Origin of the sequence: Rhodococcus sp. 06-462-5, from assembly GCF_002258315.1 — a bacterium.
GTDB lineage: Bacteria > Actinomycetota > Actinomycetes > Mycobacteriales > Mycobacteriaceae > Rhodococcoides.
The window spans coordinates 173015-403700 of sequence record NZ_NOYD01000050.1 but is presented as its reverse complement, the minus strand read 5'-3'; the positions used below and the strand labels follow the sequence as shown (position 1 = coordinate 403700).

Sequence of the window (230686 nt, the reverse complement as noted above, 5' to 3'; positions counted from 1 at the left end):
GCCGCCGTCACCGGGGGCATCGCGCAACCGCGTCTCGACGCACTGAGCGCGGCGAGCTGGATCGGTCTGCCCGAATTTCGCGGTCCCTCCTTCGAGCTGTCCGTGATCCTCGTGGCGCTGCCGGTGGTGATCGTCCTCGTCGCCGAGAACGTGGGGCACGTCAAAGCCGTCGCCGCGATGACCGGCAAGAACCTCGACGACGTGGCCGGTGACGCATTGATCGCCGACGGGCTGGCGACCACACTCGCCGGAGCCGGCGGCGGTTCGGGAACCACCACCTACGCAGAGAACATCGGTGTCATGGCCGCCACCCGCGTGTACTCGACCGCGGCGTACTGGGTCGCATCGATCACGGCGATGGTGCTCGCATTCTCGCCCAAGTTCGGTGCCCTGATCTTCACCGTGCCCGACGGGGTCATCGGCGGCGCAACCCTGGTTCTCTACGGCCTCATCGGGCTGCTCGGCGTACGCATCTGGACCGACGCGAAGGTCGACTTCACCGATCCGGTCAATCTCATGGTCGTTGCTGCGGCGCTGGTCGCCGGAATCGGTGACCTGACTCTGTCCGTCGGGTCGGTCGAGCTCGGCGGTATCGCCTGGGGTTCGGTGGGCATCCTTCTCGGTTACCCGATCGTCTCGGCGCTCGCGAGAAGCACAGGCAGACGAGGTCGTTAGCGGGGTCGGTCACGGATCGCGCGCGTTTTGGTCATCGACCGCTTCGCCACCGCGGACGTAGTGTTTCCCTGTGACGTCAGTCGTACCGGCGACCGAGATCCGTAGAGATTTCGCGTGGTCGCTGCCGGTATGCACCGAACAAGGAGACATTCGTGGAACGCACACTTTTCGAGCCCGAGCACGAGCTGTTCCGGGAGTCGTACCGGAAATTTCTCGATCAGCACGTAGCGCCGAACCACGCGAAGTGGGAAGAGCAGAACATCGTCGATCGCGACGTCTGGGTCGAGGCCGGTAAGCAGGGCTTCCTCGGAACGGCAGCGCCCGAGGAATTCGGCGGCGGCGGAGTCAAGGACTTCCGCTACAACGCCATCGTCACCGAGGAAACCACCCGCGGCGGATACAGCGGTATCGGTTTCACCCTGCACAACGACGTCGTCGCGCCATACCTGATCGATCTTGCGAACGACGAGCAGAAGGCGCGCTGGCTTCCCGGATTCTGCTCCGGCGAACTGATCACCGCGATCGCGATGACCGAGCCGGGAACCGGAAGCGACCTGCAGGGCATCAAGACCAAGGCCGTCCGTGACGGTGACGACTGGGTACTCAACGGCTCGAAGACGTTCATCACCAACGGAATCAACGCCGACCTGATCATCGTCGTGGCCTGCACCGACCCCGAGAAGGGCGCGCAGGGCTTCAGCCTGCTGGTCGTCGAACGCGACATGCCCGGATTCGAGCGAGGCCGCAACCTCGACAAGATCGGCATGAAGGCTCAGGACACCGCCGAGCTCAGCTTCACCGACGTTCGCGTGCCCGCCGCCAACCTGCTGGGCGAGGAAGGCATGGGCTTCATCTACCTCATGCAGAATCTGCCGCAGGAACGCCTGTCGATCGCCGTCGTCGCGGCCGCCGCGATGGAATCCGCGCTCGAGATGACGATTCAGTACTGCCGCGACCGCAAGGCCTTCGGAAAGTCGATCGGCAAGTTCCAGAACACCCGATTCGTGTTGGCGGAATTGGCCACCGAAACCACCGCCACCCGCATCATGGTGGACAAGTTCATCGAACTGCTCAACGCAGACAAGTTGACCGTGCAAGAAGCCGCCATGGCGAAGTGGTGGACCACCGAGAATCAGGTCAAGCTGATCGACCGGTGCCTGCAGCTGCACGGCGGCTACGGCTACATGAAGGAATACCCGATCGCCAAGGCGTACATGGACTCTCGTGTGCAGACCATCTACGGCGGCACCACCGAAATCATGAAGGAGATCATCGGCCGCGGATTGAATCTGTGATCCGCTGATCCGAGGAACGCGAAGGGCCGCAGCACTCCTGTGCTGCGGCCCTTCGCGTGTCACTACGGTGAAGATTCCTACAGCTTGCGCATCACGGTGACGACCTTGCCGAGGATCGCGGCGTTGTTGCCCGGGATCGGCTCGAACAGCGGGTTGTGCGGCAGCAGCCACACCTCGCCCTTGGACCGCTTGAAGGTCTTGACGGTGGCCTCGCCGTCGATCATCGCAGCGACGATGTCGCCGTTGTCGGCCACGGACTGCTGACGAACCACCACCCAGTCGCCGTCGCAGATGGCCGCGTCGATCATCGACTCGCCGACCACCTTGAGCAGGAACAGCGAACCCTGACCCACCAGCTCGCGGGGGAGCGGGAAGACGTCCTCGACGGCCTCCTCGGCCAGAATCGGACCGCCTGCGGCGATCCGGCCCAGCACCGGCACGAACGTCGGGGTCGGCAACCGATCCTGATCCTCGGACGCCTGCGATCCGTCGACCGCAGCAGCAGCCTGATCGGCCTGCACCTCGTCGAGACCGCGGACGTCGACGGCGCGGGGGCGGTTGGCGTCGCGCCGGAGGAAGCCCTTGCGCTCGAGGGTGCGGAGTTGGTGAGCAACGGACGACGTCGACGTCAGGCCGACCGCGTCACCGATCTCCCGAATGCTCGGTGGGTAACCGCGCTCGGTGACCGAAGCGCGAATGACCTCGAGTACCTTCCGCTGCCGCTCGGTCAGACCAGCACTGATGTCGGTGCCGACTTCCATGGCCTTGGATGTCGGTTCCGCGGCCGGCTTGCCCGCTGCGGCCTTCGGTGCGGTGGCCCTGGCTCCGGTCGTCTTGGAACCGGTCGTCGTGGAACGCGTGGTCGACCTCGTCGAGGTCTCGTCCTTCATGCTGTCGGCCTCCTGCTGGTGTCCTGGATCCGGTCTGCGGGGTAGATCTGCGCGGACTGGAGTTGATGGTGTCGACTCGTGTGGCGTGTGGTTTCTGACACGAATCTAGCGTGTATCAGCTGTTGAATCAAACATCTGTTCGACTCGTGTCGCGTTTTCTACAGACTTTGTCGGAGGCTCGTGATAGAACTTCGAACAAGCGTCCATCGAACGCCTGATCGAACAATCGATCCAACGAGCAAAGACGAGGTTCCGATGACCATCATCACCGATCGCCCCACCGCCACCGGTGTCCGTGCCCGATCCACTGTCGTCGAGCGTCGTCGCCGGGCGCGTCCGGTATTGCACGGCCTCGCCACACAACCGGGCCCGTGCCTGCCCGTCCTCGACCCGTCGTGGACCGACGTCACCGATCGCGAGGAGGCCGATCGGGAGTTCGACGCGACCTCGGCGCACTTCGCGAGCCAGCCGGTTCGGATGCGCTCTATCGTGCTGACGGTGTTGGCGGTCCTGGTAATGGCAGGCGGGCTGATCGGCATCGCGAACCTGCGGGCCGTTGCCCCCGATGCCGGCGGACAACCGGCGGGTGTGGTCGAGGTGCACGACGGAGCTGTCGTCGAGTACATGCCCGGCAGATGACCACCGGCCCCATCGGGTTCGAGAAGACTGAGTATCCTCGACGGACTGCCCCGATGTGCGTGCTCGTCGTCGGAGCATCGGCTACGACGGAGGATCCCTCATGCATTGCCCGTTCTGCAGGCATCCCGACTCGCGCGTGGTCGACTCGCGTGAGATGGACGAGGGGCAGGCAATCCGGCGGCGTCGCTCCTGCCCGGAGTGCGGTCGCCGATTCACCACCGTCGAGGCCGCAGTGCTGGCCGTCGTGAAACGCAGTGGCGTCACCGAACCGTTCAGCCGAGAGAAGGTCGTCAAGGGAGTCCGACGCGCCTGCCAGGGCAGAGACGTCGACAACGACGCGTTGAATCTCTTGGCTCAGCAGGTCGAGGACGCCATCCGCGCGGCAGGATCCGCGGAGATCCCCAGCAACGAAGTGGGGTTGGCCATTCTCGGTCCACTCCGCGATCTGGACGAGGTGGCGTACTTGCGCTTCGCTTCCGTCTACCGCTCGTTCAGCTCCGCCGAGGACTTCGAGAAAGAAATCCACGAACTGCGCAAGCACCGCGAGTCCGCGGACATCGACTGACAGTCGCGCCCGTCAGCGACTCTGGTCCGAGATCGCCTTCTCGATGCGCTTCTCCGACACCGGGTACGCCGTGCGAATGCCCTGCGCGAACAGTCCGACGCGCAACTCCTCGATCATCCAGAACAGTTCCTGAACCCCGGAACTGTTCTTTCTGCTCTCCGGCAGCGAATCCAACAGTCGCCCGTACGACGCGTACACCCGATCGAGTACGTCCATCGCCGCCGCGTCCCGGCCCGCACTGCTCGGCAGCGTCGCCAAGCGCTTGGTCGCCGCGGCGAGGTAGCGCGGCAGGTCTGCGAGTCTCCGAGAACCGAATTCGGTGACGAACCCTCGAAAGATCAAGCCGTCGAGCTGTTCCCGAACATCCTCGGCCGGCTCCCCGGAGGACGATTGCAGTTGGGCCGACACGGCCATCGCAGCGGTCAGCACAGGGCGAACCAGGGCCAGCACCGCGGCGGTGCGCTGCGGAACCTCCGCGTTGACGAGTGCCCTCAGCTTCTCGAACGCATCCGGATCCCGGACCGGTCCTCCGTGCGCATCCATGGCCTCTTCCACCGCAAGTACTCGGCATTCCTCGAGTAGTGCATCGACTCCACCGTACGGATTCTGGCCCAGTGCAAGACGTTCCGCGGTCGGTAGGCCGGCCAACAAGGCCTTGGTGCCCTTCGGGGCCGTCGACAGAAGCAGAGTTCTGGTTCCCGAGCGCATTGCTGCGCGGGCCTCGGCGGGGGTGCTGAGGACCCGCACCGCGACGCCGGGTCCCTCGGGAACCAGTGCCGGGTAGCCGGTGACCTTCTGCCCACCCACATCACGGGTGACGGTCGATTCCAACCGTCCCAGCGTGCCGGAGGTCCAGGCCAGAGACGGCGCGCGCTCCGCGTCGCCGGCCGCGCTGGCCACCTGACGGCCGACCTCTCGTGACAGGCTCGTCCGAAGAGCGGTCAGATCCTTGTTGCTGCCCAACACCTTTCCGGACGGGTCGACGGCCGCGAACGTCATCCTCAGGTGTTCCGGCAGTGCTGCAACATCGAAGTCCTTCGCCGTGATGTGGCACTGTGCAGCTCGAGACAGCTCACGTGCCAAGGCCGTCACCAGAGTTTCCGCGCGCGGCTTCATGACCGCCAACGCCGCGGCCGCGAAGTCGGGAGCCGGAACGACGTTGCGGCGGAGTGCCTTCGGCAGTGTCTTGATCAACGCGGTCACCAGCTCACCGCGCATCCCCGGAACCAGCCAGTCGAAGCCCACCGGTTGTACCTGAGCGAGCAGCGCGATCGGAATACGAGCGGTGACTCCGTCGGCGGCGGTGCCCGGCTCGAACTGATAGGTCAGTGGGAACTGGATCTCGCCCTGTCGCCATGCGTCGGGATACGCCCCGGTCAGTACCGAGGCCGCGTCGGAGTTGACGACGGTGTCGGTGGTGAAGTCGAGTAGGTGCGGGTCCTGTCTGCGGGCCTTCTTCCACCAGGTGTCGAAGTGCCTCGCCGACACCGCGTCCGGGGCGATGCGCGCGTCGTAGAAGTCGAAGAGAGCGTCGTCGTCGACCACGATGTCTCGTCGCCGAGCGCGATGTTCGAGTTCACCCACGTCGTCGAGCAGAGCCCGGTTCTTGTGGAAGAACGCGTGCTGGGTCTTCCATTCACCCTCCACCAGCGCATGTCTGATGAACAGCTCTCGGGATGCCTCGGCGTCGATGCGGTGATAGTTCACCGGACGTTGCGTCACCAACGGAATGCCGTACAGCGTCACCCGTTCGTAGGCCATCGCCGATTCCCGCTTGATGGACCAGTGCGGTTCCGAATACGTCCGCTTGACCAAATGTGGTGCCAACCGCTCGGCCCACTCCGGCTCGATGCGAGCAGCCATCCGGCCCCACAGGCGTCCGGTCTCGACCAGTTCGGCGGCCATGACCCAACGCGGGGGCTTCTTGAACAGACCCGAGCCGGGGAAGATCGCGAAGTGAGCCCCGCGCGCGCCGAGGAACTCGCGCTTGTCGCCCTCCCTGAGCCCGACGTGCGAGAGCAGTCCGGACAGCAGCGACTGATGCAGGGCGGTCTCGGTGGAGTCGGCGTCGGGCACCGTCCACCCGAGTCCACGGGTGATCTGACGCAGCTGACCGTGCAGATCCTGCCATTCGCGAATACGTAGGTAGTGCAGGAACTCGGTTCGGCACATGCGTCGGAACTGGTTGGAGGACAACTCGTTCCGCTGTTCTCGCAGATAGGTCCACAGCTTGACGTACGCGAGGAAGTCGGAGTTCTCCACCGCGAAACGCGCGTGCTTCTCGTCCGCCGCCTGCTGATGCTCGGCGGGACGCTCCCGAACGTCCTGGATCGACAGGGCGGCCACGACCACCAAGGCGTCACGAAGAGAGCCGTTGCCGTTGGCCTCGACGAGCATTCGCGCCATCCGAGGATCGACCGGAAGCGCCGAGAGTTCCCGGCCGATGGGGGTCAGCTCCGCAGTGCCGTCCTTGGTGGCAGGCTTCAGTGCCCCGAGCTCCTCTAGCAGTCCGATTCCGTCTCGGATGCTGCGAGGGTCGGGCGGTTCGACGAACGGGAACGCGTCGATCTTGCCCAGCCCCAGTGCGGTCATCTGCAGGATCACCGACGCCAGGTTGGTACGCAGAATCTCCGGCTCGGTGAACTGCGGACGCGACTCGAAATCCTCCTCCGAGTACAGCCGGATGCAGATGCCGTCGGCGACGCGACCACAGCGGCCGGCCCGCTGCCGCGCCGATGCCTGGGAGATCGGCTCGATGGGAAGGCGTTGAACCTTGGTACGCAACGAGTATCGCGAGATTCGGGCCGTGCCCGGGTCCACCACGTAGCGGATTCCGGGGACCGTCAGTGATGTTTCCGCAACGTTCGTCGAGAGCACCACACGCCTGCCCGAGTGCGGGGAGAACACTCGATGTTGTTCGGCTGCAGAGAGTCTCGCATAGAGTGGAACGATCTCGGTGTTGCGCAGATTTCGATCGTTCAAGGCGTCGGCGGTGTCGCGAATCTCACGTTCGCCGGACAGGAACACCAGAATGTCACCGTCGCCCTCGGCCATCAGCTCGTCGACGGCCTGGCAGGTCGCGTCGACGGGGTCGAGATCGATCGTGGTCTCCCCGGCGTCGACGGTCAGTGGCCGATAACGCATTTCGACCGGGAACGTGCGGCCGGAGACCTCGATGATCGGCGCGGCCACGCCGTCCCGCGCGAAGTGCTGCGCGAACCGCTCGGGATCGATCGTCGCCGAGGTGATGACGATCTTCAGGTCGGGTCTGCGGGGGAGGAGCTGCGCGAGATAGCCCAGGATGAAATCGATGTTGAGGCTGCGCTCGTGGGCCTCGTCGATGATGAGGGTGTCGTACTGGCGGAGCAGTCTGTCTCGCTGGATCTCCGCCAGCAGGATGCCGTCGGTCATCAGCTTGACGAGGGTCGAATCCGAGGACTGATCGGTGAATCTCACCTTGTAGCCGATGGATTCACCCAGTGGTTCGCCCACCTCCTCGGCGATGCGTTCGGCCACGGTGCGCGCGGCGAGCCGACGGGGCTGCGTGTGGCCGATCGAGCCCCGGATCCCGCGTCCCAGTTCGAGGCAGATCTTGGGGATCTGAGTGGTCTTGCCGGAGCCGGTCTCGCCTGCGACGATCACCACCTGGTGCTCGGCGATCGCCGCGGCGATGTCGTCCTTGCGAAGACTGACCGGAAGTGACTCGGGAAATTCGAGGGTGGGGACCGCAGCCCGGCGGTTGGCGACCACGACTTCGGCGCGGGTGATGTCGCGGTCGAGAGCGGCGAATGCGTCGTCGGTGCGGGCCTTGTCCAGGCGCCGCCGCAGCCGGTACTCGTCGCGGATGGTGACCTGGGCCAGACGTGTGGCGAGAGCGCGACGCTGAACGGACGGATTCGAGGTAGACATACTCCAACCAGGATATCGGTTTCGGCAGTGCCACCGAATGCAGGCCGTGACTGTGCCAGGATCGCCACATGAGCATCTCGCAGGATGTGATTGTCCCTGCGCGAACTCCCGTGCCGACCAGGGTGTTGCGCGTGCTGTTCGCGGCGCTCACCGCCTCGGCCCTGATCTCGATCGTCGTGGACGGTCTCGCCTCCCCGACGTTCTCGTTGGCCAACTACTTCAGCTACTTCACCGTCATGAGCAACGTGCTGACGGTGCTGGTGCTGCTGGTCGGGGGTGTGATCGATTTGCGGGCAGCGCACTGGCAGCTCATCCGCGGCGCCGTCACCCTGTACATGGTCATCACCGGAATCATCTACGCGGTGCTGCTCGCCGACATCGATGTGGGCGTGGCGGATCCGTGGACGAACAACGTGGTGCACCGCATCATGCCCGTCGTACTGCTGATCGACTGGATCCTCACACCACCGCGACGGCAGATCTCGGAATCGCGCAGCCTGACACGGCTGCTGTTTCCGCTTCTCTACGGGATCTACACCCTCGTGCGTGGGCCCGTTGTCGACTGGTACCCCTACCCGTTCCTCGACCCACGCGTCCAGGGCTACCTCGCGCTCGCCATCGGCCTGCTCGTTCTCACCGTCGCCTTCGCGTTGATGGCTCTCGCGGTGGGTGCACTCGGGCGGATCGCCGGACGGTGGAGGTACGGATCGGGCTCGGCCGAATCCACGTGACTACTGTGTACCGCATGTCTTCTGCCACCGGAACCACACACTCTTCCGCGCTCTGGCACGGGTTCGCCGACATGGGTGCCGTCACGGCCAGCGGCCCGTTCGTCGTCTCTCGCGGTGAAGGTGCCTACATCTACGACCACGCGGGTACCGAGTACCTCGACGCCACCGCGGGCCTGTGGTTCACCAACGTCGGCCACGGCCGTCGAGAGATCGCCGACGCCGTTGCGACGCAGTTGAGCTCGATCGCCCACTACTCGAACTTCGGTGACTTCGTACCCGAGACCACACTCGCGCTCGCCGATCGTCTCGCCGCGATCGCCCCGGTACCGGGCAGCAAGATCTTCTTCACCTCGGGCGGCTCGGACTCCATCGACACCGCCGCGAAACTCGCCCGGCGCTACTGGGTCGAAATGGGTCGACCGAGCAAGAAACTGATCGTCGGCCGGCAGAAGGCCTACCACGGCATGCACGTCGCGGGGACAGCACTCGCCGGCATTCCGGTCAACAAGGAGCACTACGGCGAGCTCATGTCCGACGCCCGAACGGTGGCGTGGGACGACGCGAAGTCGCTGCTGGCCCTGATCGAGGAAGTCGGTGCCGAGAACGTGGCCGCATTCTTCTGCGAGCCCGTCATCGGTGCAGGCGGAATCTACCTCCCGCCGGAGGGATACCTGCGCGAGGTGCGCCAGATCTGCCGCGACAACGACGTGCTGTTCGTCGCCGACGAGGTCGTCACCGGATTCGGCCGTATCGGGGGCAGTTGGTTCGCCTCCACTCGATTCGAGCTCGAACCCGACCTGATGACGACCGCCAAGGGCCTGACATCCGGATACGTACCGATGGGTGCTGTGTTCATCGCCCCGACGATCGCCGAGCCGTTCTTCGCGGGCGGCGTGTGGTGGCGGCACGGATACACCTACGGTGGCCATGCCGGAGCGGCCGCGGCAGCAATGGCCAACCTCGACATCATCGAGCGCGAGGAACTGCTGTCACACTCGAAGCGCATCGAGGCGGCGTTGCATACCCACCTCGCGCCACTGGCCGCACACGAGCGGGTCTCGGAGATCCGCAGCGGAATCGGTGCGGTCGCCGCCGTGCAGCTCGCCGACCCCGCCGAGGCACTGCCCTTCGTCAAAACGCTTCGAGCGCACGGCGTATCGAGCCGAGCGGCCGGTCAGGGTGCGATGCAGATCTCGCCTGCATTCGTCATGACGAACGCCGAGATCGAAGAGCTGGCCGCGCGAATCCTCAGCGCGCTCGGCTGAACCGGAGCCGGCTCCGCAGCTGCTGTCCGCGCGAGAGCGGGGCAGCAGCTGCCGGCTGCGGCTCGTCGGAGACGGCGGCGAAACGCCGGTGCAGCTGATCACGAACTTCCTCGGGCGCATACGCACGACGCTTGCGTTCGGATCGGACCACCAACGCCCCGGTCGCCGCGACACCGACCATCCCGGCGAGACCGAGGGCCTTCCACACGTTCATCCGGCCACCGTACGTCACGAGATCTAGGGTGTGGACCATGAATCCGTCGCGAATCAGCCTCGACACCGCAGTCGAGGCCACCAGAACGGGCGACATCTGGATCTTCCGCGGACAGTCGAACGCCGATCGCGCTATCCAGGCACTGACCAACAGTCCCGTCAATCACGTCGGAATGGCCGTCGTGATCGACGACCTGCCGCCGCTGATGTGGCACGCCGAACTGGGAAAGTCGTTGCAGGACATGTGGAGCGGAAACTTCCAGCGCGGTGTGCAGCTGCACGATCTGCGTGCGGCCGTCACCCAATGGGCCACGAAGTACGAACAGCGTTGTTGGCTGCGGCAATTGGACGGATACCCGGGTCGTTCCGCAGGCTCCACTCCGTCCGTGACGACAGCGCAGGAGGACGCTCTGCTACGCACGATCGCCCGCATGGACGGAACAGCGTTTCCGACCACTGCTGCGCTCGCCGGTCGGTGGTTCCGGGGCCGAGTCCCCGCACTGCGTCGCAACCGGCGCGAGGGAGCGGCCCTCGAAACCGCCTACTGCGCCGAGGTGGTCGCCACGACCTACGACGCGATGGGTCTGCTCACCGGCAACAGGAAGGCCAACTGGTTCGACCCCGGAAAGTTCTGGAGCGGCGATCGACTGCCACTCGCCGACGGTGTTCGTCTCGGCGAGGAAATCGAAGTGGACGTGCCTGTCACACCCTGATGGACGCGTCCGCCGCGGTGCGTCCGCCCAGTTCCACCCAGCCGTCGTCGATGGTGGTGTGCAACCGAGATCCGGCTCCCTGCACGATGTTCAGGCTCCGGCCGAGTTCGCCGGTCAGCCGGACGGCGGCAGCACCGGTCGCCTCGTCCTCGGCGATACCCATCATCGGTGCGAACATGCGCGAGCGCAGTGCGCCGTGCTCCTCGTCGGTCCAGGCCCAGACGTAGTGGTGCCCACTGTCGTACGCACTCGGATCGGCTGCCGCCACCTCGGCGGCGTCGTCGACCCGATGGAAGGTGAACTGCGGAGTCCAGTCGGCGCGGGCGCGAACCCAGGTGTGCTCCCCGTCGTAGCGGATGTTCAACGGTGCGGCAGGGACGGTGAGCACATCGACGGGGTGTCCCTGCTCGCGGAGCCACCACGAAAGTCCGACCGTGGGATGTCCGGCGAAAGGTAGCTCCACGGCGGGGGTGTAGATGGTGGCCGAGGCCGTACCGGACTCGGTGCGATCGACGAACACCGTCTCGCTGAAGCCGAGCTCGGTGGCGAACTGCTGCCTGTCCGCCTCGTCGACGTCGTCCGCGGCCACGATGCCGAGGGGGTTGCCGAACCTGCCCTCGGCATCGGTGAACACTCGGACGACGGAGACGTCGGTAGCCATGCCCGGACGCTACCAAAAGCCGAACGAGGGACCCGCTACTGCGGATCCCTCGTTGGGTGAACAGTTCGAAACGAAGCTCAGACGGCGGCACCGTCGAGGATTCGGCCTGCTTCGATCGCCTGTGCGACACCCGCGACGATCGACGCGGCGCGGATGGCCTCGAAGATCTTCTCGCGGTCGACGCCCTCGGCGCGCAGGGTCTTCTCGTGTGCTTCCAGGCAATGGTTGCACCCGTTGACGGCCGACACCGCGAGCGACCACAGCTCGAAGTCGGCCTTGTCCACCCCGGGGTTGCCGATGATGTTCATGCGCAGGCCGGCGCGCAGATCGTCGTACTTGCCGTCCAGGTATCCCTTGGTTCGGTAGAAGACGTTGTTCATGCCCATGATCGACGCGGCACCGAGCGCCGCGTTGTACGCCTCTGCCGACAGCGAATCGGCGGCGTCCTCGGCGATCTCCTTCAACGTCGTCGCGGACTTCGATGCTGCGGCCACCGACAACAGGGTGCCCCACAACTGCTGCTCGCTGAGCACCGTGGAACGGGCGATGGAACCGAGGTTGAGCTTGAGGTCCTTGGCGTACTCGGGGACTGCGTTCTTGAGGTTGTCGATCGTCATGTCAGACGCTCGCCGTCAGCAGTTCGCCTGCGTCGATGGTGGGATCACCCTTCTTCCAGTTGCAGGCGCACAGCTCGTCGGACTGCAGTGCATCGAGGACTCGCAGGACCTCGTCCACGTTGCGGCCGACCGAGCCTGCCGTGACCGACACGAACTGGATCTCGTTGTTGGGGTCGACGATGAACGTGGCGCGGTCGGCAACGCCGTCGGCGTTGAGAACGCCGGTGGCAGCGGCCAATTCGCGCTTGAGGTCCGACAGCATGGGGAAGGGAAGCGTCTTGAGCTCGTCGTGCTGTGCCCGCCACTGGAAGTGGACGAACTCGTTGTCGACCGACGCACCGAGGACCTGTGCGTCGCGGTCCTCGAACTCCTCGTTCAACTTGCCGAACGCGGCGATCTCGGTGGGGCACACGAACGTGAAGTCCTTGGGCCAGAAGAAGACGATGCGCCACTTGCCTGCGTGGTCGTCACTGGTGACGGTGGTGAAGTAGTCGTCGGGCTGCTGAGCGTTCACCTTGGACAGGTCTCCGCCGATGACGGCGGTCAGGTTGTATGACGGGAACTGGTCGCCAATTGTCAACAGTGCCATGTGGTCTCCTCGTGTCGAATGATCGCGTCGGTTCCGTGTGTGGGCGGTTCGGGTCGATGGCGTGAATGCAGCCGTACGAGCCCGGCCGACCGGTACGAGTGTGCCAAAAATGATGTCGAAGGTAAACGTGATGAGTGGCACTACACTCATAGGCGTGACCGATCGAAGCTATCAGCCGACCCTGTCGCATCTGCGAGCCTTCGTAGCGATCGCGCGACATCGCCACTTCGGTTCTGCCGCAGCGCAACTGAGTATCACCCAGCCTTCGCTGTCGCAGGCTCTGGCTGCGCTCGAGCAGGGGCTGGGAGTGCAGCTGATCGAGCGCAGCACCCGCAGGGTGTTGCTGACGTCGGCCGGCAGTCAGTTGCTCGGTCGGGCAACCGCGGCACTGGACGCCGTGGACGGATTAGTCGCTACCGCAGCAGGATTGGACGGCCGGATGACCGGCAGCCTGCGGCTCGGGATCATTCCCACGGTGGCGCCGTACGTGTTGCCGACGGTGCTTCCCGCCATGCGTGCCGAGTTTCCGGAGCTCGTGCCCCGAATCGTCGAGGATCACACCGCGCGACTGCTCGACGCACTCCGGTCCGGTGCACTCGACGTCGCCGTGCTCGCGCTGCCCCTCGCCGATCCGGGTTTGATCGAAATATTCATGTACACCGAGGATTTCGTGCTCGCGCTCCCGCCCGAGCACTCCCTCGCGGGGCGTCGGGACCTGACGGTCGCCGAGCTTCGGGGCCTGCCTCTGCTCCTGCTCGACGAGGGGCACTGCCTGCGCGAGCAGACCCTCGACCTGTGCCGCTCGGTCGACATCGCGCCCGATGCGAGCGATACCAGGGCGACGTCGTTGACCACGGTGGTGCAGTGCGTCGCCGGCGGGCTGGGCCTGACGTTGCTGCCGCGTAGCGCCGTCGATGTCGAGGTCGCTCGTGCGGGCTTGTCCACCGCAGAGTTCGCGCACCCTGCTCCCGGCCGCACCATCGGTCTCGTACACCGATCCACGAGCGCGCGCTCGGCCGAATACAGTGCGCTGGCAGGTCTTCTCGCCACCGAGGTTCGCGCCGGCCACGAAGGTGGCCTCAGCCGGGAGTGATCACGATCTCGTCGAACACGATCTCGCCTGCCGCGTCGGACTCCGGCACATCGACGACGGCGTCGAGCGACCAGCCGTGGTCCCCGTCGGGGTCCTCCAACACCTGACGGACCGTCGTGGAGTCCGCACCGACGTTCAGGGTGAACAACGCGGGGCCGCGGGCCGACGGGCCGGTTCCGATCGAGCCGTACTCGGCGAAGAACGGTTCGAGTTCGGCCTCCCAGTCCGGACCGTCGTCGAGGTCGTCGAGGGTATTCCACTGTCGGCGCGCCGCCAGGTCGACGCGGCGGAAGATCGCGTTGCGCGCGAGGATGCGGAAGGCCCGCGGGTTGGCCGAGATCGGACGTGGCACGTCGGATCCGTACGCCTCCACGAGTGCTTCCGGCTCGGCACCGGGGTCGGTCAGGTTCTCCCACTCGTCGAGCAGGCTCGAATCCACCTGCCGGACGAGCTCGCCCAGCCACTCGGTGATGTCCTGTACCTCTTCGGTTCGAGACTCCGGCGGAACCGTCTGGCGCAGTGTGCGATAGGCGTCGGCGAGATACCGCAGGACGAGTCCCTCGGACCGCATCAGACCGTAGTGGCTGATCAATTCTGCGAACGTCATCGCGCGCTCGACCATGTCGCGGACCACGGACTTGGGGGAGAGGCCGACCTCGGAGAGCCACGGATGGGTGCCCCGATAGATCTCGAATGCCGGAACGAGCAGTTCTGCAAGAGGTTTCGGCCACGTGACCTCTTCGAGCAGCTCCATTCTCTCGTCGTACTCGATGCCGTCGGCCTTCATCTGCGATACCGCTTCGCCGCGCGCGGCGTGTTGCTGGGCCATCAGGATCTGACGCGGATCGTCGAGGGTCGATTCGATGATCGAGACCACATCGAGGGCATGGGTAGGCGATTCGGCGTCGAGCAGATCGAAGGACGCGACCGCGAACGTCGACAGCGGCTGATTGAGCGCGAAGTCCGGTTGCAGGTCCACCGTCAGTCGAGCGTGTCGACCGTCGGCGTCCGGTTCGTCGAGTTGCTCGACGATGCCTGCATCGACGAGACCGCGGTAGAGCGAGAGTGCCCGCAGGATGTGCTTGCGCTGAGCGGGCCGGGTCTCGTGATTGTCCTCGAGGAGGTGGCGCATGGCATGGAAGCAATTGCCCGGCCGGGCAATGACATTGAGCAGCATGGCGTTGCTCACCGAGAACCGGGACGTGAGCGGCTCCGGACTTGCGGCAATGATTCGCTCGAACGTCGGCTCGCCCCACGAGACGAAACCGTCGGGTGCCTTCTTGCGCTGCACGCGCTTGAGCTTCTTCGGATCGTCGCCTGCCTTGGCCACCAGACGCGCGTTCTCGATGTCGTGTTCGGGGGCCTCGACCACGACGGTGCCGAGGGTGTCGTAGCCGGCCCGACCCGCGCGGCCCGCGATCTGATGGAACTCGCGGGCCCGAAGCTTGCGGGTGCGAACACCGTCGTACTTGGTCAGTCCGGTGAACAACACCGTACGAATGGGGACGTTGATGCCCACCCCCAACGTGTCCGTTCCACAGATCACCTTGAGCAGGCCGTCCTGCGCCAACTTCTCGACCAACCGTCGATACTTGGGAAGCATGCCGGCGTGGTGCACCCCGATGCCGTGCCGGACCAGCCTCGACAGGGTCTTCCCGAAACCGGTGGTGAAGCGGAAGGCGCCGATGGCCTCGGCTATCTCGGCCTTCTCCTGTTTGGACGCGACATTGACGCTCGTCAGCGCCTGGGCTCGTTCGAGCGCCGCGGCCTGCGTGAAATGCACGACGTACACCGGCGCGAGATGCGTTTCCACCAGCTCTTCGATGGTCTCGCTGATCGGCGTGGTGACGTACGAGAACATCAACGGAACCGGACGTTCGGTGCCCGAGACGACGGTGGTCGTGCGTCCGGTGCGTCGGGTCAGATCGTCCCGGAAGAACGAGACGTCGCCCAGGGTCGCGGACATCAACAGGAACTGCGCGTGCGGCAGCTCGATCAACGGCACCTGCCAGGCCCACCCTCGATCGGGCTCGGAGTAGTAGTGGAACTCGTCCATGATCACCTGGCCGATGTCGGAGCCGCCGCCCTGACGCAGGGCGAGGTTCGCGACGATCTCGGCAGTGGCGCAGATGATCGGGGCACCGGAATTGACCGACGCGTCGCCGGTCATCATGCCGACGTTCTGGGCGCCGAAGATCTCGCACAGGGCGAAGAACTTCTCGCTGACGAGTGCCTTGATCGGCGCGGTGTAGAAGCTGCGAATGCCTGCGGCCATCGCGGCGTAATGGGCTCCGATGGCCACCATCGACTTACCCGATCCGGTCGGCGTCGCAAGGATGACGTTGGAGCCGGAGACCAGCTCGATGAGAGCTTCCTCCTGCGCGGGATACAGGGTAAGACCGCGATCGGCAGTCCAGGTGGTGAACGTGTCGAACAGGACGTCCGGGTCCACGCCGTCGGACCGATCGGCGGCGGTATCGGGAATCAGTTCGGTGAGAAGCACTTCTACAGGCTATGTGGGATCGTCGGCCGGACCCGCATCGACACCGCGCCCGGTAGAGGTGAGTCGAATCGTCAGGTGGCGCTGCGTTCGTCCGAACCCATGGCTCCGAGCACCGCGAGGCGGGTGCTCGCGCTACCGGTGATCATGTCCTCGCCGACACCGGTGATGAGCAGATTCCGCCACCGCACCTCGTCGAACGTCAACGACGGTGTGGAATCGATGAAATCCTCCACGACCTGCAGGAAGCGCATCGGATCGTCCCGGAACGGGAAGTGTCCGGAATTCTCGAACACCTCGAGCGTCGAACCGGGCATGGCCGAGTGAGCGAGGCGCGCATGACTGACCGGAATCACCGAGTCCTGATCACCCCAGACGAGCAGCACCGGCAGATTCTCGGTGAGGTAACACCGGTCCAGCATCGTGACCACCTGGCCGCGCCAGTCCACGACGGCGCGAAGAGTCCGCAGATACGCCTCGTACGTCGTCGGGGCCGGGAGCTCGCTCAGCACTCGGATCAGATCCGGAGTGTCGTGCAGAAGCGACCCGGGTCGCAGGGGAGAGCTGTGCAGTTTGCTCAGCAGACCGCCCGCCAACTTCACCGCGGGGATCGCGCCGGGCAGGCGGAGCAGTTTGACCGCCTCGCTGAGAAACGGCATGGACGCCAGACGAAGAATGGGATGCACGTCCTTGGTGACGCCACCGGAGGAGACCAGAGCCAATCTGTCGACCATGCCCGGGAACTGGTAGGCGAACTGCATGGCGACGCCGCCGCCCAACGAGTGCCCGACGACGGTCACGTGTTCGATGCCCAGCACCGAGAGCAGGTCACGCATGCCGTTGGCGTACGCGGCGACGGAGTAGTCGGCACGCGGTTTGTCCGAGCGACCGTGCCCGAGCAGATCCGGAGCGATGACGGTGTAGTTCTTCGCGAGGTGCGGGATGACCTCGTTCCACGTCTCGGAGTTGTCGCCGATCCCGTGGATCAACAGCAACACGGGGCCTTCACCGGCCATGCGGAACGCCCGCCGGTATCCGTGAATGGTCCGGAAGATCAGCCGTGGTTCTTCGTCGGGAACCGGGCGGAGCTTGCGACTGCGCGGATTGGTGCTCATCTGCGCCTCCTGAAATTCCCTGGTGCACCGCGCGCGGCGGTACAGAACGGCGACGCCGTGCACGAGTGTGTAGACGTACGTACCGGAGTACGTGTTGCTACGACTCTTGCACGAGATGACGCTCGGGGCAGAACATCGAGCGTATTTGCGGTTACAGGTATGTTTCGATCGGCCCGGGCTGTCCGATATGCCCGCCCGAGCGATCATCTTCTGTGACCGTTCACACTCTTACTGCTCGGTGGTGTCCTCACCCTCGTCGAGACCGGCCTGCTCGGCGAGGAAGCGCTCGAACTCGGCACCGAGCTCGTCACCGCTCGGCAGTGGCTCGTCACTGGCCAGCAGCGTCGACTGCTGTTCCTGCGCAGCAACGTAGGTGTCGTACTGACGCTCGAGTGCCTGCACCACCGACTGGACTTCTTCGTTTCCGGTGATGTGCTCGTTCACCTGCTCCCGAACCCGCGCCGCAGCTTCACCCAGTGCGGCCAGCGGTAGATCCAGCTCGGCGGCCTCGCTGACGTTCTCGAGCAGCGTTTCCGCTGCGCCGGGGTAGTCCGTCTGGGCGAGGTAGTGCGGGACGTGCACCGAGAAGCCCATCGACTCGTGACCGTGCTGCGCCATCCGAAGCTCGAGCAGGGACGAGGCGCTGCCGGGCACCTGCAGGTCACCCGCCCAGCTGTTGCCCTCCTTGACCAGCTCCTTGTCGCTGGCGTGGGCCGTCACACCGAGTGGCCGAGTGTGCGGAATGGCCATCGGGATCGAGCCGAGACCGATGGTCCGGCGGACGCCGAGCTGTTCGGCGAGCAGGCGCACAGCGGTGGTGAACTTCTCCCACCGCAGATCCGGTTCCATACCGGCCAGCAACAGGAACGGTGTGCCGGTTCGATCCTTGACGGCATAGAGGTTCAGTTCGGGAGCGTCGTAATCCGAGAAATGATCGGACTTGAACGTCATCGTCGGCCGACGCGACCGGTAGTCGATCAACTCGTCGACGTCGAACGACGCGACCAGCTCCGATTCCAGGCTCTCGCGCAGATGAGTCGTCGCCAACTTCACCGCATGACCTGCGTCGGAGAACCCCTCGAGGCCGTGCACGAGGACGGGTCCGACGCCGTCGTCGGAGAAGATCTGCGGTGCCGGAAACTCCAGCTCGTACATCTTCGACTGTTCGGTCATGGCCGGGCCCCTTTCGGATCGACTCGTCGGTACCTCGACGCGAGCATCGGGTCAGAATACGCCGACCCCAGACTCGAACCCCGTACCCGCCGACGTCGATCGTGGCGATTCACTATCCGAAAGAACAACCGGTGGACCGCTGTTCATTCCCGGCCCGGTTCTGTCCTCGCGCAGGGGGCGGCATCAACGGTCGAAATTGGCCAGAGCGCGGATCTTGTTGGTCACGTCCAGTGCGGCGACCTTGTACGCCTCGGACAGCGTGGGGTAGTTGAACACCGCATCGACGAGGTAGTCGACGGTGCCGCCGCACCCCATCACGGCCTGCCCGATGTGCACCAGATCCGTCGCACCCGACCCGAAGATGTGCACGCCCAGTATCGACCGATCCTCGGTGGAGACGAGCAACTTGAGCATGCCGTACGAGTCGCCCGCGATCTGACCCCGGGCGAGTTCGCGGTATCTCGACACCCCCACCTCGTAGGGGATCGATCCCTTCGTCAGGTCGACCTCGGTGGCTCCGACGTACGAGACCTCGGGAATGGAGTAGATGCCGATGGGCTGTACGTCGGTCAGCTTGGCGCTGGACTCGCCGAACGCGTGGTACGCCGCCAGCCTGCCCTGATCCATCGACGTCGCGGCCAACGCCGGAAATCCGATGACATCGCCGACCGCATAGATGTGATCGACCTTGGTCTGGAAATGCTCGTCGACGAAGATGCGACCACGCGCGTCGGCCTCGAGACCGGCGTTCTCGAGGTCGAGTGCCGTCGTCAGGCCCTGGCGTCCGGCCGAATACATCACCGTCTCCGCCGGAATCCGCTTGCCGCTGGCAAGGGTCGTCACCGTTCCGTTCGGGCCGACGTCCACAGCGGTCACCGCCTCCCCGAATCGGAACGTCACTGCGAGATCGCGGAGGTGGAACTGCAGCGACTCGATGATCTCGCGATCGCAGAAGTCGAGCATCGAATCGCGCTTCTCGACGACGGTGACCTTCGTTCCCAGGGCAGCGAACATCGATGCGTACTCGATTCCGATGACCCCGGCCCCGACCACGACCATGGACGCCGGAATGAACTCGAGATTGAGAATTCCGTCCGAGTCGAGGACGCGGTAGTCGTCGAACGCGATGTCGGCGGGACGCGCGGGAGCGGTGCCGGTGGCGATCACCACATTGGCGGCCTTGACCGTGATGCGTTCACCTCGCGACTCGTCCTCGATCACGATGGTGTGCGCGTCGAGAAACTTTCCGACGCCGGTGATGAGTTCGATGCGGTTGCGCAGCAGTTGCGAGCGCACCACCTCGATCTCCTTGCCGATCACGTGCTGGGTTCGCGCCAACAGATCGGCCGGAGTGATGTCGGCCTTCACCCGATAGCTCGCCCCGTACAGCTCACGTTGATTCATGCCCGTGAGATACAGAACGGCCTCGCGCAGGGTCTTCGACGGAATGGTGCCGGTATTGACGCAGACCCCGCCGAGCATGTGGCCCTTCTCCACGATCGCCACCCGCTTGCCGAGCTTCGCAGCCGCAATGGCCGCCTTCTGGCCACCGGGGCCGGAGCCGATGACCACCAGGTCGTACTCCATGGGTTCAGACATTCGTCATAGGTACCGCTCGCACGCAAAGACTGCGTGCCCACCCGGTCACAACCTTGTGAACTCCACGATTCGGGGTGCCGAACCCATGCAGATGTCGCCACGTGCTGATGCGTTGTGCGAGGCTGAGCAGAGCACGAAACACCCGATTTTCAGTGGAGGAACACATGCCGCAGCAGGTCCGCGCCGTCGTCGCCAAGAGCAAGGGCGAGCCCGTCTCCATCGAGACGATCACCATCCCCGATCCCGGGCCGAACGAGGTCGTGGTGAAGATCCAGGCCTGCGGGGTGTGCCACACCGACCTGCACTACCGCGAAGGCGGCATCAACGACGAGTTCCCGTTCCTGCTCGGACACGAGGCAGCCGGAATCGTCGAGACCATCGGCGACCGCGTCGAGCACGTCGAGGTCGGAGACTTCGTCGTCCTGAACTGGCGCGCGGTGTGCGGCGAATGTCGAGCCTGCAAGCGCGGCACCCCGTGGTACTGCTTCGACACCCACAACGCGGCCCAGAAGATGACCCTCGAGGACGGCACCGAACTGACCCCTGCACTGGGCATCGGTGCATTCGCCGAGAAGACCCTGGTGCACGAGGGCCAGTGCACCAAGGTCGCCGCAGACGCCGATCCGGCGGTCGTCGGACTGCTCGGCTGTGGGGTGATGGCCGGGCTGGGCGCGGCGATGAACACCGGCAACGTCTCGCGCGGAGATTCGGTGGCCGTGATCGGCTGCGGCGGCGTCGGCGATGCCGCGATCGCCGGAGCGCGCCTGGCCGGCGCGTCGACGATCATCGCGGTCGACCGTGACCCGGGCAAGCTCGAATGGGCCCTCGAACTCGGAGCCACCCATACCGTCGACTCCTCGGTGGTGGACGCGGTGGAGGCCGTGCAGGAGCTCACCGGAGGATTCGGTGCCGACGTGGTCATCGACGCCGTCGGTCGCCCGGAGACCTGGAAGCAGGCGTTCTACGCACGCGATCTCGCCGGAACCGTGGTGCTCGTGGGCGTGCCCACTCCCGAGATGACCCTCGAGATGCCACTGATCGACTTCTTCTCCCACGGCGGATCGCTGAAGTCGTCCTGGTACGGAGACTGCCTGCCCGAGCGTGACTTCCCGCAGTTGGTGGATCTGTACCAGCAGGGCCGTCTGCCGCTCGAGAAGTTCGTCACCGAACGCATCACCATCGAGGACGTCGAAGGCGCGTTCGACAAGATGCACAAGGGCACCGTGCTGCGATCGGTCGTGATCCTGTGAGTGGGCAATTCCGCGTCCAGAATGTCGTCACCTCGGGCACGTTCAGTCTCGACGGTGGCACCTGGGACGTCGACAACAACATCTGGATCATCGGCGACGACGACGAGGTGGTGATCGTCGACGCAGCACACACTGCGGCCCCGATCGTCGACGCGGTAGCCGGTCGCACGGTCAAGGCCGTCGTCTGCACGCACGGTCACAACGACCACGTGACCGTCGCCCCCGAACTCTCGGACACCCTCGACGCGCCGATTCTGCTGCATCCAGCCGACGAGATGCTGTGGGAACAGACGCACCCGGGCGTCGGGCACTCGACCCTCGAAGACGGTCAGCGCATCACCGTGGCCGGAACCGACATCCTGGCGTTGCACACACCCGGGCATTCTCCGGGATCGACCTGCCTGTATCTGCCGGAGGCAGGGGAGTTGTTCAGCGGCGACACCCTCTTCTCCGGCGGTCCGGGTGCCACCGGACGGTCGTACTCGGACTTCCCGACCATCATCGGGTCCATCCGCGATCGGCTCTTCGCGCTTCCCGTCGAGACCCGCGTCAACACCGGGCACGGCGACGGCACGCGCATCGGCGACGAAGCACCGCACCTAGAGGAGTGGATCGCCCGCGGAAGCTGAGATCGCGACACTGCGGTAGGTCGCCTGCCGCGTTCGAGGTGGTCGGAGTGAGACAGTGGTGGGACGCCGGAGCGTGTGCTGCGGCGTCCCACCGACTCGAAGAGGACGTCTTGTGAGCCCCGCCGCACGCAGAACCCGCCTGTCCATCGCCGTGACCTCGGCGGCGATCGCAGCTCTCGTGCTGGTCGGCTGCAGCTCCACGGTCACCGGCACTGCCGAGCCCAGCGCGGGTGCCGCCACCTCGTCGTCGCAGTCCGATGTGGATCTGAACACGCTGCTGATCGACCCGGCCAGCTTCCCGGCACCGTACGACGCCCTGGTTCTGCCCCAGCAGGCGATCTCGCAAGCCGCACCCGATCTCAGCGGAATACCTGCCGGTGCAGAGGTCAGCCCGGCAGGATGCAAGCCTGCCGACCAGGATTTCGGCCCGACGGGCACGGCCATGATCGTCGGCACCGACAACGACAGCCGATCCACCATCTCGATCGAGTTGACCGCGGTGGACGAACCGCTCTCGGCGCGCAAGGAGCAGCTCGAACAGTGCGGGGAGGTGACCGCAACCAAGTCCGGCGCGACCTCGACGGTGACCTCCACTCTGACCCCGGCACCGCCCATCGACGCGGACGACACCTTGGCCGTCCGGCAGACCGTTGCATCGGGAGCAGGCGGCGACGCCGTCACGCAATCGATGCTGACGTTGATGGCCCAGATCGACGGAGTCCGAGTGTCGGCCACGTTCATGTCGTTCGGCTCGGGCACGCCCGATGCGATGACCCTCGACGAGCTGTTCACCGCGGCAGTCCAGAAGGTCGGCCAGAGCTGACCGAGCTCTAGCAGAGGGCACCGACACGAATCGGTCGTCCCCAGCTCCGGCGATGCGATTCATCCACAACACGGCAGTTGTCCACAGGGCAGTACGAAAGCCCAGGTCGAGACTCGTTCGGTCGTCGGGATCCCGGCCAGGATTCTCCGGTATGTACATACCGACGAACTCACACGACAACTTCGACTCCCGCCATCGCGTTCGCCTCGGCCACCCGAGCGACCTGATGGCAGCCGTACCGGCCATGCTCGGGTTCCACCCGCATCGATCGATGGTGCTCATCGCGGTGAAGGATGGCGGTGCCTGCGTCGGACCCACGATGCGTCACGACCTCGTCCTGGCAGGCGAGCACATCGATCGGCGCGCAGGCAGTCACACCCGTGCGACCCCGGAGATGCTCGACGTCATCGGCTACCTGGCCGGCTACTGCGCGATGGAGAACATCCCCGCGGTCATGGCAGTGTTCGTCGACGACAGGCTCGATCGAGCCGTCAGAACACCGCATCTGCTCGACGTCGAAGCGCTGGTGATCGAACTCGACGCCACACTCGCATCGTTCGGAGTGCAGCTCGGCGAGGCCCTCGCGGCGTCGGAGATCGCCGATTCCGCCGAATGGTGGACGTTGCGCGGACCGCAGCGGCACGGCGTGATATCCGATCCGTCGGCGTCGCCGATGACCGTTGCCCGCGTGCTCGACGGCTACTCCGTCCGACGGTCCAGGCGCGAGCTCGCCGAGACCATCGCGCCGGGCCCCGACGCAACCGTGCGGTCAGTGGCCGCCGAGATGTCGCGACAGCGACGCGACGGCAACCGGTCTCGTACCGACGACTTGACTTCGGTGCTGTCGTACGTCGCACGAGGACCGTACGACACGGAGTTGGACCCGACCGACATCGCTCGCATCGCACTCGCGATCGGCCACATTCAGGTGCGTGACGCACTGCTGGCGTTGACCCTCGGCGACGACGCGGGATTCGTCGAAGAGTTCTGGGCGAGGATGTCCCGCGTCCTGCCGAAGGGCGAACGCGCCATCGCCGCAACACTTCTGGCCTTCAGCGCGTACGTGCGCGGAGACGGACCGATGGCCCGCATCGCGATCGACGCTGCACTGGAAGCCGATGAGACCTACTCACTGGCGCGACTGCTGGACAGATCGCTCAGCGCAGGCGCAGGTCCCGACATCGTTCGCGAAGTGGCCGAAAGCGGCTTCGCGTGTGCACGCGCCTGCGGAGTTCGGTTGCCCGGCGACCCGTTCGGTCGATGGTGACGGCAGTCGGGCACATCGACGATCGACCGGCGACGCGGGTCAGCGCGCTGCGTGCGACCGATCGCCGAGCTGCTGCAGGAAGGTCCACGCATCGGCCACGATCCGATCGAGATCGGTCAGCTCCGGCGTCCATTTCAGCTCCTCGACCGCACGTGCGCTCGAGGCGATCAGGACCGCAGGATCACCGGCTCGACGGGGAGCATGTTCGACGGCGATGGGCAGGCCGGTGACGCGCTCGCAGGACGAGATGACCTCGTGCACGGAGAATCCGGTGCCGCTGCCGAGGTTGTAGATGGTGTGCTCGCCCGGTTGTGCGGCATCGACGGCGAGAATGTGCGCCTCGGCGAGGTCGGCGACGTGGATGTAGTCGCGAACAGCCGTACCGTCCGGAGTGGGCCAGTCGGTGCCGAACACCGAGATCTTCTCGCGCTGTCCCAGAGCGACCTGGAGCACGAGCGGAATCAGGTGGGTCTCGACGACGCGATTCTCGCCGAAGCCGTTGTAGGCACCGGCGACGTTGAAGTACCGGAGGCTGGTGGCGGCGAGGCCGTAGGCCGCGGCGTACGACGTGATCGCATGATCGATCGCGAGTTTGGTGGCGCCATACGGATTGGTGGGGCGGGTGGGTGCGTCCTCGGTGATGGGAGTCTTCTCGGGCTCGCCGTACGTGGCGGCTGTCGAGGAGAACACCAGCTTCGCGGTGCCGGATGCTCGGATGGCATCGAGCAACGCCAGCGAGGTGACGACGTTTCCGCTCCAGTACTTGGCGGGCGAGACCACCGACTCGCCCACCAGAGATTGCGCGGCGAAGTGCAGTACGGCGTCGAAACCGCCGCCGATCAGCACGTCTGCGGCCACGTCCTTGATGTCACCCTCGACGAACGTGGCACCACTGGGCACGGCGTCCCGGTTACCGGTGGACAGGTTGTCCACGACCACGACCTCGTGTCCGCGCTCGACGAGCACGGCCGCGCAGACGCTGCCGACGTAGCCCGCACCACCGGTAACCAGAAGCTTCACTGTTCGTTCTCCCTCACACGCGTCGAACGCCGTCGTCGGTGGGAGGTCAGACCTTCTTCACCTGGACGGCGTGCGCCATTTCCTCGGATATGTCGACACCGCTGTGTCCTGGCACCGTGATCGTGATCGATCCGGGCTTGGCCTCGACTGTAACGCGAGCATCGGGGACCACGCCCGCTTCGCGGAGCTGAGCGATCACCTCGGGGTCGGACTGAACGTGCTCGGCGAGACGACGCACCACGACGGCGGTCGGTTGGCCCACCGGAACATCGGTGAGGCGGATGAGAGCCTCCGGTGCCAGAGTCGACTGGCCGAGGCCGAGCTCGGCCAACCCTGGGATCGGGTTGCCGTACGGCGAGGTCGTCGGGTTGTTCAGCACGGTCACCAGACGACGTTCGACCTCCTCGCTCATCACGTGCTCCCAGCGGCACGCCTCGGCGTGAACGTCTTCCCACCGCAGACCGATGATGTCCACGAGCAGACGCTCCGCCAAACGGTGCTTGCGCATCACCGCAACCGCCAGGCTTCGACCCTTCTCGGTCAGCTCCAGGTGCCGATCGCCTGCAACGGACAACAGCCCGTCGCGCTCCATCCGAGCAACGGTTTGGCTGACGGTGGGACCACTTTGTTCGAGCCGCTCGGCGATTCGCGCGCGGAGCGGAATCACGCCCTCTTCTTCCAAATCGTAGATCGTCCGGAGGTACATCTCCGTGGTGTCGACCAGATCCTTCACACTCAACCCCTTCGTCGGGCTCGATCCTACCGTCAGCGCCCCGAAATAGGCGCTGCACCCAGTCGCAGCGGGCGCGGCGCACCACAACGGTGGTCGTCGTTTCCCATGGCTTCTCACAAGGGGACTCTGGGGACAACACCGGAACCCGGCAACACCATCCCGCCCGACAACGTAGTTTTGTCCATATGTCTGATCAGGCGACACGCGCCGCCGCGTCCATCCCGAACCGCCCCGAGGACATCGTCGTGTGGAGTGCGGACTACCTCGGCTACCGGTGGAGCGACGACCACCCGATGAACCCGACTCGACTCGATCTGACGATGGCACTGGCCACCGACATCGGCCTGCTCGAGGGCGTCGAACTGGTCGAGCCTGCCGCTGCACCGGATTCGGAGCTGCTCCGGTTTCACACCAGCGCCTACATCGAGGCCGTCAAACAGGCACCGTCGCAGGGCCCGGCCCTGCGCGATCCCGACGACGTCGTCCACGGACTCGGTTCCGACGACAACCCGGTGTTTCCGCAGATGCACGAGGCGAGCGCCATGCTCGCAGGCGGCTCGCTGGCCGCCGCCCGCGAAATCGCGTCGGGTCGTGCTCGACGCGCGGTGAGCATCGGTGGCGGCATGCACCATGCCATGGCCGACTGGGCCTCGGGCTTCTGCGTCTACAACGACGCCGCGATCGCCATTTCGTGGTTGCTGGACAACGGTTTCGACCGAATCGCCTACATCGACGTCGACGCGCACCACGGGGACGGCGTCCAAGCGGCTTTTCTCGGTGACCCGAGAGTGCTCACCGTCTCGCTGCACCAACATCCGGCGACGCTGTGGCCGAACACCGGATGGTCCACCGAGGTGGGAACCGAACGTGGTGAGGGGACCTCGATCAACGTTCCGTTGCTGCCCGGCACCGCGGATCGGTTGTGGTTGCGCGCGTTCCACGCAATCGTGCCGGGCGCGATCGGCGCGTTCGAGCCTCAGATCATCGTCAGCCAGTGCGGTGTCGACAGCCACCGCGAAGATCCCCTAGCTGACCTCGCCCTGACCGTCGACGGCCAGAATGCTGCGTTCCTGGCCATGCGCGATCTGGCGGACAAGCATTCCGAAGGTCGGTGGTTGGCCGTCGGCGGTGGCGGGTACGGCTTGGTGCGCGTCGTTCCACGGTCCTGGACGCACCTCATCGCTGCCGCGCTCGGCCGCGACATCGACCCGATGTCGGCGCTGCCGGACACCTGGCGCGAGCGGGTACGGACCATGGCGCCGAGTGTCGACCTGCCGCAGACCATGGGTGACGGGGGAGACGTCGACTATCCCGCCTGGGACGGACCCGGTGGATCTCTCGCCGGTACCGACGGCACCGACAGGGCGCTCGAACGCGTCGACTCGGCGATCATCGCCACCCGTCGAGCAGTGTTTCCACTGCTCGGACTCGATCCGGAGGACCCGCGTGACTGATCCGACCGACAGCCCCTCGGCCGAGGAGCCTGCCGTTGCGGCGTCGGAGCCGAGCGACAAGGACCTGGCCCGAGAGAGGGCGGAGACATCGTTTCCGCGGCACTGGGTTGCCGATGTCCTGACCTCCGACGGCGGTGTGGTGCACCTACGACCCATCGTCCCGTCGGACTCCGAGCGCATCGTCGCGTTCCACGGCCGGCTGTCCGAGCGGACGAGATACCTGCGATATTTCGGTCCCTACCCCACGATGCCCCAGCGTGACGTGCTCAACTTCACCACGGTCGATCACCACGACCGAGTGGCGTTCGTCGCAGTGCTCGGTGACGACATCATCGCGGTCGGCCGATACGAACGACTGCCCGAGGGAGACGGCAATTCCGCCGAGGTGGCCTTCGTCGTCGCCGACGCGCATCAGGGCCGCGGGTTGGGGCCGATCCTGCTCGAACACCTCGCGGGAGCGGCCGCCGAGAACGGGGTGAACATGTTCGTCGCCGAGGTGCTCGCCGAGAACCGGAACATGGTCACCGTCTTCCGCGAAGCGGGCTATCAGGTCAGCAGGTCCTTCGAGGGGGGAGTGCTGCGACTGGAGTTCGCCATCGACCCGAGCGAAGCTCTGCTCTCGGTGCGTAATTCGCGTGAACGTGCCGCCGAGGCCCGCAGTGTGCGAAACGTGCTCAGTCCACGATCGGTGGCCGTGATCGGAGCATCGACGGACAGCTCGAAGGTGGGCAACGCCGTTCTCGCTAATCTGCTGGCGGGCAACTTCACCGGCCCGGTCTATCCCGTCAACGCCGACCATCGTTCGGTCCGCGGGGTTCGCGCCTACGCCACGGTGCACGACATACCGGATCCGGTCGATCTGGCGATCGCAGCGGTACCGGCCGATGCGATCGACGCCGTGCTCGACGACTGCCTCGACAAGGGCGTCAAAGCTTTGTTGGTGGTCTCGGGTGGATTCGGCGAGACCGGACCCGCGGGGCAGGAGAGCGAGCGCAGGCTGGTGCTCGCCGCGAGGGCACACGGAATGCGGTTGATCGGGCCCAACGCGCTCGGTGTGGCGAACACCGATCCCGAGTTCGGTCTGAACGCCACTCTGGCTCCGCATCTGCCCACTCCGGGCAACGTCGGGTTCTTCTGTCAGTCCGGAGCCCTCGGCATTGCGATTCTGGACGAGGCCGCGAACCGCAGGCTGGGACTGTCGACGTTCGTCTCGGCCGGAAACCGCGCCGATGTGTCCGGAAACGACCTGCTGCAGTACTGGGATTCGGATCCGGCCACCGAGGTGATCCTGCTGTACCTCGAGAGCTTCGGTAATCCCAGGAAGTTCACCAGGATCGCCCGACGGGTCGCACGCACCAAACCGATCATCGCGGTCAAGAGCGGCCGCGGGGCCGTGCCGCCCGCACATGCGATCGGTGCCGACATCGACGACTCGATCGTGCGCGCACTGTTCGCGCAGGCCGGAGTCATCCAGGTCGACACCATCTCCGAACTGTTCGACTGCGCCGTCCTGTTCGGAAATCAGCCTCTTCCGGTCGGCCCGCGAGTTGCCGTGGTGGGAAATTCGACCGCTCTGGGTGTACTGGCAGTGGACGCTGCGCGAGCCAAGGGCCTGCACGCGAGCAATCCGACCGATGTCGGTCCGCAGGCGGGCCCCGAGGAGTTCGCTGCGGCCGTGTCGTCGGCCTTGGCCGCATCCGACATCGACGCCGTCATCGTCGTGTTCGTGCCACCGGTCGCGGTGGAGGTCGAACCGTTCGCGGCCGCGCTCGGCAACGCCGTCCGTGGATCCGACAAGCCCGTGCTGTCGACGTTCCTCGCCACCGAGGGCATTCCCGACGTCCTCGCCGTCCGCGGACCGGGTGGACACCCCGTCCGTGGTTCGGTGCCGTCGTACTCGAGTCCGGAGCGGGCCGTTGCGGCGTTGGCTGCTGCCTGGCGCTACTCGGCGTGGCGTTCACGGCCGGTGTCGAATCTCGTCCGTCCCAAGAGCATCGACTCCGACCGTGCCAAGCAGTTGGTCGATCGATGGCGTTCCGCGGGCAGTCACGGACGCTGGCTCTCGGACTTCGAGACCGCCGAACTGCTGGGCTGCTACGGCGTCGACGTCGTGGCCTTTCGGACCGTGACCGACGAGGAAGAGGCCGTCACCGCGGCAGACGAACTGGGATATCCGGTGGCGGTCAAGGCAACCGGGGAGCGGTGGCGACACCGGCCTGATCTCGGTGGAGTTCGCCTGGACATGGCCGACGCCTCCGCAGTGCGGGTGGCGTATCGGAATCTGGCGGCGGAATCCGGCGAGCCGTTGCTGCACGTTCAGCGTATGGCGGTCAAGGGCATCGGTTGCGTCGTGCGCGTTCAGGACGACCCGTCGTTCGGATCGCTCATCTCGTTCGGCCTGGCCGGGGTGATCTCGGATCTGTTGGGCGATCGTGCCTATCGGGTGCTGCCGCTGACCGAGGACGAGGCAGCGCAACTGATCGACGCGCCGAAGGCGGCTCCGCTGTTGTCCGGATATCGAAACGCGGTGCCCGTCAACAAGAATGCGCTGATCGACCTCGTTCAGCGGATTTCCGCACTGGCAGAGGACATCGCCGACATTCGCGAGATCTCGTGTGAGCCGGTTCTGGCGTCCGCCGACGGGGCCCAGATCACCGACGCCCGAGTGCGCATCGGGCCCGAGCCCACCAAAGCCGATCTGGGTCCGCGTCGCCTGCGCTGACCGGACCGGCCACGAAAAAGCGGCAGCCGAGTCGACGTCCCGAGGGGGAGAGAACGTCGACTCGGCTACCGCGTGAGGCGGCGCGAACGGGGATGGTCACCGCCGCTCCACCGGTCGGTGGCTGTACTCAGCTGGCGTAGGACCGCAGCTTCTCGGCGCGGTCGCCCTGCCGAAGCTTGACCATGACCTCGCGCTCGATCTGACGGACGCGCTCGCGGGAGAGCCCGAAGAGCTTGCCGATCTGATCGAGGGTGCGGGGCTGTCCGTCGTCCAGGCCGTAGCGCAGACGAATGACCTGCTGCTCCCGCTCGTCGAGCGTGCCGAGAACGACACGGACGTCGCTGTGCAGCAGTCCGGCGATGACGGCGTTCTCTGCGGAAGTGGCTTCGGAATCCTCGATGAAGTCGCCGAGAGGTGCTTCCTCGTCGCTGCCGACCGGCATGTCCAGGCTGACCGGGTCGCGGCTGTGGTCGAGCAGATCCGCGATCTTCTCCACCGCGATACCCGACTCGCTCGACAGCTCTTCGTCCGTTGCCTCGCGGCCGAGCTGCTGATGCAGCTCGCGCTTGATCCTGGCCAATTTGTTGACCTGTTCGACCAAGTGGACGGGCAGCCGGATCGTGCGGCTCTGATCTGCCATACCGCGGGTGATGGCCTGACGAATCCACCACGTCGCGTAGGTCGAGAACTTGAAGCCCTTGGCGTAGTCGAACTTCTCCATCGCGCGGATGAGTCCGAGGTTGCCCTCCTGGATCAGGTCGAGCAGGGGCATACCGCGACCGGTGTAGCGCTTGGCGAGAGACACGACCAGGCGAAGGTTCGCTTCGAGCAGGTGGCTGCGTGCAGCACTGCCGTCGCGAACGATGATGGCGAGGTTGCGCTTCTTGACTGCGCTCAGTCGCTTCGTGTTCTCGAGGACCTGCTTGGCGTAGAGACCAGCCTCGATCCTCTTGGCCAGATCGACTTCTTCGGCAGCCGTCAGCAACGCGGTGCGGCCGATGCCGTTGAGGTACACGCGAACGAGATCGGCTGCTGGGCTCTGGGCGTCCAGATCGGCATCGGTGGGCCGCGGACGAATCGTGGTGCTGGGGCTGGTCATGACTTGCCTCCTGGTCGGTGGTGTCTCACAGGGTTCAACGCTCGGGAGACTCCGATAAGTTCCCACGCCGATCCTGTGGATACCCGTGTGACCAGGGATTACGTCATGGTCGTCCTGAGAAGTTGCTGAGAAGTGACGCCGCCGGGAACGGTCGCTCTCCCGGGGCGATGTCGGGGACTCATCGAGCCGGCAGAACCAGGCCGTGCCGGACGAGACCCTGCATCATCGTCACCGCGTGCACTGCCAGTTCCTCGGCGTCCTCGTCGTGCGCAGCGGCGAGCAATTCCACCAGTTCACCGACCGGTAGACCGTCGGGGCGTAGCCCGGCGAGCAGAGCCGCACCGAGTTCGTCGACGTCGTGCTGCCACTGCGGGCCGTTGCCGCGATGGACCCGCACCGCCACCGGAGCCCAGCCCTCCTCGCCGGGAAGGTAGATGCGTTCGAGTGCGGTGTTCGGGTCGAGAGTGAGAACCGAGTCGAGGATGTCGTGCTCGCGCAGCCAGTCCAGCCGCGCGAAGTACTCGATCGATTCGTTGCCCAGCGGGTCGGAGAAGCCGTGCGTGAGCTCCTCGGCGAGCAGGTCGGTCGGCGTATCCGTTGCGCGGAGATAGACGAACCCGAAGCCGATTCCCTCGACATCGGCGGCGGCGAAGTGATCGAGCCAGGACTGTGCCACCGCGGCCGCGTCGGGATCGCGGGGATCGAGTCCGCCGTCACGCATCCATGTGCCCACGTAGAGCGCAGGGTCCGCGACGTCACGCTCGACGACCCAGGCGTCGATTCCGTGCGCGGGCAGCCACGACGCCACCCGCGCACGCCAGTCCTCACCGCGGACGTGCACCCATGACGCCAGGATGGCCGCGGTACCGCCGAGCGTCAGGTGGTCCGGGGCTCGGCCGATCATCAGAGCGCTCGCTCCGTCGAGGTCGAGGCCGGAATCGCGGTACGAGTGCTGCACTTCGGCCCGGCCGACGACGAACGGCGGGTTGGCGACGATGCGATCGAAGCGACGCCCGGCGACGGGCTCGAACCACGAACCGTGCAACAGCTCGACGTCGAGGCCGTTGAGCGCCATCGTCGCCGCGGCGAGGTCCATCGATCGGGGACTGATGTCGGTCGCGGTCACCTGCTCCGCGTAGCCGCAGGCGTGTACGGCCTGGACGCCGCAGCCGGTGCCGACGTCGAGAACGGTGGTCGCCGGGGACGTGGGCGTTCCGCGCAACAGTGACAACGAGGCCTGCCCGACGCCGAGCACGTGGTCGGGAGCGGTCTCGGCTGCGCGCATGCTGCCGTCCGGATCCGAGACGATCCACCGAGTTCCGTGCCCGGCGTCGAGCGGGCGAATGTCGAGCAGCGTGCGCACCGTCGATCCGGATCGAGCAAGAATCCCGGCTGCGACCGCGTCGGCAACCGTGAGTGGCGCGATGGCGTCGGCGACGTCGGACTCGGGGCAGTCGTCGACGAGCAGGAACAGACGCACCAGAACTCCCAGCGCACCGCCGTCCCGGCTGGCGTTGCGTACCGGTACCGGCTCGCTGCGACCGAGGGCGGCGTGGGCGTCGTGGCCGAGCAGCGTCAGAACGCCGTCGGCGTCGTATCCCGCCCGCTCGAAGGCCTCACGAAGATCGGAGCAGGCGACGACGAGCGGGGACGTGGAATTCGGTGCAGTCACGACGCAAGTGTCGCATCGGCGATGGCCGCTGCGTCAGTCGTCGCCCGGTTCGATCACCCGGTGGTTGCTCGATTCCAGTTGCGGCCTGTCCACGGTCCGGTAGTCGTATCGGCTCATCTCGTCCTTGGTGCGGGGCGGCCGATCGTTGGCGATCAGCACCGCCATCCACGGCAGGGGAATGGACGCTCCGACTATCGCCATGGAGATCCACGGGTTCATCCACATCCCGTACGCGATGGCAGCCAACACCAACGCCGGGATGCGGAACGACATGATGAACATGTATTTGCGGACGCGAGCTTTGTGCTGCTCTTCGACCGATTTCTGCGCCTCGGTGATCAGGACGGGCCCATCCGGCGAGTCGCTGTACGCGCTTCCGTCGAACCCTGGGGTTCTCGTCATACCTCCACTGTGGCACTACTGCTCACAGAATGCATACGACGAGCTGTGGAACCGGTTACCCCTTGCTGTGGATGCACGGCCCAAACGGATTAATCTGTGTTCATGAGCACTCAGACGAAGGACCGTCCCGATATCGCACCGGACGAAACCACCGAGGACGACCGGCCGAAGTTCTTCCACTACGTGAAGAAGAACAAGATCGCCGAGAGCGCGGTGATGGGTACGCACGTCGTCGCGCTGTGCGGTGAGGTGTTTCCCGTCACCAAGTCCGCGAAGCCCGGATCACCGGTGTGCCCGGACTGCAAGAAGGTCTACGAAGGCTTGAAGAAGGGCGACTGACCGCCGTCTCCCGGGTGTCGGTCCGGGGTCGGCTCCGGACGATCCGAACGTGCTCGGTCGCCGGACAGTTTGATCGGCCCCGTGGCCAGCCGTCGGGCGACAGCGGTCACCGGTCCCGACGGCTTGTCGTCGGCAGCGGCCTGCGCCGCGATCCACTCCCGCATCTGGTCCATTCGCGTCGCCCGTGCGGGCGAGAATTCCTGGATCGTCGCGTTGAACTCGGCACCGAGAACGATGGCGAAACCGAGGAAGAACGTGAACAGCAGAAATGCGATGGGCGTCGCGAGCGCGCCGTAGGTGTACCCGGTGCTCGTCACCCAGCCGAGGTACCGGCGCAGTACCGCACTCGCGATCATGAAGAACACCCCGGCCAGCAGTGCTCCTCCGAGGAGACGATGCCACGGCAGAGAGGTGTGCAGAGCAACCTTGTACAGCGTGGTCAGACCGATGATCAGCAACAGCCCGACGGCCGGGTAGTAGAAGAAGTCGATCACCTCGCTGCCCACGGTTATCCAGGAATCGGGCAGGACCTGCTGCACGTACACCGGTCCGAGGGCGACGAGCGGAAGCACGAAGACCGCGATCACCAGGAAACCCACGTAGAGAAGCAGCGCGAAGAACCTCTGCCAGACGGGATGTCGCGCGTCGGCCTGCCCGTGCGCTTCGACGATGGAGTCGACGAACGTCGAGATCGCAGACGACCCGGCCCACAACGACAGTAGAAAGCCCACGGACACGATCTCGCCGCTGCCCTGGGCGAGGACGTCCTTGACCGTCGGAGCGATGATCTGGTCCACGACGCTGCCGCTGAAGAGGGTGTTGCTGAACGTGATGATCTTGGACTCGATGATCTCGACGGTGTTGGGTCCGAACCATCCGCCGACGAGTCCCAGGCTGCCCAGCACGCCGAGCAACAGCGGTGGCAGGGACAACGTCTGCCAGAACGCGGCCGTTGCGGCCTTGCTGAAGATCGAGTCGTCCCACGCTTTGCTCAGAGTGCGCAGAGTCACTTTCCACACCGCGTGTATCGGCCTTCTCGCCGACAACCGTTCCGGTGGTGGAGTTCCGCCTGCAGACTCGCTCATGGTTCCTCCAGCATTCCTGACGAAAGGCGACTTCGCCTAACAGCCGACTCGCCGTGTCGCATCCGACTCACCCCAGCGATGCGGGATCGGTCGGTGCGGAGCGATAGGCTCCTCGGCGGACACTGCAGGGCTACCGAGAGCGCGAGGAATTTACATCGATGCCAGGAACCGGCGGCCAGTGAGCGCTGACATGTTCGATCCCACACCACCGTCCACCGAGCAGACCGCCGCTCCCGTGAGCGGGGGAGCACCGCTGCGCGCGTGGCAGCGACGGGCGCTGACGAAGTATCTCGTCGCTTCGCCCAAGGACTTCCTCGCGGTCGCGACGCCCGGCGCAGGCAAGACGACCTTCGCCCTTCGGGTGGCCGCAGAGCTGCTCGCGCATCGGACCGTCGATCAGGTCACCGTCGTTGCCCCCACCGAACACCTCAAGCACCAGTGGGCGGAGTCGGCGGCCAGGGTCGGCATCGCCTTGGACTCGCGCTTCTCGAACTCGACCGGTCAGACCTCGAGCGACTACCACGGCGTGGTCGTGACGTACGCGCAGATCGCCTCGCACCCGTTCAAGCATCGAGTGCGCACCGAATCACGCAAGACCCTCGTCATTCTCGACGAGATTCACCACGGCGGCGACGCGAAGAGCTGGGGTGAGGGAATTCGCGAAGCGTTCGGAGACGCCACCCGACGTCTCGCACTGACCGGTACGCCGTTCCGCAGCGACGACAGTCCCATTCCGTTCGTCAACTACGAACCGGATCAGGACGGGTTGATGCGGTCCAAGGCCGATCATGCGTACGGCTACTCCGATGCTCTTGCGGACGGCGTCGTGCGTCCGGTCGTGTTCCTCGCGTACTCCGGTGAAGCACGCTGGCGGGACAGTGCCGGCGAGGAATACACCGCGCGCTTGGGTGAGCCGCTCAACGCCGAACAGACCGCGAGGGCATGGCGCACCGCACTGGATCCGCAGGGCGACTGGATGCCTGCCGTGCTGTTGGCGGCCAACACGCGGCTCGCGCAACTGCGCGCAGGCGGCATGCCCGATGCCGGCGGTCTGGTCATCGCAACCGATCAGACGGTGGCGCGGGCCTACGCGAAGCTGATCGAGGTGATCACGGGAGAGACGCCTGCGATCGTGCTCTCGGACGACCCCACGTCCTCGGCCCGCATCGCCGAGTTCGGTAAGAGCGACCAGCGGTGGATGGTCGCCGTCCGCATGGTGTCCGAGGGCGTCGACGTTCCGCGTCTGGCCGTCGGCGTCTACGCCACGAGCGCGTCGACCCCGCTGTACTTCGCGCAGGCCATCGGCCGCTTCGTGCGCTCTCGGCGCAAGGGTGAGACGGCGAGCGTCTTTCTGCCGTCGGTACCGGTGTTGCTGGATCTCGCGTCGCAGCTCGAGGCGCAACGCGATCACATCCTCGGCAAGCCGCACCGGGAGAAGGACGGCTTCGACGACGAGTTGCTGGCCGACGCCAACAAGCAGAAGGACGAACTGGGCGAGGAAGAGAAGGCGTACACCTCGCTGGGCGCGGATGCGGAACTGGACCAGGTGATCTACGACGGTTCCTCGTTCGGTACCGCGACGTTCTCGGGCAGCGACGAGGAAGCCGACTATCTCGGTCTGCCCGGTCTGCTCGACGCGACGCAGATGCGCGACTTGCTGCGTCAGCGCCAGCAGGAACAGATCGACAAGCCGGCTGCCGGGCCCGCGGTTCCGGCACCTGCCGTCGTCAACGACAGGGCCACCAGTGCGGGCCAGTTGGCCGGCCTGCGGCGTGAACTGAACAGTTTGGTTGCGGTGTACCACCACCGCACCGGGAAGCCGCACGGGGTGATTCACGGCGATCTGCGAAGAATCTGCGGTGGCCCGCCTACGGCGATGGCGTCGGCCGATCAGTTGGGCGAGCGAATCGCGCAGTTGCGGAAGATGTAGGGATCTCCGGGCACGAAAAAGACGGACGGTCTGGTGACCGTCCGTCTTCGTCGTTGTGTTCGTCGATCGTGGCGAACCTGTTTTCCCCCGACACAAAAGGTGGGCTACACCGTGGAGTCCGATTCGGTCATCACCGTTGCGTTCACTTCACGCAAACGGGCTTCGTGCTCGGTGGCGTGGTGACCGCAGAAGAGAAGTTCTCCACCGGTCGAGAGCACGACACGCGCGCGAGCCCCTGCACCGCACCGGTCGCACCGGTCCGCTGCTGTCAATTGTGGGCTGGTCAATGTTCCGGGCATGACTCCTCCGTACTGGCTTGCGGGTTGTCCCGTTCGCCTGGGGCCGGTCCGCCGCGTCGGTATGGCGCGGTCCGTTCACTCTGTCAGACGTATGGCGGTCATGCGTTGTTCCCGAGCGCGTTTCTTTGTGTTGTCACTAACACGAAACATGGCTCACGAGCAGGAACGTCGTCGACAGTGTTCGCTGAGAGCTGATCGTGTTCGCTGCGAGTCGCGGCAGTAGGGTCGCCTGTGTGGCTTCGACTTCTACTTCGCTTTCCGGCGCATCGAAGCTGGGTATTCCGTCGCTGTTCGTGATCGGCGCGGTGTGCATGTACGTCGGTGCGGCGATCGGTGTGTTCCTGTTCGACACCGTCGATCCGGCCGCGGTGGCGTGGCTGCGCGGGTTCGGTGCGGCGCTGGTGCTGTTGCTCTGGCGACGGCCGTGGCGGCGCCGGGCCGGAGCCGGCGGCGCATGGACCGTGCGTCGAGCGATCACGGCCGCCGCGTTCGGCGGTGCGACGATCGGTATGAACGCGATGTTCTACGAGGCGATCGCCCGGCTGCCGCTCGGCGCGGCGGTGGCCATCGAGTTTCTCGGGCCGATCGCGGTCGCTGCTGCCGGGTCCAGAAAGCCTGCCGACGTGTGTGCGCTGCTCCTGGTGGTCGCCGGCGTCGGAGCAATCGCGTCCGCGCAGTTCGAGGGCGGCGAGGTGGGGTTGGTCGGTATCGCGTTCGCGCTGGGCTCGGCGGCCCTGTGGGCTGCCTACATCGTGCTGGGCAAGTCGGTCGCCGACGCAGGCCAAGGGCTCGACGACATGGCCGCCGGTTTCGGTATCGCCTCCCTGATCCTGGCCGTTCCACTGTTCGGACCGTTCGCGGTCGCGCACTCGAATGCGCTGGGAGACTGGCGGATCTGGGTTCTCGGATTGGGCGTCGGGTTGTTGTCGAGTGTGGTTCCCTACGTTCTCGATCAGTACGTCCTGGTACGCGTGGGCCGGGCCCGCTTCGCGTTGTTGCTGGCTCTGCTTCCGGCGACGGCGACGGTGGTCGGTGCCGTGGTGCTGACCCAGATTCCGACGACCCTCGAGGCTCTCGGAATCGTGGCCGTCATCGTGGCGGTCGTGGTCGGTGGGCTGCCGACCCGAAAAGATCGGGGCGTTGCCGACATTCCGCCGCCCTGACCCGCGCTCGACACTGCAGAATGAAGCTGTGACCAGCAAGCAGGACGACCTCGTTCACATCTGTACGGCAGGGGAGTGGCTCGCGATGCGTGGCCGTGCCGACTACACCCCGGACTCGTACGAATCCGTGGGTTTCGTGCACCTGTCCACACCCGAGCAAGTGCACCTGCCCGCGAATCGGCTCTTCTCCGGCCGCACGGATCTGGTTCTGCTGCGCGTCGATCCGGCTCGTTTGACTGCACCGGTTCGATGGGAACCGGGGGTGCCGTCGGATCCGGAGTCCATGCGCTTTCCGCACCTGTACGGACCGCTACCGATCGCGGCCGTCACGGCGGTGCTCGACTATCGGCCGGGGCCGGACGGAACTTTCGGGGTGCCGCAGGTGTGACGGCATCCACGCAGAGAACGACGACCGCCGATCACACGTGATCGGCGGTCGTCGTTCGAGGTGCAGCGAACGAATCAGTCCAGGTAGTCGCGCAGCACCTGAGAACGCGACGGGTGACGCAGCTTGGACATGGTCTTGGACTCGATCTGACGGATCCGCTCGCGTGTGACGCCGTAGACCTGACCGATCTCGTCGAGGGTGCGGGGCTGACCGTCGGTGAGGCCGAATCGCAGACGAACCACGCCCGCCTCGCGCTCGGACAGCGTCTCGAGAACCGACTGCAGCTGATCCTGGAGCAGGGTGAACGACACGGCGTCCACGGCGACGACTGCCTCGGAGTCCTCGATGAAGTCGCCGAGCTGGCTGTCGCCCTCGTCACCGATGGTCTGGTCGAGGGAGATCGGCTCACGCGCGTACTGCTGGATCTCCAGCACCTTCTCCGGCGTGATGTCCATTTCCTTCGCGAGCTCTTCGGGAGTGGGTTCGCGGCCCAGATCCTGGAGCAGCTCGCGTTGGATGCGGCCGAGCTTGTTGATGACCTCGACCATGTGCACCGGAATACGGATGGTGCGGGCCTGGTCGGCCATGGCCCGGGTGATTGCCTGCCGGATCCACCACGTGGCGTACGTCGAGAACTTGTAGCCCTTCGTGTAGTCGAACTTCTCGACCGCGCGAATCAGACCGAGGTTGCCCTCCTGAATGAGGTCCAGGAAAGCCATGCCACGGCCGGTGTAGCGCTTGGCGAGGGAGACGACGAGTCGAAGGTTCGCCTCGAGGAGGTGATTCTTGGCGCGGTTGCCGTCACGGCAGATCCACGTCATGTCGCGGCGCTGCGCTACGGGGAGCTTCTCGCCCTTCTCCGCGGACTCGCGCATCTTCTCGACCGCGAACAGGCCTGCCTCGATGCGCTTGGCCAGTTCGACTTCCTCCTCTGCGTTGAGGAGGGCGACCTTGCCGATCTGCTTGAGGTAGGCACGGACGGAGTCGGCGGACGCGGTGAGCTCGGCGTCCTTGCGGGCCTGGCGCAGCGCCTCGGATTCCTCTTCGTCCCAGACGAAGTCACCGGACGCCTTGTCCTCCGCAGTCGGCTCGGCGGTGGCGTCTTCCTCGGTGTCGTCACCGGCAGCGACGACCTCGACGACATCGTTGGCGGCTGCCGCGAGGTCACCCTCGGAGATGTCGATGTCTTCGATCCCGGGAGTGCTCTCGTCGGCATCGTCCCCTGGAGCCGGTGCTGCTGCTGTCTTCTTTGCTGCGGCCTTCTTCGCCGGTGCCTTCTTGGCTGCGGCGCGCTTGGCGGGTGCCTTCTTTGCCGGTGCCTTCGCAGCGGGTGCCTTGACAGCAGGTGCAGGTGTCGCAGACTCGGTTTCGGAATCTACGGTCTGACGGATATCGGTGGCTGCCACGTACGCCCTTTCGTGACGAAGTCGTGCGGCGTCACGCCAGAGTTGTTTCCGGCGGAGAGGTCTTCGGATTCGGCCGGCTGCGTACCGGCACACACCATTGTAACGACCTCTCAGGAGTTTGTTACCGACCCTCGCCCTACGCAGGTGGCAACCCGCGTGTCAGTCCACCGATCCCGCGGACGTACCGGTCTCTGCTGACGGTACGGCGGAGTCCGCTGCGAGTGCGGCACCGACGATCCCGGCAGTGTTCAGCAGGGTTGCCGGAACCACAGGGGTGCGATTGGTCAGGTGCGGAATCCACTTCTCGCTCTTGCGGCTGATGCCGCCGCCTGCGATGAAAAGATCCGGCCACAGCAGTGCCTCGAACGTCTCGAGAACCTTCGAGACCTCCTTGGCCCACTCCTTGTAGGACAGTCCCTGATTCTCCTTCACCGACGACGCAGCGCGATGCTCGGCTTCCTTGCCGTCGATCTCCATGTGGCCGAATTCGGTATTGGGAAGCAGAACTCCGTTGTGCAGGACGGCCGATCCGATCCCCGTGCCGAACGTCAACAGCACGACGACTCCGTCCTTGCCCTTGCCGCCGCCGTACTTGTCCTCGGCCACTCCGGCCGCATCCGCGTCGTTGAGCACGGTGACGTTCTCGGTGCCGATGGCCTTCGCGAACAGTGCTCGGGCGTCGGTGTCGATCCAGGACTTGTCGATGTTGGCGGCCGAGCGAGCGACACCGTTGGTCACCACGGCAGGCAGTGTCACGCCCACCGGGCCGGTCCACTCGAAGTGCGCGACGATCTCGGCGACGGTTCGCGCGATGGCATCGGGGGTCGACGGTTGCGGCGTCTCGATCTTGTGGCGGTCACCGACGAGCTCTCCGGTGCTCAGGTCGACGATTCCGCCCTTGATGCCGCTGCCGCCCACATCGACGCCGAATCCGTGGCGCGCTGCCGCAGCGGTGGTGTTGTCCGAACCTGCCTGTGTCATGTGGATGCCGCTCCTGGCGTGATCGAATCCGTGTGATGCCGTCGCCTCCGAACAATAGTGCGTTTCGCCGTTCGCGGGACGGTGACGTCACCGGCGGTCGCTGCGGTGGTGCTCGGACGTCGGTGTGTGTTGCGATGTACGCGTGCCGAAACCAGACCCATCGCAGACCGACACCGCCAGTACACAATTGCCGGAAGAGCAGGTGGCAGCAGAGGGATCGAACACGCGCGAGGTGGACGTGCTGCGCGAGGTCGCCGTACGGGTCGCGAGGAAAGCCGCCGAGCATGTCGGACGGCGTCGCCCCGAGGTGTTCGGCGGCGATTCGAGCGAGGGTGACGGCGCGGTGCACTCCAAGAGCACGCCGACCGATCCGGTGACCGTCGTGGACACCGAAACCGAACGCGTCCTACGCGAGATGCTGGCGCAGCTGCGGCCGGATGATGCGATTCTCGGAGAAGAGGAAGGCAGCGAGGACGACTCGCTCGACGGCGTCCGATGGGTGCTGGACCCGATCGACGGAACCGTGAACTTCATGTACGGCATTCCGGCGTACGCGGTTTCGGTCGCGGTCCAGATCGACGGTGTCAGTGTTGCCGGGGCCGTGATCGATGTTGCCCGCGAGCTCGTCTACTCGGCCGCTCTGGGGCGCGGGGCGACGGTGGAGCGGGCCGACGGTACCCGGGAGCAGCTGCATTGTTCCGGCGTGACCGATGTGTCGATGACGTTGTTGGCCACCGGATTCGGCTACGGATCCTCTCGTCGCGCCGTGCAGGGCGCGATCATCTCCCAACTGCTGCCTCAGGTGCGCGACATCCGCCGAATCGGTTCGGCCGCGCTCGATCTGTGCATGGTCGCGTCCGGAGTGGTGGACGCTCACTTCGAACACGGACTCAGTCCGTGGGATTGGGCGGCGGGTGCGTTGATCGCCGCCGAGGCAGGTGCGATCGTCACGCTGCCCGCTGCCAACAGCACCAGTGCACAGGGTGCGGTGACGGTGGCAACGGCCCCGGGGATCGCGGACGCCTTCGTGGCCGTACTGCGCAGTGCGGGTGCCCTCGATCCGATTCCCGGCTGACGCGGCCCTACTGCATCAGCAACGCGATTCGCGTGCTGCCGAGAGCAAGTCGGCATCGAGTGGTGCAGGCGGGGCACCGGGTGCGGCCCCGGCAAGGGTGCGCAGCACTTCCTCGGCATCGTCGTTGGGCCGGATCTCGCTGAAGTAGGTACCGAGTGCCAGATCGACCGAGTCGTCGGCGCGGGCGTCCTGGATCAGTTCGGCGCATGGCGCGACCAGTGACACCGCACTCGCTGCCGCAAGGCCGGCCGGGCCGAACCGAATCTGGCCCTGGCACTGCATGTTCTGATCGACGTAGACCGGATCGTTGCCGACCTGGACGTCCGGTGCGCTGGCGAAACCGTAGTCGCTGAGCTGGGCGGCCACCAGAGCGGCCTGTCCGCGCTCACCGTTGGCGTTGAAGACACGCACTTTCGATGCGGACAGGGCGGCAGGCTCGACGTCGAGCAAGGTCGTGGGGTCCACTTCCTCGCCGAGTGGCGCGGGCAGCGTTCCGTCCGACGCGGCGGCGGTGGTGGGCACATTGCATTCGGCGGTTGCCGAGGTGGCCTCGGCGGTGGTGAACACCCTGACCCACACCAGCACTCCGAGCAGAGCCAGCACCGCGAAGACCGCGATGATAGGAAACGCGCGGCGTCGACGGAACGGACGACCTCGACCGTCGACCGAATGGCCTTCGGTGATCAGAGAAACCACAGTGATCTTCGCCTTTCCGTCGGCAGTCGCCGAGACCGGTTCGCACAGCCGGTTCACACCGACGCGGTGCCTACTGTAGATGCCCGGGGTGCGCGAGGGCGGCACACTCGGCCGGGCCGTCCTGCGATCCCGTGCGCACCGCCCGATTCGGAGCCCGAAACCGGCACCGAGAAGTGTTCTGTGCAGCGCGGAATGAAGCTGCCCATCCCGGTGTTGATGCGGCGTGCACCCAGGTGACGGGCTCGTCGGCGGTTCGGTTTCTGCTTTGCGACCGGCTTCGGCTATTGTCTGGCGGCCGCGGTGCTTCAAGAATCGGACGCCGGTGCACCATCGATCAGGTGAGCGAGGTCTCGATCGGGTTTCAACCGGCGAGTTCTGGGAACTACCCGGTGTAGTTTCGGGCACCGCGCGACGACGAACGATTTGAACAGATACGAACATCGGTGGGAGCGAGCAAGCGCCCTCTTCACAGCCGACGGCCACAAGCCGACCACATCGGCAGCTTCCACCACACACACGCACGACGATGAGGGGTACGAAGACAATGGCAACCGACTACGACGCACCGAGAAGAACAGAATCCGACGATGTGTCGGAGGACTCCCTCGAAGAATTGAAGGCCCGACGCAACGAGGCCCAGTCCGCCGTGGTGGACGTGGACGAATCCGACACCGCGGAGTCCTTCGAGCTCCCGGGTGCAGATCTGTCCGGCGAGGAGCTCTCGGTTCGGGTCGTTCCCAAGCAGGCCGACGAGTTCACCTGCTCGAGCTGCTTCCTGGTCCATCACCGCAGCCGACTGGCCAGCGACGCCAACGGTGTACTGATGTGTCGCGACTGCGCGGCGTGACCATTTCTGCACAGACCTGATCGGTCGGATCAGGTCTGTGTCGACTGTTCCGATCGTGAGATCGAGCGGTCGGTCAGCGCGCCTCGACGCCGTGCGCGGTCAGGACCGCCAACAGCTCCTCGGGGCGTTTGGTGCTGATCAGCCAGTAGGGCGTCGGATCGTCAGGATCGTCGAGGACCACGATCACCATCTGCTTCACCCAGGTGCGGTGCTGCACGAAGGCCAGCGGATCGAGCTGCCTTCCCAGCGCCGCACTTTTTGCTGTCGCGGGAACGACGGCGGCCTTGGACGCCACATCGAGTGGCAGATGAGCAGACCCGACGCGTAACTCGGTGCCGGTCGCACCGGCGACCACCTCGACGCGCAGCCTGCTGAAGGCGAACAACGCCCACGCGATCAGCGGGAGCAACACCACGTAGGGCAGCCAGGCGCGGATGCCAGGCGCACCCATGTGGATCTCCGCAGCAAGCAACACCGCCACGGCCGCGCCCGCTGCCCACCACCAGATCGGCACCCAGAGGCGCTCGGAGTACAGCACCGAGTTGTCGGGCACCGTGGAGCCCGTGTGGGGTGTGGAGTCGCCGGACTCCGACGCGTGTTCGGCCTGTCGATCTGCAGTCACGAGCCCCAGGGTAGTCGCCACAGCGAGACCGAAGCCGGCCAGCGTAGTCTCGTTCCACGTGAGCGACGAAGTCACCGAGTCCGGCAACGAACCGTCCGTCGACCGAACACCCGCCCCGCACCGGCCCTCCGATCCGCTGTCCGAGGTCCGGGTGCGCCGACTCGATCCCGAACTTCCGGTGCCGACGCGGGCGCACGAGGGTGACGCGGGCGTGGATCTGCGCATCACGGCCCCGGTGACGATCGCGCCGGGCGAACGCGTCCTGGTGGGAACCGGAATCGCGATCGCTCTCCCGTTGGGAACCGTCGGGCTGGTGCATCCGCGATCGGGGCTGGCGGCGAAATCCGGTCTGTCCGTGGTCAACACCCCGGGCACCATCGATGCCGGATATCGCGGCGAGATCAAGGTCTGTCTGATCAACCACGACCTGCACACCCCGATCGAGCTCGAACGAGGCGACCGCGTCGCCCAACTGATCGTGCAGCGAGTCGAACTGGTGACGTTCGTGGAGGTCGACGAGCTGGACGACACCGTTCGAGGGGCCGGTGGTCACGGTTCGACCGGTGGCCATGCGAGTCTGAAGCAGTGAGTTCCGCCACGACGTTCGCCGGTGGCAGGCACAGTGGAAGCAACCGAGAAGAAGAGAGCTGAACATGTTCGGACGGCGTAAGAAGAACGACGCCGGCAGTGCCTCCGCGCCCGGTGCGGAGCCATTCGTCGACAGCGTCGAAGACGAGGACGACGATATCGAGGCCGCGGACACCACCGCCGCCGACGGGCCCCACGATCTCGAGGACCTCGACGACGATCGCGAGACCGTCGCCAAGACGCGACTCGACCTCGGTTCGGTGCTGATCCCGTTGCCGGAGGGCGGTCAACTCCAGGTCGAGATGTCCCAGGCAGGGAGCCCGCAGGCCGTGCACATCGTCACCCAGTTCGGGCGCATCACCATCGCTGCCTACGCGGCACCGAAATCTCCCGGTCAGTGGCGCGAGGTGGCGGCCGATCTGGTGACGTCGCTGCGCAACGACAAGGCCGAGACGACGGTCGAGACGGGTCCGTGGGGACGCGAGCTCGTCGGTGTCACGGCCAACGCCGACCTGCGCTTCATCGGAGTCGACGGCTATCGCTGGATGGTTCGCTGCGTGTTGGCGGGTCCGTCGGGTGCAGTGGGCGAGGGCCAACCTCTCGTCCGGTTGGCGCACACGATTCTTCGGCAGACCGTGGTGGATCGGGGTACCGACCCGCACCCCGTTCGGACACCGCTACCGGTGGTGTTGCCGCAGGTGCTGGCCGAGCAACTCGCTGCGGCGGCACAGCAGCAGGCGGCAGCTCAGCAGAGCGCAGCGCAACAGGCGGCGCAGCCTCAGGCTGCGGTGCCTGCTGAACCTGTTGCGCCGCAACAAGATACGCCCCCACAGCCGACCGCTGCCGAGCGTGATCGAGCGCCGCGTCGGGGCGCGTCGGGATCGGCGATTCAGCAGCTGGGCGGCTGAGCCGACCACCTGTCGAGACCGCCGACGGCCGCTCGGCCGAGGCATCCGGGGTCGCGACCGACGTCGTCCAGGGTCACGGTGCGCAACTCGCAGTTCGGTAGCGCTCGCGCCCACTGTCGAGCTACCTCGATCGGATGGACTGCGTCGTCCACCGCACCCACGACGACGGCAGGTAGCTCTATCCGAGCGAGCTCGTCGAGTTCGAGGCTGCGATGGCGAGCGGCCTCGTCCAACGCGTCGGGAAGTGCGGGCCACTGGGCGGCCCAGGACCTCCGCAGAGTGCGCGCGAGCCACGGCGGGCTCGATGCGGCCATCGCCGCGGTGACGGCGTCGAGCCCCTTCTCACGCAGGGACCGGGCGGTGAATTCCGCGCTCAGGGCCGCGGGGGACCCGGCCGGGTCTCCGGTCCACGCCGGCAGCGCGAGTGCGAGAGCCGCGGTGTTCGATGCGTGGTCGGCAGCCCATCGAACCGCGACGGCTGCCCCGAGGGAAATCCCCGCGACGACGACGCGTCCGTGTCGATCGGCCGCGTCGTCGAGGGCGGACAGGTAGCTCTCGACCACGGCGGCCGGGTCGGGTTCGACCGCAACGGTGGTCAATCCCACAGTGTCGAATGCTGCCGAGAACGCGTCGGCGGCGAACCGAGCATCGGACCCCGTCCCCGGTAGAACGACTGCGATACGGGTGTCGAATCGGCGGTGCACGACACGATTGTGCACGCCTGCCGACACCGCCGTGACGACGGTTGGTCAGCGTGACGCTTCGGGTCTACAGTGGCGAAGTACACCCTGACGAGGGAACGACCCCCACCGCTGGAGCGCACAATGGCACCCGCTGCCGCAGGATACTTTCGCCGTCTGACGCGGAAGTTGACAGAGGACATCGATCAACTCGATGCCGAGGAGATGGCCGAAACGTCCGAAGCCTCCGGGGCTCGGCGGGCGTGCGACTGCTCGCGAGGCGAGGAAGTCACGATGCTCGGTCGGTTGCGCAGCGTCGAAGCCTGCTCGAAGGCGGCCAACGCCAACATCGAGGCCGAGTTCTTCGACGGCACCGACACGGTGACGCTGCTGTGGATCGGCCGACGCAAGATCGCTGGAATCGAGCCAGGGAAGACTTTGCTCGTTCGGGGCCGCGTCGGCGAACGTGACGGACGCAAGATCGTCTACAACCCCTATTACGAACTGCGCGACGACAGCTGATCGTCGCCGATATGGCACTCTCGTTGTCGTGACCAACAGCGACGATTCCGTGCCGCCCCCGTCGACGACGCCGGAACCCGCGCCCGACGCGTCGACCACCGCCGAGAAGGTGGCTCCCACCGTCCTCGAGCAGCTCGGCGGGTTGAGCGGGCTCATCTACTCGACCTTGCCCGTCGTCGTCTTCGTTCCGGTGAACAGCTACCTCAACCTCGCCGTCGCTCTGTGGTCCGCTCTGGGAGTCGCCGCTGCGGTGTTGGTGTGGCGGTTGGTTCGTCGTAGCCCGATCCAGCCCGCCATCTCGGGATTCTTCGGGGTCGGGATCTGCGCATTCATCGCATACCGGACGGGAGATGCCAAGGGCTACTTCCTGTTCGGCATCTACACCTCGCTCGCCTACGGCGCGGCGTTCGTACTGTCGGTGCTCGCACGCTGGCCGTTGGTCGGCATCATCTGGGGATACCTCAACGGCAAGGGAACGTCGTGGCGTGGCAACCGATCTGCCGTGCGCTACTACGACGTGGCCACGATCGCCTGGGCGTCGGTGTTCGGTGCCCGATACATCGTTCAGTCGCAGCTCTACGACTCCGACCAGACGGGCTGGCTCGCCGTTGCCCGCATCGGCATGGGCTGGCCGCTCACGGGAGTGGCACTGTTGGTCACGCTCTGGGCCGTGCGATCGGCCGATCGCGCGCTCGACGCGGCGTCGAGCGCGGACCGCAAGCGGGAGCAGCTGCCGTCAGATCAGGCCGACAGCGGCGCGTAGTTCGTTCTCCACCTCTTTGGCCGCGACGAACAGTAGCTCGTCGCCGCCCTCGAGCGGATCGTCGTGCTGTGGCACGATCACGCGACCGCCGCGCAGGATCGTCACCAACGCTGCGTCCCTGGGCAATTGGAGCTTGCGCACCGGCTTGCCCGCCAGGGGCGTGTTCTCCGGCAGCGTGATCTCGACGAGGTTGGCCTGCCCCTTGCGGAACGTCATCAAGTGAACCAGGTCGCCCACCGACACGGCTTCCTCGACCAGGGACGCGAGCATGCGCGGCGTCGACACTGCGACATCGACACCCCAGGCGGCATCGAACAGCCATTCGTTTCGGGGATCGTTGACCCGGGCCACCACGCGATTCACGCCGAACTCGGTCTTGGCCAGCAGGCTGAGCACCAGGTTGGCTTTGTCGTCGCCGGTGGCAGCGATCACCACGTCGTAGTTCTCTAGGTGGGCGGCTTCGAGCAGACTCAACTCGCACGCGTCGGCCAGCACCCATTCCGCTTCCGGGATGGCGGCCTGATCGACGTGGTCGAGCTTGCGTTCGAGGAGCATCACATCGTGTTCACTGCGAATCAACTCGCGTGCGATGGATCTGCCGACTGCGCCGGCTCCGGCGATGGCGACTTTCATGGCTTCCCGTTCGGGTCGATGGGGGAGGTGGGGAACGTGCGCGCGTGCATCAGTCGTCCGAGGGCGGCGGGTTGCCCGCCAGCGCAATGGCTTCGGCGACGGTGCCCGAGACCGCGGCGACGTACACCTCGTCGCCGGCTTGGATCACGGTTCGCTTGTCCGGTAGCAGTCCGCTGCCGAATCGGATGACGAACGCGGCCCGCGAGTTGGTGGCGTCCTCGAGTACCGAGAGCTTCTTGCCGATCCAGGCGTCGTGGAAGTCGAGAAGGACGACTGCGACGCTGCCCGACGGATCGCGCCACTTGGTGGTGGGGTCGTCGCGCAGCAGGTTGTGCAGAAAACGGTCGGTGGCCCAGGGGACGGTGGCGACCGTCGGGATGCCGAGGCGTTCGTAGACGGCGGCGCGCTTGGCGTCGTAGATCCTCGCGACCACTTTGTCGACGCCGAACGTCTCTCGTGCGACGCGGGCGGAGATGATGTTGGAGTTGTCGCCGGACGAGACGGCCGCGAAGGCCTCGGCTTTCTCGATTCCCGCGCTCACCAACACATCTCGGTCGAAGCCCATGCCGACGACGCGGTGTCCGGCGAAGTCGGGATCGAGGCGCAGAAAGGCTGTTTCGTCGCGGTCGATGATCGCTACCTCGTGTCCGATGCGCTCGAGCGCACCGGCCAACGATGCGCCGACGCGGCCACATCCCATCACAACTACGTACAACGCCCTGCTCCGTCCCGATCTCGATTGCCGACCACACTGCCGATCGACACTGCCACGATGGGCATGCGTGCACCAACGTATCGGGGATTCGTCGCCGGATCGACCGAGGGTGCGCTCCGACACCGTTTCCGGCGCGTGGTTGAGACGTCCACAGGCGGACGGCCTACGCTTCTCAGCGTGTCCAAGGTCTCGACTGCCGCCAAGCGGCTAGTGCTCGGTAAGCCGTTCCGCAGCGACAAGCTCGGTCATACGTTGCTTCCCAAGCGAATCGCGTTGCCGGTGTTCGCCTCGGACGCCATGTCGTCGGTTGCGTATGCACCCGAAGAGATCTTTCTGGTGCTCTCGGTCGCAGGCATCTCGGCACTCGCCTTCACCCCGTGGATCGGTCTCGCCGTCTGTGTGGTGATGGCGGTGGTGGTGGCCAGCTATCGCCAGAACGTGCACGCCTATCCCTCCGGCGGCGGCGACTACGAGGTCGCCACCACCAACCTCGGCCCCGCGGCCGGGTTGACGGTCGGCAGCGCGTTGCTGGTCGACTACGTGCTGACCGTCGCGGTGTCGATCTCGGCGGCCGCATCGAACATCGGGTCGGCGGTCCCGTTCGTGGCCGAGCACAAAGTGTTGTTCGCCGTGGTGGCGATCGCCTTCATCACGTCGATCAATCTGCGTGGCATTCGAGAGTCCGGGGCCGCGTTCGCCATCCCGACGTACGCCTTCATGGGCGGCATGGTCCTGATGCTGGGCTGGGGGCTGTTCAGGGTCTACGTTCTCGGCGACGACATTCATGCCGAGTCGGCGGGCTTCGATCTGAAGGCCGAGGACTCGCACCTGTACGGCATCGCGTTCGCATTCCTCATCGCGCGGGCCTTCTCCTCCGGTTGCGCGGCATTGACCGGAGTCGAGGCCATCAGCAACGGGGTGCCTGCGTTCGAGAAGCCGAAGTCCCGCAACGCTGCGACCACACTGCTGCTGCTCGGCGCGATCGGGATCACGCTGCTGATGGGCATCATCGTCCTGGCGCAGAAGATCGGCATCAAGTACGCCCTCGACCCCGACATCCAGCTGGTCGGAGCGCCGGAGGGCTACCAGCAGAAGACGCTGATCGCGCAGCTGGCCGAGGCCGTCTTCAGTGGGTTTCCCGCAGGCTTCTTCTTCATCACCACCGTGACCGCGCTGATCCTCGTACTCGCGGCCAACACCGCGTTCAACGGTTTCCCGGTGCTCGGCTCGGTGCTGGCACAGGACCGTTACCTGCCCCGCCAGCTGCACACGCGCGGCGACCGGCTGGCTTTCAGCAACGGCATCCTCTTCCTGTCCGGAGCTGCGATCGCTTTCGTCGTCGTGTTCGGGGCGGAGGTCACCAAGCTCATCCAGCTCTACATCGTGGGCGTGTTCGTCTCGTTCACCCTCAGCCAGACCGGCATGGTTCGGCACTGGACGCGGCTGCTGGTCACCGAGACCGATCCCGAGCAACGGCGCCGCATGCAGCGCTCGCGCGTGATCAACGGTGTCGGTCTCGCCATGACCGGAACGGTGCTGGTGATCGTGTTGATCACCAAGTTCGCCGCGGGTGCGTGGATTGCGATCGTCGCCATGGTGGCCATCTTCGTGCTGATGCGCATGATCAGGAAGCACTACGACACCGTGGCCCGCGAGCTCGAGAACGAGGAATGGGACGGAGTTCTGCCCAGTCGCACGCACTCGATCGTGTTGGTGTCCAAGCTGCACATGCCGACCCTGCGTGCCTTGGCCTACGCGAGGGCGACCAGGCCGGACACTCTGGAAGCGGTGACCGTCAACGTCGACGAGGCCGATACCCGCGCGCTGGTTCGACAGTGGGAGGCCAGCGACGTGTCGGTGCCGCTCAAGGTCGTCGAGTCGCCCTACCGAGAGGTCACCAAACCGGTCCTGGACTACGTCAAACGGGTGCGCCGCGACTCGCCTCGTGACGTCGTCACGGTCTTCATTCCCGAGTACGTCGTCGGTCACTGGTGGGAGCAGGTTCTGCACAACCAGAGTGCGTTGCGACTGAAGTCTCGACTGCTGTTCCAGCCGGGTGTGATGGTCACCAGCGTGCCGTGGCAGCTTCGGTCGTCGGAAAAAGCCAAGCGCGAGGTGCTCGGCAATGCGCCCGGTGCGTCGCGTCGCGGCTACGAGCCTCCGGCGGGCAAGTGAGCGAGAGCTGGTTCGGGCTGCTGCTCGAGGTCGAACTGGTCGCGCCCGGGCACGGCGGATTCTGCGTGGCCCGCCACGAAGGCCGGGTCGTGTTCGTTCGTCACGGACTACCCGGTGAACGGGTCGTGGCCAAGGTGACCGAGGATCGAGGCGGGTCGTTCTGTCGCGCCGATGCCGTCGAGATCCTGTCGGCATCCCCGGATCGGGTGGACGCGCGCTGTCCCATCTCCGGGCCAGGCGGCTCGGGCTGCTGCGATTACTCCCACGCCAGTGCCGATGCAGGGCGGCGACTGAAGTCCTTCGTCGTTGCCGAACAACTTCGCCGCGTCGCCGGAATCGAGCGTGAGGTGCGCGTGGAGGAACTACCGGGGTCCGGCGACGGCACCGGGTGGCGAACCCGAGTGCGACTCGCCGTCGATTCCGGCGGACGGCCCGGCTACCACCGCTATCGCAGTAGCTCGATCGTCACCGAACTCACCTGTCCGCAAATGGATTCCGCGGCATTCGAGGGTCTGTCGGATCAGCAGTGGCGGCCGGGTGCCGAGCTGCAGGTGGTACTCGACGGGGAAGGCGAGCGGCACGTGGTGGAGATCGCGCCGGCGCAACTCTCGCCCACCGGACGTCGATCACCGGGTCGTCGTGGGGCGTCGGCCCGCCGGGCAGCGTCGTCTCGGTCCCGGCCCGAGAAGGCCGTGATCGGATCCGGTCGGGTGACCGAATACGTCTCGAACAGGGCGTGGACCCTCGACGCCACCGGGTTCTGGCAGGCCCACCGCGGCGCGCCGCAGGTGTACACCGACGTGGTGGGGGACTGGGCGGACGCCACGGCGGGTGACGGTGCGTGGGACCTGTACGGCGGTGTCGGGGTGTTCGCCGCCGCGCTGGCCGACCAGGTGGGTCCGAGCGGCCGAGTCACCAGCGTCGAATTCTCCCGTCGTGCAGCCGAGGACGGCCGCTCGGCGCTGCGGGATCTGCCGCAGGTCTCGTTCGTGCCGGGTCGGGTCGAGCGCTCGATCGATGCGTTGGCCGAACCGGTGTCGGTAGCGGTACTCGATCCACCTCGCGCGGGTGCCGGACGGGACGTGATCGACGCCCTTGCCGTCAGGTCTCCGCGTTCGGTGGTGCACATCGGATGCGATCCGGCCTCGTTCGCGCGGGATGTGAGTTTGTACCGAGCTGCGGGATACGAACTCGACGACATGCGCGCCTTCGATGCCTTTCCTTCGACCAGCCACGTCGAGTGCATCGGCCGTTTCGTTCGGCGGTGAGGGCTGCGGCAGCCGGTCAGGCCCGGTGTGCAACTTCGGCGACCGGGGCGAAGGTGTGCGTGGGAACGGTCACGATGCGCTGGGCACCGCACCTGCAGCCCTGATATCCGACGAGTCCCTCGCTCGTGTCGTGGGTGGAGTGGGTGGTCCAGGTGTGGGTGGTGTGTTCGGTGTGCATGCGTCCATCGTGATGTAATGGTCTTGTGCACATCAACCCTTACGGCGAATATGCCGTGAAACTCGGTATAGACCTGCTCAATTCACCGCCCACGTCGGCGACCGAGCTGGGCGAACGCTGCGTGGATGCCGGCCTCGTACCGGACTGGATCGCAACAGATGCCGATCTGGTCGACACCCTCCAGTTCCTGCGGGACTGGGCGCGGGTGGTGGACGCAACCACCGAGAACGATCGGGCCGACGAACTCAATGCTCTGCTGGCACAGGCGTCGGCCTACCCGCGGTTGACCAACCACGCCGACGACGGTTGGCACATGCACTACCGCGATCCCAACATCGCACTGGGCGGCGTCATCAGGGCCCTGGTGAGCGTCGGCACGGCGTTGCATCTGACCGGACGCGGAATGTCTCGCCTCGATCGCTGCGCCGCCGCCGACTGCACACTCGCCTTCGCCGACACCTCGAGAACCGGCAGGCAGCGATACTGCGGAACGGTGTGTTCCAATCGCGACGCGGTGCGCAGGCATCGAGCACGCGCGGCCTCGTGATCGACGCGCTGCGCAGCGAGTTCGCTAGGACTTTCGGTTGTACAGGCGCATCGTGATCGGCCCGAACACCGCCAGCAACACTGCGCACAGCATCAGTGTCACCCCCAGCCCGCCGGTGTCGACATCGCCCTGCATCAGGCCACGCAGCGACGTGACCAGGAAGCTGACCGGGTTGACGTCGACGAACGCGCGTAGCCAACCGGGCATCGTGCTGGGGTCGACGAAGATGTTGCTCGCGAACGTGAGCGGAAACAGGATGAACATCGACACGCCCATCACCGCAGCCTCGGTGCGCACGATCATCGCGATCATGGTCCAGATCCAGGACAGACAGAACGAGAACAGCAGCAGTAGAGCGATCGACGCCACCACGCCGACAACGCCACCCTGCGGCCGGAAACCGAGGATCAACCCGAGGAGCAGCACGATCACCGAAGCCAGCGTGTAGCGCACGACGTCACCGAGCAGAGCGCCGACCAACGGCGACGGCCGCCAGATGGGCAGCGAACGGAATCGATCGAACACGCCCTTCTCGATGTCCTTGTTCATGGTCACGCCGGTGTACATCGTGATCATCACCACGGTCTGCACGAGAATGCCGGGGAGCAGGAACTGGATGTACGCGTCGGTCGAGCCGGCCAGTGCGCCACCGAACAGGTAGGTGAAGAGCAACGTGAACATGATGGGAAAGGCCGTCACGTCGAACAGTTGCTCGGGCACGTGCTTGATCTTGAGCAGCGCTCGCCACCCGAAGCTCAACGACGTCGACAACGACGACGGACGCGGTGGACGAGGCCCGGCGGCGCCGAGCACATCGATGATGGTCGACGCCTGTGGCGTCGACTGCTGGGTCTCGGCGGTCACGACGCCACCTCTCGGTCGGATTCGATCGTTGCACCGGCATCGTGTCCGGTGAGGGCGAGGAACACCTCGTCCAAGCTCGGTTGGCCGAGTGTGAAGGACGCGATGGAGATGCCTGCGGATTCGAGCGCAGGCAGCACGGGCGCGGCCTGTGCCGGGTTGTCCAACCGTGCGGTGACCGTCGACGGATCCGGGTCCTCGGTCACGTTGCCGCCGAGTAGATCTCGCAGGATCTGCGCGGCGGTCGTTCGCTGGGCCGCTTCGAGAACTCGCAGGTGCAGTGAATTCGATCCCACCGATGCCTTCAGCTCACCCGTCGTTCCCTCGGCGATGACCTTGCCGCGATCGATGACTGCGACACGCCCGGCCAATTGATCGGCCTCGTCCAGATACTGTGTGGTCAGCAACACAGTCGTCCCGCCTGCGACCAACGCACGGACGATCTCCCACACGTGGTTTCGGCTGCGAGGGTCGAGTCCGGTGGTGGGCTCGTCGAGGAAGATCAGTTCGGGAGTGACGATGATGCTGGCGGCGATGTCGATGCGACGGCGCATGCCGCCGGAGTAGGTCTTGACCTGTCGAGGTCCGGCATCGGCGATGTCGAATGCCGTCAGCAGCTGATCGGCTCGCGATCGGGCGGCGGGCCGGGAGTAGCCGAGCAGCCGAGCGAGCAGCACCAGATTCTCCGTTCCGGTGAGGTCCTCGTCCAGAGAGGCGAATTGTCCTGTCAGAGCGACCTTCTGCCGTACGGCCTCCGGTTCGCTCGCCACGTCGTGACCCAGGACTCGGGCGCTGCCTCCGTCGATCGGAAGCAGCGTGGCCAGCATCCGGATGGTCGTCGTCTTCCCTGCGCCGTTGGGCCCGAGCACGCCGTAGACACCACCGGACGGAATGGACAGGTCGACTCCGTCGACCGCGATGTTCGTTCCGAAACGTTTGACCAGACCGTGTGTCTCGATCGCCGCCATGTCTCTCGATTCCTCCGGTGGGCCGGTCGCCCGATTCCCCACGATTGTCCGATTCTCCATCAAGGATGAAACGCGGTCCACATCTGTCGCAAACGAATTTTCGCCCCGAACCATCCTCCGGTCGGTTTGTTCCGAACATGTACTGCGGCGGGAAAACGCGGAGGTTTCGATATGAGAGCGATATGACCACTAGTGTCGTGATCGATGAACTCGATCATGAACCCGTCTGTTGGGACGACCTTCCGATGAGCGCGCCGATGTCGGGCGCGTCCGGATCGTCGAATGCCGGCCGTGACCGGACGACGTCCGCTGCCTCGGAGAACTACTCGGCGCAGGACGCGGTATGTGCTGTTCCCAGTCCACAGCTCAAGAACTTGCGCGCCGACGAGACGGATCGTCTACGTCGGTTGATGGCGTCGGTTGCCCAGGGCGACCGGGCGGCGTTCGCCGAGTTGTACGACGCAACGTCGTCGCGGGTCTACGGAATGGTGCTGCGGGTGCTTCGAGACCCGGGATACAGCGAGGAGACCGCGCAGGAGGTGTTCCTCCAGATCTGGCGTGCGGCACCGAACTACGATCCGAACCAGGGCAGTCCGCTGGCCTGGATCATGACGCTGGCGCACCGTCGTGCGGTCGATCGAGTTCGAAGCGAGCAGTCGGGTACCGACCGTGAGGCCGCGTACGGCGCAGTCAGTCACACTCCCGAGCACGACGAGGTGCTCGAGACGGTGACACAGCGCCTCGAGTCCGAGGCCGTGATCGCCTGTCTCGAAACTCTGACCGATACGCAGAGCGAGTCGGTACGAATGGCTTACTACAGCGGTTACACCTATCGCGAAGTTGCGGAGCGGCTCGGGGTCGCGGTTCCCACCATCAAATCGCGCATACGAGACGGATTGATCAAATTGAAAACATGTCTGGGGGTGATCCCGCAATGAGTGAATCGTCACGGCAACGGCTTCTCGACGACGCGGAGGTCTACGCCCTCCACGCGACGACCGAGGCCGAACGACACGACATCGAAGCCGAGCGAACTCGTGTCGACGACACCGCGCGAGCCCAGTTCGACATTCTCGTGAGCGAGATCCACGAGACGCTGGCCTTGGCGGCGGCGTCCGACGCGACTCCTGCGCCCGAGCCCCTCCGGCAACGGGTGCTCGATCAGGTCGCGCTCAGCGACCAGGAGCCCACGGTCCACAAGCTGCCACCGAACGTCACACCACTGCACCGGCATCGGCGGGAACGCTCGAAGGCCTGGCGGTACTCGATGGTCTCGGCTGCGGCCGCGGTCGTCGTCGCCGTCGGCGGCGTGGTGGTCGTCAGCCAGACCATGGGCAACGATGCGCAGCCGTCTCAGGCGGACCAGATCGTGGCCGCGCCCGACTCACGTCAGGTGACGGCGGACTTCCCCGGTGGCGGCTCGGCAACCGTGTCGTACTCGCTGTCCCAGAACGCGGTCGTCGTCGATCTCGATGGGGTCCCGCAGCCACCGCCCGGCCGCGTTTACCAGATGTGGTTCGTGGACGGCTCACCTCGCTCTGCCGGCGTGGTGACCGAGGATCAGCTGACCTCCGAGTCCGGCACGGTGGTCGACGGTCTCGGGGCGTCGACGAACTTCGCGTTCTCACTCGAACCCGCAGGCGGGTCGGCCCAGCCCACCGAGGTGCTCACGATGCTCACGTTGGGTGCCTGAGCACAGCACGAACTCAGTCGCCTCGGGCGGTTCGATATTCGGTCAGATGCCGATGTCGAACCGCCCGAGCGTTCTGATCACCGCTGCCATCTGGCCGTAGGCCCCGGTGGCGAGATTCTCCAGCAGCGCCAGCTTGATCTCCGGTGCGTCGCGCGTGAGCGCCTGGAAGTGCTCTACCGACACCACCACGAGATCGACCGGTGTCTCGGCGACCATGTCGAGCAGGAACGGCACCGACATCAGCAGGGGCATCTCACCGAAGCTCATGCCGGGGGAGAGAGTCGTGATGCGGTGCTTGCCACCGTCGGCGGCGACGGCCGTGGAGGTCACCTCGCCGCGCAGCATCAGGAACAGGCCTGCCGCCGGGGCACCGTGGCGAACGATCACGTCTCCGCGCGCGTAGTGCCGCTTCTCCAGATACGGAGTCACCGCCTCGAACTGTGCGGCGGACAGCCCCGCCAGCAGCGGATGCTCGGCCGTGGAGACGACGGTCGGCTGTCGCGCGCCTGCGCAGTGCCGATCCAGAAGCAGGTTCTCTGCCCACTGAACTGCCGAACCGAGGCTCGAGTACACCCGACCCGCCGGATCGGCCGGGTCGAGACTCGACGTCGTGTGACCCATGATCGCCTTGGGATCCACCAGACCCACCACACAGCCGTGCTCCGCGAGATCCCGACGTAGATCCTCGAACATGGTGCGGGCGATGTCACTGACCTCGTCGACGCCGCGCACATCGATGACGAGGGCATCGAGTTCCCGATCGAGGTCGCCGATCTCACGAACGGCGGTCTCGGCACCGGAGAACAGGAGATCCCCGTGCAGTTCGTACACGCGGGCGCGTTCGCCCACGGCGGCCAGAGTGGCCTGTTCCACTTCCGATCGCCGCTTGCGCGACGGTGCCTCGGTCACCACGTAGCGACGCCGAATGGAGGACTTCGCCGCGCGAGTGACGTGCAGAAAGTGCAGTTCGAGTCGGTTCGACAGTTCCCGGCAGGCGGCAACTCCGCGCACGCTGTTGCCGTGGGAATCGAGTCGCGGTGAGTAGACGGCGATGCCCATCTGTCCCGGGAGAACTGCGAGGATCCCGCCTCCGACCCCACTCTTGGCCGGCAGGCCGACCCGCGCGACCCAGTCGCCTGCGCCGTCGTACATCCCACACGTCGTCATGACCGACAGCACGCGTTCGACCAGAGCCGGTGCCAGTGCGCGTTCACGCGTGCGCGGGTTGACGCCGTTGTTGGCCATGGTGGCCGCCATCATGGCGAGGTCCGCTGCGGTGACGTCGATCGAGCACTGGCGGAAGTACAGATCGACGGCGGCGTCGGGATCGTGGTCGATGATGTCGAACGAACGGAGCATGTACCCGATGGCGCGGTTGCGATTGCCGGTGCGCGCCTCCGACCGATAGACGGCGTCGTTGAATGTCAGAGACCTCCCCGCATATCGCGAGTACGAGGCTCGAATCCGCTCGAATCGATCCTCGGCACTTCGGCCTGCGATCAGCGACGCCGACGTGATGGCACCGGCGTTGATCATCGGGTTGCGTGGTCGCTCGGTGACGGGATCGAGACTGATCTCGTTGAACGGCTCACCGGACGGCTCGACGTCGACCTTGCTCGCGACGACGTCCAGGCCCCGGTCGGCCAACGCCAATGCGTAGGTGAACGGCTTGGAGATCGATTGGATCGTGAAGGGCAGTCGCGTGTCGCCGACCTCGTAGACGTAACCGTCCGTGGTCGTCAGCGCGATACCGAACCCGTCCGGCGTGACGGCAGCGAGCTCGGGGATGTAGTCCGCCACCTGCCCGGACGTGTCGTCGCGGCACAGTTCGTGAACTCGGCGCAGGATGGCATCGACCACGTTGCTCATGGGCCACACTGTATGTGTGATGTCCGATTCGACATCGTCCGAGGTTAGGGGCGGCTGACCCAGGGCACCTCCACGTTCGACGGTACTGTCGGCGTCACGACGCTGGGCGGAGCAGCAGGGCACGGTAACTCCGTAGACTGAAATTTCCATTGTGTTTTCCGGCCGGAGGGAGCGATCTCGTTGGGTGTCCTAGCTCGAATTCAGACGCCCGAGGACTTGCGCGACCTCGGCAGTGCGGAGCTGGCCGAATTGGCTCGCGAGATCCGTGCGTTCCTCGTCGAGAAGGTGTCCGCCACCGGCGGCCACCTCGGTCCCAATCTCGGTGTCGTGGAACTGACGTTGGCGATTCATCGCATCTTCGACTCCCCGCGTGATCCGGTCATCTTCGACACCGGTCATCAGGCGTACGTGCACAAGATGTTGACCGGCCGCACCGGTCTGTTCGACACGCTCCGTAAGCAGGGTGGCCTGTCGGGCTACCCGTCACGGGTCGAGAGCGAACACGACTGGGTGGAGTCCTCGCACGCGTCGGCCTCCCTCTCCTACGCCGACGGCCTGGCCAAAGCGTTCGCCCTCAAGGGCGAAACCGACCGTCACGTCGTCGCTGTCGTCGGTGACGGTGCGCTCACCGGCGGAATGTGTTGGGAAGCGCTCAACAACATCGCCGCAGGCCGCGACCGATCCCTGGTGATCGTCGTCAACGACAACGGTCGCTCGTACGCCCCCACCATCGGGGGCTTGGCCGATCATCTGGCGGCCCTTCGACTGCAGCCCGGGTACGAGAAGGTGCTGGACAACGGTCGCCGCATCGTTCGTCGCATTCCCATCGTCGGCCCCACTGCCTACGCGATGTTGCACGGCATGAAAGCCGGGGTGAAGGACGCCATCAGCCCGCAGGTGATGTTCACCGATCTCGGTATCAAGTACCTCGGTCCGGTCGACGGCCACGACCAGCACGCGATGGAATCGGCTCTGCGCCGAGCCAAGGCGTACGGCGGTCCGGTCATCGTGCACGCGGTGACGCGCAAAGGCATGGGCTACGTGCACGCCGAGAACGACGTCGCAGATCAGATGCACGCCACCGGGATCATCGATCCGTTGACGGGACTGGCGCGGTCCAAGTCGGCTCCGGACTGGACCTCGGTGTTCTCTGCGGCACTGATCGAGCAGGGCGAACAGAACGAGGACGTCGTGGCGATCACCGCAGCGATGGCCGCGCCCACCGGTCTCGCCGCGTTCGGAGTTCGCTTCCCCGATCGGTTGTTCGACGTCGGAATCGCCGAGCAGCACGCGATGACGTCGGCTGCCGGGCTCGCACTGGGCGGCATGCATCCCGTGGTCGCCATCTACTCCACCTTTCTCAATCGCGCGTTCGATCAGCTGCTGATGGACGTGGCGCTGCTCGGACTACCGGTCACGGTGGTGCTGGACCGTGCCGGTGTCACCGGGGCCGACGGTGCCAGCCACAACGGCATGTGGGACATGTCTCTGCTCGGCATAGTTCCCGGCATGAAGGTGGCGGCACCGCGAGATGCCGAGACACTGCGAGAAGAACTGGCCGAGGCGATCGCAACGTCCGACGGACCCACCGCACTGCGTTTTCCGAAGGGCGCAGTGACCGAAACCGTGCCCGCAGTGCGCAGACTGGACGGAATCGTCGACGTACTGACCGAGCCGTCCGACGCGACGGGCGATGTGCTGATCGTTGCCGTCGGCGTGTTCGGTCCGCTGGCCGTGCACGCGGCGGAGAAACTCCGGCAGGACGGCATCTCGGTGGCCGTGGTCGATCCCAGATGGGTGCTGCCCATCCCGCAGGCGTTGCTGAAATTGGCGGAGGACTACCGGATGGTGGTCACCCTCGAAGACAGTGGCCTGCACGGCGGCATCGGCTCGACCCTGTCTGCGGCTCTGCGCGGGGCAGGCGTCGATACCCCGTGCCGCGATCTCGGTGTGCCACAACGATTCCTGGACCACGCTTCGCGCGAACAGCTACACCATGAACTCGGTCTCACCTGCGAGGACGTCGTGCAGCGGGTCTCGCACTGGGTCAAGAGCCTCTGACGCCGGTCTCCAGCCGAACGTCGACGCCGTAGAACGCGCGTCGTCCGGCCACCGCGCCCGCGACTGCCATCGGAACCGTCATCACGAGAAGGAACAGAACCGACGGTTCCCACCGTTGCGTCGCCCGGTGCACGACGCAGCACACCGAAGGCCGCGGGATGCCGGCACTGTAGCCGACAGTCCGAGCAATCGAACTCTGCAATGCACCGTCGCGTGCCGTTGCGGCCCGCAGGTTCGTCAGCGTCGTCTCCGGGCGTCGATGTTTTTCTTTGCGAATATGTGACCTGTGTGACTGGTGTGTCGTAGATGCCGAAACCGGGACGACTGGCATGTTTCGTTCATGACCCTCGTCTTCGACGGTAGGACCGACGTGTCGGACAGCCGAATCGATCCGGCTCTCGGCGACCGTGACTCCGACTGGATGGCCGTCGAATCCGCCGATGGCACACCGGCGCCGGATTCCCGGAGCGACGGGACCGAGCGACGGCATTCGCGGTGGTTCGTGGCGATGTCGGCAGTGATCGGTGTGGTGGCATTCGCCGCACACGATCGGCTGCTGTCGTTCGACTCGTTGTACGGATTGTTCGGCAACGGTGTCGACGCTCTCGTCTACCGACACGGCGGCGGAACCGTGCTCAGCAGCGAAGAGCTGTACTCGTTCTCGTTGTTCGGCACGCTGCCGTTCACGTATCCGCCGTTCGCTGCGGTGCTGTTCGCGCCTCTGGGTCTGCTGTCCGAAACCGCGACCGGATTGCTGGTGAACATATCCAATGTCGTGCTGCTCTACGTCGTCGTCCAGCTGAGTTGGCGACGCCTCGGGTACGAGAACTGCACGCGGACCAGGGTGGTGAGTGTGGCTCTGGCACTGGGCTGCTCGTGGCTCGAGCCGGTGCGCATGTCGCTGTGGTTGGGCCAGATCAACCTGCTGTTGCTCGTATTGGTGCTGTGGGATCTCGGCCGGCCCGAGGGCAGTCGGCTTCGCGGGGTCGGCGTCGGAATCGCGGCCGGTCTGAAGCTGACGCCCGGTCTGTTCGTCGTCATGTCGATCGTGCACAGGCAATGGCGAGCGGCATGGACTGCGGCCGTCACCGGTCTGGTCACCGTGGTGATCGGGTTCGTGGTCGTGTCCTCCGACGCATGGCGCTACTGGACCTCGGCGATCCTCGCCTCGGACCGCGTTGGGTCGACCACGTCTCCCGCGAATCAGTCGGTTCGGGGGATGGTGGCGCGGGCGTGGGGAACCGAGCATCCGCCTGCGATCGTGTGGTTGCCGGCCGCGGTGGTCGTCCTCGCTGCGGGGATGTGGGTGTCGTATCGAGCTCACCGTGCGGGTAGAACACTGCTGGCGATGACGGTGTGCGGTCTCACGGCCCCGATGGTCTCGCCGTTCTCCTGGGGCCACCATTGGGTGTGGTGCGTTCCGCTGCTGGTGATCGGACTCGACGCATGTGCACGCCCGCGAACGAGCGTGCGGGGCCGCACGCTACGTGTCCTCGGAGTGCTCGCCGCCACTGCACCTTTCGTGGCCTGGTACCGCACACAGGCCGATGTGGTGGTGATCGGCACGTTCATGCAGTCCGTGTCGCCGATCGTCGACGGCGGACTACGCAACGCGTATTGCATTGTCTACGTGATTGTTCTGGCGGTAGCGGCCACAGGACTTCGCAAGGACTCGACGACCTGCTACGTCCCGGCCACCCGCTCCTCGATCTGAACGCGATCGATCAGATGGGCCAGGGCGAAGGGATCGTGTGCGAACATCCGCTCCACGCTTGCCTTGTCGGTGCCTTCGACGATCATCGTGGCACCACTGTGATCGGCGAGTGGACTCGACGATCGGAGAATCTTGCGGCGCTCGAGTTCGCGCAGCCACGCGCGGTGATCGGTTCGGTGATCGTCACGGCCCGAGGACGTTTCGGGGGTGTAGGTGTATTCGACGACGAACATCGGCATGTCAGATCTCCATGTCCTCGAGCTCCATTCCCTTGGTCTCCTTGATCTTGTACTTGACGAAGAAGAAAGACAGGATCGCGAAGAACGCGAAGAACGAATAGATGAATCCGAGTCCGATGGTGTCGGACAACGGCGGAAATGCGAGTGTGATGGCGAAGTTGGCAATCCAATTCGCGGCGGTACTGCATCCGAGTGCGACGGCGCGCATTCGGTTGGGAAACATCTCGCCGAGCATCACCCACATGATCGGTCCCCAGGTCGCGGCGAAGAAGACCACGAAGAGGTTGGCACCGACGAGAGCGACCGGACCCCAGGGCGACGGTAATTCGAGTTGGTCGCCGCTGCCCACCGCCTGAGTGAACGAGATGGCCGCGAGTACGAGGCCGACGAACATTCCGATGGAGCCGATCATGAGCAGATTTCGTCGGCCGAATCGGTCGACGAACAAGATGGCGACGAATGTCATCGACACGTTGATGACAGAGGTGATCACCGAGGTGACGAAAGACTGGTTTTCGCTGAACCCGACGGACTTCCACAGAGTCGTCGAGTAGTAGAAGATCGCGTTGATTCCGACGAACTGCTGCAGAATCGCCATCGTGATGCCGACCCACACGATCGGTTGCAGACCGAACTTCGGTCCACGGATATCGGCGAACGACGACTTGGATTCCCGGCGCAGGGTCAACCGGATTTCCTTGACCCTCTCGTTCGGGTTCACTTCTCCGGTGATGTCTCCCAGAATTCGCGCGGCTTCTTCGTCGAGGTGTTTTCCGACGAGATATCGGGGCGACTCGGGAATCAGAGTGGCGAGGAAGCCGTAGACGAGCGCCGGTGCGACACCGACGAGGAACATCCACCGCCAGGCTTCGAGTCCGAACCACAGGTCGTTCGACGGTCCGCCCGCGGCGTTCTGCAGCACCGCGTCCGACAGTAGAGCGGCGAAAATTCCGACGGTGATCGCCAGCTGTTGCAGCGAGGCCAATCCACCTCGGTAGCGGGCCGGGGCAATCTCCGAGATGTACGCGGGCGCGATCACCGATGCGATACCGATGCCCAGGCCGCCGAGTACACGCCAGAGCATGAGATCCGGGACGCTGAACGCGAATCCGGATCCCAACGACGAAATGGTGAACAGCGCGGAACCGAGCAGCATCACCTTCTTCCGGCCCCAGCTGTCCGCGAGGCGGCCGGCGAACCAGGCACCGACCGCACAACCGAGTAGCGCGATGGCGACGGCGAAGCCGGTGACGAACGACGACAGGGCGAAGTTCTCTTGAATGGAGTCCACCGCGCCGTTGACGACGGACGAATCGAACCCGAACAGGAAACCGCCGACAGCGGCGGCAATCGTGACTCCGATGACTTTGGCGGTGTGCCGATCGGTGGTTTGCGTCATCACGGGACCCAGCTTTCGAGGTGAACCAGCATCCTTGGTGGTCGATCGCCATCATCGTCCTCGCACCGACGGAATGGGAGCGAAATCGAGACGATATCCGCGGCGCGTGGAGAACAGCTCACCGAAAAAGGTGAATTGTCCGATATTGCACCGGTCGAACTCGAAGTTGTGGACGAAAAACGCCGGAATATCGTCCACAACTTCGAGTTCGGCGAGATGCGACTCAGCGTGCCTGGGCAGCGGACCACTGATCGAAGGTCTGTAGACCGTGATCCGAATCGTTCGTGGTGACCAGCGTTCCGTCTCGCATCGCGCGACCGTACGCGCCGGGAATCGGGACCTCGAGCACCAGGCCGCGGGCACCGATTGCTCGTGCGTAGCGCCGCACCATCTCGACCATGCGCTCTTGACGTGGTCCACCGAGATCGGCGACTCGGCCTGCCGGCGGACGCTCCGCCAGGTCGATCAGTCGCTCGGCGACCTCGCGGGCGGCGATCGGCTGCGAGACCATCCTGGGGATGACGGTCAGCGGACCGAACGAGGTCTGCGCGCGGATCTGCGCGGCGAACTCGTGGAACTGAGTGGCTCGCAGGATCGTCCACGGCACAGCTCCCGAGCGAACGATGTTCTCCTGCTCCACCTTTCCGGCGTAGTACGCGTACGGGGCCTTGTCTATCCCCACGATCGACAATGCCAGGTGATGACCGATTCCGGCTGCGCTCTCCGCAGTCAGCAAATTGCGGGTGACGGCAGCGAAGAACGCTGTCGACTCTTTCGCCGAGATCGTCTGCGTCGACGCGACGTCGACCACCGCGTCGACGCCGGACAGGGCGTCCGACAGTCCCGACCCGGTGACGAGATCCACACCGGCAGAGCGCGACAGAACGACCACCTCGTGTCCGCGTTCCCGCGCAACCTCGACGACGTGCGTTCCCACGGTTCCGGTTCCACCGGCTACGGCTAGCTTCATCGCGTATCCACCTGATTCTCGAGTGATGATGTGGACCGCACTGCGCGGCCCTCCACTCTCTGACGACGCAGCCGAGGCGAATGTATGGCGGTGTCAGACCCAGTGCCGGAGTTTGTCCGGATTGAGCACGATCCACACGCTGGCGACCACGCCGTCGGCGGTTTCGAACCCGATGACTCCGAACCCGATGACTCCGAACACCGCGCCGTCGCGCCGGATGACGATGCCCGACAAGCCGTTGACAGGTTCGATCGACCACTCGAGGTCGGTGGACTTGGCAGTGATGCCGCGGACGAAGCGAGCGACTCGATCGGATCCGAGAACGGCGTTGCGGGCCGCCGATACGTGGCCGCCGCCGTCGCTGACCAAGGTGACGTCGGGCGCGAGCACCGAGACGAGGGATGCGATGTCCCCGCCTGCGGAGGCCGAGGCGAAGGCCCGCACGACGCGGTCGTGCTCGATGGGGTCGGCGATGGAACGGTGACGGGAATGGACGTGAATTCGTGCGGCAGAAGCGAGTTGGCGGCACGCAGCCGGGGAGCGATCGAGAACGGTCGCGATCTCGTCGAACGGCACGGCGAACGCGTCGTGCAGCACGAATGCGACTCGCTGCGCCGGACCGAGCGATTCGAGTACGACGAGCAGTGCCAACGTCACCGATTCCTGCTGCGCAACTCGGTCGGCGGGGTCGGCGGCGACCGAATTTTCGGAGTCCAGGCCGCGGACGGGTTCCGGCAGCCACTGCCCGACGTAGTTCTCGCGGCGTACGCGGGCCGATCCGAGCATGTCGAGGCAGATCCGGCTCACGACGCGGGTGAGCCACGCACCGGGGACGTCGATGTCGTCGCGTTCGGCGTCGGTGAGTCGGTACCAGCGCACGAGCGCTTCGGATGCGGCGTCTTCGGCGTCGCTGTACGAACCCAACATTCGATAGCCGATGCCGATCAGCCGACCGCGCTCGTTGTTCATGGCGTCAGACCATATCTCGACACGAAAAAGCCGAGTTCGAGGTCATGGAAGGAAATCAGGAGAAATCCGTCCATGACCTCGAACTCGGCGGGCAACGCTAGACGCTGGCTACGCCCGGGGCGAGAAAGCGCTGACCGGTTGCGGCCTCGGAGGCACCGCTGCGGTCCAGGTACGGCGTGATGCCGCCGTTCCAGAAGCCGAATCCGCCGCCGAGGAGCAGGCAGAGGTCGATGTCCTCGGCTGCTGCCACGACGCCCTCGTCGAGCATGATCTTGATCTCGTCGGCGATGGCGTTGCGGGTGCGTTCGAGTACCTGCTCGGCGGTGGACGGCGAATCTCCCTGCGGCCACAGTGCGGCGACCTCGGGATCGACCACCTGGCCCTCGGGGCCGTAGGTCCACACGCCCGGCTTCTTCGCCTCCACGAGTGCACGGAATCCGGGGGAGTCCTTGAACCGCTCCGGGTACGCCTCACCGAGAGTTTCCGCGGTGTGCAGTGCGACCGCCGGGCCGACGAGAGCCAGCAGGGTCAGCGGGCTCATCGGCATGCCGAGTTCGCCCACTGCGCCGTCGGCGACATCGAACGGGGTGCCCTCGTCGATCGCGCTGATGATCTCGTTCGACGCGCGCGTGACGAGACGGTTGAAGACGAATCCGGGGAGATCCGCCGACAACACGGCCGACTTCTTGAGGGTTTTGGCCGTCGCGAATGCCGTTGCGAGGGTGGCATCGTCGGTCTTCTCACCCTTGACGACCTCGAGCAGTGGAAGCACCGCGACGGGGTTGAAGAAGTGGAAGCCCACGACGCGCTCGGGGTGCTCGAGGTCTGCAGCCATCTTGGTGATCGACAGCGAGGACGTGTTGGTCGCGAGAATCGTTTCGGCAGAGACGAATTCCTCGACCTCGGCGAACACCTTCTTCTTGACGTCGAGGTTCTCGAACACGGCCTCGATCACGAAGTCGGTGTTCGCGAACGCGGACTTGTCGATCGAGCCGGACACCAACGCCTTCAACCGATTTGCGGCGTCGGGGGACAAGCGCTTCTTGCCGAGTAGCTTGTCGATCTCCCCGTGGACGTAGCCGACGCCCTTGTCGATGCGCTCCTGATCGATGTCGGTGAGGATCACCGGCACCTTCAGCTGGCGCACGAACAGCAGGGCGAGCTGGCTGGCCATCAAACCGGCACCGACGATGCCGACGCCGGAGATCTTGCGTGCCAACGACTTATCGGGTGCACCGGCGGGACGCTTCGCGCGCTTCTGCACCAGATCGAAGGCGTAGAGGCCCGCACGGAGTTCGTCCTTGACCAGTAACGTGGACAGGGCCTCGTCCTCGGCCGCGAAGGCCTTGTCGAGCGAGGCCGAGTCGGTGATGTCGGTGTTCTTGGCGAGCTCGAGCAGTTCGACAGCGGCGACGGGGCCGGGGGCGAAGTTGTTGGTCTTGCCCGCGACGATGCCCTTGGCGCGGGCGATGGCGTCGTCCCAGGCCTGTCCGCGGTCGATCTCGGGACGGTTGGGAACGATCTCGCCCTTGATCACCTGCGCAGCCCACGCGAGGGACTGCTCGAGGAAATCGGCTCCGCCGAAGAGGGCGTCGGCGATGCCGAGGTCGAGTGCCTGCTGCGGCTTGAGGACGCGGTTCTGGTTCAGTGCGTTCTCGATGACGACGGTGACGGCGTTCGAGGCTCCGATGATGTTGGGCAGCAACTGAGTTCCGCCCCATCCCGGGACCAGACCGAGGAAGGCCTCGGGCAGGCCGAGCGCAGCAGCGTTCTCGGCGACGGTGCGATAGTGCGAGTGCAGTCCCACTTCGAGGCCGCCGCCGAGCGCGGCACCGTTGATGAAGGCGAACGTCGGAATCGTCGACTCGCGCAGGCGACGGAACACCTTGTGGCCGAGCTGCCCGATCTGCAGCGCCTCGTCCTTGGTCTTGATGTTCGGCACACCGTTGAGGTCGGCACCGACGGCGAAGATGAACGGCTTACCGGTGACGGCGATGGCCACTGGGTTCGCTGCGAATGCCTCGTCGAGTGCGGCGTCGAACTTGGCCAGTCCGCCGGGACCGAAGGTCGACGGCTTGGTGTGATCGAAACCGTTGTCGAGCGTCACGAGGGCGATGGAACCGTCGAGCCCCGGTACGGAGACGATCTTGGTGAACGCGTTCGTGACTACCTCGTCGGTGAACGCTGTGGTGATATCACTCATTTGGCTGCTCCCGAGTAATCAGCGTGGTTGGGGTTCTCCCAGATGACGGTGCCGCCCATGCCGAGACCGATGCACATGGTCGTCAGGCCGTAGCGCACGTCGGGCTGTTGGGCGAACTGGCGGCTCAATTGCGTCATCAGGCGAACGCCCGAGGATGCGAGGGGGTGGCCGCACGCGATGGCCCCGCCCCACTGGTTGACGCGGGGGTCGTCGTCGGCGATGCCGTAGTGCTCGAGGAAGGCGAGAACCTGGATGGCGAAGGCCTCGTTGATCTCGAACAGACCGATGTCGTCGATACTCAATCCGGTTCGGCCGAGGAGTTTCTCGGTCGCGGGGACCGGGCCGATGCCCATGACGGCCGGGTCGACGCCTGCGAAGCTGAAGCCGACCATTCGCATGCCGATGTTCAGGCCGAGCTCGTGCGCGGTGTCCTCGCCGGCCAGGATCGCGGCGGTGGCTCCGTCGTTGAGTCCTGCGGCGTTGCCTGCGGTGACGCGACCGGCGGGCCGGAACGGCGTCTTGAGCTTGGCGAGGTCTTCGACGGTGGTGCCGGGACGGGGCGGCTCGTCCTCGGTGGCCAGGCCCCACCCTGCGGCGGACTTGGTGGCGACGGGCACGAGAGTGTCGGCGATGAGGCCGGCCTTCTTGGCGGCGTCGTACTTGTTCTGGCTGGCGACGGCGTACGCGTCGGTGCGGTCCTTGGTGATGCTCGGGAACCGGTCGTGCAGGTTCTCGGCGGTGTTGCCCATCACCAGCGCGCTGGGATCGACGAGCTTGTCGGCGAGGAAGCGCGGGTTGGGGTCGACGCCCTCACCCATCGGGTGGCGGCCCATGTGCTCGACGCCACCGGCGATGACGACGTCGTACTGGCCGAAGCCGATGCCCGATCCGGTGGTGGTGACCGAGGTCATCGCGCCTGCGCACATGCGGTCGATGGCGAAGCCGGGGACGCTGCGGGGGAGTCCGGCGAGCAGTGCGGACGTACGGCCGATGGTCAGGCCCTGGTCACCGGTCTGCGTGGTCGCGGCGATCGCGACCTCGTCGATGCGCTCGGGAGGGAGATTGGGGTTCTTGCGAAGAAGTTCGCGGATTGCTTTGACGACGAGGTCGTCTGCGCGAGTGTCGGCGTACATGCCCTTGGGGCCTGCTTTGCCGAACGGGGTACGGATGCCGTCGACGAAGACAACATTCCTCTGTGAGCTGGTGGACGCGGGTACAGACACGCTTTTCGATCCTCCCGACAGATGCGGACGACTCGCCCGGGTGCCCGGACGCGTGTCCTACTGTAGCCGGTATTACTCGTCGGTAACTTGGGAAGGGTGTAGCGCCTTCGCCAGTACCGGTACCACCAGCGTCCGCTGCCAGGGTCGGGCCCCGCCGTCGGCCAGTCGGGCCTCGATCAGCTCGGCCGGGTCCACGTCGGAATCGACCGGATTCTGCCAATCCCACACCAGGCGGCGTAGCAGATCCGGCATCAACAAATTCTCGACCGGCACTGCAACCGATTCGCTGAGCTCGGTCATCGCGGCTCGTACGTCGGCGAGTCGCGCCGCTGCGTCGGGATCGCGGCGAGCCCAGCGATTGACCGGAGGCGGCCCGTCGAAAGACGCTGCCATCGAGGGCAATTCGGAGGTCGGGAGCGCCCGCGCACGGGTCAGGGCCGAGGCCCACAATCGGGACGATCTGCGCTGACGGGGGCCGCCGAAGACCGGCAGTTGCTCGAGCTCGCGCGAGGATTTCGGGTCCGCTGTTGCCGCCGCCACGATCGCCGAGTCGGGCAGCACTCGGCTCGGTGCCACATCACGCTTGGCTGCCAGTTCGTCTCGCGTGGTCCACAATTCGCGAACGGCAGCGAGGGTGCGGGGAGACTTGATCGCATGGATCCCCGATGTCCGACGCCATCTGTCGGTCTTGGGTTTGGGTGGCCCGAGCGTGAGGATGTGGGCGAATTCCTGTGCTGCCCACTCCGTCTTGCCCTGCTTTTCGAGCTCCTCGGCCATCGCGTCGCGCAGTTCGAGAAGAACCTCGACGTCGAGCGCGGCGTAGTTCAGCCAGGTGTCGGGCAGCGGCCGGGTGGACCAGTCGGCTGCCCCGTGGCCTTTCTGCAGGGCCAATCCGAGGGTGCGTTCGACGATGGCACCGAGCCCCACGCGATCGAATCCGGCGAGGCGTCCTGCCAGTTCGGTGTCGTACAGCGTGGCAGGCACCAGGCCGAGTTCGGCGAGCCCCGGTAGGTCCTGATCGGCGGAGTGCAGTACCCATTCGAGCGGGTTGATCACCTCGGCGAGCGGAGCGAGGTCGCCGGTCACCGGGATCGGATCGAGCAGAACCGTGCCTGCCCCGCGACGACGGAACTGCAGCAGGTAGGCGCGCTGGGAGTAGCGGAAGCCCGAGGCGCGTTCGGCGTCGACGGCGAGGGGGCCGTGACCTGCTGCGAGCAGAGCGGCGGCCGCGCGCACGGCGTCCGGCGTGTCGACCACGTCGGGTACGCCGTCAGCCGGGGCCAGTAGCGGAACGGCGACAGGCTCGGTCGCCTCGTCGTCCGGCGTGGTCTCGGGAGAACTCTCGGCTGACATGAGATGTGACTCTAGGCCCTGCGGGTGGGAGGACGGCCCACTATGTGCGGCTGGAACTGCGTTGACCGAGGGTGGTGATGCCCGCGGGCGGCAAGCCTGCCGCGTAGGCGAGTACCTCGCAGAACGCTTCGACGTGCGTCGAGAGGTCCTCGGACGTGGCCGTCCACGAGGCGCGCAGTTCGAGTTGGTGGGCCTTGGGTGGCCCGGCGATGTCGCCGTAGCGCACCGAGCTGGTCGAGGTGACCGTGCCGCCGAGCGCGTTCAGCGGCTCCGACCGTGACTCCAGCGCATCCACCAGCCAACTCCACCCGACCTCGGGGAGCAGGGGATCGTCGGCGAGGGACTCGTCGACGTCCGCCTGGATGTACGCGACCAGTCGAAGGGTGCCGTTCCACGCCTCGGCACCGTCGGGGTCGTACAGCAGGATGAGGCGGCCGAAGGCGTCGCCGTCACTCTGTTCGTCGACCTGGTCGGAGTCGGGATGCTTGACCTCGGCACCGATCGCGTAGCTGTACGGGGCGAGACGCTGCGGCGGCCGGATCGGACCGATTTCGATCGCCGGGTGTACCTGAGCCCGATGCATCGCGTCGATGGCGGCGCGGAACGGCGCAGGTTCGGCGGTGGAATGGGGTTCGGTCACGTCACCGGACGTTAGACGCGTCACGTTGCGCTCAGGCGGAGGCGCGCCGAGCCGTGATGCAACCGAAGTGGGTGTGTCGCCCTTGGTGGCGGGAGCATTCCCGACGCGTGGCAGCATGGAACCCGATGAACGCCGAACCGCACGCCACAGCCCCCGCCCGCCGAGAACTCCCGGACGCACCGTTCCTGGCCGCGATCGCGGGTCGAGCTCCCTCACGTCGGCCGGTGTGGTTCATGCGCCAGGCCGGTAGGTCGCTGCCCGAGTACCGCAAGATTCGTGCAGGCATCGGCATGTTGGATTCGTGCTTCCGGCCCGACCTCGTGGCCGAGATCACCCTGCAACCCGTTCGTCGCCACGACGTGGACGCGGCAATCCTGTTCTCGGACATCGTCGTTCCGCTCAAGGCCGCCGGTATCGATCTCGACATCGTGGCAGGCACCGGACCGGTCGTCGCGCAGCCGGTGCGGTCGGCCGCCGACGTCGCCGCACTGCCGGTCCTGACCGCCGATCAGGTGGAGCCGGTGGCCGACGCGGTGCGGATCCTCACCCGCGAACTCGCCGGTACGCCGCTCATCGGTTTCGCGGGCGCACCGTTCACCCTCGCGTCGTATCTGGTCGAGGGCGGCCCGAGTCGCAATCACGAGAAGACCAAGGCACTGATGCGGTCCGATCCGGCGACCTGGCACGCCCTGCTCGACGCACTGGCCACCACGACGATCACGTTCTTGCAGGCTCAGTTGGCTGCGGGCGTCGACGCAGTGCAGGTGTTCGACTCCTGGGCGGGTGCGCTGTCCCTCGCCGACTACCGCGAGTACGTCCTGCCGCACTCGCAGCGAGTGTTCGAGGCAGTGTCCTCGGCCGGTGTACCGAAGATCCACTTCGGCGTCGGAACCGGAGAGTTGCTCGGGGCGATGGGTGAGGCCGGCGCCGATGTGGTCGGCGTCGACTGGCGGATCCCACTCGACGACGCCGTGCATCGTGTCGGCAACGGCAAAGCCCTGCAGGGCAATCTCGATCCAGCGGTGCTGTTCGCCGGTTGGGACGCCGTCGAGACGGAAGTTCGACGCATCGCCGCCGAGGCAGACCGCGCTGTCGCGGCCGGTGCGCGCGGACATGTGTTCAACCTCGGACACGGAGTGCTTCCCGATACCGATCCCGACATTCTGACGCGCGTGGTGTCGCTGGTGCATTCGTTGTGACGGTGCGGCGCTACGCCGTGGTCGGCGGCGGAATCTCCGGCCTCGTCGCGGCGTATCGCCTTCGGCAGTCCTGCGGGCCGGATGCCGAGATCACTCTCGTCGAGGCCTCGTCTCGCATCGGCGGCACGCTGCGCACCACCGCGGTCGGCACGGACTCGCTCGACGTCGGTGCGGAGGCCTTCATCGGTCGACGTCCCGAGGTGCCTGCTCTGCTCGCCGAGCTCGGTCTGTCGGATCAGCTGGTGTACCCGGCGCAGGTGCGGCCGCTCGTCTTCTCCGGCGGTCGAACACACGCGCTTCCTCTCGGCACTCTGATGGGCATCCCGTCGTCCGCCGATTCCGTACGGGATCTGGTGGACCCCGAAGACCTGCACCTCATCGAGACCGAGACCGCGCGGCCCTTCGCCTGGACCGCGGGCTCGGACGTCAGTGTGGCCGATCTCGTGGGCAGCCGGTTCGGCTCCCAGGTCGTGAGCCGTTCGGTCGATCCGCTGCTCGGCGGCGTGTACTCCGGCTCGGCGAGCTCCATCGGTGTCCGTGCTGCCCTTCCGACGTTGGCTGCCGCGTTGGACGGCGGAGCGGCGAACCTGACCGAGGCCGTGCTGGCTGCACTGCCCACCCCGTCGCCGGGACCGGTGTTCGGCGGGCTGCGCGACGGTTATGCGGTGCTGCTCGATGCTCTGGTCGCTGCGAGCGATGCCAGGACGGTCGTCGGAGCAGGCGTCGAGGAGATCCGCCGCGAGTCGAGCGGATGGTTCGTCGATGGACTCGGACTCGTCGACGGAGTGGTGCTGGCGGTCCCTGCGCCGATTCTCGGTCGGCTCATCGCCGAGGTGGCACCCACGGCGTCGCAGGCCGCGCGGGAGATCGAACTCGCATCCTCGGTCGTCGTCGCGCTCGCGTTCCCCAAGACGACGGAGCTGCCGCAGAATTCGGGAATTCTGGTGGCCACGGACGCGGGCTTGGACGTCAAGGCGTTCACTCTGTCGAGCCGCAAGTGGCCACACCTGGGTGAGCGTGACGCGGTACTGCTGCGGGCCTCGCTCGGCCGATTCGGTGACACCACGGCGTCGGACCGATCCGACGCGGAGTCGATCGAGACGGCGCTCGCCGACCTCGCGGCGGTGGCGAACATCGACGCGCGGCCGCTCGCCGCAACCGTGCAGCGCTGGCCGGGAGGCCTGCCGCAGTACGCGCCGGGCCACCTCGATCGCGTCGCCGCCATCGAGGCCGGAGTCGCCGACCTACCCGGCCTCGAGGTCACCGGAGCCTGGCAGCGCGGTGTCGGGGTGCCCGCGTGTATTGCGTCCGCCACCACCGCTGCCGCCCGTCTGATCGAAGTGGCACGATAGGGCCATGGCACGCCTCGATTACTCAGCGCTCAACTCGACTCTTCGCTACTTGATGTTCTCGGTCTACAAGGTCACGCCCGGTGTTCTGGGCGAGGATCGGGCCGCGGCCGCCAAGGAAGCGAAGGTGTTCTTCGAAGGTCGTGAAGACAAGGGTGTCGCTGTGCGCGGGGTCTACGACATCGCCGGCATGCGCGCCGACGCCGACTTCATGGTGTGGACACACGCCGAGCGCATCGAGGACCTGCAGGCCACCTATTCCGATTTCCGTCGCACCACCGCGCTGGGCAAGGCGAGCACTCCGGTGTGGAGCAACACCGCGCTGCACCGCCCGGCCGAATTCAACAAGAGCCACGTCCCGGCCTTCATCGCCGGTGAGGACCCGGGCGCATACATCTGCGTCTACCCGTTCGTCCGCTCTATCGATTGGTACCTGCTGCCCGACGACGAGCGCCGCACGATGCTCGCCGACCATGGCAAGGCAGCACGCGACTACAAGGACGTGCGGGCCAACACCGTGCCGTCGTTCGCACTCGGCGACTACGAGTGGATCCTGGCCTTCGAGGCTCCCGAACTCGATCGCATCGTCGACCTGATGCGTGACCTGCGGGCCACCGAGGCGAGGCGTCACGTGCGCGAGGAGACTCCGTTCTTCACCGGCCCTCGGGTCGAGGTGGACGCGCTCGTCGAATCCCTGCCGTGACGAGCACGGGCACACCCGCGATCGAGGCCGTCCTGTTCGACTTCTCGGGCACGTTGTTCAGGCTCGAGGAACACCCCTCCTGGTTCGACGGCGTCCACGATGCCGACGGCACCCCCGTCGACGGTGCGGGAGCCGCGGAACTCATGCGCCGTATGACGGCACCGGTGGGGGAGACGGTCGAGTTCGACGACGCGACGCGTCATGCGTGGCGGAACCGCGATCTCGACCCGGCGCTGCACCGACAGGCGTATCTGCACGTGCTCGCGCAGTCCGGCGTCACCGACCCGGCGCACGCAGAATCCGTCTACGGTCGCGTGATCGATGCGGATTCCTGGACGCCGTACCCGGACACCGAGGCGGTCCTGAAAAAGCTTGCTGCCGAGTCGGTTCGGGTCGGTGTACTGAGCAACATAGCCTTCGACATCCGTCCGGCGTTCGTCGATCGGGGTCTCGATCGGTACGTCGACGAGTTCGTGCTCTCGTTCGAGGTAGGTCACGTCAAGCCGCAGCCCGAGATTTTCCGGCACGCAGTGGCGGCGTTGGGCGTCGACCCAGCGGTGACGCTGATGGTGGGCGATAGCGACGAGGCCGACGGCGCCGCGCAGGAGATCGGATGCAGCTTCGCTCTCGTCGATCCGGTGCCGACGGCGCAGCGGCCCGATGCACTGCTGAAGGCGTTGAGCGCGTTCGGAATTCGATGACCGGGGTAGTTCGATGACCGGAGCGGCCGGCGTTCAGCACATGGGCCACTGGGGCATGTTCAGGGCCGAGTCGGACGGACGCGATGTCACTGCCGTCCATCCTCAGGTGACGGACAGCAATCCCTCCCCGGTACTGGGCAACCTCGTCGGTTCGGTGACCCATCGGTCGCGCATCACGTCACCGGCGGTGCGCAGGGGTTGGCTCGAGGACGGGCCGGGCCCGACCGACAAGCGTGGCAGCGACGAGTTCGTCGACGTCTCGTGGGACGAGCTCACCGATCTGCTGGCGGCCGAATTGCGCAGAGTCGTCAGCACATTCGGTAACAACGCCATCTACGGCGGGTCGTACGGTTGGGCGAGTGCCGGACGCTTCCATCACGCGCAGAGTCAGGTGCACCGCTTCCTCAACTGCCTCGGCGGCTACACGCGGTCGGTGCACAGTTACTCCCTGGGTGCGACCGGCGTCATCATGCCGCACGTTCTCGGTGCGCATTGGAAGATGTTCTCGCGCTCCACATCCTGGAATGTCATTGCGGCACATACCGAACTGCTGGTGGCGTTCGGTGGGGTTCCGGTGAAGAACACCGGCATCAATCACGGCGGCACGTCCGATCATCCGACCGTCGGCTCACTCGACGCGATGCGTGCTCGCGGCGGACAGATCGTCTCCGTCAGTCCACTGCGCAACGACATGAGCGGCGACGCTCGATGGATCGCGCCGCGGCCCGGTACCGACGTGGCGATGATGCTGGCTCTCGCATTCGTTCTCGCCGACGAGAAGCTGCACGACACAGCGTTTCTGGAGAAGTACTGCGAGGGATACCCCGAGTTCGAGCGCTACCTGCTCGGCAGCACGGACGGCACACCGAAGACCCCGCAATGGGCGTCTGCGATCTGCGGCATCGAGGCCGAGGTGATCGCGGATCTCGCTCGGGAGATGGCGTCGAAACGCACGATGGTGACGGTCACCTGGTCGCTGCAGCGGACGCGGCACGGCGAACAGGCACCGTGGATGGGCGTCACCTTGGCGTCGATGCTCGGTGGGATAGGCGTTCCGGGTGGAGGATTCGGGCACGGGTACGGGTCGATGAACGAGCCCGGTCTGGCCCCGGTGCCGTATCCGTTGCCGACCCTGCCGCAGGGCATCAATCCCGTTCCCGATTTGATTCCGGTCGCCGCGGTCTCGGACATGCTGCTGAATCCGGGTTCTGAATTCGATTACGACGGTAAGCGATTGACCTACCCCGATATCAAGGTCGTTTACTGGGCCGGCGGAAACCCGTTCCACCATCACCAGGATCTGGGACGGCTGCGTCGCGCTCTCGGCAGAACCGACACCGTCGTGGTGCACGACCCGTACTGGACACCGATGGCCAAGCACGCGGACATCGTCGTCCCGTCGACCACGTCGTTGGAGCGGTCGGATCTGAGCTGCACGCGCAACGATCCCTTGCTCGTCGCCATGTCGCCCGCCGCCGAGCGCTTTGCCGATTCCCGCGACGATTACGACACGTTCGCCGAGCTGGCGACGAAACTCGGTGTGGGCGAGCAGTTCACCGAGGGGCGTAGCTCGCAGCAGTGGCTCGAGCATCTGTACGAGCAGTGGCGCGGATATCTACGTGCCGGGGGCGTCGACACTCCGGAATACGAAAACTTCAGGCGCGAAGGTTCGTTTCGGATGAAGACCGAGGACGATCTGACGTTCTTCGAGGATTTCCGACGCGATCCGGTGGGCAACGCGTTGCGCACCCCGAGCGGGAAGATCGAAATTTTCTCGGCGACGGTGGCGGGGTTCGACTACGAGGACTGCCGTGGGCATCCGATGTGGTTCGAGCCGACCGAGTGGCTCGGCGGACCGCGGGCCGAGCAGTTTCCGTTGCACCTGATCGCCAACCAGCCGCGCACGCGGCTGCACAGTCAGCTCGATCACGGTGCGGTGAGCCGCAACTCGAAGGTTCAGGGCCGCGAGCCCATACGAATGCACTCGTCGGCGGCCGCAGCCAGGGGAGTGTCCGACGGGGACGTCGTGCGGGTGTTCAACGATCGCGGCTCCTGCCTGGCCGGTGTGGTGGTCGACGACGCGATGCTGGAGTCGGTCGTGCAGCTGTCCACCGGGGCCTGGTACGACCCCGAGGATCCGGCCGATCCCGGGTCGATGTGCAAGCACGGCAGCGTGAATGTGCTGACCGCAGACGAGGGCTCGTCGGCGCTCGCGCGCGGGTGCACCGGCCAGCACGTGTTGGTGGAGATCGAACGCTACGACGAGCCGTTGCCGCCGATCACCGCGTTCGATCCACCTGTTCGGTCCGGGGTCAGAACACGACGCGAGAGATGATCTCGGCGACGAGGGCGGGCTTGTCCTCGCCCTCGATCTGCAACGTTCCCGCCGTCACCATCTGCAGTGCTCCGCCGGACACGTCCTCGACGGAGACGAGGGTGGTCTGCAGACGCACGTGGGCTCCGACCTTCACCGGGTTGATGAAGCGAACCTTGTTGGAGCCGTAGTTGATTCCGAGCTTGGTGTTCTCGATGGTGTAGATCTGCCAGTTGAGCATCGACACCAGCGACAGGCTCAGAAATCCGTGGGCGATGGGCGCGCCGAACGGGCTTTCCTTCTTCGCCCGCTCGACGTCGACGTGAATCCACTGATGATCGCCGGTGGCGTCGGCGAAGGTGTTCACCCGCTCCTGGGTGATCTGCAACCAATCGCTGGTGCCCAGGTCTTCGCCGACGGCCGCTTTGATCTGCTCTGGTGAAGTGAAAGTGCGCATGCTCACAGTATGCACCGTCGGAGCAGGCGAACGAGTGGTGCTAACGATGTTCAGCTCTGTTCTCGGCCTGCTGAATTCAGGCCGTGTAGCGCGGAGCGAACGGAAATGCGGCGATCAGATCGTCTTGGATTTCCGTCAGATTCGGGATCGGTCGATAGTCCTTCCGAAGCTGCGCGATTTTCTCGTTATCCCGCGCAAGGTCCGACGGATGTTGGAGCGCTTGCCGGTCGAAAGCGGAGTAGTAGTCGTCGAATTTGTATCCGTTGCCGCCTATGTCCTGTGGCAGTTTTATCCACGCGTTGGGGATGCCGTACGAGTCAGCGACGATCAAGCCGTGCAGACTCGTGGACATCACGAAGTCGCATGCGGTGATGTCGGCGATGACCTTGGCCGGCTTTCGGGACGGGTCGATCAACGTGACGTTCTTTTCTCGCGCAAGCGCGAGCACTACAGGATCCTTCTTGTGCACCCAGTGGTAAACGAGACCGATTCGACCAGGTACCGGCTGGGAGCGTGAATAGACCCTGTTCGCCAGAAGCCCGGGGTCCCCGACCGCGACCTTGCGCTCGGACTCGATGCGACTCAACGACAGATGCCCGCGCACAGCGTAGAAGTCGAAGTCTGGGTAGCTGAAGTCTTTTTCGTGGGCAGTCTCGCTGAGCATGAATCCCGAACCCCAGACCTTGAGACCCTTCCGCGCCTGCATGAGCTGGACCATTTCGAGAGTGGAACCTGCCCCGATCATGTCGCTTCGCTTCGCACGACGCCAGGAGCATTTCTGTCCGAACAGTGATCTCACCAGTCCGGGCGTCAGTTCGTCGCCGAAGTTGGGTTTGACGCCGGTCAGTTTCACCTGGCGCCACCAGAAAGTCTTGATCGACGTAGCCATGACAGTAAAATTTACTCTATGTATTAAGCAAAACAAAAGTAAATTCAGGAAGTCTCGGACTGCGTTTCGACGCATCCGCAGTTCATGGCTCGCAGTTCGGCAGGGCGATCTCCGGCTTTGGGGGGACGATCAGGATGCAGGCTTGAGGGTCAACGAAATCGAGTTGATGCAGTACCGCTGGTCGGTCGGCGTGGGGTAGCCCTCGCCCTCGAAGACGTGGCCGAGGTGGCTGTGGCAGGTGCGGCAGACGACCTCGACTCGGCGCATTCCGAGCGTGGTGTCCTCTTTGAGGATGACGGCGTCGCTGTCGGCCGGGTCGAAGAAGGACGGCCAGCCGCAGTGCGATTCGAACTTCTCGGTGCTACGGAACAGTTCGGCACCGCAGGCACGGCATTCGTAGATGCCCTCGGTGGTCGTATCGGTGTATTCGCCGACGCCGGGGCGTTCGGTGCCCGCCTGCCGCAGCACCGCGTACTCCTCGGGGGTGAGCTTCTCGCGCCACTGCGCATCGGTGAGCTGGACGGCCGGGGCGGAATTGTTGTCGGTAGCTGAACTCATGCTCACACGCTAATACGATTTGTCGGGCTATGCCGTTTTCGCTGGTGGAGCGCTCGGCAACAGGTAGCTGGGTTCGATTCCGTCCTCCAACCGCCCTTCGCTCCGTGCGGCGAACCAGCGCCCGACGAGGACCCCGAAGATGACGACGATCAGCAGTGCCCAGCCGAATGTGGTGCGCAGGTAGTCCAAGGCGCGACCGGTTTCGATCCAGCGCCCCGAGAGCCATCGGTCGTAGTTCATGAATCCGTAGATCGCGAGCCAGGCGGGCCAGTTGCGCAGTACCGAGTTCTTCAGCACGACGGTCATCAGCAGCGGGAACAGCATCATCGAGTAGTACATCTGGCCGAGCGAGCCCAGCAGCCAGTGCGCGGTGAGGATCAACCCCGAGGTGGTCGCGAAGAAGAACAGTCGATCCTCGCGGCAGTACCGGTAGAGCAGCCACAGCGAAATCAGAACCATGATTCCCAGGACCGCTCGGATTCCGAGGGTGAGGAGTTCGGGAACACCGTAGTAGCGGCCGTTTCCGACGACAGCGCTGTTGAAGTAGTCGCGAGTCTGCAGCAGGTACGGCAGCGTCCGGTCGATGAAGTTCATCGGATCCACCGACAGCGGCCAGGCGATGGCCATCATCACCACGGGGATCGCGATCGAGGTGATGAAGACCTTCCACTGACGCGTCATCAGTGGAAGCAACAGCAGCGGCGCGAGCATCGGTTTGATCGCCAGAGTCAGACCCATGGCGACGCCCGCCGACAGGTCCTTGCGTTGGAGGAGAAAACCGAGGAAGGCCACCTCGCCGAGAAGCACGAAGCCGTTGAAGTTGGTGAACACCAACGTGTTGGTGACGGTTTCGCTGACGAAGGCGGCCAGCAGGAGAGCGGGGGCGGCTACCGAATCGAGCCGGAATCCGAAGATGCGCAACAGGATGTACAGCGCCAGCAGAATCGCGACGGTGCTGGCGATGATGAACAGCCAGCGGGACCGCTCGGGGTCGATGACGGCAATGGGGGAGAGCAGCATCGTTGCGCTCGGTTGGTACAGGTAGTGCGGATCGACCGAGTCGAAGTTCGCCGTGTACACCGGCTGGCGGTTGAGGAATGCCAGGGCGGCGCTGTACACCGGGTTGAAGTCGTTGGTGATGTCTCCGTTGACCGCTTTGATCACCACGCGCTGGATGACGGTCATGATGGCGATCGGCCACAGGGCGTACTTGATTACCTCGGCGGTCGTCCGCCCTGACCGCGGCTCCAGAAAGCTAAGTGACACCCGGGAACGGTACCCGAGGCGGTGACCGTACCGGCGACGGACACCCCGCGATGGGTACCCGGTTCAGGCGGGGCAGACGGTGCCGTCCACCGGAAGTGCGGTGTCGCGTGCGTAGTTCACCGCAGCGCTCTGCAGACACTGCGATCCACCGAGGCTCGGATGCCCGCTGCCCTGCCACGCGGCCGAGGCGACGCCTGCACCGGTCGCCCCGACCAACCCGGTGACCGAGGACAGTCCGCCGTTGCCGACGATCGGGTCGCCTGGGTTGGACAGGACCAACACCGGAACGTCCAGGGAGGTGGGTAGCGGAGTGGACGGAGCCGTCGGCCAGGACGAGCACAGCAGCGCCGTCAGAGCAGCGTCGGTGCCGTAGATGGGATAGCGGTCGGTCCACTGTGCCGTCAGGTCGCGAACGCCCTGCGGCGACGGCCACTGCTGCCCGTCCGTGCACCGAGACACGAACTGCCCGTCGGTGCCGTAGGCGTTGCGACCCTGTTCGGCGAGGGCCGACAGCGCGGTGGTGTCGGACCCGGCGGCCGAGGACAGGGCGGTGGCGAGCCCGGTGGCCCGAGACGACGCGTCGCCTGCTGTCGATGCCAGGGCGAAGGTGATGCCGTCGAGAATCTCGTGGGTGGACAGCGGTGAGAATTCGCCACCGGCAGCGCGTCGGAGCAGCTGGTCGACGGCGGCCGTCGGATCGCTACCGAGAGTGCAGTTCAGCGCGACGCATCGCTGCGCGAACGCTCTGAAGGCTGCTTCCTTGCCCTGCGTCCGCTGCTCGGCCAACGTGATCTGATCTCCCCCCACGCCGGTCGGCGAATCGAGGATCAGGCGCGAGATGTTGGCCGGAAACTTCGCCGCGTAGGCCAATGCGGTGAGCGCGCCGTTGCCCGAGCCGATCAGGCCTATCTGTTCCACACCCCAGAGTTGTCGTAGGCGCTCCAGATCGTCGGCGGCGTAGGTGGTTCCGAACGCGAGCTCCTGCGGTTGCAACGTGTCGGTGCACTCGATCGTGGCGTCACGACCGGCGTCGACAGCGCGGTCGACTGCGTCGGCATCGGATCTGGTGAACTGCCCCAGCGCGTCGACGTCCGTTTTGGTCGTCGCGTCGATGCAGACGACGGCGGTGGATCGGCCGATGCCGCGTCGATCCACCGCGACGATGGGATGCGCCTCGAGCAGCGTCGCGAGCGGGCCTGCGGCCATCGTGGCCAACGTGGCGATCGAGGACCGATCCGAACCGGACGTGAACACCAGCGGTCCCGCATCGGTGGGTGTTCTGTCGAGTCGGGCTCGCAGTGCGCCGACGGCGAAGGTGCCGAACATCTGGCCGCTGGCATCGACGTCGGCTTCGTACTCTGCGCATTCGAGTATCAGGCCGGGAGTGGTGGAGGTGAGTCCGAACGTGCCGAGTGTGGCTGCGGTGCAGTCGGCCCAGGGGAGATCGGTGGTCGGCACGGCCAGTGCGACCGGTTCCGGTGGCGTGTCCGGCGAGGGCTCGGCCGGCTGACCGGGGGAGCGTTGTTCGACCGCGACGTCGGGTCGGATCGACGGGCCGGCGCCACAGGCAGCGCACATCGTGGCGAGGACGAGGACCGCGGCGAGCAACGTTCGTTTCTGCGTCACCGTGCGAGGCTATCGACTTTTCGATCGATGCCGGACGGCGCGCTGCTCATGGGCGACGCACCCAGCGCGTGAGCAGCGTTCCGTCCTCATCACCCAGAACGTGTGCCCGGTGCATCGGCGTGTCGGACGCGTCGCCTGCGTGGGCGATACGGCCCGCTTCTCCGGCGACGAGCATCGGCGAGATCGTCAGACACAGATCGTCCGCCGCCCCGTCGGAGACCAGTTGCCCGAACAGTCCCGGTCCGCCCTCGCACAGGATGCGGCGGAACCCGAGGTCGGTGAGCGTCGCAACGATGTCGCCGGTCGACACCGATTCGCCGGACACCTCGATCACCGTCGCACCCGCCGAACGAAGCGCGGCCACTTTCGAGCCGTCCGCCGCGGCCGAGGTCAGCACCACCGGCTGCACCTCGGTGTCGGTGATCAATCGAGAATCTGCGTCGATCGAACCGGACGCGGTGACCACTACGATCGTCGGAACCGGTTCGAGTCCGCCGGCCACCCGCCGTGCCTTCGCCTCGGCGGACAGCGAGACGCCGCCGTAGTTCTCGGCGCGAGCGGTTCCGGCACCGACCAGGACCGCGTCGCACAGTTCTCGCAGAATGCCGAACAGGCGACTGTCCGCGGGGGTTCCCAGGCCCGCCGACTTACCGTTCGCGGTGACCGATCCGTCGATGCTGGCGACGAAGTTGGTACGGATCCACGGCCGGTCCAGCTCGGTCGGATACGCGTGCAGGGCGCGGAGGGCGTCGTCGTCGAGTGTCGATCCGACGGTGGGCGCGGACTCGGTTGCCTGCTCCGATGTGAAGTAGGTCCCAATATGGAGAAGCTGCATGAGAGAGATCAGACCACGTCGTTACGCTCGACAAATGCCCGCACGCCTTGTCGACCGAAATCCCGTGGTCCCCTCCGATCAGTTGATCGCGCAGATGGTCCCGCCGGCGATGTTCGACGACGTCAGTTTCTCCTCGTACATTCCCGACCCCAAGGAGCCGACGCAGGCTGCTGCGGTCGCGAAGGCCGAGGAGTTCGCGAACAAGGTGCAGAAGATCCGCGGCAAGGGCAAGCGCGGTCTCTTCGGCAAGAAGACTCCGGCCATCGGTGCAGGTCTGTACCTCGACGGCGGCTTCGGCGTCGGCAAGACCCACCTGCTCGCCTCGATCTACCACAGCGTTCCCGAGCCCAAGGCGTTCGGCACGTTCGTCGAACTCACCCACGTGGTCGGCGCTCTGGGCTTCAACAAGGCCCTCGAAGAACTCTCGAACCACAGCGTGCTGTGCATCGACGAGTTCGAGCTCGACGATCCCGGCGACACGATGTTGGTCTCTCGGTTGCTCTCCGAGCTCTCGCAGCGCGGAGTGTCCATCGTCGCGACGTCGAACACCTTGCCCGGGCAGCTCGGTGAGGGCCGCTTCGCTGCCGAGGACTTCATGCGGGAGATCAAGAAACTCGGCTCGATCTTCGAGTCCATCCGGGTCGACGGACCCGACTACCGCCACCGCGATCTGCCCCCGGCTCCCGAGCCCACGTCCGAGTCCGAGCTGATCGACCGCGCCGACACCGTCGAGGGCGCAACGTTGGACGACTTCGACGAGCTGCTGGCGCATCTGAGCACGCTGCACCCTTCGCGCTACGGCAAGTTGCTCGACGGCATTCCTGCGGTGTTCCTGAAGAACGTGCACCCGGCGTCGGATCAGGCCATCGCTCTGCGCCTGGTCGTCCTCGCCGACCGCCTGTACGACGCGGGCATCCCGGTGACGGCCTCGGGCGGCAAGCTCGACGAGATCTTCACCGAGGAGATGTTGGCAGGCGGCTACCGCAAGAAGTACCTGCGCGCCACCTCGCGTCTGCTCGCGTTGTCTCGTTTCGCTGCAGTCGGCTGAGCGGTCGTCACAGCGTCACCTGCATCACGTAGTCGTCGTGCGTCTGGACTCCGACGACGAACGTCTTGGTGCCCACGATCTCGAATCCGTGCTTGGTGTAGAACTTCTGCGCCCGCACGTTCTGCTGATTGACGCCCAACCATGCTGCGGCACAACCGGAGTCGCGGGCGTGAGACAGCGACGACGACATCAATCGGCCCGCGGCTCCGCTGCCGTGCTGGGTCGGTTGCACATAGAGTTTGCTGATCTCCATGGTCGGCTGGTGCGAGAGGGCCGCGCGAATGTCCGGGTCCGTGGGAGTCCCGGACACGAGCATCGCGTAGCCCACCACGTCTGCGCCTGCCGTCTCGTCGACGAGGACCGTTCTGGTCGCGTCGGCGATGTAGTTCTCGAAGTGCTCGGCCGACAGCACATTCGAGATGAACTGCTCGATGTCCTCGGGCCGGGTTCCCGGCGGGCAGGCGAGCGGAAAGGTCGACGCGGCCACCTCGGCGACGCGATGTGCATCGGCGAGTGCTGCCACGCGCACGGTCACAGCAGATCCACTGCGTTCTTGGCATCGCGCAACGACAGACCGGTTCGGTCGCGCAGCAGTTTGATGGCCGAGATCGCCTTGCCCTCCGATTTCAGCGACTGCAACCGCGGGATCAGATCGTCCCAGGGTGTCGGAGCGGATTGCGCGGCGTCGGTGATGGTGGCCGAGGACGGAAACGGCTCGCCGCGCTGCACGCTGTCGATCGCGTTCTTCGCGTCGAGGAGCCCGGCACCTGTTCGTTCACGGAAGACCTTGATGGCCTGGACCTTCTTGTTGGCAGCGAGCAGTTGATGAATGTCTGCGCGGGCGCTCTCGTCGAGACCGACGAGCATGATGTTGCGTGATGTCTCCGGGGACGAGCCGGGCTTCTTGCGGGCCAACAGCCACGCCGCGAGCACCGCGGCGTCGACGAGGACCAACGCCACGATGAACCATCCCCAGGTCGGCATGCCTTAGTAGACCACTTCAGCTCGACGGGTCGAAGAGCGGGACGACAACCGACGAATCGGACGTCGGGGCACCGAACAACGAGGCGGCACCGGCAAGGGTTTTCGTCGCTGCGTCGTACTTGATCGGAGCAAGGTCGTGGCCTGCACCCGCGAGGTCGACGAGCAGTGTCGGTGCCGGGACGAGCGCGAGCGCAGCGCTCAATTCGGCAGTGGTGCCGAACGGGTCCTTCGTACCGTGCACCACCACCGCCGGTGTTCGCAGTTCGGGAAGGTGCTGGGTACGAGCTTTCTCCGGCTTGCCCGGCGGGTGCAGGGGATAGGACGTCAGGACGAGACCGTCGACGAGGCCCGGTCGTTCGGCCGCGATCATCGACCCTTGCCTGCCACCGTAGGAATGCCCGCCGAATGCGATGAATCCGTCGGTCTCGGCGCGAAGGCGCTCGACGGCCGCAGCGATGCCCAGCCGGTCCTCGGCCGACCGGGACGGGTGCGGCGGTCCTTTGGGCTTACGTACTCGAAAGGGAAGGTCGAACCGCAGCACCGTGAACCCGGCTGCCGTCCACACTGCGGCGATGCGCTGCAACAGAATCGATTCGCAGTTGCCGCCCGCACCGTGTGTCAGAACGAGGCCGCCCCGGGACGGTATCGAGGGTGTGTGCAGAAAGGCGACGCCCCCGCCGAGATCGATGTCGGCGGGGGCGTCGGGTCCATCGAGTTCAGGCATCGTTCGAGGACGTTACCTTTTCCTGGGTGTCGGCGTGATCCGTGTCGGCGTCGCCGGCAGAGCCGTCGGAGTCGGTGGAGTTCTGCTGATCGGCGTCCACCATCTCACCGTTGTCGTCGACCATGTCCGCGAATGCGGTCCCGGCGACGGTGCCGTTGGTCCCCGGAAGGGCCACCGTTGGCCGGGCACCGGGTCGATACCTGTCGTCGAGGCCCTCGACGGACTTCTTCGCTTCTTCCAGGGTGGCGTCGTCGACTGTGGGTTCGCTCTGAGCATCGTCCGACACGTGAGTGTCCTTCCGTCGAAGTGTGTGCGTCATCTCCACTGTGCACTTCTATGGCGTGAATCACCACAATTGATTTCGGGATGCGCGCCGATGCCCCGTCGTAAACGGTCGAATCGACCGCGCAATCCGAACAAGTCATTTCCATTCTCTCCATCGAACCCTCGCCAGAAACGGACGAATGCCGCACACTCATCTCACGTTTCCCGCACCAGAAGGAATCCATGGACGACTCGGTATTGATCTCGACGTTTCTGCCCATCGCACTCGCGATCATCATGTTCGGACTCGGACTGTCGCTGACCGTCGAGGATTTCCGACGCACCGCGCGTACACCCCGGGCCGTTGTGATGGCCCTGGCTCTCCAAATCTTGATTCTTCCTGTTCTCGCATTCGGACTGATTCTGCTGTTCGACCTGCCGCCATTGCTGGCTGTCGGAGTGATGCTGCTGGCCGCATCACCGGGCGGGACCACCGCGAACCTGTTCTCGCACCTGTTCCGTGGGGACGTCGCACTCAACATCACATTGACTGCGGTCAATTCGGTTCTGGCAGCCGTGACCATTCCCGTCATCACCAACTTCGCCATCGCTTACTTCGATGCAGACGGTGAATTGGGCCTGCAGTTCGGCAAAATAGTGCAGGTAATAGCTATCGTGCTGATTCCGGTGGCACTCGGCATGCTGGTGCGCAGTCGCTCCCTGGCGTTCGCCGAACGCGCGGATCGACCGGTGCGGATCTTCTCGATCATCATCTTGGTGTTGGTGGCGGTCGGCGCTCTTGTCGGCGAGCGATCCAACGTTGTCGGTTACCTCGAACAGGTCGGACTGGTGACGGGGCTGTTCTGCATCGCAAGCCTTGCCATCGGCTACGGTGCTGCGCGAGTGCTGAAGATGGGTGAGCCGCAGTCCATCGCGGTCTCGATGGAAATCGGAATCCACAACACAACCGTTGCCCTCACGGTCGCGTTGAGCGTGCTCGAAAGCACCGAGGTGGCGATACCGGCCGCTGTCTACTCGTTCCTCATGTACGTATTGGCCACAGCATTCGGCTATCTGGTTAGCGGACGGACTCGCACACAGGTCTCGTCATGACGTCGGGCATCACGGATCGAAGGCGACCCCGGCACAAACAAATCAGGCCCCCTCGAAAGGGGGCCTGACCTGGTCGAACTGTGGTGCGCGATACTGGGATTGAACCAGTGACCTCTTCCGTGTCAGGGAAGCGCTCTCCCGCTGAGCTAATCGCGCGTGTCCTCGCATCGGTCTTGCGACCGATGCACTAGCGAGGTGGAGACGGGAATCGAACCCGTGTGCACGGCTTTGCAGGCCGTTGCCTCACCACTCGGCCACTCCACCATGGGTCGAGACCCTCGAGCGGATGACGGGATTCGAACCCGCGACCCTCACCTTGGCAAGGTGATGCGCTACCACTGCGCCACATCCGCATACCCCGGAGGCGTTCACTGCTGGGCAGTTGCTGTCTCCGTGGTGCGGGGAAAACATTAACCCAACGGGAGTGAAACTCACAAATCTCGTGGTCAGCCGCGGAATTCGACCGATCGGCGCATGTGAAAGATGTGAAAGCAGAGGCGGAACGAGTCCAGTGGAGGCGTCGCAGGGCGAATTCGGTGATCGGGCAGGCGATTCGGTTCGCCGCGGCACCTCGTGTTAATGTTTTGCCTCGTTCGGTCCCGTGGCTCAGTGGGAGAGCGTCCGCTTCACACGCGGAAGGTCGCTGGTTCGATCCCAGCCGGGACCACAGAAAAGAAGGCCCACACCGCCCGTCGGTGTGGGCCTTCTTGCGTTCGAGGCCGGTAACCTGAGCCGGTGAGCACCGAAGAGACGAAGCCCGAGGCCGTCGCCGACGAGGGTCCGATGGACACAGCCAAGGTGACGCACCGACGCTTCCGAGCGCGCATCGCCGAGAACAAGTCTCTCGATCTCGCGTACCGAATCACGGTCGGAGTCGTCGGAACAGTCGTGTTGGTGCTGGGTGTACTCGCCATTCCGTACCCGGGGCCCGGCTGGTTGATCGTCTTCGCGGGCCTGGGCATCCTGGCTTCGGAATTCGCATGGGCCAAGAGTGCGCTGCGATTCGTCCGCAAGAGATACGACGCATTCATGGCGTGGTTCTCGAAGCAGTCGACGTTCGTCAAGGGCCTCGGCGTGCTGTTCACCACGGTCGTCGTGCTGGCAACGCTGTGGCTGCTGGGCACGTTCGCGTTGGTCGGAGGCTGGATCGGGCTCGACTGGACGTGGCTCGAAAGCCCGATCTGACGTCACGCGTCGCGCTGAGGCCAATCGAGTGGACCGATGCCGATAGGCTGTCGGAGGCCTTCCTGGCCAGAAGAACCGATCGAGGAGTACATCGCTGTGAGCATGCCCGTTGTCGCCGCCGTTTCGCCCGCCCGCATCATGGTGCCGGCCGGAACGACGGCAGGTACGGCGCTCCGCGACACCGGCCTGCCGAACAAGGGACCCGACGCCGTCGTCGTGGTGCGCGATCCCGACGGCAAGCTTCGTGACCTCTCGTGGGCACCGGAGGGCGACACCGAGGTCGAGCCGGTTCCAGCGAACACCGAGGACGGACGAAGCGTCATCAGGCACTCGGCTGCGCACGTGTTGGCGCAGGCCGTTCAGGAGCTCTTCCCCGACGCCAAGCTGGGCATCGGCCCGTTCATCAAGGACGGCTTCTACTACGACTTCGACGTGCAGCAGCCGTTCACTCCCGAGGATCTGACGGCACTCGAGAAGAAGATGAAGCAGATCGTCAAAGCCGGACAGCGGTTCTCGCGTCGGGTGTACGAGTCGGTGGAGCAGGCCCGCGAGGAGTTGGCGAACGAGCCGTACAAGCTCGAACTGATCGACGACAAGTCCGGCATCGACGATCCCGAGGTCATGGAGGTCGGTGGGGGAGAGCTGACCGCATACGACAACCTCAATCCCCGGACCGGCGAGCGCATCTGGGGCGATCTGTGCCGCGGACCGCACATCCCCACCACCAAGTACGTGCCCGCGTTCAAGCTCACCCGCAGTTCGGCTGCCTACTGGCGCGGTAATCAGGACAATGCAGGCCTGCAGCGCATCTACGGAACGGCATGGGAGTCCACCGAAGCGCTCGATGCGCATCTCGAGCTGCTGGCCGAGGCGGAGCGCCGCGATCACCGCAAGCTCGGATCCGAGCTGGACCTGTTCAGCTTCCCCGACGAACTCGGCTCAGGTCTTCCGGTGTTCCATCCGAAGGGTGGGGTCATCCGCAACGAGCTGGAGAACTACTCGCGCCAGCGGCACATCGAAGAGGGCTACGAGTTCGTCAACACCCCGCACATCACCAAGGGTCATCTGTACGAGGTCTCGGGTCACCTCGATTGGTACCGGGACGGCATGTTCCCGGCGATGCACCTGGACGCCGAACTCGACGAGAACGGCGACGTCCGCAAGCCCGGCCAGGACTACTACCTCAAGCCGATGAACTGCCCGATGCACAACCTGATCTTCCGTTCCCGCGGCCGCTCGTACCGCGAACTGCCGTTGCGCCTGTTCGAGTTCGGCTCGGTCTACCGCTACGAGAAGTCCGGTGTCATCCACGGTCTGACCCGCGTGCGCGGAATGACCCAGGACGACGCGCACATCTTCTGCACCCGCGAGCAGATGCGCGGCGAGCTCACCAGCACCCTCGAATTCGTTCTCGGGCTGCTCAAGGACTACGGCCTCGACGACTTCTACCTCGAGCTCTCCACTCGCAACCCGGAGAAGTCGGTCGGCAGCGACGAGGTCTGGGAAGAAGCCACCAACACCCTCGCCGAGGTGGCGGCGGCGTCGGGCCTGAACCTGGTGCCCGATCCGGGCGGGGCCGCGTTCTACGGACCGAAGATTTCGGTGCAGGCCAAGGATGCGCTGGGGCGGACCTGGCAGATGTCGACCATTCAGCTCGACTTCAACCTGCCCGAACGCTTCGAGCTCGAATACACCGGCTCGGGCGGAACCAAGGAACGCCCGGTGATGATTCACCGCGCGCTGTTCGGTTCCATCGAGCGCTTCTTCGGAGTACTCACCGAGCACTATGCCGGCGCGTTCCCGGCCTGGCTCGCACCGGTCCAGGTCGTCGGAATCCCGGTTGCCGAGGTGTACCAGGACCACCTGTTCGCGGTGGTGAACGAGCTGAAGAAGCGTGGTGTGCGCGCCGAGGTCGATGCCAGTGACGACCGGATGCAGAAGAAGATCTTCAATCAGACGGCGCAGAAGGTTCCCTTCATGCTCCTCGCCGGCGAACGCGACGTCGAAGCCGGTGCCGTGAGCTTCCGATTCCGGGACGGCACTCAGGTCAACGGCGTTCCCGTGGCTCAGGCCATCACCGTCGTCACCGACTGGATCTCCCAGCGCAACAACGCATCACCGACCGCCGAGCTCGTGCAGACCGAACCCGCAGGAGTGAGCTGATCATGTCGGAACAGGACGAGTCGATCGTCGTCACCGGGGCCGGTGAGCCCGATCGGCTGCAGCGACTGTGGACGCCGCACCGGATGTCCTACATCGCCGAGGCTCCCCAGGGCTCGGCGAAGTCGAACGAACCGTTCTCCGACATTCCCAAGATGAGCGACGAGGACGGTCTCGTCGTCGCACGAGGCGAATCGGTGTATGCGGTGCTCAACCTGTATCCGTACAACCCGGGCCACGCGATGATCGTGCCGTACCGTCGCGTCGCGGCTCTCGAAGACCTCACGCCGGCGGAGAGCGCGGAGTTGATGGCGTTCACGCAGCAGATGATTCGCGTCATCAAGCGCGTGTCGCGTCCGCACGGGTTCAACGTCGGGCTCAACCTCGGTGCTGCCGCGGGTGGGTCGCTGGCCGAGCACCTGCATCAGCACATCGTGCCCCGGTGGGGCGGCGACGCGAACTTCATCACCGTGATCAGCGGCGCAAAAGTCATGCCGCAGTTGCTCCGCGACACTCGGGCCCTGCTCGCGTCGGCCTGGAACGAATGAACCACAGGCGAGAGGAGCACGCGCCGTGCTGAGCATTTTCGGCCGTGCGCCGGTCTCGAAGGTGACCGCCCCGCTCGGGCGCGCCCTCAACAGCACCGGATTGACGCCCAACTCGGTGACGATCATCGGCACCGTCGTCACCGTCACGGCCGCGGTCACGATGTACCCCGCCGGTTACCTGTGGTGGGGTTCGGTCGTCATCACCCTGTTCGTGTTGTTCGACATGCTCGACGGTGCCATGGCACGGGCTCGGGGTGGTGGGACCAAATACGGTGCCGTGCTCGACGCCACGTGCGATCGAGTGGCCGACGGCGCGATCTTCGGTGGATTGGCCTGGTGGGCGGTGTACTCCGAGCAGGACAAGCCGCTGCTGGTGGCCACCCTGATCTGCCTGGTCACCTCGCAGGTGATCTCCTACGCCAAGGCGCGCGCCGAGGCCAGCGGACTCTCGGCCGACGGTGGCTGGATCGAACGCCCCGACCGCCTCGTCATCGTTCTGGTCGGAGCCGGCTTCACCGGTGTCGGACGGCACTTCGACATTCCGTGGCTGGACAGCGTGATCTACCCGGCCATGTGGATTCTCGCCGCCCTGAGCATCGTGACGGTGTTCCAACGCGTTCTCGCAGTTCGTGGATCCGAGGGTGCCCGCGACATCATCGTGCCTCCGGTTGCACCGGCATCCGACGACGGCGACGTGGCCGCGTCGTGAATTTCTTCGAGCGAGCGAGCGACGCCGGCTACGCGGCCGGTTGGCGTCTGGTCCGGTCTCTGCCCGAGCCTGTGGCACGGCGACTGTTCGATCGCGGGGCCGACTTCGCGTCCACACGTGGCGGTGGCCCGGATCAGCTGCGTCGCAATCTCGCTCGCGTCCTGGGGACCACCCCCGCCGAGGTACCCGACGAGCTGATTCGCGACAGCGTTCGCTCCTACGCTCGCTACTGGCGCGAGGCGTTTCGGTTGCCGTCGATGGATCTGGCTGCGCAGGCCGCCGTCATCGATCGGTGCGTCAACGGCAAGGAGCATCTCGAGGGTGCACTCGCGGCAGGCAAGGGAGTGGTGTTGGCGCTGCCGCACAGCGGCAATTGGGACATGGCCGGAATGTGGCTCGTGCGCACGCACGGTGGGCTCTCGACCGTTGCCGAACGGCTGAAGCCGGAATCTCTGTACCAGCGATTCGTCGCTTATCGGGAGAGCCTGGGGTTCGAGATCTTCCCGCTCAGCGGCGGTGAGCAACCGCCCCTGCTCGCGTTGTCCGAAAGGCTGCGCCAGAACAAGGTCGTCTGCCTGCTCGGTGAGCGGGACCTCGCCAAGCACGGTGTGCCGGTCACCTTCTTCGGTGAACCGACCCGGATGCCCGCGGGCGCCGCGAAACTCGCGATCGACACCGGTGCGACGCTGCTGCCGGTGCACGGTTATTTCGACGGCGACGGCTGGGGATTCGACATCTCGCCCGCGGTGGATGTCTCGGCCGGAGTCGGGCCCGCCACCCAGACGTTGGCCGATCATTTCGCCGCCGGAATCCGAGCCCATCCGGCGGACTGGCACATGCTGCAACCGCTGTGGATGAGCGACTGGTCGGCCGAGCGACGCGCCCGAATCGAGGGCGCGTGAAGATCGGCATGGTGTGCCCGTACTCGTTCGACGTTCCCGGTGGAGTGCAGGCACACGTTCAGCAGTTGGCCGAGGTGTTCATCGAACGCGGACACCGAGTCAGCGTTCTGGCTCCCGCGTCCGAGGACGTCGAGCTACCGGATTTCGTGGTGTCGGCGGGCGAGGCACTCGCCATTCCCTACAACGGATCCGTCGCACGGCTGCGATTCGGACCGATCACGTATTCTCGAATCCGTAAGTGGATCTCCGACAACGATTTCGACGTGCTGCACATCCACGAACCGAACGCGCCGAGCCTGTCGATGTTGGCGCTCAAGGCCGCGGACGGCCCGATCGTGGCGACCTTCCACACCTCGACGACGAAGTCCTTGGTGCTCAGCACCTTTCAGGGTGTGCTGCGTCCGTACCACGAGAAGATCAGCGGCCGAATCGCCGTGTCGGAGCTCGCCCGACGATGGCAGGTCGAGGCCCTCGGCTCCGACGCCGTCGAGATCCCCAACGGAGTCGACGTACCCGCATTCGCCGATGCCCCTGTGCTGGAAGGCTATCCACGTGCCGGTCGCACGGTGCTCTTCCTCGGCCGTTTCGACGAACCGCGCAAGGGAATGGCCGTCCTGCTCGGCGCTCTACCCGCCCTCGTCGAATCGCACCCGGACATCGAGATCCTCATCGTCGGCCGCGGCGACGAGGACAAGCTCCGTAAGGACGCAGGCGCACTCGCATCGCACCTGACGTTCCTGGGGCAGGTGGACGACGCGACCAAGGCGTCCGCAATGCGTAGCGCCGACGTCTACTGCGCACCCAACCTCGGCGGTGAGAGCTTCGGCATCGTTCTCGTCGAGGCCATGGCCGCCGGAACGCCCGTGGTGGCAAGCGAACTCGATGCATTCCGGCGAGTGCTGCGGGACGGCACCTGCGGGCTGCTGGTCCCGATCGACGATTCCGCTGCTCTCGCCGCCGCAGTGACCTCGATCCTCTCCGACGACGCCGTTCGTGCGCGTCTGGTCGACGCCGCCTCGGTGGCCGTGGCCACCTACGACTGGCCGGTCGTCGCCGAGCAGATTCTGCGCGTCTACGAAACCGTCACCCTCGGGGGCCAGAAAGTACGGGCGGCGAACTGATGACCCTCTCGGCACTGACGATCCTGGTACTCGGGCTGATCGCCGTACTGATCCTCGTCGTCGGCCTGTGGGCCTACGGAACGGCGAACCGACTCGACCGCCTGCACGTACGTACCGACCTCGCCTGGCAGGCGCTCGACGCAGCACTCGCCCGCCGAGCCGTCGTCGCGCGTGCGGTATCCGCTGCCACCCGCAACTCGGCCCCGTCGAGCAGAGAACTTGCGGCACTGGCCGATCGGGCCGAACGCGTCGACCGCTCTCAGCGCGAAGAGGCCGAAAATGCTGTGTCCATGGCTCTGGCCGTCGTCGAACCGAACGCCTTGCCTCCGCAACTGGTCGCCGAACTGGCCGACGCCGAGGCCCGCGTGTTGATCGCACGACGGTTTCACAACGATGCCGTTCGCGACACCCTGGCACTGCGCGTCAGACGTCCGGTTCGCTGGTTGCACCTCGGCGGAACCGCCGCCCTGCCGTCGTACTTCGAGATCGCCGAGCGGTCTGCTGCCGCGACGTTCGGCAGCGAGAACCGCGCCACCCCGAGAACGTCAGCGCGGGTGGTGCTGCTCGACGAGCGCGGCCGCGTACTGCTGCTGCGCGGACACGATCCGACGGTTCCCGACACCTTCTTCTGGTTCACCATCGGGGGAGCAGTGGAGAAGGGCGAGTCGCTCCGCGAGGCGGCGGTGCGCGAGGTACACGAGGAGACCGGCCTGACGATCGCTCCGGCCGATCTGCGCGGTCCGCTGTGGCGTCGGGTTGCGACGTTCCCGTTCAACGGAACCCTGATCCGCTCGGAGGAACTGTTCTTCGCGATCCGAACGCAGGAGTTCGAGCCGCACAGCGCCGGCTTCACCGACTTCGAGCGCCGTACCGTGACCGGCCACCAGTGGTGCACCGAGGCCGACATCCGTGCGCTCAGCGCTGTCGGCGAGAACGTCTATCCCCAGGACCTGGCGGAACTGCTCGACGAGGTCAACGTGGCTCTCGCCCGACGCGGCGACCCGGACGTGCGCGCCATCCGCTGACCATCTGGACCCTTTTCGAGCAGTCCAGCAATCGTCAAGTGGTTATGGGAAACCGTCGCGTCGAGGCCTACAGTTCTGGGCGCGACTTCGCGCCGCGCGCGATCGTCCACGCGTGCGCGGCCGAACGTGGTCGCACGTATCGATCCGGAGCGCCACGAACGGTGCCCAGAACACAGGAGTTTCGCTTGAGTACCCCACACGCATCCACCACACCCTCCGGATCTGCCGAAGGCGGATCGAGCGAGAACGGAATCGGCACCGCGCGCGTCAAGCGAGGCATGGCCGAGATGCTCAAGGGCGGCGTCATCATGGACGTGGTCACCGCCGATCAGGCCAAGATCGCCGAAGACGCAGGCGCAGTGGCCGTCATGGCACTCGAGCGCGTCCCCGCCGACATTCGCGCCCAGGGTGGGGTGTCGCGCATGAGCGATCCCGACATGATCGACAGCATCATCTCCTCGGTCAGCATCCCGGTGATGGCGAAGGCCCGCATCGGCCACTTCGTCGAAGCGCAGATTCTGCAGAGCCTCGGCGTCGACTACATCGACGAGTCCGAGGTGCTCACCCCGGCCGACTACGCCAACCACATCGACAAGTGGAACTTCACCGTTCCCTTCGTCTGTGGCGCCACCAACCTGGGTGAGGCAATGCGCCGAATCACCGAGGGCGCGGCCATGATTCGCTCCAAGGGCGAGGCCGGCACCGGCGACGTGTCGAACGCGACGACGCACATGCGCAAGATTCGCGACGAGATCCGTCGCCTCACCTCGCTACCCGAGGACGAGTTGTACGTGGCGGCGAAAGAGCTGCAGGCCCCGTACGACCTCGTCGTCGAGGTCGCCCGGGCGGGCAAGCTGCCCGTCACACTGTTCACCGCGGGCGGCATCGCCACTCCCGCAGACGCAGCGATGATGATGCAGCTCGGTGCCGAGGGCGTGTTCGTCGGATCGGGAATCTTCAAGTCCGGCAACCCCAAGGAGCGCGCCGAGGCCATCGTCAAGGCCACCACGTTCTTCGACGACCCCGATGTGCTCGCCAAGGTCTCGCGCGGTCTCGGCGAGGCGATGGTCGGAATCAACGTCGACGATCTTCCCGTCGGACACCGTCTCGCCGAGCGCGGTTGGTGACGGACCTCCGTCAGTTGCGTTCCAGTGCCGGGCGGTCCGGATGGTCCCAACGGACCAGAAAATCCGGCCGCTCGGCCGAGTGGTCGAGGCCGTTGTAGTACTCGAACAGTGGCGCGCAGGTCCACTGATCGTCGGCGCTGGTTCTGCGGCGCAATGCGCTCGGGGACAGGCGTAGTTGCACCGACAGATCGACGTTCAGTCCCCGTCCGAGCAGCATGGGTCCCGCGATCAGAACGATCTGATTCGGTGCCGCCGAGGTACTGCGGGCCCGAGCCGATCGATCGGTCGCCTCATCCCACAGTCGCGGCAGAAAGTGACCTCCGCCACCGGGCCGCAGCGGGGCAATGACCTCTCGAACAAGTGCTTCGTAGTCGAACCACAGTGTGCGATAACTCAATTCGTCGGTGCGCGAGTACTCGAATCGAATGGACGCAGGTCGGACGTAGTCGTGCAGGTCGACGACGGCAGCCGGACGGCCCATAGAGCGGGCGTGTTCGGCTGTGCGCGTGGCGAAGTCGACCGGACGCGCGGCATCCGCGCCGTCGATCACGACGATCGATCGGGCCTCGTTCGGGCACGAATCGACGATCGACTCCACGAGAAGATCGGGAAATATCGGCACCGGTTGACCCACACCGACCATCTTGCCTGGTCCGTCCATTGTTAGCCTGAGCCGTTGTCACAGAAAGGTGGACACCAGCCATGGCCAGCATCGAGGACATTCTCGAATTGGAACGTATCGAGAACGACATCTATCGGGGACGGACGTTCCCTTCTCGGCTGCCCCGTACGTTCGGCGGTCAGGTGGCGGGCCAGGCTCTCGTCGCGGCGGTGCGCACAGTGGCCCCCGAGTTTCGTGTGCACTCGCTGCACGGCTACTTCCTGCGTCCGGGCAATCCGAACGAACCGGCCGTGTTCATGGTCGACCGGATTCGCGACGGACGGTCTTTCTGCACGCGCCGCGTCACCGGAATTCAGCACGGCAAGGCGATCTTCACGATGTCTGCCTCGTTCCACGGCGACGACGACGGCATTTCGCATCAGGACGTCATGCCCGAGGTCGTGGGGCCGGACAGTCTGCCCGATCCCACCACCCTCGCCGAGTACGACCACTCGTACTACAAGGAGTGGTCGGAGTGGGACATCCGTCTCATTCCCGATGACCAGACCGTCAAGCATCCCAGTTTCGCTGCGCAGCAACGGGTGTGGTTCCGCTACCGGGACACGTTGCCCGACGATCAGGTGTTCCATGTCTGCGCACTCGCCTACATGAGCGACATGACGCTGCTCGGATCGGCCAAGGTGCCACACCCGGACGCCGTCACGCAGACGGCCTCGCTCGATCATGCGCTGTGGTTCCTGCGGCCCTTTCGGGCAGACGAATGGTTGCTCTACGACCAGACGTCTCCCTCGGCAGATTTCGGGCGGGCACTGACGCAGGGGCGAATCTTCGACACCTCCGGCCGACTGGTCGCCGCGGTGGTGCAGGAAGGGCTCATGCGCTACGAGCGTGACCCCGACGCGCCCCATGTCGATCCCTTCGGACGCAAGTGAGCGTTCCGACCATCGGGGTTCTCGCACTGCAGGGCGACGTTCGCGAACACCTGGCCGCGCTCGACTCGAGCGGTGCGCGCGGTGTCACGGTGCGTCGGCCCGCCGAGCTCGCGCAGATCGACGGACTGATCATCCCCGGCGGGGAATCGACGACCATGAGCACTCTGCTCGGCGTGTTCGACCTTCTCGATCCACTGCGCGCTCGGTTGGCCGAGGGGCTGCCCGCCTACGGTTCGTGCGCGGGCATGATTCTGCTGGCGTCCGAGATTCTCGACACCCGGCCCGACGCTCGGCACCTCGATTCTCTGGACATCACTGTGCGGCGCAACGCCTTCGGACGTCAGGTCGATTCCTTCGAGACCGATCTCGACGTCACCGGAATCGACGGTGGACCGGTGCGAGCGGTGTTCATCCGTGCGCCGTGGGTCGAGCGGGTGGGCGAGGACGTCGAGGTGCTCGCCACCGTGCCGCACGGACCGGCCGCCGGACGCGTGGTGGCCGTTCGCCAGAACTCCGTTCTCGCGACGAGCTTTCATCCCGAGGTCACCGGCGACGATCGAGTGCACGCACTCTTCGTCGACATGGTGCGAGGCCGCTAGAACCTTCGATGGTCGGTCGGTGCCGAGCGCGGTACCGGGCGAGTAAAGTCGACAACACTGATTTCGAGCAGGAAGGGGCCCTATCGCATGAGCGGCCACTCAAAATGGGCCACCACCAAGCACAAGAAGGCGGTGATCGACGCCCGACGCGGCAAGTCTTTCGCCAAGCTCATCAAGAATATCGAGGTGGCGGCCCGCACGGGTGGCGGTGACCCCACCGGCAACCCGACGCTCTTCGACGCCATCCAGAAGGCGAAGAAGACCTCGGTGCCCATCGACAACATCGAGCGGGCGCGCAAGCGAGGTGCAGGCGAAGAAACCGGTGGTGCCGATTGGCAGACCATCATGTACGAGGGCTACGGACCCAACGGTGTCGCGATCCTCATCGAGTGCCTCACCGACAACCGCAACCGCGCCGCAGGCGAGGTTCGCGTCGCGATGACGCGCAACGGCGGAAACATGGCCGATCCGGGTTCGGTGTCCTACCTGTTCTCGCGCAAGGGCGTGGTGACCCTCGAGAAGAACGGTCAGAGCGAGGACGACGTTCTGATGGCCGTCCTCGAAGCCGGTGCCGAGGAAGTCAACGACAACGGCGACACGTTCGAGGTCGTCAGCGAGCCGACCGACTTGGTCGCCGTACGCACCGCCTTGCAGGAGGCCGGAATCGACTACGACTCGGCCGAGGCCAGTTTCCAGGCATCGGTCAACGTCCCGGTCGACGCGGACGGTGCACGCAAGGTGTTCAAGCTCATCGATGCCCTCGAAGACAGTGACGACGTCCAGAACGTGTGGTCCAACGTCGACCTCTCCGACGAGGTCATGGCGGAGCTCGACGAGGAGGACTGACGCCCCTCGCATCCGACGAGGTGATCGACCGGGTGTCGTATCCCTGATCCGACGGTGGACTCCGCTACGCTATCGAACAACAGTTCGTAAGCGGAAGGTGTGGTGGCGTGCGGGTGATGGGTGTCGACCCCGGTCTCACCAGGTGTGGGCTCAGTCTGATCGAGGGTGGCGTGGGCCGAACGGTGGTCGCGCTCGATGTCGATGTGGTGCGAACGCCCGCGGACATGGATCTGGCGCAGCGTCTGCTGCGGATTTCCGAGGCCGCGGAATACTGGCTCGATACCCACAAGCCCTCGGTGGTGGCGATCGAGCGAGTCTTCGCTCAACACAACGTGCGTACGGCCATGGGCACCGCCCAGGCCGGTGGCGTCATCGCCCTCGCCGCGGCCAGGCGCGGAGTCGACGTCTGCTTCCACACTCCCAGTGAGGTCAAGGCCGCCGTCACGGGCAACGGCTCGGCCGACAAGGCTCAGGTGACCGCGATGGTCATGCGCATTCTGGGTCTGCAGACTGCGCCGACTCCCGCCGACGCGGCCGATGCTCTGGCCCTCGGGATCTGTCATTGCTGGCGGGCGCCCATGATCGCCCGGATGGCGAAGGCCGAAGCCATGGCCGCCGAACAGAAGCGCAAGTACGACGCGCGTCTGGCCGAGGAGCGCAAGGCTCGCGCCGTCGTGGCACGCAGGATCGAGAAGTTGGCCAAGAAGGAGGCGGGAGCACGATGATCGCGTCGATCAGGGGTTCGGTGGTCGACATCGCGCTCGATCACACCGTGCTCGAGGCTGCCGGCGTCGGGTATCGCGTCAATGCCACTCCGGCGACGTTGGCCACGCTGCACCGGGGGAGCGAAGCGACCCTGCTGACGACCATGATCGTGCGCGAGGACTCACAGACGCTGTACGGATTCCCCGACAAGGAGTCGCGTGAGCTGTTCGAGTTGCTCCTCACCGTGACCGGCGTCGGCCCGCGAATCGCCATGGCAACTCTTGCCGTGCACGAGCCCGACGCGCTGCGAACGGCGTTGGCGGACAGCGATATCGGAGCTCTGACCCGAGTTCCCGGTATCGGCAAGCGCGGCGCGGAGAGGATGGTCGTCGAGTTGCGCGACAAGGTCGACGCTGTGGTCGGACGCGCCGGAAGCTCGGCCGTGCCGGGATCCGGTGCGGGCAATTCGATGCGAGACCAGATCGTCGAAGCGCTGATCGGTCTCGGATTCCCCACCAAACAGGCCGAGGAAGCCACCGACGCGGTTCTTGCCCAGCAGCCCGAGGCCACGACGTCGACGGCGTTGAGGTCGGCGCTGGCATACCTCGGAAAGTCCAGGTAGGCCCGGGTGACCGAGGAAGACCAGTTCGCCGAATCCCAGGTCGGTGCGGACGCGATGTCCGACGACCTGGATGTCGAGACGAGTCTGCGTCCGAAGAACCTCACCGATTTCATCGGTCAACCTCGCGTACGGGAGCAGCTCCAGCTCGTGTTGTCGGGGGCGAAGATGCGCGGCGGCACCCCGGATCACATTCTCATGTCCGGGCCGCCGGGCCTCGGCAAGACCAGTATGGCGATGATCATCGCCGCCGAGCTGGGGACCTCGCTTCGGCTCACGTCGGGTCCGGCGCTCGAGCGGGCAGGCGACCTCGCGGCGATGCTCAGCAACCTGGTCGAAGGCGACGTGCTGTTCATCGACGAGATCCATCGCATCGCCCGTCCGGCCGAGGAGATGCTGTACCTGGCGATGGAGGACTTCCGCGTCGACGTCATCGTCGGCAAGGGGCCGGGAGCGACATCGATTCCACTCGAGGTCGCACCGTTCACCCTCGTCGGTGCCACCACCAGGTCGGGTGCGCTCACCGGCCCACTGCGAGACCGGTTCGGATTCGTCGCGCACATGGATTTCTACGAGCCGAGCGAACTCGAGCGCATCCTCATGAGGTCAGCGGGAATCCTGGGCGTGCCGATCGACCGGGACGGCTGCGCGGAGATCGCCGGACGCTCGCGTGGCACCCCCCGAATCGCGAACCGACTGCTACGGCGGGTCCGCGACTACGCGGACGTGCGCGGCGACGGCACCGTCACCCAGGAGACCGCGAAGGCCGCCCTGGTGGTTTACGACGTCGACAAACTCGGTCTCGACCGACTCGACCGCGCAGTACTGAGCGCGCTCATCCGCAGCTTCGGCGGCGGGCCGGTGGGTGTGTCGACACTTGCCGTCGCCGTCGGCGAAGAACCGTCGACGGTCGAGGAAGTGTGCGAGCCGTTCCTGGTACGTGCCGGAATGGTCGCCCGTACCCCCCGCGGGCGCGTCGCGACCGCTGCTGCGTGGCAACACCTCGGTCTGACGCCGCCACCGGACCTCGCGGTGGGTGGAATCTCGGTCCGATCCTCGGAGGTTCAGCAGGGATTATTCGAATGAATCGGGCACAACAGGACACGAACGGACCGGACCGGTTCCAGGTAATGGCACACTGGGTAGCTGCGAGGCCCGCACCGGCGACGTTCTCGCACGAGACAATGACGTATTTCGAACCCGACTTCGAGGACTGACCTTCCGATGGATTTGCTGTTTCCGCTGCTGATCGTGGCCCTTCTGGTACCGCTGTTTCTCAATGCGCGTCGACAGAAGAAGGTGTTGGCCAAGACAACGGAAATGCAGGACTCGCTGAAGATCGGTGACGAGGTCGTCACGACCGCCGGCCTGTACGCCCGTGTCGTCCTGGTCGAGGACGACACGATCGACCTGGAGATCGCCGACGGCGTCGTCACCACCTGGTCGCGTGCAGTCGTACGTGAGGTGCTCCCCGACGACTCCGAGTTCGACGACACCGACCTCGACGCCACCACCGATGCGGACGCCGCGGCCCTCGCTTCGAACGACACCGCAGGACCGTCCCTGAGCAAGGCGGACGTGAGTCGGCCGGACGAGACCATCGAGCAGACGTCGAAGAGGCTCGAAAAAGAGTGAGCACGATGTGATCGAAACCGCTGTCGGAGACAGTATCCGGCAGCGGTTTTCTCTGCGGTGACCGATGTGGTGCACAATCGCACCGCTCACCGCCGACACATCGGGCCGTCAGGCCCTGCAGGAACCGACACTTCCATCGCCCAGAGGAGAAACACACACCGTGGCACCTTCCAGCGGACCGGTGCAACCCGCTCGCTATCTCGCCGTCTTCGCGGTGCTGATGGCAGCGGTGTACGCCATGGTCTTCTTCACCGGAGACAAAGATCCCTCGCCGAAGTTGGGTATCGACCTGCAGGGCGGCACGCGCGTGACACTGACCGCGCGGACCCCCGACGGTAATGCGCCGACACAGGACAGCCTGAAGCAGGCGCAGCAGATCATCGAGACTCGCGTCAACGGTCTCGGTGTCTCCGGCTCCGAGGTGGTCATCGATGGAGACAACCTCGTCATCACGGTGCCCGGTGACGACAGCTCTCAGGCACGCACTCTTGGGCAGACCGCACGACTGTTCATCCGACCGGTGTTGGGCTCCGTCGCTCCCTCGGCGGGCGAGAATGCAGGTTCGCAGCAGACCCCGGTCGACCCGGGCGCGCCGACCGATCCGGCCGCACCCGCAGACCCCGCTGCGTCCGTGGACCCCGCGGCACCGGCCGCGCCTCAGAGCCGGGTGTTCCCGGCGCAGGATCCGACGACGGTCGATCCGAGTCCCGCCCCGGCCACGGATGCGCCTGCTACGGACGCACCGGCAGCCGACGATCCCGCCACCGATGCGACACTCTCCGACGCAGAGCGGGCAGCGCAGGAGATCGCCGACGCCAAGACTCTCCGACAGAGCGAGGATCCGCAGATCCAGCAGCTGGCCATGCAGTCCCTCGATTGCAACGCCGCCGACCCGCTCGCAGGCAACGACGATCCGGCGCTGCCCCTCGTGGCGTGCTCGACCGACGGAACAGCCGTCTATCTGCTGGGTCCCACCATCATCGACGGCCAGCAGATATCCGACGCGACTTCCGGCTTCGACAGTCAGCAGGCCCAGTTCCAGGTCAGTCTGACGTTCGACACGGAGGGCTCGAACACCTGGGCTCAGTTCACCGCGGCCAATCTGCAGAAGCAGGCTGCGTTCGTACTGGACTCGAAGGTGATCAGCGCGCCGGTCATCCAGGGGGCCACCCCCGCGGGCAGCGCCACCTCGATCACCGGCAACTTCAACAACCAGACCGCGTCGGAGCTCGCCAACACCCTCAAGTACGGCTCCCTGCCGCTGTCCTTCGTGTCCTCCGAGGCCGAGACGGTGTCGGCAACACTGGGCTTGGCCTCCCTCGAAGCCGGACTGCTCGCCGGTGCCATCGGACTGGCGCTGGTATTGGTCTACTGCCTGCTCTACTACCGTGCCCTCGGGCTGCTCACTGCACTGTCGTTGGCGCTGGCCGGTCTCGTCGTCTACGGAATCATCGTTCTGTTGGGTCGATGGATCAGCTTCACGCTCGACCTCGCAGGCATCGCAGGCCTGATCATCGGTATCGGCATGACCGCCGACTCGTTCGTGGTGTTCTTCGAGCGCATCAAGGACGAAATCCGGGAGGGCCGCAGCTTCCGATCGGCGGTTCCTCGCGGTTGGGCACGCGCACGCAAGACGATCCTGTCCGGCAACGCGGTCAGCTTCATCGCCGCCGCAGTGCTCTACGTGTTGGCCGTCGGTCAGGTCCGCGGCTTCGCGTTCACCCTCGGACTGACGACGATCCTGGACATCATCGTCGTGGTGCTGGTGACCTGGCCGCTGGTGTACCTGGCGTCCAAATCGACGTTCTGGTCCAAGCCGTCCGTGAACGGTCTCGGTGCCGTCCAGCAGATCGCGCTCGAACGCAAGCGCGCCGCCAACAAGGCTCTCGCCGTCAAGACCGGCGCTGCGCCGTCGAAGGAGGCATGACATGTCGGACACGACAACGTCGACCCCATCGCCCCTCGACGATTCGGGTGTCGATCAATCCGCCCAGCCCAAACACAGCTGGCTGTCGAGGTTGTACACCGGTACCGGTGCCTTCGACATCGTCGGTCGGCGACGGTTCTACTACATCCTCACCGGCGTCATCGTGCTGGTGTGCCTGCTGAGCTTCCTCGTCCGCGGCTTCACCCTCGGTATCGACTTCGAGGGCGGAACCCGGATCGCGCTGCCCGCGGCCGACAACATCACCACCGAGCAGGTCGAGACCGTGTACGACGACTCGCTCGGCATGCCGCCGGTATCGGTGCAGACCGTCGGCGCGGGCGCCGCAGCAACGGTGCAGATTCGCTCCGAGGCACTCGACCCCGCCGAAGTGGACACACTTCGCCAGGCGTTGTTCGAGGCATTCCAGCCGCAGGACAACTCGGGCACCGCCACACCCAATGCCATCAGTGTGTCCGACGTAAGTGAGACGTGGGGTAGCCAGATCACCCAGAAAGCCCTGATCGCACTCGTGGTCTTCCTGGTCATCGTCAGCATCTACATCGGTGTCCGATACGAGCGAGACATGGCGTTGGCGGCGCTGGCTGCCCTGGCCTTCGACCTCCTGGTGACCGCAGGCGTGTACTCGCTCGTCGGATTCGAGGTGACGCCTGCGACCGTGATCGGCCTGTTGACGATCCTCGGTTTCTCTCTGTACGACTCGGTGGTGGTGTTCGACAAGGTCGAGGAGAACACCCGCGGCATCCTCAATCTGCATCGCAAGACGTACGCCGAACAGGCCAACCTGGCGGTCAACCAGACCCTGATGCGTTCGATCAACACCACGGTGATCGGTGTTCTCCCGGTGATCGCATTGATGATCATCGCGGTATGGCTGCTCGGAGTGGGCACGCTGAAGGATCTGGCGCTCGTACAGCTGGTCGGCATGATCGTCGGTGCCTACTCGTCGATCTTCTTCGCCACGCCGTTGCTGGTGACGCTCAAGGAGAAGTGGGGCCCCGTCGCAGTTCACACGCGCAAGGTCCACTCCAAGCGCGCCGAAGCGGCGGCTCGCGCAGCCGGCCTCGCTCCGGAGCCGGTGGCTGTCGGCGTGGCCGCCCCGAAGGCGTCGGCTCCGCAGCCGGGTAACCGCCCCACCGGAAAGCGGAACAAGAAGCGTCGGTAGAACCACCCTCGACAGGGACGGAGAGTGCACGTGAAACGCAGGTGGAGCGCGGCACTGGTGGCAGCAAGTGTCGGCGCGGTGTCCATCACCGCGTGTTCGTCGCCCGAGGACAAGGTGCCCTCGATCGGCTACTCGTTCGACAACGTGGTGAACACCTACAACGCGAGAACCGTCGACGGCGCGGCGTCGGGAGCCCGGCAGGCCTTCACTCGGGTGCAGGTGGGCTTCAGCTACCTCGGGCCCGAGGGAGACGCGTTGTCGGACAACGACATCGGAACCGTGTCCGTGGTTCCCGGTGACACCCTGACCGTGCAGTACTCCATCGCCCCCGCCGCGACGTACTCGGACGGTGCGCCGATGGCGTGCGACGACCTGGTGTTGGCGTGGGCGGCGAACAGTGGAAGATTCGCCACCGACCGCCCCCTGTTCGACGCGGCGTCGACGGCCGGGTACTCCGACATCGAGCGCATCGATTGCGTTCCCGGGGCCAAGGAGGCCACGGTCGTCTTCGCGTCCGGCCGCAGCTACCAGAACTGGCGTGCCCTGTTCGGGGCCACCGACCTGCTACCCGCGCATGTCGCGGCTCGAGCAGCGGGCGTGCCGAACGTCGTCGATCCCATCCTGGCCGAGGACGACGACGTGGTGAGCCGCATCGCCGACTTCTGGAACACCGGATGGGCCCTGACACCGGGCTCGATCGACCTCTCGCTGCTGCCCTCGGCGGGCCCGTACCGCATCGAGTCCTACACCGCCGAGGACGGTCTCGTGCTCGTGGCGAACGACGCCTGGTGGGGAAACCCACCCGAGACCGGGCAGGTGGTCGTCTGGCCCAAGGGCACCGACCTGGCGGCGAAGGTTGCGGACGGATCGTTGGACGTGGTCGACCACGGTGCCGGTGCCGTCGATCTCGGGACCACCGAGGGATTCACCACCACCGAGCAACCGTCGCGAGGCGTCGAGCAGTTGACGTTCGCAACCCAAGGGGTGCTGGCCGACGCGAGCGCTCGTCGAGCAGTGGCCGCGTGCATCCCGAGATCGGATCTGTTCGACACATTCGGTCACCCCGGTTTCGAGGCGGAAGCGGCGGGCCTGGGCTCGGGCGTCGTCGACTCTCGTCTCGTCCAGCCCGACACGCTCGAGTATCCATCGGTCGCAACGGCGGTGGGTGATCGCTATCAGCGCTCGGACCTGGACCAGGCGAGCCGAGAACTCGAGGCGGCGGGCGAGAATGCTCTGACCGTCCGTGTCGGCTACCGGGGACCGGATGCGCGCCGCGCCCAGGTGGTCGGTCGCATGGCTGCCGATTGCGCGGCGGCGGGCATCACCGTCGAGGACGCGAGCTCACCGGACTTCACACCGTCCGCACTGCGGGCCGGGACCGTCGACGCTGTCCTCGGTAGCAGCGGATCGCTTCCCGGACCGTCGGGTTCGGCTGCCGCGGTGACCGCACGGTATTCGTTGCGGACGGGCATCGGTCTGAACGTCGGCGGTTACAGCAACGGCAGAATCGACTCCATCGTCGATCAGTTGGCGGTGACCGACGATCCCGAGCGCATTCTGGCGCTGGCCGGCGAGGGCGAGAACATCCTGTGGAACGACATGCCGTCGCTTCCCCTGTACAACGAGCCGCGTACGACTGTCGTCAGTGACGGCATGCAGGACGTGGTGCCCAACCCGACGGCCGCAGGTGCCGGATGGAACATGGATCGGTGGGTGCTTCTTCGATGAACGACGCAGACGATCGAGCGGGAGCTGCCGCTGCCGTCACCAGGCTCACGCGGTGGGTCGACGATTTTCCCGTCCCCGGTGTGCGTTTCGGCGATCTGACGCCGGTGTTCGCCGACGGCCCCGCGCTACGCAGCGTCGTGTCGGAACTGGCTCTGGGTTTCGAGGACGTCGACCTGGTGGCGGGAATCGACGCACGTGGATTCCTGTTGGGGGCCGGGGTTGCCCTCGAACTCGGCTGCGGAGTGCTCGCGGTGCGCAAGGCGGGCAAGCTGCCGCCTCCGGTGCATTCACGGTCGTACGAACTCGAGTACGGAACCGCCGCACTGCAGATCCCGACCGCGATCGACGTGGCCGGAAAGCGAGTGCTCGTGGTCGACGACGTTCTGGCGACCGGCGGTACCGTCGACGCGACGGCTCGGTTGTTGGCCGAGCAGGGAGCGGTGATCGCCGGTGCTGCCGTCGTTCTCGAGATCGCCGTTCTGGGCGGGCGCGACAAGTGCAGTGGCTACCCGCTCGGCTGCCTGGTTCGAGTATGAGGACTAAAGTCTCTGTCACAATGCGTTGACGTTTCGACGACAGCGCGGAATGTGTGGCAGGAGGTGATGAGAGTGACCCGATACATCGATCAACCCTTGCCCGACGGGCCTGCCGTCCCCGAGCGGCCCGTAGTTGCCGATCGGACCGGAGTTACCGATCGGACCGGAGTCGACGTCGTCACGACCGACGAGTCCGCGTCAGGTGATGCCCGCCCGGCCGTCGACGGTCCGGTTCCCAACAACCCGGCTCCCCACGACCCGGCGGCGACCGATTCGCAGGCTCCGTCCGGAACCCGTAACTCTGCACCTGTCCCCACCTCGGCATCGCGGCGGGTGCGAGCACGTCTGGCGCGCCGCATCACCGCGGGACGCAGCGCCGCGGTCAAGCCGGTGCTCGAGCCACTCGTCAGCCTGCACCGCGAGCTCTATCCCAAGGCCGACCTGACGTTGCTGCAGCGGGCCTACGACGTCGCCGACGAGCTGCACGCCTCGCAGATGCGCAAGTCGGGCGATCCCTACATCACGCATCCGCTCGCCGTGGCCAATATCCTGGCGGAGCTGGGGATGGACACCACCACGCTGGTTGCGGCGCTGCTGCACGACACGGTCGAGGACACCGGATACTCGCTCGCCAAGCTGACCGAGGAATTCGGCGACGAGGTGTCCCATCTCGTGGACGGGGTGACCAAGCTCGACAAGGTCGTGCTCGGAACAGCGGCCGAGGGCGAGACCATCCGCAAGATGATCATCGCGATGGCGCGAGATCCGCGGGTGTTGGTCATCAAGGTCGCCGATCGGTTGCACAACATGCGCACCATGCGGTTCCTGCCCCCGGAGAAGCAGGCGCGCAAAGCCAAAGAGACGCTGGAAGTCATTGCGCCGCTTGCCCATCGGCTCGGAATGGCCACGGTCAAGTGGGAGCTCGAGGACCTGGCGTTCGCGATTCTGCATCCCAAGAAGTACGACGAGATCGTCCGTCTCGTGGCCGATCGTGCGCCGTCCCGCGACACCTACCTGGAGAAGGTTCGGGCCGAGATCAACGCGACACTCGCCGCGTCGAGAATCAGTGCGGTCGTCGAGGGTCGCCCGAAGCACTACTGGTCGATCTATCAGAAGATGATCGTCAAGGGTCGCGACTTCGACGACATCCACGACCTCGTGGGCGTTCGCATCCTGTGCGACGAGATCCGTGACTGCTACGCCGCTGTCGGCGTGGTGCATTCGCTGTGGCAGCCGATGGCGGGCCGTTTCAAGGACTACATCGCGCAGCCGCGTTACGGCGTCTACCAGTCGCTGCACACCACGGTGATCGGCCCCGAGGGCAAGCCCCTCGAGGTGCAGATCCGTACGCGGGACATGCACCGGACAGCCGAGTTCGGCATCGCTGCGCACTGGCGGTACAAGGAGACCAAGGGCAAGCATTCGCAGGACAACGCCGAGGTCGACGACATGGCGTGGATGCGCCAGCTGCTCGACTGGCAGCGAGAAGCCGCCGATCCGGGGGAGTTCCTCGAGTCGCTGCGTTACGACCTCGCGGTCAAGGAGATCTTCGTTTTCACCCCCAAGGGCGATGTCGTCACTCTGCCTGCCGGATCGTGTCCGGTCGACTTCGCGTACGCGGTGCACACCGAGGTGGGGCATCGCTGCATCGGTGCACGAGTCAACGGTCGACTCGTCGCACTGGAACGGACCCTGGACAACGGTGAAGTGGTCGAGGTGTTCACCTCCAAAGCTGCCACCGCCGGTCCGAGTCGGGACTGGCAGGGGTTCGTCGCCTCACCGCGTGCCAAGACCAAGATTCGTCAGTGGTTCGCCAAGGAGCGCCGCGAGGAAGCCCTGGAGGCAGGCAAGGACGGCATTGCCAAGGAGGTTCGTCGAGGCGGACTTCCCTTGCAGCGCTTGATGAATGCCGAGTCCATGTCGGCGATCGCGCACGAGCTTCGATACGTCGACGTCTCCGCGCTCTACACCGCGGTCGGCGAGAATCACGTGTCCGCTCGCCACGTGGTGCAGCGGCTGGTCGCTCATCTCGGTGGCGTCGGCGACGTCGAGGAAGAGCTCGCCGAGCGGTCGACACCGTCGACCATCCCCACTCGACCCCGTCAGGTCGGCGACGCGGGAGTGTTGGTCACCGGTGCCGAGGGCGTCGTCGCGAAGCTCGCGAAATGCTGTACTCCGGTGCCGGGAGACGAGATCCTCGGATTCGTCACCCGCGGTGGATCGGTGAGCGTGCACCGTACCGATTGCACCAACGCACGATCGCTCGAAGAGCAGTCCGAACGGTTCATCGAGGTTCAGTGGGCACCGTCGGCGTCCTCGGTGTTCCTGGTCGCCATCCAGATCGAGGCGCTCGACCGTCACCGACTGCTCTCCGACGTCACCAAGGCGCTCGCCGACGAGAAGGTCAACATTCTCTCGGCGTCGGTTGCCACGTCGGGGGACCGAGTGGCGATCAGCAAGTTCACGTTCGAGATGGGTGACCCGAAGCACCTCGGGCATGTGCTGAACGTCGTGCGCAACGTCGAGGGCGTGTACGACGTGTACCGCCTGACGTCGGCCGCCTGAGAGGTCCGGACAACGACGAGAGGGTGAGCAGAGAATCTCTGCTCACCCTCTCGTCGTTCGATCGGAGCTACACCGTTGCGGACTCCACGATCACCGGGGTCGCCGGTGCGCCGTCCTCGGAGCCGCCGGTGACCCCGCCCGCCGCGATGGCGTCGAGGGTTTGCAGACCGGCGTCCGAGATGGTGCCGAACACCGTGTACTGCGGTGGCAGCACCGAATCCGCGTACACCAGGAAGAACTGGCTGCCGTTGGTGTCGGGGCCTGCGTTGGCCATGGCCAGCGTGCCGCGCGGGTAGACCACCGGGTTCTGGGCCTGCGCCGGATCGTCGGTGTACGCGGTGGTGGGGTACTCGTTGGCGAAGGTGTATCCCGGTCCGCCTCGACCGGATCCGGACGGGTCACCGCACTGCAGTACCTCGAGGCCCGGTGACGTCGTCAGTCGGTGACAGGGTGAGCCGTCGAAGTATCCCTGCTGGACGAGGCTCACCACACTGTTGACCGTGCACGGTGCAGGCGTCCGATCCAGTGTGATGCCGATCGGACCCGCAGTGGTCGACAACGTCACCTCGACGTTTCCGTACACGTCGACGTTGTCGGTCGTAGGAGCGTCGACCTCCTTGACGGCCGGAGACTCCTCCGGATACGAGCAGGACACCGTATCGGTCGTCGGCTGCGGCACAGGCGGCAACGCCCCGAAGCGGGACAGATCGAGTGCAGGTCGCGGCGCGGGTGCTTCGGTCGTCGTGGTCGTCGACGATGGGGGTGTGGTGGTCGGTGCAGCAGCCGGTTCGGCCGAACCGGAACACCCCGCGAGTATCAGCGCGGTGGCCGAGATCGCGATCGTCAGAGCCGAGGTCCGGTTCACAGGTCGCTCAACATGGACGTGATGTCGACCGGTTCGGCGGGGGCTCCGTCGGATGCGCCGCCTTGGACGCCCTTGGCCGCGATGGCGTCGAGGGTGGCAAGTCCGGTCTCGTCGATGGTGCCGAACGCGGTGTAGGCGGGCGGCAGTTCGGAATCGCCGTAGACGAGGAAGAACTGGCTGCCGTTGGTACCCGGGCCTGCGTTGGCCATGGCCAACGTTCCGCGTGGGTAGGCGATGGGGGTCTGTGCAGCGGGGTCGCCCTCGGCAAACGTGTCGGTGGGGAATTCATCGGCGAACTGGTAGCCCGGTCCGCCGGAGCCGGTGCCGGTGGGATCGCCGCACTGCAGAACCTGCAGGCCGGCGCCGGTGGTGAGTCGATGGCAGGTGGTGCCGTCGAAGTAGCCCTGATTGGCGAGAGATACGAAACTGTTGACCGTGCACGGAGACTCGGGATTGTTCAACGTCAGCCCGATGTTCCCCGCAGACGTGGTCATGCTGTAGCTCAGCGGCTCGTCGCTGGTGGGCACGTTGTCGGTGCGCGGGGGAGTGTTCTCCTTCGCCGCAGGCTGCGTCGCAGCGGGATAGGAGCAGTTCACCGTCTCGGGCAGCGGCTCGGTGCGCCCCGCTGCGATGATCGAATCGGCGGGCGCGGACGTCGTCGATTCCTGGGCGGTGCTGGCATCGTCGTCACCGCGGGTCACCACGTACACGACCGAGACGACGGCCACGACCGCGACGACGCCGAGAACGGAACCGGCGATCGTCAATTGCTTACGACGACGCGCTCGCTCGGCGCGGCGTACGAGTTGGCGTTCGAGCTTTCGTTTGGCAGCCTCGCGCCGTTGCTCGTTGCTGGGCAATTCGTGTTCCTCCCGCTTGTCGAAAAACGACCTCGCCCGCTCGCTGCACGGACCGATCGTGTGGTATCCGGCCGAGAATCGGCCAACGCGAGTTTGCCATCACTGCCTGAGAGCATGCTGGGGGGACCCGGCGAGTGCGGCACCACTAAGCTTGCTCGGTACTTCGGCCTCAGCCTTTAGGAGCGTTTGTCTTGCTCGTCACCGGATTCCCCGCAGGCATGTTCCAGACGAACTGTTACATCCTGGCCCAGGACGACGCGTCCGAGTGCGTCGTCGTCGATCCCGGTCAGGACGCCGCGGATCCGCTGATCGACTTCCTGACGCAGTCCTCGCTCACCCCCACCGCTGTACTGCTCACGCACGGTCATCTGGACCACACGTGGTCGGTGGAGCCGATCTGCGCAAAGTACGGCATCCCGGCGTACATCGCACCCGAGGACCGCTACATGCTGGCCGATCCGATCAAGGGAACGGGTCCGACGTTGGCGGCGGTACTGGGCGACCTCGAGTTCCACGAACCGGCCGAGGTGATCGAGCTCACGGACGGTCTCCGGCTCGAACTCGCCGGAATCGAGTTCACGGTGGTGCACACCCCCGGGCACACCCAGGGATCGGTGGTGTTCCTCGCCCACGCCGACGGGCCCGACGGCTCGGTGCCGTTGGCCCTGACCGGGGACACCCTCTTCGCGGGATCGATCGGGCGTTCCGATCTGCCCGGCGGCGATCACGATCAACTGCTGCGGTCCATTGCGACGCGGCTGCTCCCGTTGAGCGACGACACGGTGGTGCTCCCGGGGCACGGCGGACAGAGTTCGATCGGCCAGGAGCGCGGGGCCAATCCGTTCCTCGTTGGACTCACCGACCCCGAGCAAGGAAAGCTGTGAGTGTGAGCAAGCCGACCGCCTTTTCCGCGCCCAAGGGCATTCCCGATTACTTTCCGCCCAACTCGGCCGAGTTCGTTGCCGTACGCGAAGGGTTGCTCGACGCAGCCCGCAACGCCGGCTACGGCCACATCGAACTGCCGATCTTCGAGGACACCGGCCTGTTCGCCCGCGGGGTCGGGGAGTCGACCGATGTGGTGAGCAAGGAGATGTACACCTTCTCCGATCGCGGAGACCGATCGGTGACGCTGCGCCCCGAAGGCACCGCAGGAGTCATGCGGGCGGTGATCGAGCACGGATTGGATCGGGGAGCGCTGCCGGTCAAGTTGGCCTACGCCGGGCCGTTCTTCCGCTACGAACGCCCGCAGGCCGGTCGATACCGGCAGCTGCAGCAGGTGGGTGTCGAGGCGATCGGCGTCGACGACCCGGCGCTGGATGCCGAGGTCATCGCCGTGGCCGACGCCGGTTTTCGGGCCCTCGGACTCACCGGGTTCCGGCTCGAGATCACCTCGCTCGGCGACGACACCTGCCGCCCGCAGTACCGAGAGCTGTTGCAGCAGTACCTGTTCGCGCTTCCCCTGGACGAGGACACCCGTCGACGCGCCGAGATCAACCCGCTGCGGGTGCTCGACGACAAGCGACCCGAGGTGCGCGCGATGACCGCGGACGCACCGCTGATGCTCGATCACCTCTCCGATTCGGCGAAGGAACACTTCGACGAAGTGCTGGCATACCTGGACGTGATGAACGTTCCGTACCTGGTGAATCCGCGGATGGTGCGTGGCCTCGACTACTACACCAAGACGACGTTCGAGTTCGTCCACGACGGGCTCGGCGCACAATCGGGCATCGGCGGCGGCGGCCGCTACGACGGTTTGATGGAACAGCTCGGCGGGCAGGCGCTCTCCGGAATCGGGTTCGGCCTCGGCGTCGATCGCACGGTGCTGGCCCTCGCCGCCGAAGGCAAGACCGCGGGCGCGACGTCGCGATGCCAGGTCTTCGGTGTTCCGATGGGGGCCGGTGCCAAGCTGGCGATCGTCGACATCGCGGCCCAGCTACGCGAACGAGGAATAGCCGTGGACATGGCCTACGGAAATCGCGGGATCAAGGGTGCCATGAAGGCCGCCGACCGGTCCGGAGCGCGGTTCGCGTTGGTGCTCGGTGATCAGGAACTGGCTGCGGAATCGGTTCTGGTGAAAGACCTCTCGAACGGAGAGCAGGACACCGTTCCGATGGCCGACGTGGTCGACGCCCTCGGAGCGCGCCTTGCCCAGTGAGTCCCGGCCCGGTGACTCTCGGTCCAACGCGGGGCCGGTAGCACTCGACCTGGTCTCGGTGGAGTTCCTGGCACCGCGCCTGCGCAAGATCATCGTCGGGTCGGCCGCGATCGGGATCGTTCTCGCCGTCGTCCTGGCGCTGTTCGCGCCGGTGTGGGTTGCAGTTCTGGTCGGGGTGATCGTCGGCGGTCCCGCCGTACTGTCGGGTTGGCTCGGTCTGCGCCGACGGGTGTGGCTCGACGGTCCGCAACTGTGCGCGCGAGGGTTGCGCACTCGCCGGCTGAAGATGCCGGAGGTGGTGACGGCCGAACTGACGATTCGGACGGCCGGAATAGATCAGATCTCGCTACGGCTCTACGACGGGCGTACGCACATAGTGGTTGCGCTTGCGCTCTACACCAGGGACGGGGGCCGGGAACTGCCGATCCTCGCGTTACGCAGCCTCGCCGACTCGCTGTGGACCACCGAGTTGGTGCCTGCCGCGGCGATCGCGTCGGTGCTGGTGGATCAGCTGCGCGCCGAGGCGCGCGACGCCGGGCTCGACCAACGGCCGCTCTATCGCGCCGTCGAACTGGTCCGAAGCAAGGGGCGAACTCCGCAGGCGACGCTGACCGACCGAGAGGTCGCCCAGCTGCTCGAATGAGCAGGAATCAGGTGACCAGGAATGCGTCGAGCACGACGGCTTCGGCCGAACGAGATCCGGACGTGACGACGAGCGCGCGGTTGAGATAGGTGAACTTCGGGACCGCCGTCGATACGCGGAGGGTGCCGCGGAAGTAGTACGTGGCGGGGTCCACCTCACGTTCGGGATCGTTCAGAGCGTCGATGACGTCGGCCGGCCCGAACTGAACTCCGCGATAGTCGAGCGAGAGATAACCGCCGGTCGCCAGTTCGAGAACGAGGTCGCTGCTGAACTCGGTGCATCCGTCGGGTCGCGTCACGCTGACGACGGTCGACCCGGCTGCGAGGGTGCCCTCGATGTCGGGGCCGGGAGCTGCGCCGCCGAGCACGGTGGTGACCACCCGCTCACCGGCGGGCACCGAACCGATGTCGATTCCCGGTCCGAGGGTGAGGCCGAGACGCAGAATGGGCTCGAGGGTCGGTGTGTTCGGGGCGGTCACTTGCGGTGCACTCCTAGGATCGACTGGGGGCCTACGCTATCGCCTTCCGGTGACCACACCCGAGCGGGGATCGTCCGGGTCGAGCCGGCCTTGACACGACATAGAACAAATGTTCGACTGTGTGTATGCGATGGGCCGGTCAGACTCTCGACGCCGCGGACGACGGTGCGCTACCGGGGCTCGAGCGATCGGGGCTGGTCCGCAGCGTGCAGACGCCTGAGTTCGAGGGCATCACCTTCCACGAGGTGCTGTGCAAGAGCGCTCTGAACGAAGTGCCGAGCGAATCTCGGGTGCCCTTCTCGTGGACCGTCAACCCGATGCGCGGGTGCTCGCATGCATGTCGATACTGCTTCGCCCGCCCGACCCACGAATATCTGGATCTGGACTCCGGCAACGACTTCGACTCGCAGATCGTCGTCAAGACCAACGTCGCTGCGGTACTACGCAAGGAACTCGCGCGCCGGTCGTGGAAGCGCGAGCCGGTGGCGCTCGGCACCAACACCGACCCCTATCAACGCGCTGAGGGTCGATATCGGTTGATGCCGGGGATCATTCGAGCGTTGACCGAATCCGGGACGCCGTTCTCGATTCTCACCAAGGGCACACTGCTGCGGCGTGATCTGCCTCTGCTGACGCTGGCTGCGCAACAGGTGGAGGTGCAGGTGAGCATCAGCCTGGCCATTCACGACGCCGACCTGCAGAAGCAGCTCGAGCCCGGGACCCCCAGTCCGCGAGCACGATTGGATCTCGTTCGTGCGGTCCGCGACGCGGGCCTTGACTGCGGCGTTCTGGTGGCACCGGTGATTCCGTTTCTCACCGACGGGGCCAAGCAGTTGGACGGCCTCATCGGTGCCCTGGCCGAGGCAGGTGCGACAACCGTGACGGCGCTGCCGATGCATCTGCGTTCGAGCACCAAGGACTGGTACATGAGCTGGCTGGTGAAGGAACACCCCGCATTGGTGCGTCGATACCGTCAGCTGTACGGGCACGGGGCGTACGTGACTCCGGAATACAAGCAGTGGCTGAAAGCGAGAATCGATCCGCTGCTCGACTCCTACGGGTTCGCCGCAGAACAGACCCGCGCATTGCCCGCGAACGAGCCTGCCGAACCCCGAGAACTGGTGGCCTCGGGGCCGGCTCTCACTCTGTTCTGAACGGTGCGATCAGGGGTTGTTCAGGTCGCGCGCCGAGAACGTGTCGCAGGCCGCGACCTGTCCGGTCTCGTAGCCCGCGGTGAACCATGCCTGGCGCTGCGCAGAAGACCCGTGCGTCCAGCCCTCGGGGTTGACGCTGCCGGTGGATGCCTGCTGAATGCGGTCGTCGCCCACCGACGACGCTGCCGAGAGGGCGTCGTTGATATCGGTGGTGGTCAGCGGCTCGAGGAACGGAACCCCGGTTTTCGGATCGACCGTGTCGGCTGCGTAGTGCGCCCAGATTCCCGCGTAGCAGTCGGCCTGCAGCTCCACCTTGACGCCACCGGACTCGGGTCCCTGCGGATCTGCCTGCGCTCGGCCGATGTCGCCCAGTTGGTTCTGCAGGTGGTGGCCGAACTCGTGCGCCACCACGTACTCCTGCGCCAACGGGCCGGCGCTGGAACCGAACTGATCGACGAGAACCTGGAAGAAGCTCGTGTCGAAGTACGCGGTGGAATCGGCCGGGCAGTAGAACGGCCCGACGGCGCTGGTGGCGTTGCCGCAGCCGGTATTCGTTGCTCCCGAGAACAACCGCACTTCAGGCTGAACGTAGGCGACGCCGGTCTGAGCTTCCAGCTGAGATTCCCAGACGGTGTCCAGACTTCCGACGGTGAAGTCGATTCGGCAGTCGACGTTGCTGTTCGCGTCCGCGACGTCACAGTCGAGCGTTCCCGACGTCCCTGAGTCGTTCTGCTCCGCAGAGCTGTCGCCACCGCTGATCTGGTTGAGGATTGCTCCTGGGTCGCCGCCGAACAGCAAAGCAAGGACGATGATGACCAGGCCACCCGCGCCGCCACCGATCGCCAACTTGCCGCGTCCGCCGCCTCCTCCACGGCCACCGACGGAGACTCGACCTGGTGTCGTTTGCGAACCTTCTCTGAAGGTCATGCCCGAGTTCCTCTCCGCCGAGCTCCCGCCTGTGGCGGGAACACACATCGCTGCTGTCGGCCATAGCTTCGCATGCCGCGTCGCGATCTCGTTTCCTTCTACGGTCATGTGCTCCGTAGGATCGGTGATCGAAGAACACGATCAGCGGATTTTTCTCGAAAGGACACCCGTGCTGCGCACCCACCTCGCCGGCTCATTACGCCCCGAGCACGTCGACCGAACCGTGACGCTGACGGGATGGGTGGCCCGCCGACGCGATCACGGCGGCGTCATCTTCATCGATCTACGCGACGCGTCCGGTGTGTCCCAGGTCGTCTTCCGTGAGGGAGCAGCACTCGAGCAGGCCCACCGCCTGCGCGCCGAATACGTCGTGAAGGTGACCGGCAAGGTCGAAGGCCGCCCCGAGGGCAATGCCAACTACGAGATCCCGACCGGTGCGATCGAGGTCGAGGCCTCCGAGATCGAGGTCCTGTCCGAGGCCGCGCCGCTGCCGTTCCAGCTCGACGACCAGCCGGGCGAAGAGGCGCGGCTGAAGTACCGCTACCTCGATCTGCGTCGCGAAGGACCGGGGAAAGCCATTCGCCTCCGCTCGCACGTCAACGCGGCGGCCCGTTCGGTGCTCGCGCACCACGAGTTCGTCGAGGTCGAGACTCCGACGCTCACGCGATCCACTCCCGAGGGTGCCCGCGACTTCCTGGTGCCGGCGAGATTGCAGCCGGGTAGCTTCTACGCTCTGCCGCAGAGCCCGCAGCTGTTCAAGCAGCTGTTGATGGTCGGCGGCATCGAGCGCTACTACCAGATTGCCCGGTGCTACCGAGACGAGGATTTCCGCGCCGACCGTCAGCCGGAGTTCACTCAGCTCGACGTCGAGATGAGCTTCGTCACCCAGGACGACGTCATCCTGCTGGCCGAGGAGATCCTGGCGTCGCTGTGGAAGCTCGTCGGTCACCACTTCACGGCTCCGATTCCGCGGATCACCTACGCCGAGGCGATGCGTCGCTACGGTTCGGACAAGCCCGATCTCCGCTTCGACATCGAATTGGTCGAGTGCACGGACTTCTTCTCCGACACCACGTTCCGTGTGTTCCAGGCCCCGTACGTCGGTGCAGTCGTCATGCCCGGTGGTGCATCGCAGCCCCGCAAACAGCTGGACCGGTGGCAGGAATTCGCCAAGCAGCGCGGCCACAAGGGCCTCGCCTACGTCCTCGTCGGTGAGGACGGCACGCTGGGTGGACCGGTTGCCAAGAATCTGACCGACGCCGAGCGTGACGGCCTCGCTGCACATGTCGGCGCGAACAACGGCGATGCGATCTTCTTCTCCGCGGGCCCGGTCAAGGCATCACGTGGATTGCTCGGTGCCGTGCGCGGCGAGATCGCTCGCAAGCTCGACCTGATCGACCCGAAGGCATGGGCGTTCGTTTGGGTCGTCGACGCTCCGCTGTTCGAGCCCACGTCCGATGCAACGGCCAGTGGTGACGTGGCCGTCGGATCCGGTGCCTGGACTGCCGTGCACCATGCGTTCACGTCGCCGAAGCCGGAGTCGATGGATACGTTCGACACCGACCCCGGATCTGCGTTGGCCTACGCCTACGACATCGTCTGCAACGGCAACGAGATCGGCGGCGGCAGTATTCGTATCCACCGCAAGGACATTCAGGAACGAGTGTTCGCGATCATGGGTATCGGCAAGGAAGAAGCTCAGGAGAAGTTCGGCTTCCTTCTCGATGCCTTCTCCTACGGCGCACCGCCGCACGGCGGCATCGCGTTCGGCTGGGATCGCATCACGGCGCTGCTTGCCGGAGTCGATTCCATCCGTGAGGTCATCGCGTTCCCCAAGTCCGGTGGCGGCATCGACCCGTTGACCGACGCGCCGGCACCGATCACGCCGCAGCAGCGTAAGGAATCGGGCGTCGACTTCAAGCCGGAGAAGAAGGAAGAACCGGCCGAGGCCTGAGAAGGTTCGAAAACGACTGTCCCCGTAGCGCTCTGCGCTACGGGGACATTTCGTCTGTGTCGAGCAGCTCAGCGTGCGGGGGACAGCGGCCCACCGGTGAGCACGCGGTAGGCGTAGTTGGTGGCGATCACCGAGATCGGGATGGTCACCAGCAGACCCAGACCGCACAGCAACGCACCGACGATGTTGATCGCGGCCAGCAGCAGCAGGAGCAGCAGCAAGGGTCCGAAGTTCTTCACGGTCAGGTCGACACTGGACTTGATGGATTCGATCGCCGTCTGGTTGCGATCGATCAAGAACGTCAGCGCGAAGTTCGCGAGGAAGCCGATCACGATCAGAAGGATCGTTCCGAGGAACGGGATGAAACTGAACACCACGCTGACGACGGTCCAGATCAACGCGAGGATCGCGATCTGACCGACGTTGGTGAGCTGGAAGAACCGCCCGAACGATGGCTTCTGCGGAGCGCCCGTCTCGTCGAGCGCTCCTCGAACGTAGGCGGCGTTGACGAAATACGACGCGAACGTGATGATCGCCGTCGTAACGATCGCCACACCGGATGTCGTGGTCGTGAATGTCGTGTCGCCGGCTTCCGCGGCCGCCATCGCCGCGGTGAACGTCGACGCGAAGACCACGGCGAGTCCGATAGCACTGACGGCCCACACGATGGCCGACAATCCGATCCACGGTCCCGCATTGGCCTTGAACTTGTCGAAGCCGTAGCTCAGCGCGGCACCGACCTCGAGGCGGCCGGGGTTCGGCCCCAGCGGAGCCTGACCGTAGCCCTGGTTTCCGTAGTTGCCGGGCGGCGGCGGGTACGCACCGGGAGGCGGTGGATAGCCGCCGGGTGCACCACCCTGCGGTGGGTAGTTCCCTGGCGGGGGTGGGTAGCCACCCTGTGATGGATAGTTGCCGGGAGGGGGGTAGCCGCCCTGCGGTGGGTAGTTGCCCTGGGGCGGGTAGTTTCCGGGCGGAGGTGGGTAGCCACCGGGAGGCGGGTACCCACCCTGCGGTGGGTAGTTGCCCTGGGGCGGATAGCTACCGGGCGGGGGTGGGTATTGACCTCCTGGAGGCGGCGGGGTGTTTCCCGTGTTCGACGGGGGAGTGTTCGGCGTTTCGGAGCGGTCGGGATCGGATCCCTCGCCGGGCCGCGGTTCGTCGTTCGGATTGTCGCTCACGTCGTTCTCCTGGTCTGTGGTCGGGAGGAGTGGGGTACTTCAGGGCACCGAAGGCCCTGGGACACCGAACGCAGACGAGCGGGCCTCCGCTGAATGTCGGAGGTCCGCTCGTGCGTGGACGGGGTGTTACGAGACGCTGACGACCTGGGTTCCGCCGGCGAACTCGTCGTGTTTGCCCTGCTGGGTGGGGCTCGAGTTGATGGTCACAGCAACGACGATGTACGCCACGATCACCAGGAAGTTGCCGACGACCGGCACAATGTTCAGCAGCATGAAGGCGTTGCGCTTGGCGGCCTCGGCCTGAGTGGGCAGCCCGCCCGCTGCGCCGAGGGTGCGCAATCCGAGGAGCTGCTTGCCCGGAGTCCGGCCGCGAGAGGACTCGAACAGCGTGAAGTACGCGAAGCCGAGCAGCGCGGCCGCGAGGCCGAACAAGAACGACCCGAGTAGCCCGCTCGGGAGAATCACGTACAGGATGATCTGGACGAGAGCGAGAATGAGCAAGTCCAGGAAGCGGGCCGCGAACCGTGATCCGAGGCTGCCGGGCTGCGCGCCGCCGGGTAGCTGCGAACCCATTCCGAATGCCGCGTTACCGCCGACCGGCGGCGGTGGGTAGTTGCCCGGGGGCGGGTAGTTACCGGGTGGTGGGTAATTACCGGGCGGCGGGTAGCCGGACGCTGGATTCGCGGGGTACTGGGGTTGGTTCGGGTCGGAGCCGTACTGCGGTCCGTTGGGTGGATTGTCGCTCACGAGATTCCCTTTGGTTGCAAATGTGGCGTGCGTCGAACGAATACTCGATTCTCGCTGAGCGAACCGCACCGCCTAGAGGGTGTCAAGCACTACGCGCCCGCCCGGTCAGTACATTTCGGACACGATTCCTCGCCGAGCGCACCGGGCCCGGTCCCACTAGGGTTGGGTGTTCTACCCATACCGGGACTATCACGAGGGGCTCGCCGTGGGCATCAAGGTTGCACTCGAACACCGCACCAGCTACAAATTCGACCGCACCGTCAAGATCTTTCCGCACGAAATTAGGCTTCGACCGGCACCGCACTCGCGTACCCCCATCGAGGCGTACTCGCTGAAGATCGAACCGGCGGAGCATTTCGTCAACTGGCAGCAGGACGTGTTCGGAAACTTCCTCGCTCGGGTGGTCTTTCCCGAGCGAACCGACCACCTGTCGATCACCGTCGGACTAGTCGCGGACATGGCGTCGATCAACCCCCTGGACTTCTTCGTAGAGGAATGGGCCGAGCACTTCGGCTTCGCGTATGAGGAGCACGACCTTCCCGACCTAGAGCCGTACCTGCGCCCGGTGGACGAGGGCAAGGCCGGATCCGGACCGGGCCCGGTGGTTTCGGCCTGGGTGGAGAAGCTGCAGGCAGCCGTCGTCGAACGCGGAGAGTCGTTGCGCACCATCGATTTTCTCGTGATGGCGAACCAAGCCGTCATGGGGGACGTCGGGTACTCCGTGCGGATGGAACCGGGAGTGCAGACCCCTGACCTGACCCTGACGTCCGCCGTCGGGTCGTGCCGCGACTCGGCGTGGTTGCTGGTGTCGGTACTGCGTCAGATGGGTCTGGCAGCGCGCTTCGTCTCGGGTTACCTGGTGCAGTTGTCCTCCGACGTCAAGTCGTTGGACGGCCCGTCGGGGCCGGTGGAGGATTTCACCGATCTCCACGCGTGGACCGAGGTCTATCTCCCCGGTGCGGGCTGGGTCGGGATGGATCCGACCTCCGGCCTGTTCGCCGGCGAGGGTCACATTCCGCTGTCCGCGACGCCACACCCGTCGACTGCCGCCGCCATCTCCGGTGCGACGAGCAAGTGCAAGGCCGAACTCGACTTCTCGAACACCGTCGTCCGCGTCCACGAGGACCCACGAACGACGTTGCCCTACACCGCCGAACAGTGGGAGTCGATCAAGGTAACAGCCGAGAAGATCGACAAGCGGATGCTCGATCAGGACATTCGGCTGACCGTCGGCGGCGAGCCCACGTTCGTCGCGATCGAGAATCAGGAAGCGCCCGAGTGGAACACCACGGCCGATGGCCCACACAAGCGCAAGCTGGCAAGTGTGCTCGCAGAGCGCCTTCGCACCATCTACGCACCCGACGGTCTGGTGCAGCGCAGTCAGGGCAAGTGGTACCCGGGCGAGCCGCTGCCGCGGTGGCAGGTCGGATTGTTCTGGCGCACCGACGGTCAAGCCCTGTGGCACGACTCCGACCTGATCGCAGATCCCTGGTTGGCGGAGGACCTGCGACCGGAACCGGTCGACAACTCGGCGTCGCAGGAACTGATCGACGAGATGGTCAAGGCGCTGGGATTGCCTGCCTCACAAGCGCGTCCCGCCTACGAGGACCCGTTGGTGAAACTGTTGGATCTGGTTCGCCAGCCCTACGGTGACCCGCCCGCCGACGACGAGGACCTCGAGCCGGGAGCCGATTCCGCGGCCGCCAGAAAACAACTGCTCGAGCGGCTCGATGCCAGCACCGACGAGCCTGCCGCGTTCGTGTTGCCCATCTCGCGCACCGAGGACGGGTCCGGCTGGGAGAGCTCGGACTGGAAGCTGCGCCGTGGCCGAATCGTGTTGTTGGAAGGCGATTCTCCCGCGGGTCTGCGGCTGCCGCTGCGGGCGATCTCCTGGGACGGCGGACCGGTCGAGAATCCGGCCGACCCCACCGCGCCCAAGCCGGATCTGCCCACACCGCAGCTGACGCAGCAACCGCCGCGTGCGGTGAACCCGGCCGAGTCGCGGTACGCGCAGTTGGTCAACGAGACGTCCGGGGTGGGCGGCACCGCCGTCACCGCACTGGTCGCCGAGGTCCGTGACGGCGTCCTGCACGTGTTCATGCCGCCGATGGATCGGTTGGACGATTTCGTCGACCTCGTCTCACGCGTCGAGCAGGCGGCGTCGACGATCGACACTCCCGTCGTGATCGAGGGTTACGGTCCGCCGTCGGATCCGCGTATCCAAACCCTCACCGTCACACCGGATCCCGGTGTGATCGAGGTCAACGTGCAACCGACCTCCTCGTGGGCCGAGCAGAACGACCTGATGGAGCGTCTCTACCTCGAGGCTCGCCAGTCTCGGTTGAGCACCGAAGGATTCGACAACGACGGCACCACCCGCGGAACCGGCGGCGGCAACCACATCACTCTCGGCGGCGTGACGCCGGTCGATTCACCCGTTCTGCGTCGACCGGATCTGTTGGTGTCGCTGCTCACTCACTGGCAGCGGCACCCGTCGCTGTCGTACCTGTTCTCTGGCCGCTTCATCGGCACCACGTCGCAGGCACCTCGCGCCGACGAGGGCCGGGAGGAATCGCTCTACGAACTCGAGGTCGCATTCAGTGAGATCGAGCGACTGACCGGGTCCGACCGATCGGCATCGCCCTGGGTCGTCGACCGAGCACTGCGGCACCTGCTCACCGACATCACCGGCAACACGCACCGCGCCGAGTTCTGCATCGACAAGCTCTACAGTCCCGACTCCACTCGCGGCCGACTGGGACTGCTCGAACTGCGCGGGTTCGAGATGCCGCCGCACCATCAGATGGCGATGGTGCAGTCACTGCTCGTGCGATCGATGGTCTCGCGGTTCTGGGACACACCGCTGAAAGCACCTCTCATTCGGCACGGTGCCAACCTGCACGGTCGGTACATGTTGCCGCACTTCGTCATCAACGACATCGGTCGTGTCGTCGAGGACCTCCGTGAGCACGGAATCGATTTCGACACCAGTTGGCTCGATCCGTTCACCGAGTTCAGGTTCCCCCGAATCGGTACCACTGTGGTCGGTGACGCCGAGATCGAACTACGCGGCGCAATCGAGCCATGGAACACCCTCGGCGAAGAATCGACGTCCTCGGGCACCGCGCGTTACGTGGACTCCTCGGTCGAGCGAATCCAGGTTCAGGTCGCCGGAGCCGACGCGGGCCGATACATGGTGACGTGCAACGGGGTGCCGGTGCCGATGTTGCGCACCGAGCGTCAGGACGTTCAGGTCGCCGGTGTGCGCTACCGCGCCTGGCAACCGCCGAGCGCTCTGCACCCGACGATCGAGGTACAGAGTCCACTGCGTTTCGATCTGGTGGAAATGCAGACCGGACGCGCGGTCGGTGGGTGCTCGTACCACGTCGTGCATCCGGGCGGGCGTTCGTACGAGGGGCCTCCCGTCAACTCGGTGGAAGCCGAAGCGCGCCGCAACGGCCGCTTCGAGGAGGGCGGGTTCACCTCGGGGAAGGTGGACGTAGCAAGATTGCTCGAGATGCACGCTCGCCAAGCGATCGATGTGTCCGCGCCCGGCATGCTCGACCTGCGCCGGACCGGAGTCATCACGTCCTGAGACGCGACTGCACAGGAGAACGAGTCGACCGGTAGCGATCTCGGTCCGACGCGTATCGGGTGGTTCCGCAGGAAGCGGAGCCGCCCGGCGGCGGAGTGTGATCGACCGACGGAAGGAACAACGGCTCGATGGTGCCCGTGGATACCACCCTGAGTGGAGCCGGCAGGAACGACGATGTCGCGAGTGCAGCCGGCAGGAACGAAGATGTCTCTGGTGGAGCCGGCAGGAACGACGGTGTCTCGGGTGGAGCCGGGTCGCCGTGGCTCGCGTATCGCGGTCGGCGCGAGGCCGTGACCGGTCGCGTCGGTCGGTTCGACGAGATGCTCGACGCCGACGACGCCGTCCGTCCGCATTGGGCGGAGTTGGTCGACGGGATGCGTGAGGCCGGCTCCGGTGCCATGCAGACGTTGCAGTCGCGGGTGAGCCGTCTGGTCGACGACCACGGGATCACGTACAACCCGATTCCGTCGGGTGGCAGCGAGGCGTTGCCCAGTGCTGTTCGGTGGGGGTTGGACAGCGTTCCGTTGGTCGTCGCGGCCGACGAGTGGGATCGTCTGGAAGCCGGTTTGGTGCAGCGGTCGATGCTGCTCGATGCGGTGCTCACCGATATCTACGGGGCCCAGGAAACCGTTCGTCGGGGGTTGATTCCGCCGGAGTTGGTCTTCGGCAACCCGGGTTATCTGCGGACGGCGCACGCGATCACCATTCCGGGGCCGCATCAGCTGTTCATGCATGCCGCCGATGTCGCCCGAGGCTCCGACGGCGAGTTCCGAGTCATCGCCGACCGTACGCAGGCACCGTCGGGAGTGGGGTATGCGCTCGCCGATCGGCGGGTGATGTCGCGTGCGATGCCCGAGTTGTTCCAGGCGAGCAATCCGAGGCCGCTCTCGACGTTCGCTCGCGCGGTGCGGCTGGCGCTTCGCGATGCGGCACCCGCGTCGGCCGAGAACCCGGTCGTGGTGGTGCTCAGTCCTGGTTCGCACTCCGAGACGGCATTCGATCAGGCTTATCTCGCAACGGTTCTCGGTTTTCCTCTCGTGGAGAATGCCGATCTCGTGGTCCGTGACGGTTGTCTGTGGATGCGGTCGCTCGGCAAGTTGCGCCGGGTGGATGTGGTGCTGCGCCGAGTCGACGCCGAGTTCGCGGACCCACTCGATCTACGTCCGGATTCGCACCTGGGTGTCGTCGGTCTGGTCGAGGTGCTGCGGCGCGGGGCCGTGAGCGTGGTGAACACCCTCGGTAGCGGTGTGCTCGAGAACCCGGCTCTGCTTCCGTTGCTGCCTGCGTTGAGCCGTGCCCTGCTGGACGAGGATCTGATTCTCGGTTCGGTACGGACCTACTGGGGCGGTGACCCGAATCAGCTCTCGCACATCGGCAGCCGGATGCGCTCGCTGGTGCTGCGGTCGACCACCTCGCGTCGCACGGTGGTGGGGCACGATCTCACCGATGTCGCAGCCAGGGAGCTGTGGAATCGAATCGTCGCCGAGCCGTGGAAGTGGACCGGGCAGGAGGTCCCCGAGTTCTCGTTGGCTCCGGTCGGTTCGTCGATCGACGGCGGATCGGGTTCGCAGTTGTCGGTGGCCCCCGCACAGGTGGGGATGCGATTGTTCACGGTTGCGCAGCGGGGTGGGTACACACCGATGCGCGGCGGCCTCGGGCAGGTGGTGCTCACGGCACCGGTAACCGATCCGCTCATCACGGTGGCGTCGAAGGACGTGTGGGTCAAGTCGGTGGAGCGGGTAACCCCGGCCGACTCCGCGCCGCACACCCCACCCGCCACGGTGGAGGAGTTGCCGCAGTACGCCGCGTCCAACGTGGACGTCGTCAGCTCTCCGCGTGTGCTCGGCGACCTGTTCTGGTTCGGCCGCTACAGCGAACGTGCCGAGGACATGACTCGCTTGCTGATCGCTGCGCGCGAACGCAACCAGGACTACCGCTCGATGCCGTGGCTCGAAGGCAGCGACAGTCTGCCGATCCTTCTCGAAGCGGTCACGAAGGTCTCGCGTACCTGGCCGGGATTCCTCGACGAGAAGAACCGCGGCGACGCGACCGTGGAAATGCGTTCGCTGATGCTCTCGACGGGGCGCATGGGTTCGCTGGCGCAATCGGTCGACCGGATGCAGCAAGCGGCGCGCGCGGTGCGCGACCAGCTCTCGAACGACACCTGGGCGGTTCTGAACCGCATCGACACCGCGCTCGAGGAGCTGGCGGAGGCGCCGGTTCACAACGGCGCGCAACTGGCGTCGTCGCAGTCGAGTGTGCTGCGTGGTCTGCTCGCGCTGTCCGGCCTGGCATCGGAATCGATGGTGCGAGACGCAGGCTGGTACCTGATGGACGCCGGTAAGCGGATCGAGCGTGGTCTGCAGTTGACCGCGCTGCTCTCGGCGACACTGAGCCACGCTCTCACTCCGTCCACCGAACAAGCGGTCATCGATTCGGTGTTGTCCGCCGCCGAGTCCTCGGTGATCTATCGCAGACGCAACAGTGGGCGCGCGCGTCCGGCGGCCGTCGCGCAGCTGTTGTTGTTCGACGAGGGCAACCCGCGAGCGTTGGTCTATCAACTCGATCGGCTTCGGGACGATCTGGGTTCGTTGCCCGATGCCTCGGGCACGTCGCGGCCCGAGCAGCTCGTCGAGCAGATGCGGGTGCGGTTGCGACGGGTCGACCCGGGCGATCTGGAATCGGTCGACGCGAACGGTCGACGGGTGGAGTTGCTCGAGCTGGTGGACGGCATCCACGACTCGCTCGAGGAGTTGTCTCGCGTCGTCCTCGCCACGCACATGTCGTTGCCCGGCGGCACGCAGCCGCTGTGGGGCAGCTCGAACATCCGAACTGCGAACGGGGTGCGGTGATGAGTCGTCGGTACCGAATCAAGCACATCACCACCTACACGTACTCCGATCGCGTGACCTCGTCCTACGGGCGTGGGTTCCTGGCGCCGCGCGACATGGACGGGCAGCACTGCGTGGAGAAGTCCGTCACGGTGGAGCCTGCACCGACCGATCAGTCCTTCGGCGTGGACGTCTACGGCAACGAGGATGTGTACTTCCACGTGACGCACGACCACGAGAAGCTGGTGGTGACCGCGGATTCGCTGGTGGAGGTGTATCCACGCCCGGTGGACGAGATCACGTCGTGGCCGGCGACGGCAGCCTGGGAGTCCGCACGGATGGCGTTGTTCGACGCGAACGTGCCTGCCGATCCGGCTCGCGCGTCGGCGGTGGAGTTCGCCCTGGACCTCCCGATTCCCGAGATCACCGATGAGGTCCGTGCGTACGCAGCTCCCAGTTTCTCGCCCGGGCGTCCCCTAGCGGACGTCATCGTCGACCTGACGCACCGCATCTTCACGGATTTCCGATATCTGTCCGGTTCGACCACGGTCTCGACCACCGTGGTCGATGTGCTCGCCGCTCGTTCGGGGGTCTGCCAGGACTTCGCTCGTCTTGCCATCGCGTGCTTGCGATCCCAGGGTCTCGCGGCGCGGTACGTGTCGGGTTATCTCGCGACCGAACCTCCGCCCGGAAAGGAGCGGATGATCGGTGTCGACGCGACCCACGCGTGGGCCGCGGTGTGGATGCCGAACGATCGCTGGCTCGCCTTCGATCCCACCAACGATCAGCTGGTCGACGAGCGGTACGCGACCGTGGCGTGGGGACGCGACTACGCCGACGTGCCTCCACTGCGAGGGGTGATCTACACCGAAGCGGAGGAAAGCACCATCGCCGTCTCGGTGGACGTTGCACCGCAGTAGCGAACCCGGCATAATTCGGTGGCTCGGGGGTAACCGACCATCTGGTCGAATCTGGGGATGTAGAACGACGAATGCCGCAAAACGGACAATCGTGTCTCATTCGTAGTCGTCGACACAGCACAGCAGAACGCACCGAACGGGTAGCTTGGACATCGATGACCGCAACACTGGCAGACCCTGTATCAGAGGTAGTAGCAGCAGCTCAGCGACTCCTCACCAAACGCACCGGAGCTCCGGTGACGTTGATCGACCCGGTGAATCTGGGGGGTAGCGGCCAAGCGATCGTGTTGCGAGTCCGGGTCTCCGAGAACCCGTTTCAGCTTCCCCGCACCCTGGTGATCAAGCAGGTTCGCGATCTGCCCGCCGAATCCGAACTACATGCCGAGCTCGCCGACATCTCCGGCTCGAGCGCCTTCCTGCGCGAGGCCGCGTCGTACCAGTTCGCCAACGCTCTGGCCACGGACAGCAGACCCGGACCCGAACTGCACGCCTACGATCTCGATGCGCGGCTGCTGGTGCTCAGCGATCTCGGCGACGCCAGTCCCATCACCACGCTGTTGCGTAATTCGGACGAAGCCGCGGTGACCAATTCCTTGATGGCGATGGCGCAGGCACTCGGCCGCATGCACGCCGCCACCGTCGGCCGCGAGGACGACTTCGCTGCTCTGTTGCGCCGGGTGGGGCAGCCCGACTCCACCGACGGGATCTCCGCCCAGATACCCGACGCGCTCGCCGAGGTCCCCGGCCTGCTGACCGATCTTCTGGGCGTCGGAACGACCCCGGATGCGATTCTCGATCGCGTCTCGCGCAGTGGACGGCTGTTCGCGCACGGAGCTTTTCGGGCCTTCAGCCCGTCCGACCTGTGCCCCGACAACATCATCGTCAACGACGAAGGCGTGCGGTTCCTCGATTACGAGTGGGGCGGATTCCGTGACGCCACCCTCGACATCACCTACGCGTTGGCGTCGTTCCCCGGTTGCCTGTGCAGCTTCGAGCTCTCGCACGACCGCGAGCAGGCGATGATCGACGCGTGGCGCGCCGAAGTGGTGGGCATCTGGCCTGCGTTGGCCGACGACACCGCCCTGGCGAGCAAGATTCTGGACGCGCGTCTGATCTGGGTATGGCTGAGCACCTACTGGTTCCTGCCCGACGACCACACCCGCATCGCAGCCGCGCGTGCTCACCATCTGTCGGTGCCGCGGTCGCAGGCACTGATCTCGCGGTGGGCGGTGCTGGCCGACAGTGCTGCGCGCGTCGGCGAGACCGGTATCGCCGAGTACGCGACATCGGTCGGCACCGCTCTGCGGACGAAGTGGGAGCGCTGAGCCAGGACGTCGTTCGCGCTCGCGGCGGTTCGATCGGTAGCGTTCGACCGGTGAGTGGCGGCTTCGGAAGTGACATGTCGGGCAGTGATGCTTCGAGCAGCGACGACCCCGGCGATGGTCTCTTCGATACCCCGGCACCGCCGGAGGCGACGATCGCCGAGTCCCGTCCGACGTCCACCTTCATCAGGCCCGATGCACCGCTGGCGGTGCGAATGCGTCCGACGACCCTCGACGAGGTGGTTGGGCAGTCCCATCTCTTGGCTCCCGGCGCACCGCTGCGCCGGCTCGTCGAGGGCTCCGGAGCGTCCTCGGTGATGCTCTACGGTCCACCGGGAACCGGCAAGACGACGCTGGCGTCGCTGATCTCGGGGGCGACCGGACGCAAGTTCGAGGCGCTGTCGGCCCTGTCGGCCGGTGTCAAGGAAGTGCGCAACGTCATCGAACTGGCACGACGTCGACTGCTCTCGGGCGAGCAGACGGTGCTGTTCATCGACGAGGTGCACCGGTTCTCCAAGACACAGCAGGATGCACTGCTCGCCGCTGTCGAGAATCGGATCGTGTTGTTGGTGGCTGCGACCACCGAAAATCCGTCGTTCTCGGTGGTCTCTCCGCTGCTGTCCCGATCGCTGGTTCTGCAGTTGCAGCCGCTGGGATCCGAGGACATCGAGTTGTTGCTCACTCGTGCCGCCAACGATCCGCGTGGCCTGGACGGTGCGGTGACCATCGCCGAGGACGCGATGGAGCACCTGGTGCGTCTTGCGGCCGGTGACGCCCGCCGAGCGTTGACGGCCCTCGAGGCGGCAGCGGGCGCCGCGACCGACGGAACGCTGGACCTCGCGACGGTCGAGGCCAGTGTCGACAAGGCGGCCGTGCGGTACGACCGTGACGGAGACCAGCACTACGACGTCATCAGTGCGTTCATCAAGTCGATCAGAGGGTCCGACGTCGACGCCGCCCTGCACTATCTGGCGCGGATGATCACGGCAGGCGAGGACGCGCGGTTCATCGCGCGGCGTCTGGTGGTGCACGCCAGCGAGGACATCGGGATGGCCGATCCCACCGCGTTGCAGACCGCAACGGCCGCGGCCAGCGCGGTGCAGATGATCGGGATGCCCGAGGCGCGGTTGGCGCTCGCGCAGGCCACGATCCACCTGGCGACCGCGCCCAAGTCCGGGGCGGTGATCGGCGCACTCGGTGCGGCGATGGCCGACGTCGCGGCAGGTAAGTCGGGATCGGTGCCGCCGCATCTGCGCGACGGCCATTACAAGGGAGCGCAGGGACTGGGAAACGCCGTCGGGTATCGGTACCCGCACAGCAGTCCCGGCGGCGTGCTGGGACAGCAGTATCCGCCGGACGAGCTGGTGGGCGTGAACTACTACGAGCCAACCGAACACGGAGCCGAGCGAGAAATCGCGACCAGGGTGGGGAAACTGCGGCGCATCATCCGAGGCCGATAGGCCCTCGAGTCGGCACGGGGTCCGACGACGCTAACCTGTATCAGTGCAGACCCATGAGATCCGCAGGCGTTTCCTCGACCATTTCGTGAAGGCGGGACACACCGAAGTACCCAGTGCATCGTTGATCCTCGACGACCCGAACCTGCTGTTCGTCAATGCGGGCATGGTCCCCTTCGTGCCGTTCTTCCTCGGTCAGCAGACACCGCCGTACAAGACGGCGACGAGTGTCCAGAAGTGCGTGCGCACACTCGACATCGAGAACGTCGGTATCACCACCCGCCACAACACGTTCTTCCAGATGGCAGGCAACTTCTCGTTCGGCGACTACTTCAAGCGCGACGCCATTCGGCACGCCTGGTCGTTGTTGACCGACAGTGTCGAGGACGGTGGGTACGGGTTCGACCCCGAGCGGATCTGGGCCACGGCCTATCTCGACGACGACGAGGCCATCGAACTCTGGAAGGAGATCGCCGGCCTGCCCGACGAGCGCATTCAACGGCGCGGAATGGCCGACAACTACTGGTCCATGGGCATTCCCGGACCCTGTGGACCGTGCTCGGAGATCTACTACGACCGGGGACCCGAGTTCGGTGCCGAGGGCGGCCCGGAGGCCGACGAGGATCGGTACATCGAGATCTGGAACCTCGTGTTCATGCAGAACGAGCGCGGCAAGGGGATCAGCAAGGACGACTTCGAGATCCTCGGTCCGCTGCCGAAGCAGAACATCGACACCGGCATGGGCGTCGAGCGCGTCGCATTCCTGCTGCAGGGCGTGGACAACGTCTACGAGACCGACCTCGTCCGACCGGTCATCGCCAAGGCCGAGGAGCTCTCGGGACGCGCCTACGGTGCGAATCACGAGGACGACGTCCGCTTCCGTGTCATCGCCGATCACGCGCGCACCGCCGCGCTGCTCATCTCCGACGGCGTCAACCCCGGCAACGACGGCCGGGGCTACGTGCTGCGCCGGTTGCTGCGCCGCATCGTGCGATCGGCACGTCTGCTCGGAGCACCCGACGAGACGATGGCGCAGTTCATCACCGTCGTGCGCGACACGATGGCCGAGTCCTACCCGAACCTCGTCACCGACTTCGATCGAATCCTCACCGTCGCGGTGGGGGAGGAGACGGCGTTTCTCAAGACCCTCACCTCGGGTTCGCGGCTGTTCGAGGGTGCCGCCGAGGCAGTCAAGGCGTCGGGTGCGAAGAAGATCGGCGGCGCAGAAGCGTTCGCGCTGCACGACACCTACGGGTTCCCGATCGATCTGACGCTCGAGATGGCCGCCGAGGCGGGGCTGTCGGTCGACGAGGACGGATTCCGGTCGCTGATGGCCGAGCAGCGCAACCGGGCCAAGGACGACGCCCGCGCTCGTAAGCACGCACACGCCGACCTTACGGTCTACAAGGATTTCGTCGACGGTTCGCCGACCGAGTTCACTGGATTCGACGAACTCGGTTCCGACGCAACGGTGTTGGCCCTGATCTCCAACGGCGTCCGGGTTCCGACCGCGGTTGCGGGAGACAGCGTCGAGATCATTCTCGACCGCAGTCCGCTCTACGCCGAGTCCGGTGGTCAGATCGCCGACATCGGCACGATCACCGCCCCTGGCCTCGGTGTCAAGGTCAACGACGTGCAGAAGATCGCCAAGAAGCTCTGGACGCACAAGTCGGTGGTCGAATCGGGTCAGATCACCGAGGGTGACACCGTCCACGTCGACGTCGATCACGCCTGGCGCAAGGGTGCGACGCAGGGCCACTCGGGTACCCACATGGTGCACGCGGCATTGCGTCAGGTGCTCGGGCCGAACGCGACGCAGGCGGGTTCGCTGAACAAGCCCGGCTACCTCCGGTTCGACTTCTCGTGGCAGGGCGCGCTCTCGGAGGCGCAGCGCGACGACATCGAGAACGTCGCCAACGACGCGGTGGGCTCGGACTTCGCGGTCAACACTCTGGTCACCGACCTCGACAGTGCCAAGAAGATGGGCGCGATGGCCCTGTTCGGCGAGAACTACGGCGACGAAGTGCGAGTCGTCGAGATCGGCGGACCGTTCTCGATGGAACTGTGCGGTGGTACGCACGTACAGCACTCGTCGCAGATCGGACCGGTCACCATTCTCGGTGAATCGTCCGTCGGCTCGGGAGTGCGCCGAGTCGAAGCCTTCGTCGGCCTCGATTCCTACCGCTATCTCGCGAAGGAACGCGCGCTGCTGGCCGGCATCGCGTCCTCGCTGAAGGTGCCGTCCGAGGAGGTCCCGGCTCGCATCGAGACCCTGGTCGAGCGCCTGCGCGTGGCAGAGAAGGAACTCGACGCCGTCAAGGCCGCTGCCGTGCTGGCCTCGGCAGGTGAGTTCGTCGGCAAGGCCGAGCGATTCGGTGACGTGCGAGCGGTGGTCGCTCAGGCACCGGACGGAGTCGGCGGAAACGACCTGCGCACTCTGGTGACCGACATTCGCGGACGGCTGGGCACCGACCCGGCCGTGGTGGTGCTGTTCGGCACCGTGAGCGGCAAGGTCCCGTTCGTGGTCTCGACCAACAAGGCAGCTCAGGATGCAGGCATCGCGGCAGGGGACCTGGTGGCGGCCTTCGGTCCGAGCATCGGTGGCCGAGGCGGCGGCAAGCCCGAGCTGGCTCAGGGGTCGGGATCGGACGTCGCCGGAATTGCAGCCGGGATCGACGCCGCCCGGGCCCGGCTGACCGAACTCACGTCTCACTGACGATCGTGGTAGCTCAGGGGCGTGGGCCCGATCGGCCCGGCGTCGACGATCCCGGACGCGGCCGTCGTATCGGCATCGACGTCGGTAGCGTCCGCATCGGTATCGCGTCGAGCGATCCGGACGGTGTGCTGGCCACGCCGGTCGAGACCGTGCCGCGCTCGAAGGTCAAGGGGCCCGACGCGCCGGACGTGGTGCGAGTGGCGGAGATCGTCGCCGAGTACGAGGCCGTGGAGATCGTGATCGGGCTTCCTCGGACGCTGCGCGGAGAGCGCGGCAGCGCCGTCGAGGCAGCCGAGAGATTCGGCCGCTCCCTGTACCGGCGGTTGGGTGATGTTCCGATTCGAATGGCCGACGAGCGACTGACCACCGTGAGCGCATCGCGCGCGTTACGGGATAGTGGAGTGCGAGCCAAGAACCAACGATCGGTGATCGATCAGGCTGCGGCGGTGGCGATACTGCAGGGCTGGCTCGACGAGCGCCGTGCCGTATCGGATCGTGCAGCGAACAATTCAGGATCGACGGAGGTCGACGAGTGAACAACCAAGGGCCAGATCGAGACCGGCGAGATGCGCGCGCGGACGAGGCGCACACCGACCCGATCGGCTATTCCGTGGACGAGGGCAGCGAGTTCGACCGACGCATGCAGGGCCATCCGCAGCGTCGGGAGCCGCACCCCCGGGCCTCTCGCAACACGGATCGGGAAGCCGAGGCCGGGCCAGGGGCGGTGCCCCAGGAAGTCGGCCGTAGCCGTGCTGCGAGCCGCAAGGACCGAGCTGCGTCCAGCCGCAAGCGTCGCGGTCGGCTGGTGGCTGCGGTGCTCGGGCTCGTACTGCTCGTGGCGGTGGCGGGCGGAGGGTATTTCGCGGTGAACAAGTTCGGCAATCGCACGACACCGAACGCGGACTTTGCCGCAGGCTCCCCGGGGGACGGCGTGGTGATTCAGGTTCATCCCAACGACACCGCACAGCAGATCGGTACCCAGGCAGCGGACAAGGGTGTCGTGGCCAGCTCCGGTGCGTTCCTCGAAGCAGCGATCCTCAACAACGCCATCACCTCGGTTCAGCCCGGCTTCTACCTGCTCGCCAGCAACGTGCCTGCCTCGCAGGCCGTGACCGAACTCGTCGACCCCGCCTCCCGAGTGGGCAACATGGTGATCTCGGAGGGCCGCCAGCTGCACGACGCGCGCGACGTGAACACCGGTGCCGTCAAGAAGGGCATCTACACCCTGATTTCCGAGGCCAGCTGCGTGGACCGAACCGGCAGTGGAACCCCCACCTGCGTGAGCTACGACGACCTCAACGTGGCCGGAGCCGTGGACGACCCGGCTGCCTTGGGCGTGCCCGACTGGGCCACCGATCGCGTCGAAGGAGTCCCAGACCGCGATCGGCAGCTCGAAGGCCTGATCGCCGCGGGAACCTGGGACTTCGATCCCAGCGCGGCCCCGACCGACATTCTGAAGCAATTGGTGTCCGAGAGTGCCACCCGCTACGAGGACACCGGAATCCTCACCGCGGGCACCAACTCCGGGCTGACCCCGTACGACACCCTCGTCGCGGCATCGCTCGTCGAGCGTGAGTCCCTGCCCCAGGACTTCAGCAAGGTGGCGCGAGTGATTCTCAATCGCCTCGCTGTACCGCAGAAACTCGAGTTCGACTCGACGGTCAACTACTCGCTCGACACGACCGAGGTCGCCACCACCGACGCCGACCGCGCCCGTGTCACCCCGTGGAACACCTATGCCAGCGAGGGGCTGCCGGCAACCCCGATCTCCTCGCCGAGTATCGGGGCAGTGCAGGCGGTCGAGATGCCTGCCGACGGTGATTGGCTGTACTTCGTGACCATCAACCAGGCGGGCGAAACCCTGTTCACCCGCAGCTACGAGGAACACCTGGCCAACATCACCAAGGTCGAGGGTGGCTTCCTCGACAGCGGCCGCTGACGTGCGCGCCGCTGTGCTGGGAAGCCCTGTCGAACACTCGAAGTCGCCCGTGCTGCACTGCGCTGCGTACCGCGCGCTCGGCCTCACCGACTGGACCTACGAGCGCATCGACTGCACCGGCGAGCAGTTGCCGGGCCTGCTCGACGGTTTCGGGCCCGAATGGGTCGGCGTGTCGGTCACCATGCCGGGCAAGGTCGCCGCTCTGGCGTACGCGAGCGAGCGCACCGCGCGGGCAGTCCTGGCCGGCTCGGCGAACACCCTGGTTCGCACCGCGTCGGGCTGGCGCGCCGACTGCACGGACGTCGACGGAATCGTGGGTGCACTGCGCGACGCCGGAGTCGAAGACCTGTCCGGTAGCACCGTGACGGTGGTCGGCGCCGGGGGAACGTCGAGGCCTGCGATCGTGGCGCTGGCCGGGCTCGGAGCGACTGCGGTCACCGTGGTCGCGCGGTCGGCCGACCGCGCCCGGGACACACTGGACTGCGCCGTCGCCGCGGGAATGCGCGCGGAATTCGTGAACATGACAGACCCTCGTCTCGCCGCTGTCGCAGCGGCCTCGGCGGTACTGGTCAGCACCGTTCCGGCGGCCGGAGCGGCCGACATCGCGTCGGATCTCGCCCATGCACCGCTGGTACTCGACGCGATCTACGATCCCTGGCCGACGCCCCTGGCAACTGCCGTGGAGGCGGCCGGTGGAACCGTCATCAGCGGATTGTCGATGCTGCTCAACCAGGCGTACGGGCAGGTCGAACAGTTCACCGGCAGGCCGGCACCACGAGCGATCATGCGAGACGCGCTGACCACCGTGCGGTGAGTTCGGACCGTCGGTAGTCCACAGGCTCTTGGTTGTCCACAGGGCAATCTGCCACCTGGGCTTTCGTCACAGCAGGCCGCTACCGCGATGCAACCCTTCGATCATGATGGGTCTGTGTGTCGCGGTCGTCGTCGGCGCCGCCGCGGGGATGACGATGCGCCGCTGCCTGGTCCGATGGAATCCTCGGCTTCTGCCGCTGCTGTCTGCGATCGGGACCGGATGGGTCTGGTGGCGGTTCGGCGCTTCCGAGTACGCGTTCGCGTGGTGCGCGACGACGTGGTGGTTCGCCGCACTGAGCGCCGTCGACCTGCAGCGACGCCGGTTGCCGAACGTCTTGACCGTCCCCGGAGCGATCGTGGTGACGATCGCGCTCGTGCTCACCGGCTCGGCGAGCGCAGTGCTCGGCGGCGCTCTGCTGTTCGCGATCTACCTCGTCGTTCATCTTCTCGCGCCGGCGGCGTTCGGAGCGGGGGACGTCAAACTCGCCTGGTCGGTCGGCTCGATCGCATGCGTGGGCGGCGGAGAAGGATGGGCGATCGCCGCAGTGGCGGCACCGGTGGCAACTGCCGTGGTGGGGTCGGTCGCCGCGGCGTTCGGGCACCGGCGAGCCCGCATCGCGCACGGCCCGTCCATGTGCGCGGCCACCCTGCTGGCATCCGCGGCGTCCCTGGCGTGAAAAGATGTTCGAGTGCTGCGCTGGATAACTGCCGGAGAATCCCACGGACCCGCTCTCGTCGCCATCCTCGAAGGAATGGTCGCGGGAGTAGAGGTGACCTCGGACGACATTGCCTCTCAACTCGCTCGCCGTCGCCTCGGCTACGGCCGTGGTGCCCGCATGAAGTTCGAGGCCGACAAAGTGACGCTCACCGGCGGTGTCCGACACGGACGCACCATGGGCGGGCCTGTCGCGATCGAGGTCGGCAACACCGAGTGGCCCAAATGGGAGCAGGTGATGTCGGCCGACCCCGTCGACGACGCAGTGCTCGCGGATCTCGCGCGCAACTCTCCGTTGACACGGCCGCGGCCCGGCCACGCCGACTTCTCCGGAATGCTCAAGTACGGATTCGACGACGCCCGTCCGGTGCTCGAACGCGCCAGCGCCCGTGAGACCGCCGCACGGGTCGCCATCGGCACCGTCGCCCGGCTGTTCCTGAAGCAGGCGTTCGGCGTGGATGTCGTGTCCCATGTGATCTCCATCGGAGCATCCGACCCCTACGTCGGACCGCCGCCCGCAGGTGCCGACCTCGACGCGATCGACGCCTCGCCGGTTCGCGCCTTCGACAAGGCCGCCGAGGAATCGATGATCGCCGAGATCGAAGCCGCGAAGAAGGACGGCGACACCCTCGGCGGTGTCGTCGAGGTCGTCGTGCACGGCCTGCCCGTCGGCCTCGGATCGTTCGTCTCCGGAGAACGCAAGCTCGACGCCAGACTCGCCGCCGCACTGATGGGTATCCAGGCCATCAAGGGGGTCGAGATCGGGGACGGCTTCGAGACCGCGCGCCGACGCGGGAGCGTCGCCCACGACGAGATCAAGCCGGGCCCGGACGGTGTGTTGCGCTCGACCAACCGCGCAGGCGGCATCGAGGGCGGTATGACCAACGGTGAGGCACTGCGAGTGCGGGCGGCGATGAAGCCCATCTCGACGGTTCCGCGCGCACTGGCAACGGTCGACATGACGACCGGCGACGAGGCAGTGGCCATTCATCAGCGCTCGGACGTCTGCGCTGTTCCGGCCGCCGGTGTCGTGGCCGAGACCATGGTCGCCCTTGTGGTCGCGCAGGCAGCGTTGGAGAAGTTCGGTGGGGACTCGCTGGCGGAGACGACGAGCAACGTCGACCACTACGTGAAGGGCACCGCCGCCCGACCTCCACGATGACCCCGTACGCGGTCCTCGTCGGACCGCCGGGAGCAGGGAAGTCGACGATCGGTCGACGGCTGGCACAGGCTCTCGACCTGGACCTGTTCGACACCGACGTGGCCATCGAGCGAGACACCGGTCGTACGATCGCCGATATCTTCTCGCACGACGGCGAACCGGCTTTTCGGCAGATCGAGGAGCGGATAGTCGCGGGTGCTCTGGCCTCGCACGACGGAATCGTCTCTCTCGGTGGTGGTGCCGTCTTGTCGCCGGCGACCCGCGCCCTGCTGTCCGGGCACACCGTGGTGTACCTGGAAATCAGTGTGGCAGAAGGGCTTCGGCGGACCGGTGCGAACACGGTTCGGCCGCTGCTCGCCGGTCCCGACCCGCGCGCGAAGTACCAGGAACTGATGCGTCATCGGCGACCTCTCTACCGTTCGGTCGCCACGGTGCGAGTGCGCACCGACAGTCGCAGCCCCGCGCGGGTCGTAGGCCAGTTGGTGGCGAAACTGACCGCCATCGCCCCTGTTCCCGTGCGCGATGCGAACGAGAAAAACCCCCAGTAGATGAAGGTGATTCGATGACAGAGCCAGTGCGCGTCCAGGTCGAGACTGCCAACCCGTACCCGGTGATCATCGGCCGAGGTCTGTTGACGGACCTCGTCGACGAGCTCGCCGGAACGGCCACCGTGGCGATCTTCCATCAGCCTCCGCTGGCAGAGACCGCGGAGGCAGTGCGAGCTGCGTTGGCGGACAAGGGTATCGACGCTCACCGCATCGAGATCCCGGATGCCGAGGACGGCAAGGACCTCGCTGTGGCGGGGTTCTGCTGGGAAGTCCTCGGCCGAATCGGCCTCACCCGCAGCGACGCCATCGTCAGTCTCGGTGGCGGCGCGGCAACGGACCTGGCCGGATTCGTGGCAGCGACCTGGATGCGCGGAGTTCGTATCGTCCACGTCCCGACCACGCTGCTGGCCATGGTCGACGCGGCCGTGGGCGGCAAGACCGGCATCAACACCGACGCGGGCAAGAACCTCGTCGGCTCGTTCCACGAACCGGCCGCCGTGTTGATCGATCTGGCGACGCTCGAGACCGTCCCCAAGAACGAGATCGTCTCGGGCCTGGCCGAGGTGATCAAGACCGGGTTCATCGCGGACCCGAAGATTCTGGACATCATCGAGGCCGATCCTGCCGCGGCGCTGGATCCGACAGGCGACGTTCTGCCGGAGTTGATCAGGCGCTCGGTCGAGGTCAAGGCGAAGGTGGTGGCGGCCGACCTGCGCGAGTCGAATCTGCGCGAAATCCTGAACTACGGGCACACACTCGCCCACGCGATCGAGCGACGAGAGCAGTACCGCTGGCGTCACGGTGCCGCGGTGTCGGTCGGTCTGGTGTTCGCGGCCGAGCTGGGACGCCTGGCCGGACGCCTGGACGACGCAACTGCCGACCGCCACCGTTCGATTCTCGAATCGGTCGGCTTGCCGGTCACGTACGACGAGCACGCGTTCTCCGACCTGCTCAAGGGCATGCAGACCGACAAGAAGAACCGGGCCGGACTGCTGCGGTTCGTGGTTCTGGACGGTCTGGCCAAACCCGGACGGCTCGAGGGTCCGGACCCGGCACTGCTCGTCGCCGCATTCTCGGCGGTCGGTCGCGAGGCCCCGGCCGCAGGTGGGTCGGCCATTCTGCTCTGACCTCGTCAGAGGCGACTCGGGTCCGACGACAACGGGCGGTGATCGACGCGAAAGCGTCGACCACCGCCCGTAGGTCGATGTGGGGAAGTCAGGAACCGTCGGCGCTGCCGTGGCGACCGCGCTTGTCCAGCCGCGGCTTTCCGTCGGCGTCCACTGCGGAGAACACTTCGGTGTCGGCTTCGCCGTGCTCGGAAGCCCACTGAGGTTCGGACCGAGCAGGTTCGGACTGCGTCGTCTCAGCCTGCCTCGACTGATTCTCCTGGCCGGCGTTGACCAATTGGCGGTCGTGCGCGCGTTCGGCGTCCGAGGTGGCCAACTTCTTCTTCGCCTCGCGGTTGACGATCTGTCGACCCGCGAACACCGCGACGCTGGCGGCGATGAAGATGGTGAGAATGGTGAACGCGGCTCCGGACGTCAACTCGAAGACCAGACCGTTCTGACCCAGGCTGAAGTCGACGAAGAAGTCGACGATCCAGCTCAGGAGACCTCCGAGGAGCCCACCGACCACGGCGGCCTTGAGCCAGACCATGGTGAGGTCCTCGCCGTCGTCGGGGTCGGGATGCTTGCGTCGGTCGCGAATTCCGTCGATGCCTGCCCACACGATGATGACGAGCAGCACGAGGGCGTATGCCACCCAGCGCAGTGCCGATCCGCTCAGCGGCCACATCGACACTGCTGCCCCCAGCAGCAGTCGAACGACGACGTTGACCAATCCCATACTTATGCCACGCACTGCCCACCCAGTCATGCGGCACAGCATATCCGCACGTCGAACTTCGTGTGTCGCGGCCCACAACTTCCATGACCTGGTCGAGTCGAATGGAGCCCGTGCAACGACCGGTAATGTCGAAGCCATGCCTGCCGATTTCGGTGCCCGTCGTGGTGCCCTCCGAGAGCTGTTGGCCGCCGACGGACTCGATTCGATGTTGATCACCGATCTTCTCAACGTCCGATATCTGACCGGCTTCACCGGGTCCAACGCAGCGTTGCTGGTCTCGGCGGCCGATTCGGCCGGTGACGAGGATCGGACGGTCATCTGCACCGACGGTCGGTACGTCACGCAGGTGGCGGAGCAGGTGCCGGATCTGCGGGCCGAGATCGACCGGGCGTCGGCGATCCATCTGCTTCGATCGGGCGTGTCGCGTCGCGGCGGCCGAATCGGCTTCGAGAGCCATGTGGTGACCGTCGACGCTCATCGCGCGTGGTCCGAGCTCGACGGCGCGGTGGAATTGGTTCGCGCACCCGGTGTCGTGGAGTCGTTGCGCATGGTCAAGGACGAGTTCGAGGTGGGTTTGCTCAGGGACGCCTGCCGCGCCGCCGACGACGCGCTGGCCGACTTGATCGGTGGGGGCGGAATCCGTGCCGGTCGGACCGAGCGTGAGGTCGCCCGCGAGCTGGAGTCGTCGATGCTCGACCACGGTGCCGACGCCATCTCGTTCGAGACCATCGTCGCTGCCGGAGCCAATTCGGCGGTCCCGCACCACCGGCCCACCGATGCTGTGCTGGCCGACGGAGACTTCGTCAAGCTCGACTTCGGTGCACTCGTCGGTGGCTACCACTCGGACATGACTCGGACCTTCGTCATCGGGATTCCCGCGCAGTGGCAGCGCGATCTGTACGAGCTGGTGCAGCGATCGCAGACGGCCGGTCGGGAAGCTCTGGCACCGGGTGTGACCACCGCATCGGTCGACGCCGCGTCGCGCTCGGTGATCGAGGACGCAGGGTACGGGGAGTACTTCCTCCACGGGCTCGGCCACGGCGTGGGCCTGGAAATCCACGAAGCGCCGGGAATCGCGAAGACGAGCACCGGTACACTGCTGAGCGGTGCAGCGGTCACCGTCGAGCCGGGTGTCTACTTCTCCGGTCGCGGCGGCGTTCGGATCGAGGACACACTCGTCGTTCGTGACGGGGGTCCGGAACTGCTCACCCTGACAAGCAAGGAACTCACGTCCGTCTAGCGCGCGGGCTGGAGCGAATCCAAGCACGTGACCGACGGCGCGCCATGCGCACAAACGATTGAGGAGACGCGAAGCAAGTGGCTTCCACCAGCGATTTCAAGAACGGACTGGTTCTCAACCTGGAGAACCAGCTGTGGTCGATCATCGAATTCCAGCACGTCAAGCCCGGCAAGGGACCCGCATTCGTGCGGACCAAGCTCAAGAACGTGCTCTCGGGCAAGGTCGTCGACAAGACGTTCAACGCCGGTGTGAAGGTCGAGACCGCAACGGTCGACCGTCGCGACATGACGTACCTCTACCACGACGGTAGCGACTACGTGTTCATGGACGCCGACACCTATGACCAGCTCTCGATCGGTGAGGCCACCGTCGGTGACGGCGCGCGCTTCCTGCTCGAGAACCTGCGCGTTCAGGTCGCCATGCACGAGGGCGTTCCGCTGTACGTCGAGCTCCCCGTCACCGTCGAGCTCGAGGTCAAGCACACCGACCCCGGCCTGCAGGGCGACCGCTCCACCGGTGGCACCAAGCCGGCGACTCTCGAGACCGGAGCCGAGATCTCGGTGCCGCTGTTCATCAACACCGGCGACAAGCTCAAGGTCGACTCGCGTGACGGAAACTACCTCGGGCGTGTGAACTCCTAACGTGTCATCGAAGAAGTCGACATCCTCCGCCTCGCAGAACGGTGCCCCCGGCGCGAAGAAGCTGGGTGCGCGCCACAAGGCCCGCAAGCGTGCGGTGGACTTTCTGTTCGAGGCGGAGGCGCGCAACGTCGATCCGGTGAACCTGACCACCGAGCGCATCGAACTTGCACGCGGCGACGACACCATTGCCCCGGTCAGTGATTACACCTCGACCCTGGTCGAGGGCGTCGCCGAGAATCTCGATCGACTCGACGGCGTGATCGCCGATCATCTCAAGGACTGGACGCTCACCCGTCTGCCTGCCGTGGACCGGGCCATCCTGCGCGTCGCGGTGTGGGAGTTGTTCCACGCCACCGACGTGCCACCGGTCGTCGCCGTCGACGAAGCCGTCGAGCTGGCCAAGCAGTTGTCCACCGACGATTCGCCCGGCTTCGTCAACGGCGTGCTGGGTCAGATCGTCCTGGTCGCGCCGCAGGTGCGTGCCGCGGCCGCTGCGGTCTCGAGCCGTACGCAGTCCGACGCGTCCGGTGAGACATCGGTCGAGGCCGAGCACTGATCGAACGGTCGACGCCCGTGTGACCGAACGCTCTGCGAGCCTGCTGGTCCTGGTTCGCAGAGCGTTGCTAGGCTCTACGCAGTTGTTGTCAGACATCCTTTAACGATCCGTCCAGAGAGGCGGAGAAGGAGGTCGTAGTTTGCCTGCGCCCGAAAGCTCGTCCGCGAACCCCGCCGTTCGCGAATTGCTGTCCTCGGCCGATGTGGGACGCACCATCTCCCGCATGGCCCACCAGATCATCGAGAAGACGGCCCTCGACGCCGCGGACTCGCCGCGCGTGGTTCTACTCGGCATTCCCACCCGCGGGACCACGTTGGCGGAACGTCTCGTCGAACGTATCGAGGCATTCTCGGGCGTGCGCCCTCCGCTCGGGTCACTCGACATCACCCTCTACCGCGACGATCTGCGCAACAAGCCGCACCGTCCACTCGAACGCACGTCGGTGCCCGCAGGCGGTGTCGACGACGCACTCGTGGTGCTGGTCGACGACGTGCTGTTCTCCGGAAGAACAGTACGGTCCGCTCTCGACGCCCTGCGTGATCTCGGCCGTCCCCGCGCCGTGCAGCTCGCGGTCCTGATCGACCGCGGCCACCGCGAGCTTCCGCTTCGTGCGGACTACGTCGGCAAGAACGTCCCCACAGCGCGCACCGAGGACGTGTCGGTGTTGCTCTCCGAACACGACGGCCGCGACGGGGTCAGCCTGTCCGAGGGAGGATCCGCTCGATGAAGCATCTGCTCTCGGTCGCCGACCTGACGGCCGAATCGGCCACCGAACTCCTCGACGAAGCCGAACGATTCGAGCAGGCGCTTCTCGGCCGCGAAGTCAAGAAACTCCCGACACTGCGCGGACGCACCATCATGACGGTGTTCTTCGAGAACTCGACACGTACCCGCGTCTCGTTCGAGGTCGCAGGCAAATGGATGAGCGCCGACGTCATCAACGTCAGCGCCAGCAGCTCGTCGGTGTCGAAGGGAGAGTCGCTCCGCGACACCGCGATGACGCTGCGCGCCGCCGGAGCCGATGCGCTCATCGTCAGGCACCCGGCATCGGGTGCCGCACATCAGATCGCCCAGTGGACCGCCGATCAAGGCGGTTCAAGTGGCCCCGCGGTGATCAATGCCGGCGACGGCACGCACGAACACCCCACCCAGGCGCTGCTCGACGCCCTGACGGTTCGGCAACGACTCGGCGACATTGCAGGCCGTCGGATCGCGATCGTCGGCGACATCCTGCACAGCCGGGTGGCGCGCTCGAATGCGATCCTGCTGGCCAAGCTCGGGGCCGAGGTGGTGCTGATCGCACCACCGACGCTGCTGCCCGTGGGAGTGACCGGCTGGCCGGTGCGGGTCTCGCACGACATCGACGCCGAACTGCCCGGTCTGGATGCGGTGCTGATGCTCCGAGTGCAGGCCGAGCGAATGAACGGCGGGTTCTTCCCCTCCGCTCGTGAGTATGCGATCACGTACGGGCTCTCGCAGCGCAGGCTCGACCTGCTGCCCGAGCATGCCGTCGTACTGCACCCGGGTCCGATGCTGCGCGGTATGGAGATCGCGTCCTCGGTGGCCGATTCTCCGAAAACTGCAGTCCTGCAACAGGTTACGAATGGAGTTCACGTGCGGATGGCGGTGCTGTTCCGATTGCTGGTCGGTTCGGACGGGGGTGCGTCGTGAGCGCACTTGCGACCTCCGTCCTACTCCGCGGCGTGCTGCTGTACGGCGAGGGCCCCGAAACCGACGTCCTGATCACGGGTGAGGAGATCGCCGGAATCGGCGCGGACCTCGACGCCGACGGTGCCGAGGTCGTCGATGCCCGCGGCCAGATTCTGCTGCCCGGATTCGTCGACATGCACACGCACCTGCGCGAGCCTGGACGCGAGGACACCGAAACGATCGAATCCGGTTCGGCCGCAGCGGCTCTGGGCGGCTACACCGCGGTGTTCGCGATGGCGAACACCGATCCGGTCGCCGACTCGGTGGTGGTGACCGACCACGTGTGGCGTCGGGGACAGGAAGTCGGCCTCGTCGACGTCCACCCCGTCGGAGCGATCACTGTCGGATTGAAGGGCAAGCAGCTCGCCGAGATGGCCACGATGGCCGCGGGAATCGGCCGGGTGAAGATGTTCTCCGACGACGGCCACTGCGTCGACGATCCACTGATCATGCGTCGGGCGCTGGAGTACTCGAGTTCCCTCGGTGTGCTCATCGCTCAGCACGCCGAGGAGCCCCGGCTCACCGTCGGTGCCGTCGCACACGAGGGGCCCACGGCGGCGCGCCTCGGACTGGCCGGTTGGCCGCGTGCGGCCGAGGAATCGATCGTGGCACGCGACGCCCTGCTGGCCCGCGACGCCGGTGCGCGAGTGCACATCTGCCATGCATCCACTGCAGGCACCGTGGAGTTGATGAAATGGGCACGTGGACAGGGTATTTCGATCACCGCCGAGGTCACCCCGCATCATCTGCTGCTCGACGATTCGCGGCTCGAGACGTACGACGCGATCAACAAGGTCAACCCACCACTGCGCGAGAAGTCCGATGTCGACGCCCTGCGCAAGGGCTTGGCCGACGGTGTGATCGATTGTGTGGCAACCGATCACGCTCCGCATGCCGAGCAGGACAAGTGCTGTGAGTTCTCGATCGCCCGTCCCGGCATGCTCGGGCTCGAAACGGCACTGTCCATCGTCGTCGACACGATGGTGACCCCGGGACTGCTCGACTGGCGAGGCGTGGCGCGGGTGATGAGCGAGCGTCCCGCCCAGATCGTCGGATTGGCCGATCAGGGTCGGCCCATCGAGGTCGGCGAGATCGCCAACCTCACGCTGGTGGACCCGAATGCGAGCTGGACGGTCTCGGGCAAGAAGCTGGCCAGCGTCGCACACAACACGCCGTTCGAGGACATGACCTTCTCCTCGAAAGTGACCACGACGGTGTTGCGCGGACGAATCACCGTCCGCGGCGGAGTCGTGGCGAACAGAGCAGGGGAGTAGAGCCGTGGACAGAGTTCTCATCGTCATCGGATTCATCCTGTTCTGGGCACTGATGATCGCGCTGATCTTCTGGGGTTGGCGAGGACGGCAGAAGCGTCAGGAAGAGCGAATCGGTGACTTCCCGGCCGTGCCGGACGATCTGGGTGCCAACCGTATCGAGCCCAGCACCGGCCTGTACGTCGGCAGCACCATCGCGCCGAGCTGGCAGGACCGCATCGCTGTAGGCGACATCGGCCACCGCGCGACCGGTGAGCTGTCGCGATACGAGAAGGGCATTCTGCTCGATCGGAACGGTGAATCTCCCATCTGGATTCCGACGGAATCGATCCGCGCGATCCGCACCGAACGCGGGTTGGCAGGCAAGGTCATGACCAAGGACGGGCTCCTGGTCATTCGCTGGGAGCTCCCGACGGGGACCGAGATAGACACCGGCTTCCGGGCCGACGACAAGCAGATCTACCCGGTGTGGACAGCGAGTTCCACCGGAGAAACCAAGGAGGAAACCGCGTGAGCAGCGCAGTTCTTGTTCTGGAGGACGGCCGGACATTCCGCGGCACCACATTCGGCGCACAGGGGCGCACCCTCGGCGAGGCCGTGTTCTGCACCGGAATGACCGGGTACCAGGAGACCCTCACCGACCCGAGCTATCACCGACAGATCGTCGTCGCGACCGCGCCCCAGATCGGTAACACCGGCTGGAACCAAGAGGACGGCGAAGCCGCCAGCGCCCAGGATCCCAACAAGATCTGGGTCGCCGGCTACGTCGTGCGGGATCCGGCGCGCCGCACCTCGAGTTGGCGCTCGACCGGAACTCTGCAGGATCAGCTCGAAGCCCAGAACGTCGTGGGCATCGCCGGAATAGACACGCGCGCCCTGGTACGGCACCTGCGCACCCGCGGCTCGATGCGAGCGGGAGTGTTCTCGGGCGACGCACTCGGCACCTCGGACGAGATGCTGGCGCAGGTGGTCGGTCAGCCGTCGATGCTCGGAGCCGATCTCGCCGGTGAGGTGACCACCGGAGCCGGATACACCATCGAGCCGACCGGCGATGCTCGATTCACCGTCGTCGCCGTCGACCTCGGTATCAAGACCAATACTCCCCGGATGTTCGCCGAGCGCGGTATCCGCGTGCACGTGGTGCCGTCGAACACCACCATCGAGCAGGTCCTGGAACTGAACCCGGACGGCGTGTTCCTGTCCAACGGACCGGGCGACCCGGCCACGGCCGACACCAGCGTCGCGTTGACCAGGCAAGTGCTCGAGCGTGAGCTGCCGCTGTTCGGTATCTGCTTCGGCAACCAGATCTTCGGGCGGGCGCTCGGACGTGGCACCTACAAGATGAAGTTCGGCCACCGCGGCATGAACATCCCGGTGATCGAGCACACCACCGGCCGCATCGCGATCACCGCGCAGAACCACGGATTCGCACTCGAAGGCGAAGCGGGCGAGGAGTTCGACACCGACTTCGGCCGAGCCCGGATCAGTCACACCTGCGCCAACGACGGCACCGTCGAGGGCGTCGAGCTGATCGGCGGTAGCGCCTTCTCCGTGCAGTACCACCCCGAGGCCGCGGCCGGTCCACACGACGCCGCCTACCTCTTCGACCGTTTCACCAGCGTCCTTCAGGAGAAGAAGTAATGCCACGCCGCACAGACCTGAACCACGTCCTGGTCATCGGATCGGGCCCGATCGTCATCGGCCAGGCCTGCGAGTTCGACTACTCCGGCACCCAGGCCTGCCGAGTGCTGCGCGAGGAAGGACTCCGCGTCAGCCTCGTCAACTCCAACCCGGCGACGATCATGACCGATCCCGAGTTCGCCGACGCCACCTACGTCGAGCCGATCACGGCGGAGTTCATCGAGAAGATCTTCGCCCGTGAAGCCGAGCAGGGTCACCCCATTCAGGCCGTGCTCGCCACCCTGGGTGGACAGACGGCACTCAATGCCGCTGTCGCACTGCACGATCAGGGCATTCTCACCAAGTACGGCGTCGAGCTGATCGGTGCCGACTTCGACGCCATCCAGCGCGGCGAGGATCGGCAGAAGTTCAAGGACATCGTGGCCAAGGTCGGTGGCGAGTCCGCCAAGTCGGCCGTCTGCTACACGATGGACGAGGTGCGCGAGACCGTCGCCGAGCTCGGCTTCCCGGTGGTCGTACGGCCGTCGTTCACCATGGGCGGTCTCGGTTCGGGACTGGCCTACAACGACGAGGACCTGACCCGGATCGCCGGCGGCGGGCTGGCGGCCTCGCCCACGGCGAACGTCCTCATCGAGGAGTCCATCCTCGGCTGGAAGGAATACGAGCTCGAGCTGATGCGCGACGGCCGCGACAACGTGGTCATCGTGTGTTCCATCGAGAACGTGGACCCCGTCGGCGTGCACACCGGCGATTCGGTGACGGTCGCCCCGGCCATGACGCTGACCGACCGCGAGTACCAGAAGATGCGCGATCTCTCCATCGACATCCTGCGTGAGGTGGGCGTCGACACCGGCGGTTGCAACATCCAGTTCGCGATGGATCCGGCCGACGGGCGCCTCGTCGTCATCGAGATGAACCCGCGGGTGTCACGCTCGTCCGCGCTTGCGTCCAAGGCAACCGGTTACCCGATCGCCAAGATGGCCGCCAAGCTGGCCATCGGCTACACCCTCGACGAGATCGTCAACGACATCACCCGCGAGACCCCGGCGTGCTTCGAGCCGACCCTGGACTACGTGGTCGTCAAGGCACCGCGGTTCGCGTTCGAGAAGTTCCCCGGTGCCGACGGCACGCTGACGACGACGATGAAGTCCGTCGGTGAGGCGATGTCCATCGGACGCAACTTCACCGAGGCATTCGGCAAGGTGATGCGCTCGCTCGAAACCAAGCGCGCGGGCTACTGGACCGGCCCCGAGGTCGAGGCCGAGAGCCTCGACGCGCTGCTGGCGGACCTGTCCGTTCCTCAGGACGGTCGGATGTACGGAATCGAGAAGGCGTTCGCGATGGGTGCCACCCTCGAGCAGCTCTTCGAGGCGACCAAGATCGACCCGTGGTTCCTCGACCAGTTCCAGCAGATCCACGAACTCGGCGTCCAGGTCCGTGAGGCGGCCGAATTCGACGAGGCGCTGCTGCGCCAGGCGAAGTATCACGGTCTGTCCGACCGCCAGATCGCGGCTCTGCGCCCCGAACTCGACGGCGAGGACGGTGTGCGTGCGCTGCGTACCGAACTCGGCGTGCATCCGGTCTACAAGACGGTCGACACCTGCGCCGCCGAGTTCGAGGCCAAGACGCCGTACCACTACGGCACCTACGAGCTCGACCCCGAGGCCGAGTCCGAGGTCGCCCCGCAGCCGGACCGCCCCAAGGTGCTCATCCTCGGCTCGGGTCCCAACCGCATCGGCCAGGGCATCGAATTCGACTACAGCTGTGTGCACGCGGCGCAGACCCTGTCCGAGGCCGGTTACGAGACGGTGATGGTCAACTGCAACCCCGAAACCGTCTCCACCGACTACGACACCGCAGACCGCCTGTACTTCGAGCCACTGACCTTCGAGGACGTCCTCGAGGTGTACCGGGCCGAGGCGGCGTCGGGCACGGTACGGGGCGTCATCGTCCAGCTCGGCGGACAGACCCCGCTCGGACTCGCCAAGCGACTGAAGGCCGCAGGCGTCCCGATCGTCGGAACATCGCCCGAGGCCATCGATCTGGCCGAGGACCGGGGCGAATTCGGCAAGGTGCTCGACGCAGCCGGACTGCCGGCAGCGAAGTACGGCACCGCGACGACGTTCGACGGAGCCCGTGAGATCGCCGCAGGAATCGGCTACCCGGTACTGGTGCGTCCGTCCTACGTTCTGGGCGGACGCGGCATGGAGATCGTGTACGACGAGGCGTCGCTCGCGACGTACATCTCCAACGCGACGGAGATCTCGGACGACCGTCCGGTGCTGGTCGACCGGTTCCTCGAAGATGCAGTCGAAATCGACGTCGACGCACTGTGCGACGGCACCGAGGTCTACATCGGCGGCATCATGGAACACATCGAGGAGGCCGGTATCCACTCCGGCGACTCGGCATGCGCGTTGCCACCGATCACGCTCGGCAAGACCGACATCGAGAACGTCCGACGGTCCACCGAGGCTCTCGCGAAGGGCATCGGCGTTCGCGGCCTGCTCAACGTGCAGTACGCACTCAAGGACGACATCCTGTACGTCCTCGAGGCCAACCCGCGTGCGAGCCGCACGGTTCCGTTCGTCTCCAAGGCGACTGCCGTCCAGCTCGCGAAGGCCTGCGCCCGAGTGATGCTGGGAGAGACCATCGCCGAGCTGCGGACCGCAGGCATCCTGCCCGAGACCGGAGACGGTGGCACCGTCCCGGCCGGTGCCCCGATCGCTGTGAAGGAAGCGGTGTTGCCGTTCAACCGGTTCCGGCGTGCGGACGGAACCGGAGTGGACACTCTGCTCAGCCCCGAGATGAAGTCCACCGGTGAGGTGATGGGAATCGACTTCGATTTCGGCACCGCTTTCGCCAAGAGTCAGACCGCCGCATACGGCTCGTTGCCTGCGGGCGGAGCGGTGTTCGTGTCGGTGGCCAACAAGGACAAGCGGTCGCTGATCTTCCCGGTGAAGCGCCTCGCGGATCTGGGCTTCACGATCCTGGCGACCGAGGGAACCGCAGATGTGTTGCGGCGTAACGGAATCAAATGCGAGCAGGTGTACAAGCAGTCCGGCGAGGACGTGCCGGAGGGGGAGCGGACCATCGTCGACCGCATACTCGCCGGTGACATCGCCATGGTGATCAACACCCCGTACGGCAACTCCGGCCCCCGCGTCGACGGGTACGAGATCCGTAGCGCCGCAGTGGCGCAGAACATTCCGTGCATCACCACGGTGCAGGGCGCGTCGGCAGCGGTGCAGGGCATCGAAGCCGGGATCGCAGGCGGAATCGGTGTTCGCTCGCTGCAGGATCTGCATGCGGGCCTGAAGCAGGGGCTGGGAGTGGAGTGAGCCATCATCGCAGTTGGTCGGATCGGTTGCGTTCGGCGGTCGCGGCGCGCGGGCGACTGTGTGTCGGTATCGATCCGCATCCGGCTCTGCTCGAGGCATGGGAGTTGCCACGCTCGGCGGACGGTCTCGAGGTGTTCGCCGAGCTGTGTGTCGAGGCGTTCGTCGGCGAGGTGGCGATCGTCAAGCCTCAGGTGGCGTTCTTCGAGGCCTACGGATCTGCCGGGTACGCGGTGCTCGAACGCACTGTCAGTGTGCTCAGGGACGCAGGCACCCTGGTGATCGCCGATGCGAAGCGCGGCGACATCGGCACCACGATGGATGCGTACGCACAGGCTTGGCTGGAACCCGAGTCGCCGTTGTCCTCGGATGCCGTCACGGTGTCGCCGTACCTGGGCTTCGATTCGCTGGGGGAGACCGTCGACCGAGCAGTGCAACACCAGCGCGGGCTGTTCGTGCTGGCTCGAACCTCGAACGCGGAGGGCTCGGCTCTGCAGCAGGCGGCGACTTCGAACGGTGCGTCGGTGGCTCAGTCGATCGTCGACGCGGCGGCGACGCGTAATCGCGTCGATGCCGACACAGTGGGCTTGGTCGTCGGTGCCACTCGTGATCATGGTCTCGACCTGTCGAACTACACCGGTCCCATCCTCGCGCCGGGCTTGGGAGCCCAGGGAGCGACGGTGGCCGATCTCGCGGAGATCTTCCGCGATTCGCGTGAGCTGCTGCTTCCCAACTCCTCTCGGGGGGTGCTGGCCGCAGGCCCGTCGGTGACGGCGTTGCGCGACGCGGCGACGCGGCTGCGCGACGAGATCGAAGCCGGTCTCGCATAGTCGACGCTGCTGCGCTCCGGCACTCGGGGGCGAGTTCGCGATGAACGCGAGTCGTCGGTACGGTCGCTAGCGCTGCCGACGAACAGTGCGGACCGCCGGTGCGGAGCGCCGATGACCGCGCGGCCGGTGGCAGCGGAACACCGATGGTCGACGTGCCGACAGCGATCGTGTGCGTCGTATCGCCCAGAACGAGAAGACGGAGGAACCGACAGTGGCCCTTCCCCAGTTGACCCCCGAGCAGCGTGCCGCTGCCCTCGAGAAGGCAGCGATCGCCAGGAAGGCGCGCGCCGAGCTCAAGGAGCGCCTCAAGCGCGGCGGCACCGACCTCAAGCAGGTGCTCACAGATGCCGAGACGGACGAGATCCTCGGAAAGATGAAGGTCTCCGCGCTGCTCGAGGCCCTGCCGAAGGTGGGCAAGGTCAAGGCGGCGGAGTTGATGACCGAATTGGAGATCGCGCCCACCCGTCGACTGCGCGGTCTCGGCGATCGGCAGCGCAAGGCGCTGTTGACGAAGTTCGATTTCGAGGCCTGACGACGGTGAGTGACACTGCGGCGACTGCGGTCCCGGAAAGCAAGCGCGGCCGGTTGGTGGTGCTGTCCGGCCCCTCCGGCGTCGGCAAGTCCAGTGTCGTTCGGCTCGTGCGCGCGGCGCTGCCCGAGCTGGTCTTCAGCGTGTCGGTCACGACGCGATCGCCGCGGCCGGGCGAGGTGGACGGCCAGGACTACCACTTCGTGTCCGCCGGCGAGTTCGACCGGATGATCGCCGACGACGAGCTGCTCGAGTGGGCGAGCATCCACGGTGGCCTGCAGCGGTCGGGGACTCCGGCCGCACCCGTGGAGGCCGCGCTGGAGGCGGGCAGCCCGGTGCTGCTCGAGCTCGATCTGGCCGGTGCCCGTGCCGTGCGGGTGTCCAAGCCCGAGGCTCTGCTGGTGTTCATGGCACCACCGACGTGGGACGACCTGGTCTCTCGTCTGGTCGGACGCGCGACCGAGGAGAGCGCGGCCACCGAGCGGAGGCTGGAGACCGCACGGGTGGAATTGGCCGCACAGAACGAGTTCGACACGGTGGTTGTCAATACCGATGTCGACCATTCGTGCGAACAGTTGGTATCCTTGTTGGTCGGTAGGTCGTCGGTCGGCAACAGCTGACCAGTTTCACGGCGCACGAGGCCCCGACCAGCTAGTTCGTAGCACCAACGATGCAATTTCAGGAGATCATCAGTGAGCAGCATTTCAGCGGCCGTTTCCGACTTCGACGGACGCAGCGCTCTGCCGGCCTACGACACGCCGCTCGGCATCACCAATCCACCCATCGACGAGCTGCTCGCCCGCACGTCGTCCAAGTACGCCCTCGTGATCTACGCAGCCAAGCGCGCGCGTCAGATCAACGACTACTACAACCAGCTCGGTGACGGCATCCTCGAATACGTGGGACCGCTGGTCGAGCCGGGTCTGCAGGAGAAGCCGCTGTCGATCGCTCTCCGCGAGATCCACGCGGACCTGCTCGAGCACACCGAAGGCGAATAAGAACCTCACAGAGGACATCTGACTTGCACGTTGTCGTCGGAGTCGGCGGAGGTATCGCCGCCTACAAGAGTTGTTCGCTCATCCGCAGTTTCACCGAGAGCGGGCATCAGGTACGGGTGATTCCGACCGCGTCCGCTCTGGAGTTCGTCGGGCGCGCGACGTTCGAGGCGCTGTCCGGGCAACCGGTGCACACCGGGGTCTTCGCGGACGTGCCGGAGGTCCCGCACGTGCGCCTGGGGCAGGAGGCGGACCTCGTCGTGGTCGCGCCCGCTACCGCGGACCTCATGGCACGCATCGCCGGGGGACGGGCCGACGATCTTCTGACGGCCACTCTGCTCACCGCGCGGTGCCCGGTGGTCCTGGCTCCCGCGATGCACACCGAGATGTGGGAGCACCCCGCCACGGTCGCCAACGTCGCGACCCTTCGCTCGCGCGGTACCCACGTGATCGAACCGGCGTCGGGGCGTCTGACCGGACATGACACCGGATCGGGTCGGCTGCCGGAGCCGGACGAGATCTTCGCACTGTCCATGCTCGTGACCGAGCGAGCGGATGCGCTCCCTCGAGACCTCGAAGGACGCCATGTTCTGGTGTCTGCCGGCGGCACTCGTGAACCTCTCGACCCGGTCCGTTTTCTGGGCAATCGAAGCTCCGGCAAGCAGGGATACGCACTCGCACGCGTGGCAGCGCAACGCGGAGCCCAGGTGACGTTGGTCGCCGGATACACCAGCGACCTCGACGCTCCGGCCGCGGTCGACGTGGTGCACGTCAAGACGGCGTCGGACATGCAGGACGCCGTTCGCAAACTTGCCGTCGGTGTCGATGCAGTGGTGATGGCGGCCGCGGTCGCCGACTTCCGCCCGGAGTCCATCGCGGGCAGCAAGATCAAGAAGGGGTCGAACGAGCCGTCGTCGATCCCGTTGGTCCGCAACGACGACATTCTCGCCGGACTCGTCTCGGCTCGCCGCGACGGTGAGCTCGAATCGTCCACGGTCATCGTCGGATTCGCCGCCGAGACCGGGGATGCGGACGGAGACGTGCTGACGTATGCCCGGGCCAAGCTCGAACGCAAGGGCTGCGACCTGCTCGTGGTCAACGCTGTCGGCGACGGCAAGGCCTTCGAGGTCGACCACAACGACGGATGGTTGCTCGGTTCCGACGGTTCCGAGGACGCGCTCGGCGAGGGCTCCAAAGCGCTTCTCGCGAGCCGCGTTCTGGATTCGGTGGCGCAGATGCTCGACGCACGGAGTCCTCGACCGAAATCGAACCCGTGACGACGGCGAGGATGCACGATCGATGTCGCACCGGCTACCGTGCTGGGCACCACGTGTAGTGCCGTAGAGGTTTGCCTGGCTCCGGCAGGGGCGATAACACCGAGGGAACGTCAAATTTTCGTGGAGTGCCCGACCGGCGCGAGGCGTCGGGTCGGGCAGGAACATGCGTCGAGAGGAAGTCCGTGAGCAAGTCCGGTAGTCGGCTTTTCACCAGCGAGTCCGTCACAGAGGGTCATCCCGACAAGATCTGTGACGCCATCAGCGATTCGATTCTCGATGCTCTGTTGACGGAGGATCCGCGAGCTCGGGTGGCCGTGGAGACTCTGGTCACCACCGGCCAGGTGCACGTCGCGGGTGAGGTCAACACCACCGCGTATGCCGACATCCCCAAGATCGTGCGCGAGAAGGTGCTCGAGATCGGGTACGACTCGTCGGCCAAAGGGTTCGACGGAAATTCGTGCGGCGTGAACGTTGCGATCGGCGCGCAGTCTCCCGAGATTGCTCAGGGCGTCGATCATTCGCACGAGGCCCGAGTCGAAGGACTGTCCGACGACGAGATCGACCGTCAGGGCGCGGGGGATCAGGGCTTGATGTTCGGTTACGCCAACACCGACACTCCCGAGCTGATGCCGCTGCCGATCGCGTTGGCGCACAGGCTCTCTCGGCGACTGACCGAGGTCCGCAAGAGTGGCGTGCTGCCGTACCTGCGCCCGGACGGCAAGACTCAGGTGACGATCGAGTACGACGGTGACAACGCCGTTCGGCTCGACACCGTGGTGATCTCGACCCAGCACGCGGCCGACATCGATCTCGACAACCTGCTCACTCCCGATATCCGGGAGAAGGTGCTCGGGTCGGTGCTTGCCGAGTTGGACGTGCCGACGCTGGACACCTCCGATGTACGTCTGTTGGTCAATCCCACCGGAAAGTTCGTGCTCGGTGGACCGATGGGTGACGCCGGGCTGACCGGTCGCAAGATCATCGTCGACACCTACGGCGGCATGGCCCGGCACGGCGGCGGTGCGTTCTCCGGCAAGGACCCGTCCAAGGTCGACCGCAGCGCTGCCTACGCGATGCGCTGGGTCGCGAAGAACGCTGTCGCGGCTGGTCTCGCCGATCGCATCGAGGTCCAGGTGGCGTACGCCATCGGCAAGGCCGCGCCGGTCGGTTTGTTCGTCGAGACGTTCGGCACCGAGAAGACCGATCCCGCGCGCATTCAGGCGGCGATCAGCGAGGTGTTCGACTTGCGTCCCGGTGCCATCATTCGTGATCTGGATCTGCTGCGACCGATCTATGCGCCCACTGCGGCGTACGGTCACTTCGGCCGCACCGACATCGATCTCCCGTGGGAGTCCACCGATCGCGCAGGCAAGCTCCGCGAGGCCGCCGGACTCTGAGTTCGGCTTCGACCGTTCTGCACGTACCCTGCTCGCACCGGCTCGGTGCTCCGACATCGAGTGTGGGGTGAGAATCGAGGAGGAGGTGCGGTGGCGGGCGTAGCGCGGGTGGCGGCGTCGGATCTTCCGATCGCACGCATTCTCCCGATGTTGCCGCTGCCGCATCTCGACCGAGAGTTCGACTACCTCGTCCCCGAGGAGATGAGCAGTGATGCTCGGCCCGGTGTGCGAGTTCGGGTTCGGTTCGCGGGCCGATTGGTCGACGGTTTCGTGCTGGCCAGACTGGCCGAGACCGAGCATTCCGGCAAGCTCGGCTGGCTCGATCGGGTGGTGTCGGCGGAGCAAGTTCTGACCCCGGAGATCGCGGAACTGGCCGAGGCAGTGGCCGATCGGTACGCCGGTACCAGAGCGGACGTGCTGCGTCTGGCGATCCCGGCTCGCCACGCCCGCGTCGAGGCAGAACAGGCACCCGTCGTCGAGCCGCCGGTCGAGCCGGCCATCGACCGGGCTGCCTGGTCGGCCTACACCCACGGCTCGAACTTCCTCGACGCGTTGGCGTCGGGACGCGTACCGCGAGCGGTATGGCAGGCGTTGCCGGGTGAGCGGTGGCCGGCGCGGTTGGCGGAGGCCGCTGCCGTGACCGTCGCCGCCGGACGATCCGCGGTGGTGGTGGTACCGGATCAGCGAGACCTCGATCGACTGGAATCGGCCTGCTCGGCGCTGCTCGGTGCCGATCGGGTGGTGGCGTTGTCGGCCGGCTTGGGTCCGGCGAAGCGGTATCGGCAATGGTTGCGCGGTCTGCGATCGGGTCCGGTCGTTGTGGTGGGTACGCGCAGCGCCGTGTTCGCTCCGGTGTCCACCCTGGGCATGATTGCCGTTTGGGACGACGGTGACGACAGTTTCGCCGAGCCCCGCTCGCCGTATCCGCACGCCAGAGAAGTGGCGTTGCTCCGAGCACACGTATCCGGGGCAGCGGTGGTGATCGGCGGACATTCACGGACTGCGGAGGCGGAAGCTCTCGTCGATTCCGGTTGGGCACACGACCTGGTGGCTCCCCGTGAGTTGGTCCGTGAGCGTCAACCCCATGTGGTGGCCTTGGCGGACTCGGACCATGCGCTCGCGCGGGATCCGGCAGCCCGTGTCGCCCGGCTACCCGCGATCGCGTTCGAGGCGGCGCGCGCCGCATTGAAAGCCGATTCGCCTGTGCTGGTTCAAGTTCCGCGCGGCGGATACGTGCCGTCGCTGGCGTGTGCGAAGTGTCGGCACCCGGCTAGGTGCCGCCGGTGCAACGGGCCGTTGGCCCTGCCGTCCGCTCCTGGAAGCGACGGAGCCGGCAGTCCGACGTGCTCGTGGTGTGGAATCGCCGACACCGCGCACCGGTGCACCGTGTGCGGATCACGCAACCTGCGGGCGGTCGTGATCGGAGCGGGCCGCACCGCCGAGGAACTCGGACGGGCATTTCCGGGCGTGCCGATACACAACTCGGGAGGCGCCGCCGTGCTCGACGCCGTCCGACCCGGTGCCGGTCTGGTCGTGTCCACCGTCGGTGCCGAGCCGACAGTCGACGGGGGGTACGGCGCGGCCCTCCTGCTGGACGGCTGGGCCCTGCTCGGCCGGGCAGACCTGCGCGCGGCAGAGGAGACACTGCGTCGGTGGATGACGGCCGCCGCGTTGGTCCGGCCCGGCACGGCAGGTGGCCGAGTGGTCGTCGTCGCCGAGTCCGAGATACCGACGGTGCAGGCGCTGGTTCGCTGGGATCCTCTGTGGCACGCCAGAAGTCAGTTGGACGAACGAGTGGAGGTACGGTTCCCGCCCGCCGTACACGTCGCGGCGATCGACGGAACCACCGATGCGATCACGGCGCTGGTGGAGGGTGCAGATCTGCCCGAGGCAGTGGAGATCCTCGGACCGGTCGATCTGCCGGACGGCCAACGCGCACCCGCGGGCGGCGGTGAGGACGTGCTTCCCGGTGATGTGCAGCGGCTGTTGATCCGTGTGCCGCGCAGCACCGGGGCGGCCTTGGCGCGGGCGCTGGCCGCCGCTCAGGCATCCCGTAGCGCCAAGAAGCTCGGCGGCGGAGTGCGGGTTCAGATAGACCCGATTCGAATCGGCTGATACTGCCGTCCGCGGCAGCCGTGGCCTAAGGTTGCGTCGGGGCGGCGCACGGGGCGCCGATGAGAGGTGGGCCGGGGACATGAAGAGAAGGCAGCTCTTTCGCCGTGCGACAACAGGTTTGGCGGTGGTGATCGGAGCCCGGCTGGTGGCACCCGCCACCGCCGACGCCCTGCCCGGTACCGGCTCGGCGCAGCCGCCGACACCGGCTGTTCCGCTGGACCGACTGCTCCGGATCGTGTCTCTGTCGCACGTCAACGATCCGGCGCTCACCCCGATCTTTCCCGGCGATCCCGAGTTCTCGCTCGAGACGGCGTTCACCGTCGCCGACGACGGCTTCTACCTCCGGTACGTCAAGGAGGGCGAGCACACCGGCACGCACTGGGGAGCGCCCGCACACTTCCAGGAAGGTGGGCTGACCGCCGACCAGCTCGATCCGGAGGATCTGTTTCTGCCTGCGGTGAAGATCGACATTCGTGATCGGGCAGCAGCCGACGCCGACTACGCCGTGACGGTGGCCGACCTGCAGAACTGGGAAGCAGTCAACGGAGCCATTCCGCGAGGGGCGGCCGTCATTCTGTGGACCGGATGGGCGTCACGCTGGGGGACCGATGCATACGCCAACGCGGACGCGGACGGTGTGACGCACCAACCCGGCTTTTCCGCCGAAGCCGCGCAGTGGTTGATCGATACGGGCAGGCTCGCCGACAGAGGTGCCCTCGGTACCGACACCTTCGGGCCCGATCTGGGGAACGACGACACCTATCCGGTGTCGGTCAAGCTCTACGACCGGCGTCGGATCAGCCTGGAGAACCTGACCAATCTGGAGTCGATTCCGGCCACGGGTGCCTACGTACTGGTCGGTGGCCCGATCAACCGGGCCGGATCCGGTTCGCCTGCAACCATTTTCGGTCTGGTACCCAAGCTTCCCTGATCGGAACGACTGGGCACCACGCTGAGTGTGCCCGCGGCGTCGTAGGCGTAGATGCCGGCCTTGCCCGAACGCTTGGCCGTGTACATCGCACGATCGGCGAGCCGCATCAACTCGTCCTCGTCGACGTCGGAGGTGTCGGAGCCGGCCACGGTCGTGCTCTCGTGGGGTGTGCGGTCGAACCGACCGATCTGCACCACGCCCACACACACGCCGACCGACACCGAATGGCCGTCGATCTCGTGCGCGGTCCGCATCGCCTCGGCGATGCGGACCGCCGTCGCGCGACCGGTATCGAGGTCGCCGTACACCAGGGCGGTGAACTCGTCGCCGCCGAAGCGCGCCACCACGCCGTCGACCACGCATAGGTCGAGCCGGCGGGCGAGTTCGACGAGTAGTCGATCGCCGCCGCCGTGGCCGAATCTGTCGTTCACGCCCTTGAAGTCGTCGAGGTCGATCAGCAGCAGGACGGCGCGGCCCCGGCCCGCTCGGGCGTCGTTCACCGCCGATCGAAGGTGTTCGTCGAACGAGGACCGGTTGAGAAGCCCGGTCAGCCCGTCATGGTGCGCGCGGTACGTCAGCTCGGCCTGTGCCAGCGACAGGCTCCGGAGCAGATTGTCGTTCTGAACAAGAGTGATCACCTGGCGCACGAGTGAGAGCAGCACCACGGCCACTCCGAGCACCACGACGGTCGAATCCAGGTCCCCGGTCTGCACGCGCAGTATCGCCAAAACGATCCCTATCGCGCCCATGAGCGCGTACGGCAACAGCAACTGTGTTCGCTCACCGGTGACAGTCTCGGTGTACGCCCGCGCAGTGGTCGGCGATCCGGGCAGCGACGAACCGTGTATCGGCGAGTCGGACGGCGAAGGATTGTCGTCGCCGGTTCTCGGGGCGGCGGCCGCGAGAGCGATGAGTGCAGTGCCTGCGATGAATCCACCGTCGGTCAGAACCGGCATGAAGTTCGCACCGATGGCCACGAGGTAGGCGTAGATGCTGTCGGATATCGCCATCATCAGGATCCCGGCACCGAGCAGGGTGAGCTGCGTTCGGTATCGCGACGCGATCTGCGGGATCACGACGAGCAGCACGATCATGGCCACGAGAACGAGGTCGGTGATGGGATACATGATCGCGACGAGGAACTCGATGGACTCCGATTCCGACGAGTGCACGACCGCACCCAGAACGGTGGCCCAGGAAAGAACGAAAAGTGACCCGACGACGACGGCCCCGTCGAGCAACGACATCACCCAGACATGGCGTGCACCTGCGGCCGCCCGTCGGGGCGAGAGGCCGACGAAGGCGAGCAACGCGGGCACGGCGAAGATCGGGAAGAGAAAGAACCCGACGTCGGCGACCGATGTGGACGGCAGCGGCAGGTCGAGAACGGATCGATAGAACGCCCAGACCGCCATGCCTGCACTCCAACACGCCATCCCCGCGGCCATCAGAACGCGCCACTGCCGTTCGGAGCCCGTCCTTCTCGACGCCGTCCGCCAGCAGACGACCGTCGCGGTGATACCACCTGCGAGCTGCGCGACATCGTCGATCAGTACCGAGATTCGCTGGCCGAGAACGTTGGAGCCGGCGAGCAGGACGATGGCCAGGACGCAGCCGAGAACGACGGTCACGCGTCGCCTCGTCGATCCGGCCACACGGCCCCCCTCGTTCGTGAGCGAGCGCTGTCGAGCCGATCGCTGCGTTCGGTGCGTTCCACGAGAGCTCGTACCGACCGCGTAATTCTAACGAGCGGGAGCCATCCGCGATGCGTTCCTCCGATGGAGAATCGCAGAGGTTGCCTCTGGGTCTTGTCAAAGATCTATTGTCGATATATCGTCGATGTGTCAATCGATAACGAAGGAGAACGACATGAACCACGCATTCGAAGGATTCCCACACGAATTCGGACGCCGCGCAGGCGCACGTCGACACATGCGAGGCGCGCCCTTCCAGATGTGGGTCGCGCAGAGCAACGATCGCGGCCCGTCGGACGGCCACGATCCGAAAGAGCGGGGCCGAGGAAGGAGAGGTCACGGTGACCGGAGCAGGCACGGTGACGGTGGCCCGTTCGGACGAGGACGGGAAGGCATGCGTCCCGGGTTCGGTCCCGGCGGTTTCGGGCCGAACGGAGATTTCGGTCGAGGTCGGGGTCGGGGAGGACGAGGACGTCGCGGGGACGTGCGCGCGGCAATCCTGCTACTGCTCGAGGAACGTCCGATGCACGGATACGAACTGATCCAGCAGATCGCCGAGAAGAGCAACGGCACCTGGAAGCCGAGTCCGGGCTCCATCTATCCGGCTCTGTCGCAACTCGAAGACGAGGGCCTGGTCCTGATCGACAAGGTGGCCGGCCGCAAGACGGCTGCGCTGACCGACGAGGGGCGAACGCACGTCGAGGCTCATCGCGCCGATCTGGGCAGCCCGTGGGACGACGTGGCGGACTCCGTCGGCGTCGACGCCCGGGATCTTCGGGCACTCATCGGGCAGTTGATGGGCGCGGCCGGTCAGGTCGCCGGAGTCGGCACACCGAAACAGGTGGAGCGGGCCGCCGAGATCCTCACCGAAGCACGCAGGTCGCTGTATCGGATCCTCGCCGACGACGCTCCGACCGATCGGGATCCCGACGACACGGTCGACGCCCCCGACGCGACGTGATCGCCACGTGCGGAATCGTCCGCAGCGCTCGCGACTCCCTAGGATGAACACCCGAGATCCTTTCGTCCATCCCAGGGAGTTGCTCGAGTGCGCGTCGTCTTTGCCGGTACACCGGAGCCCGCGGTCCCGTCGTTGCAGCGACTGCTGGAGTCCGAACGCCACGAGGTGATCGCGGTGGTGACCCGGCCCGATGCCGCAGCCGGTCGGGGCCGAAAGACGGCGCGCTCGCCGGTCGGGCAGCTCGCCGACGAGCATGGGATACCTGTGTTCACACCCACGAAGCCGTCGGATCCGGATTTCGTCTCGCAGCTCACCGAACTCGCGCCCGACGTGTGTCCGGTCGTCGCATACGGCGCACTGTTGCCGCAGCCGGTGCTCGACATCCCTCGCTTCGGCTGGATCAATCTGCACTTCTCGCTGCTGCCCGCGTGGCGAGGTGCCGCCCCGGTCCAGGCCGCCATCGCCGCAGGCGACGAGATCACCGGTGCCTCCACCTTCCTGCTCGACGCGGGAATGGACACCGGCCCGGTACTCGGCGTCGTCACCGAGCGGGTGCGCGCAACCGATACGACGGGGGACCTGCTCACCCGCCTGGCGTCGAGCGGAGCAGACCTACTGGCTGCCACCCTCGACGCGATCGAGGACGGGACGGCGTCCGCGCATCCGCAGCCCGAGGACGGGATCTCCTACGCGAGCAAGGTGAGCGTCGACGCCGCACGCATCGACTGGACTCGATCTGCAGCATTCGTCGACCGGCACATCAGATCGGTCACCCCCGCACCGGGCGCATGGACGACGATCGGTGAACTCCGCGTCAAGATCGGCCCGACAACGCAGTCGGAGGACACGTTGGCCCCGGGCGAGATATCGGTGCGAAAGTCCGGCGTGCACATCGGAACAGGCACGGCCGCAGTGGTTCTCGGCGATGTTCAACCGCAGGGCAAGAAGCTCATGAAGGCACTCGACTGGGCGCGCGGCGCTCGGCTGGACGATACGGCGGTAGCGCGATGACAGAACCCGACAGGCCTCGTAAGCGCGAGTCGAGCCCACCCCGCAAGCACGTCAAGAAGTCGCCCGGTGCGCGCGGGCCGAAGGGAAACCGGCCCCCACAGGGAGCAGGACCCCGCGGCGTCGACGCGATCGACCCGGCCCGCCGTGCCGCCCGGGACGTCCTCAAAGCGGTGCGTGAACGGGATGCCTACGCCAATCTGGTGCTTCCGGGCCTGCTGCGAGAGCGCAAACTGGACTCGCGCGACGCGGCACTGGCCACCGAACTCGCCTACGGCGCGTCCCGCGCCCGCGGTGTGCTCGACGCGGTGATCGCCCACGCGGCAGGTCGGCCTGCCACCGAGATCGACGGGCCGCTGCTCGACATTCTGCGGCTCGGCTCCTACCAACTGCTCCGCACCCGAGTGGCACCGCACGCGGCCGTCGCCACGTCGGTGGACCTGGCGCGGTCCGAATTCGGTACCGGCAAAGCAGGTTTCGTCAATGCGGTGCTGCGCCGAGTATCCGAGCGCACTGCGGCGCAGTGGGTGGACGAGCTCGCGCCCGCCGCGGCCGCCGATCCCGTCGGCCACCTCGCGTTCGAGTACGCACACCCCAAGTGGATCGCGCAGGCATTCGCCGATGCGCTCGGTGCCGACGCCGGCGAACTCGCCGCGGTTCTGGAGGCCGACGACGCGCGTCCGTCGGTCCATCTGGTGGCCCGGCCCGGAGAGATCTCCGCCGAGGAATTGGCGCTGATCACCGGGGGAGAGGAAGGCCCCTATTCGCCGTACGCCGTGCACCTCGACGGCGGCGATCCCGGCAAGCTAGACGCCGTCCGGGACGGACTGGCCGGGGTGCAGGACGAAGGCAGTCAACTCGTCGGCCGGGCGCTCACCCTGGCGCCGCTCGTCGGCGAGGACGGTGGACGGTGGCTGGACCTGTGCGCCGGACCGGGTGGTAAAGCTGCCCTCCTCGGTGCCATCGCCGAGATCGACGGTGCCACGGTCGACGCCGTCGAACCGACACCGCACCGAGCCGATCTGGTGTCCAAGACGACGAAGGACCTCCCGGTGACGGTGCACACCGTCGACGGACGAGCGTCCGGACTCGACAGCGGCTACGACCGAGTGCTCGTCGATGCGCCGTGCACCGGACTCGGTGCCCTGCGCCGCAGGCCCGAGGCCCGCTGGCGTCGTCAGCCCTCCGATGTGGCGGCACTGGTGACATTGCAGAAGGAACTGCTGGCCGCGGCGATCGAGCTGGTCCGCCCGGGCGGAGTGGTGCTGTATTCGACGTGTTCGCCGCACCTGTCCGAAACCACCGCCGTCGTCGCCGACGCGGTTCGCCGCTACGGCGTCGAACAGCTCGACACTCGCGAGTTGGTTCCCGGAGTGCCGCAACTCGGCGACGGTACATCGGTGCAACTGTGGCCGCATCGACACGGCACGGATGCAATGTTCATGGCGGCGCTGCGTAAGCCGATGTGACCAGTCAGCCGAGGTGATCTGCAGGCCGGCGATCAGTTGCCGGCCAGGAACGTCTCGGCCACATCTGTCGGGGCGTAGACGAGCCATCCGTCGATGATCAGTTCGCGCAGTTCGTCGTCCTCGGTGTGATCGATGTCGACCAGAACGGCAGCGAACCCGTCGAAGTGCGAGATGGTGAAGCACGCCCGCGGGTGTGCGGCGAGGATGGCTTCCTTCTCGTTCAGATCGGCGGTGCGGACGGCGAGGATCGGCCCGCTGGGCGGGATCTCGCTGCCGAACCGCTTCAGATCGGCCTTGCTGAACGGACGAATCCACGCGAACACGTTCTTGCCCACCGACCACGCCGGATGGCCGTACCGAACACTCTCGGTGACCTCGGGCAACTCGGCGATCACCGCCGTCACCGAATCCATGGTGGTCATGGGCGAACGATACCGCTGGGCTAGGCTCGTCAATCGTGGTTTCCCCGATGATTGCCCCCTCGATCCTGTCCGCAGATTTCGCGCGTCTGGCTGCCGAAGCCGATGCCGTGTCCGGAGCCGACTGGCTGCACGTCGATGTCATGGACGCGCACTTCGTACCCAACCTCACCCTGGGGCTGCCGGTCGTGGAGAGCTTGCTGAAGGCGACGAACATTCCGCTCGACTGCCACCTGATGATCGAGGACCCGGCCCGCTGGGCGCCGCCGTACGCCGAGGCGGGTGCGTACAACGTCACCTTCCACGCCGAGGCGACCGACGACCCGTCCGCCGTCGCACGCGACATCCGGGCCGCGGGAGCCAAAGCCGGGTTGTCCGTCAAGCCGGGAACACCCATCGAGCCGTACCTCGAGATCCTGCGTGATTTCGACACGCTGCTGGTGATGAGTGTCGAGCCGGGCTTCGGCGGACAGTCGTTCATGCCGGAGGTACTCGCGAAGGCGAAAGCCGTTCGAGCACTTGTCGATTCCGGTGATCTCCGACTGGTCGTGGAAATCGACGGTGGCATCAACTCCGACACGATCGAGCAGGCCGCGGAGGCCGGCATCGACTGCTTCGTCGCCGGATCGGCCGTCTACAACACCGCCGACCCCGCAGCCGCAGTGCGCGACCTACGCGACCGAGCCGCCCGCGCATCACACCACCTGTCGTAATGAACGGCCAGGGCGCAGCACTGTCCGTCGCGGACGCCATGGCCCTCGCCGTCGAGGCATCCGAGTCCGCCCGGGGCATCAGCAGTCCCAACCCTGCGGTCGGCGCGGTGATCCTCGATGCCGGTGGCGTCGTCGTCGGCGTCGGCTCGACGCGTCCGCCCGGCGGTCCACACGCCGAGATCGTCGCGCTGGCCGAGGCCGGCGACCGAGCGCGCGGCGGCACCGCGGTGGTGACCCTCGAACCCTGCAACCACACCGGCCGCACCGGACCGTGCTCGCAGGCCCTGATCGACGCGGGCATTGCCGCGGTCGTGCACGCCGTCGCCGATCCGAATCCGCTCGCGTCGGGCGGCGGGACAGCCCTGCGCGCGGCGGGCATTCGCGTCGAACAGGGGATCGGCGAGACGGCGGTGCGGCAGGGGCCACTGCGCGCCTGGTTGCACAAGCAACGCACCGGTCGGCCGCACGTGACGTGGAAATATGCCGCCACCCTCGACGGACGCAGCGCCGCGGCGGACGGCACGAGCCAGTGGATCACCGGACCGCAGGCCCGGGCGCACGTCCACGCCGAGAGAGCCAAGCTCGACGCCATCGTGGTCGGAACCGGCACCGTGCTGGCCGACGACCCGCGACTGACCGCACGACGTCCCGACGGGACTCTCGCGCCCCATCAACCCGTGCGCGTCGTCGTCGGATCGCGGCAGATTCCCGCGACCGCAGCGATCCGTGGGCCGGACGCCGCCACGGTGTTCCTCGACACACACGATCCCGCGGCCGTGATCGACGCCCTCAGCGAGCACACCGACATCCAGATCGAAGGCGGTCCGACGTTGGCCGGAGCATTCCTCGCCGCGGGACTGGTGGACCGTGTCGTGGCGTACGTCGCACCGGCGGTGTTGGGCAGCGGACCCACAGCGGTGGAGAATGCGGGCATCGGAACAATTGCCGACGCAATTCGGTTCTGCACGGAGACAGTCACCATGATCGGCAACGACATTCTGATCGGCGTCGTGCCCGAAGGAGCGAAGTAGATGTTCACCGGAATTGTCGAAGAGCTCGGCGAGATCGTCGCCAAGGACGAACTGCCCGACGCCGCGCGGTTCACCGTTCGGGGCCCGGTGGTGACCTCCGATGCAGGCCACGGCGACTCGATCGCGGTGAACGGGGTCTGCCTGACCGTTGTCGAGGTGCTGCCCGACGGCGGATTCACCGCCGACGTCATGCAGGAAACGCTGAACCGCTCCAGCCTCGGTGCCCTCGACGTGGGTAGACGCGTCAACCTCGAGCGCGCCGCCGCACTCGGCAGCCGGCTCGGCGGGCACCTGGTGCAGGGTCACGTGGACGGCACCGGAACGATCATCGGCCGATCCCCGTCCGAGAACTGGACCGTCGTGCGCATCGCACTGCCCACCTCGGTCGCGCGCTACGTCGTCGAGAAGGGCTCGATCACCGTCGACGGCGTCTCGCTCACCGTCTCCGGACTCGGCGTCGACGAAGGAGCGCACTGGTTCGAGATCTCCCTGATCCCCACCACCCTCGACCTGACCACTCTCGGCACGGCCGAGGTCGGATCGCCGGTCAACCTCGAAGTCGACGTCATCGCCAAGTACGTGGAGCGGCTGCAGACGATCGACGCACAGTAAGTACTGTTGACGTGCACGCAATCGATGGTGCATCGGAGAATTTCCAGGGCGCTGAGCCAGGCCCGAGACGTATGGAGCACACCGTGGTGACCAGGTTCGACAGTATCGAGCGCGCAGTTGCGGACATCGCTGCGGGCAAAGCAGTGGTGGTCGTCGACGACGAGGACCGCGAGAACGAAGGCGACCTCATCTTCGCCGCCGAGAAGGCCACCCCGGAACTGGTCGCCTTCATGGTCCGCTACACCTCCGGTTATCTCTGCGTTCCACTCTCCGGTGAGGACTGCGACCGACTCGGCCTGCCGCCGATGTTCGCCACCAATCAGGACAAGCACGGAACCGCGTACACCGTCACCGTCGACGCCCGCGAAGGCATCGGCACCGGAATCTCCGCCTCCGACCGGGCGGCCACGATGCGACTGCTCGCCGACCCCGACACCGGGGCCAACGACTTCACCCGTCCGGGCCACGTCGTACCGCTGCGCGCCAAGGACGGCGGAGTGCTGCGTCGTCCCGGCCACACCGAAGCTGCCGTCGACCTCGCCCGCATGGCAGACCTGCGGCCTGCAGGCGTCATCTGCGAAATCGTCAGCCAGAAGGACGAGGGCGCGATGGCCCAGACCGACGAACTGCGCGTCTTCGCCGACGAGCACGACCTCGCCCTCATCTCCATCGCCGACCTCATCGCCTGGCGTCGCAAGCACGAGAAGCACGTCGTCCGTGTCGCCGACGCCCGGATCCCCACCAGCCACGGCACCTTCCGCGCCGTCGGCTACCAGAGCATCTACGACGAGGTCGAACACGTCGCACTCGTCCGCGGCGACATCGCGGGCCCCGACGGAGACGGCAACGACGTGCTCGTTCGAGTGCACTCCGAATGCCTCACCGGCGACGTGTTCGGATCACTGCGCTGCGACTGCGGACCACAGCTGGACGCGGCCCTGGAAATGGTCGCCGCCGAAGAACGCGGCATCGTCCTGTACATGCGCGGACACGAAGGGCGCGGCATCGGCCTGCTGCACAAGCTCCAGGCCTACCAGCTCCAGGACGCAGGCTCCGACACCGTCGACGCCAACCTGCAGCTCGGCCTCCCCGCCGACTCCCGCGACTACGGAATCGGCGCACAGATCCTCGTCGACCTCGGCGTCTCCTCGATGCGGCTGCTCACCAACAACCCCGCCAAGCGAGTGGGCCTCGACGGCTACGGCCTGCACGTCACCGAACGGGTACCGATGCCGTTGCGCGCCAACGCCGAGAACCTCACCTACCTGCGCACCAAACGCGACCGCATGGGCCACGACCTGACCGGGTTGGACGAGTACGAAAACGGTCATTCCGCAGGCTCCACTCCTGCCCACGAGAACGGGGCCACCTCATGAGCGGCGAAGGCGAACCCACCCTGCAGCTCGCAGGTGCGAGTGATCTCAAGCTGGCAATCGTCGCGGGTCAATGGCACCAGAAGATCTCCCAGGCGTTGCTCGACGGTGCACTCCGCAAAGCCGAGTCGGCGGGGATTGAGGACGTCACTGTCATCCGTGTGGCCGGAGCCATAGAACTGCCCGTCGTCGCGCAGGCGCTGGCCCGCAACCACGACGCCGTCGTCGCTCTCGGTGTCGTCATTCGCGGGGGCACACCGCATTTCGAGTACGTCTGCGACGCCGTCACGGCAGGCCTGACGCGAGTATCGCTCGACGAGGGCACTCCGGTCACCAACGGTGTGCTCACCACCAACGACGAGCAGCAGGCGCTCGATCGCGCCGGACTTCCCGGTTCTTTCGAGGACAAGGGTGCGCAGGCCACCGCGGCCGCGATCGACACAGCGCTGACTCTCAAGCACCTGCGCCAACCCTGGACGAATCAGGAGTTCACGTGACCGGCAGCGCACCGTCCGCCGAGTGGGACATGGTGGTGAAGTCGCGCAAGTCGGCTCGCTACGCCATCGCGACGGCGGTACTGCTCGTGGTGGCGCACTCGACCGTCGCCGTCCTGCTGAGAGTGTCGCCGACCGGGGTGTACTTCAGAACCGCCGACCAACTCGCGATGGCGGGTATCGGCGTTCTTCTGGGAGGCCTGGCGCTCGTGCTGACGCGCCCGCGCATTCGCGTCGGGCCGGCAGGTGTCGCGGTACGGAACCTGTTGTCGGAGCGTCTGATCGAATGGGATCTGGTACGTGGCCTGTCCTTCCCGGACGGAGCGATGTGGGCCAGGGTCGACATTCCCGACGACGAGTTCATCAACGTGATGGCCATCCAGTCCAACGATCGTGACCATGCGGTCGCGGCGGTACGACAGTTCCGCACCCTCGAACGCAAATACGCACCCGCCGCCTCCGTTCCGGACGTCCCGGCCGATCAGGACTGACGTCGTTCCTCCGCACCACCGCTGAGCTGCGGATGCGGAGAACGTCGGACCCGACGGCTAACGTGGATGCCGTGTCCGACCCCGCTACCTACCGCCCGGCCACCGGAACCATCCCGGTGGAGCCGGGGGTGTACAAATTTCGCGATCCGCACGGTCGCGTCGTCTACGTAGGAAAGGCCAAAAGCCTCCGCAGTCGGCTCAATTCCTACTTCGCAGACATCGCCTCGCTGCATCCACGCACTCGCCAGATGGTCACCACCGCGGCATCGGTGGAGTGGACCGTGGTGACCACCGAAGTCGAGGCCCTGCAGCTCGAGTACAACTGGATCAAGGAATTCGATCCACGGTTCAATGTCCGCTACCGCGACGACAAGAGCTACCCGATGCTCGCGGTGACGATGAACGAGGAATACCCGCGGTTGTTCGTCTACCGCGGACCCAGGCGCAAGGGCGTGCGCTATTTCGGTCCCTACGCGCACGCGTGGGCCATTCGCGAGACGCTGGATCTACTGCTTCGAGTGTTTCCTGCGCGCACGTGCTCGACCGGAGTGTTCAAGCGCCACAATCAGATCGGCAGGCCGTGCCTGCTGGGTTACATCGACAAGTGCTCGGCACCGTGCGTCGGCCGGGTCAGCGCCGAAGAGCATCGCGCCACCGTCGAGGACTTCTGCGATTTCTTGGCCGGAAAGACGGACAAGCTCGTTCGTCAGCTCGAGAAGAAGATGCAGGCTGCGTCCGAGGACCTCGATTTCGAGACCGCTGCACGTCTGCGAGACGACGTCGGTGCGCTGCGCCGGGCTCTCGAGAAGCAGGCTGTGGTGCTCGGCGACGGCACCGACGCCGATCTCGTCGCCTTCGCCACCGATGCCCTCGAAGCTGCCGTTCAGGTCTTCCACGTCCGAGGCGGCCGCGTGCGCGGACAACGCGGCTGGGTGGTGGAGAAGGCAGGAGAGGTGATCGAACGCCAGGACGAGGCCGACCTGCCCGCTCTGGTCGAGCAGTTCCTGACGCAGTTCTACGGCGAGCAGGCTGCCCTGTCCGCACAGGCACCGGGCGGCGACGACGGTGGTTCCAATGCCGTCCCGCGGGAAGTGCTGGTTCCGGTGCTGCCGGACAACGCCGACGAGGTCCAGGCCTGGCTCAGTGAACTCCGGGGCTCGAACGTGACCTTGCGGGTTCCCCAACGCGGCGACAAGAAGGCGTTGGCCGAGACCGTCGAACGCAACGCCAAAGAGGCCCTGCAGCAGCACAAGCTCAAGCGTGCGGGCGACTTCACATCGAGATCGGCTGCGCTGCAGGGCATTCAGGAGGCACTCGATCTGGATTCCGCACCGCTGCGCATCGAGTGCATCGACATCTCCCACGTGCAGGGAACCGATGTGGTGGCCTCGCTCGTCGTCTTCGAGGACGGCTTGCCCCGCAAGAGCGACTACCGCCACTACGCGATCAAGGAAGCGGCAGGAGACGGGCACTCGGACGACGTGGCGAGCATCGCCGAGGTGACCCGTCGCCGGTTCCTTCGGCACTCCGCGGACGGTTCGGCCGAAGGAACCGGGGGCGATCTGGCCCCCGAAGCCGCGTTGGACCCGCAGACCGGCAGACCGCGGAAATTCGCGTATCCACCCAACCTGTTCGTCGTCGACGGCGGTGCCCCTCAGGTGGCCGCTGCCGCGGCGGTACTGGACGAGCTCGGTGTGACCGACGTTGCCGTGGTGGGTCTGGCGAAGCGGCTCGAGGAGGTGTGGGTTCCGGGGGAGGAGGATCCGGTCATCCTGCCGCGGACGAGCGAGTCGCTCTACCTGCTGCAACGAGTCCGCGACGAAGCGCACCGGTTCGCGATCACGTTCCATCGAAGCAAGCGATCGCGGCGGATGACGGCGTCTGCTCTCGATTCGGTTCGCGGACTCGGCGAGTCGCGTCGAACGGCGCTGGTGGCGCACTTCGGTTCGGTCGCCAACCTCAAGCGTGCGACGGTCGCGGAGATCGTCGAGGTTCCGGGAATCGGCGAGACCACAGCGAAGTCGGTGCTGGCCGCGCTGGGTTCCGACACGGACGACGCCGATGTAGGCGATGATGGCACCGCAACTGCAACGACATCGGGCGAGAACACGGCGGAACATGCGATCGCACCGCGTGTGGAATCGGCGGGACAGGCTTCGTAGTGAGCGAACACCAGACACAGAGACATCCACCGTCCGAAGAGCACCTCGACCAGCCCTCCGCGGGGGAGTCGCGGCACGACGAGATCGAAGTGGCGTTGGTCACCGGCGTCTCCGGCGCAGGATTGCGCACTGCGGCCAAGATTCTCGAGGACCTCGGCTGGTACGTCGCCGACAACCTACCGCCGGAGCTCATTTCCAAGATGGTCGATCTCGGACTCGAGTCCAAGCCCAGAATCGAGCGACTGGCACTGGTGATGGACGTTCGAAGCCGCCTGTTCACCGGCGATCTGGGCTGGGTCGTCAAAGAACTCGACTCCAAGGGCGTGCGCAACAGAGTGCTCTTCCTCGACGCGTCCGACGCCGTACTGATCCGCCGATTCGAGTCCAACCGGCGCAGCCACCCGCTGCAGAACGACGGTCAGGACGGAACGCTGACCGAGGGCATCACCGCCGAACGGCTGCGACTCGCCCAGGTCAAGGCGGCCGCGGATCTGACGGTGGACACCACATCTCTGTCCGTGCACCAGCTGCGGCGCAAAATCGAGACGGTGTTCGGTGACTCCGACACCACCGGCGTCGGCGTCACCGTGCAGTCGTTCGGCTTCAAGTACGGCCTGCCGATGGACGCCGACCTGGTCTGCGACGTGCGCTTTCTGCCCAATCCACATTGGGTGCCCGAGCTGCGCGAACACACCGGCCAGGACGCGGACGTGCGCGATTACGTACTGGGGCAGGACGGGGCACGCGACTACCTGCAGACGTACACGCATCTGCTGAATCTGACGATCGAGGGATACGTGCGGGAAGGCAAGAGATACATGACGGTGGCCGTGGGCTGCACCGGAGGAAAGCATCGAAGTGTCGCGATGACCGAGGCACTGGCCGCGATTCTCGCCGATCAGGGTGACGTCTCGGTGCGCGTGCTGCATCGGGATCTGGGTCGCGAATGAGCGAGGTCGACACCGAAGTGCCGGTATCGGGCCTCAAGATCGTCGCGCTCGGCGGCGGTCACGGCCTGTACGCCACGCTGTCGGCGGCCCGGTTGCTCGGTCACGACGTCACCGCCATCGTCACGGTCGCCGACGACGGGGGATCCTCGGGGCGTCTGAGAGCCGAGCTCGGCGTCATTCCGCCCGGGGACCTGCGGATGGCACTGGCCGCGCTGGCACGCTCGGACGAGCGAACGCAGCTCTGGACCGACGTCCTCCAGCACCGCTTCGGAGGCACGGGCGCGCTCGCCGGTCACTCGGTGGGCAACCTCATCCTCGCCGGGCTCACCGAGGTACTGGGCGACCCGATCGCCGCACTGGACGAGATGGTGCGGATGCTCGGAATCGACGGCCGAGTACTCCCGATGTCGCCGATCGCACTCGACATCGAGGCCGACGTCTCCGGTCTGGAGGACGACCCACGCGTGAGCCGCGTCATTCGCGGACAGGTCGCGGTGGCGACGACTCCCGGCAAGGTTCGCCGCGTTCGACTGCTGCCACCCGAACCGCCGGCCTCCGCGGATGCACTCGCTGCGATCGAGAAGGCCGACCTCGTGGTGCTCGGGCCGGGATCGTGGTTCTCCAGCGTCATCCCGCACGTGCTGGTGCCGGATCAGCTCACCGCTCTGGCTCGCACGAGTGCGCCGAAGGTACTGGTGTTGAACCTTGCGCCCGAACTGGGGGAGACCACCGGATTCTCCGCCGAGCGCCATGTCCACGTACTCTCCCAACACGCACCGGATTTGGGAATCGACTACGTGTTGGTCGATTCCGCCTCGGTCCCGGAAGGCAGCAACCGCGAGCACGTGGCGCGGGCAGCGGCCCGGCTCGGTGCCGAGGTCGTCTACGTCGACGTTGCCGAAAACGGCACCCACGCACATCATTACGGCAAGCTTGCTGCGGCTCTCGGCTCCATCGTGTCGTCCACCGACGACACCGCGCCGACTACCGCACGCAGAGAGGGGATCACTTCGTGGCCATGACAGCGGAGGTCAAGGACGAGCTGAGCAGGCTCACCGTCAGTCAGGTCAGTTGCCGCAAGGCCGAGGTGTCCGCACTCCTGCGATTCGCCGGAGGGCTGCACATCGTGGCGGGCCGAGTGGTGGTCGAGGCAGAGGTGGACCTCGGGTCCATCGCGAGACGACTGCGTCGGGAGATATTCGAGCTGTTCGGCTACTCCTCCGATGTACACATGCTCGGAGCAGGCGGGCTTCGCAAGACCTCTCGATACGTGGTGCGCGTCGCCAAGGACGGCGAGGCGCTGGCACGGCAGACCGGTCTGTTGGATCTGCGCGGTCGCCCGGTTCGCGGCCTGCCCGCGCAGGTCGTCGGCGGCACCGTAGGAGATTCCGAGGCCGCATGGCGCGGGGCATTCCTGGCGCACGGTTCACTCACCGAGCCGGGTCGATCCTCGGCCCTGGAGATCAGCTGCCCCGGACCGGAAGCAGCGCTCGCGCTCGTCGGAGCCGCCCGACGCCTCGGAGTGGCCGCCAAGGCACGCGAGGTTCGCGGCACCGACCGAGTGGTCGTCCGCGACGGCGAGGCGATCGGTGCACTGCTCACCCGCATGGGCGCACAGGACACCCGGTTGATCTGGGAAGAACGACGTATGCGACGCGAGGTCAGGGCCACCGCGAACCGACTCGCCAACTTCGACGACGCCAACCTGCGCCGCTCGGCGAGGGCCGCCGTGGCCGCCGCAGCGCGCGTCGAGCGAGCCCTGCACATCCTCGGCGACGACGTACCGGATCACCTGGCCGCCGCGGGCTCGCTCCGAGTCCAGCATCGACAGGCGTCACTCGAGGAACTCGGTCAGTTGGCCGACCCGCCGATGACCAAGGATGCCGTGGCGGGCCGGATCCGGCGCCTGCTGTCCATGGCCGATCGCAAGGCCAAGGAAACCGGAATTCCCGACACCGAGTCCGCGGTCACCGCCGAGCTGCTCGACGAAGCGTGATCGGCCCGATCACGTGATGCGCGCGCTCTGCCTGCGCGCACACTAGGGTGGGAACCGCGTGTGGCACCCCGCACGCAGGCACAATCAGACATCTGTTTTCACAACTTTTAGGAGCGAACAGTGACGATCCGGGTAGGCGTCAACGGCTTCGGCCGCATCGGGCGTAACTTCTTCAGGGCTGTCGATGCGCAGAAGGCGCTCGGTACCACCGACATCGAAATCGTTGCTGTCAACGACCTGACCGACAACGCATCGCTCGCGCACCTGCTCAAGTACGACTCGATCCTGGGTCGCCTGCCGCACGATGTCTCGCTCGAGGGCGAGGACACCATCGTCGTCGGTGGCCAGAAGATCAAGGCGCTGTCGCTGCGCGAGGGCCCGTCCGCACTTCCGTGGGGTGACCTGGGCGTCGACGTCGTCGTCGAGTCCACCGGCATCTTCACCGACGCTGCGAAGGCCCAGGGCCACATCGACGCCGGTGCCAAGAAGGTCATCATCTCCGCGCCCGCCAAGGGCGAGGACATCACGATCGTGATGGGCGTCAACGACGACAAGTACGACGGCAGCCAGAACATCATCTCCAACGCGTCGTGCACCACCAACTGCCTCGGGCCCATCGCCAAGGTTCTCGACGACGAGTTCGGCATCGTGTCCGGCCTCATGACCACGATCCACGCGTACACGCAGGATCAGAACCTGCAGGACGGCCCCCACAGCGATCTGCGTCGCGCCCGCGCTGCAGCTCTGAACGTCGTGCCGACCGGTACCGGTGCAGCCAAGGCCATCGGCCTGGTTCTCCCGCAGCTGCTCGGCAAGCTCGACGGCTACGCGCTGCGGGTTCCGATCCCCACCGGCTCGGTCACCGACCTCACCGCGCTGCTGAAGAAGTCGGCCTCCGCCGAGGACATCAACGCTGCGATGAAGGCTGCTGCCGAGGGACCGCTGAAGGGCATCCTGAAGTACAACACCGATCCCATCGTGTCCTCGGACATCGTCACCGACCCGCACTCGTCGATCTTCGACGCGCCGCTGACGAAGGTCATCGACGACCAGGTCAAGATCGTCTCCTGGTACGACAACGAGTGGGGCTACTCCAACCGCCTCGCCGACCTCATCGGTCTCGTCGGCAAGTCCCTCTGACACCGATGGCTGTCAAGACACTGCAGGATCTGCTCGATGCCGGTGTCGAAGGCCGTGGCGTCCTCGTGCGATCGGACTTCAATGTCCCGCTCGAGGACGGCACGATCACCGATCCCGGCCGTATCCAGGCGTCGATCCCGACTCTTCGGGCTCTGGTCGAGGCGGGTGCCAAGGTCATCGTCACCGCGCATCTCGGTCGTCCCGACGGCAAGCCCGACGCGAAGTACAGCCTGGCTCCGGTCGCCGCGAAACTCGGCGAACTGCTGGGACGCCACGTTCAGCTGGCGGGCGACGTGGTGGGCCAGGACGCCGAGGCTCGCGCCGAGGGTCTGACCGACGGCGACGTACTGCTGCTCGAGAACATTCGCTTCGATCCGCGCGAGACCAGCAAGGACGAGTCCGAGCGAGCTGCTCTGGCCCGTGAGCTCGTTGCTCTGGCGGGCGACGACGCGGCGTTCGTCTCCGACGGATTCGGCGTCGTGCACCGCAAGCAGGCGTCGGTCTACGACGTGGCGCAGTTGCTGCCGCATTACGCGGGCACCCTCGTCGCTGCCGAGGTCGAGGTGCTGGCCAAGCTCACCGAGGACGCTGCGCGTCCGTACGCGGTGGTGCTGGGCGGCTCCAAGGTCTCGGACAAGCTCGGCGTCATCGAGGCGTTGGCCCCCAAGGTCGACACCCTCGTCATCGGCGGTGGCATGGCCTTCACTTTCCTTGCCGCGCAAGGATATTCGGTCGGAAACTCGTTGCTGCAAGAGGATCAGATCGGGGTCTGCAAGGACCTGCTCGAGCGTTTCGGCGATGTGATCCATTTGCCCGTCGACATCGTCGTCGGAGACAAGTTCGCGGCAGACGCCGAGGCGAAGACCGTCAAGGCGTCCGAGATTCCGGACGGCTGGATGGGCCTGGACATCGGACCGGATTCGGTCAGTCGTTTCGCTGTCGTTCTCTCCAACGCCAAGACCGTCTTCTGGAACGGACCGGCAGGCGTGTTCGAGTTCGACAAGTTCTCGGCCGGCACCAAGGGCATCGCCGAAGCGATCATCGGAGCCACCGAGAAGGGCGCGTTCAGCGTCGTCGGTGGCGGCGACTCTGCGGCTGCGGTGCGCACCCTCGGACTGCCCGACGACGGCTTCTCGCACATCTCCACCGGCGGCGGTGCATCCCTCGAATACCTCGAAGGCAAGCAGCTCCCCGGCCTATCCGTCCTGGAGGCGTAACGCATGGCACGTAAGCCGCTCATCGCGGGCAACTGGAAGATGAACCTCAACCACCTCGAGGCCATCTCGCTGGTGCAGAAGATCGCTTTCTCGTTGCCCGAGAAGTACTTCGACAAGGTCGACGTGACGGTGCTCCCGCCGTTCACCGACATCCGCAGCGTGCAGACCCTGGTCGAGGGCGACAAACTCCTGCTCACCTACGGTGCGCAGGACGTTTCGTCCGAGGACAAGGGTGCCTTCACCGGCGAGATCAGCGGATCGATGCTGGCCAAGCTGGGGTGCACCTTCGTCGTCGTCGGTCACTCCGAACGACGCACGCTGCACAGCGAGGACGACGCGGTCGTGCTGGCCAAGACGAAAGCGGCGCTGAAGAACGGCCTCACCCCGATCGTGTGCATCGGAGAGGGTCTGAACATCCGCGAGGCGGGCGAGCATGTGGCCTACAACGTCGCGCAGCTGCGCGGGTCACTCGACGGACTGTCGGCCGAGGACATCTCCAAGGTCGTCATCGCCTACGAGCCGGTCTGGGCGATCGGAACCGGCCGGGTCGCGTCGGCGTCGGACGCTCAGGAAGTGTGCGGCGCCATCCGCGAGGAACTGAAGTCGCTGTCCTCCGACGAGGTCGCCGCGGGCGTCCGCGTGCTGTACGGCGGCTCGGTGAACGCGAAGAACGTCGGCGAGATCGTCGGTCAGCCCGACGTCGACGGCGCACTGGTCGGTGGCGCTTCGCTCAAGGCCGACGAGTTCGCCACGTTGTCGGCCATCGCTGCAGGTGGACCCCTGCCCTGATCGGCCACCGTCCACGCGGCAACCAACGGTTTTCGGACACCTCGCTTCGGCGGGGTGTCCGAAGTCGTTCGCGGGGCCAGGTAGGCTGCTGAAGGCATCGAATCGAGTTTGAGGTGGACATGGATCTGTTTCTGGATATTCTGCTGGTCATCACCAGCCTGGCACTGATCTTGCTGATCCTGCTGCATCGCGGCAAGGGCGGCGGATTGTCCAGTCTGTTCGGTGGCGGAGTGCAGTCCAGCCTCTCCGGTTCGACCGTCGTCGAGAAGAACCTCGATCGCCTCACGGTCTTCACCGGCATCATCTGGCTCATCGCCATCCTCGGTATCGGTCTGGAGATCAAGTACACCTGATCGAATCCGGCTCCGAGTGCGAGTTGGTGACGGAGCGACGATACTGGGTGGATGAGCGAATCCTCCTACGAGTCAGTCGGTTCCCCAGCCTTCGTCCCACCGACAGCTCAGGGTCGGGAGTTGACAGAGCCTCTCCGTGAGGACATCCGCTACCTCGGCGGCATCCTGGGCGAGATCGTTCGCGAGCACGAGGGCGAGGACGTTTTCGACCTGATCGAGGCCGCGCGTGTCGAATCCTTCGCGGTACGCAGATCCGAGATCGAGCGTGACGATTCGGTCGGACGCTACACCGATGTGGAAGTGGCACAGGCAGTTCCACTCATTCGCGCGTTCAGTCACTTCTCCTTGCTTGCCAATCTCGCCGAGGACCTGCACCGCGAACGTCGTCGCGCGATTCACCTCGATCGCGAGGATCCGCCGCAGGACAGCAGCCTCGACGCCACCTGGCTCAAGATCGATGCCGCGGCACCGTCGCGCGAGCAGGTGGCAGCCGCTCTCACCGATGCTCTGGTGGCTCCGGTGATCACCGCACACCCCACCGAGACACGTCGCCGGACCATCTTCGACGTGCAGTCGAAGATCACCGAGCTGATGCGCCGCCGCGATGTTGCCACTGCGGCGGTCGAGGGCAAGGCCGCCAGTGCGGCGAAGGAACTGGCGGCCATCGACGTGCAGATCCGCAGGCAGGTGCTGACCCTGTGGGAGACAGCTCTGATTCGGTTGTCGCGGTTGCGAATTCAGGACGAGATCGAGGTCGGCCTCCGGTACTTCGAGTCGTCTCTCTTCGACGTCATGCCTGCCCTCAATGCGGATGTGCGTGCCGCGCTGCGCGCACGGTGGCCCGAGGACGACCTGCTGCCGCGCCCCATCCTTCGCCCCGGTTCCTGGATCGGCGGCGACCGCGACGGCAATCCGAACGTCACCGCCGACGTGGTGCACACGGCGACACATCAGGCCGGCTACGTAGCGTTCGAGCACTACCTCGACGAACTGGTCGGGTTGGAGAAGGAACTGTCGATGTCCGCGCGCCTGGTGGACGTCACCGAGGACCTCGCGGCTCTGGCCGGCGCATCGGCCGAACCGGACGATCGCCGATCGGACGAACCGTATCGGGTCGCGGTGGTCGGCATCCGGGCTCGGCTCACTGCCACCGCCGAGGCGGTACTCGACGCGGTGCCGGTCTCCGGCATCGACCTCGGAGCGAAGAAGTACGACGGCCCGCAGGACATCCTCGACGACCTCGACATCATCGACCGGGCACTGCGCGCCGACGGTGATGCGTTGATCGCCGACGATCGACTGCTCCGGCTCCGACAGTCGGTCGAGACGTTCGGATTCCATCTGCAGGCGTTGGACATGCGGCAGAACTCCGAGACCCACGAAGAAGTGGTCGCCGAACTGCTGGCATGGGCCGGTGTACACCCGGACTACATGTCCCTCGGCGAGGACGAGCGGGTCTCGGTGCTGTCGCAGGAACTTGCGACCAGGCGGCCGCTCGTCGGCCCCAACGCACAGCTCAGTGAGCTCGCCACCAAGGAACTGGGCATCGTCAGGGCCGCCAAGGAGGCCATCGATCACCTGGGACCCGACACCATCCAGAACTACATCATCAGCATGTGCCAGTCGGTCAGTGACATGCTCGAGGCGGCGTTGCTGCTCAAGGAAGCAGGCATCTTCGACCCCGGCACGGACGGCTCGGCCCCCACGTCGACCGTCGGAGTCGTTCCGCTGTTCGAGACCATCGAGGATCTCCAGCAGGGCGCTGCGACCTTGCTCGCCACGCTCGACGTTCCGATCTACCGCGCGCTGGTGGCAGGACGCGGCATGAATCAGGAAGTCATGCTGGGGTACTCGGACTCGAACAAGGACGGTGGATACCTCGCGGCGAACTGGGCGCTGTACCGCGCCGAGCTGGATCTGCTCGAGGCCTCACGCAAGACGGGAATCCGGCTCCGGCTCTTCCACGGTCGCGGCGGTACCGTCGGCCGCGGCGGCGGTCCCAGCTACGACGCGATCCTCGCGCAGCCGCCCGGAGTGGTGCAGGGATCGCTGCGCCTCACCGAACAGGGCGAGATCATCGCGGCGAAGTACGCCGAGCCGTCCATGGCGCGTCGCAACCTCGAATCCCTGGTTGCCGGCACGCTCGAGTCGACTCTGCTCGATGTCGAGGGTCTCGGAGACGGCGCAGAAGCCGCGTACGACATCCTGGACGACCTGGCCGCCAAGGCACGTGCTGCATACGGACGTCTGGTGCACGAGGAGCCCGGTTTCGTCGAGTACTTCCGCACGTCGACGCCGGTGGCCGAGGTCGGGGAGCTGAACATCGGCTCGCGTCCGGCATCCCGTAAGCCGACCAACTCGGTGTACGACCTGCGTGCCATTCCGTGGGTGATGTCGTGGAGTCAGTGCCGCGTCATGCTCCCCGGGTGGTACGGAACAGGATCGGCGTTCGAGGAGTGGGTCGGCGGCGACGATGCCAAGCTCGAAGTGCTGACCGACCTCTACCGGAAGTGGCCGTTCTTCCAGACCGTGCTGTCCAACCTGGCGCAGGTCATGGCCAAGTCGGATCTGGGCATCGCGGCTCGGTACGCGGAGTTGGTTCCCGACGCAGACCTGCGTGCGCGGATCTTCGGCATGATCGAGGCCGAACACGCAACGACTGTGCGGATGTACCTGAAGATCACCGGTCACAGTCGCCTGCTCGAAGACAACCCGTCGCTCGAACGCTCCGTGCACAATCGGTTCCCGTACCTCGAGCCGCTCAATCAGATGCAGGTCGAGATGCTCCGGCGCTACCGTAGCGGTGACGACGACGAACGCGTCAAGCGAGGAATTCTGCTGACGATGAACGGTCTCGCGACGGCTCTGCGCAACAGCGGTTAGTCCCGTACGAGGGGCGAGGAACCGGTCGGCGGTCGATCGCGTCCAACGAGGTATGAGGCAGTGCAGCAGCTCGACGGACACCTGGCGAAACGGATCCGCCTACCGCGCGAGCGGTAGGCGGATCGGTTACTCGACAACAGGACGTGTCCGGTGCGTCGGCGACCACGACGGCGGTCAGCCGGGATGTGACCCCGACGCTGCCGAACCCGGCTAGTTTCGGGTTCTCACACCGTGTCCAGCTTGGACGCTGCTCCCGCGTCGAGGAACCAGACCGTCGATTCTGTACCCAGTGCGCCGGCCGACGGGACGTCGTCGGAATCGGCCCCACCCACCGCAGCAGCGACGGCATCGGCCTTGTTCGCTCCCGAGACGAGCAACCACACGTGCTGTGCGCGGCGAACCGCGGGCAGCGTCAGGGTGATGCGCACCGGCGGGGGCTTGGGGGAGTCCTCGACCGCCACGACGAAGCGATGCTGCTCGCGCACCGCATCGGTGTGGGGGAAGAGCGAATTGATGTGGCCTTCGCCGCCCATGCCGAGGAGATGGACGTCGAACCGGGGCGTCGGCTCACCTTCGGATCCGGAATGCAGGATCTGCGCATACGTTGCCGCGGCCACCTCGGGGTCGCTTCCGTGCGGTCCGTCCGATGCGGCCATCCGGAACACCCGATCCGGATGGACATCGACGTGATCGAGCAGTGCCTCGGAGGCCTGAACCTCGTTGCGCTCGGGATCGCCCGAGGGCAGGAAGCGTTCGTCACCGAAATAGATGTCGACTCTGCCCCAGTCGATCGAGCCGGAGTCCGTACGCAGCGCCTCCAGCAATGCGATTCCGGTGCCGCCGCCGGTCAGCACCACCGACGCGGTGCCTCGCTCGGCCTGCGCGGCTGTGACCACGTCGACGAAGCGAGAGCGTGCTGCGTCGACCAGTGCCTGCGCGTCCAAGTACTGAAGTACCGATGTCTTACTCATAGCTCACTTTCGACAGTCCGTGCAGGGCGAGTTCGTAGATCTCGTCCGTGTCGAGTCTGCGTAATTCCTCGGCGAGGCACTCGCGTGTGTTTCGACGCGCCAATGCGACCTCGGCGTCGGGCTGTCCGGTGCGCCGCAGGGTTGCTGTCTTTCCGGTCTGCGGTCGCGTCAGCGAAATGCTGCTGTTCTCTCGGATCAGCTCCACCTTCAGCTCACCCGCCCGGCGGTAGACCGGCACGTCCAGTTTCGCCGCCAGCCAGCCGGCCAGGATGTCGAGTGCGGGCTCTTCGGCCAGTCCCGACACCGTGGCCGAGACGACGGCCTCGAACGGAGCCTGGTCGAGCGCGGTGGCCAACAGACCACGCCAGTAGGTGATGCGACTCCAGGAGAGATCGGTGTCGCCCTCGGTGTAGCTGCTGAGCCGTCCCTTGATCGTCGCGGTGGTATCGGGGGAGTTCGTCGCATCGGTGATCCGCCGAATTGCCAACCGCCCCAACGGATCCTTCGCCGGAACGGTCGGAGCCTCGTCCGGCCACCAGGCCACGATCGGGGTATCGGGCAGCAGGAACGGGATGACGACACTGTGTTCGTGGTCGGCGAGTTCGCCGTTCAGGCGCAACACGACGACCTCCGATGCACCGGCGTCGCCGCCCACCCGGATCTGCGCGTCGAGGCTCGACTCGGCCGACCGATCTCCGTGGATGAGCACGATGACGCGGCACGGATGCTCACGGCTCGCCTCGTTCGCTGCGTCGATCGCTCGTTCGGCCTTGGCCGGATCACGGCTGGCCACGATCAGAGTCAGTACCCGGCCGATGGTGACTGCACCGCCTGCATCACGCACCTCCACCAACTTCTTGCCGACCTCGGCCGTCGTCGTGGCGGGAATGTCGACAATCACGGTCTTCTCCATTCGCGTCCGGTGCGGTGCATCATCTCGTCACCCGAGGAAGGCCCCCAGGTACCGGCTTCGTACGGTTCCGCGGTGCCGCCGGAAGCCCAGAATTCCAGAATCGGATCGAGGATCTTCCACGACAGCTCCACTTCGGCATTGACCGGGAACAGTGACGGCTCACCGAGGAGCACGTCGAGGATGAGGCGCTCGTATGCCTCGGGAGAGGATTCGGTGAACGCCTGGCCGTAGCTGAAGTCCATGCTGACGTCGCGCACCTGCATGCTCGATCCCGGAACCTTGGAACCGAACCGCATCGTCACGCCCTCGTCGGGCTGGACCCGGATCACCAACGCATTCTGACCGAGTTCCTCGGTCATCGTAGCGTCGAACGGCAGGTGCGGAGCGCGCTTGAACACCATCGCGATCTCGGTGACTCGGCGCCCGAGTGCCTTGCCGGTACGGAGATAGAACGGCACGCCGCCCCATCGCCGCGTGTCCACCTCGAGGGTGATGGCAGCGTAGGTTTCGGTGTTCGACTCGGAGTCGAAACCCTCTTCCTCCTTGAGCCCCTTGACTTTCTGGCTGCCCTGCCACCCCGCGGAGTACTGACCGCGCGCCGAGGTTCGATCGAGTGGCTCGGCAAGTTTGGTCGCCGAGAGCACCTTGATCTTCTCCGATTGCAGCTCCTTGGGGTTGAAGCTGACCGGCTCCTCCATCGCGGTGATGGCGAGCAGCTGCAGAAGGTGATTCTGGATGACGTCACGGGCCGCACCGATTCCGTCGTAATACCCTGCGCGACCGCCCAATCCGATGTCCTCGGCCATCGTGATCTGAACGTGGTCGACATAGTGCGCGTTCCAGATCGGATCGAACAGCTGGTTCGCGAAGCGCAGTGCAAGGATGTTCTGCACCGTCTCCTTGCCCAGGTAGTGGTCGATGCGAAACACGGTGTCCTCGGGGAACACTCGGTTCACGACGGCGTTGAGCTCTTTCGCGCTCTGCAGGTCGTGGCCGAACGGCTTCTCGATGACCACGCGTCGCCAGTTGCCGTCCTTGCTCTGCGCCAGGCCCGAGCGCGACAGCTGTTCGAGGACGACGGGGAACGCGCTGGGCGGGATGGACAAATAGAAGGCGTGATTGCCGCCGGTGCCGCGGGTCTCGTCGAGTTCGGTCAGTGTTCGTGACAGCTCGTCGAACGCATCGTCGTCGTCGAAAGAGCCTTGGACGAACCGGAATCCCTCGGCGAGGGTGTTCCACACCTCCTCGCTGAACGGTGTCCGCGCGTGATCGCGCACGGAGTCGTGCACGATCTTGGCGAAGTCCTGGTTCTGCCATTCCCGCCGGGCAAATCCGACCAGGGCGAAACCGGGGGGTAGGAGCCCCCGGTTCGCCAGGTCGTACACCGCAGGCATGAGCTTCTTACGCGCGAGATCGCCGGTCACTCCGAAGATGACCATGCTGCACGGGCCCGCGATACGGGGGAGCCGCTTGTCTCGCGCGTCGCGGAGAGGGTTGAGCCAGTCCGCGGAATGGAGAGGTTCGGTTTCTGCGGTCGGCACAGTCGGTCAGCTCTTCTGACCTGCTTGGCGAAGCTGCTCGCCGGTGGCCTCGAGCAACTCGTTCCAGGCGGCCTCGAACTTCTGCACGCCTTCGTTCTCCAACGTCAGGAAGACATCGGTGATGTCGATACCGAGCGCCGAGATGCGGTCGAAGATCTCCTGCGATTCCGGTCCCTTGCCCGAGACGGTGTCGCCGACGACCTCGCCGTGATCGGCAACCGCGTCCATGGTCTTCTCCGGCATCGTGTTCACCGTGTTCGGCGAGACGAGCTCGGTGACGTACATGGTGTCGGGGTAGGCGTCGGACTTCACGCCGGTCGAGGCCCACAACGGACGCTGCGGACGTGCGCCACTGCCGACGAGCTCGCGGAACCGAGGAGCGACCTCGAAGATCTGCTGGTACGCCACGTACGCGAGACGAGCATTGGCCAGGGCGGCCTTGCCCTTGAGCGCCTCGGCATCGGGGGTACCGATCGCATCGAGCCGGGAATCGATCTCGCTGTCGACGCGGGAGACGAAGAACGACGCGACCGAGTGGATCTTGTCGAGGTCGTGGCCGGCCGCACGCGCGGCCTCCAGACCGTCGAGGTAGGCGTTCATCACCAGCTCGTAGCGCTCGACGGAGAAGATCAGCGTGACGTTGACGCTGATGCCCTCTCCGATCACCTTGGCGATTGCGGGAATCCCGTCCTCGGTCGCCGGGATCTTGATGAGCAGGTTCGGACGGTCGACGATCTTCCACAGTTCGACGGCCTGCTCGTACGTCTTGTCGGCATCGTGTGCCACGCGGGGGTCGACCTCGATCGATACCCGGCCGTCGACGCCTGCACTTGCCTCGTACTGAGGCATCAGGATGTCGCAGGCCTCGCGTACGTCGTCCGTGGTGACCGTGCGGATGGTGGTCTCGACGTCGGCACCTTCACCGGCGAGCTTGTTCACCTGCTCGTCGTACGCCTCGCCCTTGCTCAGGGCCGCCTGGAAGATCGACGGGTTGGTGGTCACTCCCACGACACTCTTGGTGTCGATGAGGTCCTTGAGGTTGCCCGAGCGGATGCGGTCACGGGACAGGTCGTCCAGCCATACCGAGATTCCGGCGGCGGAGAGTTCTGCAAGATTCTTGTTCTGGGTCATGAATTATCCCTTCACATTGGTGATGGAGCGCTGTGCGGCTGCCGTGACGGCCTCGGCCGTGAAGCCGAACTCGCGGAAAAGTGTTGCAGCGTCGGCAGATTCGCCGTAGTGCTCGAGCGAGATGATCTCGCCGAAGCCGCCGACGATCTTCCACCACGGCATCGCGATGCCGGCTTCGATCGACACTCGGGCCTTGACGGTGGGCGGGATCACCTGGTCGCGGTAGTTCTGATCCTGGCTCTCGAACCACTCGACGCACGGCATCGAGACGACGCGGGCGGCGATGCCCTGCGCCTCGAGCTGCTTCTGTGCCTCCACGGCGTACTGCAGCTCGGAACCGGTGCCGATCAGCACTACGTCGGGGGTCGCCTTGGACGAGTCGACGAGGATGTATCCGCCCTTGGAGACGCCCTCGTAGCTGGTGCCCTCGAGAATCGGGATGCCCTGACGCGTCAGTGCGAGGCCGACGGGTCCGCTGCTGCTGGACTTGGCCAACACTGCCTGCCATGCGAACGCGGTTTCGTTGGCGTCGCCGGGGCGTACCACCGAGAGGTTGGGGATGGCCCGCAACGCGGCGAGATGCTCGACCGGCTGGTGCGTCGGGCCGTCCTCGCCGAGGCCGACGGAATCGTGGGTCCACACGTAGATGGGGTCGATGTCCATCAACGACGCGAGCCGAACTGCCGGCCGCATGTAGTCGCTGAACTGCATGAACGTGCCGCCATAGGCGCGGGTCGGGCCGTGCATGACGATGCCGGACAGGATGGCACCCATCGCGTGCTCACGGATGCCGAAGTGCAGCGTGCGGCCGTACGGCTCGGCGTCCCAGTCGTCGGTGGAGATCGACGTGGGGCCGAAGGACTTCGCACCCTTGATGGTCGTGTTGTTGCTGCCCGCGAGGTCGGCCGAACCGCCCCACAATTCCGGCAGAACAGGTCCGACCGCGTTGAGGACCTCGCCCGATGCCGCACGCGTGGCGACGGCCTTGCTGCCGGGCTCCCAGGTGGGCAGAACGTCGGTCCAGTTCTCGGGCAGCGTGCCCTGGGTGAGGCGATCGAGCAGCTTCTTGCGCTCGGGCTCGCGCGCGGCCCATGCGTCGAATTCGACGGTCCACTCGGCGTGCGCCTTGCGGCCGCGTTCCTGCAGCTTGCGGGTGTGGCCGATGACCTCGTCGGTGACCTCGAAGGTCTTCGCGGGGTCGAAATCGAGGGCCTGCTTGACCTTCGCGATCTCCTCGTCGCCCAGTGCGGCACCGTGGACGGCACCGGTGTTCATCATGGTGGGAGCCGGGAAACCGATGATGGTGCGCAGCACGATGATCGACGGCTTGTCGGTGACGGCCTTGGCTGCCTCGACGGCCTCTTCGATCGCGGTGACGTTCTCGCCGCCCTCGACCACCTGCACGTGCCAGCCGTAGGCCTCGTAGCGTGCGGCCGTGTTCTCCGAGAGGGCGATGTCGGTGGAGTGCTCGATCGAGATCTTGTTGTCGTCGTAGAACAGGATCAGGTTGCCGAGCTGCTGAGTACCGGCCAGCGACGACGCCTCGGACGTCACGCCCTCTTCGATGTCGCCGTCGGAGGCGATCACGTAGATGAAGTGGTCGAACGGGCTCTCGCCCAGAGCGGGCTCGGGATCGAACAGGCCACGCTCGCGGCGCGCCGCCATGGCCATGCCCACGGCGGAGGCGAGTCCCTGACCGAGCGGACCGGTGGTGATTTCGACGCCGTCGGTGTGGCGGAACTCGGGGTGTCCGGGTGTCTTGGACTTGTAGGTGCGCAGCGCCTCGATGTCGGCGAGTTCGAGCCCGAAGCCGCCCAGGTACAGCTGCAGGTAGAGCGTCAGGCTCGAGTGGCCGCACGAGAGCACGAACCGGTCGCGGCCGATCCAGTGCGTGTCGGTGGGGTCGTGGCGCATGGTGCGCTGAAAAAGGGTGTAGGCGAGTGGAGCCAGGCTCATCGCGGTTCCGGGGTGGCCGTTGCCGACCTTCTGCACTGCGTCCGCTGCCAGAACACGAACGGTGTCGACCGCTCGGGTGTCCAGGTCCGTCCAGTCGCTCGGGTGGTGCGCCGTGGTGAGGACGTCAATATCGTCTGTGATCGACACGAGCAGAAATCTCCTGACATTCGTTCGAGTTGTGGCTCCGAGGAATCGTCGCTCGGCGGCGACTGCGATGCGCCTGGGTGGAGCACGCATGTGGTCGGTGCCGAAGGACGTCCTCCACCAGCCTAGTTCTGTCCGACCCTACTGTCGTGCCTTCCCCCGGGCGATTGCGCGCGGGTTACTCGTGGGCGACATATTCCTCACTTTGGGTGCCCTGCGAATTGGAGGTGCAAACCCCGCCGTCTACCATCGGTCGTAGTAGGCGCACGTTCGTCGGCTCCCGCGGTCGTGGTCGCGGCGGACCGCGCGTGCGCGCAGGCGCCGAAGTGTCGCCATGGAGAGTCAACCCGCGTGCCGGTGGCACGCGAGCAAGTGGCCGAGCGCCAGAGAACGACAGTCGTGCGAGGAGAAGCAGTGCGAATTGGGCAGCAGCCGGGCGGACACGGTTTCGCCGGCGGCCCCGGATTCGGAGCAGACGACACGGGTGAGCCCACGCAGGCCGCGCCGACGACGTCCGCCCCGCGCAGAGCATTCGCACTCTTTCTTGCGTATGTCGCGCTCACGAAGCCCCGGGTCATCGAACTCCTCCTCGTCACGACCATTCCGGCGATGCTGCTGGCCGACCGAGGAAACGTCGATCCGTGGCTGATTCTCACCACGCTCTTCGGCGGAATGCTGGCCGCGGCCAGCGCAAACACACTGAACATGGTGGTCGACGCAGACATCGACAAGGTGATGAAGCGCACCGAGAAGCGCCCACTCGCCCGCGGTGCCATGCCCGTCTCGCACGCGCTGATCTTCGGGCTCGTCCTGGGCGTGTTCTCGTTCTTCTGGCTGTGGGCCACCACGAATCTGCTCAGCGGTGTGCTCGCCGTCGTGACGATCTGCTTCTACATCTTCGTCTACACACTCGTGCTCAAGCGGCGCACCTCGCAGAACGTGGTGTGGGGTGGCGCGGCCGGTTGCATGCCGGTGATGATCGGTTGGTCCGCCGTGACCGGCACGATCGGGTGGCAGGCGCTGGTGATGTTCCTGGTCATCTTCCTGTGGACGCCGCCGCACACCTGGGCGCTCATGCTCCGCTACAAGGAGGACTACCAGGCCGCCAACGTGCCGATGCTGCCTGCGGTCGCCTCGGAAACGAAGGTCACCAAGCACATCGTGCTCTACGCGTGGGCCACCGTTGCCGCAACGCTCGCCTTGGCACCGGGCTCGGGCATCGTCTACGCGGCCGTCGCCGTGGCGTCGGGAGTGTGGTTCCTCGTCGTGGCGCACCGCCTGTACGCAGGCGTGCGAGCGGGAACTCCGGTCAAGCCCCTCAAGCTGTTCATTCTCTCCAACGAATACCTGGCACTGGTGTTCTGCGGCCTTGCCGTCGACTCGGTGCTCGGCTGGCAAACGCTCGCCCAGATCTTTTCCTGAGCGAGCGTCCGCCGAGATCCGGATCAGGGAACCAGAACGATGGACCCGGTCGTCCTGCGTGACTCGAGATCGATATGGGCCTGCGCCGCGTCCTCCAGCGCATAGCGCGCACCCACCTGGACGGTGAGCGCTCCGCTCGCCATCGCTGCGAACACGTCACCGGCCCGCCACTCCAGTTCGGCTCGGTCCCGTATGTGATGCGCGAGCGTGGGCCTGGTCAGGAACAGGGATCCTGCGCCGTTCAGCCGCTGCGGATCCATGGGCGGGACGGGACCGCTCGCCGCACCGAACAGAGCCAGCGTCCCTCTGATTCGGAGCGACGCCAGACTTGCCTCGAACGTGTCGGCGCCGACGCCGTCGTACACCGCATGGACGCCCTCGCCGTCGGTGATCTCGCGAACGCGTGCGGCGATGTCCTCGTCGTACCGAAGCACGTGCGCTGCGCCGGTCTGTTTCGACAGTTCGGCCTTCGCATCCGTGGAGACCGTGGTGATCACGTTCACGCCCTTGGTCACCGCCATCTGCGTCAACAGCAGTCCGACGCCTCCTGCGCCGGCGTGCACCAGGACGGTCTCACCAGGCTGGGCCGGGTAGGTGGATTCGATCAAATAGTGCGCCGTCATGCCCTGCAGCAGTGCCGAGGCGGCCTGATCGGCAGGAACGCCGTCGGGAACCGCGATGGCCGAGGAGGCGTCGACCAGGACGTACTCGGCGTAGCTACCCGGTGCTGCGGCCCAGGCGACACGATGTCCGGGCGCGAAGCCGGTGACGTCCGCTCCGAGTTGTTCGATCACCCCGGATCCCTCGTCGCCGGGAACGTACGGCAGCGCGCGGGGATACAGTCCGCGCCGAAAGTACGTGTCGATGTAGTTGATGCCGATGGCATCGATCCGGACCAGGAGTTGACCGGGTCCCGGCGTCGGTATCGGAACGTCGACGACGTTCATGACCTCGGGTCCGCCGGTGTTGTCTATTCGAATGGCACGCATGAACACCGTTCTACACGGACGCGTCGCGCCGGGGTGTGCAGATCCGCCTCATGCATCGACGTGGCTGAAGTTACCGATCAGTAACGACCGGACGGGGCGATGCAATGATCGTGGACTACCTCGGTATCGTGTCGGCATGGCTACCGAAATCGACAGTGCGGGCATCGAGAAGAACGAGTCGAACGAGGTTCCCAAGGGAACGCTCGCGGCCGTGAAGAGCTTTCTCGCCGACCACGGCAACTCTGCCAACGTGGTGATCCAGCCGATAGGTCGGGCCGGGACGCGGCTCACCATGGTCGGTGCCGATGGAGTGCTGGGGGACCAGGTGGTGGCGACCACCGCCATCGCCCGCGCCATCGTCGACGGTCTCGACCAGTTGACCGAGGCCGAATGGGACCGCGAGCTGGTCAGTTCGGTCAACCCGGCACCCGGACACCACGAGAAGATGGCCGGGTGGGTGGCGAATCAGAAGAAGTTCCCGAAGGCGCGCAACCAGGCGATCGTCTGAGCGGAGAAAAGTCGCAAAACTTGTTCGATTCGGCGGGAACCATCTCGGTACCCGGTGCGTCGAAGTCAGTGGAGGGGCAGTCGGCCATCTGAGGGGGAGGTCGGCTGCCCCTCCACCCTGTTCGAAGCTCGGCCGATCGTCAGGAGCGAACTGCAACGTCCTCGGCGGTCTCGATCTTCTCGGACGTTGCCGGCCCGCGAGTTCGGCAGGCCACCCAGACGGCCGCGGTGGCGGCTGTACACGCGCCCGCACCGGCCACGTGGAAGGCGACGAGCACGGCCGGAACCCCGGTGAAGTACTGGACCAGTCCGATCAGAGACTGCGCGAGCACCAGAGCGATCAGGACATTGAGCCGAAACGTGACCGCCTTCGGTGCACGGACCGCATACAGCGCGAATGCCAATCCGACGAGCAGAGCCAGGTAGCCGACCAAGAACTGGGAGTGCGCGTGCACCAGCGTCACGATCTCGATACCGAGACGCGGCACCGGCTCTTCGATGCTCTTGTCGCCCGCGTGCGGTCCGGCTCCGGTCACCATCGTGCCGGCGATCAGCACGCCCGTCAGTGCGATCCCGGACAGTCCCGTCAACGCCCGCAGAGCACCCGGCACCGTTGGCGTCGACTCCGACGGCGCGTCGCTCTCGCCGACCTTGGCGTACAGCAATGTGGCCAGCCACACCATCGCCATCGAGACGACGAGGTGAACGGCAACCGTCCACCACAGCAGTCCGGTCAGCACCGTGAATCCGCCGATCACGGCCTGCACGACGGTACCGAGTGGCATCAGCCACGCGAAGAACAGCACTTCCCGACGACGCCGCGCCCTGGTGACGGCGATGACGACAGCGGCAGCGGCGAGGACAACCACGAACGTGAGCAGACGATTGCCGAACTCGACCGCCTGGTGCAGGATCGGCACCTCGGACACCCCGACGGGAGTGAAGCTACCGGGGAAGCACTGCGGCCAGGTGGGGCACCCGAGACCGGATCCGGTGACGCGAACGACGGCACCGGTGACCGCGATGCCACCCTGCGTCAGGATCGCGATGAATGCCAGCACCCGCTGCACTCGAAGCGACGGCAAGGGCAGGAGATCGACGATGCGCAAGAACGCTCTGTACAGCACCCCACGATGGTAAACGCCGATCAACTACACAGCGTCGTTGGGTGGCGAGCGTGACTCAGGTGAACTTGAAGGTGCGCACGGCGAGCGTGCCGCACACCGCAGCCCACACCAGCAGCACGACCACGCCGAAGATGTCGAACGACGACGCCACACCTCTGCTCAGAGCCTCACCCAGCGCGCCGGACGGCACGATGCGTGCGACGTTCTGCAGTCCCTGGGGGATCTGGTCGTCAACGAACACCGCGCTGCCGATGCCCAGCATCACGAACCAGGCGATGTTCGCCAGCGCCAACACGATCTCCGCGCGCAGGGTGCCGCCCAGCAGCAGTCCCATCGACGCGAAGGTGACGGTTCCGAGAGCGATGATGACGGCCCCGAGCAACAGACCCGTGGCGCTCGGGCGCCATCCCAGAGCGACGCCGATCGAGCCGAGCAGAATCGACTGCAGAATCACCACGATCACCACGGCAGCGGATTTGCCGCCGATGATGCCCCACCGCGGAAGCGGTGTCGCCCCGAGCCTCTTGAGAGCGCCGTAGCGGCGGTCGAAGCCGACAGCGATCGCCTGGCCGGTGAACGCCGTCGACATGATGGCCACCATCATCACGGCCGGGACCACTCGGGCAACTCGGTCGGTGCCGAGTTCGCCGAAGGGCAACAGAGTCAATCCGATCAGCAATGTGATCGGGATGAACATCGTCAGCAGCAACTGTTCACCGTTGCGCAGCAACAACTTCAGTTCGAGGCGGGTCTGCGCGAGCAGCATGCGCGCAGCCGACGCGGGCTGCGGGCGAGGCGCGAACAGGCCCGTCTCGAATCGGTTGTCGGCGAGCCGGGCTTCTCTGCGCACGGTCACTTCCTCAATTCTCTGCCGGTCAGCTCGAGGAACACGTCCTCGAGGCGGCGCTGGTCGACCTGTAACTCGGTGGCCAACACGTCCTGCTGTGCACACCAGGACGTGACGATCACCAGAATCTGCGGCTCGATCACGCCCGAGACCACGTAGGAACCGGGCGTCGGTTCCGACGGTACGTAACCCGGGGGAAGAGCCGCGTCGAGCATGGACAGTTCGAGTCCCGGGGGTGCGGTGAAGCGCAGTTGGCCCTCGGCGCCCTGCTTGGTCAGCTCCGACGGTGTGCCCGAGGCGACGACGCGGCCGTTGTCGATGATCGTCAGCCGGTCCGCGAGCTGCTCGGCTTCGTCCATCAGATGCGTCGTGAGCAGTACGCCGACACCGTCGCGGCGTAGGGCGTCGATCAGCTCCCACACCAGCAACCGGGCCTGGGCGTCGAGCCCGGCGGTCGGTTCGTCGAGGAACACCAGTTCGGGCCGACCGACGATGGCGCAGGCCAGGGCCAGTCGCTGCTGCTGCCCACCGGAGAGCCGTCGGTAGGGGGTGCGGACGGCAGAGGTCAGGCCGAGGCAGTCGAGCAGCCACGCCGGGTCGAGTGGATCGGCCGAGTACGAGGCGACGAGTTGGAGCATCTCGCCGGCCTTGGAACCGGGGTAGGCACCTCCGCCCTGGAGCATGACGCCGATGCGCGGCCTCAACTGCGCCGACTGTGTCACGGGGTCCAGTCCGAGTACTCGGACCGAGCCGCTGTCGGGTACGACGAATCCCTCGCACATCTCGACGGTGGTGGTCTTTCCGGCACCGTTGGGGCCCAGCAGCGCGAGAACCTCGCCGGGACCGATGTTCAGGCTCAGTCCGTCCACGGCACTGACACCGTCGTACGACTTGCGTACGTCGGTCAGCTGCACGACAGGTTGCGCCGCGTCGGACGTCCCGGAGATCACGAGGACTCAGCGTATTCGTCGGTGCTGCGGTCGCGTGCCGGTGGTCCGGTGCGGATGGGCCACGGCATCCGGTTTCGGGTCAAGAGGTAGAGCACCGCGATCGTCAGGATGGTCATCACTGCGGCCTGCACGATCTGGAACGGCTGGTACTCACTGCCGTTCGGCATGAGGATCACGCTCACCAACGACGAGAAGGCGATGGCCGGACGCCGGAACGAGGGAGTCGTGGCCCACGCTGCCAGCGGAATCACCGCCCACAGCAGGTACCAGGGTTGCACCACCGGGAACAACAGCACGACGGCCCCGAGTGCGACGCCGAGTGCGCCGACCGGATGCAGGCGGCCGCGCAGGACGGCGATCAGCATGCGGACGACGATGATTCCCGCAACGACGGCTGCGATGGGGCGAGTGAGACCCAACACAGCGGTGGTGTGATCGCCGAGGCCGAGTAGCACGCCGACGAATCCTGTGCCGAGACCGAGGATCGTGGGGATCGACATCCAGCTGCGCACCACCCCGGCAGTACCCAGCGTGTTGATCCACCCGAAGCCGAGCCCACTGCCCAGGCTCACGGCGACTTGAACCGCGACGGCGATGGAGCCGAGCAGAAGCGCCGCGTACATCACCGATCTGAGGGTCCCGCCCCATCGCCTCGACAGTGCCATTCCCACGAAGCCGAGCGCGATGAGCGAGGGGATCTTGATCGTGGACGACAGCGCGATCAGGCCTGCTCCGCCGACCAGGAATGCGATATCGGTGCTGCGGAGAGAACCCGAACGCTCGATTGCGCGAAGCGCCAGTTCGGTACCGGCCAGCATGAGCCCGATCATCAGGGCCTCGTTGTGGATACCGGCCACCAGGTGGAACAGCAGCAACGGGTTCGCGGCACCGAGCCACAGTGCCGTCACCGACGCGACCCCGCAGCGTCGGGCGAGACGTGGCAGCGACCAGACGATCAGCGCGACGCCCACCAGCGCGAGCAGGCGATGAAGGAAGATGCCGGCGACGATGTTCTCGCCGGTCAGGTACGTGATTCCACGCCCCATCCACAGAAACAGCGGACCGTAGGGTGCCGGAGTCTCCCGCCAGATGTTGGGAACCGTTCGGGTCAGGACGTTGTCGGCCCCGAGTGCATCGACCGGACCGACCTCGTACGGGTCGAGTCCGCGCGCCGTGATCTCGCTCTGGGCCAGATAGGAGTAGACGTCGCGCGAGAACATCGGCGGTGCCACACACAACGGCAGGATCCACAGCAGCAGTGTGCGGTCCATCTGGGAACGGGTGAGCCGACGCGGGGTGTTTCCCGATCGCGTGCGTCCCAACGCGAATCTTCCCAACAGCAACCACGCGAGCACCACGATGACGGTTCCGGTCATCGTGACGGTCAGTGCGGTGGTCGCCATCCGGGACGGCAGGCTCAGAAGTCGGACACCTGCGATCGGGTTCTGCAGCACCGGCTGCGCACCCGCGCCGAGGGCGCCGATTGCCATCAGCAGCGCACCCGCGGCACCGAAACGACGGATGTTCCTGAGCTGGGTCGTCTCCGAGGGATTCAGCCCCGGTGCCTCCTGCTCGTCTCCGTGCAGGGTGGCGACCGCCCCGCCGGGAGGTGTCGGCTCCAGGCCGATGACTCGACGGGCGGGGACCACGACGAAACGCTGGACGAGCGCGCCCGGGGTGGACTTCGATGTGCCGGACGCCGAGGCGGACTCGGAACCGCTCGCGGAAGGTGAGCTCTCGGAACTGGGCTCACTGTCGGTCGATGGCACAGTGGGAGCGTAGCGGTGCACTCGCGCACGGCCTGCACCGTGCTCGGTGAGCGAGCCGCATAGGGCACCCTTGCTGGACCGGGTACCGCAATTCCGTCACACTGGTGTTGTGAAAACAACCGAGAGCTCGCTCGTGCGTCCGGGAAGTGTCGAGTCGTCGGCCACCGGCGCAGGCGTTTCGTCGGTGCGACCCACGTCGGCACCCGAGGGGCAGACGCGGAGCGCTGTGGTCACTCTGCTCCTCGAAGAGGGCCCCATCACCGCCTCCGACATCGGTACTCGACTGGGGTTGAGCGCGGCAGGTGTTCGACGTCACCTCGACGCACTCATCGACGCGGGCGAGGCCCGTATCACCACTCCCGCGGGTGCCCGGCAACGGGGCCGGGGTCGACCGGCGAAGCACTTCCAGCTGACTGCAGCCGGACGCAATCGTCTCGGCCACACCTACGACGATCTCGCCGGCGCCGCCATGCGGCAGCTGCGCAAGATCGGTGGAGACGCGGCCATCGAGACGTTCGCGCGGCAACGCGTCAACACCATCGTGGCCGACGTGGAGCCGGCGACGGGATCCGATGCGCATGCCGTGGAGGACGCCGCCGACCGAATCGCCGACGCGTTCAGCGCGGCCGGTTTCTCCGCCACCACCCGCCAGGTGGGCAACGGTGTGCAGATCTGCCAGCACCACTGCCCCGTGTCGCACGTCGCCTCCGAGTTTCCGGAGTTGTGCGAGGCGGAGCAGAACGCGTTCGCCGAGATCCTCGGCACGCACGTGCAGCGCCTGGCGACCATCGCCAACGGCAACTGCGCGTGCACGACGCACGTACCGCTGTCACCGACGCGGTACTCGAACACCGATAGTTCCGACAAGAAGACCCCCGACGCGCAGCCCCGCGTCGGAGAACGCCCACGCCTCCGGAAGGAGCCCGCATGACCGTCACACCAGACCAGGTGACACCCACCGCGCCGCTGACCCAGGACGAGACCATCGCCTCGCTCGGCACCTACGGATACGGCTGGGCCGACTCGGACGTAGCCGGTGAGAGCGCCAAGCGCGGTCTTTCCGAGGCCGTCGTTCGTGACATCTCGCAGAAGAAGAGCGAGCCCGAGTGGATGCTCGAGGCGCGGCTCAAGGCGCTCAAGACGTTCGAGCGCAAGCCGATGCCGAACTGGGGTTCCAACCTCGACGGCATCGACTTCGACAACATCAAGTACTTCGTGCGTTCCAGCGAGAAGCAGGCTGCAACGTGGGAAGACCTGCCCGAGGACATCAAGAACACGTACGACAAGCTCGGCATCCCCGAGGCGGAGAAGCAGCGCCTCGTCTCCGGTGTCGCCGCCCAGTACGAGTCCGAGGTGGTCTACCACTCGATCCGTGAGGATCTCGAGGCTCAGGGTGTGTTGTTCCTCGACACCGACACCGCCCTCAAGGAGCAGCCGGAGCTGTTCCGCGAGTACTTCGGCACCGTCATCCCCGCAGGCGACAACAAGTTCTCCGCACTGAACACCGCGGTGTGGTCCGGCGGATCCTTCATCTACATCCCGCCGGGCGTCCACGTGGACATCCCGCTGCAGGCCTACTTCCGGATCAACACCGAGAACATGGGTCAGTTCGAGCGGACGCTGATCATCGTCGACGAGGGTGCCTACGTGCACTACGTCGAGGGCTGCACCGCGCCGATCTACAAGTCGGATTCGCTGCACTCCGCCGTGGTGGAGATCATCGTCAAGAAGGGCGGCCGTTGCCGCTACACGACCATCCAGAACTGGTCGAACAACGTCTACAACCTCGTCACCAAGCGCGCCAAGGCCGAGGCAGGCGCAACGATGGAGTGGGTCGACGGCAACATCGGCTCCAAGGTCACCATGAAGTACCCGGCCGTCTGGATGACCGGTGAGTACGCCAAGGGTGAGGTCCTCTCGGTTGCGTTCGCAGGCCCGGACCAGCACCAGGACACCGGCTCGAAGATGCTGCACCTGGCCCCGCACACGTCCTCGAACATCGTCAGCAAGTCCGTCGCCCGCGGCGGTGGCCGGACGTCGTACCGCGGTCTGATCCAGATCAACAAGGGTGCGCACGGTTCGCGCTCGACGGTCAAGTGCGACGCGCTGCTCGTCGACACGATCAGTCGCTCCGACACGTACCCGTACGTCGACATCCGTGAGGACGACGTCTCGATGGGCCACGAGGCCACCGTCTCGAAGGTCAGCGACGATCAGTTGTTCTACCTGATGAGCCGCGGCATGACCGAGGACGAGGCCATGGCGATGGTCGTGCGCGGCTTCGTCGAGCCGATCGCTCGCGAACTGCCGATGGAGTACGCGCTCGAGCTCAACCGGCTCATCGAGCTGCAGATGGAAGGGTCGGTCGGATAAGTGAACAACCCCCTCACCGGAGTGATGGGTGCCGTGGCATCCGAAAACCCCGAGTCGGCCAAGGAAGACAAGTCGAAGCTCGTCGAGAACAAGGGCGCTCAGTTCACGTCCTACGACGTGAACGCGTTCGAGATTCCGTCCGGTCGTGACGAGCTCTGGCGTTTCACGCCACTGCGTCGGCTGCGTGGCCTGCACGACGGTTCCGCTGTCGCCGACGGGGCCGCTCAGGTCACCGTCGGTGCCCCGGAGTCAGTGGTCGTGGAGACCGTCGGCCGTGACGACGAGCGATTGGGCAAGGCCGGCGTTCCGGCCGATCGTATTGCCGCTCAGGCGTTCTCGGCATTCACCGAGGCCACGATCGTCTCCGTGCCGAACGAGGTCGAGGTGGCCGATCCGATCGAGATCACCGTCGACGGTCCCGGTGTCGACCACGTCGCCTACGGCCATGTGCAGATCAGGCTGGGTACGTTCGCTCGCGCCACCGTCGTGATCGACCAGCGGGGCAGTGGCACGTACGCCGAGAACGTCGAGTTCGTTCTCGGCGACAGCTCGCAGTTGCACGTCGTGCTGATCCAGGACTGGCAGTCCGACGCAGTGCACGTCGCGGCACACCATGCACTGCTGGGACGCGACGCCGTGCTGCGGCACTACAACGTCAGTCTCGGCGGCGATCTGGTGCGCATCAGCCCGACCGTGCGCTACAGCGCACCCGGTGGCGACGCGAACATGCTCGGTCTGTACTTCGCCGACGCGGGCCAGCACCTCGAGCAGCGTCTGCTCGTCGATCACTCGGCTCCGCACTGCAAGTCCAACGTGATGTACAAGGGTGCGTTGCAGGGTGAAGTGGGCCCGGGCAAACACGACGCGCACACCGTCTGGATCGGCGACGTTCTCATCCGCGCCGAGGCCGAGGGAACCGAGACCTACGAGCTCAATCGAAACCTGGTTCTCACCGACGGCGCGCGCGCCGACTCGGTACCGAACCTCGAGATCGAGACCGGGGAAATCGTCGGAGCAGGCCACGCCAGCGCTACCGGCCGTTTCGACGACGAGCAGCTGTTCTACCTGCGCGCTCGTGGCATCTCCGAGGAGGTCGCTCGCCGACTCGTCGTCCGCGGCTTCTTCCACGAGGTCATCGACAAGATTCCGGTCCCCGCCGTGCGCGAGCGTCTGGACGCTGCCATCGAGACCGAGCTCGCCGTCGTCGGCGCGTAGGTCTCACCCGAAACTTTCTCGACTGCACAAAGGAATTTGAAGATGTCCACACTCGAAATCCGCGATCTGCACGTCAGCGTCGCCAACTCCGACTCGACCGCGGAGCCCATCAACATCCTCAAGGGTGTCGACCTCACCGTGAAGTCCGGTGAGACGCACGCGATCATGGGGCCCAACGGCTCCGGCAAGTCCACGCTGTCCTACGCCATCGCAGGCCACCCCAAGTACGCGGTGACCTCCGGCACCATCACCCTCGACGGTGAAGACGTGCTCGAGATGAGCGTCGACGAGCGCGCCCGTGCCGGCCTCTTCCTGGCAATGCAGTACCCGGTGGAGGTGCCAGGCGTCTCGATGTCGAACTTCCTTCGTACCGCCGCCACCGCGGTGCGCGGTGAGGCCCCCAAGCTTCGGCACTGGGTCAAGGAAGCCAAGACCGCCATGAGCGAACTGGAGATCGAGGCCAACTTCCTCGAGCGCAACGTCAACGAAGGCTTCTCCGGTGGCGAGAAGAAGCGTCACGAAATCCTCCAGCTGGGGTTGCTCAAGCCGAAGATCGCCATCCTCGACGAGACCGACTCCGGCCTCGACGTCGACGCTCTGCGAGTGGTGTCCGAGGGCGTCAACAAGTACAAGGAGCGCGAGGAGGGCGGCGTGCTGCTGATCACGCACTACACCCGCATTCTGCGCTACATCAAGCCCGACTTCGTGCACGTGTTCGTCAACGGTGAGATCGTGAAGTCCGGCGGAGCGGAGCTGGCCGACGAGCTCGAGGCCAACGGATACGCCGGCTACACGCAGGCCGCGACCACCGGAGCATGAGCATGGCTGCACCGGCAGCTGTGGCGGTGGCGGCATCGTTCGATGTCGCCACGGTTCGCCGCGATTTCCCCATCCTCTCGCGCACCGTCCGTGACGGAAAGCCGTTGGTGTACCTCGATTCCGGTGCTACCTCGCAGCGGCCGGTGCAGGTACTCGACGCCGAGCGCGAGTTCCTCACCACCTGCAATGCCGCCGTTCACCGCGGGGCGCATCAGTTGGCCGAGGAGGCCACGGATGCCTACGAGGGTGCGCGCGCCGCCATCGCGTCGTTCGTCGGTGCCGACGTCGACGAGATCGTGTTCACCAAGAACGCGACCGAGTCGCTCAACCTGGTGACGTACGTGCTCGCCGATCAGCGGTTCGACCGGCACCTCGGTCCCGGTGACGAGATCGTCGTCACCGAACTCGAACACCATGCCAACCTCGTTCCGTGGCAGGAACTGGCAGCTCGAACCGGTGCCACGCTGCGCTGGTACGGCGTCACCGATGACGGTCGAATCGATCTCGACTCGCTCGAATTGTCCTCGGCCGTCAAGGTTCTCGCGTTCACGCATCAGTCCAACGTGACCGGCGCGGTCGCTCCGGTCGAGGAGTTGGTGCGTCGGGCCCGGGCTGTGGGCGCGCTGGTCGTCTTGGACGCGTGCCAGTCGGTGCCGCACATGAAGGTCGATTTCCACGCGCTCGATGTCGACTACGCCGCGTTCTCCGGTCACAAGATGCTCGGTCCCTCGGGAGTGGGCGTGCTGTACGGCAAGGCCGCACTCCTCGAGGCGATGCCTCCGTTCATCACCGGCGGTTCGATGATCGAGACCGTCACCATGGAGAAGACGACGTTCGCCGCGCCCCCGCAACGATTCGAGGCCGGCGTTCCGATGACCTCGCAGGTCGTCGGACTCGGCGCAGCTGTGCAATACCTGGAGAACATCGGCATCGATGTCATCGCCGCGCACGAGAAGTCCTTGGTCGCAGCAACTCTCGCCGAGTTCGCGAATATCGACGGTGTTCGCGTGATCGGACCGACGGAGAACGTCGACCGCGGTTCGGCGGTGTCGTTCGTGGTCGACGGCATTCATGCCCACGACCTCGGACAGATCCTGGACGACGAGGGCGTCGCCATCCGCGTCGGACACCACTGCGCGTGGCCCCTGCACCGTCGGTTCGGTGTCGCAGCGACGGCGCGCGCCTCGTTCGCTCTCTACAACACGGTCGAAGAAGTACAGGTGCTCGCACAGGCGATTCGCCGCGCGCAGTCGTTCTTCGGCACCACCGACAACGGCGGGGGAGGTCAGCGGTAGATGCGCATGGAACAGATGTACCAGGAAGTGATCCTCGATCACTACAAGCACCCGCACGGCCGCGGACTGCGCGAGCCTTTCGGCGCGGAGGTACACCACGTCAACCCCACCTGCGGCGACGAGGTGACCCTGCGTGTGCAGATCGAGGACGGCTCCGTGGCAGACGTCTCGTACGACGGCCAGGGCTGCTCGATCAGTCAGGCGGCAACATCGGTGCTCACCGATCAGGTCGTCGGCCTGAGCGTCGCCGATGCCCTGAAGACGGTCGACGCGTTCAGCGACATGGTCGGCAGCAGAGGTACCGTCGAAGGCGACGAGGACGTCATCGGTGACGGCATTGCGTTCGCCGGTGTGGCCAAGTATCCGGCTCGCGTGAAGTGCGCATTGCTGGGTTGGATGGCTTTCAAGGACGCGGTTGTTCAAGTAGTGGACGCAGATTCGACAGCTACGACGGGCGGGACCGCCCAGTCGGCACTTTCCGGAGGACAGCAATCATGACCGAAGCAACAGAGACGACTCCAGCCGTGACCACGACGCCGGTGGAACTGACGGCCGACGAGATCAAGGTGCTCGAGGACCTCGAAGAGGCGATGCGCGACGTCGTCGACCCCGAGCTCGGAATCAACGTCGTCGACCTGGGACTGGTGTACGACATCAAGATCGACGCCGACGACATCGTCACGGTCGACATGACGCTGACCTCGGCGGCATGCCCGTTGACCGATGTCATCGAGGATCAGGCTCGCGGCGCGCTCGTGCGCAGCGGACTGGCCGCCGACCTCAAGATCAACTGGGTCTGGATGCCGCCGTGGGGCCCGGACAAGATCACCGACGACGGTCGCGAGCAGCTCAGGGCCCTCGGCTTCACCGTCTGACCCACGGACCGGTCGGCCCCCTCACGCCCCTTTTGCTTCGTCGGCTTTGGAGTCGGCGGACTTGGCGGGGGTCGACTTCTTCGCAGCCGTCTTCTTGGCGGCCGCCTTCTTCGCCGGGGCTTTCTTCGCGGGTGCCTTCTTCGCCGGAGCGGATGTGGAAGACCCCGACTTCGCGTTCTTGCCTGCGGCCTCGACGCTGCGCTGCAAGGCCGCCACGAGATCCACGACCTCGGCATCCTCGCCGTCGTCGTCCTTCTCCGCCTCGGTGTGGATGACCTTCTCACCGCCGTTGGCGAGCGTCTCGTCGATCAGCTTGCGCAGTTCGATCTGGTAGTCGTCGGTGTACTCGGTGGGATCGAATTCCGAGGACATACTTTCCACCAGTGACGTCGCCATCTTCACTTCCTGCGGGCGCGCGGACGGCGCGTCTTCGAGCGAAGGAAACTCTGCCGCCCTGACTTCGTCCGGCCACAGCAATGTCTGAATCACCAGCACGTCGTCGCGCACGCGTAGTGCTGCCAGTCGGGTCTTCTGTCGCAGAGTGAAATGCACCAGCGCGGTGCGTTCGGTGTCCTCCAACGTCTCCCGAAGCAGCACGTAGGCCTTGGGTGACGCGGAGTCCGGCTCGAGGAAGTAACTCTTGTCGTAGAGGATCGGATCGATCTGCTCGGTCGGCACGAATTCGAGAACCGGAATTTCGTGCTTCTCCGCCGCAGGTAGCTTGTCGAAGTCGTCGTCGGTGAGAATGACGCGTTCGCCGTCGGGGGAGTCGTACGCCTTGTCGATATCGGCGAACTGTACCGACTTGCCGCATTCCTGACAGATGCGGTCGTACTTGATGCGCCCGCCGTCCTTCGCGTGCACTTGATGAAACCGAATGTCGTGCTGCTCGGTGGCCGAGTAGACCTTCACCGGAACGTTGACCAGTCCGAAGGCGATCGAGCCCTTCCAAATGCTGCGCATCTGTCCATGATCGCCGACCGGGCGCCCGCGTGTCGACCGTTGGCGCGAAACTCAGCCGCGTCCCGGAGTGCGCACTATCGTGCGCGCGATCGCGAGCCTGGCGGACCCAGGGAGCGTGGGAAACATTTTCAGCATCGCGGTCATCGTTCCGAAGGCGTCGTCGTGCCCGGACAGATACGAGCGCTGCAGTTCGACCGGGAGCGAGAAGAAGCTGGAGAAGAACTGGGGGACCATCTCGGGTTCGAGTGCCAGTGCCGTGCGCAGCCCGAGGTTGCGAAGCTTCTGAACCGTCCAGACGTGGACCGGTCGGATCGGGCGCGATCGTCCGCAGCCTCGGAATCTCTCGACGAGGTGATCCGCCGACGCCAGCGACGCCGCAACGCTGTACCCCGTGGCGGGATGCATCAAATTCGAGCGGGAACCGAACAGCACCGGTCCACCTCGCCCGGTGTGCAGCCGCGACCGCGGTGGCGGCTCGACCGAGAACCGCACTCGCTCGACGTCCTCGTTGCCGGTCGGTTCCAGGTTCCGGTGGGTGAGACGGTGGTGCAGCCGCGATCGAAGCAGTGCGAGTTCCAGCGGTGGTCGGCCGACCAGACAGGTCTCTTCGAGCAGGATCCGATCTCGGTCGAGCGCCACGGCGTAGAGGAAACTCGGGGCTTCACCTGGCCGAGCTCCGTTGTCGGTGCGCCAGTCCATGAACCAGGCGTCGGATCCTTCGAGGATCGGTTCGGCGCGGTCCCGGCTGACGACGATGCCGTATGCCGTCTGCTGTGCGAGGTCGCGCGAATCGAGCGTGCCGCGGGCGTCGACGACGTGGCGAGCATCGACGATGGTGCCGTCGGCGGTCGTCACCCGGGAACCGGTGACGTCCACGGCCGTCCCCGCCAGCACGCGCACGCGGTCGAGGGACAAGGTCGCTTGCAGTGCAGGTGTGTCCAGCACACAGTACGTCCGGTCGATGATCCGATGGCGATCGGTCCACACCGCCGGCTTCTGTGCAGTCGAGGCGACAGCGGTCTGAGGCAACCACGACGGCAACTCGTCGGCCCAGGCGGAATACGTCGGTGTCCAGGTGCGCGACGGGTGTGGATCGAGCGCGAGCACATCGAGTCCGGCCTCGGCACACCGATGGGCGACAGCCCGCCCCGCGGGACCGAGTCCGACGACGGCGATGTCGGCCGAAAAATCGTTCACATTCCGCCGGTGGCGAGCAAACCACCGTCCACGCGCACGGTCTCCCCGGTGATCCAGGACGACGCGTCCGACACCAGGAAGGCCACCAGGGCCGCTACGTCCTCCGGGTTTCCGAGGCGCTTCATCGGGTAGCCGGCCGCTGCCGCGTCTTCTCCATTGGCGACGAGAGCCTCGGCGAACTTCGTCTTCACCACGCCCGGTGCCACGGCATTGACGCGAATCTCCGGGCCGAGCTGCCAGGCGAGCTCCTCGGTGAGACGGATCAGAGCGGCCTTGGACGCGCCGTACGCGGCGATCACGCCGGTGGAGCGGATGCCTGCCACGCTGGCGATGTTGACGATCGCGCCGCCGTGCTCGCCCATCCAGGCATGGAACGCCTGCTGGACGAAGCCGAGAGTACCCACGACGTTCGTGTCGAAGATCTTGCTCACGCCGGCCAGGTCGGCATCCATCAGCGAGCCGTAGACCGGGTTGATGCCGGTGTTGTTGACCAGGATGTCCAGCGAACCGAAAGTCTCCACAGTGCTCGCCACCGCGGTGCGTCGGTGCTCCGGGTCGCCTGCATTACCGTCGATCGCGAGCACGGAATCGCCGAGTTCCGCTGCCGCCGCAACCAGAGGTTCGCGCTTGCGAGCGGTGATGGCGACGTTCGCGCCGCGAGCGAGCAGTTCCGCGGCGATGGCCTTTCCGATGCCACGGCTGCCGCCGGTGACGAGTGCGGTGCGCCCGGTGAGGTCGGGGATCGGCGCGCTGGAAGAGCTGACTGTTTCGGGGGCGTCGGTCATCGATCAGACGTTACCGGTGTCACCGTCGTTCCTGGGTGAGGGCCCGTGAATGCTGAGCTAAAATGGGGGTTTGCTGTGCCGTTCGGCGGCGCACCTAAAGTTCGCCCGTCGGTCGACGGGCAACGATCTTGTTCGGCAATCGCTAGGAGCTCACGCGTGATCACCGCCACCGACCTGGAAGTTCGTGCCGGTGTGCGGACCCTTCTGTCCACCGAGGGGCCCGCGCTCCGCGTACAGGCAGGCGACCGCATCGGGCTGGTGGGTCGCAACGGTGCAGGCAAAACCACCACTCTGCGCATCCTGGCGGGCGAAGGCGAGCCCTACGCGGGCGAGGTCGTGCGCACCGGAGAGCTCGGCTATCTGCCGCAGGATCCCAAAGAAGGCGACCTCGACGTACTGGCCAAGGACCGGGTGCTCTCGGCCCGGGGCCTGGACACTCTCCTGCACAAGATGGAGAAGCAGCAGGCACTGATGGCCGAGGTGGCCGACGAGGCGCTGCTCGACAAGGCCGTCCGCAAATACGGCGAACTCGAAGAACGTTTCGCCTCCCTCGGCGGCTACGAAGCCGAGAGCGAAGCGGCCCGCATCTGCAACAGCCTCGGACTGGCCGACCGCATCCTCGGCCAACCGCTGCGGACCCTGTCCGGTGGTCAGCGCCGACGCGTCGAACTGGCTCGGATTCTGTTCGCCGCGTCCGACGGCAGTGGCGGACGCTCGAACACCACCTTGCTGCTCGACGAGCCCACCAACCACCTCGACGCCGACTCCATCACCTGGCTGCGGGGATTCCTGCAGAACCACGAGGGCGGACTCATCGTGATCAGTCACGATGTCGAACTACTCGGAGACGTGGTGAACAGGGTGTGGTTCCTCGACGCCGTGCGCGGCGAAGCCGACATCTACAACATGAACTGGAAGAAGTACCTCGACGCCCGCGCCACGGACGAGCAGCGCCGCCGCCGCGAGCGCGCCAACGCGGAGAAGAAGGCCGGAGCATTGCGCGTACAGGCCGCCAAGATGGGGGCCAAGGCAACGAAAGCCGTTGCGGCACAGAACATGGCGAAGCGCGCGGACAAGCTGATGGCCAACCTCGATGCGGAGCGCGTATCCGACAAGGTGGCGCACATTCGCTTTCCTGAGCCTGCCCCCTGCGGCAAGACACCGTTGATGGCCAAGAACCTGACCAAGATGTACGGGTCGCTGGAGATCTTTGCCGGCGTCGATCTGGCGATCGACCGGGGGAGCCGCGTGGTGGTGCTCGGGCTCAACGGTGCCGGTAAGACGACACTGCTGCGCATTCTGGCCGGAACCGAGAAGGCCGACACCGGAGAGATCGAACCCGGCCACGGCATGCGCGTAGGTTACTTCGCCCAGGAGCACGACACCCTCGACGACATGGCGTCGGTGTGGGAGAACATCCGGCACGCGGCACCCGACACCGGCGAGCAGGAACTGCGGTCGCTGCTCGGAGCCTTCATGTTCACCGGCCCCCAGCTCGACCAGCCGGCAGGAACATTGTCCGGTGGCGAGAAGACCCGCCTGGCACTCGCCGGGTTGGTGTCCTCCGCGGCGAACGTTCTCCTGCTCGACGAACCGACCAACAACCTCGACCCGATCTCCCGCGAGCAGGTCCTCGACGCGCTCCGCAGCTACAAGGGCGCCGTCGTACTGGTGACCCACGATCCCGGTGCCGCCGAAGCGCTCTCACCCGAACGAGTGATTCTGCTTCCCGACGGCACCGAGGACCATTGGTCGCAGGAATACCTGGAACTGATCCAGCTCGCCTAGACGGGCGGGTTCAGTCCTGCCTGCGGACCGATTCCTCGACCAGGTCCAGGATCGCTGCGAGGTTCGACCCGCCGTGGCCGGACGCGATGCGGGCCACCAGGCCGTCGAGCACGAGATCGAGGTAGTCGGCGAGGACGTCGTTGGGTACGTCGTCGCGCAGTCTTCCTGCGGTCTTCTGACGCTCGAGCCGTCCGAGTGTCGCGTCGGTCAGCTCCGCAGAGCGTTCGGCCCAGCTGGTCCGGAAGTCCGCGTCCGTGCGCAATCGCCGGGTGATCTCGAGCCGCGTTCCGAGCCACTCGAATTGTTCGGGTTGCGCCAGCATGTCTCGCATCACCTGCACCAGACCCTGGGTGGCAGCGACCTCGGCCATGCGTCGGGCATCTTCCTGTGCCAGCGCGAGGAAGAGTCCGTCCTTGTCCTTGAAGTGGTGGAATATGGCTCCGCGCGACAGGCCGGTGGCCTCTTCGAGACGCCGTACTGTCGCGCCTTCGTAACCGAACTCGCCGAAGCACTTACGCGCGCCGTCGAGAATTTCGCTTCGACGGGCAGCCAGGTGGTCTTCGCTGACCTTGGGCACGTGTGGGTTTCCTACTTTCGATGAGGGCCTCGACCGATACGGCGATGGGCCCGGAAACACGTTGTCGGTTCCGGGCCCATCGCCGTTCGAGGCATACGTCAGACGACGCGCACTCAGCCTCTGATCATGTTGCGCAGCACGTACTGCAGGATGCCGCCGTTGCGGTAGTAGTCCGCTTCACCCGGGGTGTCGATGCGCACCACGGCCTCGAATTCGACCTTCGAGCCGTCTTCCTTGGTGGCGATGACGGTCATCGTCTTCGGGGTGGTGCCCTCGTTCAGCTTCGCGACTCCGACGATGTCGAAGGTCTCGGTGCCGTCCAGCTTGAGCGACGATGCGCTCTCACCGGCCGGGAACTGCAGGGGAACGACGCCCATGCCGATGAGGTTGGAGCGGTGGATGCGCTCGAACGACTCGGTGATGACGGCCTTGACGCCGAGGAGTGAGGTGCCCTTGGCCGCCCAGTCGCGTGAGGAGCCGCTGCCGTACTCCTTGCCGCCCAGCACGACCAGCGGGATGCCGGCCTTCTGGTAGTTCTGCGACGCGTCGTAGATGAAGGACTGCGGTCCACCGTCCTGCGTGAAGTCACGGGTGTAGCCGCCCGAGACGTCGTCGAGGAGCTGGTTCTTGAGGCGGATGTTCGCGAACGTTCCGCGAATCATGACCTCGTGGTTTCCGCGGCGCGAACCGAGCGAGTTGTAGTCCTTGCGCTCGACACCGTGCGAATCCAGGTACTGCGCGGCAGGGGTACCGGCCTTGATGGGTCCTGCCGGGCTGATGTGGTCGGTGGTGACCGAATCGCCGAGCAGCGCCAGCACGCGTGCACCCGTGATGTCCTCGACGGGAGCCGGGTCCATCGTCATGCCGTCGAAGTACGGAGGCTTGCGCACGTACGTGGACTTGGGATCCCACTCGAACGTGTCGCCCTCGGGGGTCGACAGGTTCTGCCAGCGGCTGTCACCGGCGAAGATGGTCTCGTAGGACTTGCTGAACATGTCCCGGCTGATCGAGGACTGGATGGTCTCCTCGATCTCCTGCGAGGACGGCCAGATGTCCTTGAGGAACACGGGGTTGCCCTCGTGATCCTCGCCGAGAGCGTCGGTCTCGAAGTCGAAGTCCATCGTGCCCGCCAGGCCGTAGGCGATGACCAGCGGCGGCGAGGCCAGGTAGTTCATCTTCACGTCGGGGGAGATGCGGCCCTCGAAGTTGCGGTTGCCCGACAGTACGGCGGTGACCGAGAGGTCGTTGTCGTTGATCGCCTTCGAGATCGGCTCGAGCAGCGGACCGGTGTTACCGATACACGTGGTGCAGCCGTAACCACCGAGGTAGTATCCGAGCTTCTCGAGGTACGGCCACAGGCCGGCCTTCTCGTAGTAGTCGGTGACGACCTGCGAGCCGGGTGCCATGTTGGTCTTGACCCACGGCTTGGTGGACAGCCCCTTCTCGACGGCATTGCGGGCGAGCAGTGCTGCGCCGAGCATGACCGACGGGTTCGAGGTGTTGGTGCACGAGGTGATGCCTGCGACGACGACGGCACCGTGATCGAGGACGAATTCGCCGGCCTCGTCGGTGGTGACCCGAATCGGCTTGCTCGGGCGGCCCTCGGAACCGTATGCGGCAGAACGTACGTCGACCGAATCCTCTTCGGCGAAGCTCAGCGAAGCGGAATCACTGGCCGGGAACGACTCGTCGAGTGCCTCGTCGAGCTTGCTGTCACCCTCGTGCGCGGGGTGGTTCTCCTCGACGTAGTTGTGGATGTCCTTGCGGAAGGCAACCTTGGACTCGGACAACAGGATTCGGTCCTGCGGGCGCTTCGGTCCTGCGATGGACGGAACGACCGTGTTGAGGTCGAGTTCGATGTACTCGGAGTACACGGCCTCGTTCTTCGGGTCGTGCCACATGCCCTGTTCCTTGGCGTACGCCTCGACGAGCGCGAGCTGCTCGTCGCTGCGGCCGGTGAGGCGCAGGTAGTTGATGGTTTCCTCGTCGATCGGGAAGATCGCTGCGGTGGAACCGAACTCGGGGCTCATGTTGCCCAGGGTGGCGCGGTTCGCGAGCGGAACCTCGGCCACGCCCTCGCCGTAGAACTCGACGAACTTGCCGACGACGCCGTGCTTGCGCAGCATCTCGGTTGCGGTCAGCACCACGTCGGTCGCGGTGACGCCGGGCTGGATCTCACCGGAGAGCTTGAAACCGACGACGCGGGGGATGAGCATCGAGACGGGCTGGCCGAGCATGGCCGCCTCGGCTTCGATACCGCCGACGCCCCAGCCCAACACACCGAGGCCGTTGACCATCGTGGTGTGCGAGTCGGTGCCGACGCAGGTGTCGGGGTAGGCCTGGCCCTTGCGGGTCATGATCGTCGGAGCCAGGTACTCGATGTTGACCTGGTGCACGATGCCCATGCCCGGGGGGACGACCTTGAAGTCGTCGAATGCGCCCTGTCCCCAACGCAGGAACTGGTAGCGCTCACCGTTGCGCTCGTACTCGAGGTCGACGTTGCGCTCGAGAGCATCGGCGCGGCCGAAGACGTCGAGAATGACCGAGTGGTCGATGACCATATCGGCGGGGGAGAGGGGGTTGACCTTGTTGGGGTCGCCGCCCAGGGTGGTGACGGCTTCACGCATCGTGGCGAGGTCGACGATGCACGGAACACCGGTGAAGTCCTGCATGATGACGCGCGCAGGGGTGAACTGGATTTCGAAGCTCGGCTCCGCGGACGGATCCCACGAGGCGATCGAACGAATGTGGTCGGCGGTGATGTTTGCACCGTCCTCGGTGCGAAGGAGGTTCTCCGCGAGGACCTTCAGTGCATAGGGCAATTTCTCGGCACCGGGCAAGGCCGACAGTCGGAAGATCTCGTATGAGTTCTCTCCGACTTCGAGGGTGCCCTTTGCACCGAATGAATCATTACTTGCGGTCACTTCAGCTCCACTCGTCTATGAGGCACACCGCCGACGGGGCTGTGTCGACGGTTGAAGCGAGGCGCTGACTGCGGGCCTCGGCCTCGAATCTCGCCAGCGAGAGTTCGAGGCGGACGCACGGTCAGTGTCTCGATGGAAGTCTAACAGTACGCTTGTCCTGTGAAAACCTGCGGTCGAGTTCTCGGTGGGTATCGAGAGACCGCTCCACACGACGATCCTCACGTAGTGCTTCCGGCTGCGCAATGAAGGGCGACCTCAGTAGCGATGCCGGACCTGCGGGCCTACCAGGTTCGGGCGTGGCGGTGACGTAGGGTTCGACCCGACTGGTTCCTACCGACTGGACGAGAGATGCCTGAGCCGATTCACGCCGTTTCCCCACTTGCCACCGACATACCGGCAGGTCTGGACGTCGACAGCATCGTCGCAACGGTCCGCGAGTCCGGCATCAGTGCCCCCGCCGACGAGCAAGCCGGGTTGTCCGCAGCCGTCGCGCGCGCCGAGGACCACGGCATCGATCTGAGCATCGTGATCGTGCCGACCGAACCTCGTCACGACTCGCAACTTCGAGATCTCGCCACCGCGGTCGGAGCGCGTGAGGGCGGCACGGTTCTCGTGCTCAGCCCAGGGCAGGTGGGTACGTTCAGCGACTCGATCAGTCGAGTGACGCTCGAAGCAGGCCAGGACCGTACCTACACCGGCAACCACGTCGTCGCTGCCGACAACTTCGTCGACACCCTCGTCGAGGATCAGACACCGTGGGGTCTGCTCACGGGCGGCCTGGTCGTCGTGGTCGCCGCGGTCGCGACTCTGACTGCTGTCGTCAAGGTCCGCAGATATCGCTCGCGTTCGGAGTCGAACGACCGCGCGCACAGCGAGTCCGTCGCCGACTGAACACGCTCGCCCGAGTGTCGTTCGGCTGACCGACGCCCACCTCGTTCGACCCGGTCCCGATCGTGACCGTGTGGTCATCCGAAAAAGTCGGAAAAATTGTTTCCGGTAAACCCCGAGTTCACGGCGTTGTGCCTGGTGAAATTACCAATGTGTCATTTGTGACTGGAGTTTCTTTAGGGTGCGAAGTGTCGTACGGTGCCATTGGCACTGCTGGGGAAGGAGTGTCGCAGAAGGCGGTTGTCATCCGTGGGGAACTCGGGAGGCCACTGCTTCGGGTGTGACTGACGTGGTTCGCACCTGTCGTATTGCTGCGTGTTTCTTTCCTGCCCGGCGAGAACGCTCACCGTCACCTGCGATCGGGGTGGAGGACGGAGAGCACCTCGACGGCACGACGGTTCGACGCGAACCCGAGTGACTGCCGGACCCGAGGGAGACATTTGTGAGCCGACGTCAAGTCCGCGGAACTCACCGCCGTGCACTCGTCCGTACCCGATTCGTACTGGTAGGCGCAGGCCTCGTACTCGCGTTGATGGCGACCCTTCCCGGGGTTGCCGCGGCGGTACCACCGCCACCGCCCAACCCCTCGGACACCGACCTCGCAGCCGCGGGCAGCGCCGTCGACTCGAGCCTGGGCCGGGTCGGCCAGCTGATCGACGCGATCGCCTCGGCCAATCAGCAACTCGCCCAACTCGACGACGAGGTCGCGTCGAAGCGAGAAGGCGTCAACAAGGCCCTGGTCGATCTGCAGAATGCACGTGACGCGGCCGATGTCGCTGCCGCGATAGTCGGCGCCGCGCAGCAGGCTCTCGCCGACGCGGGCACCCAGATCCAGGCAGCCCAGGCCAAGTTCGACGAGTTCGCCAAATCCAGCTACACCCAGGGCTCGGGCGTCGCCTCGATGGCGTCGTTCCTTGGATCGAGCGGACCGGACGACATCCTCGACCGCGCCCAGGTCCTGAAGGTCCTCTCCAACAGCCAGAACGCAGTACTCGACGGCCTACAGCGAGCCCGTACCGAGCAGGCGAACCGCGACTCGGCAGCGCGTGAGTCCAAGCAGCAGGCCGACGCCGCTGCCTCGGAAGCAGAGGCAAAGAAGGCGGAGGCCGAGCAGGCCATCGCCGAGGCGCAGGCAGCACTGCAGGCAGAGGCCGACCGGAAGGCCACGATCGAATCGGAGCGCGACTCGGCGCAGACCGAACTCGATGCCGCCCGCAGCAACGTCGCCGGTCTGCAGGACCAGCGAGCCGCATACGGCGACTGGGAGGCGCAAAAGGCGGCCGAGGACGCGGCCATCGCCGCCGCCACGGCCGCAGCGAAGGAAGCCGCTGTGCAGGCAGCTGCGCGAGTGTCGGCAAATCTGGCGGCGCAGCAACGCGCGGCTGCCATCGCCGAGGGCCAGCGCTCGCACGTGGACGTGGACGACGATTCGAGTTCGTCTACCGACTCGAACAGCTCGACCGCGACCACCCCCACCACGCCCAAGACGACCACCACGCCGAAGACGCCCACCAAACCGAAGACGTCCACGACCCCGTCGGTCACCGGAAGCGCAGCCGTCGAATTGGCGATCGACCGCGGAATGAGCCAACTCGGTGTGCCGTACTCCTGGGGCGGCGGTGACGAGAACGGACCGACCAAGGGCATCAGGGACGGTGGAGTCGCAGACAGCTACGGCGATTACAACAAGGTCGGCTTCGACTGCTCGGGACTGATGATCTACGCCTTCGCAGGACTGGGTATCTCGCTGCCGCACTACACCGGCTACCAATACACCGCCGGTAAGCAGGTGCCGTCCTCGGAGATGAAGCGCGGCGACATGATCTTCTACGGACCCAACGCCAGCCAACACGTCGCGCTCTACCTCGGCGACGGCAAGATGCTCGAAGCCCCGCAATCGGGTTCGGTGGTCAAGGTGTCCGACGTGCGTTACAGCGGAATGACGCCGTACGCCGTGCGCATGGTGTCCTGAGCGCGGATCCGGCGCGCGCGTCGGGGGTGCCTTTCGGCGCGCATACCGATCACCTGGAATAGTTGATTGCGGCGGTACGAAACGAGCCCGACGACGATCGACTGAAAGCGGTGAATTCTTGGTGACATCACGTGACGGCCGGATTTCGAACGACGAGGGGTCGACGCGAGTCGAGTCTCCGACTCCGAATCCACCGAGTGTGGAGCCGAAGCGAGTGGACAGTCCGGCCCTGGCCGAGGACGTCCAGCTTCTCGAGAAGGCCGTGTACGAGGTCAAGCGCGTCATCGTCGGTCAGGATCGGTTGGTCGAGCGCATTCTGGTGGGGTTGCTCGCCCGCGGACACGTGTTGCTCGAGGGCGTTCCCGGTGTCGCCAAGACCCTGGCCGTCGAGACCTTCGCACGGGTGGTGGGTGGGTCGTTCTCGCGAGTTCAGTTCACTCCCGACCTGGTGCCGACCGACCTCGTCGGCACCCGCATCTACCGTCAGGGCCGCGAGGAGTTCGACACCGAACTCGGACCCGTCGTGGCCAACTTCGTACTGGCCGACGAGATCAACCGTGCGCCGGCCAAAGTGCAGTCCGCACTGCTCGAGGTCATGGCGGAACGACACGTGACCATCGGCGGCAAGACGTTCCCGATGCCCGACCCGTTCCTGGTGATGGCAACGCAGAACCCCATCGAGAACGAGGGTGTGTACCCCCTTCCCGAAGCTCAGCGAGACAGGTTCCTGTTCAAGATCGTCGTCGACTACCCGACGGTCGAGGAAGAACGCGAGATCGTCTACCGCATGGGCATCAAGGCCCCCGAGCCCAAGCAGATCCTCGACCCGGTCGAGTTGGTCCGCCTGCAGAATCTGGCCAGCTCGGTGTTCGTGCACCACGCGCTCGTCGACTACGTGGTGCGGGTCATCGCCGCTACCCGTACCCCCGAGCAATTCGGTATGGACGACGTGGCCAGCTGGATCGCGTACGGTGCATCGCCCCGCGCGACGCTCGGCATCATCGCGGCCTCCCGCGCGCTGGCTCTGCTCCGGGGTCGCGACTACGTCGTTCCCCAGGACGTACTCGAGGTCATTCCCGACGTGCTCCGGCACCGTCTAGTGCTATCCTACGACGCCCTCGCCGACGAGGTGACACCCGAGACGGTCATCTCCCGGGTGCTGCAGACCGTCGGGTTGCCGCAGGTGTCGCCGCAGGCGGTACCGGTGCCGCAGAGCAACGGAGCGGGCCCGGACGGGCAGCACTTCGACGGTCGTCAGCCGCAGGGGCCCTACCCGACCCAGGGGCAGTTTCCGGCACCCGGTCAGTTTCCCGGCCAGGGCCAACCTCCTGCGCCCCAGCAGCCCGGCCCCCAGCATCCCGGTCCCCAGCACCATCCGCAGGCCGGGCCCTACGGCCAGCCCGCACCGTCTCTGCAGAAGCCGTCGGGTGACGGATCATCGATCGGTACGCCGGGGCAGTGAGCGGACCCGACACCGCCTCCCCGACCGCAGGGCGGCGAGCCGTCGTCGCCCGACCACCGTCGTTCCGCTCGGGTGAGCTGCGTGATCCGAAGCTGGCCGCAGCACTGCGGACCCTGGAACTGACGGTGCGTCGACGGCTGGACGGGGTGCTGCACGGTGACCATCTCGGATTGATCCCCGGTCCTGGATCCGAGCCGGGCGACGCCAGGGAGTACCAGCCGGGCGACGACGTTCGCCAGATGGACTGGTCGGTCACCGCACGTACGACGCATCCGCACGTGCGGATGTCCGTGGCAGACCGTGAGCTGGAGACCTGGCTCGTGGTCGACCTGTCGGCCAGCCTCGACTTCGGCACCACCGGGTGCGAGAAGCGCGATCTCGCGGTCGCGGCCTCGGCTGCCATCACGCATCTGTCCGGCGGTGGCGGAAATCGTATCGGCGCGGTGGTGGCCACCGGTTCCGACACCAACCGCATACCGGCCCGGGGCGGCCGCGTGCACACTCAGTCGATGCTTCGCGCCATTGCCACCACGCCGGCTGCGGCCGATGGTGTGCGCGGTGACCTGCGCGCGGCCATCGAAGCGTTGCGACGGCCCGAACGCCGCCGCGGAATGGCTGTGGTGATCAGCGACTTTCTCGGGCCGATCGATTGGGAGCGCTCGCTGCGGGCGATCTCCGCTCGGCACGACGTGCTGGCCGTCGAGGTACTCGACCCACGTGATCTGGAACTGCCCGACGTCGGTGACGTCGTTCTCCACGATCCGGAATCCGGCCGCACTCGTGAATTCAGTACGACACCGCGGCTGCGTGCAGATTTCGCGCGCGCAGCGGCGGCACACCGCGACGACGTGGAGAAGGCCCTACGGCGGTGCGGCGCGCCTCGATTGACGCTTCGCACCGACGGTGACTGGATCGCCGACGTCGTACGGTTCGTGACCGCCCGCAGGCACACCATCGGGTCCGGGTTCACCAACACTGCGCGGGCGCCGCGATGAGCCTGACCGATTTCGCCTCGCCGTGGTGGTTGGGCTTTCTCGTCGTGGTCGTCGCACTGACGGTCGGCTACGTCTGGATCCAGCGGCGCAAGCAGAAGCACGTACTGCGGTTCTCCAACATGGAACTGCTCGAGTCCGTCGCGCCCGATCGGCCCAACCGCCTGCGGCACCTGCCGACGGCTCTCGTCCTCGTCGGACTGATGTTCCTGACCGTGGCGTTGGCCGGTCCCACGGCCGACCAACGCGTGCCGCGGAACCGGGCGACCGTCATGCTCGTGATCGACGTGTCGCTGTCCATGGAGGCCACCGACGTCGAGCCGACCCGATTGGCCGCGGCGCAGGAAGCAGCCAAATCCTTCGCCGACGGTCTGACACCAGGCATCAATCTCGGATTGGTCGCGTTCGCCGGTACGGCGTCGGTTCTGGTCTCGCCCACCGCCAACCGCGAAGCCACCAAATCCGCCATCGACAAGTTGCAGCTCAGCGAGCGAACGGCCACCGGCGAGGCGATCTTCACCTCGCTCCAGTCGATCGACACCCTCGGAGCGATACTCGGCGGCGGCGACGCAGCACCGCCTGCGCGCATCGTGCTGCTCTCGGACGGTAAGCAGACCGTTCCGCAGAACCTCGACGACCCACGCGGCGGGTACACCGCGGCGCGTGCCGCCAAGGACAAGAACGTGCCCATCTCCACCATCTCGTTCGGCACCAGCTACGGCTCGGTCGAGATCGAGGACGACAACGGCGTCGAACGCGTCCCCGTACCCGTCGACGATCCGTCGTTGCGTGAGATCGCGGATCTGTCCGGCGGCAGCTTCTTCTCCGCGTCGTCACTCGAGGATCTGAGAGATGTCTACGACACCCTCGAGGAGCAGATCGGATTCGAGATCACCCGTGGCGACGCCTCGCGCCCATGGCTGATTCTCGGTGTCCTGTGCATCTCGGTCGGCCTCGGTTCGGCGTTGGTGATGAGGCAACGACTTCCCTGATCGTTGTTCTTACTCACCAGTAAGTTTCGCTTTGTCATTCCAGGACGAACAGATAGGTTGCTAGGCATGTCCACACCTGACTTCATCGCGCGATCGGTACTCGTCACCGGAGGTAACCGGGGTATCGGTCTTGCCATCGCCCAGCGGCTCCAAGCCGACGGCCACAAGGTGGCCGTCACCCACCGCGGTTCCGGTGCTCCCGCCGGACTGTTCGGTGTCGTCTGCGACGTCACCGACTCCGCCTCGGTCGACGCGGCCTTCAAGGAGGTCGAGGAGAAGCAGGGACCGGTCGAGGTGCTCGTGGCCAACGCCGGTATCACCGACGACACGTTGCTGATGCGCATGACCGAGGATCAGTTCCAGCGTGTCATCGACGCGAACCTGACCGGAGCCTTCCGAGTCGCCAAGCGCGCCAACCGCGCCATGCTGCGCGCACGCTGGGGCCGGATGATCTTCCTGAGTTCGGTCGTGGCCATGGCCGGCGGACCGGGTCAGATCAACTACGCGGCGTCCAAGGCGGGCGTCATCGGCATGGCTCGATCGATCACGAGGGAACTGGGTTCGCGGTCCATCACTGCGAACGTCGTGTCTCCCGGATTCATCGAAACCGACATGACCGCAGAACTCTCGGACGAATTGCGCGGCAAGGCCAAGGAATTCATCCCGCTTCAGCGTCTGGGACAGCCCGAGGACGTCGCGGCGGTGGTGAGCTTCCTGGCGGGCCCCGACTCCTCCTACGTGTCCGGTGCCGTGATCCCCGTCGACGGCGGCATGGGCATGGGTCACTGAGAGTCGTTCTCGCGCAACGATACAGACATTCACCTCCGATTTAAGGAACACAGCACCATGGGCGGATTGCTCGAAGGCAAGACCATTCTCATCACCGGCATCATCACCGATGCCTCGATCGCGTTCCACGCCGCTGCCATGGCGCAGGAGCAGGGTGCAAAGGTGATCATCACCGGGTTCGATCGGCTTCGGCTCATCGACCGCATCGCACAGCGTCTGCCCAAGGAGGTTCCCCCGGCGATCGAGCTCGACGCCACCAACGAGGAGCACCTCGCGGCGCTGGCCGACCGCGTACGCGAAGTGGCACCCGAGGGTATCGACGGGGTTCTGCACTCGATCGCATTCGCTCCCCGCACCCTGATGGGCCCTGACGCGAAGCCGTTCCTCGACGGCCCAGGACCCGATGCCGCGAAGGCATTCGAGATCTCGGCGTGGAGCTACGCTTCGCTCGCGCGTGCAGTTCTGCCGGTCATGAACGAGGGTGGCTCCATCGTCGGAATGGACTTCGACCCGCGCACGTCCATGCCGTACTACAACTGGATGGGCGTCGCCAAGGCTGCACTCGAATCGGTCAACCGCTACGTCGCCCGGGAAGTGGGCGCCGCCAAGCGCATTCGTTCCAACCTCGTCGCTGCCGGACCGATCAAGACCCTCGCCGCCAAGGCCATCGCGGGTACGGCGACCGACGACGCGGCCAAGATGAATCAGCTCAACGTCTACTGGGACGGTGCCGCCCCGATCGGCTGGGATGTCAACGACCCCACCGTCGTCGCCAAGTCCATCGTCGCGTTGCTCTCGGATTGGCTGCCCGGCACCACCGGATCCATCGTGTACGTCGACGGCGGAGCCAGCCACAACACGTACCTGCCCGAGAACATGTGATGCCGCGGTGGGCGGAACCGCACGTGGTTTCGTCCACCGACAGGTTTCGTTCGCCGATCGGACCCCCGCTGGGGCCGGTCCGCGACGGGGGCACAATGGAATACATGAACACCCCTGGAGACTTCGACGCATTGTTGGTGCTCTCGTTCGGCGGACCGGAACAGCCCGCCGACGTACGCCCGTTCCTGGAGAACGTCACTCGCGGACGCGGAGTGCCGCCCGAGCGTCTCGACGCCGTCGTCGAGCACTACATGCACTTCGGGGGAGTCTCGCCGATCAACCGACTCAACCGAGACATCATCGATGCGCTCCGCAGCGAATTCGATTCCGCCGGAGTCGATCTGCCGATCTATTTCGGAAACCGCAACTGGCATCCGATGATCGAGGACACCGTCGCGACCATGAAGTCGGACGGAATCAGGAACGCCCTCGTCTTCCCGACCTCTGCCTGGGGCGGATACTCCGGATGCAGGCAGTATCACGAGGACATCGCCCGGGCCCGCGCCGCCGTCGGTGAGGATGCGCCGCATCTGCTCAAGATCCGGCAGTACTACGACCACCCGCTGATGGTCGACGCGTTCAGCGACGCCGTCGCATCGGCGCGAGCCTCACTGCCCGAGCAGCACCGCGCCGGTGCACGTCTGGTGTTCACCGCACACTCCATCCCCTCGGCCGCCGACGCCAACGCAGGCCCGCCCGAGAACGGCGGTCACCTGTACAGCCGTCAGGTGGCCGAGGCCTCGAGGCTCGTCGCTGCCGCGTCGGGTGTCGACGACTACGACCTGGTGTGGCAGTCTCGCTCCGGCCCTCCGCAGGTTCCGTGGCTCGACCCCGACATCTGTGATCACCTCGAAGCGCTGTCGGAGAAATCCGTCGACGCCGTGATCGTGTGTCCGATCGGATTCGTGTCCGATCATCTCGAGGTCGTGTGGGATCTCGACACCGAGGCCGAGGAGAAGGCCCGCGAACTCGGAATGGCCTTCGCGCGCGCAGGCACCCCCGGATCCGACGCGCGTTTCCCGCAGATGATTCGCGAACTCGTCGACGAGTACCGAGTCGGTGGCCGATGCCGCGGCCTCGGCGATGTGCCCGGCTTCGGTTCGACCCTGGACGGCAGTCGTTGCGCCGTCGGCTGCTGTGAGCAGCCCACCCGCCCATCGCGGCCCGCGGCCGCCACGTCGTGAGCGTCTCCGCCTGACACCCGCTTCCCGGGTGTCAGGCGGAATGCATCGCCGCTTCGATGCTCGTCGCCACAGCGATGGTGCGCGCGGTGCGCACTGCAGCCCACAGTGGTCGAACGAGTTCTTCTCGTGCTGCTGTTGCCGACGCGGTGGGTGCCTCCGTCGGAGCCGATCCGGCGGCGACCGTCAGAATGGCGGCGACCCGATCTGCCGATTCGAGGACACGGAACGCCCTGTCGGACATTTCTGCGGGGTAGCGATGACGTGCCGCGTCGGCGGTCAGTGCGGCGATACGGGTGCGCGGATCGGCGTCGAGGGTTCGGGTGGGTAAGGACTGTATCCGCGCCAGAGCATCCGCCGCGCCGCGCACGGCCTCGCGCATCTCGTACTCGGCCTCACCCAGTCCCTGATCCCGATGGCCGTGCTCGGGGACGACGATCGAATACACGGTCCAGCGCAACACATCCGGCCCCTCCACGACGGGTACCAACCCGATCCCGGCGTTGCCCGAGGTCCCGATCACCACCGCCTGGCCGGTGTCGAGCGCAGCTCGGGAGAAGTCCGTGTTCGCGGGGAGACCGTTCACCGCGCCGGGAACAGGCAGAACCAGCTTGACCCGGCTGTCTCCGGCTGCTGGCGTCGACGCCGCTGCAGCCGCTCTGATCGCGTGCAGCAGGCCCGCGATTCCCTCGGCGTAGCCGGGGTACACCAGCCCGAAATTCTCGGCCGCGTCCGCATCGCCCGCACCCACGAGATGCATCGGTGCCCACTCGGACATGGCGTCGATGACGTCGTCGGGCGAGCTGGCACCGGCCAGCCAGGAACCGGCCCACAGGGCGAGACTCGTACTGGAGGAACACACGACTCACGAGCATAGGTCGGCGTGGCGAACCGTGCTCGGGAGGCCGGTGTCGCTAGCGTTGGTCGCCGTGAACGACATGTACGGCGGAGACATTCTCAGAGGGCACAGTCGCATGCGCAAAGTTCCGGCACCGGAGGTCTCGGCCGAGCGCGGATTGGTCGTCGAAGATGCCGGAACCGGGTACTGCGGTGCCGTGGTCGGCTTCGAGCGCACCTACGACGGAGATTTCGTCCGGCTCGAGGACGGTGCCCGCACGACGCGGCTGTTCGCCCTCCGCGAGGCAGCATTCCTGATCGACGGACGTCGGGTCACCCTGGTTCGGCCCAAACCGGCGGCGGCAGCGGCGGCTCCGACGCGCTCGGCATCCGGTTCGACCAAAGTCGAGGGCCTGCGCGCGCGCACCGCCCGCGCGAGCCGTATCTGGGTCGAGGGCGTGCACGACGCGGCCCTGGTCGAAAGTGTGTGGGGACACGATCTTCGGGTGGAGGGCGTGGTCGTCGAGCATCTGGAGGGCCTGGACAATCTGGGGGGGCGGTTGGCCGATTTCGGTCCCGGCCCCGGCCGTCGCGTCGGGGTGCTGGTGGACCATTTGGTGACCGGGTCCAAGGAGTCGAAGTTGACGAGGTCGCTGGGCGAACACGTTCTGGTCACCGGGCATCCGTTCATCGACGTCTGGGAGGCGGTCAAACCCGCTGCCGTCGGTATCGATGCCTGGCCGAAGATCCCGCGGGGTGAGGATTGGAAGACCGGAATCTGTCGAGAGCTGGGGTGGGGCAGTCCGCGGGAGGGGTGGCGTCGGGTGTATTCGTCGGTCTCGAGCTTCCGCGATCTCGAAGCACCGCTGATCGGGGCCGTCGAACAATTGGTCGACTTCGTCACCGAGTAGGGCTGTGTCCAGCAACGCACCGGCAATTGTCCGATTCGTGCTTGGATGGAGGCTGTGGCAGCGATCATTTGGCTCATAGCGGCAGTGGTACTCGCCGGTGCCGAGGCACTGACGGGCGACTTCTTTCTTCTGATGATCGCAGGCGGTGCGCTCGGCACCGCAGGCGTCTCGGCTCTGACCGATTTCCCGGTATGGGCCGATGCGATCGTCTTCGGCGTCCTGTCGTTGGCATTGGTGCTCGGGTTGCGCCCCATTCTGTTGCGGCGCTTCGCGACTCCGCCCGACACCCCGATGGGAATGGCCGCGCTCACCGGCAAGAGCGCGGTCGTTCTCGAACAGGTCACTGCCCACGAAGGCCAGATCAAGCTCGGTGGGGAGGTGTGGACCGCTCGTCCACTCGACGAGACCGAGGTCTATGCCCCGGGTACCACTGTGACCGTGATGGAAATAGACGGCGCTACCGCCGTCGTATGGAAGGGACCGTAGTCAGTGGAAGCACTCATCGCACTGGCTGTCATCGTCGCATTCGTCGCGGTGTTGATGGCCAAGTCCATCTCGATCGTCCCGCAGGCCGAGGCCGCCGTGATCGAGCGGCTCGGCCGCTACACGCGCACCGTGTCCGGTCAGCTCACGTTCCTCGTGCCGTTCGTCGACCGCATCCGCGCCAAGGTCGACCTGCGTGAGCGAGTCGTGTCGTTTCCGCCGCAGCCGGTGATCACCAAGGACAACCTGACCGTGTCCATCGACACCGTCGTCTACTTCCAGGTGACCAACCCGCAGTCGGCCGTGTACGAGATCAACAACTACATCGTCGGTGTCGAGCAGTTGACCACCACAACTCTGCGCAACGTCGTCGGCGGAATGACGTTGGAGGAGACACTCACCTCGCGTGATTCGATCAACGGCCAGTTGCGCGTCGTGCTGGACGAGGCGACCGGTCGCTGGGGCCTGCGGGTGGCCCGAGTCGAGCTCAAGAGCATCGATCCGCCGCCCTCGATCCAGGAATCGATGGAGAAGCAGATGAAGGCCGATCGCGAGAAGCGAGCGACCATCCTCACCGCCGAGGGTCATCGCGAATCGGCGATCAAGACGGCCGAGGGTGACAAGCAGAGCCGGATTCTCGCGGCCGAGGGCGGCAAGCAGGCAGCCATCCTCACCGCCGAGGGTGAGCGGCAGTCGCGCATCCTGCGGGCGCAGGGCGATCGCGCCGCGAAGTACCTGGAGGCTCAGGGCCAGGCCAAGGCGATCGAGAAGGTGTTCGGTGCCATCAAGGCAGGCAAGCCGACACCCGAGTTGCTGGCGTACCAGTACATGCAGACGCTGCCGCAGATGGCTCAGGGCGATGCGAACAAGGTGTGGATGATTCCGAGCGATTTCGGAGACGCTCTCAAGGGGTTCGCCAAGACACTCGGTGCGCCAGGCGAGGACGGTGTGTTCCGGTACGAGCCCAACGAGTCGGCCGGCAACGAGCCCAAGCCCGAGGACGACTCGGACGAAGTTGCCGAATGGTTCGAGACCAAGACCGATCCGGCGGTTGCCGAGGCGGTCAAGGCTGCAGAAGCAGTGGCGCGCAAGCCGGTCGACACGTCGCTGGCGTCCGCACCCGAGCTGTCGAAGGGGTTCGACGTCGGTGCCCTGGCTGCATCGCCGGAGGCGGAGCCGGAACAGCGTTGAGGTCGGCCCTGATCAGCTGACCAGGGCGGTTCCGACCCCGGCGGCGGCCAGGGCCCACAGGACGCTGGCGAAGGTGCCGATGATGAACTGTTCGGAGGCATGGGATTCGCGCAGTTCGGGATAGCGCGCCAGTCCCTTGACTGCCAGCACGATGGCGATGCCTTCCGGCCAGCCGGCGAGAATCGACACCGCGACGGCCACGCGTTCGAGGATGCCGATGGTCAATCCACCACGAAGCGGCTCGACCGGATCGTCTCCGGTCGAGTCGCTTCGTCGTCGTGCGATGCGAAACACGGTGGGTACCCACGCCGTTCCACCCAGGGCTGCGGCGACAACGCTCAGGACGACTCCGACGGCATGGCCGAGACCGTAGGCCGGTCCGGCCACCGTGGCCAGGACTGCCGCTGCCGCAAGCAGACTGGACGCGGCGACGGTAGGCAACCATCGGCGAATTCCATTGCCGGCGGGGACGACAGCGGCAACTGCGGTCAGTGCCAGCAACACCAGGGTGGCGACGATCATGGTCGGTTGTTTCCTGTCGTGTTCGCGGTGTCGAGCAATCGAGTCGCCAGGGTGCGGCCCGCGTTCTCCACGTGCCAGCCGGCTACCGAGAGTCGTTGCGACATGGCTTGTTTGCTGATCTTCAGCCGTTCGGCCGCGTCGGTCTGCGACAACCCGCGGGCCATGAGTTCGACCGCTTCTCGGCCCTGCTCCGAGCGTCTGGTGACCAGCAGCGCAACCAGTGTCGATGCTGTTTCCGCATCCTCGGCGGCAGCGACATCGGGGCCGCTGACGGCAAGGGCGGCCGGGGCGTTCTTGGCTCGGTTCACGGCGTCTCTGGCTGCCTCGAACGCCGGTCCGCGTCCGGCGCGCGTGGTCTCGGGTAGCGGGAGTTCTACGGAGCCGATGCCGATGCCGACGCTCCAGTGCGGGGTGGAGACCAGTTCGAGAGCGATCGAGACGACGGCGGCGGCGTCCTCGCAGACGGCTTGCACTTCGTCTCCTGCGGTGCGCTCGAAGGGCCGGATCAGTTCGTGGTCACGATAGCGATCGAGCAGTTCGGGCACGCGATCGATATCGCGTCTACTGCGGCGTTGGTCCACGGTCAGCACGAACATCGGACAAGGCTAGATGGTTGATGTAGTCCAGTCAAGCTTCAAGGCTTGATTCGCCAGAATCAAGGTTCCCGACCTGTCGACCGCCCGCGGGCGCAGGCTCGGATCGCGCACCGCGCGAGAGACGCCAATCCACGACCAGCCCACTCAGACCGATCGCAATACAGACCGCAGACAAGACCAGTAGCGCCGGATGAGTCTCGCCTCCGATCGCTCCGCCGATCACGACGATTCCGAGAGTGCCAGGCAGCATCCCGACGGCCGTCGCCAGCGCGAACGGGACGGTCCGAACCGCCGACACCCCACACGCGTAGTTCACCAACGAGAACGGCACCGGAGCAATCAGGCGCAGAGAGCCGACGGCCAGCCATCCTCGTCGACGCAGACTGTCGTCCACCGAGTCGAGAGCCGAGTGCGACATCCGCGCTGCCACGGCTTCACGGCCGATCGCACGGACCAACAGCAGCGCCAGAATCGCACTGACGGTCGACGCGCCGATGGTGACCGCCAGACCGGTCAGGGGCCCGAACAGCACTCCTGCACTGAGCGTGAACAGGGTTCTCGGGACAGGCGCGACGGTCACGATCGCGTGCACGCCGAAGAACACGAGCGGGAATGCCGGGCCGACTGACGCGCCCCAATCACGAATCTGTTCGACACTCGGATGGGGTGCGAACACCGCTACCAGAGCGAAGACGGCAATCACCGTCAGCAGCGCGATCAGTCGAACGTCACGCAGGTGCCGGGTCACGAGAGGCCAGCGTACCGGCGCGAGACGACACCTCGTCTTTTCTCGAGTTCGAGAGCGGAGCTGCACGACCGAACGTGAGGTGATCCTCACGATAACCTGCAAGGCGGTGGGGTTAGCATCACTTCAAGTCGGGCGAAGGACTACCCGGCCGAACCGAGGGAGCAGCACACGTGTCCATCGCGTCGCACGAAGATGCCGCACGCAGCGCTCATGCGGCTTGGCAGAAGGCAGTGGCCGGTGTTCTGGCCAAATCGCGTCGGGTCGAGGTAGCCGATCTGCCGGCCGATGCCGAACATCTGCTCGATTCCACGACGTACGACGGGATCACGGTGTCCCCGCTGTACACCGCGTTCGACGAGCGACCGGAAGGTCCGCTGCCCGGGCAGTTTCCCTACCTGCGGGGACGTGACCCGCACCGCGACGTCAACGCTGGCTGGAAGGTGTGCACCCGCCACGGCTCGGTCCGCGGCGACGGTGCCGACGACGCGTCGACACTGAACACCCGAATTCTCGATTCGCTCTCCAACGGCACCAGCGCCCTGTGGTTGACGGTCGGCGACGGTGGCGTCGACCCGACTGCTCTGCCGGAGGTTCTGCGTGGGGTGTTTCTCGAGCTCGCACCGCTGACGCTCGATGCGCGCGGGGATGTTCGCGCAGCGACAGCCGCGGTGTTCGAGGTGCTCGACTCTGCCGATATCGACGAGCGCGCCGCGGTCGACATCCGGCTGGGCGTGTCCACTCTCACAGCCGGGTTGAGCGGAGCCGAGTCGATCGAGATGACCGAGGCGCTCGAATTGGTTCGTGAATCGATCGGTCGTGCCGAGACGATTCGTGCGATCACGGTCGACGGCACCGCGTTCCACAATCTCGGTGGCGGCGACGCACAGGAGCTCGGTGCGGCGATCGCCGCAGGACTCGAGTACCTCCGGTCCATGACCGATGCCGGTATCGGCATCTCGGATGCCCTGCGACAGATCGAGTTCAGGTTCTCCGCCACCGACGACCAGTTCCAGACCATCGCCAAGTTCCGGGCCGCTCGCACACTCTGGGCGCGCATCGCGCAGGTGTGCGGAGCCCCCGACGCGGGTGACGCTCCTCAGCATGCGGTGACCTCGGAAGCGATGATGTCGCAGCGGGATCCGTGGGTGAACATGCTGCGCACCACGCTGGCGTCGTTCGGAGCGGGAGTGGGCGGTGCCGATTCGGTGACCGTGCTCCCGTTCGATGCGGCACTCGCCGGCGGCGCAGCCGGGGTGTCGAAGACGTTCGCGGCCCGCATCGCCCGAAACACCCAGCTGCTGCTGCTCGAAGAAGCCCATCTCGGACGGGTCCTGGATCCGGGCGCCGGGTCCTGGTACATCGAGGAACTGACGGCAGCGGTTGCAGCGAAGGCCTGGGAGTTCTTCCAGACCATCGAAGCGTCGGGTGGATTCCGCGCTGCCGTCGACGACGGTTCGCTCGTGGCCGCGATCGAGAAGACCCGCGCCGAACGCGATTCCGACATCGCTCACCGAGTGACCCCGCTGACGGGCGTCAACGAATTTCCCAATCTGGCCGAGGCTCCGCTGAGTCCCGAACGAACCGGACCTCAGGGCTCGACAACGGTGTACCGGTACGGCCGGGCATTCGAGTCGCTGCGAGACCGATCGGACGCCTATCTGGCCGAACACGATTCGCGTCCCACAGTGCTCCTGGTGCCGCTGGGCAGCGTTGCCGAACACAACGTCCGAACGACATTCGCGTCGAACCTGCTGGCGTCGGGTGGAATCGAAGCCGTCAATCCCGGTCCCCTGACCGTCGACGGAATCGCCGGATCGGTCGAGACGTCCGGAGCTCGGATAGCCGTGGTGTGCGGCACCGACAAGCGATACGCAGACGAGGCCGCCACTGCCGTGGACGCGCTCCGGGCCGCAGGCGTCACGCAGGTGCTGCTCGCCGGCCCCGAGAAGATCTTCACCGGCATCGAGGGCACCTCGCGTCCCGATGGATTCCTGACCGCGAAGGTCGACGCCGTCGCAGTGCTGACCGAACTTCTCGACACCCTGGGAGCGAAGAAGTGAGTAACGACGAGCGCAGAATCTCGCACACCATCGGAAGTTTCGCCGAGGTGCCACTGGTCGATCCCGACGAGCCGACGCCGACGCCGCCGTCGGCCGATGACGTCACCGCCCATGTGCAGCAGGGCGCGAAGGCCAACTTCTACACGCCCGAGCAGGTGGTGTGGTCCACCCCCGAGGGCATCGACGTCAAGCCTGTGTTCACCGAGGCAGATCGCGCAGCCGCCGAGGCCGAGGGCTACCCGCTGCACAGCTACCCGGGCGCCCCGCCGTTTCTCCGCGGGCCGTATCCCACGATGTACGTCAACCAACCGTGGACGATTCGCCAGTACGCCGGCTTCTCCACCGCGGCCGAGTCCAACGCGTTCTATCGCCGCAACCTCGCAGCGGGCCAGAAGGGTCTGTCGGTGGCGTTCGACCTGGCCACCCACCGCGGTTACGACTCCGATCACCCACGGGTACAGGGTGACGTCGGAATGGCCGGAGTCGCCATCGATTCCATCTACGACATGCGGCAACTGTTCGACGGCATCGACCTGGGCAGCGTCTCGGTCTCGATGACCATGAACGGTGCGGTGCTGCCGATCCTGGCGCTGTACGTCGCGGCCGCCGAGGAGCAGGGCGTCGGGCCGGAGAAGCTCGCCGGCACCATCCAGAACGACATTCTCAAAGAGTTCATGGTGCGTAACACCTACATCTATCCGCCGAAGCCGTCGATGCGCATCATCTCGGACATCTTCGCGTACACCAGCGAGAAGATGCCCAAGTACAACTCGATCTCCATCTCCGGCTACCACATCCAAGAAGCCGGTGCCACAGCCGATCTCGAACTCGCGTACACCCTCGCGGACGGTGTGGAGTACATCAGGGCCGGTCTGGATGCAGGCATGGACATCGACACGTTCGCACCGCGTCTGTCGTTCTTCTGGGCCATCGGAATGAACTTCTTCATGGAGGTCGCCAAGCTGCGGGCCGGGCGTCTGTTGTGGGCCGAGCTCGTTCAGCAGTTCGAGCCCAAGAGCGCCAAATCCCGTTCGCTGCGTACCCATTCGCAGACGTCGGGTTGGTCGTTGACGGCACAGGACGTGTTCAACAACGTCGCCCGCACCTGCGTGGAGGCGATGGCGGCCACCCAGGGCCACACCCAGTCGCTGCACACCAACGCCCTCGACGAGGCACTCGCGCTGCCGACCGACTTCTCGGCGCGCATCGCCCGCAACACCCAGCTGCTCATCGCACAGGAGTCCAACACCGTGCGCCCGATCGATCCGTGGGGCGGCTCGCACTACGTCGAATGGCTCACCCATCAGCTCGCCAATCGAGCTCGCGCACACATCGCCGAGGTCGAGGAAGCAGGCGGCATGGCTCAGGCCATCGGCGAGGGCATCCCCAAGCTGCGCATCGAAGAGGCGGCGGCCCGCACCCAGGCGCGCATCGACTCCGGCCGTCAGCCCCTCGTCGGCGTCAACAAGTACGTGCCCGACGAGCCCGACACCATCGAGGTGCTCAAGGTCGAGAACTCCAAGGTTCGGCGGGAGCAGATCGAGAAGCTCGAGCGACTGCGAGCCGAGCGGGACACCGCCGAGGTCGAGGCCGCCCTGGCGAACCTGACCAGAGCGGCAGCCTCGGACCAGCCGGGGATGGAGAACAACCTCCTGGCCCTCGCCATCGACGCAGCGCGCAAGATGGCCACCGTCGGTGAGATCTCCGACGCGCTCGAGAAGGTCTACGGGCGCCATCAGGCCGAAATCCGGACAATCAGTGGTGTGTACCGCGACGAGGCAGGCAAATCCGAGAACATCACCCGCGCCACCGCGCTGGTCGAGCAGTTCGCCGAGGACGAGGGCCGTCGGCCTCGCGTCCTGGTGTGCAAGATGGGTCAGGACGGGCACGACCGCGGCCAGAAGGTCATCGCCACGGCGTTCGCGGACATCGGCTTCGACGTGGACGTCGGACCGCTGTTCCAGACGCCCGAGGAGGTGGCCCGCCAGGCCGCCGACAACGACGTCCACGTCGTCGGTGTGTCGTCGCTGGCGGCAGGCCATCTGACGCTGGTCCCCGCGTTGCGGCAGGCCTTGGCCGACGTCGGGCGCGAGGACATCATGATCGTCGTCGGTGGCGTCATCCCGCCGGGCGATTTCGACGAGCTCTACGCGGCGGGTGCCGCAGCGATCTTTCCTCCGGGCACCGTCATCGCCGACGCGGCGATCGGGCTGGTGGAGAAGCTGTCCGTCGCGCTCGGGCATGCACCACGCGAGGCCAACGCCTGAATATGAACTCTCCGAACAAGGGCCGCGCCATCGACATCGACGCGGTTGCCGAGTCGGTCCGAGCGAACGAACGATCCGGTCTGGCTCGTGCCATCACGCTGGTCGAGTCCACCCGCTCGGATCATCGAGACCTGGCTCAGCAGTTGCTTCTTCGGGTTCTGCCCGATGCAGGTGGTTCCCATCGCGTCGGCATCACCGGCGTGCCGGGGGTCGGCAAGTCGACGTTCATCGATGCGCTGGGGATGCGGTTGATCGAGAAGGGGCACCGGGTCGCGGTGCTCGCCGTCGATCCGTCGTCGACGCGTACCGGTGGTTCCATCCTGGGTGACAAGACCCGGATGTCGCGATTGGCCGTGCAGGAGAACGCATACATTCGGCCGTCTCCGACGTCGGGAACTCTGGGCGGGGTCGCACGTGCGACGCGAGAGACGATCGTGCTCCTCGAAGCGGCAGGCTTCGACGTCATTCTGGTGGAGACGGTGGGCGTCGGGCAGTCCGAGGTGACGGTCGCGAACATGGTCGACTGCTTCACGTTTCTCACGCTCGCGCGCACCGGAGATCAGTTGCAGGGCATCAAGAAGGGCGTTCTCGAGCTCGCCGATCTGGTGGCCGTCAACAAGGCCGACGGCAAGCACGCGACCGACGCGAAGAACGCGGCGCGGGAATTGGCGGGCGCACTACGGCTGATCTACCCGCACGATGCGATCTGGAAGCCGCCGGTGCTGACGATGAGTGCCATCGAGGGCACCGGACTCGACGAGTACTGGGACACCGTGCTGCGGCACCAGCAAGTACTCAGCGACGCAGGCGAATTCGCAGAGAAGCGCCGCAAGCAGCAGGTCGACTGGACGTGGACGATGGTCGACGACCAACTGCTGCGCAGGCTGGCGCAGAACCCATCCGTCAAGGCCATCCGCGACGACGTCGAAGCCCGGGTGCGCGACGGTTCTCTGACGGCCGCATTGGCCGCCCAGGAGCTACTCGACGCGTTCGATTCCTGACTCTGCTTCGGCCGCGGGCGTCGCGGGGTAGAGCCGAGCTGCGAGTGCTCCGACCCGTTCGATCAGTCGGTCGAAGAATGCCTCGGGATCGGTGTGCGTGGCGATCGCCGCGTTGGGGGCCTTGCCCCACATGCCGCGCCAGTCCGCGACTGTCGTTCCGCGCGTGAGGGTTCCGACGAGCTCGACGTCGACGGTCGCATGTCGGTACGCGGCGATATCGGCATCCAACGCGACCGCAGCCGCGAAGGGGTCGTGCATGTGCGCCAGAAAACCCTGATCGTGGTCGCGATGGAACTCCATGTAGAACCGCACCGCGTCGGAGAAATGCCGCACGATCGGGTTCGACGCGATCGATCGAACGCCCGGTGCGTCGTCGGTGGAGATCGACTCCACCGGAAAGCTTTCCGCTCGCGCGGCCAGTCGGCGGATGTGTTCGGGGGTCATTTCGATGGTCTCGGTGACGTCGAGCGCGCAGACGATGGGATGTCGTTCCGGAAGTAGTCCGGAGAAGGCTGCGAACACTTCCGCGGCGGCCTCGGGGTCGACGGCAATGTTCCATTCGCTGGTCGGTGTCGTGTTGCCCTGGTGCTGAAATGCGCCGCCCATCAACACCAGTCGCTTCAGCAGTCGAGGTAGCTCGGGATCCCGACGGATCGCGAGAGCGAGATTGGTCAGCGGACCGGTCACCAGTCCGGTGATCTCGCCCGGTCGCGATCGAACCAGCTCCACCCACATCGTGGTGGCGTCCCGGTCGGACAGCGGCCGCGTCGACACCGGAAGCTCCGCGTAGCCGA

211 protein-coding genes and 4 tRNA genes (2 of these 215 cut by a window edge) are annotated in these 230686 nt (G+C 65.9%); 136 read left to right on the top strand and 79 right to left on the bottom strand.

Going from position 1 to position 230686, the window contains the following annotated elements:
- Window positions 1–675, top strand: the 3' portion of a protein-coding gene (locus CH251_RS23530; RefSeq protein WP_179273366.1) for a uracil-xanthine permease family protein. The gene continues 597 nt to the left of window position 1, outside the view; 675 of the gene's 1272 nt are visible here — the last part of the coding sequence; the start codon falls outside the window, past its left edge; it ends in the stop codon at window positions 673–675.
- Window positions 676–827: 152 nt separating this feature from the next.
- A complete protein-coding gene (locus CH251_RS23525) occupies window positions 828–1970 on the top strand; it encodes an acyl-CoA dehydrogenase family protein (protein WP_094615282.1) in 1143 nt (380 codons plus the stop codon).
- A 77-nt stretch (window positions 1971–2047) separates the two neighbouring features.
- On the opposite strand, the gene lexA is transcribed toward CH251_RS23525, so the two are convergent.
- Entirely contained in the window at window positions 2048–2731 is a 684-nt protein-coding gene (gene lexA / locus CH251_RS23520) for a transcriptional repressor LexA (protein WP_094615357.1), read from the bottom strand.
- Window positions 2732–3115: 384 nt separating this feature from the next.
- Here lexA and CH251_RS23515 point away from each other — a divergent pair, with 384 nt between their 5' ends.
- Together CH251_RS23515 and nrdR are read left to right on the top strand one after the other, a co-directional pair.
- Window positions 3116–3499: a hypothetical protein gene (locus CH251_RS23515; protein WP_094615281.1), complete on the top strand. Its 384-nt coding sequence runs from the start codon at window positions 3116–3118 to the stop codon at window positions 3497–3499.
- Window positions 3500–3599: 100 nt separating this feature from the next.
- Window positions 3600–4064 (top strand): transcriptional regulator NrdR, encoded by a 465-nt coding sequence (gene nrdR / locus CH251_RS23510; protein WP_008716872.1) that lies wholly within the window; start codon window positions 3600–3602, stop codon window positions 4062–4064.
- Window positions 4065–4076: 12 nt separating this feature from the next.
- Here nrdR and hrpA read toward each other — a convergent pair whose 3' ends face one another.
- Window positions 4077–7973: an ATP-dependent RNA helicase HrpA gene (gene hrpA, locus CH251_RS23505; protein ID WP_094615280.1), complete on the bottom strand. Its 3897-nt coding sequence runs from the start codon at window positions 7971–7973 to the stop codon at window positions 4077–4079.
- 68 nt (window positions 7974–8041) lie between these two features.
- Between hrpA and CH251_RS23500 the strand changes: the two genes are divergently transcribed.
- Together CH251_RS23500 and CH251_RS23495 are read left to right on the top strand one after the other, a co-directional pair.
- Window positions 8042–8704 (top strand): Pr6Pr family membrane protein, encoded by a 663-nt coding sequence (locus CH251_RS23500; RefSeq protein WP_094615279.1) that lies wholly within the window; start codon window positions 8042–8044, stop codon window positions 8702–8704.
- A gap of 14 nt (window positions 8705–8718) precedes the next feature.
- The gene (locus CH251_RS23495; protein ID WP_094615278.1) at window positions 8719–9969 is read left to right on the top strand and encodes an aspartate aminotransferase family protein; all 1251 of its coding nucleotides are present in this window, start codon (window positions 8719–8721) and stop codon (window positions 9967–9969) included.
- Here the strand turns inward: CH251_RS23495 and CH251_RS23490 are convergent.
- Complete coding sequence (locus tag CH251_RS23490; protein WP_094615356.1) at window positions 9953–10183, bottom strand: hypothetical protein; 231 nt, start codon at window positions 10181–10183, stop codon at window positions 9953–9955. The genes CH251_RS23495 and CH251_RS23490 overlap by 17 nt on opposite strands.
- 37 nt (window positions 10184–10220) lie before the next feature.
- On the opposite strand from CH251_RS23490, the gene CH251_RS23485 reads away from it, so the two are divergent.
- The gene (locus CH251_RS23485) at window positions 10221–10895 is read left to right on the top strand and encodes a hypothetical protein (RefSeq protein ID WP_094615277.1); all 675 of its coding nucleotides are present in this window, start codon (window positions 10221–10223) and stop codon (window positions 10893–10895) included.
- On the opposite strand, the gene CH251_RS23480 is transcribed toward CH251_RS23485, so the two are convergent.
- The 3 genes from CH251_RS23480 to CH251_RS23470 form a co-directional block, all read right to left on the bottom strand.
- Entirely contained in the window at window positions 10885–11556 is a 672-nt protein-coding gene (locus CH251_RS23480) for a PhzF family phenazine biosynthesis protein (protein ID WP_094615276.1), read from the bottom strand. The genes CH251_RS23485 and CH251_RS23480 overlap by 11 nt on opposite strands.
- A gap of 77 nt (window positions 11557–11633) precedes the next feature.
- Window positions 11634–12173 (bottom strand): carboxymuconolactone decarboxylase family protein, encoded by a 540-nt coding sequence (locus CH251_RS23475; protein ID WP_037189489.1) that lies wholly within the window; start codon window positions 12171–12173, stop codon window positions 11634–11636.
- A 1-nt stretch (window position 12174) separates the two neighbouring features.
- Window positions 12175–12762, bottom strand: coding sequence for a peroxiredoxin (locus tag CH251_RS23470; RefSeq protein ID WP_032397906.1), 588 nt, complete (start codon window positions 12760–12762; stop codon window positions 12175–12177).
- A 154-nt stretch (window positions 12763–12916) separates the two neighbouring features.
- On the opposite strand from CH251_RS23470, the gene CH251_RS23465 reads away from it, so the two are divergent.
- Window positions 12917–13855 (top strand): hydrogen peroxide-inducible genes activator, encoded by a 939-nt coding sequence (locus CH251_RS23465; RefSeq protein ID WP_094615275.1) that lies wholly within the window; start codon window positions 12917–12919, stop codon window positions 13853–13855.
- Here CH251_RS23465 and CH251_RS23460 read toward each other — a convergent pair.
- The 4 genes from CH251_RS23460 to sthA form a co-directional block, all read right to left on the bottom strand.
- Complete coding sequence (locus CH251_RS23460; RefSeq protein WP_094615274.1) at window positions 13842–16358, bottom strand: RNA helicase; 2517 nt, start codon at window positions 16356–16358, stop codon at window positions 13842–13844. The genes CH251_RS23465 and CH251_RS23460 overlap by 14 nt on opposite strands.
- A gap of 71 nt (window positions 16359–16429) precedes the next feature.
- On the bottom strand, window positions 16430–17470 hold the full coding sequence (locus tag CH251_RS23455) for an alpha/beta fold hydrolase (protein ID WP_094615355.1): 1041 nt from the start codon (window positions 17468–17470) through the stop codon (window positions 16430–16432).
- Window positions 17471–17698: 228 nt separating this feature from the next.
- A complete protein-coding gene (locus CH251_RS23450; protein WP_094615273.1) occupies window positions 17699–18643 on the bottom strand; it encodes a proteasome assembly chaperone family protein in 945 nt (314 codons plus the stop codon).
- Between the two features lie 183 nt (window positions 18644–18826).
- Window positions 18827–20242 (bottom strand): Si-specific NAD(P)(+) transhydrogenase, encoded by a 1416-nt coding sequence (gene sthA, locus CH251_RS23445; RefSeq protein WP_094615272.1) that lies wholly within the window; start codon window positions 20240–20242, stop codon window positions 18827–18829.
- Window positions 20243–20406: 164 nt separating this feature from the next.
- Here sthA and CH251_RS23440 point away from each other — a divergent pair, with 164 nt between their 5' ends.
- The 4 genes from CH251_RS23440 (at window position 20407) to CH251_RS23425 (ending at window position 24211) form a co-directional block, all read left to right on the top strand.
- Complete coding sequence (locus tag CH251_RS23440; RefSeq protein ID WP_094615271.1) at window positions 20407–21492, top strand: S-(hydroxymethyl)mycothiol dehydrogenase; 1086 nt, start codon at window positions 20407–20409, stop codon at window positions 21490–21492.
- Window positions 21489–22121 carry an MBL fold metallo-hydrolase gene (locus CH251_RS23435; protein WP_094615270.1) on the top strand — a complete coding sequence of 211 codons (633 nt, stop codon included), beginning with the start codon at window positions 21489–21491 and terminating at the stop codon, window positions 22119–22121. The genes CH251_RS23440 and CH251_RS23435 overlap by 4 nt, the downstream gene beginning before the upstream one ends.
- A gap of 112 nt (window positions 22122–22233) precedes the next feature.
- Window positions 22234–22944, top strand: a complete 711-nt coding sequence (locus tag CH251_RS23430) for a DUF5642 family protein (RefSeq protein WP_094615269.1) — start codon at window positions 22234–22236, stop codon at window positions 22942–22944.
- 151 nt (window positions 22945–23095) lie between these two features.
- Window positions 23096–24211, top strand: a complete 1116-nt coding sequence (locus tag CH251_RS23425; RefSeq protein WP_179273365.1) for a DUF4192 domain-containing protein — start codon at window positions 23096–23098, stop codon at window positions 24209–24211.
- 39 nt (window positions 24212–24250) lie between these two features.
- Here CH251_RS23425 and galE read toward each other — a convergent pair whose 3' ends face one another.
- Together galE and CH251_RS23415 are read right to left on the bottom strand one after the other, a co-directional pair.
- Entirely contained in the window at window positions 24251–25231 is a 981-nt protein-coding gene (gene galE / locus CH251_RS23420; RefSeq protein WP_094615267.1) for a UDP-glucose 4-epimerase GalE, read from the bottom strand.
- 46 nt (window positions 25232–25277) lie between these two features.
- Window positions 25278–25964, bottom strand: a complete 687-nt coding sequence (locus tag CH251_RS23415) for a metal-dependent transcriptional regulator (RefSeq protein ID WP_032397915.1) — start codon at window positions 25962–25964, stop codon at window positions 25278–25280.
- Window positions 25965–26149: 185 nt separating this feature from the next.
- Here CH251_RS23415 and CH251_RS23410 point away from each other — a divergent pair, with 185 nt between their 5' ends.
- Window positions 26150–27418, top strand: a complete 1269-nt coding sequence (locus CH251_RS23410; RefSeq protein ID WP_094615266.1) for an acetoin utilization protein AcuC — start codon at window positions 26150–26152, stop codon at window positions 27416–27418.
- A gap of 64 nt (window positions 27419–27482) precedes the next feature.
- Window positions 27483–30140: a bifunctional GNAT family N-acetyltransferase/acetate--CoA ligase family protein gene (locus CH251_RS23405; RefSeq protein WP_094615354.1), complete on the top strand. Its 2658-nt coding sequence runs from the start codon at window positions 27483–27485 to the stop codon at window positions 30138–30140.
- Window positions 30141–30267: 127 nt separating this feature from the next.
- Here the strand turns inward: CH251_RS23405 and CH251_RS23400 are convergent, their stop codons facing one another.
- The 3 genes from CH251_RS23400 to CH251_RS23390 form a co-directional block, all read right to left on the bottom strand.
- The gene (locus CH251_RS23400) at window positions 30268–31239 is read right to left on the bottom strand and encodes a sigma-70 family RNA polymerase sigma factor (RefSeq protein ID WP_032377730.1); all 972 of its coding nucleotides are present in this window, start codon (window positions 31237–31239) and stop codon (window positions 30268–30270) included.
- 178 nt (window positions 31240–31417) lie between these two features.
- Window positions 31418–32911, bottom strand: coding sequence for a class I SAM-dependent methyltransferase (locus tag CH251_RS23395; protein ID WP_094615265.1), 1494 nt, complete (start codon window positions 32909–32911; stop codon window positions 31418–31420).
- Between the two features lie 33 nt (window positions 32912–32944).
- Window positions 32945–33313: a DUF3099 domain-containing protein gene (locus tag CH251_RS23390; RefSeq protein WP_094615264.1), complete on the bottom strand. Its 369-nt coding sequence runs from the start codon at window positions 33311–33313 to the stop codon at window positions 32945–32947.
- A gap of 102 nt (window positions 33314–33415) precedes the next feature.
- On the opposite strand from CH251_RS23390, the gene CH251_RS23385 reads away from it, so the two are divergent.
- Window positions 33416–33652 (top strand): DUF3039 domain-containing protein, encoded by a 237-nt coding sequence (locus tag CH251_RS23385; RefSeq protein ID WP_068050652.1) that lies wholly within the window; start codon window positions 33416–33418, stop codon window positions 33650–33652.
- On the opposite strand, the gene CH251_RS23380 is transcribed toward CH251_RS23385, so the two are convergent.
- Window positions 33625–34737, bottom strand: a complete 1113-nt coding sequence (locus CH251_RS23380) for a YihY/virulence factor BrkB family protein (protein ID WP_256979255.1) — start codon at window positions 34735–34737, stop codon at window positions 33625–33627. The two genes, CH251_RS23385 and CH251_RS23380, sit on opposite strands and share 28 nt — an antisense overlap.
- Before the next feature lie 190 nt (window positions 34738–34927).
- Here CH251_RS23380 and CH251_RS23375 point away from each other — a divergent pair, with 190 nt between their 5' ends.
- Window positions 34928–36667 carry a DEAD/DEAH box helicase gene (locus CH251_RS23375; RefSeq protein ID WP_094615262.1) on the top strand — a complete coding sequence of 580 codons (1740 nt, stop codon included), beginning with the start codon at window positions 34928–34930 and terminating at the stop codon, window positions 36665–36667.
- 104 nt (window positions 36668–36771) lie between these two features.
- Here the strand turns inward: CH251_RS23375 and CH251_RS23370 are convergent, their stop codons facing one another.
- Window positions 36772–36966 (bottom strand): hypothetical protein, encoded by a 195-nt coding sequence (locus CH251_RS23370; RefSeq protein WP_027496884.1) that lies wholly within the window; start codon window positions 36964–36966, stop codon window positions 36772–36774.
- Window positions 36967–37199: 233 nt separating this feature from the next.
- Between CH251_RS23370 and CH251_RS23365 the strand changes: the two genes are divergently transcribed.
- Together CH251_RS23365 and CH251_RS23360 are read left to right on the top strand one after the other, a co-directional pair.
- Window positions 37200–38129 carry a DMT family transporter gene (locus CH251_RS23365; protein WP_094615261.1) on the top strand — a complete coding sequence of 310 codons (930 nt, stop codon included), beginning with the start codon at window positions 37200–37202 and terminating at the stop codon, window positions 38127–38129.
- Between the two features lie 28 nt (window positions 38130–38157).
- A complete protein-coding gene (locus CH251_RS23360; protein WP_094615260.1) occupies window positions 38158–38517 on the top strand; it encodes a DUF952 domain-containing protein in 360 nt (119 codons plus the stop codon).
- 74 nt (window positions 38518–38591) lie between these two features.
- Here the strand turns inward: CH251_RS23360 and CH251_RS23355 are convergent, their stop codons facing one another.
- The gene (locus CH251_RS23355) at window positions 38592–39923 is read right to left on the bottom strand and encodes an RNA polymerase sigma factor (RefSeq protein WP_094615259.1); all 1332 of its coding nucleotides are present in this window, start codon (window positions 39921–39923) and stop codon (window positions 38592–38594) included.
- Window positions 39924–40082: 159 nt separating this feature from the next.
- Window positions 40083–40904 (bottom strand): polyphosphate--glucose phosphotransferase, encoded by an 822-nt coding sequence (gene ppgK / locus CH251_RS23350; protein WP_094615258.1) that lies wholly within the window; start codon window positions 40902–40904, stop codon window positions 40083–40085.
- 187 nt (window positions 40905–41091) lie between these two features.
- On the opposite strand from ppgK, the gene CH251_RS23345 reads away from it, so the two are divergent.
- Window positions 41092–41979 carry an inositol monophosphatase family protein gene (locus tag CH251_RS23345; protein WP_373454987.1) on the top strand — a complete coding sequence of 296 codons (888 nt, stop codon included), beginning with the start codon at window positions 41092–41094 and terminating at the stop codon, window positions 41977–41979.
- A 15-nt stretch (window positions 41980–41994) separates the two neighbouring features.
- On the opposite strand, the gene cei is transcribed toward CH251_RS23345, so the two are convergent.
- Window positions 41995–42675, bottom strand: coding sequence for an envelope integrity protein Cei (cei, locus tag CH251_RS23340; RefSeq protein ID WP_094615353.1), 681 nt, complete (start codon window positions 42673–42675; stop codon window positions 41995–41997).
- Window positions 42676–43219: 544 nt separating this feature from the next.
- Here cei and CH251_RS23335 point away from each other — a divergent pair.
- Window positions 43220–43522: a DUF4193 domain-containing protein gene (locus CH251_RS23335; protein WP_027496891.1), complete on the top strand. Its 303-nt coding sequence runs from the start codon at window positions 43220–43222 to the stop codon at window positions 43520–43522.
- Window positions 43523–43595: 73 nt separating this feature from the next.
- Here CH251_RS23335 and CH251_RS23330 read toward each other — a convergent pair whose 3' ends face one another.
- Window positions 43596–44060, bottom strand: a complete 465-nt coding sequence (locus CH251_RS23330; RefSeq protein WP_094615352.1) for a DUF3093 domain-containing protein — start codon at window positions 44058–44060, stop codon at window positions 43596–43598.
- A gap of 220 nt (window positions 44061–44280) precedes the next feature.
- Between CH251_RS23330 and dut the strand changes: the two genes are divergently transcribed.
- Window positions 44281–44733 (top strand): dUTP diphosphatase, encoded by a 453-nt coding sequence (dut, locus tag CH251_RS23325; protein ID WP_094615351.1) that lies wholly within the window; start codon window positions 44281–44283, stop codon window positions 44731–44733.
- Between the two features lie 64 nt (window positions 44734–44797).
- On the top strand, window positions 44798–45640 hold the full coding sequence (locus tag CH251_RS23320; RefSeq protein WP_094615256.1) for a DUF3710 domain-containing protein: 843 nt from the start codon (window positions 44798–44800) through the stop codon (window positions 45638–45640).
- On the opposite strand, the gene CH251_RS23315 is transcribed toward CH251_RS23320, so the two are convergent.
- Window positions 45622–46344, bottom strand: a complete 723-nt coding sequence (locus tag CH251_RS23315; RefSeq protein ID WP_256979254.1) for an alpha/beta fold hydrolase — start codon at window positions 46342–46344, stop codon at window positions 45622–45624. The two genes, CH251_RS23320 and CH251_RS23315, sit on opposite strands and share 19 nt — an antisense overlap.
- 120 nt (window positions 46345–46464) lie before the next feature.
- Here CH251_RS23315 and CH251_RS23310 point away from each other — a divergent pair, with 120 nt between their 5' ends.
- Together CH251_RS23310 and CH251_RS23305 are read left to right on the top strand one after the other, a co-directional pair.
- The gene (locus tag CH251_RS23310; RefSeq protein WP_032397922.1) at window positions 46465–46842 is read left to right on the top strand and encodes an OB-fold nucleic acid binding domain-containing protein; all 378 of its coding nucleotides are present in this window, start codon (window positions 46465–46467) and stop codon (window positions 46840–46842) included.
- A gap of 109 nt (window positions 46843–46951) precedes the next feature.
- Window positions 46952–47605, top strand: a complete 654-nt coding sequence (locus tag CH251_RS23305) for a DUF3159 domain-containing protein (protein ID WP_256979274.1) — start codon at window positions 46952–46954, stop codon at window positions 47603–47605.
- On the opposite strand, the gene CH251_RS23300 is transcribed toward CH251_RS23305, so the two are convergent.
- The gene (locus CH251_RS23300; protein WP_032397923.1) at window positions 47579–48238 is read right to left on the bottom strand and encodes a TrkA family potassium uptake protein; all 660 of its coding nucleotides are present in this window, start codon (window positions 48236–48238) and stop codon (window positions 47579–47581) included. The two genes, CH251_RS23305 and CH251_RS23300, sit on opposite strands and share 27 nt — an antisense overlap.
- A gap of 49 nt (window positions 48239–48287) precedes the next feature.
- Window positions 48288–48953 (bottom strand): TrkA family potassium uptake protein, encoded by a 666-nt coding sequence (locus tag CH251_RS23295; protein WP_176459289.1) that lies wholly within the window; start codon window positions 48951–48953, stop codon window positions 48288–48290.
- 177 nt (window positions 48954–49130) lie between these two features.
- Here CH251_RS23295 and CH251_RS23290 point away from each other — a divergent pair, with 177 nt between their 5' ends.
- Window positions 49131–51128 (top strand): APC family permease, encoded by a 1998-nt coding sequence (locus CH251_RS23290; RefSeq protein ID WP_094615348.1) that lies wholly within the window; start codon window positions 49131–49133, stop codon window positions 51126–51128.
- Window positions 51125–52396, top strand: coding sequence for a class I SAM-dependent RNA methyltransferase (locus CH251_RS23285; protein WP_094615254.1), 1272 nt, complete (start codon window positions 51125–51127; stop codon window positions 52394–52396). The genes CH251_RS23290 and CH251_RS23285 overlap by 4 nt, the downstream gene beginning before the upstream one ends.
- Before the next feature lie 16 nt (window positions 52397–52412).
- On the opposite strand, the gene CH251_RS27620 is transcribed toward CH251_RS23285, so the two are convergent.
- Window positions 52413–52574: a hypothetical protein gene (locus CH251_RS27620; RefSeq protein WP_179273363.1), complete on the bottom strand. Its 162-nt coding sequence runs from the start codon at window positions 52572–52574 to the stop codon at window positions 52413–52415.
- Between the two features lie 25 nt (window positions 52575–52599).
- On the opposite strand from CH251_RS27620, the gene CH251_RS23280 reads away from it, so the two are divergent.
- Window positions 52600–53121, top strand: coding sequence for a CGNR zinc finger domain-containing protein (locus tag CH251_RS23280; RefSeq protein WP_179273362.1), 522 nt, complete (start codon window positions 52600–52602; stop codon window positions 53119–53121).
- 24 nt (window positions 53122–53145) lie between these two features.
- Here the strand turns inward: CH251_RS23280 and CH251_RS23275 are convergent, their stop codons facing one another.
- Window positions 53146–53985, bottom strand: coding sequence for an ABC transporter permease (locus CH251_RS23275; protein ID WP_094615253.1), 840 nt, complete (start codon window positions 53983–53985; stop codon window positions 53146–53148).
- On the bottom strand, window positions 53982–54950 hold the full coding sequence (locus CH251_RS23270) for an ATP-binding cassette domain-containing protein (protein ID WP_179273361.1): 969 nt from the start codon (window positions 54948–54950) through the stop codon (window positions 53982–53984). Before CH251_RS23270 ends, CH251_RS23275 begins: the two co-directional genes overlap by 4 nt.
- A gap of 182 nt (window positions 54951–55132) precedes the next feature.
- Between CH251_RS23270 and CH251_RS23265 the strand changes: the two genes are divergently transcribed.
- Window positions 55133–55888 carry a sigma-70 family RNA polymerase sigma factor gene (locus CH251_RS23265; RefSeq protein WP_094615251.1) on the top strand — a complete coding sequence of 252 codons (756 nt, stop codon included), beginning with the start codon at window positions 55133–55135 and terminating at the stop codon, window positions 55886–55888.
- Window positions 55885–56643: an anti-sigma factor gene (locus CH251_RS23260; RefSeq protein ID WP_094615250.1), complete on the top strand. Its 759-nt coding sequence runs from the start codon at window positions 55885–55887 to the stop codon at window positions 56641–56643. The genes CH251_RS23265 and CH251_RS23260 overlap by 4 nt, the downstream gene beginning before the upstream one ends.
- 42 nt (window positions 56644–56685) lie before the next feature.
- Here the strand turns inward: CH251_RS23260 and glsA are convergent, their stop codons facing one another.
- Window positions 56686–58512: a glutaminase A gene (gene glsA, locus CH251_RS23255; protein ID WP_094615249.1), complete on the bottom strand. Its 1827-nt coding sequence runs from the start codon at window positions 58510–58512 to the stop codon at window positions 56686–56688.
- Window positions 58513–58692: 180 nt separating this feature from the next.
- On the opposite strand from glsA, the gene dxs reads away from it, so the two are divergent.
- Both dxs and CH251_RS23245 read left to right on the top strand, forming a co-directional pair.
- A complete protein-coding gene (gene dxs, locus CH251_RS23250) occupies window positions 58693–60573 on the top strand; it encodes a 1-deoxy-D-xylulose-5-phosphate synthase (RefSeq protein ID WP_094615248.1) in 1881 nt (626 codons plus the stop codon).
- Window positions 60574–60913: 340 nt separating this feature from the next.
- Window positions 60914–62287: a glycosyltransferase 87 family protein gene (locus CH251_RS23245; protein WP_094615247.1), complete on the top strand. Its 1374-nt coding sequence runs from the start codon at window positions 60914–60916 to the stop codon at window positions 62285–62287.
- Here CH251_RS23245 and CH251_RS23240 read toward each other — a convergent pair.
- From CH251_RS23240 to CH251_RS23205, 8 genes are all read right to left on the bottom strand, one after another.
- Window positions 62257–62526: a YciI family protein gene (locus CH251_RS23240; protein WP_094615246.1), complete on the bottom strand. Its 270-nt coding sequence runs from the start codon at window positions 62524–62526 to the stop codon at window positions 62257–62259. The genes CH251_RS23245 and CH251_RS23240 overlap by 31 nt on opposite strands.
- A gap of 1 nt (window position 62527) precedes the next feature.
- The gene (locus tag CH251_RS23235; protein WP_094615245.1) at window positions 62528–63925 is read right to left on the bottom strand and encodes a sugar porter family MFS transporter; all 1398 of its coding nucleotides are present in this window, start codon (window positions 63923–63925) and stop codon (window positions 62528–62530) included.
- Window positions 63926–64148: 223 nt separating this feature from the next.
- Window positions 64149–64895, bottom strand: coding sequence for an SDR family oxidoreductase (locus tag CH251_RS23230; RefSeq protein WP_094615244.1), 747 nt, complete (start codon window positions 64893–64895; stop codon window positions 64149–64151).
- A gap of 93 nt (window positions 64896–64988) precedes the next feature.
- The gene (sigJ, locus tag CH251_RS23225) at window positions 64989–65864 is read right to left on the bottom strand and encodes an RNA polymerase sigma factor SigJ (protein WP_094615243.1); all 876 of its coding nucleotides are present in this window, start codon (window positions 65862–65864) and stop codon (window positions 64989–64991) included.
- Between the two features lie 97 nt (window positions 65865–65961).
- The gene (locus CH251_RS23220; protein ID WP_094615242.1) at window positions 65962–68067 is read right to left on the bottom strand and encodes a 3-hydroxyacyl-CoA dehydrogenase NAD-binding domain-containing protein; all 2106 of its coding nucleotides are present in this window, start codon (window positions 68065–68067) and stop codon (window positions 65962–65964) included.
- Window positions 68064–69290, bottom strand: a complete 1227-nt coding sequence (locus CH251_RS23215) for an acetyl-CoA C-acyltransferase (RefSeq protein WP_094615241.1) — start codon at window positions 69288–69290, stop codon at window positions 68064–68066. The genes CH251_RS23220 and CH251_RS23215 overlap by 4 nt, the downstream gene beginning before the upstream one ends.
- Window positions 69291–69362: 72 nt before the next feature.
- A complete protein-coding gene (locus CH251_RS23210; protein ID WP_094615240.1) occupies window positions 69363–70643 on the bottom strand; it encodes a ribonuclease D in 1281 nt (426 codons plus the stop codon).
- A gap of 40 nt (window positions 70644–70683) precedes the next feature.
- Window positions 70684–71283 carry a DUF3000 domain-containing protein gene (locus CH251_RS23205; protein ID WP_094615239.1) on the bottom strand — a complete coding sequence of 200 codons (600 nt, stop codon included), beginning with the start codon at window positions 71281–71283 and terminating at the stop codon, window positions 70684–70686.
- A gap of 125 nt (window positions 71284–71408) precedes the next feature.
- Here CH251_RS23205 and hemE point away from each other — a divergent pair, with 125 nt between their 5' ends.
- Genes hemE through CH251_RS23180 form a run of 5 tightly spaced genes read left to right on the top strand, consistent with a single transcriptional unit; the run spans window position 71409 to window position 77570 of the window.
- Window positions 71409–72482 (top strand): uroporphyrinogen decarboxylase, encoded by a 1074-nt coding sequence (gene hemE, locus CH251_RS23200; protein WP_094615238.1) that lies wholly within the window; start codon window positions 71409–71411, stop codon window positions 72480–72482.
- The gene (locus tag CH251_RS23195) at window positions 72479–73834 is read left to right on the top strand and encodes a protoporphyrinogen oxidase (RefSeq protein WP_094615237.1); all 1356 of its coding nucleotides are present in this window, start codon (window positions 72479–72481) and stop codon (window positions 73832–73834) included. Before hemE ends, CH251_RS23195 begins: the two co-directional genes overlap by 4 nt.
- 4 nt (window positions 73835–73838) lie before the next feature.
- The gene (gene hemQ, locus CH251_RS23190) at window positions 73839–74534 is read left to right on the top strand and encodes a hydrogen peroxide-dependent heme synthase (RefSeq protein ID WP_032397941.1); all 696 of its coding nucleotides are present in this window, start codon (window positions 73839–73841) and stop codon (window positions 74532–74534) included.
- A complete protein-coding gene (locus tag CH251_RS23185; protein ID WP_179273360.1) occupies window positions 74531–75235 on the top strand; it encodes an HAD family hydrolase in 705 nt (234 codons plus the stop codon). The genes hemQ and CH251_RS23185 overlap by 4 nt, the downstream gene beginning before the upstream one ends.
- A gap of 13 nt (window positions 75236–75248) precedes the next feature.
- A complete protein-coding gene (locus tag CH251_RS23180; RefSeq protein ID WP_179273359.1) occupies window positions 75249–77570 on the top strand; it encodes a molybdopterin-dependent oxidoreductase in 2322 nt (773 codons plus the stop codon).
- Here CH251_RS23180 and CH251_RS23175 read toward each other — a convergent pair.
- The 6 genes from CH251_RS23175 to CH251_RS23150 all read right to left on the bottom strand — a co-directional run bounded on the left by CH251_RS23175 (window position 77548) and on the right by CH251_RS23150 (window position 83180).
- Window positions 77548–78006: a MaoC family dehydratase gene (locus CH251_RS23175; protein WP_179273358.1), complete on the bottom strand. Its 459-nt coding sequence runs from the start codon at window positions 78004–78006 to the stop codon at window positions 77548–77550. The genes CH251_RS23180 and CH251_RS23175 overlap by 23 nt on opposite strands.
- Before the next feature lie 76 nt (window positions 78007–78082).
- Complete coding sequence (locus CH251_RS23170) at window positions 78083–78895, bottom strand: polysaccharide pyruvyl transferase family protein (RefSeq protein WP_179273357.1); 813 nt, start codon at window positions 78893–78895, stop codon at window positions 78083–78085.
- Window positions 78896–79024: 129 nt separating this feature from the next.
- A complete protein-coding gene (msrB, locus tag CH251_RS23165) occupies window positions 79025–79453 on the bottom strand; it encodes a peptide-methionine (R)-S-oxide reductase MsrB (protein WP_094615235.1) in 429 nt (142 codons plus the stop codon).
- Between the two features lie 27 nt (window positions 79454–79480).
- Window positions 79481–80719: a glycosyltransferase family 87 protein gene (locus CH251_RS23160; protein ID WP_094615234.1), complete on the bottom strand. Its 1239-nt coding sequence runs from the start codon at window positions 80717–80719 to the stop codon at window positions 79481–79483.
- Window positions 80720–80782: 63 nt separating this feature from the next.
- Window positions 80783–82345, bottom strand: coding sequence for an alpha/beta fold hydrolase (locus CH251_RS23155; RefSeq protein WP_094615233.1), 1563 nt, complete (start codon window positions 82343–82345; stop codon window positions 80783–80785).
- Between the two features lie 46 nt (window positions 82346–82391).
- Window positions 82392–83180 carry a pyrimidine reductase family protein gene (locus tag CH251_RS23150; protein ID WP_094615232.1) on the bottom strand — a complete coding sequence of 263 codons (789 nt, stop codon included), beginning with the start codon at window positions 83178–83180 and terminating at the stop codon, window positions 82392–82394.
- A gap of 34 nt (window positions 83181–83214) precedes the next feature.
- On the opposite strand from CH251_RS23150, the gene zapE reads away from it, so the two are divergent.
- Entirely contained in the window at window positions 83215–84228 is a 1014-nt protein-coding gene (gene zapE, locus CH251_RS23145; protein WP_094615231.1) for a cell division protein ZapE, read from the top strand.
- Between the two features lie 7 nt (window positions 84229–84235).
- Here zapE and CH251_RS23140 read toward each other — a convergent pair whose 3' ends face one another.
- Genes CH251_RS23140 through CH251_RS23125 form a run of 4 tightly spaced genes read right to left on the bottom strand, consistent with a single transcriptional unit; the run spans window position 84236 to window position 86222 of the window.
- Window positions 84236–84763: a GNAT family N-acetyltransferase gene (locus CH251_RS23140; protein WP_094615230.1), complete on the bottom strand. Its 528-nt coding sequence runs from the start codon at window positions 84761–84763 to the stop codon at window positions 84236–84238.
- A complete protein-coding gene (locus CH251_RS27615) occupies window positions 84760–85212 on the bottom strand; it encodes a hypothetical protein (protein WP_179273356.1) in 453 nt (150 codons plus the stop codon). Before CH251_RS27615 ends, CH251_RS23140 begins: the two co-directional genes overlap by 4 nt.
- A 16-nt stretch (window positions 85213–85228) precedes the next feature.
- Window positions 85229–85936, bottom strand: a complete 708-nt coding sequence (locus CH251_RS23130) for an alpha/beta family hydrolase (RefSeq protein ID WP_094615229.1) — start codon at window positions 85934–85936, stop codon at window positions 85229–85231.
- Entirely contained in the window at window positions 85929–86222 is a 294-nt protein-coding gene (locus CH251_RS23125; protein ID WP_256979253.1) for a hypothetical protein, read from the bottom strand. Before CH251_RS23125 ends, CH251_RS23130 begins: the two co-directional genes overlap by 8 nt.
- A 221-nt stretch (window positions 86223–86443) precedes the next feature.
- Between CH251_RS23125 and CH251_RS23120 the strand changes: the two genes are divergently transcribed.
- Window positions 86444–87313, top strand: coding sequence for a bile acid:sodium symporter family protein (locus tag CH251_RS23120; RefSeq protein WP_094615228.1), 870 nt, complete (start codon window positions 86444–86446; stop codon window positions 87311–87313).
- An 81-nt stretch (window positions 87314–87394) separates the two neighbouring features.
- Here the strand turns inward: CH251_RS23120 and CH251_RS23115 are convergent.
- From CH251_RS23115 to CH251_RS23105, 3 genes are all read right to left on the bottom strand, one after another.
- A tRNA-Val gene (locus CH251_RS23115) sits at window positions 87395–87469 on the bottom strand.
- A 37-nt stretch (window positions 87470–87506) separates the two neighbouring features.
- Window positions 87507–87577: transfer RNA gene (locus CH251_RS23110), tRNA-Cys, on the bottom strand.
- 17 nt (window positions 87578–87594) lie between these two features.
- Window positions 87595–87666: transfer RNA gene (locus CH251_RS23105), tRNA-Gly, on the bottom strand.
- Window positions 87667–87908: 242 nt separating this feature from the next.
- Between CH251_RS23105 and CH251_RS23100 the strand changes: the two genes are divergently transcribed.
- From CH251_RS23100 to pdxS, 9 genes are all read left to right on the top strand, one after another.
- Window positions 87909–87980 (top strand) — tRNA-Val (locus CH251_RS23100).
- A gap of 116 nt (window positions 87981–88096) precedes the next feature.
- Window positions 88097–88498, top strand: a complete 402-nt coding sequence (locus CH251_RS23095) for a TIGR02611 family protein (protein ID WP_094615343.1) — start codon at window positions 88097–88099, stop codon at window positions 88496–88498.
- Window positions 88499–88600: 102 nt separating this feature from the next.
- Window positions 88601–90661 carry a threonine--tRNA ligase gene (gene thrS / locus CH251_RS23090; protein WP_094615227.1) on the top strand — a complete coding sequence of 687 codons (2061 nt, stop codon included), beginning with the start codon at window positions 88601–88603 and terminating at the stop codon, window positions 90659–90661.
- A 2-nt stretch (window positions 90662–90663) separates the two neighbouring features.
- The gene (locus CH251_RS23085; protein ID WP_032397953.1) at window positions 90664–91206 is read left to right on the top strand and encodes an HIT domain-containing protein; all 543 of its coding nucleotides are present in this window, start codon (window positions 90664–90666) and stop codon (window positions 91204–91206) included.
- A 25-nt stretch (window positions 91207–91231) separates the two neighbouring features.
- On the top strand, window positions 91232–91915 hold the full coding sequence (gene pgsA, locus CH251_RS23080; protein WP_094615226.1) for a phosphatidylinositol phosphate synthase: 684 nt from the start codon (window positions 91232–91234) through the stop codon (window positions 91913–91915).
- Entirely contained in the window at window positions 91912–92817 is a 906-nt protein-coding gene (locus CH251_RS23075; RefSeq protein ID WP_094615225.1) for a phosphatidylinositol mannoside acyltransferase, read from the top strand. Before pgsA ends, CH251_RS23075 begins: the two co-directional genes overlap by 4 nt.
- The gene (locus tag CH251_RS23070; RefSeq protein WP_094615224.1) at window positions 92814–93938 is read left to right on the top strand and encodes a glycosyltransferase family 4 protein; all 1125 of its coding nucleotides are present in this window, start codon (window positions 92814–92816) and stop codon (window positions 93936–93938) included. The genes CH251_RS23075 and CH251_RS23070 overlap by 4 nt, the downstream gene beginning before the upstream one ends.
- A complete protein-coding gene (locus CH251_RS23065; RefSeq protein WP_094615223.1) occupies window positions 93938–94963 on the top strand; it encodes an NUDIX domain-containing protein in 1026 nt (341 codons plus the stop codon). Before CH251_RS23070 ends, CH251_RS23065 begins: the two co-directional genes overlap by 1 nt.
- Window positions 94964–95148: 185 nt before the next feature.
- Window positions 95149–96090: a pyridoxal 5'-phosphate synthase lyase subunit PdxS gene (pdxS, locus tag CH251_RS23060; protein ID WP_179273355.1), complete on the top strand. Its 942-nt coding sequence runs from the start codon at window positions 95149–95151 to the stop codon at window positions 96088–96090.
- A gap of 10 nt (window positions 96091–96100) precedes the next feature.
- On the opposite strand, the gene CH251_RS23055 is transcribed toward pdxS, so the two are convergent.
- Window positions 96101–96751 carry a hypothetical protein gene (locus CH251_RS23055; RefSeq protein ID WP_256979252.1) on the bottom strand — a complete coding sequence of 217 codons (651 nt, stop codon included), beginning with the start codon at window positions 96749–96751 and terminating at the stop codon, window positions 96101–96103.
- Between the two features lie 41 nt (window positions 96752–96792).
- Between CH251_RS23055 and CH251_RS23050 the strand changes: the two genes are divergently transcribed.
- From CH251_RS23050 to CH251_RS22995, 12 genes are all read left to right on the top strand, one after another.
- On the top strand, window positions 96793–97644 hold the full coding sequence (locus CH251_RS23050; protein WP_037189431.1) for an acyl-CoA thioesterase II: 852 nt from the start codon (window positions 96793–96795) through the stop codon (window positions 97642–97644).
- Window positions 97641–98243 (top strand): pyridoxal 5'-phosphate synthase glutaminase subunit PdxT, encoded by a 603-nt coding sequence (gene pdxT / locus CH251_RS23045; RefSeq protein ID WP_094615222.1) that lies wholly within the window; start codon window positions 97641–97643, stop codon window positions 98241–98243. Before CH251_RS23050 ends, pdxT begins: the two co-directional genes overlap by 4 nt.
- 87 nt (window positions 98244–98330) lie before the next feature.
- Window positions 98331–99089 carry a YebC/PmpR family DNA-binding transcriptional regulator gene (locus CH251_RS23040; RefSeq protein WP_094615221.1) on the top strand — a complete coding sequence of 253 codons (759 nt, stop codon included), beginning with the start codon at window positions 98331–98333 and terminating at the stop codon, window positions 99087–99089.
- Window positions 99090–99196: 107 nt separating this feature from the next.
- A complete protein-coding gene (gene ruvC / locus CH251_RS23035) occupies window positions 99197–99814 on the top strand; it encodes a crossover junction endodeoxyribonuclease RuvC (RefSeq protein ID WP_094615220.1) in 618 nt (205 codons plus the stop codon).
- The gene (ruvA, locus tag CH251_RS23030; RefSeq protein ID WP_094615219.1) at window positions 99811–100416 is read left to right on the top strand and encodes a Holliday junction branch migration protein RuvA; all 606 of its coding nucleotides are present in this window, start codon (window positions 99811–99813) and stop codon (window positions 100414–100416) included. The genes ruvC and ruvA overlap by 4 nt, the downstream gene beginning before the upstream one ends.
- A gap of 54 nt (window positions 100417–100470) precedes the next feature.
- Window positions 100471–101499: a Holliday junction branch migration DNA helicase RuvB gene (ruvB, locus tag CH251_RS23025; protein WP_179273405.1), complete on the top strand. Its 1029-nt coding sequence runs from the start codon at window positions 100471–100473 to the stop codon at window positions 101497–101499.
- 138 nt (window positions 101500–101637) lie between these two features.
- Window positions 101638–102048, top strand: coding sequence for a preprotein translocase subunit YajC (gene yajC, locus CH251_RS23020; protein ID WP_094615217.1), 411 nt, complete (start codon window positions 101638–101640; stop codon window positions 102046–102048).
- A 160-nt stretch (window positions 102049–102208) separates the two neighbouring features.
- Window positions 102209–103975 (top strand): protein translocase subunit SecD, encoded by a 1767-nt coding sequence (secD, locus tag CH251_RS23015; RefSeq protein ID WP_179273354.1) that lies wholly within the window; start codon window positions 102209–102211, stop codon window positions 103973–103975.
- A gap of 1 nt (window position 103976) precedes the next feature.
- Window positions 103977–105158 carry a protein translocase subunit SecF gene (secF, locus tag CH251_RS23010; RefSeq protein WP_094615216.1) on the top strand — a complete coding sequence of 394 codons (1182 nt, stop codon included), beginning with the start codon at window positions 103977–103979 and terminating at the stop codon, window positions 105156–105158.
- A 24-nt stretch (window positions 105159–105182) separates the two neighbouring features.
- Entirely contained in the window at window positions 105183–106886 is a 1704-nt protein-coding gene (locus CH251_RS23005; RefSeq protein ID WP_094615215.1) for an ABC transporter substrate-binding protein, read from the top strand.
- Window positions 106883–107422, top strand: coding sequence for an adenine phosphoribosyltransferase (locus CH251_RS23000; protein ID WP_094615214.1), 540 nt, complete (start codon window positions 106883–106885; stop codon window positions 107420–107422). The genes CH251_RS23005 and CH251_RS23000 overlap by 4 nt, the downstream gene beginning before the upstream one ends.
- Window positions 107423–107494: 72 nt before the next feature.
- Window positions 107495–109987, top strand: coding sequence for a RelA/SpoT family protein (locus CH251_RS22995; protein WP_179273353.1), 2493 nt, complete (start codon window positions 107495–107497; stop codon window positions 109985–109987).
- A gap of 67 nt (window positions 109988–110054) precedes the next feature.
- Here the strand turns inward: CH251_RS22995 and CH251_RS22990 are convergent, their stop codons facing one another.
- Window positions 110055–110852, bottom strand: coding sequence for a peptidylprolyl isomerase (locus CH251_RS22990; RefSeq protein WP_094615213.1), 798 nt, complete (start codon window positions 110850–110852; stop codon window positions 110055–110057).
- Window positions 110849–111712, bottom strand: a complete 864-nt coding sequence (locus CH251_RS22985) for a peptidylprolyl isomerase (protein WP_094615212.1) — start codon at window positions 111710–111712, stop codon at window positions 110849–110851. The genes CH251_RS22990 and CH251_RS22985 overlap by 4 nt, the downstream gene beginning before the upstream one ends.
- 191 nt (window positions 111713–111903) lie before the next feature.
- Here CH251_RS22985 and CH251_RS22980 point away from each other — a divergent pair, with 191 nt between their 5' ends.
- The 3 genes from CH251_RS22980 to CH251_RS22970 are packed head-to-tail and all read left to right on the top strand — an operon-like array spanning window position 111904 to window position 114513.
- Window positions 111904–112596: an MBL fold metallo-hydrolase gene (locus CH251_RS22980; protein WP_094615211.1), complete on the top strand. Its 693-nt coding sequence runs from the start codon at window positions 111904–111906 to the stop codon at window positions 112594–112596.
- 2 nt (window positions 112597–112598) lie between these two features.
- A complete protein-coding gene (gene hisS / locus CH251_RS22975; RefSeq protein ID WP_094615210.1) occupies window positions 112599–113870 on the top strand; it encodes a histidine--tRNA ligase in 1272 nt (423 codons plus the stop codon).
- Window positions 113860–114513: a hypothetical protein gene (locus CH251_RS22970; RefSeq protein ID WP_094615209.1), complete on the top strand. Its 654-nt coding sequence runs from the start codon at window positions 113860–113862 to the stop codon at window positions 114511–114513. Before hisS ends, CH251_RS22970 begins: the two co-directional genes overlap by 11 nt.
- A gap of 7 nt (window positions 114514–114520) precedes the next feature.
- Here the strand turns inward: CH251_RS22970 and CH251_RS22965 are convergent, their stop codons facing one another.
- Complete coding sequence (locus CH251_RS22965) at window positions 114521–114991, bottom strand: DUF3237 domain-containing protein (protein WP_094615208.1); 471 nt, start codon at window positions 114989–114991, stop codon at window positions 114521–114523.
- 125 nt (window positions 114992–115116) lie between these two features.
- On the opposite strand from CH251_RS22965, the gene CH251_RS22960 reads away from it, so the two are divergent.
- The gene (locus CH251_RS22960; RefSeq protein ID WP_094615207.1) at window positions 115117–116145 is read left to right on the top strand and encodes an Rv2578c family radical SAM protein; all 1029 of its coding nucleotides are present in this window, start codon (window positions 115117–115119) and stop codon (window positions 116143–116145) included.
- Window positions 116146–116154: 9 nt separating this feature from the next.
- On the opposite strand, the gene CH251_RS22955 is transcribed toward CH251_RS22960, so the two are convergent.
- Window positions 116155–117072, bottom strand: coding sequence for a neutral zinc metallopeptidase (locus CH251_RS22955; RefSeq protein ID WP_094615206.1), 918 nt, complete (start codon window positions 117070–117072; stop codon window positions 116155–116157).
- A 169-nt stretch (window positions 117073–117241) separates the two neighbouring features.
- Here CH251_RS22955 and aspS point away from each other — a divergent pair, with 169 nt between their 5' ends.
- Window positions 117242–119026, top strand: a complete 1785-nt coding sequence (aspS, locus tag CH251_RS22950; protein ID WP_094615338.1) for an aspartate--tRNA ligase — start codon at window positions 117242–117244, stop codon at window positions 119024–119026.
- A gap of 68 nt (window positions 119027–119094) precedes the next feature.
- Here aspS and CH251_RS22945 read toward each other — a convergent pair whose 3' ends face one another.
- Both CH251_RS22945 and CH251_RS22940 read right to left on the bottom strand, forming a co-directional pair.
- Window positions 119095–120204, bottom strand: a complete 1110-nt coding sequence (locus tag CH251_RS22945) for a hypothetical protein (protein ID WP_094615205.1) — start codon at window positions 120202–120204, stop codon at window positions 119095–119097.
- A 126-nt stretch (window positions 120205–120330) separates the two neighbouring features.
- A complete protein-coding gene (locus tag CH251_RS22940; RefSeq protein WP_256979250.1) occupies window positions 120331–120951 on the bottom strand; it encodes an RDD family protein in 621 nt (206 codons plus the stop codon).
- A gap of 205 nt (window positions 120952–121156) precedes the next feature.
- Between CH251_RS22940 and CH251_RS22935 the strand changes: the two genes are divergently transcribed.
- From CH251_RS22935 to aroB, 13 genes are all read left to right on the top strand, one after another.
- Window positions 121157–124546 carry a DUF2126 domain-containing protein gene (locus tag CH251_RS22935; RefSeq protein ID WP_094615337.1) on the top strand — a complete coding sequence of 1130 codons (3390 nt, stop codon included), beginning with the start codon at window positions 121157–121159 and terminating at the stop codon, window positions 124544–124546.
- Between the two features lie 128 nt (window positions 124547–124674).
- On the top strand, window positions 124675–127398 hold the full coding sequence (locus CH251_RS22930) for a circularly permuted type 2 ATP-grasp protein (protein ID WP_094615203.1): 2724 nt from the start codon (window positions 124675–124677) through the stop codon (window positions 127396–127398).
- Window positions 127398–128297, top strand: a complete 900-nt coding sequence (locus CH251_RS22925) for a transglutaminase family protein (protein ID WP_094615202.1) — start codon at window positions 127398–127400, stop codon at window positions 128295–128297. Before CH251_RS22930 ends, CH251_RS22925 begins: the two co-directional genes overlap by 1 nt.
- A 155-nt stretch (window positions 128298–128452) precedes the next feature.
- Window positions 128453–129622 carry a kinase gene (locus CH251_RS22920; RefSeq protein WP_094615201.1) on the top strand — a complete coding sequence of 390 codons (1170 nt, stop codon included), beginning with the start codon at window positions 128453–128455 and terminating at the stop codon, window positions 129620–129622.
- 74 nt (window positions 129623–129696) lie between these two features.
- Window positions 129697–131079 (top strand): replication-associated recombination protein A, encoded by a 1383-nt coding sequence (locus tag CH251_RS22915; protein ID WP_094615336.1) that lies wholly within the window; start codon window positions 129697–129699, stop codon window positions 131077–131079.
- A gap of 43 nt (window positions 131080–131122) precedes the next feature.
- Window positions 131123–133792, top strand: a complete 2670-nt coding sequence (alaS, locus tag CH251_RS22910; protein WP_094615200.1) for an alanine--tRNA ligase — start codon at window positions 131123–131125, stop codon at window positions 133790–133792.
- 5 nt (window positions 133793–133797) lie between these two features.
- A complete protein-coding gene (gene ruvX, locus CH251_RS22905; protein WP_094615199.1) occupies window positions 133798–134328 on the top strand; it encodes a Holliday junction resolvase RuvX in 531 nt (176 codons plus the stop codon).
- Complete coding sequence (mltG, locus tag CH251_RS22900; protein WP_094615198.1) at window positions 134325–135731, top strand: endolytic transglycosylase MltG; 1407 nt, start codon at window positions 134325–134327, stop codon at window positions 135729–135731. Before ruvX ends, mltG begins: the two co-directional genes overlap by 4 nt.
- The gene (locus tag CH251_RS22895; RefSeq protein WP_373454979.1) at window positions 135706–136545 is read left to right on the top strand and encodes a shikimate dehydrogenase; all 840 of its coding nucleotides are present in this window, start codon (window positions 135706–135708) and stop codon (window positions 136543–136545) included. Before mltG ends, CH251_RS22895 begins: the two co-directional genes overlap by 26 nt.
- 103 nt (window positions 136546–136648) lie before the next feature.
- Window positions 136649–137221 (top strand): A24 family peptidase, encoded by a 573-nt coding sequence (locus CH251_RS22890; protein ID WP_256979249.1) that lies wholly within the window; start codon window positions 136649–136651, stop codon window positions 137219–137221.
- Window positions 137222–137233: 12 nt separating this feature from the next.
- Entirely contained in the window at window positions 137234–138421 is a 1188-nt protein-coding gene (gene aroC, locus CH251_RS22885; RefSeq protein WP_032397981.1) for a chorismate synthase, read from the top strand.
- On the top strand, window positions 138418–138969 hold the full coding sequence (locus tag CH251_RS22880) for a shikimate kinase (protein WP_094615196.1): 552 nt from the start codon (window positions 138418–138420) through the stop codon (window positions 138967–138969). The genes aroC and CH251_RS22880 overlap by 4 nt, the downstream gene beginning before the upstream one ends.
- A 14-nt stretch (window positions 138970–138983) precedes the next feature.
- Window positions 138984–140096, top strand: coding sequence for a 3-dehydroquinate synthase (aroB, locus tag CH251_RS22875; protein WP_032397983.1), 1113 nt, complete (start codon window positions 138984–138986; stop codon window positions 140094–140096).
- 88 nt (window positions 140097–140184) lie between these two features.
- Here the strand turns inward: aroB and CH251_RS22870 are convergent, their stop codons facing one another.
- The gene (locus tag CH251_RS22870; RefSeq protein ID WP_094615195.1) at window positions 140185–140844 is read right to left on the bottom strand and encodes a B-4DMT family transporter; all 660 of its coding nucleotides are present in this window, start codon (window positions 140842–140844) and stop codon (window positions 140185–140187) included.
- A gap of 106 nt (window positions 140845–140950) precedes the next feature.
- On the opposite strand from CH251_RS22870, the gene CH251_RS22865 reads away from it, so the two are divergent.
- The 17 genes from CH251_RS22865 to CH251_RS22785 all read left to right on the top strand — a co-directional run bounded on the left by CH251_RS22865 (window position 140951) and on the right by CH251_RS22785 (window position 159285).
- Window positions 140951–142054, top strand: a complete 1104-nt coding sequence (locus tag CH251_RS22865; RefSeq protein WP_094615194.1) for a Xaa-Pro peptidase family protein — start codon at window positions 140951–140953, stop codon at window positions 142052–142054.
- Between the two features lie 77 nt (window positions 142055–142131).
- On the top strand, window positions 142132–142695 hold the full coding sequence (gene efp / locus CH251_RS22860; protein WP_027496978.1) for an elongation factor P: 564 nt from the start codon (window positions 142132–142134) through the stop codon (window positions 142693–142695).
- A 1-nt stretch (window position 142696) separates the two neighbouring features.
- The gene (gene nusB, locus CH251_RS22855; protein WP_094615193.1) at window positions 142697–143251 is read left to right on the top strand and encodes a transcription antitermination factor NusB; all 555 of its coding nucleotides are present in this window, start codon (window positions 142697–142699) and stop codon (window positions 143249–143251) included.
- A 139-nt stretch (window positions 143252–143390) separates the two neighbouring features.
- Window positions 143391–143978: a bifunctional pyr operon transcriptional regulator/uracil phosphoribosyltransferase PyrR gene (gene pyrR, locus CH251_RS22850; RefSeq protein ID WP_094615192.1), complete on the top strand. Its 588-nt coding sequence runs from the start codon at window positions 143391–143393 to the stop codon at window positions 143976–143978.
- Window positions 143975–144922: an aspartate carbamoyltransferase catalytic subunit gene (locus CH251_RS22845; protein WP_094615191.1), complete on the top strand. Its 948-nt coding sequence runs from the start codon at window positions 143975–143977 to the stop codon at window positions 144920–144922. Before pyrR ends, CH251_RS22845 begins: the two co-directional genes overlap by 4 nt.
- Entirely contained in the window at window positions 144919–146235 is a 1317-nt protein-coding gene (locus tag CH251_RS22840) for a dihydroorotase (RefSeq protein ID WP_094615190.1), read from the top strand. Before CH251_RS22845 ends, CH251_RS22840 begins: the two co-directional genes overlap by 4 nt.
- A 4-nt stretch (window positions 146236–146239) precedes the next feature.
- Entirely contained in the window at window positions 146240–146746 is a 507-nt protein-coding gene (locus CH251_RS22835; RefSeq protein WP_094615189.1) for a transporter, read from the top strand.
- Window positions 146743–147873, top strand: a complete 1131-nt coding sequence (gene carA, locus CH251_RS22830; protein ID WP_032397989.1) for a glutamine-hydrolyzing carbamoyl-phosphate synthase small subunit — start codon at window positions 146743–146745, stop codon at window positions 147871–147873. The genes CH251_RS22835 and carA overlap by 4 nt, the downstream gene beginning before the upstream one ends.
- Entirely contained in the window at window positions 147873–151214 is a 3342-nt protein-coding gene (carB, locus tag CH251_RS22825; protein ID WP_094615188.1) for a carbamoyl-phosphate synthase large subunit, read from the top strand. The genes carA and carB overlap by 1 nt, the downstream gene beginning before the upstream one ends.
- Window positions 151211–152041, top strand: a complete 831-nt coding sequence (pyrF, locus tag CH251_RS22820) for an orotidine-5'-phosphate decarboxylase (protein ID WP_179273352.1) — start codon at window positions 151211–151213, stop codon at window positions 152039–152041. The genes carB and pyrF overlap by 4 nt, the downstream gene beginning before the upstream one ends.
- Before the next feature lie 211 nt (window positions 152042–152252).
- On the top strand, window positions 152253–152573 hold the full coding sequence (gene mihF, locus CH251_RS22815) for an integration host factor, actinobacterial type (protein WP_008716579.1): 321 nt from the start codon (window positions 152253–152255) through the stop codon (window positions 152571–152573).
- Between the two features lie 5 nt (window positions 152574–152578).
- Window positions 152579–153190, top strand: a complete 612-nt coding sequence (gene gmk, locus CH251_RS22810; RefSeq protein ID WP_094615186.1) for a guanylate kinase — start codon at window positions 152579–152581, stop codon at window positions 153188–153190.
- A gap of 72 nt (window positions 153191–153262) precedes the next feature.
- Window positions 153263–153568 carry a DNA-directed RNA polymerase subunit omega gene (rpoZ, locus tag CH251_RS22805; RefSeq protein WP_032377808.1) on the top strand — a complete coding sequence of 102 codons (306 nt, stop codon included), beginning with the start codon at window positions 153263–153265 and terminating at the stop codon, window positions 153566–153568.
- A 23-nt stretch (window positions 153569–153591) separates the two neighbouring features.
- Window positions 153592–154842 (top strand): bifunctional phosphopantothenoylcysteine decarboxylase/phosphopantothenate--cysteine ligase CoaBC, encoded by a 1251-nt coding sequence (coaBC, locus tag CH251_RS22800; RefSeq protein WP_094615185.1) that lies wholly within the window; start codon window positions 153592–153594, stop codon window positions 154840–154842.
- A 182-nt stretch (window positions 154843–155024) separates the two neighbouring features.
- Window positions 155025–156239, top strand: coding sequence for a methionine adenosyltransferase (metK, locus tag CH251_RS22795; protein ID WP_032397994.1), 1215 nt, complete (start codon window positions 155025–155027; stop codon window positions 156237–156239).
- A gap of 147 nt (window positions 156240–156386) precedes the next feature.
- Entirely contained in the window at window positions 156387–158354 is a 1968-nt protein-coding gene (locus CH251_RS22790) for a primosomal protein N' (protein ID WP_179273404.1), read from the top strand.
- A gap of 79 nt (window positions 158355–158433) precedes the next feature.
- Window positions 158434–159285: a cyclase family protein gene (locus CH251_RS22785; RefSeq protein WP_094615184.1), complete on the top strand. Its 852-nt coding sequence runs from the start codon at window positions 158434–158436 to the stop codon at window positions 159283–159285.
- On the opposite strand, the gene CH251_RS22780 is transcribed toward CH251_RS22785, so the two are convergent.
- On the bottom strand, window positions 159201–160916 hold the full coding sequence (locus tag CH251_RS22780; protein ID WP_256979246.1) for a GGDEF domain-containing protein: 1716 nt from the start codon (window positions 160914–160916) through the stop codon (window positions 159201–159203). The genes CH251_RS22785 and CH251_RS22780 overlap by 85 nt on opposite strands.
- A gap of 301 nt (window positions 160917–161217) precedes the next feature.
- Here CH251_RS22780 and CH251_RS22775 point away from each other — a divergent pair, with 301 nt between their 5' ends.
- The 3 genes from CH251_RS22775 (at window position 161218) to CH251_RS22765 (ending at window position 164417) form a co-directional block, all read left to right on the top strand.
- Window positions 161218–161940: a PadR family transcriptional regulator gene (locus CH251_RS22775; protein ID WP_094615333.1), complete on the top strand. Its 723-nt coding sequence runs from the start codon at window positions 161218–161220 to the stop codon at window positions 161938–161940.
- 87 nt (window positions 161941–162027) lie between these two features.
- Entirely contained in the window at window positions 162028–162951 is a 924-nt protein-coding gene (gene fmt / locus CH251_RS22770; protein WP_094615182.1) for a methionyl-tRNA formyltransferase, read from the top strand.
- Window positions 162948–164417 (top strand): RsmB/NOP family class I SAM-dependent RNA methyltransferase, encoded by a 1470-nt coding sequence (locus tag CH251_RS22765; RefSeq protein WP_256979244.1) that lies wholly within the window; start codon window positions 162948–162950, stop codon window positions 164415–164417. Before fmt ends, CH251_RS22765 begins: the two co-directional genes overlap by 4 nt.
- A gap of 32 nt (window positions 164418–164449) precedes the next feature.
- Here CH251_RS22765 and CH251_RS22760 read toward each other — a convergent pair whose 3' ends face one another.
- On the bottom strand, window positions 164450–164839 hold the full coding sequence (locus CH251_RS22760; protein WP_094615180.1) for an MmcQ/YjbR family DNA-binding protein: 390 nt from the start codon (window positions 164837–164839) through the stop codon (window positions 164450–164452).
- A gap of 35 nt (window positions 164840–164874) precedes the next feature.
- Between CH251_RS22760 and rpe the strand changes: the two genes are divergently transcribed.
- The 15 genes from rpe to ppc all read left to right on the top strand — a co-directional run bounded on the left by rpe (window position 164875) and on the right by ppc (window position 181040).
- Entirely contained in the window at window positions 164875–165549 is a 675-nt protein-coding gene (gene rpe / locus CH251_RS22755; RefSeq protein WP_094615179.1) for a ribulose-phosphate 3-epimerase, read from the top strand.
- The gene (ribD, locus tag CH251_RS22750) at window positions 165549–166580 is read left to right on the top strand and encodes a bifunctional diaminohydroxyphosphoribosylaminopyrimidine deaminase/5-amino-6-(5-phosphoribosylamino)uracil reductase RibD (protein WP_094615178.1); all 1032 of its coding nucleotides are present in this window, start codon (window positions 165549–165551) and stop codon (window positions 166578–166580) included. The genes rpe and ribD overlap by 1 nt, the downstream gene beginning before the upstream one ends.
- Window positions 166581–167192: a riboflavin synthase gene (locus CH251_RS22745; RefSeq protein WP_094615177.1), complete on the top strand. Its 612-nt coding sequence runs from the start codon at window positions 166581–166583 to the stop codon at window positions 167190–167192.
- Window positions 167193–167278: 86 nt separating this feature from the next.
- The gene (locus tag CH251_RS22740; protein ID WP_094615332.1) at window positions 167279–168568 is read left to right on the top strand and encodes a bifunctional 3,4-dihydroxy-2-butanone-4-phosphate synthase/GTP cyclohydrolase II; all 1290 of its coding nucleotides are present in this window, start codon (window positions 167279–167281) and stop codon (window positions 168566–168568) included.
- Window positions 168565–169062, top strand: coding sequence for a 6,7-dimethyl-8-ribityllumazine synthase (gene ribH, locus CH251_RS22735; protein WP_032398003.1), 498 nt, complete (start codon window positions 168565–168567; stop codon window positions 169060–169062). The genes CH251_RS22740 and ribH overlap by 4 nt, the downstream gene beginning before the upstream one ends.
- Before the next feature lie 29 nt (window positions 169063–169091).
- On the top strand, window positions 169092–169550 hold the full coding sequence (locus CH251_RS22730) for a PH domain-containing protein (RefSeq protein WP_094615331.1): 459 nt from the start codon (window positions 169092–169094) through the stop codon (window positions 169548–169550).
- A gap of 71 nt (window positions 169551–169621) precedes the next feature.
- Entirely contained in the window at window positions 169622–171712 is a 2091-nt protein-coding gene (uvrC, locus tag CH251_RS22725; RefSeq protein ID WP_094615329.1) for an excinuclease ABC subunit UvrC, read from the top strand.
- Entirely contained in the window at window positions 171712–172662 is a 951-nt protein-coding gene (rapZ, locus tag CH251_RS22720) for an RNase adapter RapZ (RefSeq protein ID WP_373454978.1), read from the top strand. Before uvrC ends, rapZ begins: the two co-directional genes overlap by 1 nt.
- Window positions 172659–173684 (top strand): uridine diphosphate-N-acetylglucosamine-binding protein YvcK, encoded by a 1026-nt coding sequence (gene yvcK, locus CH251_RS22715; RefSeq protein WP_094615176.1) that lies wholly within the window; start codon window positions 172659–172661, stop codon window positions 173682–173684. The genes rapZ and yvcK overlap by 4 nt, the downstream gene beginning before the upstream one ends.
- Complete coding sequence (gene whiA / locus CH251_RS22710) at window positions 173675–174658, top strand: DNA-binding protein WhiA (protein WP_094615175.1); 984 nt, start codon at window positions 173675–173677, stop codon at window positions 174656–174658. Before yvcK ends, whiA begins: the two co-directional genes overlap by 10 nt.
- A gap of 120 nt (window positions 174659–174778) precedes the next feature.
- The gene (gene gap / locus CH251_RS22705) at window positions 174779–175798 is read left to right on the top strand and encodes a type I glyceraldehyde-3-phosphate dehydrogenase (protein ID WP_037189380.1); all 1020 of its coding nucleotides are present in this window, start codon (window positions 174779–174781) and stop codon (window positions 175796–175798) included.
- A 5-nt stretch (window positions 175799–175803) separates the two neighbouring features.
- Window positions 175804–177015 carry a phosphoglycerate kinase gene (gene pgk, locus CH251_RS22700; RefSeq protein ID WP_032377823.1) on the top strand — a complete coding sequence of 404 codons (1212 nt, stop codon included), beginning with the start codon at window positions 175804–175806 and terminating at the stop codon, window positions 177013–177015.
- A gap of 3 nt (window positions 177016–177018) precedes the next feature.
- Entirely contained in the window at window positions 177019–177804 is a 786-nt protein-coding gene (tpiA, locus tag CH251_RS22695) for a triose-phosphate isomerase (protein ID WP_094615174.1), read from the top strand.
- Window positions 177805–177923: 119 nt separating this feature from the next.
- Window positions 177924–178157 carry a preprotein translocase subunit SecG gene (secG, locus tag CH251_RS22690; protein ID WP_032398009.1) on the top strand — a complete coding sequence of 78 codons (234 nt, stop codon included), beginning with the start codon at window positions 177924–177926 and terminating at the stop codon, window positions 178155–178157.
- 51 nt (window positions 178158–178208) lie between these two features.
- Entirely contained in the window at window positions 178209–181040 is a 2832-nt protein-coding gene (ppc, locus tag CH251_RS22685) for a phosphoenolpyruvate carboxylase (RefSeq protein WP_094615173.1), read from the top strand.
- Between the two features lie 224 nt (window positions 181041–181264).
- On the opposite strand, the gene pgl is transcribed toward ppc, so the two are convergent.
- From pgl to tkt, 5 genes are read right to left on the bottom strand one after another with little or no spacing between them, the layout of a single operon-like run.
- Window positions 181265–182011 carry a 6-phosphogluconolactonase gene (gene pgl, locus CH251_RS22680; RefSeq protein ID WP_094615172.1) on the bottom strand — a complete coding sequence of 249 codons (747 nt, stop codon included), beginning with the start codon at window positions 182009–182011 and terminating at the stop codon, window positions 181265–181267.
- Window positions 182004–182912 (bottom strand): glucose-6-phosphate dehydrogenase assembly protein OpcA, encoded by a 909-nt coding sequence (gene opcA, locus CH251_RS22675; protein WP_179273351.1) that lies wholly within the window; start codon window positions 182910–182912, stop codon window positions 182004–182006. The genes pgl and opcA overlap by 8 nt, the downstream gene beginning before the upstream one ends.
- Window positions 182909–184465 carry a glucose-6-phosphate dehydrogenase gene (gene zwf, locus CH251_RS22670; RefSeq protein ID WP_094615170.1) on the bottom strand — a complete coding sequence of 519 codons (1557 nt, stop codon included), beginning with the start codon at window positions 184463–184465 and terminating at the stop codon, window positions 182909–182911. Before zwf ends, opcA begins: the two co-directional genes overlap by 4 nt.
- 6 nt (window positions 184466–184471) lie before the next feature.
- Window positions 184472–185596, bottom strand: coding sequence for a transaldolase (tal, locus tag CH251_RS22665; RefSeq protein WP_094615169.1), 1125 nt, complete (start codon window positions 185594–185596; stop codon window positions 184472–184474).
- Between the two features lie 3 nt (window positions 185597–185599).
- On the bottom strand, window positions 185600–187699 hold the full coding sequence (gene tkt / locus CH251_RS22660) for a transketolase (protein ID WP_094615328.1): 2100 nt from the start codon (window positions 187697–187699) through the stop codon (window positions 185600–185602).
- Window positions 187700–188110: 411 nt separating this feature from the next.
- Between tkt and CH251_RS22655 the strand changes: the two genes are divergently transcribed.
- Entirely contained in the window at window positions 188111–189118 is a 1008-nt protein-coding gene (locus CH251_RS22655; RefSeq protein WP_094615327.1) for a heme o synthase, read from the top strand.
- 23 nt (window positions 189119–189141) lie between these two features.
- On the opposite strand, the gene CH251_RS22650 is transcribed toward CH251_RS22655, so the two are convergent.
- Complete coding sequence (locus CH251_RS22650) at window positions 189142–190107, bottom strand: quinone oxidoreductase (protein ID WP_094615168.1); 966 nt, start codon at window positions 190105–190107, stop codon at window positions 189142–189144.
- Between the two features lie 136 nt (window positions 190108–190243).
- On the opposite strand from CH251_RS22650, the gene CH251_RS22645 reads away from it, so the two are divergent.
- A complete protein-coding gene (locus CH251_RS22645) occupies window positions 190244–190615 on the top strand; it encodes a hypothetical protein (protein WP_037189371.1) in 372 nt (123 codons plus the stop codon).
- 139 nt (window positions 190616–190754) lie between these two features.
- Here the strand turns inward: CH251_RS22645 and CH251_RS22640 are convergent, their stop codons facing one another.
- The 4 genes from CH251_RS22640 to mptB are packed head-to-tail and all read right to left on the bottom strand — an operon-like array spanning window position 190755 to window position 195187.
- Window positions 190755–191741: a heme A synthase gene (locus tag CH251_RS22640; RefSeq protein ID WP_094615167.1), complete on the bottom strand. Its 987-nt coding sequence runs from the start codon at window positions 191739–191741 to the stop codon at window positions 190755–190757.
- A gap of 55 nt (window positions 191742–191796) precedes the next feature.
- Complete coding sequence (locus CH251_RS22635; protein WP_373454986.1) at window positions 191797–192591, bottom strand: ABC transporter permease; 795 nt, start codon at window positions 192589–192591, stop codon at window positions 191797–191799.
- Between the two features lie 2 nt (window positions 192592–192593).
- Window positions 192594–193538 (bottom strand): ABC transporter ATP-binding protein, encoded by a 945-nt coding sequence (locus CH251_RS22630; protein ID WP_256979243.1) that lies wholly within the window; start codon window positions 193536–193538, stop codon window positions 192594–192596.
- Window positions 193535–195187, bottom strand: a complete 1653-nt coding sequence (gene mptB, locus CH251_RS22625; RefSeq protein ID WP_094615165.1) for a polyprenol phosphomannose-dependent alpha 1,6 mannosyltransferase MptB — start codon at window positions 195185–195187, stop codon at window positions 193535–193537. Before mptB ends, CH251_RS22630 begins: the two co-directional genes overlap by 4 nt.
- A gap of 304 nt (window positions 195188–195491) precedes the next feature.
- Here mptB and CH251_RS22620 point away from each other — a divergent pair, with 304 nt between their 5' ends.
- From CH251_RS22620 to CH251_RS22590, 7 genes are read left to right on the top strand one after another with little or no spacing between them, the layout of a single operon-like run.
- Entirely contained in the window at window positions 195492–196238 is a 747-nt protein-coding gene (locus CH251_RS22620; RefSeq protein WP_373454985.1) for a helix-turn-helix transcriptional regulator, read from the top strand.
- Entirely contained in the window at window positions 196235–197680 is a 1446-nt protein-coding gene (gene sufB, locus CH251_RS22615; protein WP_032377835.1) for a Fe-S cluster assembly protein SufB, read from the top strand. The genes CH251_RS22620 and sufB overlap by 4 nt, the downstream gene beginning before the upstream one ends.
- A gap of 24 nt (window positions 197681–197704) precedes the next feature.
- Window positions 197705–198895 (top strand): Fe-S cluster assembly protein SufD, encoded by a 1191-nt coding sequence (gene sufD / locus CH251_RS22610; protein ID WP_094615324.1) that lies wholly within the window; start codon window positions 197705–197707, stop codon window positions 198893–198895.
- Between the two features lie 42 nt (window positions 198896–198937).
- On the top strand, window positions 198938–199714 hold the full coding sequence (sufC, locus tag CH251_RS22605; RefSeq protein WP_094615164.1) for a Fe-S cluster assembly ATPase SufC: 777 nt from the start codon (window positions 198938–198940) through the stop codon (window positions 199712–199714).
- Window positions 199715–199716: 2 nt separating this feature from the next.
- A complete protein-coding gene (locus tag CH251_RS22600; protein ID WP_094615163.1) occupies window positions 199717–201009 on the top strand; it encodes a cysteine desulfurase in 1293 nt (430 codons plus the stop codon).
- The gene (gene sufU / locus CH251_RS22595; protein WP_094615162.1) at window positions 201010–201507 is read left to right on the top strand and encodes a Fe-S cluster assembly sulfur transfer protein SufU; all 498 of its coding nucleotides are present in this window, start codon (window positions 201010–201012) and stop codon (window positions 201505–201507) included. It begins immediately after the preceding gene.
- A complete protein-coding gene (locus CH251_RS22590; RefSeq protein WP_008716491.1) occupies window positions 201504–201884 on the top strand; it encodes a metal-sulfur cluster assembly factor in 381 nt (126 codons plus the stop codon). The genes sufU and CH251_RS22590 overlap by 4 nt, the downstream gene beginning before the upstream one ends.
- A gap of 21 nt (window positions 201885–201905) precedes the next feature.
- Here CH251_RS22590 and CH251_RS22585 read toward each other — a convergent pair whose 3' ends face one another.
- The 3 genes from CH251_RS22585 to CH251_RS22575 are packed head-to-tail and all read right to left on the bottom strand — an operon-like array spanning window position 201906 to window position 204829.
- On the bottom strand, window positions 201906–202847 hold the full coding sequence (locus CH251_RS22585; protein WP_094615161.1) for a Ku protein: 942 nt from the start codon (window positions 202845–202847) through the stop codon (window positions 201906–201908).
- 51 nt (window positions 202848–202898) lie between these two features.
- Entirely contained in the window at window positions 202899–204044 is a 1146-nt protein-coding gene (locus CH251_RS22580) for a lycopene cyclase family protein (protein ID WP_094615160.1), read from the bottom strand.
- Complete coding sequence (locus CH251_RS22575) at window positions 204041–204829, bottom strand: SDR family oxidoreductase (RefSeq protein WP_094615159.1); 789 nt, start codon at window positions 204827–204829, stop codon at window positions 204041–204043. Before CH251_RS22575 ends, CH251_RS22580 begins: the two co-directional genes overlap by 4 nt.
- Before the next feature lie 156 nt (window positions 204830–204985).
- On the opposite strand from CH251_RS22575, the gene CH251_RS22570 reads away from it, so the two are divergent.
- On the top strand, window positions 204986–206617 hold the full coding sequence (locus CH251_RS22570) for an ABC-F family ATP-binding cassette domain-containing protein (RefSeq protein WP_094615158.1): 1632 nt from the start codon (window positions 204986–204988) through the stop codon (window positions 206615–206617).
- 10 nt (window positions 206618–206627) lie between these two features.
- Here CH251_RS22570 and CH251_RS22565 read toward each other — a convergent pair whose 3' ends face one another.
- On the bottom strand, window positions 206628–207194 hold the full coding sequence (locus tag CH251_RS22565) for a TetR/AcrR family transcriptional regulator (RefSeq protein ID WP_094615157.1): 567 nt from the start codon (window positions 207192–207194) through the stop codon (window positions 206628–206630).
- Window positions 207195–207307: 113 nt separating this feature from the next.
- Window positions 207308–210118 (bottom strand): aconitate hydratase, encoded by a 2811-nt coding sequence (locus CH251_RS22560; RefSeq protein ID WP_094615156.1) that lies wholly within the window; start codon window positions 210116–210118, stop codon window positions 207308–207310.
- A 348-nt stretch (window positions 210119–210466) separates the two neighbouring features.
- Between CH251_RS22560 and CH251_RS22555 the strand changes: the two genes are divergently transcribed.
- From CH251_RS22555 to CH251_RS22520, 8 genes are all read left to right on the top strand, one after another.
- The gene (locus CH251_RS22555) at window positions 210467–211009 is read left to right on the top strand and encodes a DUF6676 family protein (RefSeq protein ID WP_094615155.1); all 543 of its coding nucleotides are present in this window, start codon (window positions 210467–210469) and stop codon (window positions 211007–211009) included.
- 439 nt (window positions 211010–211448) lie between these two features.
- Window positions 211449–212978 (top strand): NlpC/P60 family protein, encoded by a 1530-nt coding sequence (locus CH251_RS22550; protein WP_094615154.1) that lies wholly within the window; start codon window positions 211449–211451, stop codon window positions 212976–212978.
- A 214-nt stretch (window positions 212979–213192) separates the two neighbouring features.
- Complete coding sequence (locus CH251_RS22545) at window positions 213193–214440, top strand: MoxR family ATPase (RefSeq protein WP_094615323.1); 1248 nt, start codon at window positions 213193–213195, stop codon at window positions 214438–214440.
- Window positions 214437–215435, top strand: a complete 999-nt coding sequence (locus CH251_RS22540; RefSeq protein WP_094615153.1) for a DUF58 domain-containing protein — start codon at window positions 214437–214439, stop codon at window positions 215433–215435. Before CH251_RS22545 ends, CH251_RS22540 begins: the two co-directional genes overlap by 4 nt.
- The gene (locus tag CH251_RS22535) at window positions 215432–216424 is read left to right on the top strand and encodes a VWA domain-containing protein (protein WP_094615152.1); all 993 of its coding nucleotides are present in this window, start codon (window positions 215432–215434) and stop codon (window positions 216422–216424) included. Before CH251_RS22540 ends, CH251_RS22535 begins: the two co-directional genes overlap by 4 nt.
- Before the next feature lie 66 nt (window positions 216425–216490).
- On the top strand, window positions 216491–217213 hold the full coding sequence (gene fabG1 / locus CH251_RS22530; RefSeq protein ID WP_094615151.1) for a 3-oxoacyl-ACP reductase FabG1: 723 nt from the start codon (window positions 216491–216493) through the stop codon (window positions 217211–217213).
- A gap of 57 nt (window positions 217214–217270) precedes the next feature.
- Window positions 217271–218095: an NADH-dependent enoyl-ACP reductase InhA gene (gene inhA, locus CH251_RS22525; protein WP_094615150.1), complete on the top strand. Its 825-nt coding sequence runs from the start codon at window positions 217271–217273 to the stop codon at window positions 218093–218095.
- 104 nt (window positions 218096–218199) lie between these two features.
- The gene (locus CH251_RS22520) at window positions 218200–219279 is read left to right on the top strand and encodes a ferrochelatase (protein ID WP_094615322.1); all 1080 of its coding nucleotides are present in this window, start codon (window positions 218200–218202) and stop codon (window positions 219277–219279) included.
- A 31-nt stretch (window positions 219280–219310) separates the two neighbouring features.
- Here the strand turns inward: CH251_RS22520 and CH251_RS22515 are convergent, their stop codons facing one another.
- Complete coding sequence (locus tag CH251_RS22515) at window positions 219311–220138, bottom strand: hypothetical protein (RefSeq protein WP_179273350.1); 828 nt, start codon at window positions 220136–220138, stop codon at window positions 219311–219313.
- 76 nt (window positions 220139–220214) lie between these two features.
- Here CH251_RS22515 and CH251_RS22510 point away from each other — a divergent pair, with 76 nt between their 5' ends.
- Genes CH251_RS22510 through CH251_RS22500 form a run of 3 tightly spaced genes read left to right on the top strand, consistent with a single transcriptional unit; the run spans window position 220215 to window position 222698 of the window.
- Window positions 220215–221024: a DUF3097 domain-containing protein gene (locus CH251_RS22510; RefSeq protein WP_094615321.1), complete on the top strand. Its 810-nt coding sequence runs from the start codon at window positions 220215–220217 to the stop codon at window positions 221022–221024.
- A gap of 54 nt (window positions 221025–221078) precedes the next feature.
- Window positions 221079–221510: an NfeD family protein gene (locus CH251_RS22505; protein ID WP_037190035.1), complete on the top strand. Its 432-nt coding sequence runs from the start codon at window positions 221079–221081 to the stop codon at window positions 221508–221510.
- A 3-nt stretch (window positions 221511–221513) separates the two neighbouring features.
- A complete protein-coding gene (locus CH251_RS22500; protein ID WP_032398040.1) occupies window positions 221514–222698 on the top strand; it encodes an SPFH domain-containing protein in 1185 nt (394 codons plus the stop codon).
- 12 nt (window positions 222699–222710) lie between these two features.
- Here the strand turns inward: CH251_RS22500 and CH251_RS22495 are convergent, their stop codons facing one another.
- From CH251_RS22495 to CH251_RS22485, 3 genes are read right to left on the bottom strand one after another with little or no spacing between them, the layout of a single operon-like run.
- Window positions 222711–223220 (bottom strand): hypothetical protein, encoded by a 510-nt coding sequence (locus CH251_RS22495; RefSeq protein WP_094615148.1) that lies wholly within the window; start codon window positions 223218–223220, stop codon window positions 222711–222713.
- Window positions 223217–223816 carry a hypothetical protein gene (locus CH251_RS22490; RefSeq protein ID WP_094615147.1) on the bottom strand — a complete coding sequence of 200 codons (600 nt, stop codon included), beginning with the start codon at window positions 223814–223816 and terminating at the stop codon, window positions 223217–223219. The genes CH251_RS22495 and CH251_RS22490 overlap by 4 nt, the downstream gene beginning before the upstream one ends.
- A gap of 31 nt (window positions 223817–223847) precedes the next feature.
- A complete protein-coding gene (locus CH251_RS22485) occupies window positions 223848–224564 on the bottom strand; it encodes a TVP38/TMEM64 family protein (RefSeq protein WP_094615146.1) in 717 nt (238 codons plus the stop codon).
- Between the two features lie 170 nt (window positions 224565–224734).
- Here CH251_RS22485 and mutA point away from each other — a divergent pair, with 170 nt between their 5' ends.
- Genes mutA through meaB form a run of 3 tightly spaced genes read left to right on the top strand, consistent with a single transcriptional unit; the run spans window position 224735 to window position 229892 of the window.
- Entirely contained in the window at window positions 224735–226624 is a 1890-nt protein-coding gene (mutA, locus tag CH251_RS22480) for a methylmalonyl-CoA mutase small subunit (protein ID WP_094615145.1), read from the top strand.
- Window positions 226621–228891 (top strand): methylmalonyl-CoA mutase, encoded by a 2271-nt coding sequence (gene scpA, locus CH251_RS22475; protein WP_094615144.1) that lies wholly within the window; start codon window positions 226621–226623, stop codon window positions 228889–228891. The genes mutA and scpA overlap by 4 nt, the downstream gene beginning before the upstream one ends.
- 2 nt (window positions 228892–228893) lie before the next feature.
- Window positions 228894–229892 carry a methylmalonyl Co-A mutase-associated GTPase MeaB gene (meaB, locus tag CH251_RS22470; RefSeq protein ID WP_094615143.1) on the top strand — a complete coding sequence of 333 codons (999 nt, stop codon included), beginning with the start codon at window positions 228894–228896 and terminating at the stop codon, window positions 229890–229892.
- On the opposite strand, the gene CH251_RS22465 is transcribed toward meaB, so the two are convergent.
- Window positions 229869–230686: the 3' portion of a nucleoside hydrolase gene (locus CH251_RS22465; RefSeq protein WP_094615142.1), read on the bottom strand. The gene runs 259 nt beyond the window's last position; the window shows 818 of its 1077 coding nt (coding positions 260–1077); the start codon falls outside the window, past its right edge; its stop codon occupies window positions 229869–229871. The genes meaB and CH251_RS22465 overlap by 24 nt on opposite strands.

What these genes read in the sequence shown, in the direction of transcription:
- lexA (WP_094615357.1), bottom strand. Translation starts at nt 2,731, where the DNA reads ATGGAAGTCGGCACCGACATCAGTGCTGGTCTGACCGAGCGGCAGCGG.
- CH251_RS23515 (WP_094615281.1), top strand. Translation starts at nt 3,116, where the DNA reads ATGACCATCATCACCGATCGCCCCACCGCCACCGGTGTCCGTGCCCGA.
- nrdR (WP_008716872.1), top strand. Translation starts at nt 3,600, where the DNA reads ATGCATTGCCCGTTCTGCAGGCATCCCGACTCGCGCGTGGTCGACTCG.
- hrpA (WP_094615280.1), bottom strand. Translation starts at nt 7,973, where the DNA reads ATGTCTACCTCGAATCCGTCCGTTCAGCGTCGCGCTCTCGCCACACGT.
- CH251_RS23500 (WP_094615279.1), top strand. Translation starts at nt 8,042, where the DNA reads ATGAGCATCTCGCAGGATGTGATTGTCCCTGCGCGAACTCCCGTGCCG.
- CH251_RS23495 (WP_094615278.1), top strand. Translation starts at nt 8,719, where the DNA reads ATGTCTTCTGCCACCGGAACCACACACTCTTCCGCGCTCTGGCACGGG.
- CH251_RS23490 (WP_094615356.1), bottom strand. Translation starts at nt 10,183, where the DNA reads ATGAACGTGTGGAAGGCCCTCGGTCTCGCCGGGATGGTCGGTGTCGCG.
- CH251_RS23485 (WP_094615277.1), top strand. Translation starts at nt 10,221, where the DNA reads ATGAATCCGTCGCGAATCAGCCTCGACACCGCAGTCGAGGCCACCAGA.
- CH251_RS23480 (WP_094615276.1), bottom strand. Translation starts at nt 11,556, where the DNA reads ATGGCTACCGACGTCTCCGTCGTCCGAGTGTTCACCGATGCCGAGGGC.
- CH251_RS23475 (WP_037189489.1), bottom strand. Translation starts at nt 12,173, where the DNA reads ATGACGATCGACAACCTCAAGAACGCAGTCCCCGAGTACGCCAAGGAC.
- CH251_RS23470 (WP_032397906.1), bottom strand. Translation starts at nt 12,762, where the DNA reads ATGGCACTGTTGACAATTGGCGACCAGTTCCCGTCATACAACCTGACC.
- CH251_RS23455 (WP_094615355.1), bottom strand. Translation starts at nt 17,470, where the DNA reads ATGAGCACCAATCCGCGCAGTCGCAAGCTCCGCCCGGTTCCCGACGAA.
- CH251_RS23450 (WP_094615273.1), bottom strand. Translation starts at nt 18,643, where the DNA reads ATGACCGAACAGTCGAAGATGTACGAGCTGGAGTTTCCGGCACCGCAG.
- sthA (WP_094615272.1), bottom strand. Translation starts at nt 20,242, where the DNA reads ATGTCTGAACCCATGGAGTACGACCTGGTGGTCATCGGCTCCGGCCCC.
- CH251_RS23440 (WP_094615271.1), top strand. Translation starts at nt 20,407, where the DNA reads ATGCCGCAGCAGGTCCGCGCCGTCGTCGCCAAGAGCAAGGGCGAGCCC.
- CH251_RS23425 (WP_179273365.1), top strand. Translation starts at nt 23,096, where the DNA reads ATGTACATACCGACGAACTCACACGACAACTTCGACTCCCGCCATCGC.
- CH251_RS23410 (WP_094615266.1), top strand. Translation starts at nt 26,150, where the DNA reads ATGTCTGATCAGGCGACACGCGCCGCCGCGTCCATCCCGAACCGCCCC.
- CH251_RS23400 (WP_032377730.1), bottom strand. Translation starts at nt 31,239, where the DNA reads ATGACCAGCCCCAGCACCACGATTCGTCCGCGGCCCACCGATGCCGAT.
- CH251_RS23390 (WP_094615264.1), bottom strand. Translation starts at nt 33,313, where the DNA reads ATGACGAGAACCCCAGGGTTCGACGGAAGCGCGTACAGCGACTCGCCG.
- CH251_RS23385 (WP_068050652.1), top strand. Translation starts at nt 33,416, where the DNA reads ATGAGCACTCAGACGAAGGACCGTCCCGATATCGCACCGGACGAAACC.
- CH251_RS23380 (WP_256979255.1), bottom strand. Translation starts at nt 34,737, where the DNA reads ATGAGCGAGTCTGCAGGCGGAACTCCACCACCGGAACGGTTGTCGGCG.
- CH251_RS23375 (WP_094615262.1), top strand. Translation starts at nt 34,928, where the DNA reads ATGTTCGATCCCACACCACCGTCCACCGAGCAGACCGCCGCTCCCGTG.
- CH251_RS23370 (WP_027496884.1), bottom strand. Translation starts at nt 36,966, where the DNA reads ATGCCCGGAACATTGACCAGCCCACAATTGACAGCAGCGGACCGGTGC.
- ppgK (WP_094615258.1), bottom strand. Translation starts at nt 40,904, where the DNA reads ATGACACAGGCAGGTTCGGACAACACCACCGCTGCGGCAGCGCGCCAC.
- CH251_RS23335 (WP_027496891.1), top strand. Translation starts at nt 43,220, where the DNA reads ATGGCAACCGACTACGACGCACCGAGAAGAACAGAATCCGACGATGTG.
- CH251_RS23320 (WP_094615256.1), top strand. Translation starts at nt 44,798, where the DNA reads ATGTTCGGACGGCGTAAGAAGAACGACGCCGGCAGTGCCTCCGCGCCC.
- CH251_RS23310 (WP_032397922.1), top strand. Translation starts at nt 46,465, where the DNA reads ATGGCACCCGCTGCCGCAGGATACTTTCGCCGTCTGACGCGGAAGTTG.
- CH251_RS23300 (WP_032397923.1), bottom strand. Translation starts at nt 48,238, where the DNA reads ATGAAAGTCGCCATCGCCGGAGCCGGCGCAGTCGGCAGATCCATCGCA.
- CH251_RS27620 (WP_179273363.1), bottom strand. Translation starts at nt 52,574, where the DNA reads ATGCACACCGAACACACCACCCACACCTGGACCACCCACTCCACCCAC.
- CH251_RS23270 (WP_179273361.1), bottom strand. Translation starts at nt 54,950, where the DNA reads ATGGCGGCGATCGAGACACACGGTCTGGTCAAACGTTTCGGAACGAAC.
- CH251_RS23265 (WP_094615251.1), top strand. Translation starts at nt 55,133, where the DNA reads ATGACCACTAGTGTCGTGATCGATGAACTCGATCATGAACCCGTCTGT.
- CH251_RS23260 (WP_094615250.1), top strand. Translation starts at nt 55,885, where the DNA reads ATGAGTGAATCGTCACGGCAACGGCTTCTCGACGACGCGGAGGTCTAC.
- glsA (WP_094615249.1), bottom strand. Translation starts at nt 58,512, where the DNA reads ATGAGCAACGTGGTCGATGCCATCCTGCGCCGAGTTCACGAACTGTGC.
- CH251_RS23245 (WP_094615247.1), top strand. Translation starts at nt 60,914, where the DNA reads ATGACCCTCGTCTTCGACGGTAGGACCGACGTGTCGGACAGCCGAATC.
- CH251_RS23240 (WP_094615246.1), bottom strand. Translation starts at nt 62,526, where the DNA reads ATGCCGATGTTCGTCGTCGAATACACCTACACCCCCGAAACGTCCTCG.
- CH251_RS23235 (WP_094615245.1), bottom strand. Translation starts at nt 63,925, where the DNA reads ATGACGCAAACCACCGATCGGCACACCGCCAAAGTCATCGGAGTCACG.
- CH251_RS23230 (WP_094615244.1), bottom strand. Translation starts at nt 64,895, where the DNA reads ATGAAGCTAGCCGTAGCCGGTGGAACCGGAACCGTGGGAACGCACGTC.
- sigJ (WP_094615243.1), bottom strand. Translation starts at nt 65,864, where the DNA reads ATGAACAACGAGCGCGGTCGGCTGATCGGCATCGGCTATCGAATGTTG.
- CH251_RS23220 (WP_094615242.1), bottom strand. Translation starts at nt 68,067, where the DNA reads ATGAGTGATATCACCACAGCGTTCACCGACGAGGTAGTCACGAACGCG.
- CH251_RS23210 (WP_094615240.1), bottom strand. Translation starts at nt 70,643, where the DNA reads ATGTCAGCCGAGAGTTCTCCCGAGACCACGCCGGACGACGAGGCGACC.
- hemE (WP_094615238.1), top strand. Translation starts at nt 71,409, where the DNA reads ATGAACGCCGAACCGCACGCCACAGCCCCCGCCCGCCGAGAACTCCCG.
- hemQ (WP_032397941.1), top strand. Translation starts at nt 73,839, where the DNA reads ATGGCACGCCTCGATTACTCAGCGCTCAACTCGACTCTTCGCTACTTG.
- CH251_RS23180 (WP_179273359.1), top strand. Translation starts at nt 75,249, where the DNA reads ATGACCGGAGCGGCCGGCGTTCAGCACATGGGCCACTGGGGCATGTTC.
- CH251_RS23175 (WP_179273358.1), bottom strand. Translation starts at nt 78,006, where the DNA reads ATGCGCACTTTCACTTCACCAGAGCAGATCAAAGCGGCCGTCGGCGAA.
- CH251_RS23170 (WP_179273357.1), bottom strand. Translation starts at nt 78,895, where the DNA reads ATGGCTACGTCGATCAAGACTTTCTGGTGGCGCCAGGTGAAACTGACC.
- msrB (WP_094615235.1), bottom strand. Translation starts at nt 79,453, where the DNA reads ATGAGTTCAGCTACCGACAACAATTCCGCCCCGGCCGTCCAGCTCACC.
- CH251_RS23150 (WP_094615232.1), bottom strand. Translation starts at nt 83,180, where the DNA reads ATGCAGCTTCTCCATATTGGGACCTACTTCACATCGGAGCAGGCAACC.
- zapE (WP_094615231.1), top strand. Translation starts at nt 83,215, where the DNA reads ATGCCCGCACGCCTTGTCGACCGAAATCCCGTGGTCCCCTCCGATCAG.
- CH251_RS27615 (WP_179273356.1), bottom strand. Translation starts at nt 85,212, where the DNA reads ATGCCGACCTGGGGATGGTTCATCGTGGCGTTGGTCCTCGTCGACGCC.
- CH251_RS23130 (WP_094615229.1), bottom strand. Translation starts at nt 85,936, where the DNA reads ATGCCTGAACTCGATGGACCCGACGCCCCCGCCGACATCGATCTCGGC.
- CH251_RS23120 (WP_094615228.1), top strand. Translation starts at nt 86,444, where the DNA reads ATGGACGACTCGGTATTGATCTCGACGTTTCTGCCCATCGCACTCGCG.
- CH251_RS23095 (WP_094615343.1), top strand. Translation starts at nt 88,097, where the DNA reads ATGGACACAGCCAAGGTGACGCACCGACGCTTCCGAGCGCGCATCGCC.
- thrS (WP_094615227.1), top strand. Translation starts at nt 88,601, where the DNA reads ATGCCCGTTGTCGCCGCCGTTTCGCCCGCCCGCATCATGGTGCCGGCC.
- CH251_RS23085 (WP_032397953.1), top strand. Translation starts at nt 90,664, where the DNA reads ATGTCGGAACAGGACGAGTCGATCGTCGTCACCGGGGCCGGTGAGCCC.
- CH251_RS23065 (WP_094615223.1), top strand. Translation starts at nt 93,938, where the DNA reads ATGACCCTCTCGGCACTGACGATCCTGGTACTCGGGCTGATCGCCGTA.
- CH251_RS23055 (WP_256979252.1), bottom strand. Translation starts at nt 96,751, where the DNA reads ATGGACGGACCAGGCAAGATGGTCGGTGTGGGTCAACCGGTGCCGATA.
- CH251_RS23050 (WP_037189431.1), top strand. Translation starts at nt 96,793, where the DNA reads ATGGCCAGCATCGAGGACATTCTCGAATTGGAACGTATCGAGAACGAC.
- CH251_RS23040 (WP_094615221.1), top strand. Translation starts at nt 98,331, where the DNA reads ATGAGCGGCCACTCAAAATGGGCCACCACCAAGCACAAGAAGGCGGTG.
- ruvA (WP_094615219.1), top strand. Translation starts at nt 99,811, where the DNA reads ATGATCGCGTCGATCAGGGGTTCGGTGGTCGACATCGCGCTCGATCAC.
- ruvB (WP_179273405.1), top strand. Translation starts at nt 100,471, where the DNA reads ATGTCCGACGACCTGGATGTCGAGACGAGTCTGCGTCCGAAGAACCTC.
- yajC (WP_094615217.1), top strand. Translation starts at nt 101,638, where the DNA reads ATGGATTTGCTGTTTCCGCTGCTGATCGTGGCCCTTCTGGTACCGCTG.
- secF (WP_094615216.1), top strand. Translation starts at nt 103,977, where the DNA reads ATGTCGGACACGACAACGTCGACCCCATCGCCCCTCGACGATTCGGGT.
- CH251_RS23000 (WP_094615214.1), top strand. Translation starts at nt 106,883, where the DNA reads ATGAACGACGCAGACGATCGAGCGGGAGCTGCCGCTGCCGTCACCAGG.
- CH251_RS22960 (WP_094615207.1), top strand. Translation starts at nt 115,117, where the DNA reads ATGCGATGGGCCGGTCAGACTCTCGACGCCGCGGACGACGGTGCGCTA.
- CH251_RS22955 (WP_094615206.1), bottom strand. Translation starts at nt 117,072, where the DNA reads ATGACCTTCAGAGAAGGTTCGCAAACGACACCAGGTCGAGTCTCCGTC.
- CH251_RS22930 (WP_094615203.1), top strand. Translation starts at nt 124,675, where the DNA reads ATGGTGCCCGTGGATACCACCCTGAGTGGAGCCGGCAGGAACGACGAT.
- CH251_RS22925 (WP_094615202.1), top strand. Translation starts at nt 127,398, where the DNA reads ATGAGTCGTCGGTACCGAATCAAGCACATCACCACCTACACGTACTCC.
- CH251_RS22920 (WP_094615201.1), top strand. Translation starts at nt 128,453, where the DNA reads ATGACCGCAACACTGGCAGACCCTGTATCAGAGGTAGTAGCAGCAGCT.
- CH251_RS22915 (WP_094615336.1), top strand. Translation starts at nt 129,697, where the DNA reads ATGTCGGGCAGTGATGCTTCGAGCAGCGACGACCCCGGCGATGGTCTC.
- CH251_RS22890 (WP_256979249.1), top strand. Translation starts at nt 136,649, where the DNA reads ATGATGGGTCTGTGTGTCGCGGTCGTCGTCGGCGCCGCCGCGGGGATG.
- CH251_RS22880 (WP_094615196.1), top strand. Translation starts at nt 138,418, where the DNA reads ATGACCCCGTACGCGGTCCTCGTCGGACCGCCGGGAGCAGGGAAGTCG.
- aroB (WP_032397983.1), top strand. Translation starts at nt 138,984, where the DNA reads ATGACAGAGCCAGTGCGCGTCCAGGTCGAGACTGCCAACCCGTACCCG.
- CH251_RS22870 (WP_094615195.1), bottom strand. Translation starts at nt 140,844, where the DNA reads ATGACTGGGTGGGCAGTGCGTGGCATAAGTATGGGATTGGTCAACGTC.
- CH251_RS22865 (WP_094615194.1), top strand. Translation starts at nt 140,951, where the DNA reads ATGCCTGCCGATTTCGGTGCCCGTCGTGGTGCCCTCCGAGAGCTGTTG.
- CH251_RS22845 (WP_094615191.1), top strand. Translation starts at nt 143,975, where the DNA reads ATGAAGCATCTGCTCTCGGTCGCCGACCTGACGGCCGAATCGGCCACC.
- carB (WP_094615188.1), top strand. Translation starts at nt 147,873, where the DNA reads ATGCCACGCCGCACAGACCTGAACCACGTCCTGGTCATCGGATCGGGC.
- CH251_RS22790 (WP_179273404.1), top strand. Translation starts at nt 156,387, where the DNA reads ATGTTGCCGCTGCCGCATCTCGACCGAGAGTTCGACTACCTCGTCCCC.
- CH251_RS22785 (WP_094615184.1), top strand. Translation starts at nt 158,434, where the DNA reads ATGAAGAGAAGGCAGCTCTTTCGCCGTGCGACAACAGGTTTGGCGGTG.
- CH251_RS22775 (WP_094615333.1), top strand. Translation starts at nt 161,218, where the DNA reads ATGCGAGGCGCGCCCTTCCAGATGTGGGTCGCGCAGAGCAACGATCGC.
- CH251_RS22765 (WP_256979244.1), top strand. Translation starts at nt 162,948, where the DNA reads ATGACAGAACCCGACAGGCCTCGTAAGCGCGAGTCGAGCCCACCCCGC.
- CH251_RS22760 (WP_094615180.1), bottom strand. Translation starts at nt 164,839, where the DNA reads ATGACCACCATGGATTCGGTGACGGCGGTGATCGCCGAGTTGCCCGAG.
- ribD (WP_094615178.1), top strand. Translation starts at nt 165,549, where the DNA reads ATGAACGGCCAGGGCGCAGCACTGTCCGTCGCGGACGCCATGGCCCTC.
- CH251_RS22745 (WP_094615177.1), top strand. Translation starts at nt 166,581, where the DNA reads ATGTTCACCGGAATTGTCGAAGAGCTCGGCGAGATCGTCGCCAAGGAC.
- ribH (WP_032398003.1), top strand. Translation starts at nt 168,565, where the DNA reads ATGAGCGGCGAAGGCGAACCCACCCTGCAGCTCGCAGGTGCGAGTGAT.
- CH251_RS22730 (WP_094615331.1), top strand. Translation starts at nt 169,092, where the DNA reads ATGGTGGTGAAGTCGCGCAAGTCGGCTCGCTACGCCATCGCGACGGCG.
- yvcK (WP_094615176.1), top strand. Translation starts at nt 172,659, where the DNA reads ATGAGCGAGGTCGACACCGAAGTGCCGGTATCGGGCCTCAAGATCGTC.
- pgk (WP_032377823.1), top strand. Translation starts at nt 175,804, where the DNA reads ATGGCTGTCAAGACACTGCAGGATCTGCTCGATGCCGGTGTCGAAGGC.
- tpiA (WP_094615174.1), top strand. Translation starts at nt 177,019, where the DNA reads ATGGCACGTAAGCCGCTCATCGCGGGCAACTGGAAGATGAACCTCAAC.
- secG (WP_032398009.1), top strand. Translation starts at nt 177,924, where the DNA reads ATGGATCTGTTTCTGGATATTCTGCTGGTCATCACCAGCCTGGCACTG.
- ppc (WP_094615173.1), top strand. Translation starts at nt 178,209, where the DNA reads ATGAGCGAATCCTCCTACGAGTCAGTCGGTTCCCCAGCCTTCGTCCCA.
- pgl (WP_094615172.1), bottom strand. Translation starts at nt 182,011, where the DNA reads ATGAGTAAGACATCGGTACTTCAGTACTTGGACGCGCAGGCACTGGTC.
- tal (WP_094615169.1), bottom strand. Translation starts at nt 185,596, where the DNA reads ATGACCCAGAACAAGAATCTTGCAGAACTCTCCGCCGCCGGAATCTCG.
- CH251_RS22650 (WP_094615168.1), bottom strand. Translation starts at nt 190,107, where the DNA reads ATGCGTGCCATTCGAATAGACAACACCGGCGGACCCGAGGTCATGAAC.
- CH251_RS22645 (WP_037189371.1), top strand. Translation starts at nt 190,244, where the DNA reads ATGGCTACCGAAATCGACAGTGCGGGCATCGAGAAGAACGAGTCGAAC.
- sufB (WP_032377835.1), top strand. Translation starts at nt 196,235, where the DNA reads ATGACCGTCACACCAGACCAGGTGACACCCACCGCGCCGCTGACCCAG.
- sufD (WP_094615324.1), top strand. Translation starts at nt 197,705, where the DNA reads ATGGGTGCCGTGGCATCCGAAAACCCCGAGTCGGCCAAGGAAGACAAG.
- sufC (WP_094615164.1), top strand. Translation starts at nt 198,938, where the DNA reads ATGTCCACACTCGAAATCCGCGATCTGCACGTCAGCGTCGCCAACTCC.
- CH251_RS22600 (WP_094615163.1), top strand. Translation starts at nt 199,717, where the DNA reads ATGGCTGCACCGGCAGCTGTGGCGGTGGCGGCATCGTTCGATGTCGCC.
- sufU (WP_094615162.1), top strand. Translation starts at nt 201,010, where the DNA reads ATGCGCATGGAACAGATGTACCAGGAAGTGATCCTCGATCACTACAAG.
- CH251_RS22590 (WP_008716491.1), top strand. Translation starts at nt 201,504, where the DNA reads ATGACCGAAGCAACAGAGACGACTCCAGCCGTGACCACGACGCCGGTG.
- CH251_RS22585 (WP_094615161.1), bottom strand. Translation starts at nt 202,847, where the DNA reads ATGCGCAGCATTTGGAAGGGCTCGATCGCCTTCGGACTGGTCAACGTT.
- CH251_RS22575 (WP_094615159.1), bottom strand. Translation starts at nt 204,829, where the DNA reads ATGACCGACGCCCCCGAAACAGTCAGCTCTTCCAGCGCGCCGATCCCC.
- CH251_RS22555 (WP_094615155.1), top strand. Translation starts at nt 210,467, where the DNA reads ATGCCTGAGCCGATTCACGCCGTTTCCCCACTTGCCACCGACATACCG.
- CH251_RS22535 (WP_094615152.1), top strand. Translation starts at nt 215,432, where the DNA reads ATGAGCCTGACCGATTTCGCCTCGCCGTGGTGGTTGGGCTTTCTCGTC.
- fabG1 (WP_094615151.1), top strand. Translation starts at nt 216,491, where the DNA reads ATGTCCACACCTGACTTCATCGCGCGATCGGTACTCGTCACCGGAGGT.
- inhA (WP_094615150.1), top strand. Translation starts at nt 217,271, where the DNA reads ATGGGCGGATTGCTCGAAGGCAAGACCATTCTCATCACCGGCATCATC.
- CH251_RS22520 (WP_094615322.1), top strand. Translation starts at nt 218,200, where the DNA reads ATGAACACCCCTGGAGACTTCGACGCATTGTTGGTGCTCTCGTTCGGC.
- CH251_RS22510 (WP_094615321.1), top strand. Translation starts at nt 220,215, where the DNA reads ATGTACGGCGGAGACATTCTCAGAGGGCACAGTCGCATGCGCAAAGTT.
- CH251_RS22495 (WP_094615148.1), bottom strand. Translation starts at nt 223,220, where the DNA reads ATGATCGTCGCCACCCTGGTGTTGCTGGCACTGACCGCAGTTGCCGCT.
- CH251_RS22490 (WP_094615147.1), bottom strand. Translation starts at nt 223,816, where the DNA reads ATGTTCGTGCTGACCGTGGACCAACGCCGCAGTAGACGCGATATCGAT.
- meaB (WP_094615143.1), top strand. Translation starts at nt 228,894, where the DNA reads ATGAACTCTCCGAACAAGGGCCGCGCCATCGACATCGACGCGGTTGCC.